This window comes from Dinoroseobacter sp. PD6, from assembly GCF_028807315.1.
Taxonomy (GTDB): Bacteria; Pseudomonadota; Alphaproteobacteria; order Rhodobacterales; family Rhodobacteraceae; genus Dinoroseobacter; species Dinoroseobacter shibae.
Genome location: NZ_JARAMN010000001.1, coordinates 1 through 230,686, shown reverse-complemented (window position 1 = coordinate 230,686; position 230,686 = coordinate 1). Strand labels below are relative to the sequence as shown.

Genomic DNA, 230,686 nt, shown 5'->3' with positions numbered 1-230,686 from the left:
CCGGGCCGCGGGCCGCAACGGGCCAAAAGCCGCGGAGCCTAGCGCAGGTTGATACGGATTGCCGCAGCCGCCGCGAAAGGCAGCAGCGCGATGGCGCCCATGGTGATCCCCGACAGCATCAAGAGCGGCGTGACGATATCGAACCCGTCCACCGCCCGCCGCACGGTTTCGGCCCCGAAGATCAGCGTCGGCACGTAAAGCGGCAGCACCAGCAGCGACAGCAGCAGCCCGCCGCGCTTCAGCCCCACGGTCAGGGCCGCGCCGAAGGTGCCGATCATGCTCAGCGCCGGGGTGCCGAGCGCGAGCGAGACCACCAGCCACGGAAACCCCGCCGGGTCGAGGTTCAGCAGCACCGCCAGCACCGGCGCCAGCAGCGTCAGCGGCAGCCCCGTGGTCAGCCAATGGGCAAACGCCTTGACCGCCACCAACCCCTCCAGCGGCAGGGGCGCCGTGACCAGCAGGTCCATCGACCCGTCCTCGTAATCCAGCTGGAAAATCCGGTCGAGCGACAACAGGCACGCCAGCAGCGCCCCCACCCAAAGCACCCCGCTCGCCACCTCCCGCAGGATGCCGGTATCCGGCCCCACGCCGAACGGGATCAGCACCGTCACGATCAGGAAAAACGCCAGGCTCAGCCCGAAGCCCCCCCCCGCCTTGACCGCCAGGGCCAGGTCCCGCAGCAACAGCGCCTTCACAGGAACGCCTCGTCGGTGGCCATGTCCTCGGCGGGCGTCACCGCCTTGTAGGGCCCCAGATCCAGCGTGGTGGCGGTCACGCCCAGCTCGATATGGGTCGCCATCAGCGCCATGCCCCCGCCCGCCAGATGGGCCGCGATCATCTCGCCGAAAAGCGCCACATTGGCCACATCCAGAGAAACGGTCGGCTCGTCCAGGATCCAGATCGGCCGCCCGGTCACCATCATCCGCGCCAGCCCCAGCCGCCGCTTCTGCCCGGCCGACAGGTCCTGCGCCTGCCGGTCCGCGAGCGGCCCCAGCGCATAAAGCTCCAGCGCCGGGGTGATGTCGCGCTGCCCGTATACTTCGGCCCAGAATTCCAGGTTCTGCCGCACGCTCAGCGGCCCCTTCAGCCCATCGGCATGCCCGGCATAGGCCATCGCGTCCTCGGGCGCCGACACAGTGCCGGTCACCGGCGGCTGCAACCCGGCGATGGTGCGCAAAAGCGTGGTCTTGCCGATGCCGTTCGGGCCGCGCAGCACCACCGCCTCCCCCGGTGTCACCACGAAGTTCACCCCTTCGAGCACGACGAGCCCGCCGCGCTGGCAGCTCACGGTATCCACGCGCAATTCCATGGGGTTGGCTTATCCGATGGAACCGGGCGGGGAAAGCGGCGAAATCACGCGGTGGGCACCACCGGCAACAGGGCCAGGCCCACGCGCCGCCCCTCCGAAAGCAGCACGTTGTAGGTCCGGCAGGCCGCGGGCGAGGACATCACCTCAAGCCCGATGCCGCGCGCCTCAATCTCGGCGCGGAAGGCCGCGGGGGCATGGGCGATCTCCGCCCCCATGCCGAGAAACAGCACATCGATGGTATCGTGGCGGAACGGCGCGGTATCCTCCAGCCCGCCCCAGCGCTGCACCCCGTCGGGCGACAGGTACAGCGCCCCCTCGTGGACCTGCCCGCCGACGCGAAAGAAGCCGGGGCCGTACCCCTCGACCGGCATGGCATCCGTATAGACGACTTCGTTCAGACGCATGGCTCTCTCCTCAGAACGAGATCGGCAGACCGAGAAGGCCCGCCGCCCCGATGATCACATAAGCTACGGTCCGGTATAACCGACCGCGCGCCGGGGTGAACAGGGCCCGGCCGATCAGCGTGCCCACCGCATAGGCCGGCACCAGCCAGAGCCCGAGGCTTACCGCACCCGCGGGCATCGCGCCCTGCAACGCCATGACCGGCAGCATGGCAAGCGAACTGAAGGTCAGCACGATCACCGTGTTGGCCCGGCTGCGCACCGCGCTGTCCTGGCCACCCAGCTGGAACAGCACCACCACCGGCCCGTTCAGCCCGGTCGCCCCGCCGATGACCCCGACCCCGGCCCCCACGCCGATCCAGGCCGGCACACCGGGCGGACGCGTATACCGCCAGCCCGCGATCAGTGCGACGAGCGTGCCCAGCACCGTCAGCGACACCGCCCATTCCAGCCACATGACCGGCAAGCTCGTCAGCAGCCAGACCCCGGGAAAAAGCGCCAGCAGCGCCGTGGCCAGCATCACGCCCGTGGCGCGCAGATCCGCCACCCGCAGGGCATCGGGCACCAGGGTGACGAGCGAGGCCAGCGAGGACAGCGAGAACGCCCCAACCGCCAGCGGCGGCGCCAGAAACAGCGTGGCCAGCGGCATGAAGATCAGCGCCGAGCCGAACCCCGCGAAACCGTAGACCAGCCCCGCCAGAACCGAGATTGCCATGATCCAGCCGAGGCCGGGGATCTCCCACCCGGCCAGCAGCAGGTCAGGCATCGATACCCGCGAACTGGTTCCCCTTCTCGGGATCCTTCGGCTCGCGGTTCACCCCGAGAAGCAGCACGATGTTCTTGGCCACGAAGACCGAGGAATAGGTCCCGACGATGATCCCCCAGAAGATCGCGAAGACAAAGCCCCGGATCACGTCCCCCCCGAGCGCCAGCAGCGCCAGAAGTGCCAGAAGCGTGGTGCCCGAGGTCATCACCGTTCGGCTCAGGGTCTCGTTGACCGACAGGTTCATCACGTCCCGCAGGGGCATCTTCTTGTACTTGATGAGGTTCTCCCGCAGCCGGTCGAAGATCACCACCGTGTCGTTGATCGAGTAACCGATGATCGTCAGCAGCGCCGCGATGGTCGCCAGATCGAACCGGATCTGCAGCAGCGAGAAGATCCCGATGGTCAGCACCACGTCATGGACCAGCGCGGCGATGGCGCCGATCGAGAACTGCCACTCGAACCGCAGCCAGATGTAGAACAGGATCGCAACCATCGAGGCCCCGACCGCGAGCATGGCGGTCAGGATCAGCTCCCCCGACACCTTGGGCCCGACGCTCTCGACGCTGGGAAAGGTCATCTCGGGGTCGACGGTGCGCAGGGCTTCCTCGATGGCGAGGATGGTCTCGGGCGGCACGCTCTCCTGGCCCTCCTGGGCCTGGATGCGCAGCATGGCGACATTGCGCTCCGGGCCGAAGGTGGGGTCGAACACCTCGGTGATCGAGATATCGCCCAGCCCCAGCGGCTCCACCGCCGCGCGGTAGGCGGCGACATCCACGACCTGCGCGCTCTCGGTGCGGATCGTGGTCCCGCCGAGGAAGTCGATCCCGAAATTGAGCCCGACCGACAGCCACAGCACCAGCGACGCGACCATGGCCACCGCCGAGGCGCCCAGGGTCAGCCGGACATACTTGAAGAAATCCCAGTTGGTCTCGGAGGGGACGAGTTTCAGGCGCATGTCAGACCTCGATCTGCTTGGGACGGCGGCGCTCGAACCAGAGCACGATCAGCAGTCGCGTGACGAAGATGGCCGTGAAGACCGATGTGACGATCCCGATCCCCAGGGTCACCGCGAAGCCGCGGACCGGCCCCGCGCCCAGGGTGAACAGGATCGCGGCGACGATGAAGGTGGTGGTGTTGGCATCGACGATGGCGCTCAGCGCCTTCTCGTAGCCCAGCTCGATCGCGCGGGCCGGGCCGCGGGCGGTCTTCAATTCCTCCCGGATCCGCTCGAAGACCAGCACATTGGCGTCCACCGCCATCCCGATGGTCAGCACGATGCCCGCGATCCCCGGCAGGGTCAGGGTCGCCCCGATCAGCGACAGCACCCCGAAGATCAGCGCGATGTTGAGCAGCAGGGCGATATTGGCGAACACACCGAAAAGCCCGTAGCTGAGCATCATGAACACCAGCACGGCGCCGAGCGCCACCAGGCAGGCCAGCGCGCCGGCCTCGATGCTGTCCTGGCCCAACTCCGGGCCGATGGTGCGTTCTTCGAGAAAGATCATCTCCGCCGGCAAGGCGCCCGCGCGCAACAGGACGGCGAGCTGGGTCGACTCGTCCACCGAGAAATTCCCGGTGATGATGCCCGACCCGCCGGGGATATGGGACTGGATCACCGGGGCGGAGATCACCTCGTTGTCGAGCACGATGGCGAAGGGCGAACCGATGTTTTCGGCCGTATACTCGCCGAAGAGCCGTGCGCCCGTGGGATTGAACCGGAAGTTCACCGCCGGGCGCCCGTTCTGATCGAAGGAGGGCTGCGCGTCGGTCAATTGGTCGCCGGAGACAACCGGGGTCTGTTCCAGCACGTAATAGGTGTTGGGCTCGTCGATCGAGGGCAGCACGATGTTGCGCGGTCCCGGCGGGGCGTCCGGGTCGCTGGTGCGGCTGACCACCGGGTTGAAGGTGAGCCGCGCGGTCTGGCCGATCAACTCCTTGAGCTCCGAGGCCGACGCGATGCCCGGCACCTGGATCAGCACCCGGTCCTCGCCCTGGCGCTGGATGGTCGGCTCCCGCGTGCCAGCCTCGTCCACCCGGCGGCGGATGATCTCGAGGCTCTGCTGCAAGGTGCGGTCGTCGGTGGCCTGTTTCTCGGCCTCCGACAGCTCGATGATCAGGTCGGCCCCCTCGAAGGAAACCTCGATATCGTCCTGCCCCACCCCGGTGAAGGACACGATGGGTTGCGCCAGCCCGCGCACGATGGCGACGGCGCGGGTGATCTCTTCGGGGTTGGAGATCCGCACGCGGAGCTGGTCGGGCGGGCTGTCCTGGCGCCGGATGGTGCCGACGGTGTCGCGGGCGTCGCGCAACGCGTCGCGCACCTCGGGCCAGAAGGCGTCCATGCGGTCGGCATAGACATCGGCCACCTGGACCTCGGCCAGCAGATGCGCGCCGCCCCGCAGGTCCAGCCCGAGGTTCACCAGGCTGGACGGCAGGAAGGCGGGCCACTGGCCCAGATCGGCTGCAATCTCCCCGGTTTCGGCCGCCCCCGCCTCCACCAGAGCGGCGGCGTCGTTATGGGTCTCGACGCGGGAGTAGAAGGCGTTGGGCAGGGCATAGGACAGGCCGATCAGGACCACGCCCCAGATAAGCACCCGTTTCCAAAGGGGAATTTGCAGCATTCGAGGTCAGCTCGCCGGTTCGGTCTTGGTCAGGACCTGCTGGATCGTGTGGCGCACCACGCGCACCTCGGTGCCGGTCGCGATCTCGACCTTGACCTCGTTGTCATCAACGACCTTGGTGACCTTGCCGATCAGGCCGCCCTGGGTGACGATCTGGTCTCCGCGCCGCAACGCCTCGACCATCTTCTTGTGTTCCTTCACTTTTTTCTGCTGCGGACGGATCAGCAGGAAATACATGATGGCGAAGATCAGGATCAGCGGGATGAAGGAGGTAAAGGCCCCTCCGGCCCCGGCGGCCTGGGCGTAGGCAGGTGTTGCGAACATGGAATCCCCTCGGTCTCTGGGCGGCTCTGCACCCGGTCAATCGGCGCGCACCGTATCGCCGAGGTGCCGCCGCTTCAAGGCAGATAAGCGGTGGATGCGGCGGCGGCAACCACCGAAAAACCCGGTCGGAACTCCGTCGGCTTTGCGTCGGACATCTGTCGGCTCTTGGTATGGCAATTTGTCGGGCACCAAGATGTTGTGTTTTAGACGGGGTTGGGGGAGGCTGAGGGCGTTGGTGAGGCGGTTTGGGCGATGGCGGAAGGTCAAAAAAACAAACTGGACGCGCTTGCCGAATGGTTGGGCCTTCCTACCGATCCGGACCTGACCAAGGCGCGGTGGTTGGGTCATGTCGTCGGCTGGGTTTCGGTGGCGCTATATGGGGCGATCGTGCTGACGCTCGCGGTCGGGCTCATCGCGGTTCTGTTCGCGACCATCGGTAGGTTTCTCGATCCGGGGACCGCGAGCACATGGGAGGGCTACCGCTGGGGACTCCTGACCATCGCGACGCTGACAGCATCATTGGGCGCAGCAATCGCCCTGCCGCTGACCATGTTGAAAACTCGCTACACCCAACGCCAGACCATCGCAGCCGAGCAGAACCTGATTACGACGCGGATCAACGAGGCGGTCGAAGGGCTCGGAGCGGAGAAGGTGGTCAAGGTGCTGGAGCGCGGGCCGGACGGCACGTCGCGGGTGGTGGAGCGCACCGAGCCGAATATCGAGGTGCGGGTGGGCGCGATCCTGTCGCTGGAGCGGATTTCCCAGAACAGCCCTGAGGACCATGTCCGGATCATGGAAATCCTCTGCGCCTATGTGCGGGAGAATGCTTGTATCGTTCCGGTGAAAGATAAGCCGCGTGAACCCGAGGATTGGAAGCAGCGAACAGATACTCAAATGGCGGTCACAGTAATCGGACGGCGAGCAGAGGACAGAGTCAAAAGGGAGATTGCGGCTGGTTATCAGCTGGATCTGCAGGGCGCAAACCTACAGCTGTCGGATCTTTCGTCGAGTTCGTGGAAAGCAGCGACCTTTGCCAAGGCAAACCTAACGCACGCAGTTCTGTTCGGGGCGAATTTCGAGGAAACAGACTTTGGGTACGCCGTACTACATCATGCGCTCTTGGACGAAGCAGTATTTCGCGGTGCCTTCATGGGAGCAGTCAGGCTCACTATGGTGAAGGCTTACTACTCAGACTTCACTGGCGCGATGCTTGGCGGCGCTCAGCTAGCTCACGGGCAGTTCGGGGAAGCGTGCTTCGATAGAGCGATTCTAAGAGCTGCAGACTTTTCGGATGCTTTCCTTGGGCAAGCCAGTTTGAAGGGCGCACAATGCGAACGAGCGAAGTTTTTAGAGGCTTGCGTCTCTCGTGCAGACCTTTCCAAAGCTAATCTAGAGAAAGCAAGCTTCAGCGGCGCGGACCTTCGTTTGGCGAACCTTGCAATGGCTGATCTAACTAGAGCAAAGCTACAAGATGCAGACCTGCAAGACTGTACTCTTAATGATAGCCTTCTTGTCGGCGCAGACATGTCCGAGAGCGTTAACCTTGCTCAAGAAGCGGTGGAGACCGCATTCGGTTGCAAGGATGGACCAATGGCAACAAAACTCCCACCAGACCTGAACGCTCCAATTCACTGGTTTCGAGAAGCAGACAAGCCGCAACAGACGATACTTTCCTCCTATCATCACTGGGTCCTCAACCGATCAGCCGAAAAGTAGCAGGGCCAGCGGCGGCCCGTGGGATGTCGCTTCCTAGATTTGGGCGGCGCGATTTATGTTGACTTCTTTGGGACGACGGTCGAGCGGTTCGCTGGCTTTGACGAAGCGACAGCCCGCCGGGACGGGCCGTCGCTGGCCCTGGCACCTTCGGTGCTGCTCCGGGCCGGGGCCATTGCGGTGGGGTTTGAGTCGGGGCAGCGGCGGGCCGTGAGGTGTTGCTGCGACAAGGGTGCGGGGCGGTTTATGGCGAGTGCCTTGGGACGAGGGTGATGCGCTGGCTTTGACGAAGCGACAGCCCCCCAAACCATCGAGCAAAATGGCGGGCCGTCGCTGGCCCTGGCACCTTCGGTGCCGCGCCGGGCCGGGGGCCATTGCGGTAGGTTTGAGCCGGGGCAGCGGCGGGCCGTGGGGTTTTGCTGCGACAAGGGTGTGGGGCGGTTCATGGCGGGTGTCTTGGGGCGAGGGTGATGCGGCGCGCTGGCTTTGACGCAGCGACAGCCCCCACTCTACAAATCTGAACGACGGGCCGTCGCTGGCCCTGGCACCTGCGGTGCCGCACCGGGCCGGGGCCATTGCGGTGGGGTTTGAGCCGGGGCAGCGGCGGCCCTTGGGGTGTCGCTCCCGACGGGTATGCGGGGCGGTTCATGGCGGGTGTCTTGGGACGAGGGTGATGCGGCGCGCTGGCTTTGACGCAGCGACAGCCCCCACCCCATAAAACGAAACGACGGGCCGCCACTGGCCCTGGCACCTGCGGGGCCGCACCGGGCCGGGGCGCGGATCAGGGGGTCCGAGGTGTCGGTGGTGACACGGACGCGACCTCCCCCTAGCCTCCCCGCGCAAACTCGGCCATATACCCCGCGACGATGATCCTGACGGAGCGACCCCATGCATGACATTCGCCTGATCCGCGAGACGCCGGAGGCGTTCGACGCCGCGCTGACCCGCCGCCCCGGGGTGGCGCCGGTCTCGGGCGAGATCCTCGCGCTGGATGCCGCCCGGCGAGAGAAGATCCTGGCCGCGGAGACAGCACAGGCGGAGCAGAACGCGGCCTCCAGGCAGGTGGGTGCCGCCAAGGCCGCGGGCGATGAGGCGGAGTTCGAGCGGCTGCGCGCGCTGGTGGGCGCGAAGAAGGCGGAGGTGGCCGCGCTCAAGGCCGCGGCGGCGGAGGATGATGCGGCGCTGAGCGCGCGGCTGATGGAGATCCCCAACCTGCCCTTCGACGACACGCCCGAGGGCGCGGACGAGGCCGACAATGTGGAGATCAAGCGTTGGGGGGCGCCGCGTGCCTTCGATTTCGCGCCGGTGGAGCATTATGCCCTGCCCAGCGTCGTGCCGGGCATGGATTTCGAGGCGGCGGCGAAGCTGTCGGGGTCGCGGTTCGTCGTGCTGTCGGGAGCGATTGCGCGGGTCCACAGGGCCTTGGCGCAGTTCATGGTCGACACCCATGTGGAGCAGAACGGTCTGACCGAGACCTGGACGCCAGTGCTGGTGCGCGAGGAGATGATGCTCGGGACCGGGCAGTTGCCGAAGTTCGGGGAGGACAGCTACCAGACGCGAGAGGGCTGGTGGCTGGTGCCGACGGCGGAGGTGAGCCTGACCAACCTGGTGGCGGGCGAGATCGTCGAGGCGGCCTCGCTGCCCCGGCGCTATGTGGCCCATACCCAGTGCTTCCGGTCCGAGGCGGGCTCGGCGGGGCGGGACACGGCCGGCATGCTGCGCCAGCACCAGTTCGAGAAGGTGGAGATGGTGTCGGTGACGCGGCCCGAGGACAGCCGGGCGGAGCTGGACCGGATGACGGGGTGTGCGGAGGGGATCCTGGAGGCGCTCGGCCTGCCTTACCGCACCATCGTGCTGTGCACCGGGGACATGGGCTTCGGGGCGCGGCGGACCCATGATATCGAGGTCTGGCTGCCCGGGCAGGACGCCTATCGCGAGATCAGCTCGGTCTCGGTCTGCGGCGATTTCCAGGCGCGGCGGATGAATGCGCGGTTCCGGCCGGAGGGCGGGGGCAAGCCGGAGTTCGTGCATACGCTGAACGGGTCGGGGCTGGCCGTGGGGCGGTGCCTGATCGCGGTGCTGGAGAACGGGCAGCAGGCGGACGGGTCGGTGGTGCTGCCGGAGGTGCTGCATGGGTATCTGCGGGGGCGGACGCGGATCGACGCCACCGGCACGCTCGTCTGAGATTGCATCCGCCGCCCGCCCCGCTAGGCTCGGGTCAAAACCGGCAGGCGGAGCATCGGGCATGACACGGATCACCAGACGAACCTTCGGCGCCGGGGCAACGGCCCTGGCTCTAGCGGGCTGCGGCGGGGCACGGGTGCCCGCGGCGGGGCCGGCGGACGATCTGCGGCCCGTGCCGAATGCGGGCTATGCGGACTGGGTGGCGCGGTACCGGGCGCGGGCGGCGGCGGATTTCTCGGACGACTTGCTGCGGCGGGCTTTTGCGGGGACGGGCTACCTGCCCGGCGTGGTGGCGCGGGACCGCAACCAGGTGGAGTTTCGCCGGACCCTGGAGGATTACCTGGCCATCGCCGTGTCGGACGAGCGGGTGGCGCGGGGGCGCGCGGCGGTTGCGCAATACCGCCCCACTTTGGCTGCGATCGAGGACCGCTACGGCGTGCCGCCGGAGGTGGTCACGGCGATCTGGGGGCTGGAGAGCTTCTATGGCGACCGCAAGGGGGATATCCCCGTGGTTTCGGCGACCTCGACGCTGGCCTATGACGGGCGGCGGGGGGCGTTCTTCGAGGGGCAGCTGACCGCGGCGCTGCGGATCCTTCGGGCTGGCGATATCGCACCGGAGCGGATGCTGGGCAGCTGGGCGGGCGCGATGGGACATACGCAGTTCATCCCCACATCGTTCGAGGCCTTCGCGGTGGATTTCACCGGCGACGGGCGGCGGGACATCTGGTCCGACGATCCCACGGACGCGCTGGCCTCGGCGGCGGCGTATCTGGACCGCAACGGCTGGACCAGGGGGCTGCGCTGGGGCGCGGAAGATCCGGAGGGCAGCCTCCAGCCGCAACCGGGGGGGCCGCGTTTCGCCACCACGTCGAATTTCAACGTGATCAAGCGCTACAACAACTCGGACGCCTACGCGATCGGGGTCGGACACCTGTCGGACCGGATCGCAGGCGGCGGCCCCCTGCGCACGCCGTTTCCGCCCGACGCCAACGGGCTGACCAAGGCGGACCGGGTGGCCCTGCAAGAGGGGCTGACACGCGCCGGGTTCGATACGGGTGGTGCGGACGGCGTTGTGGGGCCGAACACCGAGGCGGCGATCCGGGACTACCAGCGCAGCCGGGGCCTGCCGGTCACGGGAGTGCCGTCGCTGGAGTTTTTGAGGGGGTTGGAGTGAGCGTCTGCTAGCAGTTTCTTCAGGCAGCGCGGCGCCGGGAACGCTCGGCGCGCTCAGCAGAGTTGACTGTGTTGTGCTGCGCACGGCTGGACCGGGCCCAGAGTGATGGATGCTGCAGGATATACCAATCGCCGCTCCTTTGGCTGCGATCCAGAACGAGACAAAATCAAACCGAGTTTACCCAAAAGTTCGTGGCGCAAGATTTTTCCACGCTTTCAGGCGCATCGCCCCCGATGCCGAAGACGACTGTTCTAGACAAGACAAGGCCTTGGCAAAGGCGGTTGTGAACTGCCCGCGCCAAGGCAGTTTCTCACTAACGATATCTTGTCATGTTTCCATCAAGGACGCATTTGGCCCACCCACGAACACCAGCACGATCCATCCCGCTACCGGATTGCGCTGTGGCTCGCATACAGACTTTCTTTGGTTGAAAAATTTTTGTGAGGGGGATTACCTCCGTCTCTCCTGAAAACCGAAGGTCACACCTGGCTCCAGGACCGTTGACACTCGTAAAGCGCGTCGAAACGCTTTCCTTAGCAATTACATACTTTTCCGGGGCGGTTTGGCACGTCCAATTATCTGCGTAGCACGTATGCCCCTTCCCACTGGATGTAACAGGGTTCGTAGTGCACTCAGAAGCCAAATTTAGAGCTATGATGTCAGGTTGGACGCTATCGGCCATTGCTTGTGAAGAAGCGATGAACACCATGCACACGGCAACTTTTGAATTGATGGAAAGAAATGCTCTCATACTTACCTCCATGCGATTGACCCATCATAGGGCTATCAAAACAGTTGGAGCGTGGTGCACTTCAAGCGGTCTTGTCATGAGCCGGATGGACCATGACAAACCGATTTCCAGTTAAAAGCTCAGTTCTGTGTTAAGCAACCGGTGGCAGAACACGGAGAATAAGCCTTATCAGCTCAACACGGCTGCTCACCCCAGCTTTCGCGAGCACCGCCGAGACTTGGTTCTTCGCGGTTATTGGAGTGGTGCCTCGGCGTTCTGCAATTTCTGCAATAGTGGCACCGTCGGCAATCCACCGGCAGACGTCGGCTTCTGCACCTGTCAGTCCGTAGAGCTTGATGAACCGATCCATCCGGAGATAGGGAATACGCTCTGGGTCAATGAGGGTGACGAGCGCTCCATCCAGTCCTTTTTCCAGTTCTGCCTTACTGTCGCTGATCGGTCCTATGTCCAGCAGGAATGGCGTCAAGCCAGATGGCCGTTTGATCGAAACCAGGGACTCGTGCCGGTTAGCCTGTCCTTGCGCCGTGGAGCTTACGTCGAGGACATGTGCGCGAATTTTGGACGTTAGATCGGGATCGGAGGTTAGAATTCTTCCGTCGCCAGACAGCAAGATACCATCTTTCAGGCCAAATATTCTTTCCGCTTCGGCGTTCTTGACGACGATCTGCCCGTCCGGAAGTGCAAGTGCTATTCCGGCTTGCACCCGCTCCAAGGCCGCAAGCGCCGCCTTATACCGGGCTCTCAGAAGCGCGAACACGCGACCAATTTCAAGTGCCTTAGTCAAATGGGGAAGTAGGGCCCGCGATCGTTCGCCCGCGGACAACGGAATTTCAAGCCTCTGTCGATCAAACCCGATGCTCATGGCATCAAACCACACAGGGTCGTCATTCAAACGGACCCCGAGCCGCCGGGAGACACCGGTTCGTTCTCTGAGGAATGCATAGTCCTTGCGCGCATCCAGGGCTTCAGCCGAAAGCCCTGTCGCAAGGTCAGGCACAGGTTTATGCGGGGGTTGGGCTTGAAGAAAATCCCAGTCTTGGTTCTGCATCCATGAGAGCCTTGCGCCGTAGTACCAACCCGCAGGAGTGCGAGAAAAATCCAAGTAGATGCTGGACATCATCGTCAGATCTTTTCCGCCTGCTTTTTTTCCACGGATCACCAATGCAACAGCCTTCGCATCAACAGCCGACGCTGTAGCATCCAATGCACGACGCCAACTTGCCGGGTTAACGGCTGTGTCGTATATCAGCTCAAGCGCCTGATACCCTCGCGCGTCCATGTCGCTTGCATCCTTCGACCGAAGACGGGGATTCTGGCGATCTTATCAGAATTGAACAAGCTGATCAGCCATTGTGCAGAAGAGCTCGGCCTTTAGTTTCTGTTAAAGGCAAAAAGACCAACTTTGACGCATGGCTACTTCCAGCTGTTCCTATCTGACATGATGAGAGCGGTCATTCGTGCAACCGCAGCGAAGGTAAGCTTTGTCCGCTCAGCGGACCCTGGCGAAGTTCGCGGCGCAGGTTCGCTGTGTGCTCAGGCTCTGTGGTTCGAGCCGCGCGCACCGTCGGTGTCTGCACTTTACCCAAGGCCCTTGGAGCGCGGATTTGCTGTTCGGCGCGGCGGTTGTGGGGCACTCGTTGGGGGCTTCGTTGCGGTGGCGCGTCAGGGGGTTGTGGCGGGGGCCTCGGGCGGGCGGACGGCGCGTTGGTAGAGGTGCCAGGTGGTGTGTCCCAGGATCGGCAGGGTGACGATCAGGCCCAGAAAGGCCGGGATCAGCGACAGCACCATGGTCACGGTGATAATCGCGGCCCAGCCGAGCATGACCACCGGGTTTTCGCGCACCACCTGGATCGAGGTGAGCATGGCGGAGATGAAGTCGATCTCGCGGTCGAGCAGCATCGGCATGGCGATCACCGTTACCGTGAAGAGCGCCGCCGACAGCAGCGCGCCGACGCAGGTGCCGATGGCCAGGAAGAGCCAGCCCTCGGGGGTGAAGAACACGGTGGCCAGGAACCCGTCGAGGTCGGAAAACGACGCGTCCTGCAGCACGATCACCAGCACGGTGCGGAACTGGTAGAACCAGACCCAGAAGATGAAGAGTGTGACGAAGGCCATCCAGCCCATCTCGCGCTGGCGTTGGCGGGCCATGACGGTGAGGATGTCGGACCAGCCGAAGCTCTCGTGTGCCTTCAGGCGGCGCGACATCTCGTAGAGACCGGCGGCGGCGAAGGGGGCCACGAGCGGGAAGCCGATGATGGCGGGGATGACCATCCAGACCTTGCCGAGCGACAGCAGGACCCAGACCAGCGCGATGCCGAAGACCGCGTAGAACGCGCCGAAAAAGGCGCTCATCACCGGGCGGGCGCGGAAGTCGGCGACCCCGTCCCGGAGGGCTGCGCGGATATCGTCGGCGGTGAGCGGGACGGTTTCGGGCAGGGCCTTGCGCGGTGGCGTGGGGGTGGCGGTTTCGGCTGTCATGGACACTCCTCCCAAAGCGTGGGCCCGGGGGGTCCGTGTTTCGGCGGTGGGTCGGACCTCCGCATGGCTGGGGCGAGTGTGCCTCAGCTGCGCCAACAGGGCAAGGACGGAGCGGGCCGGGCGGCCGGGCCGCGTCAGACGTCCAGGGTGTGCTCTTTTTCCCAGCGGCTGAAATGGGAGACGTAGGCGTCCCATTCGGCGCGTTTGAGCTTGAGGAAGGCGGAGGCGAAGTCCGGGCCGAGGGCGGTTTTCAGCGTGGTGTCGGCGTCGAAGGCGCGCAGGGCGTCGAGCAGGTTGAGGGGGAGTTTGGGAGTGTCGGTGAGGGTGTGTCCTTCGGCGTACATGTCGATGTCGTGGCGCGGGCCGGGGTCGGCCCTGGTCGCCAGGCCTGAGAGGCCCGCGGCGATGATCGCGGCTTGCAGCAGGTAGGGATTGGCCGCGCCATCGGGCAGGCGCAGCTCGAACCGGCCGGGTCCGGGCACGCGGACCATGTGAGTGCGGTTGTTGCCGGTCCAGGTGACGGCGTTGGGTGCCCAGGTGGCCCCCGAGGTCGTGGTCGGCGCATTGAGCCGTTTGTAGCTGTTCACGGTGGGGTTGGTGAGCGCGGTCAGGGCGCGGGCGTGGTGCATCAGCCCGCCGAGGAAGTGTCTGCCCGCCTCGGACAGGCCGACCTCGCCGGTGGGGCCGTCCCCCTGCCCCGCGAAGACATTGGTGCCCTCGGCATCCCAGACCGAGATGTGGGTGTGGCAGCCATTGCCGGTCAGCTCGGGCATGGGTTTGGGCATGAAGGTGGCGCGCAGCCCGTGTTTCTCGGCCACGGATTTGACCATGAACTTGAAGAAGCTGTGCTTGTCGGCGGTGGCGAGCGCGTTGTCGAAATCCCAGTTCATCTCGAACTGGCCATTGGCGTCTTCGTGGTCGGCCTGGTAAGGGCCCCAGCCCAGGGCCAGCATGTAGTCGCCGATCTCGGCGATCACGTCGTAGCGGCGCATGATCGCGCCCTGATCGTAGCACGGCTTCTCGGCGGTGTCGGCGGGATCGCTGATCCTGCTGCCGTCGGCGGTGAGCAGGAAGAACTCCGCCTCGACCCCGGTCTTGACATGCAGGCCCTGGGCGGCGGCGGCCTCGACCTGGCGAATCAGGGTGTTGCGGGGGGCCTGGGCGACGCTCTCGCCTTCCATCACGCAATTGGCCGCGACCCAGGCGACCTCGGGCTTCCAGGGCAGCTGGATCACCGAGGCCGGGTCGGGCACGGCGAGCATGTCCGGGTGCGCGGGCGTCATGTCGAGCCAGGTGGCAAAGCCCGCGAATCCCGCGCCCTCGGCCTGCATTCCGGCGATGGCCGGGGCGGGCACGAGCTTGGCCCGTTGGCCCCCGAAAAGGTCGGTAAAGGAGATCATGAAATACTTGACGCCGGTGTCCTTGGCGAATTGAGCGAGGTCCGTGGTCATTGGGTCTCCTGTCGATGATGGGAAAAAAAGGCGCGCCGGTCGGGGCGCGCCTAGGATCGGTCAGTAGGTGGTTCCGGGCTTGCCGGGGTACCAGTCGGTGCCCGCGAGCGGGATCTTGGCCATGGCGGCGGCCTCCAGCGTCAGGGCACACAGGTCCTCGGGTTCGAGATTGAGCACGTGGTTCTTGCCGCAGGCGCGCGCGATGGTCTGCGCCTCCAGCGTGAGCACCTTGAGGTAGTTGCGCAGGCGTCGGCCGCCCTCGACCGGGTCGAGCCGGGCGGCGAGCCCGGGGTCCTGGGTGGTGATGCCGGCCGGGTCGCGCCCCTCGTGCCAGTCGTCATAGGCCCCGGCGGTGGTGCCAAGGGCGGCATACTCGGCCTCGTATTTCGGGTCATTGTCGCCGAGCGCGATCAGGGCGGCGGTGCCGATGGCGGTGGCGTCGGCCCCGAGCGCCAGCGCCTTGGCCACGTCCGCACCGGTGCGGATGCCCCCGGAGACGACAAGCTGCACCTCGCGGTGCACGCCCAGATCCTGCAACGCGCGGACCGCCTCGGGGATGCAGGCAAGCAGCGGCTGGCCGACATGTTCGATGAACACGTCCTGGGTCGCGGCGGTCCCGCCCTGCATCCCGTCGAGCACGACCACATCCGCCCCGGCCTTCACCGCCAGCGTGGTGTCGAAATAGGGGCGCGCGCCACCGACCTTGATGTAGATCGGCACGCGCCAGCCGGTGATTTCGCGCAGCTCGAGGATCTTGATTTCCAGGTCGTCCGGCCCGGTCCAGTCCGGATGACGGCAGGACGAGCGTTGGTCGATGCCGGCCGGCAGATTGCGCATCCCGGCGACGCGCTCGGTGATCTTCTGGCCCAGCAGCATCCCGCCCCCGCCGGGCTTGGCCCCCTGCCCCACGACGATCTCGATCGCGTCGGCCCGGCGCAGGTCGTCGGGGTTCATGCCGTAGCGGGATGGCAGGTATTGATAGACCAGCTTATCGGAATGGCCGCGTTCCTCTTCGGTCATCCCGCCATCGCCGGTGGTGGTGGAGGTGCCCGCGAGGGTCGCGCCCCGGCCCAAAGCCTCTTTCGCGGGGCCCGAGAGCGCGCCGAAGGACATGCCAGCGATGGTGATGGGGATGTCCAGCTGGATCGGGTTTTGCGCAAACCGGGTGCCCAGCGTGACGGAGGTGTCGCAGCGTTCGCGGTAGCCTTCGAGCGGGTAGCGCGACATGGAGGCCCCGAGCACCAGCAGGTCGTCGAAATTCGGCACGCGCCGTTTCGCCCCACCGCCGCGAATGTCGTAGATGCCCGTGGCGGCGGCGCGGCGGATCTCGGCATTCACCGGGTCGGTGAAGGTGGCCGATTTGATCGGCGCCGTGCGGGGGATGTCATCTTTCATGGCCCGGGTCCTCGTTCGCCTCAATAGGCATTGTCGATGTCGAAATGGTAGAGTTTGCGCGCAGAGCCGTAGCGCGTGAACTCTTCGGGGCGGGCATCGGCGCCTGCGCGGGCGAGCAGGTTCGCAAGCAGGGTCAGGTGTTCGGGCCGCATCTCTTTCGCGACGCAATCGGCGCCGAGGGATTTGACAGCGCCGCGCACGAAGAGCCGCGCCTCATAGAGGCTGTCGCCCAGGGCCTCGCCCGCGTCGCCGCAGACCACGAGGGTGCCGGACTGGGCCATGAAGGCGCTCATGTGGCCCACATTGCCGTGGACCACGATGTCGACCCCCTTCATCGAGATGCCGCAGCGGGACGACGCGTTGCCCTTGATCACCAGCAGCCCGCCATGGCCCGTGGCCCCGGCATACTGGCTGGCGTCGCCCTCGATCACCACGGTGCCGCTCATCATGTTCTCGGCCACGCCGGGGCCTGCGGAGCCTTCGATATGGACGGTGGCGTGCTTGTTCATGCCCGCGCAGTAGTAGCCGGTGGAGCCTTTCACGGTCACCTCGATCGGCGCGTCGAGGCCGCAGGCGATGGCATGGGCGCCCTGGGGGTTCAGCACCTGCCACGCGGTCTGGTTGGTCTGGCTGGCCTGGGCATGCAGCGCCGCGTTCAGCTCCCGCAGGGGGGTTTGGGCAAGGTCGATGGTCTGCATCAGGCGGCCTTTTGCGCGGGGCTGGGGGTGTCGCGGGTCCAGAAGTAGACGGTGGCGGGCTCGGGCTCCCACACGCGGGCGGTTTGGATGCCGGGCAGGTCCACCAGCGCGCGGTATTCCGAGCCGAAGGCCACGTATTGGTCGGTCTCCGCCATCACCGCGGGCTTGCAGGCGATGGGGTCGCGGACCACGCCGAACCCGTCGCGGGTGCCGACGACGAAGGTGAAGAACCCGTCGAGATCGCGCAGGGCGCTGGTCAGCGCCGCGCCCAGGGTGGCGCCGGTCTGCATCCGCCAGGTGAGATAGGCCGCGCCCACCTCGGTGTCGTTCTCGGTCTCGGTGAGGATGCCGTGGTGGCGCAGCTTGCGCCGCAGGGAGTTGTGGTTGGACAGCGACCCGTTATGGACGAGGCACTGGTCCGGGCCGGTGTTGAAGGGATGCGCGCCCAGGGTGGTAACGGCGGATTCCGTGGCCATGCGGGTGTGGCCGATCCCGTGGGTGCCGGACATGGACGCGATGTCGAACCGGGCGGCGACGTCGCGCGGCAGGCCCACCTCCTTGTAGATCTCGATGGTGCGGCCCCGGCCCATGACGCGGGCCGCGGGGCGCAGCGTGGCGAGGGCGGCGCGCGCGGTGTCGAGCTGACCCTCGGGCAGGGTCAGGACCGCGTGGGTGCTGCGGGCGCGCAGGGTGACGGGCGCGCCGAGGGCCGCGCCGAGATCGGTGTCGAGCCCTGCAAAGGTCGCCTCGGGGGTGTCGGACTGCACGGTGAGCTTCGCCAGGCCCGGAGCTTCGGCGCCGTAGATCGCGAGGCCCGCGCTGTCGGGGCCACGGTCGGACATGGTGACAAGCATCCGGGTCAGCAGCGCGCCCAGCTCCGGCTCCAGCGCCGGGTCCTTGAGAAACAGTCCCACGATTCCGCACATGACGGGTCCCTCTCGCATGATGTTGGCCGGAGCCTAGCGGATCGGGGCAGATATTCAACCAGGAGGAAACTTATTTCACCTTGAGGGGGATCCGCGCTCCTGCGGGTAGCTGATGATCGACAGGAAGCGCGCGGGCAGCTCCACCAGGGTTTCCGGCCCGTGGGGCGCGTCGGCGTCGAAGAACAGGGTGTCTCCCGGGCGCAGGGGGTAGATGCGGTCGCCATGGCGGTAGTCGACCGCACCTTCGAGCATGTAGATCGTCTCGATCCCGCCATGCTGGAAGGTGCGGAAGGTGTCGGAGGCTTCGGTCAGGGTAATGAGGTAGGGCTCGACGATCACGCCGGAGGTGTTGGCGCCGATATGGCCGAGCAGGGTGTAGTGGTGGTTGGCGCGGGTGCCTTCGCGCTCGGCCTCTGCCCCCTCGCCGGCGCGGGTGTGGACGGCGGCGCGGGACTGCTCGAACCCGCGGAAGAAGGCCGTCAGCGGGACCGAGAGCGCGTTCGCAAGGGCCTGCAGGGTGGTCAGCGACGGCGAGGTCTGGCCGTTCTCGATCTTGGACAGCATGCCGGTGCTGAGGCCCGTGGCGGCGGACAGTTCGGCCACGGTTGTGCCCTGCTCGCGCCGGAAGGCCCGCAGGGCGCGGCCGATGGCGGCCTCCAGCGTCTTGTCGGGCGCGTCGCGCAGGCGGTGGGGGTCCTGGTGGGGCAGTCTGGCGGTGCTCATGGGGCCCTCTCGGTGGCGGGCGGTCGCGGTGCCCTGCCCCATGACCTAGCGCAGCGGGCGGCGGAGGGGGAAGCCCCCGGGCGGGCGGTTCCCATGAAAAACGCGCGCGGGTGGGACCCGCGCGCGCCGATTGTCTTGGGGGTTCCGCGCCTTACGGCATCATCTTGTGGATCATGCCCTGATCCACCACCGCGTAGAGCGCGCCATCGGGGCCCTGAACGAGGGAGCGGAAGCGACCGGGCTCCATCGGCAGGGTCATCTCGGTGACGTCGACCACCTCGGTGCCCGCCTCGTTGAGCTCGATCACGTCGATGCGCTGGCCGATGGGCGTGCCGCCGAAGCCGATGCCCATGATGCCGACGACCAGGTGGTTTTCCCAGTCGCCCCACTGGTCCCCGGTCAGGAACTCGGCAGAGGACGTGCCCTGGGACCAGCCGTTATTGTCCCAGATCGGCTGCATCGCGTCCGGATAGGTCGCGAGATCGGTCATCGGCATGAAGGCCGCGCGCTCGTAGCGGTCCATGCCCTCCATCTGGTTCGGGGAGTAGCCGCAGTAGCCATCCGGGCATTCGCCCCGACCGCCCACGTTCGGGCGCGGATCCCAGCCGGCATTGCCGCCGTTTTGCAGAACGGTGATCTCGTCGGAGTGCCAGGGGCCGTGCTCCGCGGTGATGGCCGCGCCGGTTTCCGGGTGGAAGGTGATGCCCTGGGTGTTGCGGTGCCCGTAGGTGAAGATCCGCGGATCGAAGCCTTCGGGGGGCGCGTTGCCCTCGGCGGCATTGCCGTCGCGGTCGATGCGCAACACCTTGCCCGCCAGCAGAGTCGGGCTTTGCGGGCCTTCGCCGTTATGGGTGTCGCCGGTGGTCAGGTAGATGAACCCGTCCGGACCGAAGCGCACGCGGCCGCCGTTATGGGCGCCGGGGCCGCCGAAGGGGTGGTCGGTCGCGGCGGGCTTGTAGGGCACGTCCTCGACGATGTCGGTGCGGTCGGACACGCTGGCGAGATCCTCGCCCACGGTCATCCGCAGCAGGCGGTTGGAGCCGGGCGCGGTCAGGTCGGAGGTCGAATAGACATAGATCTGCCGGTTTTCGGCGAAGTTCGGATCGACCGCGACACCCTGCATCCCGGCCTGACCTTCGCAGAACAGGTCCTCGGCGGTGGAGGCATAGTCGTCGTCGGTGCCCTTCATGCCCAAGAGCTTGTTGACCGAGCCATCGGGCAGGCGCACGGACAGGCCGAGGCATTTCTCGGTGAAGAACATCGTGCCGTCGTCGAGAAAGGCGACGTCCCACGGATTCTCGAGCCCTTCGAGCACGATCTCGTGGCTCAGGGACGTGGTATTGGCCGCGAAGGCCGGTGCTGCAAGCGCGGTTGCAGAGGCCAGTGCCGCGCCGAGCGACAGGGCAGACAGTCGTGTCATGTTGGAAACTCCTCCCAGAGTTCTTTGGTCTCAAGCCTCGGGCGTGACACTGAAATTTCTGGTACTGGTACGCTCAGGCCCCGCCCCGAGTTGTCGTAAGGTAAGCCAGAATGTCCGCAGCTTCAAGGCGGAAAATCGCCGAAGCGCATCGCGCTCATCCGCCCGACAGATAGGCCGCGAGATTGGCGATATCCGTGTCGCTGAGATCGGCTGCCATGGGGATCATGAGCATGGAATTGGGCCCCACCCGCTCGCCCGCCCGGTAGGTGATCAGCCGATCGGTGAGATAGTCGGCCTCCTTGCCCGCGATGCGCGGATAGCTGGCCATGCCCTTGCCGGTCGGGCCGTGGCAGGCCGCGCAGACATCCCCGTAGAGCGCCTCGCCCGAGGCGGGGTCGCCCGCCTGGGCCTGGGTTGTGCCGAGGGCGAGCAGGGCAAGGGTGAGCAAGGTCTTTGATTTCATGTCGGTTCCTCCCGGTCGAGACATAGACCGGGGCAAGGCCCGCGCCAAGTCCGAACCCGCGCCCGGATCACGGACACAGGAGGGCCAGTGCCGCGTCGCGGCTGGCGGCGAGAACCGCCGCCCCGTCCCCGGCCCGCGCCCGCACGCGCAGCCCGGCATAGAGCGACAGCAGCATCTCGGCGCGGGCGGCGAGCGCCGGGTCCGGCGTGTCCGGGTCGGCCTCGCGCAGGGTCGCGGCCAGCGCGCGCCGCAGGATGCCGTAGCCGCGCTGCACCATCCGGTCGGTTTCGGGATCGAGCGCCGCCCGGTCGGAGACCGCGTTGCACAAAAAACAGCCTCGGTGATCGCCCGCCTGCACGACCGCCTCCACCGGAGCGGACAGGAACCTCGCGATCCGATCCCGGGGCGGGGTGTCGGGGGCGCGCAGGGCGGCGGCGCCCGGAGACACCACCGTCTGCTCGTAGCGGGCGAGCGCCCTGAGATAGATCTGGTGCTTGTTGCCGAAGGCGGCATAGAGGCTCGCCTTGCCCAGCCCGGTGGCGCGGGTGATGTCGCTCAGCCCGGTGCCCTCGTAGCCGTTTTCCCAGAACAGGCCCAGGATCCGGTCGAGCATCTCGTCGGGGTCGAATTCCCGGGGGCGGCCCGGCGGATGTGGGGAGGGCATGGTGTAACAAATCCTCGCGCAGCTGTGTTTGCATGATTGTTGACCAATCGGTCTTTAATGTACATGTTCCCCTCACCGGCCGCAACGGTCGCTTTCATATCACCAAATACGGACCGTTCGGTCCACAAAGGAGCCCCCCCATGTCCGACGCAACCTTCACCTCCACCGCCCCCACCCTCACCGCCAGCCGCCTGGACCGTCTCGGCGACCGGGTCTCGCGGATCAGCCTGAGCGCCGTGCGCCTGACCAGCGCCACGGTTCTGGGCTGGATCGGCGCGATGAAATTTACCGCCTACGAGGCCGTGGCGATCCAGGGCCTCGTGCAGTCGAGCCCGCTGACGGCCTGGCTTTACGATGTCCTGAGCGTGCAGGGCGCGTCGAACCTGATCGGGGCGGTCGAGATCGCGACCGCGCTGCTGCTGTTGCTGGGCGCGAAGTTTCCCAAGGCCGCCCTTTTGGGCGCGCTCGGGGCGCTGGCGACCTTCGCGGTGACGGTGAGCTTCCTGTTCACGGCGCCGGTCACGGAGCCAAGCCTGGGCGGGTTCCCGGCCCTGTCGGTGGTGCCGGGTCAGTTCCTGCTCAAGGACATCGTGCTGCTGGCGGCAGCGGGTCTTCTGGCCGGCGATGCCTTGCGCCGTCTGGCGCGCACGCTCTGAGCCCACCCTTCCCTGCCCCGGCCTGGCTGGCCGGGGCGCTTGCCACGAAAGGCACTGCCATGACCCGGACCATCACACTTTATACCAAGGACTATTGCCCCTATTGCAAGGCCGCCAAGGCGTTGTTGCACAGCAAGGGGGTGCGTTTCACCAACCATGAGATCACCGACAAACCGGCCCTGCGCGCCGAGATGATCCAGCGGGCGGGCGGGCTGCGCACGGTTCCGCAGATCTTCATCGGCGGGGTTCATGTGGGCGGTTACGACGCGCTGGCGCGGCTGGACGCCCGGGGCGAGCTCGACGGGCTTTTGGGCCTGGTCCGCACCGCCTGAGTGCGGTGGGCGCACCTCAGACCGCGGCGGCCTGCGCGGAGGGCGCGCCGACCGCAATGGCGCGGAGCCGGTCGAGGTCGCGCGGCGGCATGCCCGCCTCTTCGGCATAGCACAGCGCATTGGCGGCGAGCGCCTGGGCCGCCGCCGACATCTCGGTGTCGTGCGACCGCGACAGGGACGCGAGGCATTGGCGCAGGGTCAGCGCCGTCTCGATCGACCCGGCCCCGTCGCGCGCGGTGGGCGCGAAGGCGGCCTCGATGAAGCGGGCGGGTCCGGGGAAGGCGGCGAACACCCGAGGTGCCTTTGGCGCGTCGGGGTTCGGGTCGGTGCGCCCGAACTCCCACAGGAGCGCCTTGAGGATCAGCAGCGCCTCGATCGCGGTGCCGCCGTCATTTATGCCGGGCGACAGGGCTTTCTCGGCGATCTCGGACAGGACGGTCAGCCCGAAGGCCGCGTCCTGTTCATGGGTGCGGCAGTCGCCAAAGGTCAAGGCGCGCCCGAGCCCCGAGAGGGTGTCATCGTCGACCTGGCCGGAGACCTGGCCGATCACCTCGCCCTCCAGGAGATGCGCGCCCGGCGCCACATCGAGGTAGAGCACCGCGTGATCGGGCAGGCAGTCCTCGATGGCGGCCATGTCGATCAGTTGCAGATAGCCCGAGACCGGCGCGCGCAGCGGCGTGGTGGAGAGCGGCAGGACCGTGTCCGGCGACAGGGGCGAGGCACCGAAGCGCGGGTTTTCGGCCTGGGCTTTCAGGGCCTCGCGGGCGCGGGTCTCGGCGGAGGCGAGGCTGTCGCGCAGGCTGCCCATGGTGGTCAGATGCTCGATCCAGCGCAGCAGCGAGATCACGACGAGGATCACCACGACCGTCGTGATCGCCATGACCACCAGGGCGGCATCCTCGGGGTAGAAGCCCAGGCGATAGAGCACGATCGACCCGAGGGAATAGACGAAGGCCCCGATGAAGGCCGCAAGCACCGATTGGGTGGTCGTGTCCTCCAGCAGGATCCGGTGCATCCGGGGTGTCGCCACATCGGCGGCCCCGCGATGGGCGGAGACCATGATGTTGAGCGAAAAGGTCGACACGGCCAGCATCGACGAGGCGAGGATCGTCAGGACCGGGGTGACCGACGCGAAGTCGATCTGCATCGCCACCCGGCCCTGGAGGAGCGGGCTGACCAGGGGGCTGATCAGGGTGGCGACCAGCGACAGCAAGGCATAGAGCAGCACGCGCAGGCCCATGTCGCGGTAGTAGCGCAGAAGAACGAGTTTGAGCCAGGTCAGGCGGGTCATGGGGGCATCCGATCACTTTGCGAAACCGCTGCTGCGCAGCTTCGCCCGGAACGCGCCCGGAAGGGAAGCGGCCATTCGCCAAGGGCGCGCGGCTCAGGGGGTGGCGGACCAGATCCGCGACCAGTCCTTGGCCATGTCCACAAGCACCCAGCCCCGGCCCTCGGCCTCGTCCAGAACCACGTCGAGCGCGCCGATGGGGCTGCCGCGGTCATAGGCGGTCTCGCGCTCTGCGTCGGTGTGGTGGATGAACATGCCGAACCGCGCCCCCTCCCCCGCGGTGACCCAGTCGACCATCTCGAAATCGGCGTCCGAATTTCCGGCGGCGAAGATCGGGCGCTGGCCGATATGGTTCATGATGCCCACGGGCTTGTCGCCGGTGCGGTCGACGAAGAAGAGGCCCGGCTGCTTGGTCAGGGTGGGCACGCCGTCCTCGACGGAATAGCTCAGGTTCACGATGCTGCCGATCACCTGGGCGGGCGGGATGCCGTAGGCTTCCTCCGCGATGGCGCGCATGAAATCGAGGGTGCCGCCGGAGACGATATAGGTGCTGAAATCCTCGTCCCGCAGGTAGCGCAGCAACTCGACCATGGGCTGGTAGGTCATCTCGGCATAGGTCAGCCCGGTCGTGGGATGCTCGGTCGTGGTCAGCCAGCCATGGACGGAGGCGCGAAAGGCCTCGGGCGTGATGTTGGCGTGGGAGAGGCTGACCACCTCCAGCATGCCCTCGCGCCCGGTTTCGCGCAGCGCGGCGATGTCGCCCGCCGCCGCCGCCCGGAGCGCGTCGGAGGTCAGGATCGCGGGGTCGGCCTCGGCCTTTTGCCGGACCATGTCGAGGGCATAGGCGAGCTGGAAATAGAGCGGCTGCTCGCTCCACAAGGTGCCGTCATTGTCGAAGACGGCGATCCGGTCGGGTTGGGGGACGTAGCTGTCCGAGGTGGGATCGGTGACCGCGGCGACGAAGTCGAGGATGGCGGTCTTGGACGCGCTGTCGTTCCAGGAAGGCAGCGGATCGGCCAGGGACGTGAGGGGCAGGACAAGGAAGGGCAGAGACCAGAGGGCGCAGCGGTGCATGGCGGGGTTCCTGTTGATGGAGCCGGTGGGGATGTGGGTACAGGGGTAGCGAGGTCTGGTTGACGAAGTCAACGCTTTGGTGCGCATGTCCCGACCGGCGCCGGGCGGCGCGGCTGTTACCGCCCCAGCACCCGCATGCCGCGGTCGATGCCTTCGAGGGTCATGGGCACCATGCGCTCGGCGCCGAAGACCTGCTGGATCATCTCGATGGAATGGGTGTAGCGCCAGTGACGTTCCGGCACCGGGTTGAGCCACAGGTGGTTGGGCCACTGGTCGCGCACCCGGGCGAGCCAGACATGGCCCGCCTCGGGGTTCCAATGCTCGTTGGCGCCGCCGGGATGGGCGATCTCGTAGGGCGACATGGAGGCGTCACCGACGATGATGCACTTGTAATCCGACCCGTAGGTATGGAGCACGTCCCAGGTCGGGGTCTGTTCGGACCAGCGGCGGCGGTTGTCGCGCCAGAGCCCCTCGTAGATGCAGTTGTGGAAGTAGAAATATTCCAGGTGCTTGAACTCGGCGCGCGCGGCCGAGAACAGCTCTTCGACCAGCCGGATATAGGGGTCCATGGACCCGCCCACATCGAGAAACAGCAGCACCTTGACCGCATTGCGCCGCTCGGGCCGGGTTTTCACGTCGAGATAGCCGTGCTCGGCGGTGGCGCGGATCGTGCCGTCGAGGTCGAGCTCTTCGGCGGCCCCGTCGCGGGCCCATTGGCGCAGGCGTTTGAGCGCCACCTTGATGTTGCGGGTGCCCAGCTCGACACTGTCGTCGAGGTTGCGAAATTCGCGCTTGTCCCAGACCTTGACCGCGCGTTTATGGCGGGACTCATTCTGCCCGATGCGCACGCCTTCGGGGTTGTAGCCGTAGGCGCCGAAGGGGGAGGTTCCGGCGGTGCCGATCCACTTCGAGCCGCCCTGGTGGCGGCCCTGCTGGTCCTTGAGCCGCTCTTTCAGGGTCTCCATCAGCTTGTCAAACCCGCCCAGGGCTTCGATCTCGGCGCGTTCTTCTGGGCTCAGATGCTTCTCGGCCAGCTTTTCGAGCCATTCGCGGGGCAGGTCCACGGCGTCGAGCACCTGCTCGGGCGTGATCGCTTCGAGCCCGTTGAAGGCGGTGGCGAAGGCGCGGTCGAACCGGTCCAGATGGCGCTCGTCCTTGACCATCGCGCAGCGGGCGAGGAAGTAGAACTGTTCCGGGTCATAGGTGGCCATGCCGCGCCCCAACCCTTCGAGGAAGGTCAGGTATTCGCGCACCGACACCGGGACGCCGCCCTTCCGAAGCTCGGCGAAGAACGGCAGGAACATCGCTCAGGCCGCCATGCGTTCGATCACGATGGTGGCGATCAGCCCGATGATCCCCCACAGGATGGCGAACCCGGCGGCGTATTGCGCCATGTCCTTCTTCAGCCCGCCGCGGGATTTGGCGAGCCAGCCCCCCCAGGCAGCCCCGCCCAACACTCCAGCCACCACCAGCATCAGCTTCCCCTTTCAGCGTCCCACAGGGGCGGCGGGAGCGACGAGATTTCCGCCAGCCGCGCGCGCACCTGATCATCAGAGCCGATGCCATAACGCGCCCAGCCGAGACTGTCGAGCCGCACGGTGCGGGCCTCGTTGGGGCGACCGAGCATGTCGAGGGCTTCGGCCTTCATCATCATCAGCGTGGCCAGAAGGGCCGCGTTTTCAGAGCGCTGGACCGCAGGCAGGGCCTCGTTCACCAGCCGCAGGGCGGTGTCGGGCTGGCCGTTGGTCAGCGCGAAGGCGACGATCTGCATGGTGACATGGGCCTGCTGGACCTCGGTGCCCGGAGCCTCGGAATAAAGCCCGCCGGCCTGCAGGAACGAGGCCAGCGACAGCTCGGGATCCGAGCCGAGCGCCAACCGGCCCAGCACATAGTAGCTGAAGGCGTGGCGGACATCGGTGAACTGGGCGTCGCGGGCGATGCGCACGGCCTCCACCGCGGTTTCCTCGCGGCGGCGGGGCGAGGTGCCGGGGCCGAGGGCGGATTCCACCGCCGAGATCCAGTCGCGGCGGGAGATGATAGGCGCGGCGCTGCCCGCGCCGCGTCCGGCCGGGTTGACCCGGTCGAGAATGCCCGGCAGCGCCTGCTGGACCTGGGCGGGGCTCATGCCCGAGCGCAGTTGGGGCGCATAGGTCACGCGCAGCATAAGCATGTCGAAGCTGGTCAGCACCGGGTGGAAATTGTCATCGTTGAAGACCGAGTTTTCCAGCCGGTAAAGGTCGTTGAGGGGCCCGAGCGCCTGGGCGATTTCCTCGTGCAGGCAGTCGCGGATTTCCTGGGGGCTGACATCGCTGGGCACGAAGACCGAGGCCTTGGTGCGGGTCTCCAGCCGGGTCCAGTCGACGCGGGTGGAACGGCGGTTGCGGACGAATTCGTCGAACCCGTCCACGTTGGGGACCACGAAACAGGCGGCTTGCGGGACGTAGCGCTGGATCTGCTTGCGAGTCAGCGCCTCGACCACGATCTGCGCCTCGGCGCCCTGCCCGGCGCGGGCAATGTCGATCCCGGCCTCGCGGCGCAGACGCTCCAGCAGCCGCGCGAGGTCAGGCCCAAGGGTGCTGGGGGCCGCGCCACGCACGGCGACGCGCACCGGGCCCTCGAACCGGGTGAACCGGGTCAGTTGCCGGCCGCTTTCCATCTGGAAGCTGAGTTCCATGAAATCCGCCGCAAGCTGGCGGTTGGTGGCGCGGATCGGCGCGGGCTGGTAGCTGCCGAAGGTCTTCATCGGGGGCAGCTCGCTGGTCGCCGGAGCGCGCGTGGGCTGTTCGGAGACCGGGGCCGCGGCGCAACCGGCCAGCAGGGCAAGGGCGCAGACAGACAGGACACGGATCATGACGCCGCCCTCACATACTTGATGAACGGGGTTTCCCGGGCGACCTGGTCATAGAGCCGCCGGGCCTGGGTGTTGTGCGTTTGGGTCAACCAATAGACCCCCGCGGCACCGTCGGCATCGGCGGCGGCGTAGACATGGGCGATCAGTGCCCGCCCCACCCCCAACCCGCGTGCGGCGGGGGCAGTGAACAGATCCTGAAGGTAGCAGACCGGGGCCACCTGCCAGCCATGGCGGTGGTAGATGTAATGAACGATCCCTACGGGCGTGTCGCCCTGCACCGCCAACGCACCCTGGTAGTCCGTCACGTCCGGGTCGCAGAGGCGATCGAAGCTGGTGGCGTAGACCTCCGGGGGCAGTTCGGTTTCGTAGAACGCGAGATAGGCGCGCCAAAGTGCCCGCCACGCGGGGGCGTCGTCGGGCGTGATCACCCGGATGGAGAGGTCAGGACCGGTCATGGGCCAAGGATGCGGAGGTTAACGCCCGCGCGCAAGCCCGCGGGCGCGGTGTGCCTGCATCCGGCGCAAACTAGGCAAAAGTGATGTGTGTTTGCGATACACTCCGGTCCGTGGCGCAGAGTCGTTGCGCATCTCGCGCCAAAGCCTTGGGATCCCGGCTGCATGCACGGGTTGAGGGTCAGCCTGCAACCGCCTGCCAATACGGTGAATTCGGATCCCTCAGCGGCGCCCGGAGCGCGCCATGAAGGCCAGCCGTTCGAAAAGGGCCACGTCCTGCTCGTTCTTCAGGAGCGCGCCGTGGAGCTTGGGCAGCGCATTGGCCCCGTCGCGCTTGAGATCCTCGGGCGACAGGTCCTCGGCCAGCAGCAGCTTGAGCCAGTCCAGCACCTCGGAGGTCGAGGGCTTCTTCTTCAGCCCCGGGGTCTCGCGGATCTCGTAGAACTGGGTCAGAGCCGTGGACAGCAGCGCGCCCTTGATGCCCGGATGATGGACCTCGACGATCTTGCGCAGGGTCTCTTCGCCCGGAAAGGCGATATAGTGGAAAAAGCAGCGCCGCAGGAAGGCGTCGGGCAGCTCCTTTTCGTTGTTCGAGGTGATAATGACGATGGGCCGGACCTTCGCGCGGATGGTCTGACCGGTCTCGTAGACGAAGAATTCCATCCGGTCGAGTTCCTGCAGCAGGTCGTTGGGAAACTCGATATCGGCCTTGTCGATCTCGTCGATCAGCAGAACGACCTTGCCGTCGGCCTCGAACGCCTGCCAGAGCTTGCCCTTCTTGATGTAGTTGGACACGTCATGGACCCGGTCCTCGCCCAGTTGGCTGTCGCGCAACCGGCTGACCGCGTCGTATTCATAGAGCCCCTGCTGGGCCCGGGTGGTGGATTTGATCGACCATTCGATCATCGGCAGATCGAGCGCGGCGGCGACCTGGCGGGCCAGTTCGGTCTTGCCGGTGCCCGGCTCGCCCTTGACCAGCAGCGGACGTTCCAGGGTCACGGCCGCGTTGACCGCCACCTTGAGATCGTCGGTGGCGACATATGCCTGTGTACCTTCGAACCGCATCCGCGCCCCTCGCTGCTTCGTGATCTTGCGACGTTACACCAGCTTCGATTTCGGCGGGCAACCCCCTATATTTACGTGACATCCCTTGGGAATCTCAGTATGACGCAGCCAATATGGGGGGGGCGCTGAATGGCAGCAGACACCAATACTGATCATTCGGCCCTGCATGAGGGAGCAGACATGCGTGTAGAGACGTTCTTGCCTGATGATTACCGTCCCGCAGAGGACGAACCGTTCATGAACGAGCGCCAGACGGAGTATTTCCGTCGCAAGCTGCTGGCCTGGAAGGCCGAGTTGCTGGAAGAGAGCCAGAACACCATTTCGGAGCTTCAGGGTGCGGCGCGCAACATTCCCGACGTGGCCGATCGCGCCAGCGAGGAAACCGACCGGGCGCTGGAGCTGCGCACCCGGGACCGGCAGCGCAAGCTGATCTCGAAGATCGACGCGGCCCTGCGCCGGATCGAAGAGGGCGAGTACGGATATTGCGAAGCCACGGGCGAGCCGATCTCGCTGAAGCGGCTGGATGCGCGCCCGATCGCGACCCTGAGCCTGGAGGCGCAGGAGCGGCACGAGCGCCGCGAGAAGGTGCATCGCGACGACTGAGCCCGCCGCCCCCCTGCCGCGACGCGCCATAAAGATGCAGGGAAGTCACAGTTTCACAGACACCGGAGCCCTGCCTCCGGTGTTTTTGTTTTCGGGCTTTGAGCCTCCATATTTTGCCGGTACTCCCAACATATGGTGTTACTGGGGCGTGAAATCACTGTTCTTGGAGCCGGGATTGGCGGGCTGACGGCGGCGCTGTGCCTGGCCGCGCGCGGCGCGCGGGTCACCGTGCTGGAACAGGCGCCCGAAATCCGCGAGATGGGGGCCGGCCTGCAGATCAGCCCGAACGGGCGCTGCGTTTTGCAGGCGCTGGGTCTTGGCGAGACCCTGGATGCCGCGACGATCCGCGCCCGGGCCGTGGTGCTGCGCGACTTCGCCGATGGGCGCGAGGTGCTGCGGATGCCGCTGGAGGCCAATGACGGGTTCCGCCTGACCCATCGCGCGGACCTGATCGACCTTCTGGCCGACGCCGCGCGCGCCGCCGGCATCACCCTGCGGCTGGGCTGCAAGGTGGACGCGGTGGAGTTGGAGGACGGCGCGCATCCGGTCCTGCGGCTGGCCGATGGCACGTCCGAGACGGCGGAGATCCTGGTCGGTGCGGACGGGCTGCACAGCCAGGTGCGCAAGGTGGTGGAGCGGCCTGTGGCGCCCTTTTTCACCGGGCAGGTCGCCTGGCGCATGGTGCTGCCGCAATCGGTGCCGCCGGAGCCGGAGGCGAGCGTGTTCATGGGCCCCGGCCGCCACGTGGTGAGTTACCCGCTGCGCGAGGGGCGCGAACGCAACGTCGTGGCCGTGGAGGAACGCGACCGCTGGACCACCGAGGGCTGGACCCACAAGGATGATCCCATGCGCGTGGCGCGGGCCTTCGCGAGCTTCGCGCCGCAGGTGCGCAACTGGCTGAAGGCGGCGCAGACGGTTCATGTCTGGGGCCTGTTCCGGCACGAAGTGGCCGCGCGCTGGCACAAGGATGGGGCGGTGCTGGTGGGGGATGCGGCGCATCCCACCCTGCCCTTCCTGGCCCAGGGCGCGAACATGGCGCTGGAGGATGCCTGGGTGCTGGCCGACAGCCTGGCGCAGGCCGACAGTCGCGAGGCGGGCTTCGCGCTCTATCAGTCGCGGCGAGAGGCGCGGGTGCGCCGGACCGTGCAGGCAGCCAATGGCAATGCGCGGAATTATCACCTGCAACTCGGGCCGGTGCGCAGCATGGCCCATACGGGCCTGTCGCTGTTCAACCGGTTCGCGCCGACCGTGCCCCTGCGCAAGTTCGACTGGCTCTACGGCAAGGACGTGACCAGGGGCTGAGCGCCCGTCAGGCCGCCAGGTCCACCACCACGGGCACGTGATCGGACGGCTTTTCGCCGCCGCGCACGGCCGCGTCGATCCGGCAGTCCCGCATCAGGTCCGCGCAGTCCGGCGTCATCAAGATATGGTCGATCCGGATGCCGTCATTGCGCTGCCAGGCGCCGGCCTGGTAATCCCAGAACGAGTAATGCCCCGGCCCGGGCACGCGGGTGCGGAACGCGTCGGTGAAGCCGAGATTCAGGATCTCGCGGAAGGCCGCGCGCGAGGCGGGCAGCGCCAGCGCATCCTTGCGCCAGGCTTCGGGGCGGGCGGCGTCCTCGTCCAGGGGAATGATGTTGTAGTCGCCCGCCATGAGGGCCGGTTCCTCGGCCGCCAGAAGTTCCGCCGCGCGGGTCTTCAGCCGGGCCATCCAGGCCAGTTTGTAGTCGTATTTCGGCCCCGGCGCGGGGTTGCCATTGGGCAGGTAGAGCCCGCAGACGCGCACGGGCACGTCGCCCATCACGGTCGCCTCGATCCAGCGGGCCTGTTCGTCGCCGTCATCGCCGGGCAGGCCGCGGGTGACATCCTCCAGCGGGAGTTTCGACAGGATGGCGACGCCGTTGAAGCTCTTCTGGCCGTGGGTTTCGACGGTGTAGCCCATGTCCTCGAACAGCTCCCGAGGGAAGGCCGCGTCGACGGATTTGATCTCTTGCAGGACGACGACGTCGGGGCTGGCCTCACGCAGCCAGTCCGGCAGGGCGTTGATCCGGGCCTTGATCCCGTTGATGTTGAATGTCGCGATCTGCATGGAGCCCCCCCGGTTTTGGCCGCATAGAGCAACAGGCGGCGGGCGGTGTCCAGACCCTTCGGGCGGTGATCCGGCGGCGCGCGCTATGCGCGCAGGCCTGCGGCCCGTGCCGGGCCGATGCTGCAGGGGGGCGCTGCCCCCGGCGCTGCGCGCCTCCCCCGGAGTATTTTCACACAGATGAAGGAGGGGCCGCCCGGTCGGCGCGCGTCAGAGTTCGACGATGCGGACCTTGCTGCCCTGGGTGGTCAGCGCGATCTTGCCGTCGCAGAGCCGCAGGGCATCCTGGCCGAAGACCTGGGCGCGCCAGCCCTTCAGCGCCTGGACGGTCATTTCCCCTGCCGCCATGGCGTCGAGATCGGCGGCAGAGGCGATCATCCGCGAGGCGACGCCGGCGTCTTCGGACTTGGCCTTGAGCAGCACCCGGAGCAGGTCCGCAAGCGCGGTGTTGACCTGCAGTTTTTCGCGGCTGCGGTCGATCTCCGGGTAGTCCTCGGGCTCGGTCGCCTGGCCCTCGGCCACGGCGGCGAGGATGCCCTCGGCGATCTCGCCGCGCCGGGCCTCGCGCAGCAGCAGGCGCGAGCGGCCCAGATCCTGCACCGATTGCGGCTTGGTGGAGGCCAGCTCCAGCAGCGCGTCGTCCTTGAACACCCGGCTGCGGGGGATGTTGCGCCCCTGGGCGAAGGTTTCGCGGAACCGCGCGAGCGCCCGGACGGTCGACAGGAACTTGCCCGAATTGGTGCGGGTTTTCACCCGGCGCCAGGCCTCGTCCGGGTCGACCACGTAGATCTCGGGATCGAGCAGGCCCTGTAGCTCCTCCTCGACCCAGGCGCGGCGGCCGGTCTTGTCGATCGCGGCGGCGAGGTATTCGTAGATCACGCGCAGATGGGTGACATCGGCCAGGGCGTATTTCTTCTGCGCCTTGGAGAGGGGCCGGTGGGACCAGTCGGTGAAGCGCGAGGTCTTGTCGAGGCTCTCGCGGGCGATCTTGCGCACCAGCGTCTCGTAGCCGACCTGCTCGCCGAAGCCGCAGACCATGGCCGCGACCTGGGTGTCGAAAAGCGGCTCGGGAAAGACCCCGTGCTCGACGAAGAAGATCTCGAGATCCTGCCGCGCTGCATGGAACACCTTGACCACGTCGGGGTTGCGGAAGAGATCCAGCATCGGCGCGAGGGACATGCCCTCGGCCAGCGGGTCGACCAGCACGGCGGTCTCTTCCCCCTCGCCCGGATAGGCAAGCTGCACGAGGCAGAGCTTGGCGTAATAGGTGCGCTCGCGCAGGAACTCGGTATCGACTGTGACGTAGTCATGCTCGGCCGCACGGGCGCAGAAGTCGGCCAGTGCGGCGGTATCGGTCAGTGTGTCCATCAGGCCCTTGTCTGTTGGCGTGTTTTCTTGTGTCGGCCTCGCTGGGTCCGGTTCTACGCGGTTTGACCCCGGCGCGAAAGGGGGGCGATTGGCGCAGTCAGTCGAGGTCGATCCGGCTGCGGTCGCCGGCAGCGAAGCGGCGCAGGACCGCCGGGTAGAGGCGGTGTTCGAGGGTCAGGACCCGGGCGGCGAGGGTTTCGGAGGTATCGCCGGGAGCGATGGCCAGCCGGGCCTGTCCGAGGATCGGGCCGTCGTCGAGGGCGGGCGTGACCTCGTGCACGGTGCAGCCGTGGTGGGTATCGCCCGCCTCCAGAGCCCGGGCATGGGTGTGCAGGCCCTTGTATTTCGGCAGGAGCGACGGGTGAATATTGAGCATCCGGCCCGACCAGCGGGCGACGAATTCCGGGGTCAGAACCCGCATGAAGCCCGCCAGGCACAGGATGTCCGGGGCCGCGGCGTCGAGATGTTCGGACAGGGCTGCCTCGAACCCCGCGCGGTCGCCCTTGAAGGGGCGGTGATCCACGGCGGCGGTGGGAATGCCGCGATGGGCGGCCTTGGTCAGCCCCCCTGCCCGCGGATCGTTGGCGGCCACGAGTACCGGGCGCGCGGGGTGGTCGCCGGTCATGCTGTCCACCAGAGCCAGCATGTTCGACCCGCCCCCGGAGATCAGGATCGCGACGCGTCCGGTCAAAGAAGCGTCCCGCGATAGTGCACGGCGCCCGCGCCTTCGGTGACATGGCCGATCACCGCCACACGCTCGCCCGCCCCGGCCAGCAGGTCCGCGAGCGCCTCGGCCCGGTCGGGCGCCACGATCAGGGCCATGCCGATCCCGGCGTTGAAGGTCTTGAGCAGTTCGGCCTCGTCGAGCCCGCCCTCGGCGGCGAGCCAGCGGAACACCGGCGGCAATTCCCACGCGCCGAGGTTGATCTCGATCCCCAGCCCCTCGGGCAGCACCCGGGGCAGGTTCTCGGTCAGCCCGCCGCCGGTGACATGGGCCAGCCCGTGCACCCCGCCCGCGCGGATCGCCGCCAGCGCCGGTTGCACGTAGAGCCGCGTGGGCGTCAGCAGGGCCGCGCCGAGGGTTCGGCCCTCGAACGGTGCGGGATCGCCCCAGGCCAGACCGGAGCGCTCGACGATCCGGCGCACCAGCGAGTAGCCGTTGGAATGGACCCCGTCCGAGGCCAGCCCGAGGATCATGTCCCCCGCCGCCACATTCGCGGGCAACGCGCCGCCCCGCTCCATCGCGCCGACGGCAAAGCCCGCGAGGTCGAAATCGCCCCTGGCATACATGCCCGGCATCTCGGCGGTCTCGCCGCCGATCAGCGCGCAGCCGGAAGTGGCGCAGCCCCGGGCGATGCCCTCGACGATCGTCGCGGCCTCGGCCACGTCGAGCTTTCCGGTGGCGAAATAGTCCAGGAAAAACAGCGGTTCCGCCCCCTGGCACACGAGGTCGTTGACGCACATCGCCACCAGGTCGATCCCGATCGTGTCGACATGGCCGGTGTCGATGGCGATCCGCAGCTTGGTGCCGACCCCGTCCGTGGCGGCCACCAGCACCGGGTCGGCGTAGCCCGCGGCCCTAAGGTCGAACAGTGCGCCGAAACCGCCCAGACCGCTCATCACGCCCGGGCGGGCCGTGGCCTTGGCGGCGGGCTTGATCCGGTCCACCAGAGTGTTGCCCGCATCGATGTCGACGCCGGCCTCGGCATAGGTCAGACCGGGTTTCGGCGGCGGTGTGTCGGTGGTCATCTGGGCCTCGTGTCTGGTTTGCGCGCCTGCTAGCAGGTCGCGGGGCGACTGTCCACGCGCGCAAGGCCCGGATCGCTTGACCGGATCGCAGGGTTTGATACTCAGACGCCGGGGGCCTGTAGCTCAATTGGTTAGAGCAGAGCGCTCATAACGCTTTGGTTGCGGGTTCAAGTCCTGCCGGGCCTACCATCCCCCCTCTCCTGGTGATCTTGCGGTCGGACCGCTGGCGTCGTCTCGGCGCGCGCTGTACCCAACTCGGCGGCCAGCGCCTTGATCGTGGTGGATTTCAGCGGGCCGGGTTTGCAGGCCAGGGCAATGTCCCGGTCCCGGCAGAAGCGGTTGATCGCACGGATCAGCGGCGCGCGCAGATAGGGGCTCGGTGCGCCGGTGTCGTAGCCCAGCGCGTCGAGTTCCTTTTGCAGCAGGCGCAGATAGGCGTTGCGGTTGAGCCGGGCCGTGACCACCAGCGCGCGGGGCAGCACCGCGGGGGGCGCTGTCGCGACGATCTCTTCGGCGGCGCGCCAGAAGCGGCGGGCCTGTTGCACGGCCGCCAGATGCAGGGCTTCTTCGATTCGGATCTTCGGGCGCAGGCCCGGGGTTTCCAGCAAGGCGACACGCGCCTCGGGCGTTCCGGTCGGATCGGCCCGGAGCCGCAGGTAGCGCAACAGCGCCTCCGCCGCGCGGGCATCGCCTTGCGCCGCGCGGTCCTCAAGCCGGTCGCGGAGGGGGGCGGACAGGCCGGGTGCGGCCGGGTTGGAGATCAGCGCCGCGGGCACCAGCAGTTGCGCTTCCCGGTTGTTCTCGGCCGCGAGGCTGCGCAGCCGCGCCAGCCCCGCCGCCGGGTCGGAGCGCGGGCCAAGCCGGCCCGTCGCATGCGCCCAGGCCAGGGTCGGCTCTGCGCGCGCGTCCCGAGCGGCGCGGGCCAGGTCGAGCGTGGTCTGGGCCTCGGCAAAGGCGCCGAGGGTCATCTCCACCTTCGCGAGCGACACGAGCGACCGGCTGTGCCCCGCGGCGACCGCCTCGGCATAGAGTGCGCGGGCGGCGTGCGGATCCCGGGGCACGGACTGCCCGGTGAGGTGAAAGTACGCCAGGCGGTCCAAGGCCCGACCGTAACCCGCCTGTGCCAGCGCAAGAAGGGCGGCGATCCCGTCCTGCGGCGCGCTGGCGTGCAAGGCCATGGCCTCGGCGAACTGTGCCCGGACATCCCGCGGCGGGTCGGCTTGACCGCTCTGGGTGCCGAGAAAGAGCCCCGCCAGGCAGGCGAGGGCTGCGGTCCGCATACGGGTCATGGCAGGCTCCTGTTGTGCTTCGGCGTCCTCGGTACCGGGACGCCGCGAGGCCTGCAGCGCAGCATCGGTATAGCCAGCGCTACGGGCGGATAGCGCGCCGGACTGAGCCTTGAGGCCCGGCGGCAGATTGTCATGGTGCAGGCGCCGTCACTTGGTGTAGAGCGGTTCAGGACGGATACAGATCCCGGAGCCCGCGCGACCGTGCCGACCGATGCTTCTCTTCGCGTACAAAACACCTGGGCCCTCGTGGCGCCGATCTCGGACCAGGTGGGCGATCTGTTCTATGCCAACCTGTTCCGGATGGACCCGACGACCAAGCCGCTCTTTGCAGGCAACATCGACCTGCAGGGGCGCAAGCTTGTGCAAACGCTGGGCTTTATCGTCGATCACCTCGAAGACCCGGACCGGCTGTTGCCCGCTGCGCAGGAGTTGGCCGTTCGGCATGTGAGCTACGGGGTGACGCGCACGCAATACGCCTCTGTCGGGGCCGCGTTGGTGAAGTCGCTTCGGCAACTGCTCGGAACGGCGTTCTCGCCGGAAGATGAAGCAGCCTGGGCAGAGGTCTATGGCGGGCTGTCGGCGGCGATGATCGCGGCGGCCTATCCCGATACCTCCTATACGAAGGTATAGCGGCCTAGCCTGCAGGATACACGCAACCGCATCGGCGACTTCCTATGTCTGTCCGAACGCATGTTTGGAGGCGCAGATGAAGATCAAGGTTCTGGCGATCTCGGAGGGGGACGACCCCGCGGGGGTAGCCCGCGCGCTGCAAGCGGCGAGCTTCGTATCGGTCCATGGCGCCTGCACCACGGACCTCGGCAGGCTTGGCCTCGACGCCGTGCCGGGCCATGTGCATGGGGCGACCTCCTGCCTCGGGGCGATGAGCGATGTCGGCGTGACCGATGGTGTGGCCATTTTCGCCATAGAGGATCCCGACGGCGCCTATGGCACGGCACTGGCCCCCTTCGACACCGACCCTGCCGCGGCGGCCCGGACGGCCACCGTGAATGCGCTGGCTGCCGCGGACCGGCTGGGCGAGAAGCCGGAACTGGTCTGGCTGTCGAGCACGCCGGGTGCCGAGGAAGAGGTGCTGGCAGGGATCGAGGCGGTTCTGGGTGGGGACGTGCCCATCATCGGCGGCAGTGCCGCGGATGATGACGTCTCGGGCGCATGGTTCGTGTTCGACAAGGTGCAGCGCCAGAGCGCCGGGGTGGTGGTGACCGTCATGTTCCCCTCGCGTCCGGTCTCTTTCGCCTATCACAACGGCTACGCGCCCACGGCACAGTCCGGCACGGTGACCCGCACCGAGGGCCGCCGTGTCTTCGAGATCGACCACCGCCCGGCCCTGGAAGTCTACCAGGGCTGGTCCGGTGGGCGCGTCGCGGTCGACCCCACCGCGCAGGGGACGCAATCGATCCTTTCGCAAAGCACGCTCGCCCCGTTGGGGCGCAAGGTCACCGAGATGGACGGGGTACCCGCATACCTGCTGGCCCACCCGGCCGCAGCGGTGCCCGGCGGGGCGATCGACCTGTTCGCCACCGTGGCCGAGGGCGAGGTGCTGACGGCGATGACAGGCACCGAGGCAGGACTGATCGAACGCGCCGGCCGGGTCGCGAGCCTCGCGCGTGCCACGGGCGATAGGGAAACCTCCCCCATCGCCGGAGCTCTGATGATCTATTGCGGCGGGTGCATGTTGTCGGTGCGGGACCGGCTCGACGCGGTGGTCGACAGCGTGACGGCCTCCCTCGACGGGGCGCCGTTTCTCGGGGCCTTCACCTTCGGGGAACAGGGCGCGATCCTCGGGGCGGGAAACCGCCATGGAAATTTAATGATTTCCTGCATAGTGTTCGGGTAACGAAACTCGGGGCAGAAAATCATGGCCGAAGATGAGCGGCTGCGCGAGGCACTGCTCGAATTGCAGCTTCTGCGCGCGCGGGAGGCCAAATCGCTCAGCGCGACGCGGATGCTGCTGGAATGCCTGGAGGCCTATTCCAGCGCGCGCACCCCGGCTGACGCCCTCAACAGCATTTTCGTCTCCCTGCGCGACAGGATCGGCGCGGAATTCACCGTCCTGGGCGAGATCGCGCAGGACGGCGCACTGGTGATCGCGGCCAGCGACGATCCCGCCTGCCTCGGCCTGCGTCTCGCGCCACCCTTCGATCTCGCCGCGCGGCCCCGGGACATCATGGATCTGGCGCTGCTGGGGGCGTGGCACGGCCCCTGGGATATCGCCCGTTACAGCGCCCTGCAATGCGCGCCCCTGCAGACCGATGGCCGCCGCCATGCCCTGTTGGCCTTCCGCAGCGGCCCGCAGCCCTTCCCCAAGGGTAGCCTGCAGCTGGTCGAACGGCTGGCCGGGCTGGCCCTGCGCGCGCTGCAGGGCAGCGAGATCGCCACGGAAAACAAGCTTCTGGCGGCGGCGATCCAGGGCTCCTCCTCGGGCTTCGCGATTGCGGACGCCACCGACACCGCGCGCCCGTTGATCTACGTCAACAGCGCCTTCGAGCGCTTGTCGGGCTATGGCGCCGAAGAGGTGCTCGGCCAGAACTGCCGGTTCCTGTCGGCCGAACCGCCGGACAGCGCCGAGCGCGAGCGGCTGCGTGCAGCGGTGCAGGCGAACGGGTCGGGTCAGTTCCTGCTCCGCAACCGGCGCAAGTCCGGGGATCTGTTCTGGAACGAGCTGACCCTGTTTCCGGTGGAAAACGAGGCCGGGGAGGTCGTCAATCTCGTGGCCACCCAGACCGACGTGAGCGCGCGGGTCGAGGCCGCCGCCGAACGGGACCGCACACGGGCGCAGATGGCCCGGGCCCTGACGGCGACGGAGGATGCATTCCTCGTGCTGGAGCCCGGGAATGTCGTGGTCTTCGCCAACAAGGCCACGCGGGAGATCTTCTGCGCCCCGGACGTGGACTGGGCGGTCGGCTCCACCTTCGATGCGAACTGGGCGGCGTATCTCGCGGCGTGCGAAGACCTGCCCGGGCGCGTCACGAGCCTGCTCGAAACGCCGGACCTCGCCGCGCTGGCGCAATTGCCCAAGGGACGGGAGATCGACCTGCCTGACGGGCACACGATCCCGATCCGGGCCTCGGCCTTCGCCGATGGTGGGCTGGTCCTGTCGGCGACCGATGTCACACCGATGAAGATGGCTCAGCGGCTGTTGTCCCAACGCCTTGCAGCGATCGAGGCGGCGCGGGACGGAATAGCGGTCACCGATGGCGACGGTCGGCTGACCTTCCTGAACCGTGCGGCCTCGCAGCTGCTGGGGTTCCCATCGCCCGCACGAGCCCTTGGGCGCCCGTGGCACGATCGCTATGACGGACCTTCGCGATCTGCCAACCAGGAGCCGTTCGACATGACCCTGGAGCGGACCGAGGACGGTGTCACCCGGACGCACGAAGTGACCGGCACCGTGCTGGACAGCGGCGGAACGGTGATCGTGTTCCGCGACATCACCGACCGGCTGGAGTATGAGACCCGCGAGGCGGAGCTCAAACAGGGGCTGCGCCAGTTGCAGCGGCAGGACGCGACCGCGCAGTTGACCGCGGGGATTGCCCATGATTTCAACAACCTGTTGTCGGCGATCAACGGCTCGGCCACCCTGATCGGCCTCGAAGAGCATCTGACGGACACGCTCAAGGCCCATGTCAACCGGATCTCGACCGCCGGGACACAGGCGGCACGGCTGGTCAACCGGCTGCTGGACATCGGCGCGCGTCACGAGGCGGTCGGGAGCTTCAACCTGCGTGCTGCGATCGCGGACATCCCGGCGCTGGTGGAACCCAGCCTCCCCGACAGCATCGCGCTGCGCATGGATGCGTCCGAGGGTGGGCTGACCCTGTCGGGTGATCCGGGCTCGTTGTCCCAGGCCATCGTTAACCTGGTGCTCAATGCCCGCGATGCCATCGGGAACCGGGCGGGCCGAATCGACCTGCGGATTTCGGCGGTGACCGGTCAGTGCGGTGCAGAGATCCAGGTGGGCGAGCTGCGCCCCCAGGCCCGGTACGCGCGCATCGACGTGTCCGACACCGGCGCGGGGATCGCGGCGGATCAGCTGGTCGCGGTGTTCGAGCCCTATTTTTCGACCAAGGGGCGGCACGGCACCGGGCTGGGCCTGGCGATGGTGTCCCTGCAGGCCCAGGCGGTCGGCGGGGCGGTGGGCATCGCGTCTGCCCCCGGGTCGGGCACGACCGTCTCGGTATTCTGGCCCGTCACCTCGCCTGAGGATATCGCCGGATCAGGCCCCACCGGGGCGGGTCATGACCTGACCGGACAGACGATCATCCTGCTCGATGACGATCCGGAGGTCGCGGCCGTCGCCGCCGCGTTCCTGGAGGCGCGGGGCGCGGAGGTCGCCGTCTGCATCGATCCGCGCGACGCGGTGGAGGCGGTGGAGGACGCCCCCGAGGCCTGGTCCGCGGTGGTCACCGATTACGACATGCCGCATCTGACCGGCGGCGATGTGGCCGAGCGGATCAAGCGCCTGAACCCGGCCCTGCCGGTGGTTCTGGTGACCGCGCTGGCCCGTCGCCTGTCGGACCCGCGCATCGCCGATGGCACGATCGATGCGGTCTTGCCGAAACCGGCGGACCTTGACCATTTGTCCTCAATTCTGTCCCAGTATCATCACCGCTCCAACTGAGGTGCCCTGCGATGCGTGTCCTGCTTGCCGACGATCACGACCTGGTTCTCGAAACCCTGGCCTCCTTCCTGAAGGCCGAGGGCGGTTTCGAGGTGGAGACCTGCGGATCGCTCGAAGCGGCCTGCGAGAAGATCGGCAATGACATCGCCTACGACCTGGTGCTGCTGGACTACACAATGCCAGGGATGAACGGGCTGGAGGGGTTGAAGAAGGCCATCGCGGCCTCCTTCGGGCGCCCGGTCGCGATGATGTCCGGCACCGCCTCCAAGGCCATCGCGCAGGAGGCGATCGACGCGGGCGCCATCGGGTTTCTGCCCAAGACCATGGCGGCGAAATCCATGGTCAACGCGGTGCGGTTCATGGCGATGGGGGAGACCTACATCCCGCTCGATTTCCTCAATGCGGTGGAAGAAACCCCGGACATCCCGCTGGCCAGGCAGCTCTCGGAACGGGAGCACCAGGTGCTGGGCGGGCTGTGCCGGGGGTTGTCGAACAAGGAAATCGCGCGGGAGCTGGATTTGCAGGAGGTGACGATCAAGCTGCACGTCAAGACGCTGTGCCGCAAGATCGACGCCAAGAACCGCACCCATGCGGCCATGATCGGGAAGGAGGCGGGCCTCTTCTGACGCCCGCCCCGGTGGCGATCAGAACAGGATGCCGTCGCAAAGCTCCAGGTAGAGCGCCTGCGCCGGGCCGTCCGACCGGGCCTCGAAACTGATCGTGCAGGCGCCGAGGTCGACCGTCACGCTCCGGTCCGCGCCCTGCGTCACGTAGGTGGCGATCCACAGATCCGCGGTCATGTCATCCGAGAGCAAATCCAGTCCGCGCAGGTCCAGCCGGTCCTTCTCACCTCCCGCATTGCGGAAATCCGTGATCCGGTCCGTGCTGCCGTCGAGATCGTCGGCGCGGAAGATGAACCGGTCGCTGCCTGTGCCACCCGTGGCGATATCCGCCCCGGCGCCGAGATAGAGCCGGTCGGCCCCTGCCCCGCCATCGAGCACATCCGCGCCGGAATAGCCCATCAGCTTGTCCTTGCCGTCGCCGCCCGAGAGCAGGTCGTTGCCCGCGGCGCCCTTGACATAATCATCCCCCGCCCCGCCGTAGAGGCGGTCGTCCTCGGTGCCGCCATCGAGACGGTCGTCGCCGCCATCACCGTGCAGGATATCGGCGCCAGGCCCGCCGCGCAGGTCGTCCGCACCGGCCCCGCCATGGAGCGTGTCATCGCCACTGCCGCCGATCAGGTTGTCGGCGCCGTCATCGCCATGCAGCACGTCATGCCCGGAACCGCCATTGAGCGCGTCGGCACCCGCGCCCCCGTGCAGGGTGTCCTGGTCGCTGCCACCGGACAGGATGTCATCCCCTGAATCGCCGAACAGCGTGTCGAACCCGGTGCCACCGTCGAGCGTGTCATTGCCGACCCCACCGTGAAGGCTGTCATGTCCGGCGGAGCCGCTGAGATAGTCGTCGCCCTCGCCGCCAAAAAGCCGATCGTCATCTTCGGGCAGGACATTGCCGAACGGGTCATAGCGCGTGCCATCCGCGTCATAACGCGACACCATGGTGGCGGTGCTGTTCGGCCCTGCGCCGCCATAGATCGCGTCGTTATCGGCCCCACCGCTCAGGGTGTCGCCACGTCCGGCACCGATGATCAGGTCTTCGCCAAGCCCGCCGTGAACGGTATCGGCATCCGCGCCGGAATGGATCTTATCGTCGTAGCTGGTGCTGTCATCGGGGGCCGCGACCACCTCGGGAGAGCGGATCAGCACGGTGGCCGACCTGTCCTTGGCGGTAAACGGGTCCATGGTGCGCGGGTCCACCGCGCCGTCATTGGAGTTGGCCTTGGGCGCGTCGGAGACCAGTTCCAGCGTGATCTCGCCGGTCTCGGTATCGGTGCGCACCTTGTAGATGCCGCCCGACGACTTGGTGGCGCTGTTCATGTCGTGATCGCCGCCATTTCCCCCCGCATAGAGATTTCCGTCACCATCGACCACGAACGCCCCGAAGGTGATCGCGGGCACGCCCTCCAGCATCTGGCCCGCCACTTCGGTCCCGACGATCGGGGTCGTGGAGAAGATCGGCGCGCCGCCGCTCGCGACCTCGGAGATATCGATCTCGAAGAGCTTGGCGGGCTGGCCCGCCGCGCTTGGCTTGACGATGCCGTAGAACGTGTTGCTGGCCGCGTCGAAGCCCACATCCCAGACCTGATCGGTGATCATCTCCTTGGGGAATTTGAAGGTTTCGGTGACCGGGTTGCCGTCGGCATCGACCTGATCGAGGTCGATCCGGGTGACCCGGTCCATGCTGGAATGAAACGCCCAAAGGTTGCCGTCGGCGTCGATATCGGCGGTCCAGCTGCGATAGGGGGTCGCGCCGATCCGGTAGGCATCGCCACCGGCGTCATACATCACGAGATCCGCTTCGGCGACCGCGTTGCCCAAGGCATCCTCGCCCGGCTTCACCGCGATGCCGTAGATCAGGTTGTCCTGCTGGTTGAAACCGATGGCATTGACGACGACCGTCGCCTCGGCGCCCGCGGGCGTGTAGGTTTCCGAAACCGGGTCGAAAAGGTGCAGTTTGCCGTTCAGCACCTGGTAGATATGCGACTGGCCCTCGGCGATGGATTTGACCGTGACCAGCGTTTCGCCGATCTGTTTCTCGGTTTTCCTGTAGAACACCGGCAGGTCGGTGAAGATCTCGGGGCCCTCGCTGCTTTGGGGCGCAACCGAGCGGAAGGTCAGCTCTCCGGGCGCGCCATTGCCCTGGAACGCCACCACGTGGTCGGCGAAGACCGCGCTGTTGGTATCGAAGGCCGAGATGACCTCGCCGTTCCAGAGCACCTCCACCGCGCCGCTCAGGACATTGGCGTCATAATTCGTGGCCAGCTCGAAGCTGATCTCGTAGGTGGCCCCGGCGCGTGTGTCGATGGACTGGGACATGCTGGTATGCCCCGCCCCCTCGTCGCGCACGGTCCAGGCGCCGGTCTCGCCATACTGGGCGAAGCTGGTGGCGGTGTCGGTGCCGTCGAGCAGGTTCTCACCGACGAAATCGCCATAGATCAGGTCCCGCCCTCCCCCGGTCTCGATCACGTCGTCGCCGGCAAGCCCGAGCACCAGGTCGGCTCCGGAAGTTGCGACGATCTTGTCCGCCTGGCCGCTGCCGAGGATCTGGGTGCGGTCGGTGACTGTTTGTTCAGGCATGTCTTTTCTTTCTCGTTGAAATCGTCACTCACCAGCCGATGCCGCGATAGGTCGCGGTTTTCGGGCACTCGTCATAGAGACGCACCACGTCGATGATGGGGGTCTGGAGGTCTTCGGAGGCCATCTGGACAATCTCCGAGTAGACCAGGTTGCGCTGGGTCACGATGATGGCGTCGGACCGCCGGGCGACCTCGCGCGGGTCATCCACCAGCAAACCGCGCAACTCGCCCGCAAGTGCGGCAAGGCCGGGGCTGCCGTGGCGGACATAGCCCAGCTGGCTTTCGATGGCGGTGTCGCGGGTGATGGCGGGGTCGTGGATCAGGATCTCGATGCCCTCGGCACGCAAGGCGGCGATCACTTCGAGGATCGGGCTTTCGCGGAGATCATCTGTGCCGGGCTTGAAGGCGAGGCCGAGGATTCCGATCCGCCTCGCGCCGGTGTCACGCGCGAGGCGGATGGCGCTGTCGATCTGGGCACGGTTGGAGGCGCCGAGGTTCTCGATCATCGGCAGGCAGACGCCCTGGGCCTTGGCGATATGGGCGACCGCGCGGACCTCCTTGGGCAGGCAAGAGCCGCCATAGGCGAAACCGGGCTTGAGGTAATAGGGTGAAAGATTGAGCTTGGTATCGCGGCAGAAGACATCCATCACCGCGTGGCTGTCCACCTCAAGAGACTTCGCCAAGCGCCCGACTTCGTTGGCAAAACATACCTTGGTTGCATGCCATACATTGTCGACGTATTTCACCATCTCGGCGGTCTCGATCGAGGTCAGGATCGGCGCCTCGTCTACCGGCGCGTAGATCCGGCGCAGCACATCCGCCGTCTGGTCGCAGGTCGCGCCGATGACCGTCTTGGGCGGCGCGTAGAAATCCGCCACCGCCACGCCTTCGCGCAGGAACTCGGGGTTGAAGGCAACCCCGAAATCCATGCCCAGTTTCTTGCCGGAGAGCTCTTCCAGGATCGGTGTCATCACCTTCATCGTGGTCCCCGGCGGGATCGAGCAGCGCATCACGAAGACGTGGAACCCCGGTTTTACCTTCAAGCCTTCGGCCATGGAGCGCGCCGCGGCCTCTATGAACCGGTAGTCGCAGCCGCCGTCCGGCGCGGTCGGTGTGCCCACGGATACGAAGGTCACATCGGTGTCCCGTACCGCCCCGGCAAGGTCGTCCGTAGCCGTGATCAACCCCTTGCAAACCCCCTGCTGCAGAAGGCTGCCAAGATCCCTTTCGTGGATCGGGGCACGGCCTGCGGCGATGTCGGCCACCTTGGCCAGGTCGATATCCACGCCCACGACCTCGTGCCCGAGGCTGGACAGGCAGGCGGTCGATACCGCCCCTACATAGCCCAGGCCAACCACGGAAATGGCCGCTTTCGGCGGGACGGGTTGCGCAGCGACAAGGCCTGCACGGGCGCGATCGAACGCGGCGATATCCAACATGTGGGGACCCTTTTCTCAAGAACTCTGAAATGTCGTTGAGATGGTTCTAATCTTCTGAAAATGATAAGTATTTCGACTGAATGGCTAGAAGCGGCGGCAAAAGGCGCCCCGCGATGTGCTTTCGGATAGGCCCGTATCGCCCATCGCGCGCAGACACGAAAAAAGCCCGCAGTGCCGGTGGGGCACCGCGGGCTGGGCCTGCATCCGTGAGTGGGGTCAGGCGACGTTTTGCTTGGGGGCGCGGGCGTAAACATCCTCGTAGCGGACGATGTCGTCCTCGCCGAGATACGCCCCCGACTGCACCTCGATCAGGTTCAGCGGCATCTTTCCGCGATTCTCCAGCCGGTGGACCGCGCCGAGCGGGATGTAGACCGACTGGTTCTCGCTGATCAGCGAGACATCGCGGTCCACGGTCACATGGGCGCTGCCTTCGACAACGACCCAATGCTCCGCCCGGTGAAAATGGCTTTGCAGACTGAGCGCGCCCCCCGGCTTGACCATGATGCGCTTGACCTGGAACCGCTCGCCCAGGGACAGCGTCTCGTAATAGCCCCAGGGCCGGTGACAGCGGCGGAAGCTCTCGGCCTGGGAGGCGCCCTGCACCTTGAGGGCGGCGACCACCTCTTTCACCCGCTCGGAGTCGTCGAGATTGGCCACGAGGATCGCGTCATCGGTGGCGATGGCGGCGATGTTCTGCAGCCCGAGCCCGACCAGTCTGGTGCCGGATGCGGTCGATTTGAGCAGACTGTTGCGGCAGTCGATCTGCAAGGCGCTGCCCTGCACCGTGTTACCCTCTGTGTCCTGGTCCGACGCGCCGTGCACCGACCGCCAGGAGCCCAGGTCGGTCCAGCCGCAGGAAACCGGGATCACCCGCAGGGCCTCGGCCGCCTCCATGATCGCGTAGTCGATGGAAATGTCCTCGCAGCGCGCGTAGGCCTGCGCACCGAGGCGATAGAAGCACAAGTCATCCTCGCCCGCGGCCATCGCCGCGCGCACAGGCATCACCAACCGCGGGGCCAGGCGTTCGAACGCATCGATTATGGTCCCCACCTTGAACATGAAGATGCCCGCGTTCCACAGGTGCCGCCCCGCCGCCAGGAGCTGCGCCGCCTGCGCCGCGTCGGGCTTTTCCACAAAGGACTTGAGAACTTGCGGCTTCCCGGGCACTGGCGTGCCGGACAACTCGAGATACCCGTAACCGGTCTCGGCCGCGATGGGCGTGACGCCGAAAGTCACCAGATGCCCCTCCTCTGCCGCCGCTTTCCCTGCGGCGACCGCATCGAGAAACGCGGCGCCGTCAGCGATCCGGTGATCCGAGGGGGAGACCAGCAGGACCGCGTCCGGCGTTGCCTCGTGGCGCAGGGCAGCCGCGAGGATCGCCGGCGCGGTGTTGCGGCCCGCAGGCTCCAGCAGGATGTCGGCCCCGGTAACCCCGGCATCGTCCAACTGCTCGGCGGTGATGAAGCGGAAATCGTCACCGGTAATGATGGTTGGCGCGGCGAAGTGCGGGCCCTGCAGCCGGGCAAGCGTATCCTGGAACAGGCTGCGGGCACCGACCAGCTCGGTGAATTGCTTGGGGTAGCTCTTGCGCGAGGCAGGCCACAGGCGGCTGCCGGAGCCTCCGGCGAGGATAACGGGGATAATCATGACGCAACTCCAATCTTTAACATTGCCCGGAGCTTAGGGGCTGCGCGCGCACGACGCGTCTGTGCGCAAGGATCGGGACCGCGCGCTTCCGAGAGGCGCGCTATCCCAACGGATAGGCTCACAACCAGACAGGGGTCGGCAGCAGACCGATATAGATCGCCAGCCCCGTCACGAAACTCGCCACGGCAATGATCAGCTGCGCCTTGGCGGTCCAGTTCTGCGCCCGCGCCATTAGCCCCCCGCCCCCACCGGCGGATTGGTTGCCTCGGTTCGACCATTTCTGCTTGGACAGATGGAAGATCATGAAGATCTTCACCGATGCGTTGATGACCTGGTTGAAATACAGGATGAAGGGCCAGGACAAATCGACCGTGCGGCTGTAGCGGAACAGGAACAGGCACAGCACGATCCGGCTGAAAACCACCCAGATCAGCGCGCTCCAGAGATAGAGCGGATCGACGAACGCCGCGAGGATGGCCAGCGTCGGGCTGACCATCATGGTCCACATGGCGATGCGTTGATCGACGATGCACCACCAAATGAACGGTTTGACCCGCCGCGGGCCCAGCGCGATGGCCCGACTGCCGTTGCGGAGCATGTTGCCCGACCAGCGGCGGAAATTCTGGATCATCCGCTCCAGCCCGTTTTCCTTGATGACCTCGATGGTGAAGACCGTGGCGTCGGGGACATAGGTCATTTTCGATCCGCGGGTCAGCATATGGTACCAGGTCGACTTGTCATCGCCCGACAGAAACCGGAACCGCCCCCAGAGCCAGTGGTCGAGATGATCCGCCTCGATCGTGCGAATGAACCGCTCGCTGAGCATGTGCTGGGCCCGGAACACGCTCATCCGCCCGGTCAGGGTGAGCACCTTGTCGGACATCGCGTGGCTCTGCATGGCCAGACGCCGCTGCGCGAATCGCATATCGAGCCAGTTGGCGATCCATTTCGGGCCGTAACAGATCACTTCTTCATCGGTAGTCAGCGCCTGCAACTCGGGGTCGGCGCCGAACATCGACAGGGTCTTTTCCAGAACGTCCTGCCCATAGAGCGCATCCCCGTCCATGAAGATCACCAGATCGTCCGGGTGGACCCCGTTACGGTTGATCGCCCGCAGGATCAGCCCGATCGCCATGCGCTTGCCCGGCTGGTTCTGGCGGATGAAGACCAGTTCAGCCAGATCATCAGAGATGTCCTGGGCATGGGTTTCCACGAACGACCGGATGATGAGCTCGTCATAGGCCGAGCCGGTCCCGATATAGAGGGTCGTGGGAATGCGCTCGCGCCGGATCTGGCCCAGGATCGAGCCGATCACGCGTTTGGTGATCGCAGGTTCCTCGAAATAGGTCGTCATCTGAATGTGCAGCCGCCGGGGCCGCCAGCCCGCCTGCCACACGCGATTGGCCCGGGCGCGCATGCCGGGCCATTTGACGCGGCGATAGATCTCGGCCCGTACCGCATGGGTGAACCACCATCCGAAGCGCCAGGTCCCGAGGGCTCCGATCACCAGCGTGATTTGCAGAACATCGGGCTGGAAGAACCTGTTCTGGGTACTGACCAGAAGATAGAAGAGCCCCGTCAGCGCCACCGCCAGCAAGAAGATCTGCCTTGCCTGCCACTTGGCAAGGCCGCGCCGGGGTGGGCCCTGGAAGCCGCGCAAACGGCGGGTCAGGTCCTTGCCGAAGGCGTAGTCATTTTCAGGCGCGGACATCGAACAGGTCTTGCAGGGCAGTGACCCAGGGCAGGTTGCGGTCCAGCGACAGGTCCATGGGCGCGCCCGGGCGCAACAGCTCCGGCGCCTCGCTCGCGACCCAATCCGCCGGCAGCACCAGGACGCGCAGCCCGAACGCGCCGCCCCGGTCCGGGTGCGCCATGGCGACCACCTCCTGCACGGTGCCGCGGATCTGGCGCGTTTGGCCGCCCGAGATCGCCACCATGCGCGCGCCCATGCCGGGATAGACCGCCGCCGCCATCGCCTCGTCGAGCCACCCGACCACATGGCGCGGCCCTTCGGCCTCGACGGTCACGGCGACATCGCCGCGGGACAGGAACTGATCCTCGAAAATCGCCATCTCAGTGACCACACCATCGGCCATGGCCACGATATCGGCCGCGCCCGCGATGCTCTTCTCGGCGCTGAGTGCGCGCTTCAGGGCGGCGATTTCGCTCTTCTGGTCGCGCAGGGTTTCCATCAGATAGGCGTGCTGGCCATGAAAATCGTCCGGCGCCTGGGACACCCCCGCGTCGAACATCTGCAGACCGTGTAGCGCCTGCCGTACCGCGCGCAGGTCGTAACCGCCGAGGAAATCCGCAGGTCTGCGCGCCGCGATGGCCCGGGCCAGTGCCTCCTCCAGGGGGCGGCGGGCATCGGCCTTCCCTTCGGCATGGAGCGCGAGCGCCGCGCGGGTGCGGCTGGCCCGTGCCTCGGCCAGCCGCAGATCGGCGCGAATATCGGTCAGGACGGCCTTGTGCCCGGGGCTCGACAGCACCACCAGGGTCTGGCCTTGCCGGACGCGGTCGCCGGGCTTGACCCGGATCTCGTCCACATACGCCCCCGTGGGTGCGGGATGGACCACAAGCTCGGCCTCCACGCGGGCCTGCCCCACATCGATGCTGCTGAGCCGCGCCCAGATCTGTTGGCCAAGTACCCCGAAGACAAGAAGCCCGATAACCCCATAGAACAGGACGTTCCAAACCGCCCGCAAGGCGCGCGGGGTCATTCCGCGGACTGCCTCTGTCTGCTCTTCCTCGGTCTCTCCCATCGGGACGAGATCAACGGGCGTGTCGAGACTGGTGATCACCTCGTCGGTGCTGGCCATGCGACCCGACAGGATCGAGCGGTAGAAGACCGCCAATGTTTCGCGCTGCCGCCCGGTCAAGCCGTCGAACAGGAGCGCGCGGGGCCCGTCGCCGCGCCGGAACTTCACCGGGAACCGGATATCGACACCCTGGAACGGAATGGACAACTGGCCCTGGCTCGGCAACACGTCGCTGTCTCCGGGAAATTCCAGCCCGCTCAACGACCAGGCGTCCACGGTCACCACGTCCCCGGTCACCAGCTCCAGGCCCAGCGGGGCGCGGACCTGGAAGGACAGGTCTGACATGGGTCTTTCGTGACGAATTTTCACCGAACAAGGCCTTGCAAACTGGAACTGATCGCGTCCTATCATCTGAACTTGCCGCAGGCTGCGCCGCCGCCGTATATCCGCCGTCTCGAAAGTATAGGCGCCCGGCATCGGCATAGAGCGGGTCGAAGGGGGTTCCCCAGGGGGCCTCCCGGGCCCTATGACCGGCGACAGTTCGAGAGGAGTACGAGCCGATGAGCAAACTGGAGTGTTTCAAGGCCTATGACGTGCGTGGCCGGATCGGCGACACCCTCGATACCGAGATCGCCCAAGATGTCGGGCGCGCGGTGGCCGAGGTGCTGGGTGCGCGGTGCGTCGTGGTGGGCCGGGATATCCGCGACAGCTCACCCGCCCTGTGCGAGGCACTCGGCGCGGGCCTCCGCGCGGCGGGCGCGGATGTGCGCGACATCGGGCTCTGCGGCACCGAAGAGGTGTATTTCGCCACCGACCACCTGGACGCCTGCGCCGGTGTGATGGTCACCGCCTCGCACAACCCCATCGACTATAACGGGTTCAAGATCGTCGGTCGCGGGGCACGTCCCCTGCCCGACGCGCAATTCCGCGCGATCGAACGGCTCGCGGCAACGCGCGCCTTCGCGGCCCCGGCCGCGCAATCCGGCACGCACCTGGAGGCGGACACGCGCGCCGCCTATGTCGCGCGGGTCTGCAGTTTCGTCGATCCCGCCGCGCTGGGGCCGGTCCACGTGGTCGCGAATGCGGGCAATGGCTGTGCCGGGCCGACCTTCGACGCGGTGATCGCCGCTCTCGAAGCCGGGGGCGCGAAAATTGAGGTCACACGGCTGCACCACGCACCGGACGCGCGGTTTCCCAACGGCATCCCCAACCCGCTCTTGCCCGAGAACCAGCCCGCGACCTCCACGGCGATCACACGGGCCGGGGCCGATCTGGGCATCGCCTGGGACGGAGATTTCGACCGCTGCTTCTTTTTCGACGAGACCGGTGCCTTCATCCCGGGCGAGTTCGTGGTCGGCCTGCTGGCCGAGGCGATCCTGGAGCAGACCCCGGGCGCAAGTATCGTCTACGACCCCCGGGTGGTGTGGAACACACGCCGGATCGTCGAGGCCGCTGGCGGCGCCGCGGTGCTGTCGAAGACCGGTCATGTGCTCGTGAAGGACACGATGCGCCGCAACGACGCGGTCTATGGCGGCGAGATGTCCGCGCATCACTATTTCCGGGATTTCATGTTCTGCGACAGCGGCATGATCCCCTGGCTGCTGATGCTGGAGCGGCTGTCAAAGAGCGGTCGTCCGCTTTCTGCGGCCGTGGCGGAGATGCGGCGGCGCCACCCCTCCTCGGGGGAGATCAACTTCCGGGTCTCGGACGCGGCCCGAGTGATGGCCACCCTCCGGCAGCATTACGCGGACAGCGCCGAACACGTCGATACCCTCGACGGTGTGAGCATGGAGTTTGCCGATTGGCGTTTCAACCTGCGCGCCTCGAACACCGAGCCGCTGCTGCGCCTGAATGTCGAGACGCTGGAAAGTGCGGCGCTGCTCGACCGGCGCGTCGGTGAGATCAGATCCATGATCGAAGCCACCGCCTGACACAGCCGCCCCACGCACAGACCTGAACGCCCGGCGCATCCCGCCGGGCGCTTTGCGTTCCGTCGTCCGTCCTGACCGAACGCGGCGCGGCTTAGCCTTCGGAGCGCCGGGCATATACCTTTGCGCCCCCGCAGGGCGCGCGGGCTCCGATATCCGGAACGCAAAGGAGCCCATCATGCCAGTTCGCACATTTCCCAGTTTCACCGCGCTCACAGTCTTGCTCGCAGCCGCCGGGTCCGTATGGGCCGGGGACAACACGCTTTACGACGCCCCGCCACCCGATGACGCGGCCTTCCTGCGCTGGATCGAGCCTGCCGCGGCGCCCGTGGTGCTTGGCGTGCCCGACCTCGGGCAGGAGGGCGATGCCTTCCACCCGGTGTCCGCGGCCCGCACCGACGGGGCCCGCGCGGGCGTGTTCTACACCGCCGCCATGGGCGCCAACGGCGAGGTTGTCCTCATCGAGGAACCTGCGCGCGCGGACAGAACCAAGGTCCTGCTGACGCTGGTAAACCTGTCGGAAGACACCGTGCGCCTCGTGCTGCCGGACCAAGAAGTCGCGGTGGTCGGTGACACAAGCATCAACAGTGCAGCGGCCCGGGCGGTCAACCCGGTGGCCGTCACGCTCGAAGTGGAGACCGCCGACGGCCGCAGCCTTGGTGCCTTCGAGGTGTCCTTGCGCCGCGGACAGAACCTGACCTTCGTGGCCCGCCCGGACGGGGCCGACCTGATCGAGAACCGGTTCGGCGCGACGCTCGGCGGGTCCTGAGATGGTCTTCTCGACCCCCATTTTCCTTTTCGGGTTTCTGCCCGTGTTTCTCGCCGCCTATTACCTGGTGCCGCGCGCGGGGCGAAACTGGCTGATCCTGCTGGCCTCGACGCTGTTCTATGCGTGGTGGCGGACAGACGCGCTCATCGTGCTCTACGTCGTCGCGGGCAGCAGCTATGCTGCCGGAAAGCTCGCCACGCAGACGCGCGATGCAACGGTCAAGACATGGGCCGTGCGCGCCGGTGTGGCGGTGAACCTCGCGATCCTGGGGTGGTTCAAATACACCACCTTTATCCTGGGGAACCTGAACACCGCCCTTGGCGGGGACGCCCTGACGGTGCCCGAGATCATCCTGCCCATCGGGCTGTCCTTCCTGACCTTCCAATCCATCAGCTACATCCTCGATGTTGCGCGCGGTGACGCGCCGCCTGCGCGAAAGCTGTCGGATTTCCTGGCCTTTTCATCGTTGTTTCCGCAACTGATCGCGGGGCCGGTGCTGCGCTACAAGGACCTTGCGCACCAGTTCGAAACGCGGGGGCACTCGGTCGCCCTGTTTTGCCGAGGCGCGCGCCGGTTCATCGAGGGCCTGGCGATGAAGCTGCTGATCGCGGACAGCGTGGCGCCCCTTGCCGATCGCATCTTCACCCTGCCTGATCCCACCGTCGCCGAGGCGTGGCTCGGCGCGCTTGCCTACAGCATTCAGCTGCTGTTCGATTTCGCAGGCTACTCGGCCATGGCCATCGGGCTGGGTCTGATGATCGGGTTCCATTTCCCCGAGAACTTCGATGCGCCGTACACCGCGCGCTCGATCACCGAGTTCTGGCGCCGCTGGCATATCAGCCTGTCGCGCTGGCTGCGCGATTACCTCTATGTGCCGCTCGGCGGAAACCGGGGCGGACGGCTCAGGACCTACCGCAACCTGGTGCTGACCATGGTGCTGGGCGGGATCTGGCATGGCGCCAACTGGACCTTCGTGGTCTGGGGGCTCTGGCATGGCGGGCTGATGGCGCTGGAGCGCGCGCTCGGCGCGAAGTACCGCGACACCGTCTGGCCCCGGTTGCTCGCCTGGCCGGTGACGATGATCTGCGTGGTCCTCGGCTGGGTCGTGTTCCGAGCTGCGAGCCTCGGCGAGGCAATGACCATGTATGCGGGCATGTTCGGCGCCCACGGATTGCCCCTTCGGGCGGAAACTGTCCTGCTGACGGCGCCGACCGAGGTGATCTGCCTCGCCCTTGGAATGGTCTTGTCCATGGCCCCGCGCCCGGCCCTGCACCCCGTGGCCTGGGCTGCGCGCCTGCAACCAGCCACACTTTCCATGCTCTGCCTTATCGCGGTGCAGGCTCGTACGGTCAGCCCTTTCCTGTATTTCCAGTTCTGAGGACCACCGACATGGAGTCCATCACCGACAAGATCAGTACCCTGGCCCTTGCCACCGCCGTGGCGGGCGTGTCCCTGACCTCCTTCGCCCAGGTCGATCTCGGCAACTGGCAAACCGGGTGGCGCACGGGTCTCTACCAGCGCGGCTTCGAGGATCGCTTCACCGACGGGATCGCCACACGGGACCACGCGGCCGCGCTTTGGGCCGCCCTGCGCTGGGAGGTGTTCGACGAGACCGCCGAGGGCGCGATCAAGGGGCGGGACGGATGGCTCTTCACCCGCGAAGAGTTCATCGAACCCGCACCGTCGCGCGACCTCGACGCCGAACTGCGCCGCGTGGCCCAAACCCTGCGCGGGCACGGCATCGACCTGATCCCGGTGATCGTACCCGACAAGGCCCGGATGCAGGCCGACCGCCTGCCACGCAGCCGGTCCGAGGGGTTTGCCCTGCGCCTCGATCGCGCCCTCGGCAGCGTCGCGGCAGCCGGGTTGCCGGTTATCGACCTGCGCCCGGCGCTGTCGATCCGCGACGGATACATGCGCACAGACACCCATTGGAGCCCCCGGGGCGCGCGGGCCAGTGCCTTGGCAATTGCCGCCGCTTTGCAGGACCGCGCACTCCCACGGGCCGCCGTCACCACGACCGTGACCGGCGTGGTGCCCTTCGAAGGCGATCTCACGGTTTTTGCCGACACGGGCCCCTGGCGGCCCTGGATCGGCCCCGCGCCGGAGGTCATCGAAACCTTCGAAACCCGGGTGGACGCCGCCGAGGACCTCTTTGGCGAAGCGGTCCTTCCTGTCGCCCTGGTCGGGACGAGCTTCTCCGCCAAGCCCGCGTTCCATTTCGAGGGGTTCCTGAAGGACGCCCTGCAAGCGGATGTCCTGAACGCCAGCCGCATTGGACTAGGGCCCTTCGTGCCCATGGACGATTTTCTGGCCGAGATCGGCGATCTCGCCTCTCTGCCAACCCTCGTGATCTGGGAAATCCCGGAACGGTACCTGACAAGTCGGAGCCTTACACAATGAAACCCCTTCCCTTCCTGAGCATCGCCCTGTTGCTCGCAACCGGCGCGCAGGCCGAGCCATATTGCGCCGATCTGCTGGAGGCAGAGCGCCTGCCTGCCAAATACGCCCGTAACGCCCCGATCTACAGCGATGCGGCAAGCGGCTGGGTCTTCACCCAGGACCAGCTGAAGGAGCGCTACGCGATGAAACCCGCCGCCCAGGCGCTGGTCGCCGAGATCGTGCGGGAGTTCGACAAGCGCGACGTCGCACTTGCCATCGTGGTCCCGCCCCCTCGCCCGATCATCGCAGGCCAGGCGCACCTTGACGCGGCGATGGGCGAGGCGCACCATGACCTCGACGCGGCACAAGCCTCCTTCGGCGACCTCATCACGGGGCTCGCCGCGACCGGGGCCATCGTGCCCAATCTGCAAGAGCTTGCCCTCAGCGATGCGGACCTGCGCGCCGCGTTCTACTTCAAACGTGACACCCATTGGACGACCACGGGCGCCCTGGCCAGCGCCCGCGCCGTGGCACAAGCCACCGCGACCGCAAGATCGGATCTTTTCCCGGACATGCCGGCCGATGCGCCCGCGATGGCACCGCTCGAAACCACGATCGAGGAAAAAGGCTCCCTCGCCCGGATCCTGCGCGACGTGTGCGACATCGAGCCGGGGCGCGAAACCGCCCCGCTTTACAACTACGCCCGCGCCTCAGCGGCAGGGCTGCTGGCCGATGTCACTGATGCGCCCCGGGTGGCCCTTCTCGGCAGCAGCTTTTCCGACCGCTATCAGACCGACCACTACCGCTTCGCAGATGCGCTGTCCCAAGCCTTCGATCTGGACGTTGAGAACTTCTCCGTTTCCGGTGGCGGGCCCATTGGCGCGCTGGAAGGCTACATTCTGTCCGGTGCCCTCGACCGGCGCGACCATCCCATGGTGATCTGGGAATTGCCCTATACCGAGAATTTCAACTCGGTCTCCTTCCTGCGGCAACTTCTTGGCGCTTTGAAATATCGATCCAGCGGGACCGGCGACACCCATGCGGTGCGCGATGCGGGCGCGCCACTCGAGATCGAGGTCGCACAGTCGGGCCTGTCCGGGATCGGGATCGAAACCGGAAGCCTGGAGCACCAGAATATCCGGGTCGATGTGGAGTTTGTCGATGGCTCCGCCCAGCGTGTCACCCTGCGCCGCCGCCCCGCGGTGCCGGTTGACCTGCGTGGCACACACCTGTTCGGCGTCTTGGGCCCCTTCGGCGATCGAACCCCCAAGACCGTCACAGCAACGCCCCTCAAGGGCACCGAAATGATCACCATCCAACTGTTCTGATCCCGAAACGGCCCCCGGGCGCACTTGCACACGGCCGGGGGTCATCACGCCACAGCTTGCGCGGCCCCCTCGGCCAAATCCGAAACCGGCCTCCCCCGGACCGAACAGCCGGACACGCCACATCATCCCGGACGCACGGACACCCCTGCCCAAGCCCCCTCTTCTGAGGCGTACCATCATGTCCGAAAGCATGGTCGCAGCCGCGCACGGCTCTTTCCGTGCAAGGCGCGGCCTTTTTCGTTGTAGAGGCGCCAATGTTGTAGAGTTGTTGTAGAGGGTGCCGAAAACGACAAAAACCGCCCTATCGGACGACCTTTATCGTTTTGTAATCTCAAGGAGATTTGGCTCCGGCGGTAGGGATCGAACCTACGACCAATTGATTAACAGTCAAGCGACGATATTTATTCGGTTGGTGCATGGTGATTATGGTTGTCATAAAAAACAATTGTTTACACCTAATTTGCAACGATAATCAATCGGTTTACAGTGCATGGTAGCGCATGATAGTGACGTGATGCGTTGCAAAACGTTGCAAAAATGGAGCCCGCCACATGACCGCCGCCATCGACTTCACGAAACCCGCTCGCTTGCTGAAAACGCCGCCGGGTATGTACCGCCATGACGGCGACCGCTTTCCCGGCCTCTACCTGAACGTCGGCAAGACCAAGAGCACATGGTACATCAAACGAAAGGTCGATGGGAAAACGAAGTCGATCAAGGTCGGCGGATTCCCTGCGCTCGATGCTGTTGCTGCGTTCAAGCAAGGCGACACCAAGACGGGGGTTGCCAAGAGCGACATCCAGACCGTTCGGGATGGTTGGATATTCTGGTGCGATACATCGCAGGCGCAGGGCGGTATGTCTGACGACCATCGCCAGCGCATGACCCGCCAGCTTGAAATGCACGCGAAGGAGATCATGGACAGTAACGTGGCCGATGTGACCTCGGCCAATGTTCAGGCCGTCCTCAACCGCCTCATGGCCGAAGGCAAGAAGGCGACCGCACGGGCGGTGCGGATCGGGATCGGCAATGCGTTCAACTTCGCGCCTGTCGTGAACCCGGTTAACCAGAAACGGACGCGGGTTGCCAAGAGCGACGAGACCGAGGCGCAGTGGACGGCAGTAGCGCGGCAGCACGACCTCGACGCGGACGATTGGTCAACGATCTGGTCCGCCATCATGGCACGGCGCGAGAAGAACGTGATTGTCGGCACAGCGGTCGCCGTCATGTTCCTGACCGGCATCCGCTCCGAAAACGTCTGCTCTCTGTCATGGGATCAGGTCGATTTGCAGAACAAGACGATCCACCTGACGAAAATGAAGAACAAGCTGGCGCGCACGCTGCCGGTGATGGACACGGTGGTTGATCTGCTAAAAGCGATCCGCAATTCGGGCAGCGAATGGGTGTTCCCGGCGTCGTCCGCGACGGGATACATCACCGACCCCAAGGGCACGTTCGCAGAGATCGACGGAAATCGGGTTCGCGTGTTTTTGCCCCATGACGGTAGGCGACACTTCATGCAGGCCGCAGCCGAGGCATTCTTGCCCGACTACGTCGCCCATTTTCTCCGCGGCGATAAAAAGGCGGGCGAGGGTAGCGACATGCTGATGAAATACCTCAAGCGGATGGGCAACCGCCGCGCTGTTGACGAAATAGAAAAGGTCTATTTCGAGCGGATTAAGGTAAGACCTGCTTTCGATCTTGATTGAAGCAAGGAGCACAACTAACTGTACTCGTGCATCAACGCCCGTCGTGAGACGCGCGCGCCGTTCAGGCGGATGCCAGATAGCCTCGGCAGCGCCGCGTTGGGAAGCGGGCCAAGGTGACGACCCGAACCCAGCGAGTATCAACGGATGGGTCCTGCTGTCTCGATAGGGACAAGACAGGAGTGAACCGTTGATGGAGTCCCCAGACAATCTCCGCGCGCTGGAACAGCGCATCGAACAGCTTGAGTTCGAAATCACCAACCCCAAAATCATGACGCCGCGTGAAGTGTGCGACTTGCTCCGTATCTCGGAGGCGCAACTGTATGCGTGGAAGCGTGAAGGCAACGCACCGCCGGCCATCTACTTCAGCCAGCGCACCGTTCGGTATGACCGCGACGCCGTGCTGACATGGGCGAAGCAAATGGAAGTCGGTGCGGCTGCGCTGAACGAACAAAAGGGGGCAGGTGCGTGACCTGCCCCCTGGCTCAGCGCGCGAAAGGACGAGCGCGACTTATCGGGTCATAAGTCGCTTATACATGGTCGTCCGCGCGCTCTGAACCGGGAAAGCAGGTCCAACCTGAAATGGTATGGACGAACTCAAATCGAAAACCGCCCGTGCATTCCTCAATCTGTGGAACGGGTATGAAAACCGCCATCTCGAACTCCGCTCTCGTGGTGTCAAAAATGAGAACGGTAAAGTCGAGGCCAAGGTCACGACCGAAGATGGTCCGCTAACCGAAGCGCTTGCGTGGAAGCACATTAGTGGCGAGACGTCTATCGGTGTCGCACCCGTTCGCGCGGACAGCACATGCCGCTTCGGCGTGCTCGATGTCGACTGGTATGACATGCCGGAGGATGAAGTGCTCGAGCTGGTCAAGCGGATGCGCACGCGCTGCGCCGCCTTCCGCTCGAAGTCGCGTGGGCTGCACATCTACGTTTTCACGGATCAACCCGTGCGGGCGAAACTTATGCACGACTACCTTGCTTCGTTGCGTCGTCGCCTGCCCAAAAAGGTCCAGCAAAAGACGGAAATCTTCCCCAAGTCGACACAGACGGTCGTAACGCCCGACAACGAGCCGACCTCCATCAATCTTCCGCTCTACGGTTCCCAGCGTGAACTCGCTTGGGTTCTGACTGACCAGCACATGGGCGTGATCGACGAAGCGGACAAGTCGGTTATCCTCGACATGATCGAGAACGGGTGCCGTGTGTCGGCGTCCACGGTCGAGGAAATCGCCCGTGAACAGCCGACGCTCGATCATTCGGATATGGGATACAAGGTGCCTGACAACCCGGCTGGGCGTAACGACCTGCTGATGCGGATCGCAATGTCCATGCAATCGCGCGGCTGGCCGGACACGGAAATGGATGCCGAGATTCGCCGCCTGAATGGCGATACGAATTTCCATCATCTATTCGGAGATGGTCCGCTGCCCGAAGCCGAGATCGCAAACCTGCTCAAGTCGGCCAAGAAGCGCGAAAAAGGCACGCCTACGCCGCTGCACTACCGCATGGTCGAAAAGTTCAACCGCGAGTGGGCTGTGATCGACCTTAATGGGAAGATCGAATACCTGCGCAAATCCGCGCCGGAATTCACCACCTATTCCCGCGATGATCTGATGGCAAAAACGGCGACGCAGCGCGTTCTGTATGGCAAAGGTCAGGTGCCTATTGCCAAACTCTGGATCGAGGATCCCGACCGCGCGGAATATGAAGGCGTTGTGTGCGAACCCGAAGGATATGACGGCCCGGGATACAATGTGTTCCGTGGGTTCAAGTGCGCACCACGCGACGGCGACGCCACGGTGTTCAAGGAGTACGTTCTGAACGTGCTCTGCGGCGGTGACGCCGATCTTGCGCACTGGGTGACGATGTGGTTGGCTGATACCGTTCAACGCCCCACTGAGCCGTCTGTGTCGACCGCTATCGCACTGCGCGGGCCACAAGGCGCAGGCAAATCATTCCTTCAAGAAAAGGTGCTTGGGTCGATTTTTCACGACCGCCAAATCACGGTGGTTCATGAAAGCAGCCGATTGTTCTCCCAGTTCAACCGTTCACTGTTCGGGTGCACCATCGTTGCCTGTGAAGAGTCGATCTTCCACGGCAGCAAGAAGGACGCGGATACGCTGAAATCGTTCATTTCGTCGCCGGGCTGGTCGTATGAGGAAAAGTTCAAAGCGACGTTTCGCGCCAAAAATGTCCACCGCCTGATCGCCACGACCAACAACGAACATGCCGTCCACGTTGAGCGCGATGACCGCCGCTGGACCGTGATCGAGGTTGCCCAGCCGTTCGACATGACGACCAAGCAAGGGCAGGATGCGGCCTATGCCTTCTGGGAGCCTTATCATGCCTTTATGCGGTCGGACGACGGCCCAGGCATCGTACTGCGCTATCTGCTCGACTACCCGGTCGATAGGAAGGCGCTGACGTTCGCCTATGGGACGGCGGCGAAGGCGCGGGACAAGGTGATGTCCGATCCGGTCATTGCCGTGCTGCATGAAATCGCGGAGGACGGATATTGCCCGGACGACGTGAAGGCGGCGGGCGTCGTGTCTGTCAAAACGCTCATGCGGGAGGTTCACAAAAAACCCGGTGGGCGGCGGATGGGCGCGGAGGAAATCGCGGCGCGTGTCGACCGCCTGATCCCGTTCGCAACAAACGTCCGCAACGCGCAGCATGTGACCGGATATGCCCAGCGGGTCGATGATGGCATGGTGACAGTCAAGGCGGTGGCAGAGTCGCGGCAGCGCGGTCGTCAGCTCGGCGCGCTGGCCGAATTCCGCGAGGCGGTCGCGCACGTCACCCAAGCCGACTATGCCGATGGGAAGGAAGAGTGGCACGCATGGTGTCCGCCCGATGATGTCCATGACGCTGAGAGCGTGGGCACAGACAAAGAAGATATTCCGTTCTGACAGGCGGGCGTGTCACGGTCGAGAAAGGCGTGTCAGGGGGTGACGGGCCTTTTTTGCTTTCGGGCGAAGCGGTTAGGGGCAAACGTGTCGGTTGCGTCGGTTGTGACGCGGTGCAGTTTTGTCTCTGCTTAATTGTTGCCCGAGGGCGGATGCGACGCTGATGCGCGGCTTTGCCGCTTTTCAGAATATACTGACACACCTGACACAACTGACAAAAATGCAATTTCTGCAATGGTTTGCTGGTGTGTCGGTTCGATCCGCTGGTGACACAGGGCGACACATCATCGTGGGACGCGCGCTCCCGAGGTGATCCGTTCCCGCTTTCTCCGCCGATTTGTTGCGACGCGGTCGCAACTGGGTCGATCTGCGAAGGCCGATTGATCGTTAATGAAGCGATCGGCCCGAAAAAACTATAATATAACAATCGGTTGTGGGATCGATAGCCCGGTTTTGCAACGTGCTATGCAACGCCGCCTTCCTGCATGGGCATATCCGCGCGCAGATGGTTGGCAAATCCTACATGACTGCGCACATCTGCACACCGCCTATTCGTGGCGCGGCGTGCCACAAACCAAGCGCACCGACACTGCCAAGCAGCAGTGCGCCTCTACGCGAGCGTGAAGCGGTATGACCGGCATATCCGCGCATCCGCACCACCATCGCAATGATGCCTGTCAGCCGCCCGCTCTGCGTGCCTGACGGCGGGCAGCGACTTCAGCAATCGCTGCTTCCCAACTCGGGCGCGCTGGTCTGTGGTTCGCGCCGGGAGGGGCGAGGGCATATGCGCTGACATAGTCGATGCCGATGCCGATGCCGGTCAGGTAGTGCTTCGCCTTTCCGCCAAAGGCGACAACGGTTGCATTTGGCAGCAACGCAACTTGCCGCACCAAGAAGTTCGATGCGCAGCTGCGATCCGTGGTGCGCCCGATCTCGTTGTCTATGGAACACAACCGCCCCTCGGTCAGCCAGACGCGCCGCAACTGTTCGTCAAAGGTCAGGTCGGGATAGAGTTGGTCGATGAACCAGCGCGTGTTGCGGTGGAACAAATCTGTGCCGTTTTTGAAGCTGTAATAGGCGTGCGAAACACATGCCTGCATTAGCCCGTCTGCACTAATTTCGGGGTCATACCGCTCGCCATCATGCGGGTGGCCGGGTTCGGAAAACACCATCACCAATTCCACATCTTCCGGCTTGCCAGTCGCTCCAACAAACCCCCTCGGAATATGGCCGCTAGCAGGATTCCATTGCGCCTCTCTGCACTGTCCGAAGAAGCGGCAGGGTGAATACGCCTCGGCAAGAAGCGACCTCAAGGGCGAGTTGGGCAAGGGAGGCAACGCAATCTCCTTCAATCAATCGGGCAGTAAACCAACACCTCATTTTCCCACCATTCCACCTAAAGTAAATGCCAACGCTCCCAAGCCAGGTGATACGAAAAATCGAGCCTGACCATACACCTGCGCGCGCCCTGATCAGGCTCACTGGATGGCCGGGGCGCGCGCACTCAAAACGCGGAGCAGAACATGCGGATAGAAGCCGAATTTGCGGACGGACGGGCAATCTTGACCGTCACCACCCTCAGCAGCTCATCCGAGTTGTCCATTGACGACGCCCACGATCTGGCGGACGACTTGGACGCGTTTCTGTCTGATCCCGAGGCGGATGACCATTTTGGTTCATCCTACGCCATCACGGCGGCGGGCAGCGGCCTCAAGGTGTCGACCAAAACGGGATCGTTCGATCTGCAGTGGCGCTGGATCATCCCCGTCATCAACGACCTTCGAGCCTGACAAAACACCAGACGGGTGGGACGCCAACTCCACCTAAAAAACTCCTTAGATCAATGTGTTCCACCTTATTCTCCGGTCGGAGCAGCAATAAGCGGTTGATACATTGTGCATGACGGATCGGCGATCTTGTCATGTCCCAATCAAGAAGCGGGCGTGGCATCCAGCCGCGCCCGCTTCGATTGAGACATGAAAGGAACAGCCAATGGCAGACGACACCAACGCCGCTCTCCAAGCCCTTATCAAGCAGGTGATAACGCTTACCGAGACAGTCGAGGCGCAGTCAAAACGTCTCGACGGCTTGCACGACTTTAACACCCGCATCTTGGACGAGAAGAAAGACCTCCAACGCAAACTCGCATCTCCACCCGCCGACGACGAAGTGACAGAAACGCGCCGCCTGCTCGACGCCATCAACAACCCAAAGCGCGCTGAACCCGACAACCTGACGCCCAAACAGGCAGCGGAGAAGGCGGCGAAGGATCAGGCGGAACGCCAGCGGCTTGCGCGCCTTCGCGCCGCTGGGATCGACCCGAACAATCCGGTCGTCGAACTGACGCGGGCGGAGGCGCGCGATACGCACCGCTACCGCGAAATGCGCGAACTTGCTGCTCTGGCCGGCACGACGTTGCGGGTCGTGGACAATCCCAACCACTTCGACCCGGCCCAGCAAGGACGGCCCGAGATCGCGCAGACGCGTTCCGCTGTGATCAAGGATGCGGACAACAAGCGCGTCTATGTCCGGCGCGATGTAATGGGATCGTCCAACTTCCGGCAGCAGTATAGCAACCTGCGCGCCGCCGGTTTCGTGCCCGTGACGTGGAGCGATCCGTCGGATCTTCCCGACCACATCCGCGAGCAAGTGGAGGCGAATGATGGCAACGCCTGAGGATAGAGCCTGCCTGCAATTCGCGCTGAATGTCGTGTTCGGATTTGGCCCGGAAGACGATCTTTATGTTCTGCGCGACGGCCAGAGATACGCCACCGGCCATGATGTAATCACCGTCGATCCGTCAGGCGACCCGACCGATGCCGTAATAGCCACGCTCACGGCGATGATGAAACTCCACCTCGGCGGCGTCCCGTTTGGACAGTTGCGCGACGACCTCCTGCGGTCGGGCGTTGGGGAACAATTCGCAAATCGCGTGCATGATCATCTGGTCGATGTCTCCGTTGAGGAATGGAAACGCCTGCGCGAGCGCGCGGCATGGTATCGCAACGATAACGCCCAGCCCATCGCCGCCCCAACCGACAAGTCAGGAGACACCTGAAAATGGCGGGCAACAAGGCGTCCGGGCGGCATGGCGTGATCGACAACCACCCGGAGAAAACTTCGATCATCAAGGATATCGTGCTTGGGCGGCGGTCATTGACAGACATCGCCCGCCGGATTGGCACCCACCCGGACACTGTGCGCCGATATCGGGACACAAAGATCACGGAAGAAACGCGCCGCCGCATCATTGCTGAAAATCGCATCGAAGGGATCGAGGCGGACACCGCCATCGTGAACGAGGAACGGATGGACGTTGCCCGGACCTATGAAAAGTTGGCGCGGCGGGTCGAAACGCTGATCACAAAAGCGGAGGAAATCGAGGATGACGTTTTCGCGCTCGCGGCTATGGAAGGTCTGCGCAAGGTGTTGCGGGACATCGCCACCATGCACGGCAAGATGGCAACCAGCTTGTCCGTCGAAGTCACGCTGTCGGAATCGCCGGAATGGGTCACGTTGAAACGGATCATCTCCGAGGTGTGTGAAGAGGTGCCCGCTGCCCGTGAACCGTTCCTTCGCCGAATGCGTCATGAAGTGTTGTCGGTAGCAAAAGAGGAAGGTGGCCCGCTATGACCTGTCGCGAGTTCGAGGGATGGGAGGAATATGGACGCCGCCTTGCTGCGGCCACAGCCGCCGGATCGCCTGAATGGGTGTGCCTCCCTCAAACCGAGGCGGTCATGCTGGCAGAGGGCGGTAGACTCTACTTCACAGGACGCCCGTGCAAACGCGGCCACGTATCGCCGCGCGACGCAAACCGCTGCTGCACTCAGTGCAATGTCGTCAACATGCGCGCCTTCTATGATCGGAAGAAGAATGCCTTTTGACGCTCTCATCCCTTGGGCGGAAGACCTTGAGCGCCGGCTCGATCCCGTCTCGCGCCTCACGCACTGGATGGGGCACGCGCCCGATCCCTGGCAGGTCGAGGCGTTCACCACCCGGGCGACTGAGGTTGCGCTGCGGGTTGGGCGTCAGTCGGGTAAGACATCGGTTCTCGCCGCGCGAGCGGTCGAGGAATTGCATGTGCCGGAATCGCTGACCTTGTGTGTCGCACCTGCCGAGCGGCAGGCGAAAATCATCGCCCGCGAGATTGGGCGGCAGTTGCAGCGGACATCGCTTGTGATCACCCGCCCAACTCAAACCGAACTGGAGATCGCAAACGGCGCGCGGGTCATTGCGCTGCCATCGACCTCGGACACGATCCGGGGCTTTCCTGCGGTGTCCTGCCTGATCATCGACGAATGTGCCTTCCTGCAAGGCGACGGAGGCGGCGAAGACCTGATTTCATCCGTGCTGCCAATGCTTACCGAAGACGGGCAGGTGTTCTTCAGCAGCACACCCGCAGGCAAGAACAACTATTTCGCCCGGCTGTTCCTTGATGCGAAGCCGGGTGACGGTATCCACCGCATCGTTGTGCGCGGGACGGACATTCCGAGGCTGGCGGACAAGGTGGAGCGGATGCGCCGCACGCTCTCCGCGACGAAGTTTCGGCAGGAAATTTTGGTCGAAATGCTGGCCGACGGTCAGGCGTATTTTGACCTCTCTATCATCGAACAGGCCACCAGCAAGACGGAGAAGGCAATATGTCCGAGGCTGTAACCAAACCCGAATTGAACCTCGTCTATCACCCGGATGGACGCGTAGTGAACGAGACCAACAACGATCCTGCCGTGCCGCGCGTCACTGGCTTTTCGCGATACTGGCTGGCCGCAGACCTCGGGCAGGCAAACGATTACTCGGCGGTCGTGGTACTCAAGGACGAGGCTCTGCCGATCATCGACAACGGCAAGTGCATCGTAGGCCCGCGCGAACGGACGGTCGTCTACGCCGACCGCTTCCGTGGCGTGTCCTACGTCGATGTGGTCGATCATCTGATCCGCCTCAAGAACGCTCCGCCGTTCGCCGGTAAGACGGCCCTGTGTATCGACGGTACGTCCATTGGGCGCGTCGTCTCGGACATGCTCTGGGAGCAGAATGTGAACCACCATGCGATCCAGATGACGGGCGGGCAGGATTGGTCGCGGAAAGGCCGCTATGTCAACGCGGGCAAGACGCTCATGATCGAGACCACCGCCGTGCTGTTCGCCTCCGGCGACATTAAGTTTGCCCAAGACCTGCCGTTACGGCAGGAGATCGAAGATGACCTTGGATCGTTCACGACAGCGACGACGGCTGCGGGCAATCAGGTCATCACGCAGTCGCGATCATCGGCTGGGCACGGCGACCTCGGCATTGCCCTGATCGTCGGGGCCTTCGCATCCCACTACCTGCACAGGCAGCACATCGTTGTCTCGAGTCTGAAGGGTTGGCATTGACACTCAAGAAGAGCTCTGCGTCGGCATCGGGGAAGAATCGAGGCAGCAAGGGTTCATATCGTCATACGACATGTTGTGCACGCTTCATGGATGCGTCATATTGGTAGTGCTACGGGTGACACGTCGTGCGAAGCGCTTTCGTTACGCGTCAGAGAAATAACTAAAAACGAGGATAGAATGACGCTGTCTAGCATCGACCCACAATCGGATGCTGCCCCTCTGGCAGAGGACCTATATCGTCATTACCGTGAGCTTGAGCGGACTATCCGGGTAAACGAGCAGTCAACGCGAACGACCTACCGGTCACCAGTAAATTTTATTGAGTCGATGCAAATGCCTAGACATCGATGGTTCCCCTATAAAGAAGGGTTTTCCCCTTCTTTCGTAAAAGAATTCCTCTCAGCAAGTGTCAAAATCGAAGATGGTTTGATTTTGGACCCGTTTTCGGGTTCTGGCACTACTCCTCTGGTGGCGGGAGAACTCAGACTGCGTGGGCTCGGGTTCGATGTCAGTCCATTGACTAGCTTCGTTGCGAAAACAAAAGCTGTGGTCATGAGTGCTGCTGAGCTGCGCTCTTTGAGAGACGCTATCTTCGATTTTGACAAATCTCCGCTTAGGAGCCGCGCGCCGGAACCAAACAATGCCACTGTGCAACGCTACTTCGAGACTGAGGTTTTGGAGGCACTTCTGAGGAGCAAAGCATTCTTTCAAGAAATAGACTGCCCAAAGATCAACGCACTTTTTAAGTTGGCGTTCCTTTCTGCCATTGAGCCGTTTTCAACCCATCGTAAGGCAGGGAATGGTGTAAAGAAGAAAACTAGGTATTCTTGGCCCGTGTCGGATGCGGACTGCATGTCTGCTGTGAAGCGTTTCATGATTCAGAAATTGGAAATGTTCGCAGCGGATATTGAGCATACGCCCGAATTTATCCCCCCAGAATTTCGCCAAGAATCTTGCTTAGGCGATGCTCTATCTGCCGAAGTTGAAGACGTAAGCGCTGTTTTAACGTCACCGCCGTATGCTAATTGCTTTGATTACAGCAAGATTTACATGTCGGAGCTTTGGCTGGGTGATTTCTTCAAGTCCAAGACGGACCAACAGGCGTTTAGACAAGCCTCCGTTCGGTCTCACGTGCATGCTACGTGGGCTGATAGGTACAATGAGTTTGGAATTCCTATCGTCGATGATGTTATTCGACCACACATCGAACAGCAAGACCTCTGGTCGCCAAGAATTGGGAGCATGCTGTCGGGTTATTTTGCTGATCTAGGAAATCTTCTGGATAACCTGAGAGGCAGAGTAAGAAGTGGTGGTCGACTTGGATTTGTTGTTGGGAATTCTTTCTACGGAGGTGTTGCGGTCGCTACGGACCTTCTGCTAGCCGACCTAGGCAGGCAGAGCGGCTATGAAGTGGATGAAGTTCGAGTTTATCGGGGGGTAATTCCTTCCTCGCAGCAGTACCGGAAACTAGGAAACAACAGGAAGTACATGCGGGAAAGCATGGTTGTTCTTCGGAGGCCATAGATGGAGACTGCATCAACCTTGACAGAATTGCAGTGGGGCGCGGAGATCCAGTTCCCGAACAGTCGAGCTCTGATAAGGACGCCTCACTTCGTGGGAGGGCGATACCCTTGCAGGAGTGTCGCTTATGTCCCGCGGATGATCCTCGAAGATCATTCGTTAACTTCAAACAGTTTAAGTGTGTTGGATCCATTCATGGGATCGGGCACGACTGCAATTGAAGCTGTCCGCTATGCGAATTCTGTGCACGGTGTGGAAGTGGACCCGTACGCCAGATTAATTGCTTCAGTCGCAACGCAGAAGTATTCTGAAGATGAGATTGGAAAAATTTCATTCCTGGTTGCCGAGATCGGGAGAGCGTTTGAACATCAATCCCTGTATGACGATTTGAAGCCTAGACTTGCAAACATCGAATACTGGTTTGGAGATGAAAACTTTTCCGATCTGTTGAAGTTGAAGTCTGCCATTTTTGAGCTTACGGATGAGGGGAAAGTACGCGAATTCCTTCTGGCTGCCTTTGGCGATATCATCAGAGCCTGTTCAAAAGCTGAAAGGCAGTCTTTAAAGCCATATATTTCGAAAAAGTATGAAAAGAAGCCTAAACGGGTTTTGGATGAGTTCCTCAGAATAGCTTCTAAGTATATTGATGCTGTATCGGAAAGCCAAAAGCATAAATCTGATGGAATCGTTTGGGAGGGTTTTGATGCAACTAATTTTGACGTTTCAACGTCGGTCGATCTAGCTATAACCTCACCTCCCTACATCAATGCCATGGATTATACGCGATGTATCAAACTCGAGAGCGCATGGATCGGAACCGCGGATGACGATGCGATAAAGACAGTTCGCAATGCCCAGCTAGGTGAAAGCGTGCGCCGCAATCGAGAGGTACGGGAAGATTTCGTTTATTCGATCTCGCGGCAACACCTTGGAGAACTTGAAACGATTGATGAAGCTAGGTTCAAGACTGCGGTAGTTTTCTTCGATGATATGAGGAGAAATATGGAATCCGTTTTCCGCGCGCTTAGGCCCGGAGGTTTCTACTATATCATCATCGGAAACAGTAGGATTCGAGGTGTAGACGTTCCAACTCATCAAGTAATCGCAGAGATTGCCGGTCAACTTGGTTACAAGTGGGACAAGTATTTCCTCTATCGCATCAGAGACCACCGCACTTCGATCCCCAGAGGGGATCGAGGGGGGAAAATCGAGTTTGAACATGTGCTTGGACTCATGAAGCCTTAACCGGTCGTTCCCTTGTCGACCATAGCGTGGCATCGTCTCTTGTAGCTGATTCCACGCTGGCAAGGATACGATGGCAGTTAACTCGCAGTTCCTGTTTTTCTATATCGATGAACTTGTTAAACACCACTGGGTAGACTGGTTGGAAGGCCCGTTGGCCAAAGTGCCATCCGAAGAGCACAGAGGCGAGAGAGGATTCCAGCTGGCGGTCGGGGACACTGGAGCAGGTCCTCGAACTCGTGCTGGAGAAGCTTATCAACTCGGTATTCTCTCCGGTCGCATTGTTCGTCCTCGTATTGCGGGGGCGTCTTTCCCATCTGGTTGGCAGGCGGTGATTGAGGGTCGCGTTCCCTCCACTAAGCTTGGCTACTATTCCTATGTCATCGGAAGGGCGCTTCGCGAGAATCCTTCTGATCCGAATCTTGATCGAGCACTAGACTGCCTCGCAAGTATTCTTATCCTACACATAGGCTTTCAATCTGATGGTCGCTGGTTCAATACAGTACTGCTTTTCCAGTATGCCAATAATCAACTCTCAAGCTACTTGGGACGACAGCTGAACGATGAGGAGGTCAGATATCTAGCTCCTGCGGTAATCAATACACTCGACAGTGAGGAGAATGATCTACTTTTGGATCGCTATGTTGCTGACCTACCAATAGAGAGCCTCCGCTTCGATTTGAACGATGGAAAGTCTTTGCATTTTGACCTAAACGGACTTCCCGATATTGTTTCAGACAAGAAAGTAGGGATAAACGATTTTCAGAAAACTAAAGCAGCTCTCTTCTGGGCGAATCCTTCTCGCGGAATCTATATGCGTGCGGCGAGATCGCGAGGAATTCGCCTAATTCAAGAATTGATCAAAGTAGATCAGAGGCTTGCTCAATCAGGCGAGAGCAATTTACTCAACGAAGTTTTGGATTCCATTCAAAACAACGAAAATAATCCGGGCATTTTTTCGGTTGCAGAAGACGCATTTACAGATTTTCCGGGTCTGCTGCGCGAATGGCAAGATCTTGAGGCCGAGCTTTTTGACGCAACCAACAAAGCCGTTGAAGCGGTCGACTTGGACACAGCGCCCCCGATCTGGCTAGCTTCGCAGCATGAGATACGTGGGTCGGTGCCAGCTGGGTCCGACGACGAAAGCGGAAGCGATGAAGTAGATGAGGTTGAGGCAGAAACTGCCGCAATTGAAGGCTCAACTACTGCTACTGACGAAGTTTCCATAGCTAGCGGTACTCAAGAAAAGAAACCAAGCAAGAAAATTGAATTGCCGACGAAAGAAGCTCTTCGAGAATTTATCGAGAGCGAGCTGGACGAAATTTCGGAAGCTCCCCCAGTGACTGCTGCACCTACAGAAGTCTCAGGAAAAAAAGGAAAGCCTCGAGCGACACAAACAGACTTTGCTGCGAAAGAAGCGCGAAACCGCAAGCTCGGTGAAGCAGGCGAGTACTTTGTATTCCAATATGAAGTTATGAAACTCACCGCCGCGGGCAGAGTGGATCTGGCCAAGCGCGTCAAGTGGGTGTCAAAGGATATAGGCGATGGCCTTGGCTATGATATTCGATCTTTCGATCAAGATGGCAATGAGGTTTTTCTTGAGGTGAAGACAACGAATAGCGGAAGAGCAACACCATTTTTTGTATCTAACAACGAAGTTGCTGTTTCGGAAGAAAAAGGAGACTCCTACCGTCTAGTAAGAGTGTTTAATCTTTCGAAGAAACCGAGGTTCTTTTCGTTAACAGGAAGCTTGTCCGAAGTGCTTCAGCTCGAAGCAACGTCATATCGAGCTCGAGTGCTATAGGCAATGCACTGGGCGAAGTTAAAAAACCAAGGTTTGACTGAATTTGAGAGCTAATGTGATGACCCGACGAAAAACCCTTGTTGATCTAAAAGAGTATCCTACCGCGTTACAAATGGCTCGGGCGTTTTACCGAGAGAAGGGCCACCTTCGACAAAGCAAGGAGTGCCGCGAGATTGCCGATTTCTTGGGTATGTCGAATATTGCGGTATGGCACGCGTACTTGAGAGGGGACCTTGGTGTCCCGTCACCAAATCCCCAACGAGCTAAAGCTTGGGCGACTGGCAATGTGTTCTATGAAACACCCGACCACCCTTGCAGGCGATGTGGGTCGATTCGTAGAAAGCCCGGAGACGACATCTGCTACGACTGCGAAGAGCGGTATAGGGCCGACCAGCGAAGAAAATGATAAATGAAGTCGTCCAAGGGCGCGATGTCGTTGCAAAATCGTTGCAAAAGCAAAAACCGCCCCGGAGGGCGGTCTTGATACTCTCTTGTTGTAAAAGAGAGATTTTGGCTCCGGCGGTAGGGATCGAACCTACGACCAATTGATTAACAGTCAACTGCTCTACCGCTGAGCTACGCCGGAACTGGCGTGCGATGTAGCAACTCGCTGCGAGGCTGTCCAGAGGGTGCAGGGAAAAACTGGCAACTATTTCTATACTGCACGGAACACGGTCTGTGACGTCAACGGGCCTTCGTGATCGGCCTCATTTCTTGATGCCATATCAATGAGATGCGCAAGGACGTTGCGCGCGGCAGCGGGCAGGAGGGGACGCGGGATCTCGGTGTAGATCCGCGCCGCCAGCGCCGCGGCGGTGCCCGGCGCCTCGCCCAGGGCGGCACGGATCTGGGTGCTGCGCATCTGCCTGTGGGCGACCAGTTCGGCGATGCGAGCCCGCGGATCGACAATCGGCGCACCGTGCCCGGCGTGGAAGGTCGCCTCCCTCCGCCGCGCAAGCAAGTCCAGCGACGCCATGAAGGCCGACAGATCGCCATCGGGCGGCGAGACCAGGGATGTCGACCAGCCCATCACGAGATCGCCGCAGAACAGCGCGTCCTGTTCGGGACAGGCGAAACTCAGGTGGTTGCCGAAATGTCCCGGCGTCCAAAGCGCCTCCAGCGTCCAGTCGCCGCCGTCCACCCGGTCGCCATGGGCCAGGCGGATGTCGGGCTCGAAGGCGCGATCCACCCCTTCGCCGCCCTCCAAGGCGCCGCCTTCTGCCAGCGCCGCCATGACCGGGCTGCGCCCCGCCGACGCATCGCCAAAGGCCAGCACCGGGGCACCGCTGCGCGCGGCGAGTTCCCGGGCGCCGGGGCTGTGATCGAGATGGGCATGGGTGACAAACACATGGCTGACGACCTCTCCGGGATCGAGCAGCCCGAGGATCGTGTCGACCTGGTCGCCCCCGGCAGGCCCCGGGTCGATCACGGCCACGCGCCCGGTGCCCAGCACGAAGCTGTTCGTGCCCCAGTAGGTCATGGGCGACGGGTTCTCGGCGATCACCCGCCGCAGGCCGGGCGCCAGCGTGGCGATGCGCGGCGGACGTGGCGGCAGGTTCATCGCGTCCCCTTTCGCCCGGAGACGGCGCGGTCTAGGCTCTCGTCCATGTTCCGTTGGCTCAAGAATTCTCTTCCCCGGCGTCTCTACGCGCGCGCCGCCCTGATCCTCATCCTGCCGATTGTGACGATTCAATTGGTGGTGTCGATCACCTTTTTGCAGCGCCATTTCGAGGACGTGACCCGGCAGATGACGCGCTCGGTGGTGATCGAGGCGCGCCTGCTGCGCGAGACGATCGAAACCGAGGGCCTGCTGCGGGCGCAGCAGCTGGCACGGGCGCTGCGGATTTCCCTGGCCCCGCTCGATGCGGCCCCGCCGGTGGAAAACCGGCGCCTGTTCTATGACGTCTCGGGCCGCACGGTGATCGAGGTTCTGCGCGGGGAGCTGGACGGGGTCGGTCTGCTGGATCTCGAGGACAACGACCGGGCGCTGCGGTTCAGCCTGGACACCGAGGTCCTGCCCGTGATGATCGAGCTGGACCGGCGTCGCGTGTCGGCCTCCAACCCGCATCAGCTGCTGGTGCTGATGATCCTTGTCGGGGTGCTGATGACGGTGGTGGCTTATATCTTCCTGCGCAACCAGTTGCGACCGATCGCCAGGCTTTCCAAGGCTGCGGAGGCCTTCGGCAAGGGGCGCGTGGTGCCTTACAAGCCCTCGGGGGCACTGGAGGTCCGCGCCGCGGGCCATGCCTTTCTCGAAATGCGCGCCCGGATCGAGCGTCAGATCGAACAGCGCACCATGATGCTGTCGGGGGTGAGCCACGATCTGCGCACGCCGCTGACCCGGATGCAGCTGGAACTGTCGATGCTGCCCCCCTCGCCCGAGGTCGCCGCGCTGGAACAGGACGTGCAGGACATGTCGCGGCTGCTGACCACGTTTCTGGATTTCGCCCGGGCCGATGCGCTGGAGGATGCGAGGCTGGTCAACCCGCTCGACCTGGTCGAGGGGATCGTGGATCAGTACAAACGCACGGGCGGCAAGGTCAGCTTCACGCGCCCGGCCCTGCCCGAAGGCGCGCCCGAGCCGCAGGTATCCCTGCGCCCCATGGCGCTGGAGCGCGCGCTCGACAACCTGGTCGGCAATGCCCTGCGCTACGGCACCCATGCGCAGGTCTCGGTGGATCTCTTCCAGGCTGCTGTGCGGTTCTCGGTCGAGGATGACGGCCCGGGCATCCCGCCCGATCAGCGCGGCCAGGCGCTCAAACCCTTCGCGCGGCTCGATGCCGCCCGCAATCAGAACGCCGGGACCGGCGTCGGGCTCGGGCTGGCCATTGCCGCGGATGTCGCGCGCAGCCACGGGGGCGCGCTGCGGCTGGGTGTTTCGGACAAGCTCGGCGGTCTCAAGGCCGATCTTTTGATTGCACGGTAAAGCGCGCGTTGCGCGCGAAAACCTCTGCGATCTGCGCCCGCACCGCGCCGCCGGTCATGGTCCTGAGGTGGCGATAGGCGTCCGCCTTGGCGCGCCGTTCTGTGCCGCCGCATAACTCCGCACCCGCGTGGTAGTAGCCCAGGCGCGACAGGTTCCGCAGCGCGAATGCGAGTGTTCTGAGAAACCTCATTTCCCCCTCCATCTCGTCCACCTGAAGAATGGTAGGGCAGATTGTCGCAGATTCCATCCGAATTGCGCCGAACATCCGGCGTGCGCGCAGCCGGTGTCGCGCATTCTGGCGATCCGGCTGACGGTGGCGCGTGGGGACGCGTGCGACAGCTTCGGTAAAGATCTGGCCCGTTTCACAAGGCGTTATGCGGCAACCCCCCGGGACGGGCTGCCGCCCGAAGACCGAAATCCTTGCGTCGGGCGCGTAGCTGCGCCTAATCTGGTCTTGGTTAACAAACTGTTTACAAGTTGAGGAGTTACGCCCTGCTACGCCACGCGATTTTCGGAGCCGTGACCCTCGCCGCCATGACCACCATGGGTCCGGCACAAACACAGACGGGACCAACAGAGGCCGCGTCGGAGGTGCAAGGCTTGTCGGAGCAAGCCGCGTCCTTTCGCCGGGTGATTGCGGGTCTGGAAGGCGAAATCGCCGATCTCGAAGCCGCGCGCAGCCTGGCGCAGCAGGATCTGTCCGCGCTGCAAGGCAATGCAGACGGCCTGCGAACCACTCTGGCCGAGATGCAGGCGCAAGCGGCGGACGCCCGACAACAGCTCGCGGACCTGGACGCGCAGGCAGCTGTCGCAAAGGCCGCGCTGTCCGATTTGCGCGCGCAGACGGACGCAGACCGCGCCACCCATGAAGGCGTGCTGTCGGACCTGGCGACCACGGAAGCCGCGCAGGCCCAACTGGCTCGCGAACTGGCCGATCTGCGGGCGACCCGCGCCGAAATGGAAAGCGCAATCGCCGACGCCAACACCGAGCTCGACGCGATAAAGGCCGAGTATCTGGCCACGGCAAATCTCGTCATTGCGGCGCAGGCCCAGCTCGACACGCTCACGGCACAGGCCGATGCACAACAAGCCGCCGCGCGAACAGCTTCACAGGACTTGCAAAGCGCACAGGCGCGCGCGGCAGAGGTCAAGGAGGCGCTCGCTCAGGCCGCGGCGCGGGAACAAGCCGCTCTCGCCGCGGCGCAGGCGGCCGAAGCCACGGCGCAGGACGCAGAGGCCCGTGCTGCAGAAGCGGTGCGCGCGCACGACGCCGCGCAAGCCCGGCTCGCGACCCTGCAGGCCACGCTTGACCAGACCGAGGACCGCCCTGGCACGACGACCGCCGCCCTTGCAGAGCGCGAAGCCGAGGAAACCGCCGCCCGCGCCACCCTCCGACAACTGACCACGGAGACATCCGAAGCAGAACAAGCCTTGGCCACCCTGACCGCGGACATCGCCGAATTGCGCGCGGCACGTGCCGCCCTCGCGGCTGCGCCCGCGCCGGAGCCGGTCGCCCCGGCCCGGACAGAACCGCCGACCACGGGTTCGCCGAACGCGGTTCTCGCGCGCGGTACTCCGAAACCGGTACAACGGGTCAACCTGGCGGTGGCCCAGGCCCCCGGCCTGGAGGCCGCGAGCCCCCAGGATTTGCAACGCCTGCGGACCCTTCTGACGGACGGGGTCTGCACCCATGACGCGCTGATTAGCGTGTTCACCACCGTGAACCGGCAGACCCTGGTCTCGCTGGTGCGGGATCTCGGTCGCTGCTGAGGCGCCATCGCCCCGGGCTATAAAAGGACACATCATGAGTATTTTGAAACGTCGCCTCTTCCAGATCGTCCGCGCCGGTCTCGCCCTGCTGCTCGGCTCCGGCGCGGTCGCCGCCCAGGAGTTCGAAAAGAACATCCTCACGGGCGGCCCCACCGGCACCTATATCCAGATCGGCCGCGACATCTCCAACCTGGTGGACCAATGCGGACAGACCCTCAACGTGGTTGAAAGCGCGGGCTCGCTGGAAAATTTCCTCGGCGTGCGGCAGCGGCGCGCCACCCAGTTCGGCATCGTGCAGAGCGACGTGCTGGAATACCTCAAGACCTATTCCGCCAGCGACCAGAACATCGCGCGCGCCATCGCCGGGGTACGCATCGCCTTCCCGCTCTACAACGAGGAGGTCCACCTGCTGGCCACGCGGGACATCGCGACGCCTGCGGACCTCGCAGGCAAGCGCGTGGCCATCGGCGTTCAGGACAGCGGCACCTTCCTGACCGCGTCGCTCTTTCTCGACCTTCTCGAAGTGGACGCCGGAGAACTGCTGACCATCGGGCCGGACGCGGCCATGGCGCAACTCCTCGCGGGCGAGATCGACGCGTTCTTCTACGTCGCGGGGGCCCCAACGCGGCTGTTCTCGGAAACCGAGATCGATGCCAACCGGTTCCACCTCGTGCCGGTCGATGACCCCTTGCTGGAGGCGGTCTACCTGCCTTCCGAAATCCCCGCCGGAACCTATGCCTTCCAGGCCGAGCCGGTGCCCGTGGTCGCGGTCAAGGCGGTGCTGATGACTTACGAATACATCCCGCAGCGCAACGCCTATCACCGGGCGAGTTGCACCGCGGTGTCGGATGTCTCCAACCTCATCCTGAACGGGTTCGCCGAGTTGCAGGCCAGCGGCCATCCGAAATGGCAGCAGGTGGATCTCAACGACATCCCCCCCGGATGGGATGTCTCCTCCTGCGTCAATGACGGTCTGGTGGCGACATACCAGCCCAACTGCACCCGGGCGCGCCCCGCCATGACCTCACCCGAAAGCGCGGCGAACGAAGCTTACCGGAACCGGATCTGCGCGGTCATCGGCTGCTGAGCGAGACCGGGCCGCGCGCCGGGACCGGTCTAATCCCCTGCCCCGGCGATGGGCTGCCACGCGGTCTCGGCCCCCCCGTCGGTCCGCACCCGCCATTGCGCCGTACCCTCCGGGACAGAAACGGCAACCGCGCTCAGGCGGGTCTCGGCAAAGGCGATGGCCGTGCCGTCGGTATCGGCGAGCTCCAGAATGAATTGCGCGCCCACGCCCTGCCAGACAAACTCGCCCGGCGTACCAGCCACCACCGCGGCCCCCAGTGGCACCACGCTTTGCACGGCGGGCACCACATCGGCAGCGCGGCTGTCCTCGGCCAGAATGCGCGCGGGCTCCTCGGCAACCGCGTACCAGCGCGCCGCCATATCCGGTGCGAACGGCACCCCGTCCCCGGTCTCGTAAAGCTGCGCCAGAAAGGATGCCGCGCGGGTGTGCCCCCGCAGGGCCGCGCGCGAGTAGTTCACGGCAACCTCGGCAGGGTCGTCGCTCTCCAGCGCGGCGAGAAAGAAGGTCGTTGCCTCCGCCGCATCCAGCCTTTGCGGCTGCAGGCGCACCGGATCGGGCGCCTTCGGGTCCGGCATCGTGTTCGACACGGTCTGCGCCGCCGCGAAGGCATCGTCGGCGATCTTCTCGCTGACCGCCAGGGCCGCCAGCGCCGCCTCCGCGGCCTCAGCCTCGGATTGTAACCGGGCGAGCCGGGCCTGCTCTGCGTCGATCTGCGTGCGCATGACGTCAAGCTCCGCGTCGGTCTCCACCCGAACGGACTGCGCCTCGGACACCGCATCCTCCACGGTTGCAAGCTCGCGTGTCCGCGCATCCAGCCGCGCGGCGATCTCGGCCAGTTCCGCCTCCGCGGAGGCCGCGGCGTCCTGCAAGGCCTGCAGCCTCTGTTCCGCCTCCGCGACGGCGGCCTGCGCCTCCGTGGCTTCGGCACTTGTCCCCGCATCCTGCGCCAGATCCTGCGCGATCCCGGTCGCGTCAGGGGCCGGCAACACCTCGCCACTGCGCGGGTCCTCACCCGTGACGGCGCCGTCTCGCAAGACCGGGAACACATCCAGACTGTAGAGGATAGCCGCGCCGCCCACCAAGGCCGCCGCGACCAGCGCCCCCGTGACCACGCGCCGGGAACTGACCGGCCGCACCTCCGCTCCGGCCGTGGACGGCAGCGCTCCGGCCCCGGGCGCTTCCGGCATCGATGGCTCGGGCAACGCCGCCGCCTGGTCCGGGCGCGCGGCCGCGGGCTTGCGCGGCGCGGCCGGCCTCTGGGTGCTGGTCTTCAGGGTCTCGATCAGCGCGCGTTCCAGCCGCATGCCTTGCGAGGCACTGACCTCGATTTCCGGCCCGCCCCGGCCCTTGGGCGCTTGCGCTGGACGCGCGGACGACGGTCCACCGGCACGGCCCGTCGCAGCCTGCGCCTCGGGCGCGCGCGGCGGTTTCGCCGCTGCCCCTGCTGCCCCGGGAAAGCTCATCGCACCGCTCGCCAGCGAGACATCGCGCAGAATCTCGCGCACGAGATCCGCCTCGATGACGCGTTTGTCTTCCTGCGCCGCCGTGAGCAGGACCAGATCACACGCCTTGTTGATAAGCCGCGGAACACCCTCGGCGTGGCGGTGGATCACCGCGACAGCCTCCGGGGTGAACAGATCAGGCCCCACATGACCCGCCCGCGCCAGCCTACCGGAGACATAGGCAGCGGCCTCGTCCTTGGACACCGGCCGCAGCCTGAGCGGCGGGCGCAGCTCCGCCTCGAACGGCTCCAGCGCCGGGGACGCCAGGCGCGCCTCCAGCGCCCCCAGCCCCACCAGCAGCAGCCGACAGCGCACGGCGCCCTCCGTATCCCGCACCAATGACAGCAGCGCGCTCGCCGCCGCGTCCGACAGGGATTGCGCCTCGTCCACGATCAGCACGGTGGCGCAGCCCCCATCCGTCCCATCGGCCAGAAGCGCCTCGAGACGGGCGCGCGCCGCTTCCGCCGGGCCGTCGAAGGCCTGCCCCTCGAGGCTGCGCAGGGCATGCGCGATCGCCTCCTCCGCCGTGTTCAGCTGGACGGAGATCAACCCGACACGCCCCCCCTGCTCGGCGATCAGGCGCTCCTGCAGGGCATGGGCCAGCGTGCTCTTGCCCAGACCGATATCGCCCAGCAGGATCGAAACCGGCGGCGCTTGCGGGCGCGTGTCCAGAACCGCATCGAGAACCGACTGGTGCTGTGCGGACCAGATCAGGAACGCCGGGTCCGGCGAGGTCGCAAACGGGCGCTTGCGCAGGTTGAAATGCTCCAGATACATGACCGATTGTCGCCAATTCCCACCAGCTCTTTAACATCATTCGCTTTTTTTCGGGCTGTGTAAACAACCGCCCCCGGCGCGACCGGCTCAGAAGAAGCTCTGCGGGTCGATGTCCACCGCCAGGCGCAGGTTCGGCCCGGTCTTGACCTGTCCCACCCAGCGCGCCAGCGCATCCTGCAACGCCACCCCTTTTGGGGCCGTCACCAGCAGCCGCACCCGGTGCCGGCCGCGAATGCGCGCGATGGGCGCCGGTGCGGGGCCGTAGACCATCGCCCCCACCTCCGAGAGCGGCGCGTGATTGCGCGCCAGCGCATTGCCCAGGTCGAACACCTCCTGCAAGTCAGGGGAGCTCAGGATGATCCCCGCCATCCGGCCATAGGGCGGCATTCCAGCCGCGTGCCGCTCCCCCGCCTCGGCGCGCCAGAACGCCTCTTCGTCGCCGGTCAGGATCGCGCGGATCACCGGGTGGTCCGGCTGGTAGGTCTGCAACAGCGCCTCGCCCCGCTTTTCCGCCCGCCCGGCGCGCCCCGCCACCTGCCGCATCAGCTGGAATGTCCGCTCCGCCGCGCGCAGGTCCGAGCCTTGCAGCCCGAGATCGGCGTCGATCACCCCGACCAGCGTCAGCAGCGGGAAATTGTGCCCCTTGGCCACCAGCTGCGTGCCGATGATGATGTCCGCCGCCCCCTCGGCGATCTCGACGATCTGGGCCTTGAGCGCGCGCGCCGAGCCGAACAGGTCCGACGACAGCACCGCGATCCGGGCGTCGGGAAACGCCTCCGCCGCTTCCTCGGCGAGCCGCTCCACCCCCGGGCCGACCGCCGCCAGCTTGCCCTCTGCCTCGCAGGACGGGCAGGCTTCGGGGATCGCGCGCGTGGCGCCGCACTGGTGGCACATCAGCCGCTTCTGGAACCGGTGCTCCACCATGCGCGCATCGCAGGTCTCGCAGCCGATCTGGTGCCCGCAGGCCCGGCACAAGGTGACAGGCGCATAGCCGCGCCGGTTCAGGAACAACAGCGATTGCTCCCCCGCCTCCAGCCGTGCAGTGACCGCACGTTTCAGGCTGGGCGACAGCCACCGCCCGAAGGGCACCTCTTCGGCGCGCATGTCGATCGCGGCCATCTCGGGCAGCTCCGCCGCCCCGAAACGCGCCCCGAGATCGACGCGCAGGTACTTGCCCGCCTCCGCATTGGCCCAGGATTCCAGGCTCGGCGTGGCCGAGGCCAGCACCACCTGAGCCGAGGCCAGCGAGGCGCGCAACACTGCCATGTCGCGGGCGTTGTAAAGCACGCCCTCCTCCTGCTTGTAGGAGGTGTCGTGTTCCTCATCGACCACGATCAGGCCGAGATCCTGAAACGGCAGGAACAGGGCCGAACGCGCGCCCACAACGAACCGCGCGCCGCCCTCGGCCACCATCCGCCAGCAGCGCCGCCGCTCGGTCATGGTCACGCCCGAATGCCACTCGGCGGGCCGCGCGCCGAACCGCCCCTCCACCCGCGTCAGGAACTCCGCGCTCAGCGCGATCTCCGGCAGCAGCACCAACGCCTGCCGCCCCTTGGCCAGACAGGCCGCGACCGCCTCCAGGTAGACCTCGGTCTTGCCCGACCCGGTCACCCCCTTCAGGAGCGTGGTGCCGTAAGCCTCCGCCTCGATCCCGTGGAGAAGATGCCCCGCCGCGGCCTCCTGCTCGGGGGTCAGCGGCTTGCCGGGCCGCGCGGGGTCCAGCGGCGGATAGGGCAGGTCGCGGGGTGTGTCCTGCTCGTGGATCGCACCGGCGGCCACCAGCCCCTTGATCACCGAGGCACTGACGCCCGCGGCCTCGACCAGCTCGGCTTGCGTGACCGGCGCCCCGCCATAGGCGGCCAGCGCGTCCATCACCCGCATCCGCGCCTCGGTCATGCGCGCAGGCTCCCCCTCGCCCGCCACCAGAACCTTGCGCATCGACGGTGCGTCGCCCAGCCCCGGCGCGCGGGTCGCCAGTCGCAGCATCGCAGGCATGGGCGTCAGGGTGTAGCGCGCCGCCCGGGTCAGGAACGCGCGCATCTCGTCGCGCATGGGCGGGGTGTCCAGCACCCGCAGCACGCGGCGCAGCTTGGCCGGGTCCCAGTCGCCCTGCCCCGGCCCCCAGACCACGCCGATGACCTTGCGCGGGCCCAGCGGCACCTCGACGAAATCGCCCTGCACGCAGCCCCCCTCCGGCGCCCTGTAGTCCAGCGTCCGGTCCAGCGGCTGCGTGGTCAGAACCGCCACAAGATCGCCCGCCTCAAACCGCACGCCGTCCCCCTTTCGCGCATCCCGCACCTGCGTTATGAGAGCGGTAACACAACCGCAAGCCCGAGGGACCCGAGCACATGAAGTTTTTCGTCGATACCGCAGATGTGGCCGCCATTGCCGAACTCAACGACCTCGGGATGGTCGACGGGGTGACCACGAACCCGTCGCTGATCCTGAAATCCGGCCGCGACATCACCGAAGTCACCAAGGAGATCTGCGACCTGGTGGACGGTCCCGTCAGCGCCGAAGTGGTCGCCACCCAGGCCGACGCCATGATCGCCGAGGGCCGCAAGCTGGCCGAGATCGCCGAGAACATCACCGTCAAGCTGCCGCTGACCTGGGACGGGCTGAAGGCCTGCAAGACGCTCACGGACGAGGGCAAGATGGTCAACGTCACCCTTTGCTTCTCGGCCAACCAGGCGCTGCTGGCGGCCAAGGCGGGTGCGAGCTTCATCTCGCCCTTCATCGGGCGGCTCGACGATCTGAACGTCGACGGGATGGAACTGATCGAGGACATCCGCACGATCTACGACAATTACGGCTACGAGACCGAGATCCTCGCCGCCTCGATCCGCACGGTCAACCACATGAAGGAGGCCGCCCTCATTGGCGCCGACGTCGCCACAGCCCCGCCGGGCGTGATCAAGCAGATGGCGAACCACGTGCTGACCGACAAGGGACTGGCCGCATTCCTGTCCGATTGGGAAAAGACTGGTCAGAAGATTCTCTAATCGTGTAACCTGCGGTCCATAACAGCCAGAGCAGGCTATAAAGAGGATCGCAGGCCCATGACAGACCCCGCGCTGAAGCGCCATGATCTCAAGGAACGGATCATGGCCGAACCGGACGTGATCCTGGAGGATCCCGACCTGATGCGGGCGCTTCTGTCGGCGGACGCGCAGCGGATGGGCGACAATATCGTCGATCTGCGCGGGCTCGCCATGGACCGGCTGCAAGCCCGGCTGGGCCGGCTCGAGGACACCCATCGCAGCGTGATCGCGGCGGCCTACGAGAACCTCGCGGGCACCAACCAGGTCCACCGCGCGGTGCTCAGCCTGCTGGAGCCCCATGATTTCGCGGCCTTCATGCATAATCTCGGGGGCGAGGTCGCGTCGCTGTTGCAGGTGGACGCAATCCGGCTGGTGCTGGAGACCGACGAGGCCACGCCCGACCCCGCGCTCGCCGCCCTCGACGAGGTGCTGAGCATCGTGCCCCGGGGCCGGATCGACACGCTGATCGGCACCCCCAACGGCCTGCCCGCGCGCAAGGTGACGCTGCAGGCGGTGCAGAACCACACCGCGCCGATCTATGGCGAAGCCGCGCCCTATATCGCGTCCGAGGCGCTTCTGCGGCTGGAGTTCGGCGAGGCCCGCCTGCCCGGCCTGATGGCGCTGGGGGCCGAGGATGCCAGCCAGTTCACCCCGAACCAGGGCACCGACCTTCTGTCCTTCTTCGCCAAGGTCGTCGAACGCGCCATCCTGCGCTGGATCGTCTGAGCCGTGGCGCACGCAGCCCTCAGCCCGGCCTGCGCGGACCAGCTGGAGACCTGGCTGACCCGTCTGCGCGCGCTGGACGACGCACCGGCCAGCACGCTCAGCGCCTATCAACGCGACGTGGCCGGGTTCCTGGGGTTTCTCGCGCGCCATGACGGCGGGCTGGCCAGCCCCGCGCGGCTGCGCAGGATCACCCAGTCCGACATGCGCGCCTGGATGGCGGCGGAGCGGCGGCGCGGGCTCGGCGCGCGCTCGCTGGCCCGCGCGCTCTCGGCGGTGAAATCCTTCTTTCGGTGGCTGGGCGAACGCGACGGGTTCGAACCCACCGCGGTGCTGGCCGCGCGCAGCCCGAAATACCAGCGCAAGCTGCCCCGCCCCCTGGCCGAGGATGCGGCCCTCGAGATGATCGCCCAGGTGGAGCTGCAAGCCGCCGACAGCTGGATCGCCGCCCGCGACGTGGCGGTGGTCACCCTGCTCTATGGCTGCGGGCTGCGAATCTCCGAGGCGCTGGGGCTCACCGGGGCCGCCGCGCCGCTGCCCGAGGTGCTGACCATCCGCGGCAAGGGCGACAAGGAACGGATCGTGCCGGTCTTGCCCGCCGCCCGCACCGCTGTCGACACCTATCTGCGCCTCTCCCCCCATCCGCTGGAAAAGGACGGGCCGCTCTTTCGCGGAAAACGTGGCGGGCAGCTGAACCCGCGTGTGATCGCCAAGGTGATGGAACAGGCCCGGATGCAGCTCGGCCTGCCCTCGAGTGCCACGCCCCATGCCATGCGCCATTCCTTCGCCACGCACCTTCTGGCCGCGGGCGGCGATCTGCGCGCGATCCAGGAATTGCTGGGCCATGCCTCGCTCTCGACCACCCAGGCCTATACGGCGGTGGACGCCACCCGGCTGCTGGAGGTCTACAACGCCGCCCATCCCAAGGCCTGAGTCCCGCTCGCCCGGTGTTTCAGACCCGCATCAGCACCACGCCGGTCACGATCAGCCCGGCCGCCAGCAGCTTCATCCGGTCCATCCGCTCGCCGAAGACCAGCCAGCCGATCAGCACAGCGAACAGGATCGAGGTCTCGCGCAGCGCCGCGACCAGCGCGATGGGCGCCCGGGTCATCCCCCAGACCACGATCGCATAGGCCCCGTAGGAGGCCAGCGCCGCCACCCCGCCCTTCAGCCAGTCCTGCCGTCCCTGCGCCGCCAACAGCGACCGGCCCCGCAACGCCAGGACCACCGGAGCGAAAAACACCGCGTCCAGCACGAAGAGCCACGCGACATACCCAACCGCATCCCCGGAGACCCGCGCGCCCATCCCGTCCACAATGGAATACCCCGCCGTGGCCAAGGCCGATCCGAGCGCGAAGGGCAAGAGTGCGCGGTTCTCGCCGAGGCTGAAGATGCCCCGCGCCATCAGCAGGATTCCGCATCCCAGCACCACGACCGCCGCCGCCTCGATGCCGGTGATCACATCGCTCAGGGCGACCGCCCCGATCCCCAGCACCAGTACCGGCGCCGCGCCCCGCGCGATCGGATAAACCCGGCTCAGATCCCCCCGCTCATAGGCAGAGGCCAGCGCCAGCTTGTAGAGGCTGTGAAACACCCCCGAGGCCAGCAGCCAGCCCCAGACCTCCGGGCCTGGCAGGGGACGCGTCAGGGCAATCGCCAGCCCCAAGCCGCCTTGCACCAGCGTCATGATCAGCATCACGGCGATCTTGTCGCCGCCGGTCTTGATCACCGCATTCCACGCCGCGTGCAGGAAGGCGGCGACCAGAACGGCAAGAAAGACATCGAGGGGCATGGGGGATCCGGGCCGGGTGACGGACCCTGCTAGCACGCGGGCCCGCGCCCGCAAAGCGGTCTCAGCCGCGCGGCAGGCCCAGCCGGATCGGTCCCCGGACGGTTGCCGGATCGACCGGGTGCCCGCGCTGGAAGCCCTGCACATGCCCCTCGGCCTGCAGCCGCGCGGCCTCTTCCCGAATCTCGGGCATCAAAGGGCGCCAGTCAGCGGCAAGACCGCGCGCCACCTCCGACGGGCAGAAGGTCTTGCCCGGCCCGCGCCGCGCCGCCAGCGCCAGCAGGGCCGCCCGGATATCGGCGCGGCCCGGGCTCACCCGGCGGCGGCGCGCTTGTCCTCGGTCATGGTATCGAAATCCGCCGCCGAATGTCGCTCATGCAGCTGCATCGCCGGGTCCCCGAAGGTCCGGTTGACCATCCGCCCGCGCTGCACCGCCGGGCGCGCATCGATCCGCTCCGCCCAGTCCAGCACATGGGTATAGCTGGTCACATCCAGGAACTCCGCCGCCTCGTAAAGCCGCCCCAGCACCAGCTGCCCGTACCAGGCCCAGATCGCCATGTCCGCGATGGTATAGACCCCGCCAGCCATCCAGTCGCGCTCCGCCAGATGCCGGTCCAGCACGTCGAGCTGGCGCTTGGTCTCCATGGCGAAGCGGTTGATCGGATACTCCATCTTCTCCGGCGCATAGGCATAGAAATGCCCGAACCCGCCGCCTAGGTAAGGCGCGCTGCCCATCTGCCAGAACAGCCATGAGAGCATCTCCGCCCGCGCCTCGGGCCCGGTCAGAAACGCGCCGAACTTCTCCGCCAAATGCAGCAGGATCGCACCGGATTCGAACACCCGCACGGGTGTCTCCCCGGTCCGGTCCATCAACGCCGGGATCTTGGAATTCGGATTGACCTCGACAAAGCCCGACCCGAACTGGTCGCCATCGTTGATCCGGATGAGCCAGGCGTCATATTCCGCCCCCGTGTGCCCCTCGGCGAGCAATTCCTCCAGCAGCACGGTCACCTTCACCCCGTTCGGCGTCGCCAGGGAATAAAGCTGCAAGCCATGCTCCCCCACGGGCAACGCCTTGTCATTGGTCGGCCCCGCGACCGGACGGTTGATACTGGCGAACTTGCCACCGGACTCGGTCTCCCAGGTCCAGACGGCGGGCGGGGTATAGGTGGGTTCAGTCATGTTCAGGGCCTTCTCTCTCTGCGGGCGAATGTAGTGCCCAAACAGCTTCGGCCCACTCCCCTGCAGGAGCGGGCCATCGGGTGTGGCAGTTCCTCGCGCCTAGGCGTCCAACGCGTCGTTGCAACGCGCGCAGGTGCCCGGATGGGCATGGGTGCCCACATCGGGCAGGATCTTCCAGCAGCGCTGGCATTTCTCCCCCTCGGCGCGGGCAAAGACCATGCCGACCCCGGGCACATCGGGCAGGGTGAAGGCCCCCTCGGGCACCGGATCGGTGGACACCGTCAGCTGCGAAACGATGCAGGTATCGGCAAAAAGCTCCGGATCGATCATCCCTGCCACATGGGCCGGCACATGGACGGTCGGCGCCGCCTCCAGCGAGGCGCCAATGGTCTTGGCCTGCCGTTCCAGCTCCAGCCCGCCGGTCACCACCCGGCGCACGCCCCGGATCACCTCCCAGCGGCCCACGGCCTCCGGGTGGCGCCAGTCCGGGCGCGGCGCGGGGAAGTCCTGCAGGTGGATCGAGCTGTCGGGCCCGGGGAACCGCTCCAGCCAGACCTCCTCACAGGTGAACACCAGGATCGGCGCGAGCCAGGCGGTGAGCCGGTGGAAGATCGCATCCATCACCGTCAGCGCCGCGCGCCGCCGCAGGCTGTCGGGCCGGTCGCAGTAGAGCGCATCCTTGCGAATGTCGAAATACTGCGCCGAGAGGGTCACCGTCGCGAAGTGGAAGACCGACTGGAACACCCCCTGGAAATCGTAGGCCGCGTAGCCCGCGCGCACCCGCTCGTCGAGGTCGGCCATCATGTGCAGGATCACCCGCTCCATCTCCGGCATCTGCTCGGGCGCCACCCGGTCGGCCTCGTCGAACGCGCTCAGCGCCCCCAGAAGGTAGCGCATGGTGTTGCGCAGCCGCCGGTAGCTGTCGGCGACGTTCTTGAGGATCTCGTCCCCGATCCGCAGGTCGACCGTGTAATCCGACTGCGCCACCCAGAGCCGCAGGATGTCCGCCCCGTATTGTTGCACGACCTTCTCGGGCGCGACGGTGTTGCCGACGGATTTGGACATCTTGTTGCCCTTGGCATCCAGGGTGAAGCCGTGGGTCAGCACCCCGCGATAGGGCGCGCGCCCCATGGTCCCGCAGGCCTGCAGCATCGAGGAATGGAACCAGCCGCGATGCTGGTCCGTCCCTTCGAGGTAGAGATCGGCCAGACCGTCCTCGGACCCGTCTTCGCGGTCGCGCAGCACGAAGGCATGGGTGGATCCTGAATCGAACCACACATCCAGGATGTCGAAGACCTGCTCATAGGCCTCCGGGTCATGCTCGTTGCCCAGGAACCGCGCCTTGGCGCCCTCGGCATACCAGGCATCCGCGCCTTCGTTTTCGAACGCCTCGACGATCCGCGCATTCACTGCCGGATCGCGAAGAAGGTAATCAGGATCAGCCGGTTGCGCGCCCTTCTTCACAAAGCAGGTGAGCGGCACACCCCAGGCCCGCTGACGGCTGAGCACCCAGTCGGGCCGTGCCTCGATCATCGAATAGAGCCGGTTGCGCCCGGTCTGCGGCGTCCAGGTCACCAGCTGGTCAATCGAGGTCAGCGCGCGCTGGCGGATCGTCTCGCCATAGGTGTCGTTGCCGTCGCCCACGGGCTTGTCGATGGCAGCGAACCATTGCGGGCGGTTGAGCCGGATCACCGGCGCCTTGGAGCGCCAGGAATGCGCGTCCGAGATCGTGATCCGCTGGCGCGCCAGCAACCGGTCCAGCTCCACCAACTTGGCGATCACCGCCTTGTTGGCCCCGCCGGGCTTGCCGTTGGGCTTGAGGATGCATTCGCCGCCGAAGAACGGCAGATCCGCGCGATAGCTGCTGTCATCCAGCACGTTATAGGTCATCGGCAACCCATGCTTGACCCCGATGGCGTAGTCGTCATCGCCGTGGCTGGGCGCGGTATGCACGAAGCCGGTCCCGGCATCGTCGGTCACATGGTCCCCGGCCAGAAGCGGCACATCGAAATCCCACTCGCCCCCGGCCCCCTCGGCACCGGCGAAGGGGTGGGCACAGGTCACGCGGCTCAACTCCCCGGCAGTGACATCGCGCCGCCGGGTGAACCCTTCGACCCGCGCCTGGGTCAGCGCGGCCTCGGCCAGCGCGTCGGCCATGATGTAGGTATCGCCCACCGCGGCCCAGCATTCCTCCGGCGTCGCGGTGATCTCGTACAGACCATAGGAAATCCCCTCCCCGAAGCAGATCGCGCGGTTCTGCGGGATGGTCCAGGGGGTGGTGGTCCAGATGATGACCGCCGACTCCTCCAACTGCTCGGTCAGCAATTGCGCGCCCGCCCCCATATGGTCGTCCGGCTCGTCCACCGGGCTCTCGCCCACGCGCGCCTTGGTGATCGGGAACTTCACCCAGATCGCGTCGGTCTGCCGGTCGTGGTATTCGACCTCCGCCTCGGCCAGCGCGGTCTTCTCCACCGGCGACCACATCACCGGCTTGGAGCCCTGGTAGAGCGTGCCGGTCATCAGGAATTTCATGAACTCCTCGGCGATCACCCGCTCGGCGTGGAAATCCATGGTCAGGTAGGGCTTTTCCCAGTTGCCGGTCACACCGAGGCGCTTGAACTCCTCGCGCTGCACATCGACCCAGCCCTCGGCGAAGGTCCGGCATTCCTGGCGGAAGTCGATCACGGGGATCTCGTCCTTGTCGCGGCCCTTGGCGCGGTATTTCTCCTCGATCTTCCACTCGATCGGCAGGCCGTGGCAGTCCCAGCCAGGGATATAGCGCGCGTCGCGGCCCATCATCTGCTGGGACCGAACCACCATGTCCTTGAGGATCTTGTTCAGCGCGTGGCCGATATGCAGGTTCCCGTTGGCATAGGGAGGCCCGTCATGGAGCGTGAAGGCAGGCCGCGTCTCGGCCTTCGCCTTCTCGCGCAAGCGGTCGTAGATCCCCATCTCCTCCCACCGGGCGAGCCATTCGGGCTCCCGCTTGGGCAGGCCCGCGCGCATCGGGAAATCGGTCTTCGGCAGGTTCAGCGTGTCTTTGTACTGGTTCGCAGTCGGCGTGTCGGCGCACATGTCCGGGCATCCTGTATGGTCATGTCGGTCAAAAAAGGAGGGCGGCGCGGGTTTCCAGACGCCTTGTCCCGGCAGCTCGGATCAGGCGAGCGCCGGGCGGCTAATTCGGGGAATGGGTGCCAAAAGCCATGTCATGCGGGCGTTATAGGCCCCTTGCCCAAGGGCCACAATCGCAACCTGTCTTCGGGAAACAATCGAGCGCCCGGATCCAATTCATTCACACATTAAATCAATCCAAGAAAAATTTATGAAAAATTACGATAAATTTGTGCTGTCGGGCGGCCCGGCCCATTGCCACCGCTCATCGCTCCGTTACGTTCGCGAGCATGTAACGAATTCGGGAGGACGTACATGCGTATCACATCCATTCTGCTCGGCACTGCCACAGCACTTGCCCTGGGCAGCGCTGCGCACGCCAGCACGCTGGACATTCCGTTCAGCATCGGGTCGGGGAACTCGAACGAGAAGTTCACCATCGACCGCAACAACGACGCAGGCAACGATATCGAGATCGGCATCAAGGCCAAGAAACGCTTTGTCGGAGACATCACGCCCGTGGGCAATGTCTACAACGCCCAAGCCGGCGACAGCGATCCGGGCCTCGCGATCTGGAACATCGACTGGTCGGTGGATCTGGGCGCGGGCAAGACGATCGACGACTATGACGTCTACCTCACCGTGGATTTCAACACCGCGGCCGGCAACAGCGATGTGAGCACCTTCCTGCTCGACGGCACACCCTTCCTCGAAGCGGGCCAGCAGATCAACCAGCAGTCGCAGAACCTCGGCTTCGGGTTCTGGGCCGTCTTGCCGAACTACCAGCCCTTCGACCCCTTCGCGCCGGGCGAGTACGAGATCGGGCTGACGGTGTTCGACCAGGGGGCCACCACAGGGGCTTTGGCCAGAGCACAGGCCTTTGTCAACGTCGCGCCGATCCCGCTGCCGCCGTCGCTGGCCCTTGGGGCGCTTGGCCTCGGCGCCTTGGCCTTCGCTGGCCGCCGCGCCCGCCGCAAGCCCGCCTGACCGATCCCAAACGCGCCCCGGGCCTCGCTCAGGGCGCGTTCACATGCTCCCACACCTTCGAGATCACGACCGAGCCTTCGCCGACCCCGGAGGCCACGCGCTTGACCGACCCCGCGCGCACATCGCCCACGGCGAAGATCCCCGGGCAGGAGGTCTCGTAGGTCGACCGCCCCCCGACCTCGGGCCCTGTATGCACGAACCCCTTGTCGTCTAGCGTCACCAACCCGTCGAGCCAGCCCGTGTTCGGCGCGGCCCCCACCATGACGAACACCGCCCCGGTGCGCAGGGTCCAGTCCTGTCCCATCACGCCGTCGCGGATCGTCACCTCCTCCAGCCGGTCGGTGCCGTGCAGGCCGGTGACCTGGGTGCGCCGGTGCAGGGTGATCGCCGGGTCCCGGTCGAGCCGCTCCGACAGGTAGGAGGACATGGACGCCGCCAGACCGTCGCCCCGGATCAGCACATGCACATGGCGCGCGCTGCGCGACAGGAACATCGCCGCCTGCCCCGCCGAGTTGCCCCCGCCGATCACCACCACATCCGTGTTGCGGCAATAGCGCGCCTCCACATCCGTGGCGGCGTAGTACACGCCCGCCCCCTCGAACTCCTCCAGCCGGGGGATGGGCAGCTTGCGGTACTGCACGCCCGTGGCAATCACGATCGCCCTGGTGCGGACCTCCTCGCCGTCATCCAGCGTCACGCAAAACCCGCCCGCGTCCAGCGGCGCCACATGGACCGCCCGGCGCGGCACGGCAAAGCGCGTGCCGAATTTCATCGCCTGCACCTCGCCGCGCCAGCACAGGTCCGCGCCCGAGATGCCCGTGGGGAACCCCATGTAGTTCTCGATCCGGCTGGAGGTGCCCGCCTGCCCGCCGATGGTCAGATCCTCCACCACCAGCGCGCTCAGCCCCTCGGCCCCGGCATAGACCGCCGCCGCGATCCCCGCCGGGCCGCCGCCGACGATCAGCACGTCGAACACATGATCGGCCCCGAGGGCCATGTCGATGCCCAGCAACCGCGCGATCTTGCGCGGGCTGGGGTCCTCCACCACCGTGTCCGTGCCGAAGATCACCGCCGGATGCCGCGGAAGCAGCGCGCAGGCCTGGGCGATATCCTCGGCCTCGTGATCGTCCAGATCGAGACTGCGATAGGGGATGCGGTTGCGGCTGGCAAAGGCCGCGATCTGCCGGATCTGCCGGTCCCTGTCCGCCCCCAGCAGGGTCAGCGCCGCCTGCTGGCTCTCCAGCAGCCGCCTGCGCCGCGCGGCGAAAACGGTCACGATGATGTCGCTCATCTCCGGCACGTCCGCCATCAGCCGCAGCATCGCGTCCCGCGGCACCTCCAGCAGAACGCTGTCGGTGCAGGCCCGGCTGGCCAGCATCACCTTGCCATCGTTGAGAAAACTGATCTCGCCCACGAACTGCCCGGGGCCCAGGCTCGCCCCGCCATAGCGCCCGCCCGTGACCGGATCGACCGCCTCCAGCTCCCCTTCCAGCACGTATTGGAACCGGTCCTGGGCCGCACCCAGGGCGGTCACCGCAGCCCCCGCGGCATAGGCGCGCTCGGTCCCGATCCGGCGCATCGCCGCCACATGGGCCTCGGTCAGGGGGGTGCGCACCATGGTCCGCAGGTCGGGGGCAAGGGTATCCATGGGGTCTCCGCCGTTATGTGTCTTTCGAGGAAAATAGACCGCCCAACGCCTGTTTCACCAGCCGCGTGACCGACGGTTTGCGTTTGGGCCCGAAGGGCAGCGGGCGGCACACTTCCAGCGCCGCGACCCCGACCCGGGCGGTCAGCGCGCCATTGACCACGCCCTCGCCGAACCGGCGGGACACTTTCGACAGAACGCTGCCCCCCGCGACGGACCCGATCAGGTCGTCGCCCACCGCCACCGCCCCCGTGGCCACCAGATGGGTCAGCACCGAGCGCGTCAGCCGCCAGCTGCCCAGCGTGCCCGCGCGCCCGCCATAGATCTCGGCGATCCGCCGGATCATCCGCAGGTTCGAGGTCAGCGCCGCCACCACATCGGCCAGCGCCAGCGGAACCAGCGCCGTGACCGTGGCGACCTGGCGGGTGGCGGCGGCGATCTCGGCCTCCGCGCGCAGGTCCAGCGGGGCCAGCAATTCGCGCTCCAGCAGGGCAAAGACCGCGTCCGGCTCGAACTGGTCCTTGACCGCCCGGTCCAGCGTGGCGCGCGGCACCTGCAATTCCGGCCGGTCCGCGTAAAGCGCGGCGATGCGCCCCGCCACCGCCCTGGCCTCGGGCAGGCTGCCGCCCGACAGGGCCGCATCGGCCTGCAACCGGATCGCGTCGAGCTTACCCAGGCGCCTGTAGGCCAGCCATTCCCGCAGAGCGATGAGCAGCGCGCTGAGCAGCACGAGCGCCAGCAAGCCCCCCGCCACCGCCCCCAGAACGGGGGTCGCGCTCAGCAGGCCGGTGACGAAATCGGTCGCCGCCACCCCGGCCATGAACAGCAACAGCGCCAAGGCCGAGGACAGGAACAGTTGCACCAGTCGCGAGGGCCGCCGCGCCGCCAGCCGGGCGGCGGTCTGCATCGCCTGGCCCTGGGGCAGCACACCGGGCAGGTCGGGCACCGGCGGGGCGGTCGCCGGGCTCTCCTCCGCCCCTTGCGGGGCGTCTTCGAGGTCGATCACCACCGACGATTTACGTGTCTCGGTCATCTCAAACGGTCCCCCAACAGAAACTCCGCCGCCCGGTCGAGCCGGATATGGGGCGGCCCCTCCCCCGGCGCGAGGCTGATCCCGGCGGGCGCGAACCGCATGGCCCCGTAGTCCCCGTCGAGCCAGCTGGCCTCTCCGTCCCGCGCGGGCCCCAGCACCTGGTTGGGGTCCTTGGGCAACTCGCCGGCGAAGAACGCCGCCTGCTTGCCCGTATCCAGCAGCGTGCCCCGCACCAGGTCGAGGCTCCGGCCCTCATGGACGCGGGTCTCCTCCACCGTGGTGCGCAGGGCGGCGATGGACATGGCCCCGGTCTCGGCCCCGGCGAAATCCGCCCGGCGGCGCGCATCGCGCACCAGCGCCTCCATGATCGCGGTCAGTTGCGGGTGCTGGCTGTGATGCAGGTGGTCGGCCTTGGTGGCGGCAAACAGGATGCGCTCCACCCGCCGGCCCAGAATGGCACTCAGCCAGCTGTTCGCGCCGGGACGGAACGCGCTCAGGATGTCCTGCATCGTGGCGCGCAGGTCTTCCACCGCGCCGGGCCCGGCATGGAGCGCGCCAAGCGCGTCGATCAACACGATCTGCCGGTCGATCCGGGAAAAATGGTCGCGAAAGAAGGGCTTGGCCACCTCGCGCTTGTAGGCCTCGAACCGCCGCTCGAACTCCCGCCCGAGCGCGCCGCGCGGGTATGGCCCCGGCGGCAAGGGCGCGAAGGTCAGCACCGGCGATCCCTCCAGCTCCCCGGGCAGGATGAAGCGCCCCGGGGTGCAGTCCGAATACCCCGCCGCCCGCGCGGCGTGGAGCGCTTGGGTGTAGGCCCGCGCCAGCGCCTGCGCGTCCGGCTCGGCCAGTTTGGCGGCGGGATCGGCGGCCTCAAGCGCGGCCAGAAACGCCTCCGCCCCGGGCCGGGTCCGTAGCCGCACAAGCATGTCCGCCGACCATTCGGCATAGCTTTTTTCCAACAGGGCAAGGTCGAGAAGCCATTCGCCGGGGTAGTCCACGATGTCGAGATGCACCGTCCGGGGCCGCGACAGCGCGCCCAGAAACCCCTGAGGCTGCACCCGCAGGGAGACTCGCAACTCCGAGATCGCGCGGGTGCTTTCGGGCCAGGTGGGGTTGCGCCCGGTCATCTGCGCCAGCGAGGTCTCGAAATCGAACCGCGGCACCGTGTCGTCGGGCTGGGGCTGCAGATAGGCGGATTGCAGCGCGCCGGTGGCGGCCGCCTGGAATTGCGGCATCCGGCCCCGGTCCAGCAAATTGGCCACCAGCGAGGTGATGAACACGGTCTTGCCCGACCGGCTCAGGCCCGTCACGCCGAGCCGGATCACCGGCTCGAAAAACGTCTCGGAGACCGCGCTGCCCAGGCCTGTGACCCCGCGCTCGATCGTGTCGGTCAGTGTGGAGAAAACCAAATCCGTGTCCTTCGTGCTCGGCCTCTACATAGAGGCTGTCCCCCAGAAAGTTAAAGAGGCCGCGGGTGGCGCCAAGCCGATTGTCTTGCCGCGCGCGGCGCGCTAGGACAGGCCCCATGCCGAGATTTGCCCTGAAAATAGAGTATGATGGCGCCCCTTTCGCGGGCTGGCAGCGCCAGCGCGAACAGCCCTCCGTGCAAGGCGCGGTGGAGGCGGCGTTAAGGGTTCTGCAGCCCGACCATGCCGGGATCGCGGCGGCGGGGCGGACGGATGCGGGGGTGCATGCGCTGGGTCAGGTGGCCCATGTGGATCTGGCGCGCGACTGGGATCCGTTCCGGCTGTCCGAGGCGCTGAACGCCCATCTGCGACCGGCGCCGGTGGCGGTGCTGGCGGCGGCGCGGGTCGGGGAGGATTTTCATGCGCGATTCTCGGCACTTGAGCGGTCGTACCTTTTCCGTCTCCTGGTGCGGCGCGCGCCGGCGACTCATGACGCGGGGCTGGTGTGGCGGGTGATGAATCCGCTGGATGTCGAGGCCATGCGCGAAGGGGCCAAGTACCTGATCGGAAAGCATGATTTCACGACTTTCCGGTCGACCATGTGCCAGGCGGCCTCGCCGGTCAAGACGCTCGACGAGATCACGATCGAGGAGAGCCCCCGGGACGCGGGCACGGAGTTCCGGTTCCACCTTCGGGCGCGAAGTTTCCTGCATAATCAAGTCCGTAGCATCGTCGGCACCCTGGAGCGCGTCGGCGCCGGGGCGTGGGATCCGGCCGATGTGAAGACCGCGCTCGAGGCCAGGGACAGGGCGGCTTGCGGGCCGGTCTGCGCGCCCCAGGGGCTCTATTTGCGGGCCGTGCGCTACCCCGAAGACCCGTTCAAACCGGCGTAAACCCCGCGTCGGATCGGCGTCGGACCCCTGTCGGCAAGGTGTCGGGCAAGTGTATGGCACCTATCAGGAACAATCGGGCCAAAATTGTATACAACCCGTCGCACCCCTGCCCCCGCTCAGCTTTCCGCGCGTTCGGCCCAGCCTGCGAAGATCCGCTCCAGCGCCACCACGATGTAGTAGAGCACGATGCCGAGGAAGGCCAAGGCGATCAGCACGGCGAACATCAGCGGGTAGTCGGAGTTCGTCTTGCCACTGTCGAACAGCGCGCCGAGGCCGCGGCCATGGGGCGATACGATCTCCATCAGGTTGGTGCCGATGAAGGCGAGCGTGACCGACACCTTCAGCGCGCCGAAGAACTCCGGCAGGGTTTTCGGCAGGGCGATCTTCCAGAAAATCGTGGTCTTGGAGGCGCCAAGTGACCGGAGGATGTCGCGGTATTCCGGCTCCAGCGTCGAGAGGCCGATGGAGATCGAGACCGCGATGGGGAAGAACGAGATCATGAAGGCGATCAGGATCGTGTTGAAATCGTGCTGGCCCACGAACAGCAGCGCCACGATGGGCACCACGGTCGCCTTGGGGATCGCGTTGAACCCCACGAGCAGCGGATAGAGTGCGTCGCGCATCACCCGGGAAAAGCCCATGAGCATCCCGATGCCGACGCCCACCACCACGGCGAGCAACAGGCCCACCACCGTGCGCCAGAGCGTCTGCCAGCCCATGATGAGGAACAGCTCCCAGTAGCGGGCATAGGCGGGCGGCAGGTCCGAGGGGGAGGCCATGACGAAATTCGGCCAGTCGTTGATCCAGACCAGCCCTTCCCAGAACAGCAGGAACACGATGACCGCCCCCAGGGGGGCCAGCACCGCGCGGGAGGTCAGGGTTTTCACAAGGCTCTGGCCACGGCTGTCGCGGGGCAAGGGATCGGGGACATAGGCCATGGCGGAGAGGTCTTTCTGTGCAGCGGGCTGTTCGGGGCGCTATTCGGCGGCCTGGACGGGCGCGTCTTGGCGGCCCTGGGCGACCTTGATCTGGTTGCGCAGGTCATGGAGCATTTCGACCGCCTCGGGCTCGAACAGCATGTCGAGATCGGTGCGCCCGCCGAAGGAGGTATCGAGCGTGTATTGCACCCGCGCGGGGCGGTCCGAGAGCACGATGGTCTGATCCGCGAGGTAGATCGATTCGCGCAGGTCGTGGGTGATGAGCATGCAGGTGAACGGCTCTTCGGCGCGGAGCCGGTGCATGGTCTGCCACAGATCCTCGCGGGTGAAGGCGTCGAGCGCGCCGAAGGGTTCGTCCATGATCAGGATGTCGGGCTTGTGCGCGATGGCGCGGCAGAGCGAGGCGCGCTGGCGCATGCCGCCCGACAGCTCGGACGGGCGCTTGGCCTCGAAGCCTTCGAGGCCGACCAGCGCCAGCAGTTCGCGGGCGCGGTCTTCTTTCTGGGCGCGAGAGAGGGAATTGGGCACGATCTCCAGCGGCAGGATCACGTTGTCGAGAATGGTGCGCCATTCCAGCAGGACCGGGTTCTGGAAGGCCATGCCGACCGAGGCGCGCGGGCCCTTCACGGGCTGGCCGTCGAGCCGCACCTCGCCTTCGTCGGGGATCAGCAGGCCCGCGACGAGGCGCGTGAGCGTGGACTTGCCGCAGCCCGAGGGGCCGACCACGGCGCAGAAGGCCGCCGAGGGCACGGTGAAGTCGAGATTGTCGAGCACCGGCAGCTTGCCCGACGCGGTGTCATAGGCATGGGTGATGCCGGCGATCTCGATGCTGGTGGTCATGGCGCGTCCTTCCGGCTGGTCGCCCGGGGGGGTGCCCCCCGGGCAGAGGGGTCACTTGAGCATCCGCATCTCGGCGCCGGGCAGGTAGGCGTCGGTGAAATAGAGGCTCATGTCGGGCGCGTTCTGGAACTCGTAGGTCAGCTTGATCTGCTCGATCGCGTTGGCCATACGGTCCACGTCGATCCCGCCCATGCCGTTGGCCAGCGCGTAGTCGGTCGCCACGTTGGCTTCGATCGCCAGTTGCAGCCGCCGGGTTTCGAGATCCGCATCGGCGGCGGGGTTGCGTTCGATCAGGGACGGGATCGCGGCGGCCGGGTCGGCGATGGCATCGGCCCAGCCCTTGGCCACGGCGCTGAGGAAGCCGGTCAGCAGCTCGGCATTTTCCGCCGCCCATTCGGTGTTGGCGATGATCGCGTTGCCGTAGAGGTCCACGCCGTGATCGGCCATCAGGATGGTGGAGATGTCGTCCTCCGGCACGCCGAGGCGCACGAGGTTGAGGTAGGACGAGAAGGAGAAGCCCGTGACCGCGGCCACCTCGCCCTGGGCCAGCATCGGCTCCCGGGTCGGGAAGCCCACGGGTTCGACCGTGATGGCGTCGGTGTCGAGGTCGTTTTCCGCGGCGAAGATCGGGAATTGCGCCCAGGCCCCGTCGGGGGGCGGCGCGCCGAGCACGCGGCCTTCGAGGTCGGCGGGGGCTTCGACGCCGAGCGACTTGCGCCCGACGATGGCGAAGGGCGGCTTGTCATAGACCATCATCACCGCGATCACGGGCGCGCCCGGGTTCTGGTCGAGGAACTTGATGAGCGAGTTGATGTCGGCAAAGCCCACGGGGAAGGCGCCGGTGGCGACCTTGGGGATCGCGTCGAGGGAGCCTTGGCCGGCGGCGATTTCCACCGACAGGCCCGCATCGGTGAAATAGCCCTTGTCGACGGCGACGAAATAGGGGGCGGCGGGGCCTTCGAATTTCCAGTCGAGGGCAAAGGGCACCTCGGTTTCGGCCCCGGCGGCGGTGGCGGCGGCCAGCACGGCCCCGGCCGCGCAGATCTGTGTGAAGCGTTGGAACACGCGGGAACTCCCTCTTGGTTATGCCCGAGGCGGCACTGGCGCCGGGCGGTATCTGGGCGAAGGGTCCGAGAGACGCCCGGCAAGGTCAAGGTCTGGTCCGGGGTTTTTTGCCGGTCCGGGTGGCAGATGCCCGAAAAACAGGCGGTGCCCTTGGGTCAGCCGCGGCCCCGGTTGGCGGCCTTGCGGCACTTGCGGCCCCGGCGGAACTTGCGGCGCTTGGGGAAGCGTTGGGCGTGCAGGTCGAGGTAATCGCGGGCCACGGCCATGCGGTCGAGTTGCTCGCACCAGCGGATCACCCGTTCCAGGGGCTGGGGGTCGTCGGGGGTGCGTTCCACCACCTCGGACATGAGGGCCACGGCTTGCGCGGTGCGGTCGGTGCGGCGCAGGGCGAGGGCGTGGGCGGCGGTCAGCTCGGCATCGTCCGTGGGGCCGTGGGCGTCGAGCAGCGCCAGAAGCTCGTCATGGCGCCCGGCGCCGAGCAGAAGCCGCGTGGTGGCGCGGGTCGCCGCGCGGGTGAGCGCGCCCTTGTCGCCCCAGCCGGGGACATAGGCGGTCAGGACGCTGGACATGATGCGGGTGACGAGATCGGGGGCGACGTGGCGGTAGTCGCCTTCGGTCCAGATCGCGGCCGGGTCGCTCAGGGTGACGCATTCGTAGGACGGGAAGTAGTCGACGCCGGGGGTTTCGGCGACGAAGGTTTCGACCGCGGCGCGTTGCACGGCCTTGGAGTAGGAGTTGGCGACCAGCACGTCCATGTCGCGGAAAGTGCTCAGGAGCGGGACGGGCGAGACCGTCAGCAGCATCTTGAGCGGTTTGGTGCGGTGGGCGGTCAGGAGCGCGTGGAAGGCGCGCAGGCCGCCCAGCACATCCGCGTAGCTCAGCACCTCGAAGGCGAAGCGGTCGGGCTCGCGGGCGCAGAGTGCCGGAGGGGGCGCGGTGTTGAGCGCCAGGTCGAGCCGGGTGTCGCGCCAGCCTTCGACATAGCCCAGGGTCATCACCACCACGTCGGCCTCCGCGATCTGGGCCACGGCATCCAGAAACCGGTGGCGGAAGGCGAGGATGCGGTCGCGCGGGAAGGCGAGCTTGGCCGAGCCCAGTTGCAGGTCGCGGTAGGCGGTGTCGTCGTCGCGCAGGGGGTAGAGCATGTCCGCGCCGGGGAAGCTGTCGCGGTCGAAGGCCCAGCGCAGCTCGTTCAGCATGGAGTGGATGGTATACTTGTTGAAGAAATTGGCGGCATCATCGAGGCTCGCGCCGATCTCGCCCAGGTCGAACTCGCGGCTGAGCACGCGGAAGCCTTCGGCGGCCAGCGCGTCCTCGATGTTGCGGGCAAAGCAGGAGCCGAGGGCGAAGACGGTCTCTTCTGAACTGAATTCAAAGGAAGGGGTCGGCGCGGGCATGGCCAGCGGGTAGAGCCGGTCCCCCCCGGCGTCGGGCGTGGGGTAGCGGCGCAGCGGGTTGCGGGACGCCCGGCGCAGCACCTCTGGCGCGGGGCCGGTCTCGATCGGGTTGGATGTCATGGCGGCAGTGTGACGTGCTGGAGCCGGAGCGCAAGGGCCGCGCCGCCTCAATGCCTTCGGTGGACCGTGGCGGGGCGGCCGGGCAGCGTCAGGGCCGCATCGTTGCGCGCCTTGCGCGAGACCACCCTGCCCTTGGAGATCACGCACAAACGGTCCGGGCGCAGACGCACCGCCTCGATCGGGTCGGCGGCATCGAGCACCACGAGCGAGGCCAGCGCCCCCTTGCGCAGCCCGTAATCCGGCAGCCCGATGATCGCGGCGTTGGTTTCTGTCACCATCGTGAAGCAGCGCGCCATCTCTTCCGGCGCGGACATCTGCGCCACATGCAGCCCCATGAAGGCCACGTCGAGCATGTCGGCGGTGCCCAGCGAATACCACGGGTCGCGCACGCAGTCCTGGCCCCAGCCCACGGGGATGCCGAGCGCCTGCATCTCGCGCACGCGGGTCAGGCCCCGGCGCTTGGGATAGGTATCGTGGCGGCCCTGCAGCATGATGTTGATCAGCGGGTTGGGGATCGCCGAAATCCCGGCCTCGGCCACGAGGGCCAGCAGTTTCGAGACGTAGTAATTGTCCATCGAATGCATGGAGGTGAGGTGCGATCCGGCCACCCTGCCCTGCAGCCCGCAGCGGACGGTTTCCGCCGCCAGGGTTTCGATATGGCGCGACATCGGATCGTCACTCTCGTCGCAGTGCATATCGACGGGCAGGCCGCGGTCGGCGGCGATTTCGCACAGATCGCGCACGGAGGCGGCCCCATCGGCCATGGTGCGTTCGAAATGGGGGATGCCGCCCACCACGTCCAGCCCCATATCCAGCGCGCGCAGGGTGTTTTCCCGCGCGGTCGGATCGCGGTAGAGCCCGTCCTGGGGGAAGGCCACCAGTTGCAGGTCGAGATAGGGTTTGACCGTCTCGCGCAGCTGCAACATCGCCTGCACGCCCTTGAGGCTGTCGTCGCAGGTATCGACATGGGAGCGGATCGCCAGCAGCCCCATGGAGACCGCCCAGTCGCAATAGCGCAGGGCGCGGTCGATCATCGCGTCGATGGTCGTCTCGTCCTTCAACTCTCCCCAGAGCGCGATCCCTTCGAGCAGCGTGCCCGAGGCGTTGATCCGCGGTATGCCGTAGCTGAGCGTGGCGTCCATGTGGAAATGGGGGTCCACGAAGGGCGGGCTGACCAGATCGCCGGTGGCGTCGATCACCTCGCCCGCCTCGGCGGCGATCCCGGGCGCGACGTCGACGATGCGGTCGCCGGTGATGGCGATATCGGCCTGGGTGCCGTCGGGCAGCGTGCCGCCCTTGACCAGAATGTCGACCATGGGCGGCTCAGTCCTTGGCGGCGGCGGCGGCCTTGCGCGCCTCCATCGCGGCGCGTTTCTCGGCCATCTCGGCCTGCCAGTCGCGCAGGCCGGTGATGTCGCGGCCGAAGCTCAGGACCACCTTGTTGCCGGTATCGAGCATCTCGCAGCCGATCTCGTCCACGAACTCGGTGATCGCGCGCTTGACCCCGTCGAAGGTGTAGTCGTCCGCCAGCATCAGCCCCTCGGGGGCCAGGGCCGGGCGGTAGTTGCGCAGGTCCTCAAGACAGCCCTCGTAGGAATGGTCGCCGTCGATATAGATCAGGTCGGCGCGGATGCGACGCTTGACCAGCACGGTCGCCGCCTCCCGCGAGGGCAGTGGCAGGGGCGTGATCACGTCCGTGAGGCCCGCGTCGATCACGTTGCGCAGGAAGGTGGGAAAGATCGTCGGCATGCCGTTCTTCGTCTTGAGCATTTCCTCGGCATAGCCGGGGCGCAGCCAGAGGCCGCTCGCCCCGAGGAAGGTGTCGATGCAGAGAATATCGGTCTCGATCCCGGCCTCGGCGCAGAGCTTGGCCATATGGATGGCCGACGCGCCCTTCCAGGTGCCGACCTCGACGATCTTGGCCGGTTTCAGCTCGTCCAGCAGCTTGGCGAAGATGCCCGCGGTGCTGCCCCAGCCCTGGGTGTCGGGCACAACCTGATCCATGTCGAACCCGGCGTAGATGTCTTGGGTGTAGAAATAGTCTCTGAATTTCATCGGCTTGCCTATCTGGTGGGCGCGCACCGCCTCAACGGGTGCCCTTGTTATAGGGCACCATCAGGGCGGCGGGAACCTCTGCGCGGCGCGACATGACGATCAGGGCGAGGATCGACAGGATATAGGGCAGCATCAGGAACACCTGGTAGGGGATGTCCGCGCCGAGGCCGGTCTGTTGCAGCCGCACTTGCAGGGCATCGAAGGCGGCGAAGAGAAGCGCGCCGAGCAGCGCCTTGCCCGGCCGCCAGGCGCCGAAGACCACGAGCGCGATGCAGATCCAGCCGCGGCCATTGACCATTTCGAAGAAGAACGAGTTGAAGGCCGACATGGTCAGGAACGCGCCGCCCACCGCCATCAGGCCCGAGCCGACGATGACCGCGCCCATGCGCAGGCCGGTGACGCTCAGGCCCTGGGCCTCGACGGCGGAGGGGTTCTCGCCCGCGGCGCGCAGGGCCAGGCCGAGCGGCGTGCGGTAAAGGGTGAAAGCGGTCAGGCCCGCGACGGCGAAGGCGAGATAGGTGAGCGGGGTTTGCGAAAAGAGGGCCGGGCCGAGCAGCGGCAGGTCCGACAGAAGCGGGATCTCGTAGGGTTGGAACGCCTCGATCCGCGGGGGGGAGGAGACCTCGGGCAGCGCCACGCGGTAGGCGAAATAGGTGGCGGAGGTCGCCAGCAGCGTGATGCCGAGGCCGACCACGTGTTGGCTGAGGCCGAAGGGCACGGTGAGCGTGGCGTGCAGCAGGCCGAAGAGTGCTCCGGCGCCGAAGGCCACGGCGACGCCGGTCCACAGGTCCGTGCCGGTATAGACCGCCATCCAGCCCGCGAAGGCGCCCGCGACCATGATCCCTTCGATACCGAGGTTGAGCACCCCGGCGCGTTCGCAGATCAGCTCGCCCATGGTGGCGAAGATCAGCGGGCTGGCGATGCGGATGGCGGCGGCCCAGAAGCTGGCCGACAGGAGGATGTCGAGGATTTCCATGTCAGTCGCGCACCACCCGGAAGCGCGTCAGCAGGATGGCGAGGACCATGGACAGAAGTGCGAGTGCGAGCAGGATGTCGGCGATATAGGTGGGCACGTCGGCCGCCCGGCTCATGCTGTCGGCGCCGACGAAGACGCCCGCCACGAAGAGCGCCGAGACCACCACGCCGAGCGGGTTCAGGAGGGCGAGCATCGCCACGATGATGCCGGTGTAGCCGAAGCCCGGGCTGAGATCGAGGGTGAGCGAGCCCTTGAGCCCCGCCACCTCGGAGAAGCCCGCGAGTGCTGCGAGGCCGCCCGACAGGAAGGCGGTTTTCAGGATCACCGCGCCCACCGGGATGCCCGCGAAGCGCGCGGCGTCCGGGTTCTGACCCACGGCGCGCATCTCGTAGCCCAGCGTGGTGCGGGTCTGGATCACCCAGACGGCGGCGGCGGCGATCAGGGCCAGCGCAAAGCCCCAGTGCAGGCGCAGCCCGTCCACGAGGCGCGGCAGGCGGGCCTCGGGGATCAGGCGCTCGGACTTGGGCCAGCCCATGCCCATGGGGTCCTTGAGCGGGCCTTCGAGCAGCATGGAGACGAAGAGAAGCGCGATGAAGTTCAGCAGGAGCGTGGTGACCACCTCGTCCACCCCGAGCCGGGTTTTGAGATACGCGGGGCCGAGCAGCAGCAGCGCGCCGGTCAGCATCGACGCGATCACCAGCACCGGCAGCAGGACGCCCGCGGGCCAGGGCAGAAAGCCCGTGCCCAGGACCACGGTGATGACCGCGCCGCCGTAAAGCTGCGCCTCCGCGCCGATGTTCCACAGCTTGGCGCGGAAGGCGACGGCGACCGCGAGGCCGGTGAAGATCAGCGGCGTGGCGCGGTTGAGGGTCTCCAGCAGGGCGAATTTGGAGCCGACGGCGCCCTGCACGATCAGCCCCAGCACCGCGAAGGGATCGCCGCCTGCCACCAGCGCCAGGCCCGAGGCCGCGATCACGGTCAGGGTGAGCGCGACGGCGGGCAGGCCGAGGGTGCGGGTCAGGGTCGGGGCCGGGATGGCTTCAAGCCGCATGGGGATCCTCCGCGAAGCCGTCGCCCGCCATCCAGACGCCCAGCTGCGCCGGGGTCATGGAGCCGCGCGCAAACTCCGGCGAGAGCCGGCCCTCGGACATCACGTGGATGACATCCGACAGCGCCAGCACCTCGTCGAGGTCTTCGGAGATCAGCAGGACCGCCGCGCCGCCGTCCCGGGCGGCGATCAACTGCTCCTGCACATAGGTCACCGCACCGATATCGAGCCCGCGCACCGGCTGGTTGGCGAGCACGATGCGCGGCGCGTCTTCGAGCACGCGGCCGAGGATCAGCTTCTGCATGTTGCCGCCGGAAAGCAGCCGGATGGGCGTCTCCGGCCCCGGGCAGCGCACATCGTAGCTGGCGATGACGTCGCGCGCGAAGCTATCGGCGGCGCCCCAGCGCATCCAGCCCGAGCGGGAGAATCGCGCCTTGGGGTAAGCCTCCAGGATGGCGTTCTCGGTCAGGGTGAAATCGGCGATGGTGCCGGTCTTGTGGCGGTCCTCGGGGATGCGGCCGATGCCCTGGGCCAGGGCCGCGCGGGGCGACCAGTCGGCGACCTCCGCATTGCCGAGGCGCAGAGCGCCCGCGACGGGCGCGATAAGCCCGCCGATCAGGTCCGCCAGCGCCGCCTGCCCGTTGCCCGAGACCCCGGCGAGCCCGGTGATCTGGCCCGCGCGCAGGGTCAACGACACGTCGCGCAGCCCGGTGGCGGTGCCCCGGGGAGCGGTGCGCACCCGGTCGAGCGTCATCAGGGCCGCGCCGGGGGTCGCCGGGCGGGGCGCGGGGGCGGTGATCTCGGCCCCCACCATCATCTCGGCCAGCGCGTGGCGGTCGGTATTGGCGGTCTCGACCCGGCCCACGACGCGGCCGTGGCGCAGCACCACGACCCTCTGCGCGATGGCCATGACCTCGTGCAGCTTGTGGGAGATGAAGATCACCGACATGCCGCGCGCCACCGCCCGGCGCAGGGTCGCAAAGAGCGCCTCGGCCTCTTGCGGGGTCAGAACGGCGGTGGGTTCGTCGAGGATCAGGATCCGCGCGTCGCGGTAGAGCGCCTTGAGGATTTCGACCCTTTGGCGTTCGCCCACCGAGAGCGTGCCGACGCGCGCGTCCGGGTCCACCTGGAGCCCGAAATCTTCGGCCAGGGCGCGCAGCTTGCGCCGGGCCGCCCCGGTGCCCAGGGCCGCGCGCCACAGCGGCACGGTCCCGAGGATGACGTTGTCGAGCACGGTGAGGTTGTCGGCCAGGGTAAAATGCTGGTGCACCATGCCCACCCCCGCGGCCAGCGCGGCGCGGGGCACGCCGGGGGGCAGCGCCTGTCCGAAGACCTCGACGGCGCCTTCATCGGCGGTGTAATGGCCGAAGAGGATGTTCATCAGCGTGGTCTTGCCTGCGCCGTTCTCGCCCAGAAGGGCCACGACCTCGCCTGCGTGCAGATCGAAGCTGATCGCATCGTTGGCGGTCAGCGCGCCGAATCGCTTGGTGATCTGATCGAGGCGCAGCACCGGCTGCGCCCCGTTGGTCGCTGTCATCAGGAGGAAGTCGGCTCTTCGTCGTTGATCTCGACGGTGAAGGTGCCGGCCTTGATGGCCTCCTGGCGTTCCTGCACAAGGGTCTTGATCTCGGCCGGGACCTTGTCCTCGAAGGTGCCCAACGGCGCGAGGCTGCTGCCGCCTTCGCGCATGTAGGAAAAGACCCCGTAATTGGCGGCCTCGAACTCGCCCGCGTTCACCGCCGCGATGGCGGCCTGCAGGGTCGGCTCGAAATGCCACAGGGCCGAGGCGACCACGGTGTCGGGATAGTCGGCCTGGGTGTCGATCACGTTGCCGATGGCCAGAAGCCCCCGTTCCTGCGCCGCGTCCGACACGCCGAAGCGTTCTGCATAAAGCAGGTCGGCCCCGTTCTCGATCATGGCGAAGGCGGTTTCCTTGGCCTTGGGCGGGTCGAACCAGGACCCGATGAAGCTGACCTGGAAGGTGACATCCGGGTTGATCTCGCGCGCGCCGGCCATGAAGGCGTGCATCAGGCGGTTGACCTCGGGGATCGGGAAGCCCCCGACCATGCCGATATTGCCCGCCTCGGACATCGCGCCCGCGATCAGGCCGGTCAGGTAGGCCGCGTCCTGGATATAGTTGTCGAACACCGCGAAGTTCGGCAGGCCCGGGTCCTCAAGGAAGGACGAGCCCATCAGGAAGGCCACCTCGGGGTAGTCGGCGGCGACCTCGCGGGCCTCGGCCTCGACCGCGAAGACCTCGCCGATCATCAGCTCGATCCCGCTCTCGGCGTATTCGCGCATGACACGCGGGTAGTCGGTATTGGCGACGTTTTCGGAGAAGGTGTAGGTGATCTGGCCCGCGGCGGCGGCGGCTTCGGCGGCGATATGGATGCGGCTGACCCATTGCTGCTCCACCGGGACGGTGTAGACGCCCGCGACCTTGATCGGGTCGGCGGCGGCGGCCGGGCGGACGAGGACGCCCGCAGCGCCCAGCGCAAGGGCGGAGGAGACGAAGGCGCGGCGGCTGAGGCCGGTCCTGGCTGGTGGCTGTGACATGGTGGCTCCCTGAAGCTCGGTTTTTTTCTCTGTCCTTGACCAAACGGTCCAGACGCGGCCCGTTCAAGATCTATTTCATGCGGATCGGACGGCGGGGCGCGGGCTCGGCCCTTGGCCGCTGAAACAATAGGCACGGATTGCCGGAGCGCTCAAGAGTGCGGCATCCGTCTGCGGGCGGGCCCGGGCCGGGGTCGGTCGCGCCGCGGCCTGGGTCCGGTGGCCGGTTCAGTCCTTCTTGGCGTCCGCCTTCCAGTTGCTCCAGCCGCCTTCCGGGGCCTTGGATTCCGCGGGGGGAAGCACCTCGGCATCGGGCACGGGCGGCTGAGCGGTGTCCCGGCTGGGCACCGGAGCGGCATGGCGCGATGCCAGCGCCCCGCGGCGCAACAGGCCGCCGCCCCCGGGGGCCGGGGTGTCCTCGGTCGGGGCGCCAGCGCCGAACCGCCCGGCAAAGCGGCCCCCTGCGCCGGGCTGGCCCTGGGCCGCCCCTGCCCCGAAGCGGCCTGCGAAGCGGCCACCGCCGAAGCCCGCGCCCGGTTGGGGCGCGCCCTCGGCAGGCTGGGCCCCGGCACCGGCGAAACGGGTGCCGAAGCGCGCGCCGAACCGCCCGCCGAATTGCCCGCCGAATTGCCCGCCGCCCTGGGGTGCGTCCCCGGCGGCCGGGGCTCCTGCCCCTGCAAAGCGCCTGCCGAAGCCCTGGCCTGCCGGGGCCTCGCCGCCCTGGCCGCCGCCGAAGCGACCCGCGAACCGTCCGCCCGGCCCGCCCGCGCCTGCCGTGGCATCACCGCCCTGACCACCGCCGAAGCGACCGGCGAACCGTCCGCCTTGGCCCGCCGGGGCGTTGTCTCCCTGCCCGCCGCCGAAGCGACCGGCGAAACGGCCTGCGCCCGGGCCTTGTTGACCAGCGCCTTGGCCGCCGCCGAAACGACCTGCGAACCGACCGCCCGCGCCGCCCTGGCCTGCCGGAGCGTCACCGCCCTGGCCGCCGCCGCAGCGACCGGCGAAACGGCCTGCGCCCGGGCCTTGTTGGCCAGCGCCCTGGGCCGCGCCGCCCTGGCCTGCCCCGGCAAAGCGGCCCCCGAAGCCACCTTGACCGCCGCCGCCTTGCGCGCCCGCGAAGCGCCCGCCGAAGCCCGCGCCCTGCCCGGCTTGACCGGCGCGCTGCGAACCGCCGAAGCCGCCGCCCTGGCCGAACCGGCCGGCGAAGCCACCGCCCTGACCGAACCGGCCACCGCCGGGGGCGGCACCGGCGCCCTGGCCGAACCGGCCCTGTCCTGCGCCCGCTCCGGCCGCCGCACCGCCGCGGGCCCCTGCGAAGCGGCCGCCGAAGCCGCCTTGACCGGCGCCGGGTGCCGCGGCCCCCGGCGCGCCGCGCGGACCGGCGAAGCGTCCGCCGAACCCGCCGCCCTGGCCCCCGGCGGCCTGTCCGGCCGGCCCCGGCTGTCCGGGCTGTCCGGCCTGACCCATGCCGGCGAAGCGCCCGCGCAAGCCGCCCTGACCCGCCTGCCCGCCGCCGAAGCGACCGGCGAACCCGCCCTGCGGGGCGGCAGGCGCCTCGGCGCCTTCGTCGGGTGGCGGGGCGGCGAACCGGCCGCGCCCGAATCGTCCCGGGCGGGCCTGGGCGCGGCCCCCGAAGCCGGTCGCGGGGGCGGCCGTCTCGGGCGCGGTCTCGGTTTTGGCCGCTTCGGTTTCGGGTGTCGCCGTATCGGGTGTCGCGGTGTCGGGTGCAGAACCGGCCGCACCTTTGGTGGATTTGCGGGTCGGGCGTTTTGTCATGCGGAATGCTCCCTGGGAATGCGTTTTTATAATCCAAAGCTGGTTTGATGTGACACGAGCGCGCAGAAACGCACGGTCCCTGCCGAAGGGTATGCCGCGTGCGGGCTTTGCGTGTAAACAGAAATTGAGCGTTTCCGCCCCCTGACGGGCCCCTGGGGCCCGGGATGCCTCCTGAAGGACGACAGATGATTGAACAAAGAGATTTCGTTGCCGTGGTGTCGGGCCTGCCCCGATCGGGCACATCGATGATGATGCGCATGCTGGTGGCCGGTGGGCTGCCCCCGGTGGTGGACCACGAACGCACCGCCAATGACGACAACCCCCACGGGTATTTCGAGTTCGAGCCGGTCAAGGCGCTCAAGGAGGACGACAGCTGGGTCGCGAAATCGAAGGGCCAGGTGGTCAAGGTGATCTACAAGCTGGTCTATGACCTGCCCATCGACGTGCCCTACCGGATCGTGTTCTTGCAGCGCGACCTGGGCGAGGTGGTGGCCAGCCAGGAAAAGATGCTGGAGCGCGAGGGGCGCGACCCCCATGCGGTGGACCGCGACTTGATGATCAAGCTGTTCCAGGGCGAGGTGCTGGATTTCCAGACCTGGGCCAGGGCGCAGCGCAACATCGAGATCCTGTTCGTGGATTACAGCGCCATCGTCACCGAGCCCGAGGCGGCGGCGCAGAAGATCGCGGAGTTCTTCGATTGCGGTCTCGATGTGCGCGCCATGGCCGAGGCCGTGGACCCGACGCTCTACCGCAACCGCGCCTGAGCGCGCTCTGCCGCGGGGTCCGGCCAGGCGGCCTGGCCTGGGCCCGGCCCGCTCAGGGGATCCAGCCCCAGACCTCGATCTGGAAGAACCGCACGATCAGGCGGGAGAACGCCTCCCAGGTCTTCATCTCGGCCCCTTCGATCTTGGCGAACCCGGTCATCTCGGGACGGAAGAAGCCCTCTTCGTTGGGAAACTGGGTCTTGACGCGGACCACGCGGCCGAACTCCTCGGCCTCCGCCGAGGGCGCGATGGAGACCACGGTGCCGATCCGTTCCTCGTCGGGGATGGCCCAGGCCTTGAGCCGGACGCGGTCGTTGACCTCGACCAGCCCGATATCGGTTTCCGACACCAGCACCTCCGCCCGGGCGATCTCGTGGTCCTCGATCTCGACGAACAGCTCGCCCACCTGGAGGTATTTCCCGCGCAGAAGCTGCACGTTCTCGGTCACGATCCGGCCGTCGGCGGTGGCGCGCAGCTCGACCTTGTCGAGCTGGTCGCGGTAGAAAGCCAGCTCGGCATTGAGCCGCTCGATCTCCGCCTCGGCCACGGCCACGTCCGGCGCCGAGGGCGGCGCGGTCACATCCGCCAGCACCGCCTGGGCCGAGCGCAGGTCGATCTGGCCGGTCTGGTATTCCAGCCGCAGGCGTTCGTATTCCACCTGGGAGATCGCGTTGCGGGCAAAAAGCTCATCCGCGCGCTCCGCCTGGGAGCGCAGGAAGGGCAGCTCCGCCTCGGCCCGGGCGACGTTTTCCTCGGCGATGGCGATCTCTTCGGCGGTGGCGCCGTCGAGCAGGTCCTGCAGCCGGGCCTCTGCCTGGGCGAGCTTGGCCACGCGCACATCCACCTCGAGCCGCGGTTCCCAGTCGGACATGCGCGCCAGCAGGTCGCCCTCGCTGACCACGTCGCCCTCGTCGATATGGATCTCGACCAGTTCGCCCGCCACGCGCGCGCCCACCTCGATCCGGGTGTCCGGCAGGATGGTGAAATCGCCGCCCACCTCGAACGCATAGGGCTGGAAGGCCGCGTAGATCAGCGCGCCCGCCGCGGCCAACAGCGTGAGCCGCCGGATCCAGGCCCAGCGGCGCGATTTCGGCGCAGGCTCGGCAAGGACGCCCGGCAGGGGCCGGGAGCCGAGCTTGGTCAGGTCGCGCGACTGGCCGAGCGCCAGGGCCCGGCCGGTTTGCGGCACCGGCACCATGGCCCGGCTTTGACCGGGCGCGGCCGCGACGCCCCCCCCGGCCCTGCCCCCGGCCGGCGCGGCAAAGCCGCCTGCGCCGCCCGCAGCGAACCCGCCCGGCCCGCCGCCGAAGCCGCCGCCGGCGCCGGGGCCGCGTGTGAAACCGCCGCCCGCGCCCCGCGCGGCAAAGCCCTCGGCCCCGCCGAAGCCGCCCGCGCCGCCCTGGGCTGCGCGCGCGGCCTGTTTCTCGGCCATCATGGTCTTGACCCCATGCTCCATCGCTTTGTGCTGCTTCGATTTCATCGACATCACCCAGAAGCCGATCGCCACGAGCAGGAAGAAGAAGAGCGCCGCGCCCGAGCCGCCATAGCGGCCCACCAGCGCGCCCGACACCCACACGAAGAGGAACGACAGCACCAGTCCCATGAACAGAAGCGAGCCGACCGTGTAGAAGATGAAGGCGCGTTTCTCGCCCGCGCTCGGCTCGGGATAGGTGAAGCCCATCTTGCTCTGGTTGTTCCTGAACAGCCAGGCATGGGCGCGCTGCTTCAGCATCTCCTGGCCGAAGAAGGTCGTGAGCCACTTGTACCCGTCTCCGGACATCAGCGGGAAGGCCGTGAACACCAGGGTCAGGAGCGCGATCTGCGACACCAGCAGGGTCATGTCGGGGATCACGGTCTGGGAGTGGCGCGTGAAGGCCCACAGGGTGGTGCCTGCCGCGAACAGGAAGAGCCGCGCGCGCATGGTGGTGGAATAGACCGCCAGCTTGGCTTCGCGCGGCAGCTTGTAGACCGCCTGCTCGTCCACGGCGAAGCGCGGGATGACATAGAGGATCATGCGGATGCCGAAGGCGGGCACCTTGGCCCCCTGGCGGTGGATCGCCCAGCCGGTGAAGAAGGCCGCGCAGAAATTGACCGTCAGGGTCGAGATCACCAGCCGCCAGACCAGGTCGATCGCCCCGCGGGCGTTGGAGATGCTGGTGCCGTATTCCGACAGCCGGGTGAAGACGGCCATGAACGCAAAGAGCGTCAGCGGCCAGAGCAGCCATTTGAACCAGGCCATCCAGCCGAAGAGCGCGTTGAGCACCGCGAAAAGCCCGTTGGGCGCGAAGAGCTTGATGATGCCGGTGCCGGGGGCCTTGTCCTTCGGGTCGGGCCCGGTGCCGAAGGCCGCCCGGGGTGCCGTCGCCTCGGCGCGGGCCCTGGCGGGCTCCGGGCCGGGTGCGGTCGGGGCGGCGCGATCGGCGGGTGCGTCGGGCGGGTCTTGCGGGGCGGTGTCGGCGGCGTCCCGGGTGTCGTCTTTCTTGGCGGGTTTGCGGGCCACCCCGTCATGCAGGCCGGTCTTGCGAAAGAAGGTCTGCTTTCGGCGCGGTTGCGGACCGGGGCCCGGGGCGGGGGTCGCGGATGTGTCGGCCTTGCCGTCGGGCGCGGGGGTGTCGGCGGGGGACGCGGCCTTGTCCGTCGAAGGCGCCTGCGGGTCTTTGGGGGGGCTTTCGGCCGGTTGGTCCGGGTCGGGCCGCGCGGTGCCTGCGGCCCCCTTGGCGACGCGCGCGGCGGCGGCGGCCGCCCGGAAACTGGGCGCGGCGGGCGTCTCCCCGGAGGCGGGCTCCGGCGCGGGCTTGGGAGGATCGGCGCGGTCCGACGCATCGGAGAAGATCAGGTCTTCGAGCCCGTCGATATCGTCCTCGGGAGAGCCATCGAAGGCAGAGCCCGCCTCCGGCAGCAGGTCCTCGAACGCGTCGAACTCGTCCCGGTCGGCGTTATGCGCCCGGCTTTGGTCGATGGGAGGACGCAGCGGCGCGGCCCGGTCGGGCCTAGGGGACGGGGCCTCGGCGCGGGGGTCGGTGCCGGTTGCCTCCACCAGCACGCCGGCGGCGACCATCTGTGCCGCAAACCCCGCGATCGTGGCTTCGCGCACGCCGGTGCCGAACCGGGCGCGGAACGCCTTGCCGGCGGCGGTGAAATCCTCGCCCCGCTCCAGCTGGGTCAGCAGGAAGAACTCCTCCGCCCCGAGACGAAACAGCCGCCCGGATTTTGCGTCCTTGTAAAACCCGTGGCGCGGCTTGCCCTCCTCGACAGGCGCGCGGGTGAGCTTTGCATCTGGGCTTAGTCTGTAACGCTTGCGCGGCGTGCCATCGGGCACCAACGCTGCATGGCTTGGGGGCATTTGGTCCCGCCTGAAAAATTACTCGATATCGATCCTCCATATCTCCCATAATGCTAAGAAATTTTCAACTCACGGACAGTTTGCAGTTGCGCCGTGTTGCGCGGCTCCCCCTGGGGTTATGCCGCGACCGGCGCCGGCCGTGCGCATCGGTCACAGCCCTCGGGCCCGGCCCCCGGGACACTGCCCCGCACGCCGCCCCGCGCCGCCACGAAACCGCCCGCGAGCTTCGTGACATGGTCAAATCCGCGCCACACTCCGGCGCGCGCTGCCTGCGAGAGGACCAAATGCGCCGGGTGTTCGCGAAACCTTAACGAAATCACCTGCAACTTGCAGCCGCAGCGAATACTGGGTTTACTACCTACGCGTATTTCAAGAACAAAACACAGGTCCCCCCATGAGTTTGGAAGTCATCTCCGATTGCGCCGCTGTCTCCTATGGAGATCCAGATCACCTGATCATCATGTTCAGCTCGACGACCGCGGTTCGGCGCGGCGATTTCGATTTCAAGGATTTCTCGAAGGATCTGCCACAGACGATCCTGTTCTTGCGTGACGACGATGTCCGGACCGGATATCACAACGGAATCAATGGCCTGACAAGCAATCCTGATGAAACAGTTGAATTCCTGCGCTATTTCATCGACAAGATCGGGCCGAAGCGGGTGACCATGTTCGGCACGTCGATCGGCGGGTATGGCGCGCTCATGCACGGCTTCCTTCTGGGTGTGGACGATATAATCACCGCCGGGACGGTGAGCTATGTGGATCCGGCGACCCGGGATGCCAAGGGCGGCGCGGGCGAGCGGGTGCCGATGTCGATGCAATGGGGGGTCGACTGGTTCGCCAGCCGCGGGGTGGAGCCCAAATACCTCGATACCTGGCCGCTGATCGAGAAGAACGCCGACAAGGTCACGGCGGTGAAGATGTACTACTCGCCCGATGACGAGGTGGATTCGACGCAAACCCTGCACGTCGCCCGCCTGCCCCATGTCCGGGCCATCGCCCGGCCGGGAACTTCGCACCGCTACATCGCGTTGCAGCTGGTGAGGGACGGCACGCTTGCGCGGGATTTCGCGACGCCCACGGATCAGCTGCTGTCGCTCGACCCGGAGGCTGCTATCGTCTAGCAGTCGACCCGCCCCTATCTGTCGGGCATCACATAAAAGAGCAGGATTCTGTAATGGTGATCGTTTCTACCCCCCTGTCCCGCTGGCTGACCCGGTGCGGCGGCCTTTTGCTGGCGGGTCTGGTCCTCATGCTCGGCGCGGCGGGCGCGGAGGCCGCCACCCAGAAGGTCGAGCGCAAGATCTCCGTCGGCGGGATGGAGCGGTCCTATATCGCCTATGTGCCCGACAGCGCGCGCTCGGCCGCGGAGGTTCCGGTGCTGTTCGCCTTCCATCCGGGCTTCGGCAGTGCCGACGCCTTCAGCGGCCAGATCAACATCCACCGCGCCCCCGGGGCCGACAGTTTCATCGTGGTCTATCCGGAGGGGTTTCGGCGGTCGTGGAACAGCGGCGATTGCTGCGGTCCGGCCATGCGGCGTGGCATTGACGACATCAGTTTCGTCAAGGCGATGCTCGAAGATCTCAGGAGGTTCGGCAATATCAGCCCCAACCGCAATTTCGCCACCGGGTTCTCCAACGGTTTTGCTTTCAGCCAGCACCTGGCCTGCAACCTGCCCGACAGTTTCGCCGCCATTGCAGGCGGCGGCGGGGTCAAGGACACCAGCAAGCAATGCGCCAACCCCAAACCGATCTCGGTCATGGTGATGCACGGGCTGATCGACGAGCATTCGCCCTTTGACGGCGGCCAGAGCAAGATCGAGCGGGCGGGTTTTCGCGTCTCGGTCCAGACGGTGGAGACCTTCTGGCAGCGGCAGAACCGCTGTTCGGGGACGCGCACGACCTCCAACCTGGACGGTGTCAGCTGCACGACCCATACCGGCTGCACCGGCGGCACCGAGGTGGTGATCTGCCCTGTCCCCGAGATGGGCCATTGGTGGCCGGGCCATGAAGGATCGCGCGCGGGCGAACGCGCCCTCGGACCGTCGCGGGGCGATCTGAACGGGTCGGCGGCGGTGGTCCGGTTCTTCCGCTCTCATTTCTGAGGCGGCCACGCGACAACAAGCAGGATTTCAGATGACGCCATTTCTTGACGGGACCGTCGCGATCGTGACCGGCGCGAGCAGCGGCCTTGGCCGGTCGACCGCCCTTCTTCTGGCCCGTGCGGGGGCGTCGGTCGTGCTGGTTGCGCGCAGCCAGGCCGGGCTCGACGCGGTCGCGGGGGACATTGCGGAGGATGGCGGCGCCTGCCTTGCGGTGGCGGCCGATCTCGGCACGGACGCCGATGTGGCCCGGGCGGTGGCCGCGGCGGTGGAGCGGTTCGGGCGCATCGACTTCCTGCTCAATTGCGGCGGCAACATCGCCGGGCTGGGCAAGCTGCTGTGGGAGATCACGCCCGAGGAGTGGGAGACCAGCTTCCACGCAAATGCGACCGGGGTTCTGAACCTGATCCGCCACGTGGCGCCGGTGATGATCGACCAGGGTCACGGGCGGATGCAGTTCCTGACAACCTCGGCCACGCTGGTGCCGAAGGAGAAGACCGCCTGCTACGCCTCGGCCAAATCCGTGGCCAACCACATGGTGCAGACCCTCGTCGAGGAGGTCGGCGCACGCGGGGTGACGGCCAATGTCTTCAACCCCGGCCCGATCGACACGGAAAGCTATCGCGAGATGACAAGTTCGATCGAGTTGACCGCGCAGAACCAGCAGACCGCGCCGCAGAGCCCGGATGTGGCGGCGCGGCTGCTGCTGTGGCTCTGCGCGCCGGAGACGGCGGAGGTGACCGGCGAATTCATTTATTGGAACCACCCCAATACCCGCGCGGCGTTCCAGGACTTCCTCGGGCGCTACCAGATCGGCACGCCGGTCCTGACCGCCTGAGCGGTCAGGCGGGGGCCGGGGTCAGCCCGGTGATCTGCGCGCTCCATTCCCAGATCTGCCAGGCCCAATCCTCGTCATAGGTGGCCTCGTGGGACTGCTTGATCTCGTCGGTATCGAGGTAGAGCCCGCTCTGGCCTTCGTAGTCCGGTGCGGTGGCGAGGCTGGCGAGGTAGACGGCGGAAAACTCCGGCGAGATCATCCGCTGTTGCGCGCGTTCGCGGGCCTGGGCGGGGACCTGGGGCGCGCCGTCGGTGTTGCGGGTCGAGATGCCCGTGCGGACCACCCCGGGATGGATCGCGTTCACGGTCACGTTGGTGCCGTCCAGCAGGGCGGCCATGGCGTAGGTGATCTGCAAATTCATGAACTTGGCACGGCAATAGGCCTCGCCCGTGCGATAGCCGCTCTCCATCTGCAGGTCGTGCATGTCCGGCAGGGAGCGGCGGTGCCAGTCGGAATTCACCATGATGATCCGCGCCGCCGGGGCCGCCTTCAGCGGGCCCGCCAGCAGGTTGGTCAGCAAGAAGGGCGCGAAATGGTTGATCGCCAGGGTGGCCTCGACCCCGTCCTCGGTCAGGCGCCGGGCGGGGAAGTTCGCGCCCGCATTGTTGATCAGGATGTCGATCCGCGGAAAGCGCGTGGCAAGGTCGGCGGCGAGGGTGCGGATCCGGGCAAAGGACATCAGGTCGGCCTGAATGAATTGGCCGGGCACGGTGTGGCGGCCTTCGGCCAGGGCCGCTTCCCAGGCCGCCCCGGCCTCGGCATTGCGGGCGATGCCCACCACCGTGGCCCCGAGTCGCGACAGCAGCAGGCTGGTCGCGCGGCCGATGCCGGAGGTCACGCCGGTGATCACCGCGGTCTTGCCGGCGAGCGGTTTTTGCCCCAACTCCACTGCCTTGACGACCGGGTTGATCTTCTCGGGCAGCGGCGGGAGAGTGCCGTCGGCGCGCAGGTCCTTCATCACCTGCTGCATCGTCTCGGCGAGGCTGACCCAGATCGGCCGCGTCGGGGTGACGCCGGTCAGGCGCGCGAGCTTGTCCGTGGCCAGCACCGGGTCCGCGACCTGATGGGGCGGGCGGAGCTTGTCCTGCGGCGTGGCCTCGTCGTTCAGCAGCCGCGCGAGCCGGCCCAGCTCCTGGTCCAGGGTCCGGGCGGCGAGGGCCGCGGGGGCGGCGATGTTGAACACCTGCCCCCCTGCGCGGTCGTGCGTGCCGAGGGTGGCCAGGGCCGTGGCCACGTCCCGGGCATCGACCGGGTGGAACCGGGCGGGCGACGGGGCGTCGTCGATCAGGATGCGGCGGAAGAGGGCCTTGGCCTCGGCGCTGTCGGGGGCGAGGATCATCGGCGCGCGCAGGATCGTCCAGTCGAGCCCCGCGCCGGCGCGCAGGCTCTCCTCCAGCGCGAGGGCCGCCGCCGCAGGTGGGGCGAGGTCGGCGGGCGCGGCGGTGGCCGAGCGTTCCAGCAGCGTCTTGTCGGCCAGAAGCGCGGGGTCGTAGATATCGGCGCGCCCCAGCAGGACGAACCGGCCGCACCCGGCCTTGCCCGCCGCAACCCGCAGCTTGTCCAGACGTTTGAGCAGCGCCGGGGCCGCGTCCGGCGCGACCGTCGCCAGGTCCACCGCGCAGATCACGTCCACCCCCGCCAGCGCCCTGGCCAGCACGTCCGCACGGGTGGGCCAGGCCCGGCTGGCCACCCCATTGACGGGGCTGTCCGAGAAGGCCAGCACCTCGTGCCCCGCGGCCACAAGGGTCGCGGCGAGGCGATGCCCGACCGCGCCCGCCGCATCCGTCACAAGGTATTTCATCGCCTGTCTTCCCCGTTCATCTCGATCAGTCGCCGACCATGTGCGCCGGCAGCTTGATGCTGGCCGAGGAGTAGAACTCCAACCGGCCGAGCACCTCGGTAATGCAGGATTTCACGTCCACCCGGGGCGCCCAGCCAAGCGCGCGCAGCTTGCGCGGCTCGAACTTGCACAGGCCGAGATTGTTGCGCTCGGCGATGTCCCGGTGGGGATTGTCGCTCTTGCCGACATTCATGATGTCCCAGATATAGGCCTGCACGTCGTAGATCGTGATCGGCTCGCTGCCGGCCACGAGGAAGCACTGGTTCGCGGCCTCGGGATGCTCGCCGACCAGCAACGCCGCCGCCGCGATGTCGGAGCCATGGGCCCATTGCATCGTATCCCACATCCGGCGCTGGACCTCGATGGTCTCGGGTTGCTGCAGGATCGAGATGATCATCTGCTCCACGAAGGGGCATTTGCGGCCCGCCACCACCGTCGGGCGCAGGATGGCATAGTCCTGGCCGTCGCGGGCCTGGGCCTCGAACACCGCGTCCTCGGCGGCGATCAGCGACTCGCCCAGCGCCACCTGTTGCGGGTTGCCATGGGCCTCGCGCAGGGCGTCATCCAGCAGGGGCCACATGGCGGGCGCGCGGTGGGGGGTGTAGACGTTGTTCGAGCTGCACAGCACGACACGCTGCACCCGGCCCGCCGCATGGCGCAGCAGGTTGCGGGTGCCCTCGGCGTTCACATGCATCATGTGATCGGCGGACATCGCCGGGGGCGGGCCCACCAGGGCGCAGTGGTAGATGATATCGATCCCCTCCACCGCCTCGGCGAGGGAGATGTCGTCAGACAGCTCCCCCATCACGATCTCGATCCGGTCGCGGAAATTGATGCGGTGCAGGCTGTCCGGCAGGGACAGCACGCGCACGTCATGGTCGGTCTGCATCAGCCCTTCGAGGACATATTGCCCGATGGCGCCGGTCGGTCCGGTCACGAGAATGCGCACTTGGATCTCTCCGCAAAAGTCTGCCCCGGGCGCGGCTGCGCCCGGGTTCGAGGCTCAGGTGGTTCCGGTCAGGACTGGGCGCCCGGGGGGGTGCCCCGGCGCCGGGCGATCAGGTTGCGCAACCGGCCGCCCCCGCCACCGCGCGGCGGGATCACCTCCCCAGTCACGCCGCCGGCGGCCGCCGGGGCGGTCCCGGCCGCTTGCTGGGCGCGCCGCTCCTGGATGCGGGCGCGCAATCCGCCGCCGGCCTGGGGCCCCGCCGCGGTGCCGGCCGCATTGTTGGCGCGCCGCTGCTGGGCAAGCCGCTGCAGCACCTGGCGACGCCGCTCCGCATTGGGACCGTCGCGCCGCTCCGCCCGGGCGGCCCGGCGCCGTTCGCGCGCCTCGGCCGGATCCTGGGCCTGGCGCTGCGCGACCTGCTCGGCCCGGCGCGCCTCGAACGCGTCGGTGTAGATCTTCATCAGGTCCGCGCCCGTCGCCTTTGGGTTGGCGGCCTTCTGGGCGTCGATCCTGGCCAGCATCTCGTCGCCGCCTTCGCGCAGGGCCGAGACCGCCGCGCGATAGGATTTCTCCGCCGCGCTCCACTTCTCTTCGGCCACGAACGCGTCGCCATAGAGACGATGCACCAGCGAGGGCGTCCGCGCCCCGCGCGAGGAGCTTGCCAGCAGCGTTCGCGCCTCGGTCAGCTTGCCCTGCGGGATCAGCGCCTGGACCAGCGCGATCCGCGCCATGCCGCCGCGCTGCCCGGTGGTCAGGGGCCGCAAGGTCGCCTCGGCCCCGGCGTAATCCTCGGCCCGCAGGCGCATCCGGCCCAGCGACATGGTCAGGCGACGATTGTCGGGCTGGGCTTCGAGCGCGGTCTCGAGCACCTGGATCGCCTCGGCGGTATCCCCGGCGCGCATGCAGATATTGGCCAGTTGCACCGACGCGCCCTGGTCGTTCGGGTTCGCGGTGAGCGCCGCGCGCAGCTGCGCCTTGGCCTCTTCGGTCTTCTCGGTCCGCTGCAGCAGCGTGGCCAACTGGCGCCGGACACGGGCGGATTGCGGATCCACCTCCAGCGCGGTCTGAAGCACCTCGATCGCCGCCTCGGGCTTCTGGTTCTGGCCGTGCAGCCGCGCCAGCCCCATCAGCGCGCGCATGTTGCGCGGATCGGCCTGCAGCGCCTTGTGGTAATGCGCCTCGGCATATTCTGCATTGCCGCCGCGCACGCCGATCTGGGCGCCCATCAGGGCGGCGATGGTATTGCCCGGCTCTACCTCGAGCGCGCGCTCGACATAGGGCGCGGCCTCTTCGAGCCGCTGTTCGCGCACCAGCGACATCGCGAAGGCCATCATCGCCCGGGTGTCCTGGGGGTCGGCCTCGATCATCATCTGCAACTCGGCCCGCGCCTCGTCCGTGCGGCCCTCGCGCAGCAGACTGCGGACGTAGTTCATGGCTTCGTTCTGATTGCCACCAACTTGCTGAACGTTCGGTGTCCATTCCTGAGTATCGGACATAGACGTTGCTCCTCTGTTGTTGTCGGACTGCATTCTGCACCCCGCTTCTTTCAATGTGTTACTCGGCGCTGATCGCAGCGCCCCTTGTCTCTTGTGGCAGGTCAGCCGCATCCGCGCCCTGCCCCTCGGTCAGGACGCGCTGGGGACGGTCGATACCCGGTCTTGCCAGGCGCGGCGCCTGGCCGGGGCGCGGAAGCTCCCCCTTGGCCTGGGCCGCCTCGACAATCTCCCGCAAGCCCTCCGCAAACGGGACCGAGGGATAAAATTTGAGTTTATTCTTCCCTTTCGAAATATCGTATTGCTGCACGTAACGGCGCCAGACGCGGGTGCGGTCCGGGTCCAGGTCATCCTTGCTGGCCTTGCCGATCGCGATGCGGGTCATCCGCCCCATGTCACGATAGGTGATCACGTCCGGCCCCGCCACGGTGAAGGTCTCGTTCCGGGCGCCGGGCTCGAAACAGGCGCGCAGGATCGCCTCCACCGCGTCGGTGACATGGACGAACTGGCGCGGCTGCTCGCCCTGCTGGCCCTTGCCGAACTCGGGCTTGGGCGCTTCGGTCTTGACCATGGGATCGACCAGCGGATCGCCCACGCCGTAGACCAGCGCAAAGCGCAGGATGGCGTGCTCGTAGCCGAACTTGCGGCCATAGAAGCGCGCGAGGTTCTCGCCGGCGATCTTGGTCATGCCGTAATCGGACAGGTCGTGCCCGCCATCCACGCGCAGGGCGGAGCTTTCGTGGATCGGCCATTCCGCCTCGGCGAACTGGTTCTGGTAGGCCGCGACCGAGGAGCAGAACACAAAGCGCGCGCAGGCGCCCGCGGCGTTGACCGCCCGGATCAGGTTGTGGGTGCCTTCCACGTTGGTCTCGCGCAGCTCGACCAGGGTGCAGGACCCCGCCAGCCGCGCGGCCATGTGCAGGACAACCCGCGCGCCCTCCACCAGCCGGGCCAGCGCGTCGGTATCCCCCAGCCCGCCCTCGATCAGCTCGATCTGCGGGCTGTCGGGCAGCACGTCGCCCGTGCCCGGCAGCACCAGCGCGCGGATGGTGTAGCCCTTCGCCAGCAGCTTGGGGATCAGGTTGGTGCCGATGAACCCGGTGCAGCCGGTGATCGCGATGTCGCAGCGGCGGGTGCGTTTGGGGGCGGCGATATCGGCCACCTCGGCGCTGCGCACGGGTGCGGGGGTCTCGTAGGGCTTGATGTTGTGATCGCCCAGCAGGATCTCGGTGCCGCCATCGGGGTTCTCGACATATTGCCAGCCCGAGGCGAAGCGCGCCGGGCTCTTGCCGCCGAACACGTTGGCGGTGCCCACCGCCAGGCCGTGCGGGGTGGAGACCATGGTGCGGCCGCCGTAATTGTAGGGGTTGTTGAGCCCGTTGATCGTCACCGGCTGCCAGTTCACCCCGTCCTTGGTGCGCCAGAGCTCAAAGCCGCCGCCGACCTCCGCCAGCTGCTCGAAGCTGACCGCGTCGACCAGTCGTTTGGCCGTGGGCGACGGGCGGTGGGCGTATTGCAGGAAGACCGACCAGTCGAAGGTGGTGACATAAAGCCAGCCGTCATGGACGCACATCCGCCAGGTGTAGCCCGAGAAGATGTTGTCGAAGCCCGGTGCGATCCCCGAGAGCGGGTATTTGAACCCCTGCGGCGTGTCCCGCGGCATCCCGATCAGCAGATCCCAGCTGTCATCGGGCCAGATGCGGATGATTTCCCCCGCGCCGGGACCCACCAGGTTGGTGCGGTCATAGCCGCCGTTCTGGATCGAGGAGCCGACATAGAGTGCGCCGTTGAATTCCACCATGCCCATGGCGATCTCCGACAGCGGGCCGCGATAGGCGCCCTTCTCGATCACCCGGCGCCATTGCAGGGGCCCGTCGCCGCACCGCGGCGTGGTCCAGACCTGGTAGCCTTCGTAATTGTTGAACGTCCCGGCATAGAGCTGGTCGTTGGCCTTGGCCATCATGAAGATGCCGTTGTTGGTCTTGTCGCCGAAGCCCAGGTCGCAGGCGGTCTCCCAGTTGCCGGGGCGCGGGTCGTTGGAGCGTTTCAGCACGCCGGTGCGGTTGGAGTTGAACTGGATCCCCTCGCCCGCGGGGGGCGCGTAGAGGTAGCCGTCGAAATCCACCAGCTCCCGGAAGGTCGAGATGTTGTCGTTGCCGATGCCCGGCTCGCAGGCAGGCTCGAAATTCAGCCCGTCCTCGGAGCGCAGGACATGGGCCGCACAGCCGCGCAGCACCGTGGACATGGTCGAGACATAAAGGTTCGGCTTGCGGTCGGACTTGCCCTGGAACACCCGCATGCCGCGGTAGCCGAGGTCGCGCGGCGCCTCCTCTCCGGTCTTGCCCTCGATCAGCGGCGAGCGATAGGCCATTTCCCAACTGTCGTCTTCGGGGGTCCAGCGCCAGATCTGGCCCTGCATGTCGAGATCGCGCACATTGGGGGGCACGTCCACCGGCCAGGGGTCCAGCGCAGGCGGGTCAATCGGCGGGAAAAGGTTGAGCAGTTTGAATGAGTTGCGGGTCATGCCACAATAAAGACGGCCCTCGAAATACTCCATGCCGTGGACATAGGCATTGGCCGGATCGCCGATGCCGTTCTTGGCCAGACGCCGGAAATTGCCCGCGGTCAGGGCCGGGCCCGCCTCCGGGTGCGGCCGCACACCCCGCAGCGGATCGACCCCGTCTGAGCCGCCTTCTTTACGCAAATCGGTCACAAACTCGCTCGCTCATTCCTTGCCCAGCGCCGCCCGGGCGCCGGAGGGTCCGGTGTCTCCAGCGCACTCAGGAGCGCGTCCGGGTTCAGCAACGGGAAGAAGTGCCCCGCATTGGGCACCGTGATGCTGCGCGCCTCGGGCATCAACCGCGCCAGCCCGTCGCGCGTATCGAGATACCGCGAGCGCGCGCCGTAAACCAGGTCGACCCGGCGCGTGAAGCTGCGGATGCGGTCCTCTTCGAGCCCGGTGGGATCGTGCAGCTCCTCATGGGCGTTGGTGCGCGCCATCAACTCGCGCCAGCGGCGCATGGCGCGGGACGGGCGCCGGTCCCGACCCGCGCTCACGGGCATGGCCGCCAGCACCGCCGCATCGCCGAAGCCGCGGGCCTGCCCACGCGAGGGGCCGCGATCGGTCTCCAGCAGTTCCTCGAAAAACCCGTGGGCGACGCGGGGCAGCTCCCCCTCGATGACGATGCCCCGCTCCCGCAGGCGTTTTTGCAGGGCGGGCCAGGAGCTGGTATCCGACAAAGGCGGCATCTTCTGCAGCGAGGGCACCCAGGCATCCACGAGGCTCAGGCGCCGGACCTTGTCGGAGCCGATCGTGGCCACGGCGAGCGCCACGGCCCCGCCGAAGCTGTGCCCGATCACATGGGCCTTCTCGATCCCGAGATGGTCCATCAGTGCGACCACGTCGCCCGCCAGGTCCACCGTGCGGTAGCCTTCGTCGGACATCGCCGAGAACCCGTGCCCGCGCAAATCGAGCGCGGTCACGCGGAACCGCTCGGCCAGTTGGGGCGCCACGCGGAACCACCAGAAGGCGATGTTGCAGAACAACCCATGGATCAGCACCACATCGGGACCGTCCCCGATCTGCTGGTAATGGATCGTATGCCCGCGCAGGGAAGCTCTCGGCATGGCTCAGAGATACCCGAGGGATTTCAGGCGTTCGCGGATCTGCTCTTCGGCGTCGCCGGTCAGGGCCGCGTCGTCGGTATCGCCCGCCGCCGCCCCCTCGCCCGCGGTATAACGGATCGGGTTGTCAGCCTTGTAGGCCTCGGCGAAGGCCTGCTCGGCCACCTTGCCCTCCATCTCCGAGGGCACCTCGACCCCGCAGGAATAGAGCGCCGTGGGCGCCACATCGGCGATCTGCAGCCGGTCGAGCGCCGTGCCCGCCGCGATCCCCGGCCCGGTGGCCACGAAGATGCCGTCGGGGTGGTGGGTGGCATAGGGCACGCGCCGGTCCTTGATCGGCTGGTCCGCGCGCAGCACCGACAGGAAGCTGTAATCATGGAGCTGCAGGGTCAGGTCCGGGGCGCGCTCGGTCTGGGTGCCGGGGAAGGCATCTTCGCGCTTGAACACCGACTTGATCACCGGCTTGCCGGTCTCGGGATCGGTGAAGGCCAGAAGCTGCGCGATCAGGTCGTCGCGGAACGCCTCGTACTCCGCATCGGTGACGCCGGGATCGCCCGGCTTGGCCGCGCGGCGGATGAAGATCGCGTTGGAGGACGAGCTGAGCGAATAGGCCTTGGTCTCGGCCCAGTCGATCAGGGTGCTGGCCTCGGTATTCTCGTCGAGCGCCACGCGGCCCTGGTCGTCCATTGCCACGCCCGCGTTCCAGGTCAGGAGCCCCGCATGTTCGAGGAAGGTGTTGGCATAGAAGATCCGCGTGCCCGAGCGGGTAAAGCCGTGATCGGACACGATGAAGACCTGCGCCTGCGGCCCGGCCTTGTCGATGATCTGCACCAGGTAGTCGTCCACGTTGCGGAAATATTGCAGCACCAGCTCCCGAGCCGCCACCGAGTCCGGCGTGGTGTAGTCGTCCCGGCTGACCGGGTCGATCAGGTGCCAGCAGAGGTGCTGGATCCGGTCGACGCCGTCGAACAGAACGGCTGTCAGCTCTGACGGCTCTTCCTCCATCAGCGTCAGCAGGATGTCCTGCCAGCGCTGCTCCCGCGTGATGTGGAACTGCACCCAATCGGTCAGCTGGTTCTCCGACAGGCCCTGCACGGCCTTGCGCTCATGCTGCCAGTCGGTGGACATCTCGGAGGCCTTGAACACACCCTTGGCCTTGAGCATCTTGAAGGTCTCGCGCGGGTGGATGGCGCGGCCGAGATAGGACCAGGGCACATAGCCCGGGATCACCACCCCGTCGATCGGCTTGGCCGGGAACATCACCGGGTAGTTCAGGGTCGTCGCCCGCTTGCCGGCGGCGCTCGCGATCTGCCAGATGGTCGGCACCTTCACATCCGCCGAGGTCGCCAGCGTGTAGCTGGGCTTGGACCCTTCGCGGTCGACCCGGATGAAGTCGAACACACCGTGATTGCCGGGGCTGCGCCCGGTCATCAGCGTGGCCCAGGCCGGCGGGGTCAGCGGGTGGATCGTCGAGGCCAGGATCCCGCGCGCGCCTTCGGCCATGATACGCCCCAAATTGGGCATGACCCCCTCCGCGACCAGGTGGTCGAGCATGTCGTAGGTCGCCCCATCAAGGCCAATGATAACCGTCTGAATTTTCGTCTGTGACATCTCCGGGTCCTTCCTCAGGCGTTCTGCCGGGCGCTGAGCGCGACCACCGCTTTGAGGATATCGTCTACGGTCATATCCTTAAGAAGTTGATCCTCCTCGCGCATTTTACGGAACAGCTGGTCGCCCAGGCCGTAATTCTGCTGCAACTCGGAAATAAGGTAGACGAGGCTGATGGATTCCACCCCGAGGTCGAGCACCTTGCTCTCGGGTTTCAGGTCGATCTCGTCCTCGCCCAGGTCGTCGGCAAGATCCTCGAAAATCTCCTGCATCACCTTGTAGGCGTCATCATAGCTCACGGGGGTCATGGTTTTATCCTCTGGCCTTTCAATTTCCTGCGTCCTGCGGTCTGAGCACGACGGCGGCGATCAGGCCCGGCGCAAGCTCGGCCGTCGCGGTCACCGCAATATCGGTGTGTGTTGACAGATCCCGAACAATCACGGGCGGGGCGTCCATTCCATCACCCTGAACCTCGAAACGATCAAGGGCCTGGGCGAGGCCGAGCCCGAAGCTTTTGCCGACTGCTTCCTTTGCGCACCAATAGCGGGTCGCTGCCGTATCGCGCGGCTGTCCTTCGGGCAGGGCCATGATCGAGGCGCGCTCGGCGGGGGTGAAGGCGGTCTCCAGGAACGCAGGCGTGCGCGGCGCGATCTCTTCGAGATCCACGCCCACCCCGGCATAGCGGCGCGGATCGGCCGCCAGGCCCAGCGCGCGCGCGCCCTTGTGGGCGATCGAGATCAGCGGCGCAGGCCCCCAGGCGGGCGGCAGGGTCGGGTCGATCACCGGGCCTGCATCCTCCCCCGGCACGACCAGGGGAATGTCAGCGGGCGCGAGCGCGCGGCCCAGCACCGCGCGGGCCGCATCCTTGGCCGCCGCGCGCCCGCGCAGCCATTCCCAGCGCCGCTTGTCCGTGGCCCCGTCCATGGCGGCGAATTCCGCCCGCTCGGCCCGGGACAGGACAAGCCCCGCCAGCACCTTGGCCCAGATCCCGCCGGAGCCGTCCAGCAGATCGTCACCGATCTCGTCGCAAAGATGCAGCGCGCAGCCCTCGGGCAACGGCGCGCCCCCCGGCAGCGCGATGGGCGCCGAGAGCGGATTGCGCGGCGGGTCGAGCCGGGCCCGGAAGAACCGCTCGGGCAGGTTGAACCGCTTGTCCCACCAGCCCGCGATCCGGCATTGCAGCCGCCCGTCGGCCGAGACCACGTCGATATCGGCGCGCATCTCGTCCGCACCCACCAGATCGATGGTCGCGCGGCAGCGCGCGCGCTCGCCACGGGCGAGGCGGTCGCGGAAGATCTCCAGCGCCTCGACCCGGAAGGGGAAGATGTGGAACGCCTCGGGCAGCATTTCCGCCGACCAGACGCCGACCAGCTGGCCCACCGCGTCAAGGGTAATGGCGTCGGTCTCGAAGCCCGGGTCGGCGACCCCGGCATAGAGCGCGTCATGGGGCAGCCCGATCAGGGTGCCTTCCACCCCGCCCGTGCCGACCACATCCATGGCCTCCACCGCCTGCAGCTTGGGACCGTGGAACATGATCTTGCCGTAGACATCCGCAAGCGACCAGGGCGCGTCGCGCAGGGCGCCATAGCTTTGCGGCTGGGCCGGGGGCGCCTCCGGGCGCGCGGGGGCCAGCGTCACATCCGCCTCGATCAGGATCGGGCGCAGCGCCGGGCCGTCGGCGGCGCGGATCCGCACGCGCACCACGGTCACGGGCCCCTCTTCGCGCAGTTCTGCCGCAGCCTCCACCACCAGGGGCGGGCGATCCAGGGCGAACCAGCGCGAGGCGCGCACCTCCCGCATCCCTGTCACCACGAGGTCTGGGCGCAGGGCCGCGGCGGCCTCGGCCAGTGCTTCCATCGAGAAGGTCAGCGGCACCACCGGCAGGCCGGTCAGCTCCGGGTCGCGCTGGGAAATGCCGTGGCCGAAGCTGTGATCGCGCAGGTAGGGCGCGCGGGCCGGATCGATCTCGATCCGGGCGGTCAGGCTGCGACCGTCGGGGGCCGGGGTCACCGCGCCGAGCATCGGGAACCGCCGGGGCGCCTGGGTCTCGGGGGTGGGCATGGGCGTGGGGGCCGCGTCCGCCTGTCCCGGCACCGTGCCGAGATAGGCGGCCATGATCTCGGTCTCGGAGGCGAGGAAGCCCTCCAGCGTGTCGAAATAGGCGTCGACCACCGCTTCGGCCTCTGCCGGAGGCGCGGTGGGAGCGGGCTGCGGCCGGGGTGCGGCGGCGACCGTCACCGGCATCTTCGGCGGTGTCGGGGCGGCGGGCGAGTTGGCGGTGGGACGGGTTTGCGACGCGGCGGGGGGCGGTGCCGCGGGGGCGGGTTTCGGCGCGGGCGGTGCCTTGGGCGGCGCGCTCTGCGCCCGCTCGGGCACCGACGCGATATCCATGGGCTGCACCCCCATCTTGAGCACCTGCGGACGGCTCGGACCGGCCCGCTTCGCCACCGCCCGCACCGGGGCCGCCAGCGCGCCAAGGTCGAGCGTCACCCCCTCCACCACCAGTTGGGCGGCCATGTGGTGCAGCTGGTCGAGCCCCTGGGAGGACGGCGTGTCGACCGCCACGGCCACATGATCGCGCCCGCGCAGGATGTCGTTCACGAAGGCAGACAGGTTGTTGCGCGGCCCGCATTCGACGAAGATCCGCGCCCCGTCCGCATACATCCGCTCCACCGTTTCGACGAAACGCACCCGCCCGGACCATTGGTCGGCGGTCAGCTTGCGGATCGCGTCGGGCGTGTCTGGAAAGGGCGCGGTGCTTAGGCAGGAATAGACCGGGCGTTCGGGGGCCGCGACCTGCATCCCCGCGAGGAAGCCTTCGAGCCGCGCGCTGAACGGTGCGAAGGCCGAGCTGTGATAGGCGCGCGAGAACGGCAAGAGCTCGTCAAACCCGCCCAGCGCGGGCGCGAGGCTCAGGGCATAGTCGCGGCCCGCGTCGGAAAACGCCGCCACGACCTTCTGGTTGGGGCAGTTGTCCATGGCCAGATAAACATCGTCGCGCCCCGCGAGCTTGTCCTCCAGCGCCGCGCCATCCACCGCGCCGAGCGCCACCAGCGCGCCCTCGGCGATCAGCCCCTCGGCCGCCATCGCCTCGTATTCCGCGTTCAGCGCGCGCATCTCCGCCTGCAGAACGGCCGGATCTTCGCGCCGCGTCACCCCGGCGGCAAAGAGCGCCGAGTATTCCCCCGTGGAATGGCCGACCAGCATGTCCGGGCGCAAGCCGATGCTTTCATACAGCGCTGCAACCGCCTGGTTTGCCGCGAAAATCGCCTCCGGCCCGATATCCATCCGCCACAGCGCGCCGCCCTCTTCGGCGGTGCCGGGGGGCGGGAAGATCACCTGGCTCGGCAGCAGGTTGCGGCCATGGCCCGCGAAGGCCCCGTCCACCAGGTCGAACCACTGCCGCATCCGGGGGTAATGCAGCATGATCTCGCGCAGCATGCCCAGATGCTGGCTCCCCTCCCCGGGGAACATGAAGGCGACCTTGCCCGTGGCGGCCAGCGGTGCCGCGTTCAGATACGCCCCCTTGCGATCCCTGAGCCGGTCCTTGCCGCTGGCGATCCGGCCGAGGATCTTGTCGATCTTGGCCATGGCATCGCCCGCGTCCCGGGCCACGATGGCCGCGCGCCAGGGGCCGGGGCACGGGGCGGCATTCTCGACCCGCGCGACCTCTGCCGGGGGCATGTCGCCCGATAGCGCGGTTTTCAGCGCCTCCAGCCGTGCGCTCAGTCCCGACGCATCCGGCGCGCCCGCCACCAGAAGCTCGCTCGACCGGGTGAGGTTCGGTGCAGGCTCCGCCCCGCCGCGATATTCTTCCAGCACCGTATGGGCATTGATCCCGCCGAAGCCGAAGGCGTTCACCCCCGCCCGCCGGGGCGTGTCCAGCCCGTGGATCCAGGGCCTGGTTTCGGTGTTCAGATAGAGCGGCGAGCCTTCGATCCCCAACTCAGGGTTCGCCTCGTCCAGCAAGGTGGGCGGCAGGGTCTTGTGATAGAGCGCCAGCGCGGTCTTGATGATCCCGGCCGAGCCCGAGGCGGGCAGGCAATGCCCGATCATCGACTTCACCGAGCCCAGCGCGCAGGACGGCGCGTCGCTGTCGCGCGTCCCCATCAGGCCCACCAGCGCCTCGACCTCCGTCGCGTCGCCCAGGGCGGTCGCCGTGCCATGGGCCTCGATCAGCCCCACGGTGGCCGGATCGACCCCGGCATCCTCATAGGCGCGCTGGAGCGCGAGTGTCTCCCCCTCGATCCGGGGGGCGAGAATACCCAGCCCCTTGCCATCGCTGGCCACGCCGACCCCGCGCACCAGCGCGTAGATCCGGTCGCCCGCGGCCTCCGCATCGGAAAGCCGCTTGATGCACATCAGCCCGACGCCCTCGCCCAGAAGCGTGCCATCGGCATTGGCCGAGAACGGCTTGATCGACCCCTTCCGCGACAGCGCCTCGAGCTGGCAGAAGATCTGGTAGATCGGCGCGGGGGTGGAGGCATGCACACCGCCCACCACCGCCATGTCGCACCGCCCCGCCCGCAGGTCCGCAACCCCGCGATCCATGGCGATGAGCGACGAGGCGCAGGCCGCGTCCACGATGTAATTGGCGCCCTTGAAGTCCAGCCGGTTGGAGATCCGCCCCGTCACCAGGTTCGGCACCAGGGCCGGGGCCATTTCCGCATTAAAGGGCGGCAGGGAGGCCTTGAGCTGCGCCTTGACCTCGGCCAGCTCTTCCGCGTCGGTCTCGGGATGGAGCTTTTTCAGGATCGACAGGAAGCGATCCACCATGATCCCGTGCTGCACCACGCTGGTGAAGCCGCGATTGATATAGGTGCCGCGGCCCAGGATCACCGCCACCCGGTCGCCGGGGACGGGGCGCGCGGCGAAACCGGCATCCTCCACCGCGTCGGCGGCCACCTGCAATGCGAGGAACTGGTCCGGCTCCCCCCCGTCGATGGAGGTCGGCATGACCCCGTGGCGCAGCGGGTCGAACACCGCGAGATCGCGCAGGAACCCACCGCGCTTGGTGTAGATCCGGTCGTTATCCGCGCTCTCGGGGTCAAAGAACAGATCCGCGCACCAATCGGCCGGGGCATCGGCCACCGCATCCACCTTGTCGGTGATGTTGCGCCAATAGGTGGCCGTGTCCGGTGCCTCGGGATAGATCGAGGCAATGCCTACGATTGCAATCGGTTCGTTGTCAGCGTGGCGCGTGGGGGCACCGTCTGCTGTCATTCCGCCGCCTCTCTGGTGCCGCCTGCGCCGTAGGTGCGGGCGTAGGTCTCCGCATCCGTCTCCCACGGGCCGCGTCCCCAAACCACCTCCGGGGCGCTCGCCCTGCCGCGGGTGATCTCGAACTCCAGCGCCCGCACCCCGAGGCGGGGATCGATGGGCTCGATATTCATGGCGTCGAACTGGGCCTTGATCTCGGCCGAGACCATGCCGCCGCTGTCCCAAGGACCCCAGCTGACCGCGGTCACCCGGCCCGGCCAGCGCGCGTCGAGCACGCGGGCGAGCTTGGAGACGGTCTCGTTCGCCGCACCGTAATCCCCCTGCCCGCGATTGCCGAACCGGCCCGCGACAGAGGTGAAGAACACCAGGAATTTCAGCCCCTCGGGCCGCAGCGCCCGGCTCAGGGCAAAGGCGCTCTCGGTCTTGGTGCGGGTGACGTTGTCGAAGCTCTCGACGGTCTTGTCGAGCACCAGCTTGTCCTCGATCACCCCGGCGCCGTGCAGCACCCCGTCGATCCGACCGTGCCGCGCGTAGATGTCGGCCACCATCGCCTCCAGCGCATCCTGGTCGCGCACATCACAGGCGACATATTCCGCCGTCGCGCCCGCCGCCGCGATGGCCGCCATGGCGCTGCGGATGTCACGCGCCTTGAGGGTCGCGCGATAGTCCGCCTCGATAGCCGCGGGCGTGATGGGCCGTCCCGCCGCCTTGGCCGCCGCGATCAGCGCGGCCTTCAGCGCCCGATCCTCGACGATCCCGGCGGTCTCCGGCGCCTCGGGCCCCTCGGGCGGCGGCGTCGATCCGGCCAGCACGAAATGAGGTTTGTGCAGCTCGGCCAGATGCCGGGCGATCTTGGCGGTGATGCCGCGCGCGCCCCCGGTCACGAGGACCACCGCCCCCGGTGGCAGATCCAGCGTCACGGGATCCTCGGCCCCGAGCGGCGCAGGCTCGGCAAAGAGACCATGTCGCGCCTCGTCGAGATAGCCGATCTCCACCGGCGCGTCCCGGAACCCCGCCTCGGCCAGCACCAGCTCGGCCTTGCGCACGGCCTCCAGCGCCGGGGCGAAATCCACCGCGCGGCACTGCACGTCCAGCCATTCCTTCGCCACGGTCTTCAGCAGCCCGGGCGCCCCGCCCGCCGCCGGCGCCGAGGGCACGGTGCCATCGAAGCCGAACGCGCCCCCCATGGCCGAGGCGCAGACCACGACCGCGTCCGTCCGCGCGCTCAGCCCCTCGCCGAGCTCGTTCAGCAAGCTGTAGAAGGCCCGCGTGCAGCGATCGACCGAGGCCCGCCAGGCGTCCCGGTCCATCTCTTCGAACAGCGGCTCTGGGCGCAGGGGGGCCAGATGGAAGACCCCGGCCACCGCCCCGTCCATCTCCCGCACCGCCGCACGCAGGGCCGCGTCGTCGGAAAAGTCGAGGGTCGCGGGCGACAGGAGCCGCACACCGGCCCCCTGGGATTGCAGATGGGCCGCGACCGCCTCGGCCACGCCAGCCTCATCATCGGTCAGGATATAGGTGGCCCCGGGCACGATCCAGTTTTCCGCCGCGGGCGCAGGCACCGGTCGCGCGGACATGATGAAGCGCGGACGCCAGCTGTCGGGATCGACCGCGAGGGGGGCTTCGGCCTGCGCAGCCACCGGGGTCGCCGCCGCTGCGGGCGCGGGGGCCATAGCCGGGGCCGCGAACTCCGCAACCACTTCCATGAACTTCGCGACGATCCCGCGCACGGTGCGTTCCCGCGACACCGGGCCCATCTTCTCCCGCGCGGCCTCGCCCGCATCGGGCAGAAGGTCGCCGCGCAGGGCGCCGAGGATCTCCACCCGCTTAATCGAGTCGACCCCGAGATCGGCCTCGAGGTTGAGGTCCGGATCGAGCATGTCCGTCGGATACCCCGTCCGGTCCGAGATCAGCGCCAGAAGGGCGTCGGTCACTGCCGTATCGGACAGGGCCGGCGCGGCGGGCGCAGACGCGGCTACCTCGGGCGCGGGGGCCGTAGCCGGGGTCGCGAACTCCGCCACAACTTCCATGAACTTCGCAACGATCCCGCGCACGGTGCGTTCCCGCGAGACCGGGCCCATCTTCTCCCGCGCGGCCTCGCCCGCATCGGGCAGAAGGTCGCCGCGCAGGGCGCCGAGGATTTCCACCCGCTTGATCGAGTCGACCCCGAGATCGGCCTCGAGGTTGAGGTCCGGGTCGAGCATGTCCGTGGGATACCCCGTGCGGTCCGAGATCAGCGCCAGAAGGGCGTCGGTCACCGCCGTCTCGGAGAGCGCAGGTTCCGGCACCGGGACGGGTGCGGGCGTCGCCACGGGCTGGGGCTGCGCCGCCGCCGGGGCAGCTTGCGGTGCTGGCGCGGGGGACGGCGCGGGGGCTGGGGCCACCGCAGGCGGGGTCGGCACAGGTGCGACCGGCGCGGCGGCATGCGGCACGGGCATCGGCGCAGCAACACCCGGCGCGGCCTGACCGGCGGCCAGCCACTGCATCATCACCGCGCGATTGTTGTCGAGGAACTTCGCCATCAGCTCCTGGTGACGCTTCATCACGCTGTCGGCCAAGGCCGCGGAGACCGGCTGCGACGCCGCCCCAGGGGCCGTCGCGGGCCCCGCCGGGGCCACCACGGGCGCGGTCTGAGGGGCCGCGAGTTGCGCAGGAGCCACGCTCGCCGCAGGGGCGGCGGCCGGGGGCGGCGTCGGGACGGGGGCAGTCTGGGGCATGGGGTCCTCTTCAAGTCGCGCCGCAAAACCCTTGCGCGGCGGCACACCATCGATGGGGCGGGCATTGGCGGCATCGAGCTTCCAAAGCATCGCGCGCTGCGGATCTTCGGGCAGGCTCAGGTCCCAGCCGGTCACGTCCAGATCGCGCGTCTCCCGCCCGTCCCAGAGCCGCGCGAGGTCGATCTCCAGCCCCGCGGCGGCAGAGCCACCCAACAGGCACAGGAACTGCTGGATACCGGAGCGTCCCTTCATGTCTGCGGTCAGGGCGAGATGGGGCTTGTCCTCCAGGATCCGGTTGGTCAGGCGCGACAGGACGGCCCCCGGCCCGATCTCAAGGAAAAGCCGCGCGCCCGCGTCGTGCATCGCGCGGACGCTGCCGAGGAAATCCACCGGATCGACCAGGTGCCGGGCCAGCTGCGCGCGCACGTCCTCCGGCACCTCGGGATACACCTGTGCGGTGGCATTGGCATAGACCACGCGCCCGGGTGCGGCGATCTCGGCGGTCTCCAGCGCGGCGGCCAGCCGGTCGCGGGCCGGGGCCACACAATCCGAATGGAACCCGCAGGCCACGGGCAAAAGCCTGGCACTCAGCCCCGCGGCACTCAGCCGCTGCTCGGCGGCCAGAACCGCCTGGGTCGGCCCGGCGATCACCGTCTGATCCGGCGCGTTCATGTTGGCCAGCGTCACCTCGGGCGCATCGCCCAGGGCCGCGCGCACCGCCTCCGGCCCCGCATTGACCGCCGCCATGGTGCCCAGGTCGTCGCCGCCCGCCTGCACGATGGCATCGCCGCGCGCATGGGCCAGCCCCAGCAGGGTCGCCGCATCGAAACTGCCCGCCGCGTGGAGCGCGGTGTATTCCCCGAAACTGTGCCCGGCCATCCGGTGGGCCTCCAGACCGAAGCTCCGCACCAGGTTCAGCAGCGCGAGCGACACGGCCCCGATCGCGGGCTGGGCCACGTCCGTGCGCTTCAATGCCTCGATCTGCGCGTCACGCTCCTCGGGATCGAGGGTGGGCCGCGGGAAGATCCGCTCCGACAGGGGCGTGTCCAGCCGCGCCGACAGGGTCCGTGTCGCCGCCTCCAGGTCCTCGCGCACCTGCGGGAAGGTCATGGTCAGGTCCGCCGCCATGCCGGGATACTGCGACCCCTGCCCCGGGAAGAGGAACGCCACCTGCTCGGGCGTCACCGGCGCCTCGGCAGAGAAAAACGCACCCATGGGATCGACCGAGCGCAGATCGCCCGCGTCCGAGCGCAGCCCCTCGGCCGCCCGGGCAATGCGCGCGCTGGCATCCTCGAGCGAGCCCGCCACGATCGCGAACCGCGCCTTGGCGCTCGGGTCAAACCGCTTGGCCAGGCTCGCCGCTACATCCGCCGCGCGCACACCGCTGGGGGCTTGCGCCATGGCCCCGGAGGCCCGTTTCAGCGCGTCGGCAAGATCCGTCTGCGAGGCGGCCGAGAACACGAACAGCTCATGGGTCCAGTCGCGCCGGAACGGGGCCTGGTGCCGGGGCAGGTAGCCGCCGGTATATTCCTCCAGCACCACGTGGAAATTCGTGCCGCCAAAGCCGAAGGCACTCACCCCCGCCCGGCGCGGCGTGTCGGTCGGGTTGAGCCAGGGCCGCGTCTCGGTCAGCACGTAGAAAGGGCTGTTGGGAAAATCCGCCGACGGGTTCGGCTCGGTGACATTGAGGGTCGCGGGCAGCACCCGGTGATGCAGCGCCATGGCCATCTTGATCATGCCTGCGCAACCCGCCGCCGCTTTGGTATGGCCGATCATCGACTTGACCGACCCCACGCCGCAGAACTGCCGGTCGTCGCGGGCCTCGGCAAAGACCTTAGACAGGCTCTGGATCTCGGTGCGGTCGCCGACCACGGTGCCGGTGCCATGCGCCTCCACCGCGCCCACGGTGCCCGGCGAGATCCCCGCATGGGCATAGGCCCGGCGCAGCGCTTCCTGCTGGCCCTCGGCCCGCGGCGCCGTCAGGGACAAATCCTTGCCGTCCGACGACCCCGCAACCCCGCGCAGCACCGCGTAGATCCGGTCGCCCGCCGCCTCGGCCGCATCAAGACGCCGCAGCACCATCATCGCCAGGCCCTCGGAGATCGCGATCCCGTCCGCGCTGGCATCGAAAGTCCGGCAGCGGCCCCGGGGGGACAGCGCCCGCGTCTTGGAAAACGCCACAAAATCAAAGGGATTCTGGAAGCTGTCGGCGCCGCCGACGATCACCATGTCCGAGGTATGGTTCTCCAACTCCCGCGAGGCCATCATCACGGCGGCGAGCGACGAGCCACAGGCCGCGTCCACGGTGAAGTTCACACCGCCCAGATCGAACCGGTTCGCCACGCGCCCGGCAATGACGTTCAGCAGGATCCCGGGGAAGCTGTCCTCGGTCCAGGTCGGCAGCCGGGCATCGGCCACCTCGGTCATGGCGCCATTGATCGCGGGCATGGACGAGCGCACCGCGTAACGCTGGCCCAAGGGCCCCGCGCCGCCGCCCACACCGATGATGACGGAGGTCTTGCGCCGCAGCTCCGCATCCTCGATCACGCCGTCCTTGAAGCCCGCATTCTCCAACGCCTGGCGCACCGTCTCCAGCGCCAGAAGCTGCAGCGGCTCGATACTCGGCATGGTCTTGGGCGGGATGCCGTATTTGACCGGGTTGAAATCGATCTCGTCGAGAAACCCGCCCCATTTGGAATAGATCTTGTCCGGCGCATCGCGGTTCTCGTCAAAATACCGCCGCCAGTCCCAGCGTCGCTCCGGCACCTCCTCGATCGCGTCCACCGCGTCGAGGATGTTCTCCCAATAGGCCGCGAAATCCCGCGCCTTGGGCAGGATCGTGCCCACCCCGGTGATCGCGATCCGCGCGCCGGGGCCTTCCTCGGGTGGGGCCATGGGCCGGGCCGCGGGCGCGGGTGCGGCCGCCTGCAACAGCGCCGCGGAGTCGGTGCAGATCGCGCCGTGCAACGCGGCAATCGTCGTGGGCTCGGAATGCAGGCTCGCCGCCTGCCCGATCATGTAGACGCCGAGCTTTTCCTGCGCCTCCGGCGTCATGGCGACGAACTTCTCCGCCCCCGCGACCTTGCCGTAATCCGGGTTGCGGTCGATCCCCTTGGAGGCGATCCGCGACCGGCCGACATTCAGCCGCTCCAACCGGTCCTTGATCTCGTCCGGATCGACCTTTTCCGAGCGCAGCCGCGCCTTTTCGGCGAAGAACTCGTCCACGATCGGGCTCTCGACCACGCGGGTCGCATGCCCCGGCGCGGATTCCCGCAGCATCGTCTTGGCCGAGGTCAGCGCCAGCTCCTGGTACTTCTGCAACACCGCGCCGCTGGCGACCGCCTCGCGCGTCAGGATATAGCCCGTGCCGACCACGACACCGATCTTCGCCCCCCGCGCCGCCAGCCCCGCCGAGAGCGCCGAGACCATCGCGCCGGAGGTGGCGTCATGCACCCCGCCCGCGAACAGAAGCTCGCAATCGATCGGCGCGTCCGGGCCGTAGTAAGCCTCCAGCGCGTCGATGGCCTGCTGCCACAGGACGGCGCTGGACCGCGGGCCCACATGGCCGCCGCATTCGCGCCCCTCGAAGATGAACCGCCGCGCGCCGCTTTCGAGAAACAGCGCCAGCAGCCCCGGTGAGGGCACGTGCAGCCACGTGGGGATGCCTTCGGCTTCCAGCGCCAGCGCCTGGTCGGGCCGTCCGCCCGCAATCAGGGCGAAATCGGGTTTATGGGCGGCAATCACAGCTGTCTGTTCGGCCCGCAAGGCGTCGTCCACGAACCCCAGGATCCCCAAGCCCAGCGGCCTGTCCCCGATCCGCGCCTTGGTCTCTTCGAGCAGCGCGGCGCACTCCGCCTCGCGCATCAGCGCAAACGCCAAAAACGGCAGCGCCCCGCCCTCGGCCACCGACACGGCGAACTCCGCCACATCGCTGACCCGGGTCATCGGACCCTGGATGATGGGATAACGCGTGCCCGTCACCTCCGTCAGGGGGCTGCCCTCGGCGAGCGGCGTGGTCGCGCGCGCCTCGGCCACCAGCGCCTCGGCCCCCGCCGCAAGCCCGTCGAGCAGCGCGGGCAAGGTGCCGAACCGCGCCTTGAGCCCGGCGGCAAAAGCCGCGTCCTGCCCCACGAGCCAGACCGGATCGTCGGCATTCACCGCCGCCTTCACCGCGGCGCGAAACGCCACCGAATCGCTGCCGGGAATGTCGAGCATGTCCAGCGCCCGCGCAGGCTTGTGGTCGGCCCGCCAGAACACCCGATGCCCGGCGCCGAAATCCTGGCCTAGACAGTTGGTCTCGCTGCCATCCATCCGCGTGATCGCGCGCAGCATCGGCGCGGGCAACTCCGCCTCCTCGAAGGCGCAAAGTGGCCAGTCCAGCAGAATGCCCCGCGCCCCGGCCACCTTCAGCGCGGCCGCCGTGTTGACCGACACGCCGCCGGCCGCGATCACCGGCAAATCGGTTGCTTTCGTCAAGCGCTGGAGCAGCAGGAACGTGGTCTCGTCCCCGACCCGTCCGCCCGCCTCGTGCCCCTTGGCCACGACCCCGTCGACCCCGGCAGCCTCCGCCGCGGCGAGGAAGGTGGTATCGATGAGCTCCACCAGAACACTTGCGTCCGGAACCGCGGCGCGCACAGCGTCGACGGCGCAGGCGAGCGAGGCCGCGTCCTCGGGCACCAGAATGACACAAGCGGGCTCCGACACGGACTGTGCTGCACCTGCAACAAACTCCGCCGCGGATCCGCTGGACAGCTTCAGCCCCCAGCGTCCGCGGGCCTTGGCCGCGACGTCCGTCAGTGCCCGGCGCACCGCTGGCGCAGCCGCATCCGCAAACTCGAGGTCGAGGATCCCCCAATGGCCCGCACGGCTGGCGGAAATCGCAATCCCCGGAGTGATCTTGTTGGGAACCGAACTGGCGAAGATCATAAAATCACTCTTCGTCAATGGCATACAGGTCACTCCTACAATGAAATTCACAAATACTCGGCCTTCTGCCCCGCTCGCCGGGCGCAACCACCGTTCTCTGTCTACACCCTTGGACGGGTCAGAAGACCCCCCATCTCACACTTGCGCGCTTTCAGCACCATGACTGTCTATCCACCGGCGCGTTACCGCAACGTTAGCGGCCCACCGCCCGCGAAGATCAAATTCCATCAGGGCCCGAAGGCCCCGCGTATATTGCAATGCAGCATATCTTGGCAAAACCAATCCTGACAGCCTATCGCTTCGGCGCAATTCTATCAAGTTTCGCACCTGCACAGGGGCTGCAACTTGGCCAAAACGCGCCCATGTCCCGATCACGTGCGGCCCCTTTCCTTCCGCAGATCTGCCTGACGGTAAAAGGTTACGCATTCGTAAACTCGATCCCACACATGCCCCCCTTTGATGGATAGCCTTGACCCTTGTCAAGAAATCTCCCCCCGAGGGCGCACAGGAAGCGAGCAAATTGCGCGAGGCGCCCAGGAATTAATCACATCATGGGAGCCACTTTCCCGGCACCGGACCGCACAGGCGTGTTACTCCGCCGCGACATCCGCGGCGGCCCCCGACTGGTCGGCCATGTAGTCGTTCACGCATTTCGCGATCTTGAAATAGCCCGCGCGCGTGTAGTGGTCGCTGTCCTGGAAATCCTCTTCCAGCAGGACCTCGTCCAGATCGACCAGATGGGCCTGGGCATGGCCCGCGCAGAACGCCTTGCACATCGCGTTATAGGCCGCGCGCATCTCGCCCGTCCGCTCCGCCTGCATCCCGGTCTTGGTCGCCGCCGTCAGCACAAAGACCTGTGCGTCCGGCTTCACGAGACTCATCGCCCGCTCCATGCTCCGGCGCGTCAGCTCAAGGCTCTCCTCCAGCGTGTAGCGCCGGTGATAGAAGGACTTGGCAAACCACAACGCCTGGTCGGACTTGATGAACTTCTTCAGCGTGCGCGGCGGCACCTTGACCAGGTATTCCCCGCCCCACTCCTTGCCGCCGAAGGTAAAGAACGTGTCGCCCGGCACCGCGTAATAGAGCGACAGCAGCACGACATCGGAGTCCGCCAAGGCAACATCCAGGTCCTCCATGTCCTGCCAGGACCAGGTGGGAAACTTCTTCAACGTCTGATCATGTTTCAAAGGCTTGCGCGGGTTCAGGAAAAACCCCGGATCGTCATAGCGCACGAGGTATCCGCGATCTTCCTTGTTGACGAATTCATGCCGGTTGGTGCCGCAGTAAAACGACACCTGCAGCAGGTCGCACCCGCCGACAAGGCACAGGGTCCGATCGTCCTGCTCGGAAAACACCTGATCCGACGACGACGCCTCCGCGACCCAGTCCACCTCCGCGCCTGCGTCCAGCTGGCTTGCCACCGGGCCTTTGACGTCGAATTCCGGCGCACCGATCCGCTGCCAGACGAACTGCTCCACCCCCATGTTGAGCGTCCGGCATGAAAAGCAGAAATGATGCACGGTTGTGCCACTGTATTTCACCCGCGCGGCAAAGAAGCCCACGATCCCGTAATCGCCGTAACGGTCCGTCACCCGCACCAGCCCCGCATGCACCCCCGAGGTTGCCAGGAGCGCGTCCAACTCCGCCCGCGCCTCCGGCGTCTCCACCCGATTCTTGGTGAAGTTCAGCTGGTTCGTGCGATTGATCAGCTCCAGAACCCGGTCCATATGCGGCTCCAGATCGGTTATAATCTCGACCCGGATCTGCGACTGGCGCAGGAACGCCATGTTGTCGAGCGCACCCTCGGCTTGCGCGGCCTGCTTGGTCTCCAGCATCTTGTATTGGGCCAGCCGGGAATGGGCGCGGTCGTCCTTGCCCTTCATCTGCGGCAGATCCAGCAGCCCGGCGAGCGGCTGGGTCGCATCCACGCACATCAGCCCCTCGTTGAAGAACGCGGCCTCTTCGAGGTTCATGTGATTGTCGTCGAGAAACACCACGTTCGGCGCCCGCAACCCCATGGCCGACAGCATGGTCTTGATCGCCTGGCCTTTCGGGGTCCAATCGATATGGGGAAACACGATGTAGTCCCAGACGCCGAGCCTCTCCAACTCCGCCTTGGCGGTGTCGAAATCGTTCTTGGAACAGATCGACGACATGATCCCGCGATCCGCGAGCGTCTTGATCATCTCTGCATGGGCCGGGATCGGCGTAATGCCCCCTTCGGACAAGGTGCCCTGCCAGAAGGTCTCGTCCAGGTCCCAGATCACCAGCTTGACCTGCGCCGTTATCGCCTCGAATCCCGTGCTCACCGATCCGTTCCTCTCATGCGTGCGTGGTCAGGTCCCGACCGGGCCTGCCAAACTCAACCACGGTTTGACACGAATTTGCAAACCAATGGTTTCCCGACGCGGGTTTCAGCCCCCCTGCGCCGGCCCGCCATCCTCATAGCCGAAAAATTGCGCCATTTCGATCACGTGATCGGCGAACCCGACCCCATCCTCGCGCCAGGGCAAAGGCCCGCTCAGCCGCTCGGGCTTGATGGTGTAGGGCCGCAGGGCCGGGTTGTCCTGGTAGCTCGGGTCGCCCCCCCATTGGGCATTCTGTGGCCCGGGCCGGGCGAAGGGCGAGGTTTCGGGGTGCTTCATCGCCTCGATCGCCGCAGGGCCCGTATCCACCCCGAGCCAGCCGCAGATCCGCGCCAGCCAGGTGTCGGGATCGGCCAGCAGGTCCTCGCCGCGCAGCCGCATCTGCCGATCCGCCGGGATGGTGTCGAGGAAGTTCAGCAGCCGCTCATGGGCCTCGAACCAATGCACCTGCGGATCCAGAACCGGCGGGTCCGTGCGCCGGTCCCAGGAGTCGCCCACGGGCGAGCGCAGGATCATCGTGTACCACTTCGCGTCGATCATCGACCGGCCGGCGGACATCGGGTGGCGGGTGATGTGGATGTATTTCGCCCCGGGCAGGATCTGCTCCTGCCGGAACGGAAAATGCGCATCCGCCGCGATTGCCGGGCTTTTCTCGACGATCGCTTTCGGCGCCACCATGTCCTGGAGCGCCGCCATCAACTCCCGCGTGGTCATGTCCCGGTTTGCGTGCAGAAAGGCGCGCATCTCCTCCACGCCCCTTGCGGTGACTTCGCCAAACTCCAGTTGCGCCATCGCCCGCACGATCCCGTGGGCCAGCCCGTTGCGCCCGCCCATGGTCATGGCCAGGAACTCCCCCACCGTGTCGCCCAAGGCCAGGTTCAGCTCCGGCATCCCGTAATGTTGTGGATGCTGGCCGAGCATCCCCGCGGCAATGGTCGTGAAAGAGCGTCCGGGGCCAAGCAGAACGACGGGATCGGGCATGAAATCAACCTCTGAAATGGGGCGCACCGGGGCCGGGCGCCGAAAATCCTGGATGACGCACAGAACCACAGCCCCCGTGCTGCGCAAAGCGCCGGGACCGGAATTCGCGGCAAACGGGACAGACTGTGGCAGCCCCGCGCGCCCGGACCGCGCCGCACTGCCGGTTCTGGCACGCCCCGGTTAACAAATCCCCGCACCCCCAACGCAAGACGCCGCGCCCCGGGGGGCACGGCGTCCGGGTCTTGACCCTAAGAGAGCCTAGTGGGCCTTTTTCTTCTTCGGCGGCATCAGGTCGGTGATCGTGCCCTCGAACATCTCGGCGGCGAAATTCACCGTCTCCGACAGGGTCGGGTGCGGGTGGATCGTATGGCCCAGATCGACCGCATCCGCGCCCATCTCGATGGCGAGCGCCACCTCCGAGATCAGGTCGCCCGCATTGGTGCCCACGATGCAGGCCCCGATCACCCGGTCGTCCTCGGGATCGAACAGCAGCTTCGTAATCCCCTCGGACCGGCCATTGGAAAGGGACCGCCCAGACGCCGCCCAGGGAAAGACCCCCTTCTCGTAGGCGATGCCCTTGGCCTTGGCGTCGGTCTCCGTCACGCCGCACCAGGCGACCTCAGGGTCGGTATAGGCCACGGAGGGGATCAGCCGCGCATCGAAATGGCGGTTGTGACCCGCGCAGACCTCTGCCGCGACCTTGCCCTCGTGCACCGCCTTGTGCGCCAGCATCGGCTGGCCCACCAGGTCACCGATGGCGAAGATATGCGCAACACCCGTGCGCTGCTGGCTGTCCACGGCGATGAAGCCGCGCTCGTCCACGGCGACCCCGGCCTTCTCTGCATCGATCAGCGCGCCGTTCGGCTTGCGCCCCACGGCCACGAGCACCTTGTCGAACGTGTCCGTGGTGAGCTCACCCTTGGCATCCTCGAAGGTGACCTTCAGCCCCTTCTTGAGCGCCTCGACCCCGGTCACCTTGGTCTTGAGCAGGATGTTCTCGTACCGGCCCTCGATCCGCTTGTGCAGCGGCTTGACGATGTCCTTGTCGGCCCCCGGCATCAGCTGATCCATGAACTCGACCACAGTGATGTCCGAGCCCAGCGCGTCATAGACACAGGCCATTTCCAGCCCGATGATACCGCCGCCCAGGATCAGCATCCGATTGGGGATGTCCTTGAGCTCCAGCGCGCCGGTGCTGTCGATGATCCGGTCATCCTCGGGCAGAAACGGCAGGTTCACCGGCTCGGAGCCTGCCGCGATGATGCACTGGTCGAAGCTGACCGTCGTGACGCCATCCTCGCCTTCCACCGCGATCATGTTCGGCCCGGTGAACTTGCCATAGCCGGTGACGACCTCGACCTTGCGGCCCTTGGCCAGACCGCCCAGGCCGCCGGTCAACTGACCGATCACGCTGTCCTTGAAGGCGCGCAATTCATCCAGATCCACCTTCGGCTTGCCGAAACTGACGCCGTGCGCGCCCATCTCTTCAGCCTCGGTGATAACCTTGGCGACATGCAGAAGCGCCTTGGACGGAATACAGCCGACGTTGAGGCAGACCCCGCCCAGAGACGGATAGCGCTCGATCAGAACGACCTTCTTGCCCAGATCCGCCGCCCGGAACGCCGCGGTGTAACCGCCGGGGCCGGAGCCCAGCACCACCACCTCGCCATGCACATCCCCCGGGCCGGTCGCGGTGCCGGTCGCGGCCACTGCCTGGGGGGCAGCGGCGGCTGCGGGGGCCTCATCAGCCCCTTTCGGGGCTTCTTCGGCGCCTGCACTCTCGAACACCATGATCACGGTGCCTTCCGAGACGTTGTCGCCCTCGGCCACCTTGATCTCCTTGACGACACCGGCGGCCGGTGACGGCACCTCCATGGTCGCCTTGTCACTCTCCAGCTCGATCAGCGGGTCTTCCTCGGCCACCGTGTCGCCCACGGCCACAAGGATCGAGACGACCGGCACATCGGTGAAATCCCCGATATCGGGTACTTTAATCTCCATCGGTCCGTCTCCTTACCACATCAACTTGCGCATATCGCCGAGCAGGGTCTTGAGCGTCACGCAGAACCGCGCCGCCAGGGCCCCGTCCACCGCCCGGTGGTCATAGCTCAGCGAGAGCGGCTGCATCAGGCGCGGCACGAACTCCTCGCCATTCCAGACCGGCGCCATCTTCGAGCGTGTCAGGCCCAGGATCGCCACCTCGGGTGCGTTGACGATGGGCGTGAAGGACGTCCCGCCAATCCCGCCGAGCGACGAGATGGTGAAGGTCGCGCCCTGCATGTCAGGGCCTTTCAACTCACCCGCACGGGCCTTGGCCGACAGCTCCATCAGCTCCTTGGAAATCTCCACCAGCCCCTTGCGGTCGGCATCCTTGATCACCGGCACCATCAGCCCGTTGGGCGTGTCCGCCGCAAAGCCGATATTGTAGAACGCCTTCTTGATCAGCTTGTCGCCGTCGGGATGGATCGAGCTGTTGAATTCCCAATGGGTCTTCAATGCCGAGACGCTCGCCTTGATCACGAAAGACAGAAGCGTCACCCGGTAGCCGTCTTCCTTGGCCTGGGTGTCCATCTCCTTGCGGTACTTGTCGAGCTCGGTGATGTCCGCCTCGTCGTTATGGGTGACGTGCGGGATGTTCAGCCAGGACCGGTGCAACGCTGGGCCGGAGATCTTCTTGATCCGCGGCATCTCCACGTCCTCGACCGGGCCGAATTTCGAGAAATCCACCACCGGGATCGGCGGAATGCCCATGCCCCCGGACGCAGCACCCCCCTTGGCGGGTGCAGGCGCCGTGCTGGATTTCAGATAGGCGGTCACATCCTCGCGCAGGATGCGCCCCTTGCGGCCGGTGCCGTTCACCTTGCTCAGATCGATCTCCAGGGATCGCGCGAAGGCCCGCACCGAGGGGCTCGCATGGGCCTTGCCGAAGCCCGCATCGGTCACCGGCGCAGGCTTGGGGTCGGTGGGGGCCGCGGGCGCGGCAGCGGACGGGGCCGCGGGCGCCGAGGCGGCTGGTGCCGAAGGCGCCGGCTCCGAGGCGCCCGCCGCGCCATCTTCGGCCTCCATCATCATGATCAGCGTACCTTCGGAAACGGTATCGCCCTCGGCCACCTTGATCTCGACCACCTTGCCCGCAACGGGGCTGGGCACTTCCATGGTCGCCTTGTCGCTCTCCAGTTCCAGCAAGGGGTCTTCTTCGGCGACCACATCGCCGACCGAAACCAGGATGCTGACCACCGGAACATCGGTGAAATCGCCGATATCGGGCACGTTTACTTCGATTGCCATTGTCTTGTCCTTCTCATTCCCTGGCATCCGCCGGCCCTGTCCCGCGCCGCGCGCAGGCCGGGCCGGACGGACGCGTCCCGATCACACCAGACGGGGGTTCGGCTTGTTGCTGTCGATCTCGTACCGGGCGAGCGCCTTTTTCAGCACCGCATCGGTGACGGTCCCCTGCCTGTGCAGCGCGACCATGGCCGCGGCGGCGATGTGGTTGGAATCCACCTCGAAGAACCGGCGCAGGTTGACCCGGCTGTCGGACCGCCCGAACCCGTCGGTGCCCAGGACCGTGAAGTCCTGCGGCACGAACGCGCGGATCTGTTCGGCATAGTTCTTCATGTAATCGGTGGCCGCGATGACCGGTCCGGTCACCCCTTCAAGCTGTTGCGTGACAAACGGCACCTTCTGATCTCCAAGGGGGTCCAGCCGGTTGGCCCGCGCGCAGTCCTGACCGTCGCGGGCCAGCTCGTTCATCGAGGTCGCCGACCAGATGTCCGAGGTCACGCCGAAGTCTTCCTTCAGCATCTCGGCCGCCTTGATCGCCTGCACCAGGATCGTGCCCGACCCCATCAGGTTGACATGCTTCTTGTTCGGCTTGGCGGTTTTCGAGAACCGGTAAAGCCCCTTGATGATGTCCTCTTCTACACCCATCGGCATGTCCGGATGGGTGTAGTTCTCGTTCATCAGCGTCAGGTAGAAATACACGTCGTCCTGCTCGACATACATCCGCTTGAGCCCGTGATGGACGATCACCGCCACCTCGTAGCTGAAGGTCGGATCGTAGCTGATGCAGTTCGGGATGGTGCCCGCCAGGATGTGGGAATGCCCGTCCTCGTGCTGCAGCCCCTCGCCGTTCAGCGTCGTGCGCCCGGCGGTCCCGCCCAGCATGAAGCCCCGCGCGCGGCTGTCGCCCGCCGCCCAGGCCAGGTCGCCGATCCGCTGGAACCCGAACATCGAGTAGTAGATGAAGAACGGGATCATCGGCACGCCGTGGTTGGAGTACGACGTGGCCGCCGCAATCCAGTCGGCCATGGCCCCGGCCTCGTTGATGCCCTCCTGCAGGACCTGTCCGGTCTCGCTCTCCTTGTAATAGGACATCTGGTCCCGGTCTTCGGGGATGTAGGTCTGCCCCATCGGGTTGTAGATCCCCACGGACCGGAACAAGCCTTCCATCCCGAAGGTGCGGCTCTCGTCCGGCACGATCGGCACGACCTGCTTGCCGATGTTCTTGTCGCGCAAGAGCGTCGTCAGGATCCGCACGAAGGCCATGGTGGTCGAAATCTCACGCGTGCCGGTGGATTTCAGCTCCTTGCCGAAGGCCTCCAGCGCGGGGATCTCCAGCTTGGGCGTATCGCGCCATTCGCGCTTTGGGAACTCGCCGCCCAGCTCCTTGCGCCGCTCCAGGATATAGGCCTTCTGAGCGTTGTTCAGCGCCACGAACGGGGCCTTGCCCACATCCTCGTCGCTGACAGGGATCTTGAAGCGGTCGCGGAAGGCGCGCAACTGCTCCTCGTTCATCTTCTTTTGCTGGTGGGTGGTGTTCTGGCCCTCGCCGGCCGTGCCCATCCCGTGACCCTTCACGGTCTTGACCAGCAGACAGCTCGGCTGCCCCTTGGTCTCGGTCGCCTTCTTGAACGCGGTATAGACCTTCTGCGGGTCGTGCCCGCCCCGGCGCAGCGCCCAGATCTGCTCATCGGTCCAGTCCTCGACCAGCGCCGCGGTCTCGGGATACTTGCCAAAGAAATGCTTGCGGATATAGGCGCCGTCCTTGGATTTGAACGTCTGGTAGTCGCCGTCCACGGTCTCGTCCATCAGCTGGCGCAACCGGCCCGAGACGTCTTTCTCCAGCAATTCGTCCCAGCCCTTGCCCCAGAGCAGCTTGATGACGTTCCAGCCCGCGCCGCGGAAGTCGCCTTCCAGCTCCTGCACGATCTTGCCATTGCCGCGCACCGGCCCGTCGAGCCGTTGCAAGTTGCAGTTGATCACGAAGATCAGGTTATCGAGCCCCTCGCGCACCGCGAGGTCAATGGCGCCCCGGCTTTCCGGCTCGTCCATCTCGCCATCGCCCAGGAAACACCACACCTTGCGGTCGGCCATGTCGATGAGGCCCCGGCTGTGCATGTATTTCATGAACCGCGCCTGGTAGATCGCCATGAGCGGGCCGAGCCCCATCGACACGGTCGGGAACTGCCAGTAGTCCGGCATCAGCCACGGGTGCGGATAGGATGACAGGCCAGACCCGTCGACCTCGGAGCGGAAATTTTCCAGCTGCTCCTCGCTGATCCGGCCTTCCATGAAGGACCGCGCATAGATCCCCGGGATCACATGGCCCTGGAAGAACACGAGGTCCCCACCGTGGATCGCCGATTTCGAGCGCCAGAAGTGGTTCAGACCCACATCATACATCACCGCCGAGGACGCAAAGGACGCGATATGCCCGCCATATTCCGAGCTGACCTTGTTGCGGCGCACGACCGTGGCCATGGCGTTCCAGCGGTTGATGGTGCGGATCCGCCATTCCATCTCCAGGTCGCCGGGGAAGTCGTACTGGTCATCGGCGGGAATGGTGTTCTGGTAGGGCGTGGTGGCCGAGAACGGCAGGGTCGCGCCCGCCGCGCGGGCCTGCTGCACCGCCTTGTCCAGAAGGTAATGGGCGCGATCCGCGCCGTCCCGGGCGATCACATCCTCGATGGCTTCCTGCCATTCCTGGGATTCCACCGGGTCGATATCGTGCTTGGTGTCCGTCATGATCCTCTGTCCCTTGGTCCGGACTCTGCGGCCCAGCCATTTCGTTCAGCATTAAATCAATCGCTGTAACCGGATGGGAAATTCCTCCTCCCTCCCGCTCGACCCCCACCGGGGCCGTGCGATCAACGCATGCCGCGTGATGATGTGTGGGTAACACGGGGGCCGTTAGGTCAGAACCCCTGCCAGATGCATAGCGCTACGCAGCTGATGCATACCAATGGTTCAACATTAAACTTCCTCCCGTTTTGCGCCGTAATGCTTGCACTTCGACATCTTCCCGATCCCGGGATTCATGGAATTCGTCGGATCCACGCTCTTGTAGAACGCAGCAAGGTCCGGTTTGGCTCCATAAAGATGTCCGACATTGTGCTCGGCGGGGTATTCCGCACCCCGTTTGTCAAGCAATTCAAGCATTTCCGCCTTCAGCGCCTTCACGTCGACGCCCTTCTTGACGATGTAATCCTGGTGCAGAACGTGGCACATGAAGTGCCCGTAATAGAGCTTGTGCACAAGCTTGTCCGCGATATGCGGCGGCAGTTCTTCGAGCCAGGCACGCTCGTTCCGCTTCAAGGCAATATCCAGCGCAAGGATATCCTCCACCTGGTCCGCATGGATGTTTTGGTACCGGATCGCCGCACCGGCGGCGGCAAACCGGTGCAGCCCGGCGATCTTGCCCTCCTTGGGCGTACACTCGAAATAATCGCCACCCCGCCCCGCGAAGAACGCACCCAGGAAATCGCGCGCCTCGTCGATCCCCTCATCGCGCATCTTCAGGATCAGGTGATGCTCGAACCGGTCGCGATACGCCATCATCCGCTTGGGGATCAGCCGCGGCACCAATGCGCTGGCGGCTTGCATGAACTTGTCGGTGAACCCGCGCGTCAACGCGAGCTTGTTCAACCGCGCATCCACCGCCCCTTTCATGGCAAAGAACATCGGCAGCTTGTCGGTGCCGAGCCAGTTGATCATCATCACCGTGTCCTTGCCGTATTTCTCGGCGATGTCGAAGATCTCTCTGGCCATGTATTCGGCCGACACCGGCAGGGACTTGAACTCCGCCAGCATGTGGCGGCGCAACTCGGTCAGCTCGTCGGGGTCGTTCGTGCCGATATAGAACACCTGCTCGGCGTCATTCTTGGGGTAGGTGTCGAGCCGCACGGCGAACACCGCCAGCTTGCCCGCGCATCCCGCCGCCTCGTACAGCCGCCGTTTGTCGGCGTTGAACCGGGCGGGCGTGTCGGCCTCCACATCGCGCACGCGGGTGGCGTATTCGGTATCCGAGGCCTGTTTGTTGGAATACTCCACATCCGCGTCGGCGAACCTGCCCTCCTGCAACCGCGTCAGGATCTCTTCGGGCGTCTCGCCGAGGTTGATGCCCAGATGATTGACCAGCTCCAGCTGCCCGTCCGCCGTGATCTGCGCAAAAAGAGACAGCTCGGTATAGGACGGCCCCCGCTCGATCAGCGCGCCGCCCGAATTGTTGCACACCCCGCCGACGATCGACGCCCCGATGCAGGACGACCCGATCACCGAATGGGGCTGCCGGCCCAAGGGGGCCAGCAGTTTCTCCAACGCGAACAGGGTCGCACCCGGCAGGCTCACCACCTGCCGCCCACCGTCCAGCACCGTCAGCTGGTCCATCCGCCGGGTGTTGATCAGCACCACGTCCCGGTCATACCCGCCATTGGGGGTGGAGCCTTCGGTCAGCCCGGTATTGGCCGCCTGCATGATGACGATCTTGTCCGCCTTCACGCAGGCCTGCAGGACGCGCCACTGCTCCAGGATGGTGCCGGGCTGGACCACGGCCAACGCCTCGCCCTCGCCCGATCGAAACCCCTTGCGGAACCGCTCGGTCTTGCGCGGGTCGGTCATCAGGTGCCGGGCCCCGACGATCCCGCGCAGGGTTTCGATCAGCTCCGGGTCCGTCATGCGTCCAGCCTCCATCAGTAGGCCACCGACGGCAGCCAGGTTGCGAGCGCAGGCAGCAGGAACACCAACGCCAACCCCGTCAGCTGCAGCAGGACAAACGGGATGATCCCCTTGTAGATGTCCAGCAGCTTGATCTCCGGCGGGCAAACTCCCTTGAGATAGAACAGGGCAAACCCGACCGGCGGAGTCAAGAATGATGTCTGCAAGGTGACTGCGACAAGAATGACGAACCACACCAGAGTCGGCTCATCCAGCACCCCGAAACCGGGGATATCCATGCCCAGCGCGTTCACGATGGGCCGCATCAGCGGCAGCACGATCAGCGTGATCTCGATCCAGTCCAGAACGAAGCCCAACAGGAACACGATGAACAGGATGAACAGGATCGTGCCGTTGGGGCCCAGCCCCGTGGCCGCGATCATGTGCTCGATCAACGCGTCCCCGCCCAGCTCGCGCAGGACGTAAGAGAACACCGTCGCCCCGAGGAAGATCGCGAAGATATAGGCGGTGGTGTTGAAGGTCGACACCAGCACATTGACCAGCTTGTGCAGGGTCAGCTTGCGATAGCCGAGCGCCAGCAGGGTCGCGCCCAGCGCGCCGATGCCCGAGGCTTCGGTCGGCGTGCAGATACCTGCGAAAATCGACCCCAACACCGCCAGGATCAGGCCCAGCGTCGGCAGCACCGCGACCATCACATCCTTGACCGCCTGCCAATCGGGCGATTGCGCACCCTCCGGCACCGGGGCCACGTCGGGCTTCAGGTACGAGATCACGAAGATATAGACCAGGTAGAGCCCCCCGATGATCACCCCCGGGAACACCGCGGCCATGAACAGATCGCCCACCGACAGCGCCATCTGGTCCGCCATGATGACCAGCATGATCGACGGCGGAATGAGGATGCCCAGGGTGCCCGAGGCCGACACGACCCCCGCGGCCAGGCGCGGCGAGTATTTCTGCTGCATCATCGCCGGCAGGGACAGAACCCCCAGCAGCACAACGGATGCGCCGATGATCCCCGTGGAGGCCGCCAGGATGATCCCGATCATCGTCACCGTGATCGCCAGCCCGCCGCGCGTCTTGCCGAAAAGCCGCTGCATCGAGGTCATCAGCCGCTCCGCGACCCCGCTCTCGTCCAGCATCAGCCCCATGAAGATGAACATCGGCAGGGCCACCAGAACCGCGTTCGACATGGTCGCATAGACCCGGTTCACCGTGGCGCCCAGGGTCAGGTAATCCAGCCCCGTGAGCGTGCCTTCCAGCCCGGTCCACAGCATCAGGTCGTTGTCGAACAGGAACGCGAGCCCGCAATAGGCCACACCCACCCCCGACAGCACCCAGGCCACCGGGTACCCGGTGAACAAGAGCGCGATGAAGGTGATGAACATCGCCACCACCAGCTTCTCTTCCGTCGTCTCCACCAGGAAACTCAGACCGAAGCCCACGACCGCGAAGGCCAGCAGCGCCATCAGCACCACACCCAGCCCACGGCCCGGACGTTCATCCTCGTACCCGACCCAGAGCGCATGGGCATCATGGATCAACCGCGCCACTGCCGCGATGCCCAGCAAAACGAAACTGATGGGAATGATAGCCTTGAACGCCCAGCGCAGGGGCAGACCCGTGGGGCTGTCGGAGCGCTCGTTCACCCGGTAGCTCTCGTAAAAATAATCCCAGCCCTGGTCCACCATCAGGTAGATCAGCGGCACCAGCAGGAACAGGATGCCCAGCACCTCGATGATCCGCTGGGACCGGCGGCTGAGTTGCATGTGCAAGAGATCGACCCGCACATGGCTGTCCGTGACCAGCGCGTAGGAGATGCCGATCATCGTCACCGCGCCGTAGAAATGCCACTGGATCTCGTCCAGCTTGGGGAAGTTCTGGTTCAGCAGGTAGCGGAACAGCACCTGCGCCACGATGGCGGAAATGAGCGCGATATTGGCCCACATCACCACATGGCCCACGCCCTTTACCGCATTGTCCAGCGCCACCGCCACCGGCTGCCTGTCGCGCTCCTCGTGTTCGAGAATATGCTCGTAGGTTTCGAGCGGGTCCTCGATCTGGGGGATGTCCACCGCCATCGTTCCTCTCCTCTGGTCCTTGAATGGCGGACGCATCTGTCCAGCCGGATTTGTGCAACGGTCTGAAAAATCAGGAAATCAGGAGGGGCGACGCCACATGGGCGCCGCCCCGGGCCACGGTCAGTCCCGCGGCAGGAAGGCGTTGCGCTTCCACAGAGCGTAGCCGTCGCGGAACGTGGTCATGTCCGCCAGTACCTTGGCGAAGAATTCATCGTTCGCGGCTTCTTCTGCGGCCACCTCGTCCCAGGTCGCCCGGAACAGCTCCAGCATCTCCGGCGACCACTGCTTCATCTCGACACCGTTCTTTTCCACGTTGTCGATCAGCGCCGCGTGCTGGATCGCCTCACCCTCGGCGAAGCTGTCGGCCATGGACGCCTTGCAGGCGCTCTCGATGATCGCCTTGTGCTGCTCGCTGGCGTCGTTCCAGACGTCCTTGTTGATCATCAACTCGAACACGGTCGCCTGCTGGTGCCAGCCGGGGAAGTAGTTGAACTTCACCAGCTTGTGGAAACCGAGCCGTGCATCGATGGCGGGCATCGAGAACTCGGTCGCGTCGATGGCGCCCTTCTCCAGCGCCGGGAAGATCTCGCCGCCGGGCAGCAGCGATGTGGCCACGCCCAGCTTCTGCATCACCTTGCCGCCCAGCCCGAAGAACCGCATCTTCAGCCCGTTCAGATCTTCGGCCGACGTGATCTCCTTGGCGAACCAGCCCGAGGTTTCGGGCGCCAGGATCGCGCAGGGCAGCACATGCACGTTGTAGCCGGCCTGGTCATACATCTCCTGATAGAGATCCATGCCGTTGCCGTAATAGAGCCACGCCATGTACTCGCCCGCCTCGGGGCCGAACGGCACGGCCGAGAACAGGGGGGCCGCCGGGATCTTGCCCGCCCAATACCCGGCGGTGGTGTAGCCGGAGTTGATCTTGCCCGAGGACACCGCATCCAGGATCTCGAAGGCCGGGACCAGTTTGCCGGGCTCGTACACCTTCATCTTCAGCGTTCCGCCGGACATGGTCGCCAGTGCATCGGCCACCCGCGGGATCGGCGTGCCCAGCCCCGGCAGGGCCGTCGAGAACGCGATCGGGGTCTTGAGCAGCATCTTGTCGGCGGCATGGGCCATGGGCGCGGTCAGCATCGTCGCCGCGGCCAGCAGGCAGGTCAGGGTCTTTTTCATGTTTCCTCCACGAGTTTTTTCGGCCCTCCTGGGTCTTGCATCGGGGCCAGTGTCAGGGCCGGTGCCGGGATCGTTTTCCGCCACCTTGCCGTGGTTCATAAACTTGACCACCCCCTTGCGGCAAACTTTATTTACCGGCCGCGACAATTCGTGCGCATGGCCCCTCTGCACCGGGTGCATGGCTCTGAGCCCGAAAAATAAGGTATATTTTTTGCCCTCATTTCCCTAACCCCCTTGGTATGCAACGGTATTCCCCAGCTGACCCAGGCAAGCAACCCTTGAAGTCACGCCCAAAAGGACAATATTATTTACCGGACCCCCGCGCCGCCAAACGCCACCGGAGACCGCCCATGCCCACCGATCCGCACATCTTCCAGCCCATCGACCACGATTCGGTCGCCGACGCCGTGGTCACGCAGATCGAGGATCTGATCGTCTCCCGCGTGCTGCGCCAGGGCGCGCGCCTGCCCGCCGAACGGGACCTGGCCGAGGCCCTCGGCGTCTCCCGCCCCAAGCTGCGCGAGGCGCTCAAACGGCTGGAGGACGAGGGCCTGCTGGAGACCCGCAAGGGCGAAGGCTCCTTTGTCGCGCAACTGACCAATACCGCCATGTCCCCGGCGCTGTTGGACCTGTTCTCCCGCCATGGCGAGGCGTTCTTCGAGTACCTCGAATACCGCAAGGAACAGGAGGCCTTCGCCGCCCGTCTCGCCGCGGAACGCCACACCGATTTCGACGCCCAGGCGATCTCGCAACACCTAGCGAACATGCGCATAGCCCAGGACCGCGACGACGCCCGCGCCTCCATGGAAAGCGACATCGCCTTTCACTCGGCCATCGTCGACGCATCGCACAACACCATGCTCAGTCACATGATGTCCTCGATCTACGAGCTGACCCGCCGCGGCGTGTTCTACAACCGCGACTACCTGCGCGCCATCGACGGCACGGGCGAGATGCTGCTGGCCCAGCACGAGGCGATCGGCGCCGCCATCCTCGCCCGCGACCCCGACGCCGCCGAGGCCGCCGCCCGCGCCCATATCGACTTTGTCGGCGCCTCGTTCCGCAAGGGCGAGGAACAGCAACGCCGCGAAGCGCTCGCCGAGAAACGCTACGCCCTGACCCGGCCCGCCTGACGTCCGCTCGACGCGCCCCGCCCCCGCCCTAGCTCTGGTCCAGACCGGAAAGGACAGGCATGGCCCTCAACGCGATGACAGTTTCCGCGGGCACCGCCCTCGACGTGCTCCGCACCGCCTGGGCGGCGCAGCGCGCCGGGCGCCTGACGGCGGCCTACATGCTCCACGGCGCGCCCGGGGTCGGCAAATCCCAGATCGTGGCGCAGCTGGCCGAGGAGATCGGCGCGCGCCTCTTCGATCTGCGCCTCACCACCATCGAGCCGCAGGATCTGCGCGGCCTGCCCTATTACGACCACGACGCCCGCAAGACCGTCTGGTACCGCCCCGAGGACCTGCCGGACGACCCCGACGCGCCCTCGGTGCTGTTTCTCGACGAACTCACCGCCGCGGCGCCCAGCCTGCAACCCACGGTCTATGGCCTGCTGCAGGAACGCCGCGTGGGCCAGCACCGCTTGCCCGACAGCGTGTTCCTCGTCGCTGCCGGAAACACGGTCGAGGACGGCGCCATCGCCTACGAGATGGGCAGCGCGCTGTCGGACCGGCTGGTGCATCTGCACGTCACCGCCTCGGCCACCGACTGGCTGGAAAACTTCGCCGTCCCCCACGGCCTGCACCCGGCGGTCATCGCCTTCCTGCGCAGCCGTGGCGATCTTCTGTCCACCGGGGCCGCGGCCCAGGAACGCGACGAGATCATCGCCGCCACCCCCCGCGCCTGGGAACGGGTCAGCGACATCCTCCGCGCCGTGCCCGACCGCCGCCAACGCAACATCCTCGTGGCCGGTACCGTGGGCGAGGCGATCGGCGCCGAATTCGCCCTCGTGGCCGACGAGGTCGCGGCCTCGGTCAAGATCGAGGAGTTGCTCGCCACCGACCGGGGCCGCCGCGCGCCGCTCTATCCCGAAACGATGCACGGGCTGCACGCGCTGGTCTACGGGCTGATCGGCGCGCTGACGGCCCAGACCGCGCCGCGCATCATCGAATGCATGGCCGACCTCGCCACCCTGCCCGATGCGCGCCCCGAGCCGGTCTTCCGCACCCTGCCGCTGGAAGAATTGCGCACCCACGGGTTCGAGTTGCTGATCCAGCAGGCGCTCGCCCGCGACCTCGCCGACGCCTTCCTCGACAGCCCGGTCTATGCCGACTACGCCCGCGCGCGGGAGGATGCAGGCCTCGCATGAGCCGCGCGCAAACCCACAGCCGCCGCGCCACCCATGCGCTGCAAAAGCTGTCGGAGGCCGATCCGGCGCTCGCCGCTCTCGCGCTCTGGTGCGCCCACCGCGACGCCGATCTTCCGGGCGACCTGCCCGCCGACAGCGACGGGCACACCATCCGCTACGCGCCCGGCTTCGCGGCGCTGTCACTGCCGGAGCAGATGGGCCTCTGCGCCCACCACATCCTGCACATCGCCCTGCGCCATTCCGCCCGCAGCGAAACGCTCCGCCTGCGGCTCGGACCCGCCTTCGATCCGGACCTCTTCGGCATCGCCGCCGACATCCTGATCAACGAAACCCTGCTGCAGGCGGGCTATATCCAGCCCCGCCCCCATGTCAGCCACGCCACCGTGAAACGCGAGCTTGGCGTCGATAGCCCCGCCGACCTGCTCCGGAGCTTCGACGCCGAACGCCTCTTCATGGAGATGCGCCGCGACGCCGCCGCGAAGCCCGAGGGCCAGGGCAAGACCGACAAGATCAAGGCCATGGCGGGCACGGACGGCTTCCGCCCCGACATCGCCCCAAGCCCCACGGGCGAGGACGGCGACGAGGACACGCCCGAGGCCCGCGATTTCGAGTGGCGCCAGCACCTCGCCCGGGCGCTGGAGGCCGGGAAACTGGCTGGCCGGGGAATCGGCGCGCTCGGCTTCCGGCTCGCCGACATCCCCGAGACCACCACCCCGTGGGAGGTGATCCTGCGCGGCCTGCTGGACCGCGCGACACGGGCCGACCCGCGCCGCAGCTTCCGCCGCCCCGCGGGCCGCTGGGTCGCGGGCGAGGCCGAGGCGCGCGCACGCAGCCGCCCCGTCCCGGTCTTCGAGCCCGCCCTGCAGCGCGAGACGACCCAGCCCCGGATCGTGCTCGCCATCGACAGCTCCGGCTCGGTCACCGGCGATCAGCTGGCCCATTTCGCCGCGCAAATCGCCCGGATCGGGCGCCGGGTGCTGGCCGAGATCCACGTGCTGATCTTCGACGAGACCGTGCAATCGGCGCACAAGATGCGCGGCACCCACTGGGCCGCGACCCTGGCGGGCTGGGATTTCGCCCGCGACGGCGGGACGAGCTTCGTCGATGTGCTGGAACGCGCCGCCGCGCTGACCCCCTCGGCGGTCGTGGTGCTCACCGATCTCGACGGCCCCATGGGCGCCGCACCCGGCCGCGCCCCGGTAATCTGGGCCTGCCCCAAACCACCCGAGAGCCCCCCACCCTTCGGTCGCGTGCTGGTGCTGGACCGCTGACAGGGCGCGCACGCCTCTCCTTCTTTTGTGCAAAAATACTCACGACACGCCGCCCGCCGGCCCAAAGCGACACAAGCGTATCGCCGGGCCGCGGTGCGGCGCTTCACCATCCCATAGGATACGCCAGCGCAGGACAAGGCGCAGCCGCCGCGCACCGCCGGGCCGCCCACCGGCACGGCGATCCGGATGGGCCTGTGCTGCCGCAGGCTCGTCGTCCCATGGTGGCCCCATATACCGCGCCGCACGGCCCGAGGATCGCCGTACCGCGCCCCGCCGCCGCGCTCTGTCGTATCAAGGGGCAAACGTCGCGCCGCGAAACCGTCCTTACCCCCGCGCCCGGGCCATGGCCGCCAGCCGCTCATGGGCGGAGACCGCCGCGGGGTCGAAGGACACGCTCCATTCCAGCTTGTTCTGGGCAAGGCTCGCCAGTTGCAGCTGCTGCTCGGTCAACTCGGCGTCGAACAGGGTCTCGGCCAGCATCGCCCGCTCGGCGGCGTCGAGTTCGAGGAACCGCGGGCTCTCCCCGCCCATTTGCACCGACACGAAGGTCAGCTTCGGCACCCGCACCAGACCCGACTGCTCGATCACGAGGTGCAGCTCCCCCCGGGTCATCCCGCGCGCCGCCGCCACCCGCGCCAGCACCATGCGCGCCCGGCTGCGGAACAGGTCCATGGCCCGGGCGATCTCGGTCTCGCTGGCCAGCGCCCGGCGCTTCTCGCGGTCCGACACGGTCAGCACATAGGTCTCGATGATCAGCACGAAGCCGAACATCGCCAGCGGCGCCTGGCTGAGCGCCAGCGCCCAGTCGGGCCGCGCCAGCATCATCAGCGGAAAGGGGATCAGCGCGATCACGTAGCGCGTCAGGGATTTCTCGAACACGATCCGCCAGAACAGTTTCGAAAACCAGCGCCCGCGCGGATAGACCATCGCGCCCAGCGACAAGAGCTTGCGCGGCACATAGGTGGTGTCGAGCGTGCGGCGGCCGACGACGGTCTCCGGGGTGACGACGAAGATCATGGGCGCGCCCTCCCTGGCGCCAAGGGGCCATGTACGCCGCGAAACGGCTCTGTCGAGGGCTCAGGCCAGCAGGGCGTCGATCTCGGCGCGGCTCGGCATGGACGGCCCCGCGCCGGGACGGGTGACCGAGATCGACGCGGTCGCGCAGCCGAAGCGCAGGGCCGAGGCGGTGTCCTGTCCCTCGGCCAGGGCCGTCGCCAGCGCCCCGTTGAACGCATCGCCCGCGCCCGTGGTCTCGACCACCGGCCCAGGGGTGAAGGCGGGCTGGTGGATGGTCTGCGTGGCGCTACGATAGAGAACGCCCTGCGCGCCGAGGGTGACGATCACAGCCCCCGGGCCCCGCGCCAGCAGGGCATCGGCGGCCCGCACCGCGTCGTCGGGGCCGGTGACGGGGTGGCCGGTGAGCGCCTCCGCCTCGGTCTCGTTCGGCGTGACAATATCGCAAAGCGCCAGCAGCGCGTCGTCGAGGGGGGCTGCGGGGGCGGGGTTGAGGATCGTGGTGACACCGGCAGCGCGGGCGATCTCGAGCCCGCGGCGGGCGGCGGGCATGGGCTGTTCGAGCTGCGTCAGAAACACGCCCGCCCCGCCGATCATCTCCGCCTGCGCGTCGAGGTCCGCAGGGCCGAGCAGCGCCGCCGCCCCCGGAGCCACGATGATCGCGTTGTCGCCGGTCGCCGGGTCGACATAGATATAGGCCGCCCCGGTATAGCTGGCCGGATCGCGCGGCGCGGTGGCCCGCACCCCCGCCTCGGCCCAGATCGCCGCGGCCATGTCGGCAAAGGCATCCTCCCCGAGGCGTGTCAGAAACCGTGCGTCGCCGCCGGATTTCGCCGCGGCGATGGCCTGGTTGGAGCCCTTGCCGCCGGGGTTCAGCGCGAAGCTGTCGCCCAGAACGGTCTCGCCCATGCGCGGCGGGCGCGCGGCACGAAAGGCGCAATCGGCCACGAAGATACCCAGAATGACGATCGGTTTGCCCATGATGCTCTCCCCTTGCCGCGCCAGTCTAGCGCGCGGGCGGCGGGGCGCAATCGCATGGGAGGTTAACAGGTGGCATGGATCGGGATCGGAATTTGCCGACAAGTTTTTCCGGGAAATCCGGGGGGATCAAGGGGATACAGAGATTTGTTTCGCGCGCGAAACATTACGAGTCTTGAATAGGTTAACGGCCCAGGGAACAAGGATTTTCGAAAATCCTTGGCCGCCCGGCAGGCCTTGGCCCGCCGGGCGCGGGTCGGTCCGTCAGGACCGACACCGACTTGCGATCACTTCAACGACGCCATGAAGGCGTTCACCTCGTCGAGGGAGATGTATTCCTGCTCCGTGATGCCCTCTTCGGTAAAGCTCCAGATCACCGCAGGGGCCGACACGTCGCCGTTCTCGTCGAACTGCACGTTCCCGGTCGCGCCCTGGTAGAACACGTCGCCGCCACTGCTGAGCACCTCGACAGCCGCGGCGAAACCGGCGCCATCGGCGCTGATCGGTGTGCCTTCGGGGTTGGTCACACGGCCCACTTGCGCGGCGATCTCGGCGCCCGAGGCCCCCTCGCCCGCCGCCTGCATTGCCAGAAGCGCGATCATTGTCGCGTCATAGCTGTTGGCGAGGCCCGGGCCGGTCGGCGCGCTCTCGAACCGTTCGGTATAGCGGGTCACGAAGGCATCCGCGGACTCTGCGCGCGGCGAGGCGGTGTCGGTGCCCAGGGTGTTGCCCAGGAATTGCAGCCCGACATTCTCGGCAAACTCGTCGGACTTCAGGGAATTCGCCACGATCATGTTCTGCGTCCCGCCGAGCGACAGCCATTCGCGCACCGCCGCGATCCCCTCCTTGGGATAAAGCGCAAGATAGATCGCCTCCGGCTGGCCCTGCAGCGCCTCGGTCACCTCGGCGCGGTAGGAAGGTTGGCCGTCATTCAGCGCGACCGACCCCGTGACCTCGATCCCCAGCGCTTCGAGATCCGCGGCCACCAGCTTGCCGATGTCCTGGCCCCAGTCGTCGTTCTTGTAGAAGATCGCCACGGATTTGTAGCCCTGGTCCGCGGCCACCTTGGCGCCCATGGCCGCCTGCACGCCCGACGTGGCAAAGGTGCGGAACCACAGCCCCTCGGTCTTGCCCTCGGCGGCGAGTTGGGTGAAGGCGGTGGAGGACGAACAGCACGACATCTGCATCACGCCCGCAGGCAAGGTCACCGAAGTCAGGATCGGCATCGACACACCCGACGACACCGCGCCCAGCAGTACCCGCACCCCGTCGAGATCCACCAGCGCCTTGGCCGCGTCGACGCCGACCTTGGGGTCGACTTGGGTGTCGCGCAGCACCATCTCGATCTGGCAGCCGTTCACACCGCCCGCCTCGTTTACCTGATCGACAGCAAATTGTGCTGTCGCCGCGATGGGCTTGCCCCAGTCGACGGAGGTCGGCAGCACCGCGCCGATCTTGGTGGTGCAGGCACTGGCGGCTCCGGCGGCAACCAGCGCGCCGAGGGCAGCCCCGAGCATGAGCCCCGTCCGGGCGAGAGTGGTCGTTTTCATGGAAGTCTCCCTATTTTTATCTGTCGGTTTGGCCGGATTGTGACACAACCAGCCGCTCTGGGAAGAGGCCTTGGGGCCGCCAGAGCAACATGCCCACGATGACGCATCCGATCAGCACGAACTGGATCGATCCAGTGTAAAGCTGGACCTCGATCGGTGCGAAGCGCGACAGCGCCCAGCCGCTGGCGGTCCAGGCGCCCCAGATCAGGAACGCCCCCGCGATGGCGCCGCGATTGTTGCCGGCACCGCCGACGATCAGCATCGCCCAGATCTGGAAGGTCAGGATCGGCAGGACATCCTGCGGACTGATGAAGGCGTAGAAGGTGGCATAGAGCGCGCCCGCCAGCCCCAGGATCACCGAGCCGATCACGAAGGCGGTCAGCCGGATCCGGTCGGGGGATTTGCCAAGGGCCCGAGCGGCTGTTTCATCCTCGCGGATCGCGCGCAGCAGCCGTCCGAACGGGCCGCGGATCAGGCGCTCGAGCCCGAGATAGGTGGCGATCAGAGCGGCGAGCACGAAGGCGAGGAAGGCCGCGTTATAGGCCAGCCCCGGCGGGATCGTGTCGGCGAGCGGACGCTCGAACCCCCGCAGGCCCGAGGCGCCGCCGGCCAATCTTTGCGCGTTGCGCACCAGGTTCTCGAAGGCGACCGCGACCCCGAAGGTGGCGATGGCGAGGTAGTCATGCCTGAGCCGGATGGTCAGCAACCCGACGAGCCAGGCGAGGAGGCCCGCGATCACGAGCCCGCCGAGCAGCGCCAGCCCGTAGGGCAGCCCGAAGCCGCCGAGATGCGCCGCCTGGGGCGTGCCGCCGAGGATCAGCGTGGCGTAGCCGCCCGCCCCGAAGAAGGCCACGACGCCCCCGTTGAAAAGCCCCGTATTGCCCCAGTGCAGGTTCAGCCCCAGCACCGCGATCGCCAGGATGCTGGCGATGGTCGCGAAGAACACCAGGTAGGACACCAGCCCGATCATGTGGCGCGCGCCTCGCCGAAAAGCCCATGGGGGCGCAGGACCAGCACCGCGACAAGGATCAGGAAGGGCACCGAGGGGCTGTAGCCCGAGGGCAGCACCACAAGTGCGAGGTTCGCGGCGATCCCCACCAGGAACCCGCCCAGGACCGCGCCATAAATGCTGCCGATGCCGCCGACGATGGTGGCCGCGAAGATCGGCAGCACGAGGTCGCGCCCGATCACCGGCGTGATCTGGTTGGTCAGCCCGTAGAACACGCCCGCCGCCGCGGCGAGCGTGCCGCCGAGGATCCAGATCAGCGCCACCATGCGTTGCAGGTTTATGCCCGACACCTGCGCCAGCACCGGGTTCTCGGCCACCGCGCGCAGGGAGTAGCCGAAGGTCGTGCGTGACAGCACGAGGTGCAACACGACCATGATCGCCAGCGCGGCGACAAGGGTGAAGACCTGGTCGGGTTTCACCAGGATCAGCGGATCGCGACTGAGCACGGTGGCGAAAACGATGTCGTCGGAATAGAGTTGCGTGTTCAGCCCGAAGCCCAGCCCGATCAGGTTGCGGATCACCATGGCCACCCCGAAGGACGCAAAGACCATGGACAGCTCGCCCCCCTTCTCGCGCACGCGTTTGAAGATCAGCCGGTCGATGGCGATGGCCGACAGGCCCGTCAGGGCCATGGACGCAACCGTGGCAAGGCTGAGCGTCCAGGTCAGGCTGAGGGGCGGGATCGCGGTTTGCAGAGCGGGCAGCAGGGCCGAGAACAGCGCGTCGAACACAAGTGCTGCATAGGCGCCGATGCTGAGGAGTTCCGCGTGGGAGAAGTTGGCAAAGCGCAGCATGTGCATGGTGAGCGTCAGCCCGATCGCGCCCAGGGACAGGATCGCGCCCACGAGGATGCCGTCGAGCAGGTGCTGGATCATGAAGCCACCCGTTTGCCGCCGAGATAGATCTGGCCCACCACCGGATCGTCCAGCAGGTCGGCCGCCGGGCCGTCGATCTGGTTGCGGCCATCGGCGAGGATGTAGCAGTGATCCGACAGGCGCAGGGCCTGTTTGACGTTCTGTTCCACCAGCAGGATCGTCACCCCGGTCTCGGTCAGCGCACGGGCGTGTTCCAGCACCTCCTGGGCCGCCTTGGGCGCGAGGCCCGCAGACGGCTCGTCCATCAGGATCACGCGCGGGGCGGTGGCCAGCGCCATGGCCACGGCGAGGAATTGCCGCTGCCCGCCCGAGAGCGCCCCGGCCTTGTCGCCGAGCTTGTCGGCCAGCACCGGGAACTGATCGAGCAGCCCCGCGCGGCGGGCGGGGGCGTCGGCGCGCACGTGGCGCAGCACCAGGTCGAGGTTCTCGCGCACCGTGAGCGAGCGGAAGATGTTGTCGGACTGGGGGACATAGGCGATGCCGTGGCGCGCCAGAAGGTCCGGGCGCAGGCCGGTGATCTCGGTCTCGGCGGCGATGGTGCCGGAGGTGACCGGCACGAGGCCCGCGATGGCCTTGATCAGGGTGGATTTGCCCGCCCCGTTCGGGCCGATGATCACCGTGACCCTGGCGGCGCGGGCGCGCAGGGAGACGCCGTGCAGGATCGGCAGGCCGGGGCGATAGCCCGCGACCAGGTCGGTGATGGTGAGCGCGTCAGCCATGGGCCTGGGCCCCGAGATAGGCGTCGAGCAGCACGGGATCGGCCAGGGCCTGTTCCGGCGTGCCCTCGAAGATCACGCGGCCCTGCCCGAGGGCGATCACCGGGGTGCAGTGGCGCATAACGAAGTCCATGTCATGCTCGATGATCACGAAGGTCGTGCCCGCGCGGTTCAGGGTTTCGATCTTGTCGATCAGCACCTCGGTCAGCGCCGGGTTCACGCCCGCGGCGGGCTCATCGAGCAGGATCAGCGTCGGATCGCCCATGAGCACCCGCGCGAGTTCCAGCAGTTTCATCTGGCCGCCCGAGATCTCTCCGGCGGCCTGGTCGGCGAGCTTGGCGAGGGTGACGAATTCCAGCACGTCCATCGCCTTTTGCCGGATCGCGTCCTCTTGCGCGGCCATGGCGCGGGGGCTGAGGAAGGCCCCCCAGACCCGCTCGCCGATCTGGGCCTTGGGCGCGAGCATGACGTTTTCGAGCACGCTCATGCGGGCAAAAGGGCGCGGGATCTGGAAACTGCGTGCGAGCCCCGCGCGAAAGAGCGCGTCGGGCGGCTGGCCGGTGATGTCGCAGCCTTGCAGCGTGACCGTGCCGGAGGTGGGGCGCAGCGCGCCGGTGAGCACGTTGAAGAGCGTGGACTTGCCCGCCCCGTTGGGGCCGATCAGCCCGGTCATGGTGCCGGGCCCGACCTCAAGCGACACGTCATGAAGTGCCCGGAATGGCCCGAAATCATGGGTCAATCCGTGGGTAGCGAGGATCGGCTCAGCCATCGGCCGCGCCCAGCACCGCGTCGTCGGGTTTGGTGTTGAGGTTGTATTTCATGATCCGGCCATGGCGGCTGGTGCGGTCCCGCTCCAACCCGTAGACCGGGCCGGTCGGGCCGTCGGCTTGCGCCAGGATTGCCGCCAGTGCCGCGCGGTCCTCGGCATCGAGGACCAGGTCGAACACCTCCAGCGTGCGCGGCAAATGCCGGGCATAGCGCGCCCCGACGATGGCCGCGGCGACCCCCGGCTGGTCGAGCACATGGCGCGTGGCGACGGCGCTGAGGCCCACGCCGTGCTTGTCGCCGATCGCCTTGAGAGTGCGCAGCAGGCTCTGGAAGCGGTCCCATGGGCCGAATTCATCGATGATCAGGCGATACTTGACGAGCGAGCGGTTCGCGAAGGCGAAGCCGGGGTCCGGGGCGCCGAGCCAGTGCTCGGTCAGGAACCCGCCCGCCAGGGTGCCGTAGCACAGAAGCTGCATGTCTTGGCCCGTGGCCCAGTCCGCCAGCCCGTTCGCGGGGCGCGCATCGAGCACGGAGTATTGCACCTGGGTCGAAACCAGATCGAAGCCCGCCTCGGTGAAGCGCGCGGTCTCGGCGATGTCCCAATTGGTCACCCCGAGATTGCCGATCTTGCCCTTGGCCTGCTCGTCCTTGAGCACCGAGAGAGCGGCGACCGCGTCGCCCTGCCCCAGGTCCCACCAGAAGAACTGCACCAGGTCGAGCCGGTCGACTTGAAGGCGCATCAGCGAGCGGTCGATGATCGCCACCACCTCCTCGGGGCGCAGGTCCGCAAGCCGCCCGAGGTCCGGGACCAGCTTGGTATGCACGCAGACGCGGTCCGCCACCGAGGCCCCGCGGCGGCGGCGCAGATCGGCGATGAAGGCCCCGATCATCTCTTCGACGCCCACATAGATGTCGGCGCAGTCGAAGGTGGTGATCCCGGCGTCGAGAAACGCCTCCATGTCGCGGATGGCGGCGTCGCGGTCCACGGATCCGTGATCTCCGGCCAGCTGCCAGCCGCCCTTGATCACGCGGCTGATCTCGTGATCGTGGCGCAGTTGCGCGGTCTCGGGGTTCATGGTTCGCCCTCCCAGTACGGGGTGCCGCGGGCGTCGGGGAGCCCGGTGGTGGCGGCATGGGCGAACCAGCGGCGGGCTTCGCGGATGATGCGAAAACGGCCGCCGCAATGGGGGTCCGGGCAGGCGACCTCGGCATCGGTGGACATCCAGTCGCCCGGTGCGGTCTCGCGCTGTTTCGCGGGCAGGAGCGGCAGGAGCGCGGCGAGCGCGTACATCGACACCCGGGTTCCGGGGTCGAAGACCAGCGTCTCGCCCTCCACCCGGAAGCTTTCGCCCGCCACGTGGCGGCAGACCGGCGCGCGCTCGGGGTCGAGCACGGTTTCCACCCGCAGGTCATAGAGCCAGACGCCCGCCTCGTCGCTGTTGTCCTGCATGTCCTCGCCTGCGTGATCTGTGATATCTTATCGTAGATAGGATATTCTTGACCTGTCAATCGGCCTGTGGTCCCCATAGGACACCCAATCGCCGGAGGCCCCCCATGTGTGCGCTCAACATTGCCCGGATCGACCCGGTTTCCCTGCGTGACACGGTGTATGCCGAGCTGCGCGGGGCGTTCACGCGCGGCGAGTTCGGCCCCGGCGACGCGGTCTCCCTGCGCGGGCTGGCCGAGATGCTGGGCACCTCGATGACCCCTGTGCGCGAGGCCGTGCGGCGACTGGTGGCCGAGGGCGCGCTGGAGGATATGCCAAACCGCAGTCTGCGCGTGCCCGACCTGCCAGAGGCGCGCATCCGGGAGCTGTGGCGCGCGCGGCTGTCGCTGGAAGGCCTGGCGCTGGATCTCGCCATGGACCGGATGACCGATGCGGCCCGGGCCGAGCTGTCGGCGATCCTGACGCGCGAGGGGCCGCAGCCGGACTTGCAGCAGAATTACGACTTCCACCTGACGCTTTACCGGCAGAGCGAGAGCACGGTGATCCTGCCCCTGATCGAGGCGCTCTGGCTGCAATACGGCGCCTGTTTGCATCTGGTGATGCAGCACCCGGACGCCCGCGAGATCGCGCAGCACACGCACCACCTGGAATTGCTGGCGGCATTGAAGCGTGGCGACCGGGTGGCGGCGCAGGCGGCGCTTGCCCGCGATATCGGCCGCAGTTTCGGGGTCTTGCTGCCGGAGGGCGGGGCATGAGCGCGCCGGACCGCGCGCGCCTGGGATCGCTGGAGATTTCCCGCGCCCTGACCGGTCTGTGGCAGGTGGCGGATATGGAAAAGGACGGTGCGGTTTTGGACCCTGAGCGGGCGGCGGACGCGCTTGGGGCCTATGCGGCGGCGGGCTTCGACAGTTTCGACATGGCCGATCATTACGGCAGCGCTGAGATCATCGCCGGGCGGCTGCTTGCGCGGGGCACGCAGGCGACGGTGGCGACCAAGTGGTGCCCGCCCCCGGGGCCGATGACCGCGGAGGTCGTGCGCGCGGGCGTAACCGAGCGGCTGGACCGGCTCGGCGTGGACCGGGTCGATCTGCTGCAGTTCCATTGGTGGAGCTTTGCCCATCCCGCCTGGCTCGACGCGCTGCACGAGATGGCGCGGCTGCGCGACGAGGGGTTGATCGGCGAGATCGGCGTGACGAATTTCGACGCGGCCCATCTGCGGCTGGCGGTGGCGGACGGGGTACCGCTGGTGTCGAACCAAGTGTCGTTCTCCCTGCTCGACCGGCGGGCGGCGGGGCCGCTGGCCGAGGTCTGCGCGGCGACCGGCGTGCGCCTGCTGGCTTACGGCACGCTCTGCGGTGGGTTCCTGTCGGAGCGTTGGCTGGGTGCGCCGGACCCGGCCGGGATCGGCGACTGGTCAAAGATGAAGTACCGCCGGTTCATCGCGGCGGCGGGCGGTTGGGACGGGTTCCAGCGCCTGATGGCAGCGGCGGCGGAGGTCGCGGCGCGGCACGGGGTGTCGGTGGCCAACGTGGCGACCCGCTGGGTGCTGGCGCAGCCCCATGTGGCGGGCGTGATCATCGGCGCACGGCTCGGCGAGCGGGCCCATATCGCCGACAACGCCCGGCTCTTCGGCTTTGCGCTGGATGCGGCGGACCGCGCCACGCTGGCGGCCGGGTTCGCCGCCACCAGCCCGGTGCCGGGAGATTGCGGCGACGAGTACCGCAAGCCCCCCTTCCTGACCGCCTCGGGAGATCTCAGCCACCACCTGTCGGAGATGCCAAGCGCCGTGCGCGCCCGCCCGGGCCCGCGCGGGCCGCTGGTCACCACGGGCACGGAGTGGGAGGAGATCGCGGGTTACGCAAGGGCGCGGGCCGATGACGGCACGATCCGGGTTTCGGGCACCACGGCGACGGCCGGTGCAGACCGGGTCGTGGCCCCGGACGACGCGGGCGCGCAGACGACCTTCATCCTCGACCGGATCGGGGCGAGCCTCGACGCCCTCGGCGCCAGTCTCGAAGACGTGGTGCGCACCCGGATCTACATCACCGATGCGCGGGACGTCGAGGCGGTCTCCCGCGCCCATGGCCGGGTCTTCGGCGCGATCAAGCCCGCCAACACGCTGGTGGTCGTGGCCGGCCTCATCGGCGGCTACCGGGTGGAGATCGAGGCCGAGGCCCATCGCCCTGCCTCCTGAACCTCCGTCAACGGACCCCGGCCCGCGCGGCCCCCTTCATCTGTGTCAAAATACTCCGGGGGCGCGCGGCCCCGCCGCGCGGGGGCAGCGCCCGCCCCCGGCGACGTGCGCAGCACGGCGCAAAATCCAATCACGCGACGTGCGCAGCACGGCGCAAGGCCTTCTTGGCATGACAATGGCAGCGTGGCACACCCTCGGTCGCGACCGGGGCGAGGCCCAGTCCGGGGCGTACCAACTCGGCTCGCGCGCAAAACCCGCCCCCGCGCCCGTTTGTCCCGTTGATCTCCCGCATGGGCTGATTTACCCGGGGCGCAGATGTTGGTATACCGTCGTGTACGGAACACCGACACCCCGAACTGAACCGCCCCTGCGCGCGCCCCGCGCATCTCCAGGGCACCGACCCGATCCAGAATCGCCCAAAGGTAGTTGAACATGGCTGATCAAACGAACCCGGATATCGTCTATACCACCGTGGACGAAGCGCCCGAACTGGCGAGCGCGTCGCTCTTGCCGATCATCCAGGCCTTCGCCGCCCCTGCGGGCGTGTCGGTGGGCAAGAAGGATATCAGCCTGGCCGCCCGCATCCTGGCCGCGGTGGCGGGCGCGCCGGATCACCTGGCCGAGCTGGGCGGGCTGGTCAAGACGCCCACCGCCAACGTGATCAAGCTGCCCAACATCTCCGCCTCCCAGCCGCAGCTGGATGCCGCCATCGCCGAGTTGCAATCCCAGGGCCACGACATCCCCGCCTATCCGGCCAACCCGACCACCCCGGAAGAGGAAAGGATCAAGGCCGCCTATGATGCGGTCAAGGGCTCGGCGGTGAACCCGGTGCTGCGCGAGGGCAATTCCGATCGCCGCGCAGCCCAGGCGGTGAAGAACTATGCCCGGGCCAATCCGCACCGGATGGGCGAATGGACCGCCGACAGCAAGACCACCGTGATGACCATGGGCACGCGGGATTTCTGCTCCAACGAGACCTCGACCACCATCACCGCGGCCCAGGCCGGGCCCGCGCGGATCGAATTCGTGGGCGCGGACGGCACCACGGTGCTGAAGGAGGGCGTGCCGCTCGACGCGGGCACGGTGTGCGATGCGACCTTCATGTCCGTCGCCGCCCTGCGCGACTTCCTGGCCGAGACGATCTCGGCCACGAAAGAGGCGGGCATTCTTTGGTCGATCCACCTGAAAGCCACGATGATGAAGGTCTCCGACCCGATCATCTTCGGCCACGCGGTGGAGGTGTTCTTTGCCGAGCTGTTCGAGAAACACCCGGAGCTGACCGGCGCGCGCGGCGGGCTGGGCACGGTGCTGAACGGCGCCTCGGACGCGGTGCTGGCCGATTACCAGGCGGTGCTGGACAAGCAGCCGCCGATGTACATGGTCAATTCCGACACCGGCCTGACCAACCTGCACGTGCCCTCGGACGTGATCATCGACGCCTCCCTGCCCGCGATCATCCGTGCGGGCGGCAAGGGCTGGGGCCCGGACGGCAACGAGGCCGACACCGTCTGCGTCATCCCCGACAGCAGCTATGCGCCCGTCTATGCCGAGACGATCGAGTTCTTCAAGAAGCACGGCAAGCTCGATGTCACCACCGCCGGGACGGTGCAGAATCTCGGGCTGATGGCGCAGAAGGCCGAGGAATACGGCTCCCACCCGACCACGTTCGAGGCCCCTGCCGACGGCACCATCCGCATGATCGCGGCCAATGGCGATGTGCTGCATTCCCACGAGGTTGAGAAGGGCGACATCTGGCGCTCCTGCACCGCCAAGAAGGCGCCGATCGAGGACTGGGTCAAGCTGGCGATCGAGCGGCAGAAGCTCACGGGCTATCGCGCGATCTTCTGGCTGAACGCCGACCGCGCCCATGATGCCGAGCTGATCAAGCATGTCACCCCGATCCTGGAGGCCGCGGGCGTGGCCGACAAGTTCGAGATCATGTCGCCCGCCGAGGCCACGGTCGCGAGCCTGGAGACGATCACCAAGGGCGAGAACACCATTGCCATCACCGGCAACGTGCTGCGCGACTACCTGACCGACCTCTTCCCGATCCTGGAGCTGGGCACCTCGGCCAAGATGCTGTCGATCGTCAAACTGATGCAGGGCGGCGGTCTGTTCGAGACCGGCGCGGGCGGCTCGGCGCCCAAGCATGTGCAGCAGTTGCAGGCCGAAAACCACCTGCGCTGGGACAGTCTGGGCGAGTTCTGCGCCCTGGGCGAGAGCTTCAAGTTCCTGGCCCAGAGCCGGGACAACGCCAAGGCGGGCGTGCTCGGCGACGCGGTGGAGGCGGCGACCCAGAAGGTGCTGGAATTCGACCGCTCCCCGGGTCGCAAGGTGGGCCAGCCCGACAACCGGGCGAGCCATTACTGGTTCGCGCGCTATTGGGCCGAGGCCCTGGCGGCCCAAGACAAGGACGCCGAGATCGCGGCGCATTTCGCGCCCATCGCGGCAAAGCTGGCCGAGAACGAGGAGACCATCCTGGCCGAGTTGGCCGCGGGCGCGGGCACACCGGCGGATACGGGCGGCTACTACCATAACGATCCCGCCAAGGTCGCGGCGGTCATGCGGCCCAGCCCGACCCTGAACGCGATCATCGGCTGAGCCGGGCGAAACACGGATGAAAGGCCGTCCTTCGGGGCGGCCTTTTGCGTGCCGCGACCCGAAGGGGCCAAGCGGTTTCGAAACCGCTTGATCCGCGCGGATGGCCGGGGGCACGCCCCGCAAGGCGCCGCGGCCCTGCCGGGTGTGCCGGCAACGACCCTGCATTCCCGGATCGCGACGCGGGAAATCCGCCCGGGGGCTGGGACCAACGCGCTTCGAAGCGCATTGTCCGGCGCGGCCGCGACCGGGTGCGCCCCGCACACGGTCCCGTTTGTAATCCGGCCGCAACTGGCGCTATATCGAGGCGACGACCCGCAATCCCGGCCGAACCGCCGACCCGATCGAGGACCCCCGACATGAAGATCGCCTGCACCATGTCCAATGCGCGCGGCGGCACCGACCTGCTGCTCTGGAGCCTCGCGGCCCGGATGCAGGCAGCCGGCGTCACCCTGTGCGGCACAGTCCAGACCAACACCGATTGCGGCGACGACAAGCCCTGCGACATGGATGTCAAGATCCTGCCCGACGGGCCGGTGGTCCGCATCTCCCAAAGCCTCGGCGCGGGGTCCCGGGGGTGTCGGCTCGACCCGCAGGCCCTGGAAAGCGCGATCGGGCTGTCGGAGGCGTTCCTGCCCCAGGCAGACCTGCTCTTTGTCAACAAGTTCGGCAAGCAGGAGGCCAGCGGCCGCGGCTTCCGGCCCCTGATCGCCGAGGCGCTGGCCCGCGACATCCCCGTGCTCGTGGGGCTCAACAGCCTCAATGCCGAGGCCTTCGAGACCTTCACCGGCGGGATGGCCGAACGGCTGGAGCCGACCGAGGCCGCGGTGGAGGCATGGCTCTGGGCCGCGCTCGGCAGTGACCCGGACCGCTGGGCCGCCACCCGCGGCGCGCGCCAGAGCGCCTGAGCCCCGCCCCACACCGCCCCGCGCAGAAGACGCTGGAAAACCGCCGGTCCCGCCACTAGCCTGCGGCCGCAGCACCCCCGACCGGAAAGCCCGAGCCCATGAGCACCGCCGCCGATCTCCACCCGATGGCCCCCGCGCATTTGCCGCCCTATGTGGCGGGCGCCGATGGCAGCGACTTTCTGATGAGCTTCATGGTGGTGTTCCTGATCACGGTGATCCTGGGGCTGGGCGTGGCCTATTTCACCCTGCATGCCCTGCCCGAGAAGATGGCGCACCGCTCCAACGCGGTGCAGCTGCAACTGATCAGCGTGCTGGCGATGCTGGCGCTTTTTACCCATAACAACCTCTTCTGGGTCGCGGCCCTGGTGCTGGCGGCCTTCCGTCCGCCGGATTTCATCACGCCGCTGAACTCAATCGCGCAATCGCTGCGTAACCTTGCCGGAGGGCCGCGACGCGACGAGGCCCCTGCCCCCACAGCCGAGAAAGAGAGCTGAGCCATGCTGGAATTGATGCTGTGCTCGATGCTCACGGTGCTGCCCGATTACCTCTACCGCAGCCGGGTGCAGGGCAAGACCTGGGGGCAAGAGATCACCTTCTTCACCATGTGGTACGAGCTGCGCTGGGGCATAACCCTGTGCGCGATGCTGACCATCAGCCTGATCACCGTGGTGTTCTATTTCCACCCCAGCACGTCCAACGTCACCTCCTTCTTCCGCACGGTGACGATCCTGTCCGAAAGCGCGGGGCGCGTGGACGAGGTTTATGTGGATATCAACCAGGAGGTCGCCGCGGGCGATCCGATCTTCCGGCTCGACAGCTCCCGGCAGGAGGCCGCGGCCGAAACCGCCCGCCGCCAGATTGAGGAGGTCGATGCCGCACTCCTGGTCGCGCAATCCGATCTGGGCGGGGCCACCGGCGCGCTGGAACAGGCGCAAGCCGCCTACCGGCAGATAGAGCAGGATCTGAAGCGGCGCGAGACGCTGCTGGCCGAAGGCTCCTCCGCCGTCACTCAGCGGGAGGTCGACACCCTGCGCAACCAGCTCGACGAGGCGCAAGGCGCGCTCGATGCCGCCGAGGCGAACCTGCGCTCGCTCCAGACCCGGATCGAGGTCGCCCTGCCCGCCCAACGCGCCACGGCCCAGGCCGCGCTGGCCCAGGCCGAAACCGAGATCGGGAAGATGACCGTCTATGCCGGGATCGACGCCCGGATCGAGCAGTTCGATTTGCGCGTGGGCGATATCGTCAACCCGATCCTGCGCCCCGCCGGTGTGCTCGTGCCGCTGGATTCCGGGCGCAACCGGTTCCAGGCAGGTTTCCCCCAGGTCGCGGCCCAGGTGATCCGCCCCGGCAGCGTCGCCGAGATCGCCTGCGTCTCGCAGCCCTTCTCGATCGTGCCCATGGTGGTGGTGCAGGTGCAGGACGTGATCGCAGCAGGCCAGATCCGGCCGTCGGACCAGCTTCTGGATATCGGTGCCCAGGGCGCGCCCGGCACGGTCACGGTGTTCATGGAGCCGCTCTATCCCGGCACCACCGACCTGATCCCGCCGGGCAGCCGCTGCCTTGCCAATGCCTACACCAACAACCATGAACGGCTGGAGACCGAGGACCTGGGCTTTTTCCACCGGATCGGCCTGCACGTGGTCGACACGGTGGGCGTGGTCCATGCGGCGGGGCTGCGCCTGCGCGCGCTGCTGATGCCCTTCCAACTGCTGGTCTTCACCGGCCACTGAGCCCTGCACCCGCCGGGACAATGGGTGGAGCATATGCGGCAAGGCATTGACCTGAAACGGTTTTGTTACGCCGCGGCGGAAACGGCCTTTACAAGCCCGCGCCATATGCCCTACCAAATCCGGGCGCGGTCCCTTAGCTCAGCTGGATAGAGCAATCGCCTTCTAAGCGATCGGTCGAGGGTTCGAATCCTTCAGGGACCGCCAATCCGGCGCCTTTACCATCTTCGCCTGTTGGAATCTGATGCACCGGGCTGGCCCGCCTGCCACTGGTCTGCGGATGTCGCGCCGGATGCGCCATTCTATCCTGCGGGGGTCCGCGCGGCGGCCTCCGGTTGGGGCACCGACGTCGCGCAGGCAGGGTGCGGCGCGCGGCCCATGGCATCGCTGGGATCGAACCGGCGGGACAATTCGACGAGCAGCTTGGGATAGCAGGGTTTGCGGATGGCGATCCGGTCGCAGATGTGAAGATGGCGCGCCAGGGACACGTCCCGCAAAACGCGGACCGAGGCCATATCGAGCGTGCCCGCCTCCTGGTACCCTGCGAGGAATGCGCGGGCATGGTCGTCGAAGACCTGCACCGCGCCGTGATCGCGCAGCCCCTGCTCATCGAGATGGGCAAGGAAATTGCCCACATCCACGTGCCGGTCCCCCATGGCCAGAAGGTCGAGGTCGATCATCCAAAGGCGGCTTTCCTCCACGAGCAGCTGGTCGGGATAAAAGTCGCGGTGCAGCAGGACATCCGGGCGCTTCGGCACCCGGTCGAGGGCAATCCGCGCCGCCCGGCGCAGGCCCGCCAGCGCCTCGGCATCGCCGGGATGCGCTTCGGCCGCATGGTCCAGCGCCCGCGCGAGCACGTCCCATTCGGCCTCCGGCGTCCAGCGCGGCACGCCCTCGACATGGCAGGCATGCAGCGCGGCCAGCGCCCGCCCGGCTTGCCGGAACGGCGCCACCGGAGCCTTGGGATGCAGGCAGGCGGTGAGGGTCCGGCCAGGCACCTTCCGCATGCTCCACGCGCGCAGACGCGGCGGGCCGGGCCATGCCTCGGGCACGGCAAAGGCCCCTGCCCCGGTTTCGGTGAACCCGGCCGCGCGCAACGCGGCATGATATGCCGGGGTGGCATGATCGGCCCGTTTGGCGCGCGTCTTGATCAGATAGTCGGTCGCATCTCCTGCCGCGTCCCGGGCGGTCACGTCGATCAGTGCACGGCGTCCGGGTTTGTGCCGCCGGAGTTTGGGCGGCGCGACCACGGTGAGGCTTTGATGCGCCGCAAGGGCCTGCGCTGCCCCTTGCGGATCGAGCAATGTTGCGAGTTGGGGCAGTTCCGGATCGACCTGTGGCGCCGGAGCGGTGCGGAGGCCCGCTTCGACCCGGTCCAGCAGTGCGCAAGTCCGCGCGGGCCAATCGGGCAGCTGATGACGAAACGCTTCTCCCAACAGCAGGAAGAGATGGGCGGTTTCCTGCACCGACCAGGACGCCGGCAGAGGCCGCACATCCCCGTAACCGGCAAGCAGGGCCTCGGTCGCGGTCTTCGCCGCCGCCTCGGGCAGGTCGTGCCACAGGCGCTGCACCTCCAGCCGGGCCAGCGCGCTGCCGAGATCGGACCCCTGATCGCCCATCGCGGCGCGATCCCAGTCGATGATGGTGATCGTGTCCTCTGTGCCCACCAGGATCTGGTCGGCAGAAAAATCCCCATGGATCAGGCCGTGCTGCTCCGGCACCGACGCGAGGGCCGCGACGAGCCGTTCGGCAAGGTCGCTGGCGCGGGCGCGCTGCTCCGGCAGCAGGCGGCCGATGTCCTTGGCAAGGGCGCGCAGGCGGCGAACCGCATCGAACCGGGTGGCCTGGAATGGCGTCCGAAGGCGGGCGCCATGGGCGGTGGCAAGGGCCGCTCCGGCCTGGCGGAAGGCCCGCGGGTCGAGCGCCGCATCGTCGGCCGGGCACAGGCTGCGCCCGTCGATCCAGTCGGACACGATCAGCCCGCGCTCGGCGCAGGCCGCGAGAACGCGCCCATGCCCGAGCGTGGCGGCCAGCAGGATCCCCGACAAGGCCTGCGCATGGGCCTTGCGCGTGTAAGCCTTCAGGAACGCCCGTGTGCCGCCCGCGTCGAGGCGCGCGACCAGACGGCGGGTCGGACGGTGGCTCAGGGGGTGCAGCACGCCCCGGGACAGGGGATGATCGCCCAGCAGGCGCGCCAGCTCCGCCGGCCTGCTTTGTTCGGGCCAAAGCCGTTTCAGACCGGGAATGTCCCGGTCCGCGGCGGGGGATTGCGCCACCACGTGCCGGTCGCGCAACGCTTGGGGCGCAAGGTCCTGGCCGCGCGCAAGCACCTGGCCATGCCTGTCGCGGGTCAGCGCCTTGAGCCACAGATGGCGACCATCCGCCAGGCGCACGGCGCGGGTGCAGCTGGTGCCGGGCTTGTAGCGCAGCGACCCCAGCGCCGCGATGGGCGCGCCGAGACCGGCCTCCAGCGCCGAGCGATCCAGCAGCAGCGCAAGCCCCGGCAAGCCCGGATCCCGCGCGATCAGCGCATCATTCTGCGGCATGGGCGACCCCCGTCTGCATCTGCTCGGCCCAGAGCTTGGCATAGAGCCCGCCTTGCGCCAGCACGTCCTCGTGGCGACCGTTCGCGACGATCCGCCCGCCCTCCAGGCAGATCACCCGATCCGCCCGGGCCGCGAGATGGAGATCATGGGTCACCATCAAAAGCGTGCGGTTCTCGGTCAGCTGCCAGATCGCGTCTGCCAGGTTCGCCTGCGTGGTCGCATCCAGACCGGTGGTCGGCTCGTCCAGCAGGAAGATCGGCGCGTTCCTGAGAGCCGCGCGCGTGAAGGACAGGCGCTGGCGCTGGCCGCCCGACAGGGTGCTGCCGCGTTCCGCCAGCACCGTGTCATAGCCCTGGGGTTGCGACAGGATGAAGTCATGGGCCCCCGCAAGCTGCGCGGCCGCGATGATCTCGTCAGGGGTCGGTTCGTGACGCGCGGCAATGCCCAGATTGCGCGCGATGCTGGCATGAAACAGCACCGGATCCTGCGGCACGAAGGCAAAGCTGTCGCGGACATCCTCCACCGCCAGGGCCCGCAGGTCCCGCCCGTCGAGGCGCACGGCCCCCGCATCGGGATCCTGCAAGCGCATCGCCAGGGACAGGAGCGTCGATTTGCCTGACCCAGACGGGCCGGTGATGGCAACCCGCTCGCCTGCGCGGATCGAGATCGAGATATCCTTCAGGATCTCGGAGCCGCCCAGGTTCAGAGACACGTTTTCGAACGCAATCCCCCCCTGGATTTCGGGCAGTTTGACGGGCGTCGCGAGGCTGGTCAGCTTCGTGTCCTCGTCGAGCAACGCAATGACCCGCTCCCCGGCCGCGGTCGCCTTGGCCAGGCGGGCGGCATATTTGGCGTAGTCGCGCACGGGTTTGAACGTGTTCTTGAGGTAGGTCAGAAAGACGATCAGATCCCCGGGCGTGGTGCGCCCGTCGAGGATGGACAGCCCCCCGAACAACAGCACCAGGCCGATGCCGACACCCACCAGGATATCGACCCGGCGTTCCAGCCCCGCGGTCAGCCGCTTGGACTGCACGCCCTGTTTCAACTCAGCGGCATTGTCACCGAGAAAATCCTTGCTCATCGCTTTCTCGAGGCCGAGCGCCTGGACGATGGCCACGTTCGACATCGCCTCGGATGCGGAGGCCGCCATGGCCCCTTCGGTTTTCCGGGTCTTGCGGCTGACCGACTGGATACGCCGCCCGATCCGCATCGTCATCAGCCACAGCACGGGCAAGGGTGACAGCGCGATCAGGGCAAGCTGCCAATCGATCCAGAGCATCACGGCGATCATGCCGACCAGCACCAGCGCATTCACGGCCAGCGGCAAGGCGGCGGTGACGGTGGTCTCCTTGAGCATGCCCACATCGGAAATCAGCCGCAGGGTCAGGTCACCGGGGCGGGATTTCTGGTGAAACGCCACGGACAACCGTTGCAGATGCTCGAACAGCGTCGCGCGGACCTTCGCCAGAACCCGCGCCCCGGCGAGCGCGAAGGTCACCCGTGCGGTGAACTCGAACGTGGCGCGCAAGCCCATCACCAGGACTATGGACAGCGCACACAGCACCAGGAGCATGATCGGATCGGTCAGCCCGAAGGGCATCCCTGGCTCCGTTCCGCCCCGCCCGGGCACGAACATGTCGATCACGAACTTCAGCGGCCAGGGCTCGGCCAGCTTGGCGAAGACGGCCGCGAGCATGGCCAGCGCCCCGCCCGCGATCAGGGGACGCTCGTCGCGCATGAACGGGGCCAGTCGCCGCAACACCCGGCGCAAGCCGGGGGCGGTCTCCGCCAACGAGGACGGGCGGCTGCCGGACCGGGCCATCAGGCGGCCAGGACCGAAGGGAGCGGCAGGCCGTCCAGGCTCGCCCGCAGGACGTGATCCCAACTGGCGGTACGGATCACATGGGCGCGCCCGCGCTGGCCCCGCGCGCGCCCGACCGACGGGTTCTGCGCCAGGTGGACGATCGCCTCGGCCAGCGCAGCGGGGTCATCGGGCGGCACCACCGCGCCCGCCCGGGGCGGCAGGACCACATCGCGCATGTTGCCCCGGTCACTGACGAGAACGGGCAGGCCCGCCGCCATGTATTCGTAGATCTTGAGCGGCGAGAAATAGAACGGATCCCCCCCGCGATAGGGGGCGAGCCCCACATGCATCCGCGCCAGCAGCGCCGGGATGTCCTGCGACGGCGCCGCGCCATGGAAGTCGACCGCGTCGACAAGACCGCCCTCGCGCGCCTGCGCCTCGAGGGCCGGGCGCTCCGGACCGTCGCCGACCACCAGCAGCCGCGCATCGCGCACCGAGCGCCGGACCAGCGCCAGCGCATCGATCAGGCAGGCCACATCGTGCCAGGGCTTGAGCGTGCCGACAAACCCGAGGGTGAAAGGCGGCCGGAACCCGGGTGGCACCGCAAAGCGGTCCGCATCGACGCCATTCGGCACGACCTTGACCGACCGGGCGCCGAAGCCTTCGGCATAGGCGCCGACCGCATCGGAGACGGCGATGATCCGATCCGCCGCCGAGATCGAGGACCGGGCACGAGCCGCCGCCTCGTCCGAATTCTGCAGAACCCGGTGGCGGCGCTGTTCTTCCAGAAGCGGCGCGTTGACTTCCAGCACGCTGGGGATCCGGCGCGCCGCACCGAATTGCATGGCCGCGTCCGAAAACAGGGCGTGCCGCTCATAGATCAGATCGAAAGGTCCGTGGTCCTCCATCGCCTGAGCCAGGCACGCATTGGCCGCGATCAGCGCGCGTTCGCGGACCTCGGGCGCGCCCTTGGCCGGTTTCGGCAGCGGCACCCAGGTCACCGCGGCCAAATCCTCCGGCAACGGCGCGCGGGACGGCGGCGCAAACAATGTCACCTCTGCGCCCATGCGCAGCAACGCACCGAGGATCGCGCGCATATGGATCGACGCCCCCTTGGTGCCGGTGGGCGATATGCCGGGATCGGTCGAGACATAAGCCACGCGCATCAGGCTGCTCCCTTCAGGCCGGCGGGCACAGGGCCCGCGCAGGACGCAAAGAGCTCGCGCAACCGGGCCGCGTTGCGGTCGATGTCGAACTCTTCCTCGATCAACCGGCGCGCATTGCGCGACACGCGCCGGCGCAGGTCGATGTCGCCAAGCATCTGCGAAATCGCGGCGGACAAGGTGTCGGGGTCGCCCTCGCTGGCCAGCAGCCCGGTGTCCCCCGGGCGCAGGATTTCCGGCAGGCCGACCACATCCGTCCCGATGCAGGGCGTTCCAAGCGCCATCGCCTCCAGCAACACGGTGGGCAACCCGTCGCGGTTGCCATCGCGGGCCACGATACAGGGGCAGACCAGAACGGCGGCGTCGCGCATGGCGGCGATGACCTCGGATTGCGGGCGCGGTCCTTCGATGGTCACCTGACCCTCCAGGCCCGCCGCCGCGATCTGGCTGCGCAGGTTGTCCTCGTCCTCCCCCATGCCGATGATGCGGCAGCGCGGGGTCTGCCCCTTGCGCGCCAGCTGCCACAGGGCCTCCACAAGGATATGGAACCCCTTCTTCTCGATCAGGCGGCCCACGGCGAGGATATCCGTCTGCCGCGCCGTCGGCTCGGACCACGCAAAGCCCGACAGATCGAGTCCGTTGTAAAGCCGCACGAGCCCGCCCGCGTCCTTGCCGAATGTCTCGGTCATGTAGGCCAGGTTGAAATCCGAAACCGTCACCGCCGCCGCCGCATCGCGCAGCTTCACGTCCAGCTCGATCGGCGGGTCGTAGCGGTAATAGATATCCTTGGCATGGGCCGTGAAAGTATACGGAATGCCGGAAACCTGCGAGGCCACGCGCGCGACCGTCGTGGCGACCGTGCCGAAATGGGCGTGGAAATGCGTCACGCCAAGGCGTTTGGCATCGATGGCCAGCGCAAGCCCCTGCGCAATGGCATCGGTTGCAGCGCCCGTGGCCAGCGCCCGTTGGGGCGCACCGGGATAAAGCGCCTCGGCCTTCTCCAGAAGGTCCCGGAACACGCTGACAGAGCGGGTCTTCTCGGGGATCCGGTGCACGGGCGCGCGCACTTTCGACAAGATGTCCTGGAAATGCGTGTCCATGACCGGGCGCAGCGCGAATATCTCCACCTGCTGGCCCGCGCGCTCATGGGCGAGGATCTCGTGGACGATGAAGGTCTCGGAAAAGCGCGGGTAGCGCTTGCAGATATATCCGATCTTTCCCTGTTTCGGTGGACGGATATGGATCATGGCGATCTCCTTTTCTGATCGGATCACTCTGCGGCGATCTGTTGGTAATCGGGGTAAAGCGCGGCCTGGGCGAGGGCGGCAACAGAGGCCAGCCCATCGGTCCTGATCCCATGAGGGGCCGCGCGCGGGATCGGGCGCGCCATCCACTCCGACAAGGCCGTCGGGGACAGCCCCCTGGGGTGGCAGATATCGACAAGCCCGCGGTCGCTCAGGGCGCGCGCGCGGATCAGCTGCTCCGTGCGCGGCGCGACCCTTGGCACGATCAGCGCCGGTTTCTTCAGGGCCAGGATCTCGCAGGTCGTGTTGTAGCCCCCCATCGCCACGATCCGGCGCGCCGCGGCCATCAGCGGCAAGAGGTCCGGCACGAAGGGCACCACCTGCATGCCGCGATTGCCCGCCGCGATCTGTCGGATACGGGCCAGGGCGTCCGCATCCATTTGCGTGCCCGGCACGATGATGCCGCGGTGACCCTCCGGAAGCTCCGCCGCCGCGAACGCCTTGCACAGGTCGAGACCGTCGCGCCCACCGCCCACGGTGCACAGAACCAGCGGCGCCTCTCCACCACTCGGCGCGACCTGGGCGGGCCAGTCCTTCAGCAAGTAGCCGGTATGCACGATCTCGACGGTGATGCCGGTCAGATCGCAGTCCTTGAACACGTCATAGACGGCCGGGTCCCCATAGACCCACACCGCATCGAAATAGGTGTTGATGGTCTCGACATGGCGCTGGCGCAGCCATTGCCGCCGCACGGTCGCCGGATCATCGAGGATATCGCGACACCCCAGCACAAGCCGCGTCTTGCCCCGTTTGCGAAGCTTGCGCAGCGGCCCCTCCAGTTCCCCCTGGGCGCCAAGCGGGACATTGTCCACGATCAGCAGGTCGGGCGCGAACCGCTTCAGGGTGGCCGCCAGGATCGCCTCGCGCAGGGCGCGCAGCTCGCACAGCTCCATGTTCAGGCGCCGGGCGGTGTATTGGCCATCCGCGTGCTTGGCATAGGCCGGCAGCGTCAGAACCTCGATGCCGTCGGGAATGTCGAAGGCCCCGACTTCGTAGGTCCCGGCCACCAGCATCACATCCGGCTTCGACGGCAACGCACGCAGCTTCTTGGCCAGCATCAGGTTGCGCCGAAAGTGGCCAAAACCGAGCGTGTCATGGGAATAAAGGGCGATACGGTTGGCCTGCATCCTGAAACCTTTTGCTGTGGGCTGAACTTCGTGAAGCAGTTGGCGCAACCGGCCGATTGGTCCATTAAACTGGGGTTTATGGGCACCTCTCTGCCATAAACCATCGGTCTAGATCGCCGCTTTCAGCGCGGAATACCCCTGCGACTCGTGCCCTTTGCGATTTTGACGGAGCTGTCGCGGCGGTGTCTGACGACACTCTGACAAGGACAAAAGCCCTCGGGTCGACGGCGGCAGGAGGCGGACTTGCGCGCCCCCGGTCCCACGACCGGCCTTCCCCGAAGCGCGGGGGGGGGGGCCACCGCACCGACCGACAGCCCCTGCGCGGCACTGTCGCGCGGTGCAGGCGTCGGGTATCGGATCGATGGCACGCGGTTCCCACGAGCGCGCCCCCGCCTGCCGGGCGCGGCGAGCGACCCGTGGATCGGCCAGGCCTTCGGGCCCGAAGGCTGGCAGATCAATGTCGGATCGAACGGCAGGATCGTTTCTTGAACGCCATCAATCGAAAAATTTAATACTACCCATTTCGAATAAGGATTGAATGAACCTGGAATTCCGAAAAGCGTCTACCCCTGAAATACCCCGGGCTGGATTCAGATTTAGAACCACTCGTCAGGCAATCCGTTGATGTACCTGCGATTTTTCGAAACGCACCCCCGAACGCGTGAGCTTCCGTGTCTCGACCCCGGGCAACTGAAAACACAACATCACTGTATTGAAGTCTTCATTCAAAACGCTTTCAATTGACGCACGTAACCCAATGCGCATTCACCCGAAATCTTTTGACAAATCAACACGTTCCAACAGAACGACTCCCCGAGCCCGACTGCTGCAGTCCCGCGCCATGCCCTGCACCACCCCTGTGGCGGCATCAGGACGGAACACAAACCACTTTCGCTGCACCATGAAAACAAGGCGAATCATCCAAAAAAAGAGCGTTGGAAAGGGGCCATAGCACGCTTCGAGCAAAGCGCTGGCGCAGGCATCCGACGCTTCCCTGGCACGCCGCACCGCAGAATATACTGCAGTCAAGATCACAGCGCGGACGGCAGTGAGATCAACGTTCTTTCAAAAAAACATGATGAGGAAACACCTTAGCCTGACAACCCGCCCGTGCGCACCGCCCGGTACACCTGCACTTTGCCACGAAATAAAAAGAAAGATTTCTGCGGAATTAGGTTAACAAAAGATTAACACCGGCCTAGGACGTTAACTAATATTGAGTTACGGTAAACTGGCGGTTTTAGCCGCAGTTAACGTGAAAGGTAAAACGACATGAGACTTGGTAAATTTCTCGCGACAACCGCTGTCGCGGTGATCGTCGCAGGTGGCGCCTCCGCGTCGACCATCAGCGACATCGTGATCACCAGCGTGACAGGTGCATGGACCAGCGTCACCGGCGGCACGAACGTGAGCGGGCTCACCACAAACGCCATTTCCTGGGGCACGACCACGCCCTCCGGTGGACCGCAGAGCGGCTACACTTTTGTTGGCGTCGCCCCGCCTGCAACAGCCCCTTTTTCATCTGACACGGTGTTCACCCTGGGCGATTTCACCCACGACAACTTCCCAATCAACTCGGGGACATCCATCACCGGAGCCACGCTCGACGTGACCACGGAATTCACGATCGGTGGTGTCGCAGGATCGCTGACGTCGCAGTTCATTTTCGATCATTTTGAAACGCCGAACGATCCCGGTGGCGCCCCCTGCGCAGCTGGCGGTCCCGAGCCATGTGGCGACTTGGTGACCCCCACCCTGAATGTCGGCGCGTCCGACTCCCTCACAATCGATGGGGTAGACTACTTCGTGTCCGTGACGGGGTTCAACATGGGCGCCAGCTTCCTGACTGCAGAGAATGCGTCGAACACGGCGACCCTCCTGGGCACATTCACCGCTGACGTGGCTGCCATCCCGCTGCCCGCCGCGGGCTGGATGCTGCTGGCCGGTGTCGGTGGGCTGGCCGCCCTGCGCCGCCGCAAGAAAGCCGCCTGACCGAGGCCGAACCTGCGCACCCCCGACGCGGCATCGGTCGCGTCGGGACATGAACCCTCGACCGGGACCGGCCTTGCAAGGGCATGGGGCGTCCAATACCAGTACGCTCCCTGCATGTGTCGGTCCCGACTTACAGGTAGCGCGCGACCAGCGCCTCCAGCCGTTCCTGCCCGCCCGAGACCGGCTGCGGATCAAGCCCGGTCTCCATCACATGGGCGAAGCAGTCCTCCAGCTTGCCACCGTTCAGCATCGCTTCCGCCGAGGGCGCGCGCCAGCCCGCATAGCGGTCCTCGCGCCGCCGCTCCAACTCGCCATCCTCCAGCATCCGTGCCGCCGCCTTCAGCCCCGCGGCACAGACATCCATCGCCGCCACATGGGCCGCGATCAGGTCCTCCGGATCCAGCGATTCCCGCCGCAGCTTGGCGTCGAAATTGGTGCCCCCGGTATCGAAGCCGCCCGCGCGCAGGATCTCGTAATAGGCCAGCGCCACCTCGGGGATGTTGTTCGGGAACTGGTCGGTGTCCCAGCCCGACTGGTAATCGTTGCGGTTCATGTCGATCGAGCCGAGGATGCCAAACTCCCGCGCGAGCGCCAGCTCGTGCTCGAAGGAATGCCCGGCCAGGATCGCATGGCCCTGCTCGATATTCATCTTCACTTCGTCCTGCAGGCCGAACTCCGACAGGAAGCTGAACACCGTGGCCACGTCGTAATCATATTGGTGCTTCGTGGGCTCCTGCGGTTTCGGCTCCAGCAGGATCGTGCCCTCGAACCCGATCTTGTGCTTGTAATCCACAACCATCTGCAGCATCCGGCCCGCCTGCTCCCGCTCGCGCCCCAGATCGGTGTTGAGCAGGGTCTCGTACCCCTCGCGCCCGCCCCACAGGACATAGTTCGCGCCGCCCAGTTTGTGGGTCGCGTCCATGCAGGTCTTGATGGTGGCGGCGGCATAGGCGAACACATCCGGGTCCGGGTTGGTCGCCGCCCCGGCCATGTAGCGCCGGTGCGAGAACAGGTTCGCGGTGCCCCAGAGCAGCCGCTTGCCGCTCGACTCCTGCTTCTGGCCCAGGTAGTCCACCATCGCTTCAAGGTTCGCGGTGGTCTCGGCGAAACTCCCGCCCTCGGGGCGGATATCGGCGTCGTGGAAGCAATAGAACGGCACGTTCAGGATGCGGAACATCTCGAACGCCGCATCAGCCTTGGCGCGGGCATGATCCAGGGTGTCGCCGAACCACGGGCGCTGGAAGGTCGGGCCGCCGAACGGGTCGCCCCCTTCCCAAGCAAAGGAATGCCACCAGGCCACGGCGAAGCGCAGCTGATCCTCCATCCGCTTGCCCATGACCATCTCGTCGGGGTTGTAGTGCCGGAAGGCGAAGTCGCTGCGGGCCTCGGGGCCTTCATAGGTGACGGCGGGGATCCCCGCGAAAAAATCGCTCATCGGTCCAGTCCTTTCAGGGCGGTGTATGTGGCGCGGTAGGTGGCATGGGCCTCGCCGAAGGCGTCGGCAAGGGCCGGCACCGGATCGAGGCTCCGCGCGATGGGGGGCCGGGTGGCCAGCGCCGCCCCCTGCCCCGTCGCCGCCATCATGCCGAGCCGTGCCGCGCCGAACGCGCCGCCGTAATCGCCCGCTTGCGGCAGGTCGATGGGCAGGCCGATCAGCGTCGCGATCATCCGCACCCAGGTGTCAGACTTGGCCCCACCGCCCACGGCCACCAGCCGCTCCAGCCGCGTGCCCGTGGCCGCCAGCGCGTCGAAGCTGTCGCGGAAGGCAAAGGCCACGCCTTCGAGCACCGCGCGCGCCAGCGCATCACGGTCCGCGGCATGGTCGATGCGGGCAAACGCGCCGCGAATGGCCGCATCGTTATGGGGCGTCCGCTCGCCGCCCAGATAGGGCAGAAAGACCGTGCGCCCGGGCGCCTGCAGGGGGCCGAGCCCGCCCGTCAGCGTCGCTGCATCGGTCCCACAGGTCCGCGCGAACCAATTGAGCGCGTCCGTGGCCGCCAGGATCACCCCCATCTGATGCCAGGTCTCCGGCAGGGCATGGCAGAACGTGTGCACCGCCGTGGCCGGGTCCGGCGCATAGGCGTCGCAGGCCGCGAACAGCACACCCGAGGTGCCCAGCGAGACGAACCCGTCGCCCGCCCGCACCACGCCCATCCCGATGCCCGAGGCGGCGTTGTCGCCGCCCCCGCCTGCCACCGGCACGCCGCGCGGCAGACCCCAGGCATCGGCGAGACTGTCGCGCAGGGTGCCCGAGACCTCGGATCCCTCTACCAGCCGGGGCATGTGATCCCGGCTCAGCCCCGTGGCCGCCAGCAGCGGCGCGGACCAGTCCCGCGCGCCGGTGTCGAGCCAGGAGGTGCCGGCGGCATCGGACATCTCCGCCACCGCCTCCCCGGTCAGCCAGAGCCGCAGGTAATCCTTGGGCAGCAGCACCAGCGCCGTGCGATCGAACACGTCCGGCTCATGGGCGCGCACCCAGGCGAGCTTCGGCGCGGTGAAGCCGGGAAAGACGATATTCCCCGTCACAGAGCGAAATGCCGGGTCGGCATCCAGTGCGGCCGCCTCCGCCGCCGCGCGCGTATCGTTCCATAGGATGCAGGGCCGCAGCACCTCGTGGGACGCATCGAGCAGCGTGGCCCCGTGCATCTGCCCCGAAAGGCCAATCGCCCGCACCCCCGACAGGTCCGCGCGGGCACCCAGCGCGGCCATCGCCGCCTCGGTCGCCGCCAGCCAGTCGCACGGCATCTGCTCCGACCAGCCGGGATGGGGGCGCGCGACCTCCAGCGGAGCGGTCGCCTCGGCCACCAGCGCCTGGTTTTCGTCGATCAGGACCGCCTTGAGCCCCGATGTCCCCAGATCCAGTCCCAGATACATCAGGCCACCGCCTTGGGGTTCTTGCCCAAAATGATCATCGACAGGATGTCGTCCTCGGTCACGTCCTCCACCCGTTCGGTCCCCACCAGCTTGCCGTTCTTCATCACCGACACCCGGTCGCACAGCTCCAGCATCTCGCGCGTGTCGTGGGAGATCAGGAAAATCCCCAGCCCCTGCGCCTTGAGCTCCTTGATCAGGTCCGCGACCATCTGCGTCTCGTGCACGCCCAGCGCCGCCGTCGGCTCGTCCATGATCAGGATCTGCGCGTTGAAATAGACCGCCCGCGCAATGGCAACGGATTGCCGCTGCCCGCCCGACAGGGCACTCACCGGCTCGCTCAGTTTCTGGAAGTTCGGGTTCAGCCGCGCCATGATCCTGCGCGTCTCCGCCTCCATCCGCGTGTCGTCCACAAAGCCGAGGCGCGTGGTCAACTCCCTCCCGAGAAACAGGTTCGAGGACGCATCGAGGTTATCTGCCAGCGCCAGCGTCTGGTAGATCGTCTCGATATTGTAGCGCCGCGCATCCCTCGGGCTGTTGATCTCGGCCTTCTTGCCGTTGATCCGGATCTCGCCGCTATCCTTGCGGTACGCCCCCGCCAGGATCTTGATCAGCGTCGATTTTCCGGCCCCGTTATGGCCCAAAAGCCCCACGACCTCGCCCGCGTAAAGGTCCAGCGACACGCCGTCCACCGCGCGAATCCCCCCGAAGGAGATCGAGATATTGTCCAACTCCACCAAAGGCGTGGTCATGATTTCGCTCCCATCCGCTTGCGATAGAGGATGTCGATCAGAACCGCGGCCACCAGAACCGTGCCCACGACGATGTTCTGCAGCGGCGCATCGACGCCGACCATGGCCATGCCCGATTGCAGCGACTGCATGATCAGCGCACCGAGGATCGCGCCATAGATCGTGCCGATCCCGCCCGCCAGCGCCGTGCCCCCGATCACCGCCGCGGCGATCACGCGCAACTCGTCCAGCGTGCCGATGTCATTGGAATGGTTGGTCAGCCGCGCCGAGGCCACGATGGCCGAAATCGCACAGAGCGCCCCCATCAACGCGAATACCTTCACCGTCAGCATCCGCGTGTTGACCCCCGACAACTCGGCCGCGTCCGGGTTGCCGCCCGTGGCGAAGATGTAGCGCCCGAACCGGGTCTTCTTGGCGATCACCGTCATCGCCACCGCCACCGCGATCAGCAGCAGCACGGAATAGGGGATCCCGTAAACCTCGGTATAGCCCTCGGGCATCACCTCGCCGCGCGCCTCGAAAAGCCGCCGCAGCCGCGCCGTGGGCACCTCGTAGCTGTTCAGGATCGCCACGAAGCCGAGGATCGCGACCGACACCACCCCCATCACCGTCAGTTCCGCCCAGACGGGCTTGACCGGCGCGTCATGGGCGATCTTGTTCTTGCGCCCCGACCACAGCGCCCAGCAGGCCGCGACCACCGCGACGAGACCCACGATCCAGCTCAGGGTCGCGCCCAGCGTCCCGTTGATGCCGCCAAGGGTCATGAAGGTCGGATCGAGCGGCCCGATGGTCTGCCCGTTTGTCATGTACCAGGCCACGTTGCGCCACACGAGCAGACCGCCCAGGGTCACGATGAAGGCCGGGATCATCAGATACCCCACCAGGTAGCCCTGGAACGCCCCGATCACCGTGCCCGTGACCACGCCCACCAGCATCGCGATCCACGGGATCGCCGGATGGCCCAGCTCCAGCCCGAAGACCTGCGGCAGGATCGCGGTCTGCGTCATCGCCATGGCCGCCGAACAGGTGGCCAGCAACGCCCCCACCGCCAGGTCGATATGGCGCGTGACGATGATGAACACCATGCCCGTGGCCATGATCGCCACGCTCACGGTCTGGATCGACAGGTTGAAGATGTTCCGCGCCGTGAGGAACCGCCCGTCCGTCAGCAGGTTGAAGACCAGGCACACCAGAACGAAGGCCCCGATCATGCCCAGAAGGCGGGTATCGACCTCCAGGGTCTGCAGGAAACTGCGCTTGGCCCGGCTGGGCAGGCGGCTCTCGGTCGGGGATGCATCGGACATGGGTCAAGTCCCTCCTGATCCCGCGCGCACTGGCGCAGGCGCAAATCTGGCGCGGATCGTCGGTGAACGGCAATGGGCCCCGGCACGCCGCGCGCGCCGGGACCGGATCTTCAGGCGATCAGTTGCAGGGTGCCGGACCGTCGGTCACGCCTTGGCACAGGGTCTCCTGGGTGATCCACTGGGCATCGACCACGGTGCTCAGGTTGTCGGCCGTGATCGGCACGGGCTCCAGGAACCGCGCGGTCATCTCGGTCCCGCCCGGCGACGTCCAGGAGGTCGCCCCCTCGATATCCGCCATCGCGGTACCGCCCGCCATGGCCACGGCGATCTCGCCAGCCGCCCGGCCAAGATCGCGCGCGTCCTTCCAGACCGACACGGTCTGGGTGCCCAGCGCGATCCGGTTCAGCGCCGCGTAATCGCCGTCCTGGCCCGAGACCGGGATCCCTTCCATGCCTTGGGCGGTCAGGGCCGCGACCACGCCACCCGCGGTCCCGTCGTTGGAGGCCACGACCGCGTCCACCTGGTTGTCCTGGGCGGTCAGGATCTGCTCCATGTTCCGCTGGGCGTTCGCCGGCAGCCAGCCATCGGTATAGGCCTCGCCCACGATGGTGATCTTGCCTGCGTCAATGGCATCCTGCAGGATCTCCTGCTGCCCGCCGCGCAGGAAGTCCGCGTTCGGGTCCGTGGGCGAGCCCTTGATCATCACGTAATTGCCCTCGGGGGCCTGCTCCAGCACGGCGCGGGCCTGCATCCGGCCCACTTCCACGTTGTCGAAGGTCAGGTAGAAGGCCCGCGGATCCTCGATCAGGCGGTCATAGCCAACCACCGGGATCCCCTCGTCGGCCGCGGCCTGCACGGCTGGGCCGATGGCCTGGCTGTCTTGGGCCAGAATAATCAGGGCATCGACACCCTGCGCAATCAGGCTCTCCACATCCGACAGCTGCTTGGCCGAGGACGACTGCGCGTCCGCCGAAACATAAGTGGCGCCGGCGGCATCGAGCGCGGCCTTGATGGCGGCCTCGTCGGTCTTCCAACGCTCTTCCTGAAAATTCGACCAGCTGACACCGACCGTGACATCGGCATAGGCCGATGTGGTGACACCGGCCGCGACGATGGCGGCCGCGAGAATTGCTTTACGCATGTAGTCCTCCCAAATGTAGGCGCCTGAACCCAGGCTCCGGGGTCATTCGACCCTCACCCCCTCAGTGATGCAAAGTTTAATTCGGTTGTCAAAATAAATTTGACAGGTGGTGAAATTATATGCGTCATATTCCGGGAAAACCTGCCTTACGCCGCCGCTTGAGGGAAAGATGCGCGGGTTTCTATGGGCTATAAAGTTCAGGGGATGAATTAATGCCAGAGGATGCCGCGACGCGCGACACTCCCGGATGCGGGCCCATGCTGCCCGATTCGGGCCGCAATGCAAAACCCCTGCGTCAGGCGGTATTCGAGCATGTGCGCGCCGCCGGGCACGCGCCGCGAATGGACATCGCCCGCGCCCTCGGCATCTCGCCCGGTTCGGTCACCGCGCTGACCTCGGACCTGATCGAGGCGGGGTTTCTCACCGAAATCGCCGCCCCCGCCCGCGAGACCGGGCGCGGTCGCCCGCCCGTGGCGCTCGCCGTGGTGCCCGAGGCCCGCTACGTGCTCGGCCTGCGCCTGTCGGACGAGATGCACACGGTCAGCCTGTCGGATTTTTCCGGCACCGAACTGGCCACCGCCCACCGCGCGAGCCAGCCGGGGCGCTATGCGCTCGAGGCGCTGCTGACCGAGATGGCCACCCTGATCGACGAGGTGTTGGCGGCCGCCGCCCTGCCCCGCGACCGGGTGGCGGCGCTCGGCGTCGGTCTGCCGGGGGCCGTCCATCACGAAACCGGCCGCGTCGCCTGGTCGCCGATCCTCGCCGGGCAGGATCATGCCCTCCAGGCGATCATCGAAGACCGCTTCGGCCTGCCCGCGCATCTGGAGAATGACGCCAATGTCCTGACGCTGGCCGAGCTGTGGTTCGGCGCGGGCCGCGCGATGCAGGACTTCGCCGTGGTCACGATCGAACAAGGGGTCGGCATGGGGCTGGTGCTGAACAACCGGTTGTTTCGCGGCGCACAGGGGCTCGGGCTGGAGCTGGGGCACACCAAGGTGCAGCTCGACGGGGCGCTCTGCCGCTGTGGGCAGCGCGGCTGCCTGGAGGCGTATCTGGCCGACTACGCGCTGGTCCGCGAGGCCTCCACCGCGCTCGACCGCGACCCCCGCTCGGCCCAGACCGCCGCCGCCATGCTGGAGAGCCTGTTCGATCAGGCCAAGGCCGGCAACGGCGCGGCCAAGGCGATCTTCCAGCGCGCCGGGCGCTTCCTGTCGCTGGGACTGGCCAATGTGGTGCAGCTTTTCGATCCGGAACTCATCATTCTGAGCGGCGCGCGGATGCGCTACGACTACCTTTATGCCGAAGAGGTGCTCGCCGAGATGCAGCGCATGACCCTGCACCCCGCCACCCCGCGCACCCGGGTCGAGATCCACGCCTGGGGCGACCAGGTCTGGGCGCGCGGGGCGACGGCGCTGGCGCTGTCGGCGGTCACGGACGCGCTCTTGGGGGAGAGATGAGAGCCCTTGCGCTGCTGGCCTGCCTTGCGGGCCCGGTCCAGTCCGAAATCCGGTTCGAGGATCTGTCGGGCACCCTGCCGCCCCATGTCTATTCCGGCGGGTGGGAGCATTTCGTCGGCGGCGGTCTTGCCGTGCTGGATTGCGACGGCGACGGGTTGCCGGAGTTGTTCGCCGCGGGCGGCGAGGCCCCGGCGATCCTGCTGCGCAACCGCGGCGGCATGCGGTTCGCGCCCGGTCTGTTGCCGAAGATCACCGGCGTGACCGGGGCCTATCCGCTCGACATCGACGGGGACGGATGGCGCGATCTCTTCGTGCTGCGGGTGGGGCCGAACCTGGTGCTGCGCGGCGGGCCGGACTGCGCCTTCACCGAGGCCACCGCGGAGTTGGGGATCGACCCCGGCGACGCCTGGTCCACCGCATTCACCGCCTGGGTCGCGCCAGGCGACGAGCGCCCGACACTTTTCGTGGGCAACTATGTCGACCGCGACGACCCCGACGGGCCGTTCGAGGCCTGTGACGACCATCAAGTTCTGCGCCCCGGCCAGGCGGGCGGGTTTCGCAGCGACAGTTTCGGGCCGGGCTTCTGCACCCTCTCGGCCCTGGCGGCGCGGGATGCGCGCGGGCGGATGACCCTGCGGCTGTCCAATGACCGGCATTACTACGTGCGCGGCGGGTACGAGCAGATGTTCGACCTGGCCGAGCGGCGGTTTCTGGGCCCGGAGGATGGCTGGCCGCAGGTGGCGCTCTGGGGCATGGGGATCGCCAGCCGGGATCTGACCGGCGACGGGCGCGACGAGGTGATGCTGACCTCCATGGGCGACCAGCTGATGCAGATCGCACAGGCCGACGGGACCTATGCCGCCGCCCCTTTCGCCATCGGCACCTATGCCCAGCGGCCCCACACGGGCGAGGATGGACGCCCATCCACCGGCTGGCATGCGGAGTTCGGGGATGTGGACAATGACGGACGCGCGGATTTGTTTCTGGCCAAGGGCAACGTGGACCAGATGCCTGGGCTGGCGATGCAGGACCCCAACAACCTTCTGCACCAGCGCGCGGACGGGCGGTTCGAGGAGGTCTCGGTCGCCGCGGGGGTGGCCACCACGGCGCGGTCGCGGGGCGCGGCCCTGGCGGATCTGGACGGCGACGGGCGGCTCGACCTCGTGGTGGTGAACCGGCGCGCGCCGCTGGAGCTCTATCGCAATGTTTCGCTGCAAACGGGCCGCTGGCTGGCGGTGGACCTGTCAGCGCTCGGGCTGGCGGAGATCGGCGCGCGGGTGACGGTGACCACGGACGCGGGCGCGCAGGTGCAGCAGCGCCTGGTCGGGGGCGGTCATGCGGGCGGCAGTGCCGCGCCGCTGCATTTCGGGCTGGGCGACGCGGTGCGGGCGCAGGTCGAGTTGCGCGACGCCGCCGACCGGGTGATCTGGCAGGGCGAGAGCGCTGCGGACCGGGTGCTGCGCGTGGAGCCCTGAGCGCGCGGCGGACGGGGCCGAGCGGCTTCGAAGCCGCTTGGGGCGCGGGTGGCCCAGGTGTCGCCCCGCCCGGAGCGGTGGGACGGCGGCACGGAGCGTGGCGGGGGTGCAGGGGCTCGGGGCGCCGCGGGGAGCCCAAGCGGCTTCGAAGCCGCTTGCCCGGGGTCGGGCGTTGCGCGGGCGGCCCGGATTACCGGACTGGGGCCGGAGATGCCCTCCGCCGCCGACAAATTTTTTCGCGAAATTGTGGCGGATCAAGGGCTTCCAGAGATTTGTTTCGCGCGCGAAACATTACGGTTTTTGAATAGGTTACCGCGCGGTGCTGACACGAAATCTCAAGAAATTCGTGGCCGGACGCTCACACAACCGTGTCTCGCGCGCAGACGCCTCGCGGTCGCCAGACCCTGTCGGTGTGTTAGGTTCGGCAGAAGATACAATTGGCCGTTCAGAGACAGGAGAGACTTGGATGACTGGGAGTTTTCTTACGCGCCGCACCCTTCTGAGCACGGGTCTGGCCACCGGGACCGCCGCGGCCCTCGGCGGGCTGAGCGTGCCCGCCCGGGCGGCGGGACTTGCGCCGACGCCGACCATGCGCGGCGGAGCCAACAATTACCGCCCCGGCGCGCCGATCGTGGAGCGCATTGGGGGCGGCGGGTTCTGGATGACCGGGACCGTGCGGCGGGCGGGCGATGGCGCGCCCCTGCCCGGCCGGCGCATCCAGATGTGGGCCCATACCACCGAAGGCCATGAGCGCGATCCCGAGAGCCATGGCGCGACCCTGACCGATGCCAACGGAATGTTCCGGCTGGAGATGCCGCAGATCGTGCCCGCCTTCGGCCAGCCGCACGGGCATCTCGCCTATGACGCGGACCATGACACGGGCCATGGCGGGGGCGGGTTCAAGACCGTGTTCCTGCGCCCGATCATGGGCAGCGCCGAGGACACGACGCTGGATGTGGCCTTCGTGCTGGAGCCGGTCTGAGCCGATGCGCGGGCTTGCGGCCTGGGCGGCCGTGGGGCTGGGGATCGCGGTGCCGGTTGTTTTGGCCGCGGGCAGTCCCCTTCTGGCCTGGCGGGAGCCGGTCTATATCGCGGCGGGGTTCGCGGGGATTTTCGCGCTTGGCCTGATGTTGCTGCAGCCGCTGCTGGCGGCGGGGCTGCTGCCTTTGGTGCCGAGGGCGCTGGGGCGGCGGGTGCATGTCTGGACCGGCAGCGCGCTGGTGGCGCTGGTGCTTGTGCATGTGGGCGGCCTTTGGATCACCAGCCCGCCCGACGTTGTGGATGCGCTGCTTCTGGTGTCGCCCACGCCGTTCTCCGCTTGGGGTGTCGTGGCGATGTGGGCGGTATTCGGGGCGGCAGGGCTGGCGGTGCTGCGGCGTCGGATGGGGCCGCGGGTCTGGCGCAGGGCCCATACGGCGGCGGTGGTGCTGGCCGTGATTGGCACGGCGGTGCATGCGGTGCAGATCGAGGGCGTGATGGAGCCGGTGACACGTGCGCTGCTCTGCGCGGGGGTGCTGGGGGCGACCGGCTGGGCGGTCTGGACACTGCGGGCCTGGGCGCCGCGACGACGGGCGTGAGGGCGCCGGGACAAGCGGCTTCGAAGCCGCTTGGGGCGCGGGTGGCCGTGGGTGCGCGCAGGTCCGGGGCGACGAGACGGTGGCGCGCGGCGGGACGGGGCAGGATGCCGCGCCGGGGCCGCGGGAACAAGCGGCTTCGAAGCCGCTTGGGCGCCGGTGGCAAGTGGTGCGCTCAGGGCCGGGCGACGGGAAGGCCGCTGGGCACGGCGGCGGGGATGCCGAGGCGGCCCTTGAGCGCGCCCGGGTCTTCGAGAGCGCCGAGAAAGGCGATGAGGTCGGTGATCTCCGCCTCTGACAAGACCGGGCCTTCGATCGTCCGCGCGGCGGTAATCTTGGCCTGCTGCGCCGGGTCCGTCATGACGCGGAAATCGGAAACGGCCAGGTCGGGCAGCACTGTTCCTGTCGGATCGAACCGCCCTGCCCCGCCATCGGCCCGGATATGGTCGCGCAGGAACGCCCCGAGATCCCGGTGCGCGCCCGCATGGCCGTAGGGCGCGGTACGGGTGACGTTGCGCAGGGAGGGGGTGCGGAAGGCATAGGCATCCGCCGCTCGCCCGGTCACGCGCATCCGGCCCTCGTCGCGGGCGTGGGTTTCGAACCGTGCGGCCTTGCCCGGCCCGATCTGCGGCGCCGCCATGGCATGAAACCCGTGGTCGGTCTGGAATTTTCCCGCGTGGCAGGCCGCACAGCCAGCGGTCCCGTAAAACAGCGCCATGCCGCGCCCCTGGGCCGCGTCCAGCCCCTGGCCCGTGCGCAGGTAGGCGTCGAACGGGCTGGTATCGGAGCGGAACTCGAAGGCCATGAAGGCGGCGATGGCGTTGGAGATGTCGGTGAAGGCGATCTGGTCGGGCGCGGATATCTGCGGGTAGACCCGCGCGAATGCCTCCCCATAGGCGGGGATCGCCGCCACCCGGCGGGAGATCAGGTCCCAGGCGCCGCCCGGCCCGGTGAGGCGGCCCTGGCGCACGGCGGTGGAGATCTCGTTCTCGCCATAGTGGCCGGCCATCTCGTCGGCGCTGAGCACCGGGAACATGGTTTGCGCCGACAGGAGCGATGCGAAGCCCGCGACCATGTCGGCGTCGAGCGGGGTGCGCAACCCACCGGGGCGATCCGGGTCGGTCTCGATCCGGCCGTCGTGGAAGAGCACCGTGAACTCGTGGGCGCCGAGGTTGAAGAGTGCGGGCGCGTTGCGTGGGATGCGTTGTTCGGGCGGGTTGTCGGGATCGGCGCGGCGGGCGGGGCCAAGGCCGGTGCCGCCATCGCCGATGCCCAGCGACAGCCCGTCGGAGGTCCCGAAGGCCGGGTGGTGGCAGGTGGCGCAGGAGACCTCGCGGTTGCCCGACAGGATCGGGTCGTAGAAGAGCAGCTGACCGAGGCGCGCCTCGGCGCCGTCCACCGGGGCGTAGTCGGCATCGGTGACCGGGTCGGGCAGCGGCAGCGCCTCGGCGCGCGCGAGCGGGGCCAGCAGCACGAGCACCAAGGCCGCGATGCACGCGGTGCGAACCGGTCTGCGATGGGTTAGCTGCATGCTGCCTCCTCTCCTCTCGGGCGAACCGTGCCGCACGGGCGGGGCGGAGGCAAGAGCGGCGGTCAGACCGGGTTCTGGGCGCCTGCGAAGAACATCAGGTTGCCCTCGGGGTCATAGATCGGACGGATGCGCAAGCGGTTGACAAAGGCCGAGCCGTCCTTGCGGTAATTCAGGATGTCGATGGTGAAGCGGGTTTCGGCCTTCAGGCCCTGGCGGATCGCCTCGACCGCATGGGGGTTGGTGTCGGGCCCCTGCAGGAAACGGCAGTTGCGGCCCAGCACCTCTTCGAGGGTGTAGCCGGTCTGGATCAGGAAGGCGTCGCTGACATAGATCATCGGGTTGTCGGGCTGCGACGGGTCGGAGAAGACGACGCTCATCTCGGCCTCGTCCTCGTCCAGAAGGGCGCGGAGGTCTGCGATGTCTTGCGGGGTGTCGGGCATGGGCGTGTTCCGTATCAGGTCGCGATAATGTCTGCGCATCAGACATATAGCGTGCATGCGATGGGTCCAAGCGGTGCGGTCGATGGGTCGCGGGGGCGGACTGCGCCGGGCCAGGCCGCTGGGGCGCATTGCACCGCGCTTAGCCCTGCGCATGCCGCGGCAGATCCGCCCGGGGCACGCGCTTGTCCGCCGATCCTGCGGGATCCGCCCGGGCCAAGCCGCTTGCAAGCGGCTTAAGCGCGTTGCAACGCGCTTGGTCCCGGCGCGACCGGCGGCCCTGTCAGTCAGGAGGGGGCGCCGAGTGCCTCCAGATCGGCGCGGGAGCGGCACTGTTTGCCCAGGGCACGCAGGATCGCGGCCAGCTCGGGTTCTTGCACATGCGCGACTGCCTCCTTGGCGGAGACCCACCTGCGGGTGCGCTCGTCCTGTTCCTTCCAGCACTCTTCCAGCCGGTCGACGATCAGCGGATAGACCGTCACCTTGCACAGGCAGGACTCGGTCTCCGACAGGACCTTGCGGTAATGGTAATGCCCAAGCGGCGTGGTGAGCACCTGGCCCACGACCCCTGCCTCCTCCTGCGCCTCGATCGCAGCAGCCTCGGGGAAGGACAGGTCGGTCATCGGCCACCCCTTGGGGATGATCCAGCGCCGGGTCGTGCGCGAGGTGATCAGCAGCACCCGCAGCTTGCCGTCCTTCCAGCGTATCGGCAGGGCGGCGACCTGCGGCCGGGCCTCCTGGGGCGTCTTGGCCATGGAATCCATGTTCCTCAAATCGCGATGAAAAAAACATTTTCATGGGGTGGGTACAACAAAATTCGTTGCATATCGTGGCGATTGCCAACAATGCTAGGGCCAGATTTGGGGGGAGGCAGGAATCGTGGCACACGCGGTCTCTGGCACTGGGTGCGAAAATGGGCGCAGCGTGCCGCGACGACTGAAGAAGTCGGAACGGCAACGCCGCATCCTGCTGGAGCTGAAGTTGCATCCGCATGTGCGGGTCAGCGACCTCGCCCGGCGGTTCGATGTCTCTACTGAAACCCTGCGCCGCGATCTCGACAGCCTGAGCCGCGAGGGGCTGATCAGCCGCGCCTATGGCGGGGCCTCGGTGCCCACGCGGGGTACCTATCCGGACCTGACCGAGCGCTCCGGCGCCCGCGCGGCCGAGCGGGCCCGCATCGCGCAGGCCGCGGCGGCCCTGGTCCATCCCGGCGAGACCCTGATGATCGACAGCGGCGCGACCATGATCGAGGTGGCGCGCGCGCTGGCATGGCGTGGCACGCCCTGCACGGTGATCACCAACAGCCTGCCGGTGGCGATGACCCTCGGCGAGGGCGCGGCGGAGGTGATCCTCGCGCCCGGCGCCTACCAGGCCGCGGAATCGGCGGTCACCGGCACGGACACGGTCGCCTTTCTTAATGGCTTCCGCGTGGATCGCTGCATGATCGGCGCGGCCGGGCTGACCGGCGAGGGGCCGTTCGAGACCGTGCGCGGGTTCACGGCAGTGAAACGGGCGATGCTGTCACGGAGCTGTCACACACATCTGGTGTTGGATAGCGGCAAGTTCGGGCGGACCGGACTGAACCATGTGGGGGCACTGGATATGCTGTCCTCGGTGGTCGTGGAGACGCGACCCCCGGCGGACCTGGCCAGTGCGCTGCACCGGGCCGGGGTCGATGTGCTGATCGCGGACTGAACCACAAGATACTGATACTTCGGGGAGGAACCAAATGAACATCACAACCAAACTGCTGACCGGCGTTTCGATGGCGGCGATGCTGACACTGGGCGGGGCCGCATCGGCCCAGGATTGCCCACGCGGCGATCTGGACGAGCGTTTCTGCGACGTGGATGGCGACTTGGTCGCCGATATCCCGACCGATCCGTCGGAACTGGTCGATCCCGACACGCTGATCTTCGCCTACACGCCGGTGGAGGACCCGGCGGTCTATGCCGAAGCCTGGTCGGACTTCATCGACCATCTGTCGGAGGTCACGGGCAAGGACGTGGTGTTCTTCCCCGTCCAGAGCAACGCCGCCCAGATCGAGGCGATGCGCTCGGGCCGACTGCACGTGGCGGGGTTCAACACCGGGTCGAACCCGTTGGCGGTCAACTGCGCGGGCTTCCGGCCCTTCGCGCTGATGGCGGCGACAGATGGCAGCTTCGGCTACGAGATGGAGATCATCACCTATCCCGGCTCCGGCATCGAGACGATCGAGGACATCAAGGGCGGGCAGCTGGCCTTCACCTCGCCCACGTCGAATTCCGGCTTCAAGGCGCCCTCGGCGATCCTGAAGGCGGAGTATGGCATGGAAGCCGAAAAGGATTTCGAGCCCGTGTTCTCGGGCAAACACGACAATTCGATCCTCGGGGTGGCCAACAAGGACTATCCGGCGGCGGCCATCGCAAACTCGGTGCTGCACCGGATGACCGAGCGCGAGGTCGTGAGCGAGGACCAGATCGTGTCGATCTACACCTCGCAGACCTTCCCGACCACGGGCTATGGCACCGCCCATAACCTGACGCCGGAGTTACAGGACCAGATCCGCGATGCCTTCATCAACTTCGAGTGGGAAGGCACGTCGCTGGAAGAGGAATTCTCGAAATCCAACGAGGGCCAGTTCCTGCCGATGAACTACAAGGAGTTCTGGGCGGTGATCCGGCAGATCGACGAGGCCAACGGCGTTTCCTACGCGTGCGAATGATCTGAAACCATGGCGCGTGGCGGGCCGGTCGGTCCGCCACGCCCTTTTTTGCGGGGTGGGACATGCTGCGTCTCGAGAAGCTGACCAAGACCTACAAGACCGGGGACAAGGCCCTGACGGAGATCGACCTGGAGGTGCCATCGGGGCAGGTCCTGGCGCTGATCGGGCCGTCGGGGGCGGGCAAGTCCACCATGATCCGCTGCATCAACCGTCTGGTGCCGCCCACGAGCGGGGCGGTGTGGCTGGACGATGTGAATATCACCGCGCTGGGGTCGGGCGGCTTGCGCCGGGCGCGGCGCGAGATGGGCATGATTTTCCAGGAATACGCGCTGGTCGAACGGCTGACGGTGATGGAGAACGTGTTGTCGGGGCGGTTGGGGTTTGTCGGGTTCTGGCGGTCCTTCCTGCGGCGCTATCCCCAGTCGGATGTGGACGAGGCGTTTCGCCTTCTGGACCGGGTTGGGCTGTTGCACATGGCCGACAAGCGGGCGGACGAGTTGTCCGGCGGCCAACGGCAGCGCGTGGGCATTTGCCGGGCGCTGATCCAGAACCCCAAGCTGCTGTTGGTGGATGAGCCGACCGCATCGCTGGACCCCAAGACCTCCCGCCAGATCATGCGGCTGATCACCGAGCTGTGCGCCGAGCGCGGGCTTGCGGCGATCATCAACATCCACGACGTGGCACTGGCGCAGATGTTCGTACCGCGCGTGGTGGGCTTGCGGTTCGGGGAGATCGTCTATGACGGGGGGCCCACGGGGCTGACGCCAGACAAGCTGACCGAGATTTACGGCGAGGAGGATTGGGAGGCCACAATCGAGAAGGTGGAGGACGAGGACGCGCCCGTGGAGGCCGCCGAATGACAGCCCGGCTGGAGGATATGGTCGGCACGCCCTGGCGCAAGCCGCCTTTCGTGCGCAGCGCGGCACTGCGCTGGACCCTGATCGTGGGCACCATCGCCTATCTGATTGCCGCCTTCGCCACCATCGAGGTCGATTGGGGCCGGGTCTATATCGGGCTGGAGCGGGGCTGGCAGTTCATCCTGGGCTTTGCCAATCCGGATTTCACCTCGCGTGGCAAGGATATCTGGGAGGGGCTGCTGGAGAGCATCGTGATGACGGTGGCGGCCTCGGTGGTGGGGATTGCGATCTCGATCCCCATCGCGCTGGGGGCGGCGCGCAACATAGCGCCCCTGCCGGTCTACCTGGTGTGTCGGGCGATCATCGCCGTGAGCCGGGCGTTGCAGGAAATCATCGTCGCGATCCTGCTGGTCGCGATCTTCGGCTTCGGGCCGCTGGCGGGGTTCCTGACCCTGTCCTTCGCGACCATCGGGTTCTTGTCGAAGCTTCTGGCCGAAGACATCGAATCCATGGACCGGGTGCAGGCCGAGGCGATCAAGGCCTCGGGCGCGAGCTGGATGCAGTGGATCAACTACGGCGTGCAACCCCAAGTGATGCCACGCCTCATCGGTCTGAGCATGTACCGGATCGACATCAATTTCCGCGAGAGCGCGATCCTTGGGCTCGTGGGTGCGGGCGGGATCGGGGCGACTTTGAACACCGCCTTCGACCGCTATGAATACAACACGGCGGCGGCGATATTGCTGCTGATCATCGGGATCGTGATGGCGCTGGAATACCTCTCCGGCATCATCCGGGCGCGGGTGCAATAATGCCGGTTCTGGACAAGGCAGGGACGCAGGTCTGGCATCGCCGGACCCGCAACGAGAGCCTGGTACGCTGGTTCGGCTGGCTGCTGGGGGTGGCGGTGTTCGTGGTCTGCTGGCATCGGATCTCGGACGCGACCACGTGGTTCTTCGTGTGGGACGCGCCACGGATCGCCGACGATATCTGGACCCGGGCCACCCCGCCGCGGTGGGAATACATCACCCAGCTGGGCCGGCCGATCTGGGACACGATCAACATCGCCACGCTGGGCACGATCATCGCACTCTTTCTCGCGGTGCCGGTGGCGTTCCTGGCGGCGCGCAACACGACGCCCTCGGCGCTGATCATCCGGCCCATCGCGCTTTTGATCATCGTGTCGACCCGGTCGATCAACTCGCTGATCTGGGCGCTTCTGCTGATCGCGATCATCGGGCCGGGGGTGCTGGCCGGTGTGGTCGCCATCGCGATCCGGTCCATCGGGTTCTGCGCCAAGCTGCTTTACGAGGCGATCGAGGAGATCGACATCAAGCAGGTCGAGGCGATCACCGCCACGGGCGCCTCGCGCTGGCAGGTCATGGCCTACGGGATCGTGCCGCAGATCATGCCCGCCTTCGCCGGGATCGCGGTGTTCCGCTGGGACATCAACATCCGCGAATCCACGGTGCTGGGGCTTGTGGGCGCGGGGGGCATCGGGCTGCAGCTGTCATCCTCGCTCAACGTGCTGGCTTGGCCGCAGGTGAGCTTGATCCTGCTGGTGATCCTGGCGGCTGTCGTGATCAGCGAATGGGTCTCGGCCAAGGTGCGGGGCGCAATCATTTGACCCTGATGACGCTGGACCATGCGTTCGACGCCTACGAGGCGGCGCGCCCCCGCCTGCCCCGGGCCATCGCACCGCGCGGGACACCGGAGGCGCTGGAGAGCCTCGCGCCGTTGGCGGAGCGGTTCGACGCCTTCCTTCTGGATGCGTTCGGGGTGCTGAATATCGGCGAGACGGCGATCCCCGGCGCGGTGGGGCGGGTCGCGGACCTGCAGGCGGCGGGCAAGCGGGTGCTGATCGTGTCCAATGCCGCCAGCGTGCCCCACGCCGCCCTGATGGAGAAATACGCCAAGCTGGGTTTTCGGTTCGCGCCCGAGGACGTGATCACCAGCCGCCGGACGCTGGCCCATCACATGGCGGGCGGGGCGGCGGCGTGCTGGGGCGTGATGACGCCCGAGGGCATCGCGCTGGACGATCTCGGCCCCGGGGAGGTCACGGTGCTGGGCGACGACCCCGCGCCCTATGCGGCGGTGGACGGGTTCCTCCTGGTGGGCAGCGCGGGCTGGAGTGCGGCGCGGCAGGCGTTGCTGGAGGGTGCCCTGCGTGCCCGGCCGCGGCCCGTTCTGGTGGCCAATCCGGACATCGTGGCCCCGCGGGAGACGGGGCTGACCGCGGAGCCGGGGCATTTCGCCCATCAACTCGCCGACCGGACGGGTGTCAGCCCGCAGTTTTTCGGCAAGCCCTTCGCCAACATTTATGACCTGGCCTTCGCGCGGCTGGGGGATGTGGACCGGAACCGGGTGGTGATGGTGGGCGACAGCCTGCACACCGACATCCTGGGGGCACAGACCGCACGGGTGCGCTCGGCCCTGATCACGGGCTACGGGTTCCTGGCGGGGCGGGACGCGGGGGCCATGATCGCGCGGTCCGGCATCATACCTGATTTTGTTGTGGCAAGCCCCTGAAAAAGCGCACATAACCACGGAAACCGCCCGCAGATGGCGGAGAGACGGACACCAACTGCAAAACGGGAGAAGACCCATGAAATATACCATTTCCACCATCGCAACGCTGGCGGTGCTCGGCTCGGCCCAGAGCGCGTTGGCACAGACCGAGATCGAGTTCTGGCATGCCTTCACCGGGCGTCTGGGCGAGCTTGTGGCCGAGCAGGTCGACACGTTCAACGCCAGCCAGGACGAGTTCGTGGTCGTCCAGAGCCACAAGGGCAACTATTCCGAGACCCTGAATGCCGGGATCGCGGCCTTCCGCGCGGGTGAGCAGCCCCATATCCTGATGGTGTTCGAAGTGGGCACCGCCACCATGATGGCTGCACAGGGGGCGATCCGGCCGGTGTTCGAGGTGATGGGCGACGGGTTCGACCAGTCGAAATACATCGGCTCGGTGAAGGGCTACTATACCTCGACCGACGGCAACATGCTGTCACTGCCCTATAACTCGTCCACGCCGGTTCTGTGGGTGAACCGTGACATGCTGTCGGAGGCCGGGATCGACCCGGACACGGATCTGTCCACCTGGGAGCAGGTCGGCGAGGTTCTGGACCAGCTGGCCGCGGCGGGCGTCGAGTGCCCGATGACCACCGCCTGGCAGAGTTGGATCCACCTGGAAAACTTCTCGGCCTATCATGACGTGCCGTTTGCGACCCAGGAGAACGGGTTTGCCGGGGCCGACACGGAGCTGGCCTTCAACAGCCCCGCACAGGTCGCGCATATCTCGGCCATGGGCAAATGGGCCGAAGAGGGCAAGTTCATCTATGCCGGCCGGCGCAACGAGGGCGGGGCCAATTTCCGCGCGGGCGAATGCGCGCTCTTCACCGAATCCTCCGCCGGGTATGCCGGGATCAATGCGGAGGCCGAGTTCGAATTCGAAGTGCGGCCCCTGCCCTATTGGACGGCGGTGGCGGACGAGCCGCAGAACACCATCATCGGGGGCGCGTCGCTCTGGGTGATGGAGGGGCACGAGGCCGAGGAGTATGCGGGCGTCGCCGCCTTCATGGATTTCCTGTCCAGCCCCGAGATCCAGGCCAAGTGGCACCAGGATACCGGGTACCTGCCGATCACGTCCGAGGCAGGGGAACTGACCCGTGAGCAGGGCTTCTACGAGGCGAACCCGGGCACGGACATCGCGGTGATCCAGATGACCGCCAAGGAGCCGACCGCCAATTCCAAGGGCCTGCGCCTGGGGTCGTTCGACCAGATCCGCGGGATCATCGACGAAGAGCTTGAAGCCGTGTGGTCCGGTGACAAGGACGCGCAGGCCGCGCTGGATTCCGCCGTGGAGCGGGGCAATGCCCTGCTGCGCCGGTTCGAGCAGGCGAGCCGCTAACGACACCGCGCGCACTCGGATCAGGGCGTGCGAGAAGGTGACATGGGGGCGGGCATGGCGGTGCCCGTCCCTTTCGACGCCGAGGGGGGCACATGGAAAAGCGCGTGACGTTCAAGGGCTTGTGGCTGCCACTGTTACTGGTGGCACCGCAGATCGTGATCACGGCCCTGTTCTTCTTCTATCCAGCCGGACAGGCGATCTGGCAGTCGCTGTTCATCCCGGACCCTTTCGGGCTGTCGATGCAATGGGTGGGGTTGGGGAATTTCGAGTTCCTGTTCGGAGACCCCTTTTACCGCGCGTCCTTCGTGACCACGGCGGTCTTTTCGATCCTGGTGACAGTGGTATCGATGGGCGTCGCACTCTATCTCGCGCTGCTGGCGGACCGGCTGATCAAGGGGTCGGGGACGTACCGGACGCTGCTGATCTGGCCCTATGCGGTGGCCCCGGCGGTGGCCGGGGTGCTGTGGCTGTTCATGTTCAACACGCGGGTGGGCGTGGTGACCTGGTACCTTGGCCAGCTGGGCTATGACTGGAACCATGTTCTCAACGAGGAAGAGGCCATGGGGCTGGTGGTCGTGGCCAGCGCTTGGGGGCGGATCAGCTACAACTTCCTGTTTTTCCTCGCCGGGCTGCAAGCGATCCCGAAATCGGTGATCGAGGCGGCGGCGATCGACGGGGCGCGGTTCTGGACCCGGTTCCGGACGATCGTCTTCCCGCTCCTGTCGCCGGTGACGTTTTTCCTGCTGGTGGTGAACATCATCTACGCCTTCTTCGAGACCTTCGGGGTGATCCACACGATCACCAGCGGCGGGCCGCAGCAGGCGACGACAATCCTGGTCTACAAGGTCTATTCCGACGGGTTCGTGGGGCAGGATCTGGGCTCCTCGGCGGCGCAGTCGGTGGTGTTGCTGGTGCTGGTTTCGATCCTGACGGTGATCCAGTTCAAGTATGTTGAGCGGAAGGTGCATTACTGATGGCGGAGCGGTCTGGCATGGTCGAGAAGCGCGGGCTGGGCCTGTGGCTGACCCATCTGGGTCTGATCATCGGGGTGGCGTTCATCTTCTTTCCGATCTGGCTGGCCTTCGTGGCCTCGACGGTCAGCCAGCCCGAGATCGTGCGCCCGCCCATGCCCCTGCTGCCCGGGGACCAGTTGGTGGAGAACTACACCCGCGCCCTGACCGCGGGGATCAATGCGCCGGTCGCACTGATGCTGGGCAATTCACTGATCATGGCGTTGGGGATCGCGCTGGGAAAGATCGCGATCTCGCTGCTGTCCGCCTTTGCCATCGTTTATTTCCGGTTTCCGGGGCGGATGCTGTTTTTCTGGCTGATCTTCCTGACGCTGATGCTGCCGGTGGAGGTGCGGATCGTGCCGACCTATGAGGTGATCGCGAATTTCGGGATGCTGAACAGCTACCAAGGGTTGATCCTGCCGCTGGTGGCCTCGGCCACGGCGACGTTCCTGTTTCGGCAATTCTTCATGACGGTGCCGGATGAGCTGGCCGAGGCCGCGCGGGTCGACGGGGCGCGGCCCATGCGGTTTTTCTTCGACATCCTGCTGCCGATGAGCCGGACGAACATCGCGGCGCTGTTCGTGATCCTGTTCATCTATGGCTGGAACCAGTATCTCTGGCCGCTGCTGATCACGACCGACCCGGAGATGAACACCATCGTCATGGGCATCAAGCAGATGTTCCCATCAGGTGACGACACCGCCGACTGGCCGGTGATCATGGCGACCTCGATCCTGGCGATGGTGCCGCCGGTGATCGTGGTGATCACCATGCAGCGGCTGTTCGTGCGTGGACTTGTGGAAAGTGAGAAGTAGATGGCGACGCTGACGCTGGACAATGTCAAGAAATCCTTCGGCAAGACCGAGGTGATCCACGGGGTGAGCATCGATGTGACCGAAGGCGAGTTCATCGTGATCGTGGGGCCGTCGGGCTGCGGCAAGTCCACCTTGTTGCGCATGGTCGCGGGGCTGGAAACCGTGAGTTCGGGGGAGGTGCGGATCGACGGGCGGGTGGTCAACACGCTGGAGCCGATGGACCGCGACATCGCCATGGTGTTCCAGAACTACGCGCTGTACCCACATATGTCGGTCTTCGACAACATGGCCTATGGGCTGAAGATCGCGAAAGTGCCCAAGGCGGAGATCGCCGACCGGGTGGCGGTGGCCGCTAAGCTCTTGCAGTTGGAGCCGTACCTGGGTCGCAAGCCCAAGGAGTTGTCGGGCGGGCAGCGGCAGCGGGTCGCCATGGGGCGCGCGATCGTGCGCAAGCCCGCGGTGTTTCTGTTCGACGAGCCCTTGTCCAACCTGGATGCGAAGCTCCGGGTGCAGATGCGGCTGGAGATCAAGGCGCTGCAGCGGGAGCTGGGGGTCACGTCGCTCTATGTCACCCACGACCAGGTGGAGGCGATGACGCTGGCCGACCGGATGATCGTGATGAACGGCGGCGTGGCCGATCAGATCGGTGCGCCGCTGGAAGTTTACGCCAACCCCCAGACGGCCTTCGTGGCGGGGTTCATCGGCTCGCCGCCGACGAATTTCCTGCCTGCCGACATGGTCCGCGCAGGGCCGGCAGGTCAACAGGTCGGCATCCGGCCAGAGCATCTGCGCGTGGCCCCCCAGGGGCGGCTGGAAGCGCATGTCGCCTATGCCGAGGCCTTGGGGGCGGAGACGCTGCTGCATCTGCGCGCGTCCCAAGGCACGACCCTGACCGTGCGCCAGGACGCCGCGGCGCCCATGCCGGCGGAGGGCTCGACCGTGCAACTGGACTGGGACGACAGCGACACGATGCTCTTTGGCGATACCGGCAAGCGGGTCTGAGAGCCGGCCCTTCCCCTTTGCAAAGAAGGCGGTGCATGCCAGCGACCGCCCCGGCCGTTGCGGCGCGGGGGGATCGGCGTTCGGTGAGATTGCGAAATCTTCAGCTCTTTGAGGTCCTTATGGACGCTGGTTTCTCATGGAGACAATGCAATGATTGACGTTTACAAGAACCGGCAACCCGGCATGACCAGCCCTGCCGTTGCAGCCGAAATTATCATTCCCGCGAATGGGCGGGAACTGAACTACGCGACGCGCGCGGTCTATGTCGGCAGCGGCGGAGATCTGTCCATGGAGCTGCTGAACGGCGACGTGGTCACGTTCAAGAACCTGGCATCCGGAACGCTTCTTCCGGTGCGGGCACGGCGGGTGCGCAACAGCGATACGACCGCAAGTGATCTGATCGGGCTGCGGTGAGCCCTGCGGCACCGCAGACCACACCGGGCTGCGGTGCCACCGCCATGGGACGCGCAAGCGGGCCCGTGGCGGGCGATCGGGCTCAGGTGCCCTTGACCATGTCGGCGGGTGAGAAGTCATTTGCATCGGCGCGGCGCCAACGGCGCAGGTAGCCGAAGGCGTCTTCCTCCCCGCGCAGCAGGAAGCCTTCGGGCAGGTAGGGGTACACCTCGTCCCCGGTGACCATGCCACGGTCGGTCTCGCGCACCATCAGGTGATAGGGCAGGAAGTCGCCGGGGCTTTCCAGCCCGGCCGCACCGGTCATCTCGCCCAGTGCCTTGAGCGTGTTGCGATGGAATCGCGCTACCCGCACGGATTTGTCTGCGACATCCAGCGCCCGCTGGCGCAGCGGGTCCTGGGTCGCGACGCCCACCGGGCAGGCATTGGTGTGGCAGGCCTGGGCCTGGATGCAGCCGATGGAAAACATGAAGCCGCGGGCGGAATTGGCCCAGTCCGCGCCCAGTGCCAGCACCTTGGCCATGTCGAAGGCCGTGACGATCTTGCCCGAGGCGCCGATCTTGATCCGATCACGGACCCCAGCACCGCGCAGGGTGTTGTGGGCGAAAGTCAGCCCCTCGACCAGCGGCATGCCCATGCGGTTGGCGAATTCCAGCGGCGCGGCACCGGTGCCGCCCTCTTTCCCGTCGATGACGATGAAGTCGGGGGTGATGTCAGTCTCCAGCATCGCCTTGACCATGCACATGAATTCGCGCCGGTGGCCGATGCACATCTTGAAACCCACGGGTTTGCCATCCGACAATTCGCGCAGTTTGCCAATGAATTCCATCATCTCGATCGGGGTGGAAAACGCGCTGTGGGAGGCGGGCGAGACGCAGTCCTCGCCCATGGGCACGCCGCGCGCCTCGGCGATCTCGGGCGTGATCTTCGAGGCCGGCAGCACCCCGCCATGACCGGGCTTGGCGCCCTGGGACAGCTTCAGCTCGATCAGCTTGATCTGCGGGTTGGCGGCGGTTTCGCGGAATTTCTCGGGGTCGAACACGCCCTCCGGGGTGCGGCAGCCGAAATAGCCCGAGCCCACCTGGTAGATCAGGTCACCGCCGCCTTCGCGGTGGTGGATGCTGACCCCGCCCTCGCCGGTGTCATGGGCAAAGCCGCCTGCCTTCGCGCCCTTGTTGAGCGCCCGGATCGCATTACCCGAGAGCGCCCCGAAGCTCATCGCCGAGATGTTGTAGATCGAGGCGTCATAGGGTTGGGTGCAGTCCGGCCCGCCGATGCGGACGCGGAAATCGGTGTCCGCGATATGCACCGGGCGGACCGAGTGGGTCAGCCACTGGTAGCCCGAATCGTAGACCCGCATCCGGGTGCCGAAGGGGCGCTTGTCCTCGACGCCCTTGGCGCGCTGGTAGATGATCGAGCGCATGTCGCGGGAGAACGGCTCCTCGTCCTGGTCGCTTTCGATCAGGTATTGCCGGATCTCGGGGCGGATGCCTTCGAACAGGAAGCGCATATGCCCGATCACCGGGTAATTGCGCAGGATCGAGTGCCGCGACTGGATCACGTCATAGAGGCCCAGAAGGGACAGCCCCCCGAAGAAGGCCACCGGGATCCAGAACCAGACGCTCCATGCAACAGCGACCAGCGACGCGAGGGTCAGCACGGTGACAGCGAGGAAAATCGAATAACGCGACATGGGCGGGCTCCAAACCTCCGTCAGCATGGGCTGACGGTCCTTGAGAAACCCTAAACACCGATGCTCGGCTCTGTGAACCGGCTAAATCGACGGGGGCGGGCTCAGGTGATCACATCCGGGGCAGTGCGGCCGGTGCGGGTTGCGATTTCGGCCAGCGCCTCGGCCGCGGCGATCATGGGCGCGAGCGCCTCTTGCGGGTCGCGGTCGAGCCCCTCGGGGCCGGGCACGAAGGCTTCGAGATAGACGCGCAGGGTCGCGCCCACGGTGCCGGTGCCCGAAAGGCGGATGACCAGCCGCGCGCCGTCTGTGAAGCCCACGCGCAGCCCCTGCCCCGCGCTGTGGGAGCCATCGACCGGGTCGTCATAGGAAAACTCGTCGGCAAAGGCGATCTGTCGGCCCGCCGCGGTGGTACCGGGCAGGTCCGCAAGGCGCGCGCGCAGGGCGTCCATAACGCCCTTGGCCGCGGCGGTATCCACCGCCTCGTAGTCGTGGCGGGAGTAGTAATGGCGCCCGAACCGCGCCCAGTGATCCGCCATCAGGTCGGCGACGGAGGCCCGGCTGTCGGCGAGAATATTGAGCCAGAAGAGCACCGCCCAGAGCCCGTCTTTCTCGCGCACATGGTCCGAGCCGGTCCCGGCGCTTTCCTCGCCGCACAAGGTCGCCCGGCCCGCATCCAGCAGGTTGCCGAAGAACTTCCAGCCCGTGGGGGTCTCGTAACAGTCGATGCTCAGCGCCTCGGCCACCCGGTCGAGCGCGCGGGAGGTGGGCATGGAGCGTGCCACCCCCGCCAGCCCGTCGGCATAGGCCGGCACGCGTGTGGCGTTGGCCGCCAGCACCGCGAGGCTGTCGGAGGGCGTGACATAGATGCCGCGACCCATGATCATGTTGCGATCCCCGTCCCCGTCCGAGGCCGCGCCGAAATCGGGCGCATCGGGGCCCATCATCCGGTCGACCAGCTCTTTGGCCCAGATCGGGTTGGGGTCGGGGTGGCCGCCGCCGAAATCCGGGCTGGGGGTGCCGTTGACCACGCTGCCCGGCGCAGCACCGAGCGTCTCTTCGAGGATCGCCTTGGCATAGGGGCCGGTGATCGCGTGCATGGCGTCGAAATGCAGCCGAAAACCACCTGCCAGAAGCGCCCGGATCGCGTCGAAATCGAAGATCTCGGCCATCAGGGCGGCGTAGTCGGCGACCGGGTCGACCACTTCGACCACCATCTGACCAAGCCGGGTCTCGCCCAGGGTCGACAGATCCACGTCCTGCGCGTCGAGCATGGCGTAGTCGGTGATCGCCTGCGTGGCCGCGAAGATGCGATCTGTGACCTCCTCGGTCGCGGGGCCGCCATTGGGGCCGTTATACTTGACGCCAAAATCGCCCTCCGGCCCGCCGGGATTGTGGCTGGCCGACAGGATGATACCGCCATCGGTACCACGCTTGCGGATCAGGTGAGAGGCGGCGGGCGTGGACAGAAGCGCGCCCTGCCCCACGATGACCCGGGCCGCCCCGCTTGCCGCGGCCATGCGCAGGACGACCTGAGCCGCCTCGGCGTTGAAATAGCGCCCGTCCCCGCCCAGAACGAGGGTCTTGCCCGCGACACCGCCGATCCCGTTCCAGATGGCCTGGACGTAGTTCTCCAGGAAATGCGGGGCCTGGAATTCGCCGGTGGTCTTGCGCAGCCCGGAGGTACCGGGTTTCTGACCGGGGATCGGAGCGGTCTGAACGATGTGGCCTGGCATGGTCGATCTCCTGCGTATGGGCGGGGGTGTGCCCCTGTAGTGCCCCGGGGTTGGCGGCGGCTGCAAGGGGGCTGGCTCATCGCCCGGGAGCTGCCGCACGGTGTGACCACTGCGCGACGGCGCGTCGTGCAGAAACCCGACTAAAACAGTCGAATACCCCTTGATCTCGGCGCGCACTCGTATACTGATCAAAACAGTCAGGATTAACAAACCTTGGGGAGTAACCATGCCTGTACGACTTTCTCTGCCGCTTGCCGGTCTGACCGCCGCGGCCACGCTGCTCGGTTCCGTGGCCTATGCTGCGGGTGAGCTGAACCTCTATTCGTCGCGTCACTACGACACGGACGAGCGGCTCTACTCGGATTTCGAAGAGGCCACGGGCATCACCGTAAACCGGATCGAGGGTAACGCCGACGAACTGATCGCGCGGATGGAGGCCGAGGGCGCCAACAGCCCGGCGGACGTATTCCTGACCGTGGACACGGTGCGTCTGGCACGGGCCAAGGATCTCGGCCTGCTGCAATCGGTGGACAGCCCGATCCTCGAGGGGCGCATCCCCGCCTACCTGCAGGATGACGACAACCAGTGGTTCGGCTTCTCGCAGCGCGCGCGCATCCTGTTCTACGACAAGACCGACGTGGAAAACCCGCCGGCCACCTATCAGGACCTGGCGAAGCCGGAATATGAGGGCATGGTCTGCATCCGGTCCTCCACCAACGTCTATACCCAGAACATCGTCGCGGCCCTGATCGAGCATCTGGGCGAAGAAGCGGTGACCGACTGGGCCAAGGCCGTGGTCGGCAACTTCGCCCGCGCGCCTCAGGGCGGCGATACCGATCAGCTGCGCGGCATCGCCTCGGGCGAGTGCGACATCGCGATGTCGAACACCTATTACTACGCCCGCGCGACCCGGAAGGGCGACAGCACCATGTCCGAGGAAGACCTCGCGAATATCGGCTGGGTGTTCCCGAACCAGAACTCGATCGGGGCGCATATGAACATCTCCGGCGGCGGGGTGGCCGCGAACGCGCCGAACCGCGACAACGCGGTGAAGTTCCTCGAGTACCTGTCGTCCGTGCAGGCGCAGGAGTACTTCTCGGCCGGCAATGACGAATATCCCGCGGTGCCCGGTGTGGGCCTTTCGCCGTCGGTTGCGGCCCTCGGCATCTTCCGTCCGGACGTGATCGACCTGTCGGCCATCGGCGACAATGTCGACGCAGCCCAGCGCGTGCTGACCGCGGCCGGCTGGGAGTAAGCCTCGTTCCTTCGGGACCTTCGGTCGGGCGCGGTTTTCGGACCGCGCCCGTTTTCGTGACACGGACGCAAGAACGGGAGAGAGACATGAAAAGACGGCATATCCTGGCCACGGCGGCTTATCTCTGCGCCGCGTCGGCCGCCCATGGCGCCGAGTTCGAGCTGTCACTGGGCGAGATCGGCTTGCGGGAGTATTACTGCACGGCACAGATGACCCTGGCCAATCGTGGCGAGCGTCCGGCCCTGGAGGTCAGCGGGCATTTCCTGCTCTATGTCGGGGACGCGCAGGTCGGGCGCAGCAAAGGCACGTGGTTCATGAACCTCGGCCCGGGCGAGAGCGTCACGGCGGTGTTCGAGACCCCGAACGCCCCCTGCACGGAAGTCGAACGCTACGCCTTCGTGGTCGGGGCCTGTCGGCTCGACGGCCCCGGTTTCGCCCCGGTTGCGGATTGCGCGGCGCGGATCACCGGGGTCGGCCCGGTCGAGGTGGTGCCGGACCCCTGAGGGCTCAGCGCGATTGGCGGCGGACCTGGCGGCAGAGCAGGATAACCGGCAAGAGCCCCACGGCCACGATCAGCAGGCTGGGCACGGCCGCCCCTTCGAGCCGTTCGTCTGAGGCCAGCCGGTAGGCCTGCACCGCCAGCGTGTCGTAGTTGAAGGGCCGCATGATGAGCGTCGCGGGCAATTCCTTCATAACGTCGACGAACACGATCAGCAGCGCCGTCAGCAGGCTTGGCGTCAGGATCGGCAGGTGCACCCGACGCAGGGTGCCGTAGGCGGTCTGGCCCAGCACCCGCGCGGCATAGTCGAGATTGAGGTTGATCGTCGCCTGTCCGCCCTCGTAGGCGCCCAGCGCCGCGGCGAGAAACCGGATCATGTAGGCCCCCACCAGAAGCCAGATCGATCCGGTCAGCAGCAGCCCCGTGGAGAGGTCGAAATTGGCGCGCATCCAGGCATCGAGCGTGTTGTCGAAGAGCGCGAAGGGCACCAGAAGCCCTACCGCGATCACCCCGCCCGGGATCGCGTAGCCGAGCCGCGCGATATAGAGAGCCGCGTCCGAGCGCGGGCCGGGGCGGACGCGTTGGTAGTACCCCAGGATCACCGCCGCGCAGACCGTCAGAACCGCCGCCGCCGAGGCCAGGGTCAGGGAATTCGTGATGAAACGGATGTAGCGGCGGCTGAGCAGGTTCTGCTCGGACCCGATGCCCATGACCAGCAGGGTGACGATCGGGATGACCACGCCGAGAAGCACCGGCGCGCCGCACAGGATCGTCGCGCTCCAGCGGTGCCAGCCGGTCAGGGTGGTGCGGGGCATGGCCTCCTGCCGCTTGCCGCCGTGGTACTTGGCAGAACCGCGGCTTTGACGCTCCAGCACCGCGAGCAGGAGCGCGAAGCCCAGAAGCCCGAGGGCAAGCTGGGACGCGGCCACCCGGTCCCCCATGTTGAACCAGCTGGTATAGATGCCCGTGGCGAAAGTATGGACGCCGAAATAGGACACGGTGCCGAAATCGGCGATGGTCTCCATGGTGGCCAGCAGGACGCCCGCGGCGATGGCAGGGCGCGCCATGGGCATGGAGACCTCCAGAAAGGCGCGGAAAGGCGTGCGGCCCAGGGCGCGGGCGGCAAAGAAAGTGGTGGCGCTCTGCTGCACGAAAGCCGCGCGGGCGAGCAGATAGACATACGGGTAGAGCACGAGGATCAGCATCGCCGCAGCCCCGCCCAGCGAGCGGATCTCGGGAAACCAGTAGTCGCGCGGTCCCCAGCCCATCACCGATCGCAGCGTCGCCTGCACGATGCCGGGATGGTCGAGCACATGGGTATAGGCATAGGCCAGCACATAGGCCGGAAAGGCCAGCGGCAGGACCAGCAGCACCTCCAGCCAGCGGCGACCAGGGAACTCGTACATCGATATGAGCCAGGCTGTGGAGGTCCCGATCATGAAGGTGCCGGTGCCGACGAGCACCACCAGCGCCAGGGTTGCGCCGGTATAGCCGGGCAGCACGGTGTCGGCGAGTTGGGCCAGGGTATCGGTCCCCCCCGACAGCGCCGTGATCAGGACCGCGAGCATGGGCAGCAGGCAGAGCGCCGCGAGCACGAGCGCGCCCGTGCCCAGCAGCCGGGCCTCGCGGCGCTTGCGGGCACGGCTTTTCACGGGACGCTCGCCAGAGGGATCGGACAGGGTTGCCATGGGCGCGATCTAGCCTCGCCCACGGGCGGGACGCAACCCGCCTTGCGTCCCCCGCGCCGTTGCGCCGCTGAGCGCGCAATCGCATGCCGCGCGCCCGACCCGGAACCGGGGCCAAGCGGTTTCGAAACCGCTTGGGGCGCGCATGGCCGGCAATGGGAGCACCTTGGAAGAGCGGTCGGCTGCGGCCCGCCCCGCGGATCCAGCGCGCCGGGCCCGGCGGGGGATCAAGCGGTTTCGAAACCGCTTGGACCGCGCACCGCTCAGCCGCCGGTGAGGGCCACGTAGAAGAGCCGCGCCGCCAGCGCACTCAGCAACCCCAGAACCAGCTTGTCAAACCCCTCGGCGGACATCTTGCGCGCCAGCCACGCCCCCAGCGGCATGAACAACAGGATCGGCGCCAGCGCGGCAACGCTCAGGCCGAAGACCGGCAGGGTCAGAAGCCCGGTGGCAAAGAGCGCGGGCACCTGCACCACCGCCATGCCGATGAAACAGGTCGAGACGGTCGCGATGAAAACCGGCCGCGCCAGGCGCATCGCGTTGAGATAGCTCAGGGTGATCGGGGCAGAGATCCCCGCCGCCCCCTGCAACAGCCCCGCCCCCAGGGATACCGGCCAGACGATGCGCCGTGCGGTGTCCAGCGCCAACCGGAACTCCGGGCGTGCAAGGCGCAGGCCGATATAGACCGCCACTCCGAACGCCACCGCCAGCAGCAGCACCCGGTCCGGCAGCACCGCGAGCAGGAAGGTACCGGCCAGGCAGCCCGCCGCCGCCCCGCCCGCCAGCATCCAGGTGAACCCGCCGGGGATCAGATGCGCGCGGTAGCGCCACAGCTGCCAGCTGTTCGACAGGAGATTCGGCATCGCCATGATCATCACGCCGAGCCGCACGTCGTAGAACGCCGCGATCACCGGCACCGCGATCACCGGCGCGCCCGCGCCGGTCGCCCCCTTGACGGTGCCGCCCAGGGCGAGGGCCGCGAAGATGGCCAGAAGCGCGACGGGATCCAAGGCGGGCAAGCGCGGTCAGCTCCGCGGCAGGTGTGTGGCGTAATCGCTGACCAGCAGGTGCGTGGGCGCGACGTCCTCCTCGATCTCGGCGAACCGCCCGATGGGATCGCGGAAGATATTGTCGGTCTCGTCGTCGTTGACGGTGGAGACCTCGCCGATCAACACGTCGCCCCCCTCCCCCCAGAAGGCGTGCCAGTCCCCGGGCATCAGCGTCACGCTCTCGCCCGGGGCCAGGCGCAGCTTGTCGCCGGGGGCGTAGGGGCGCGCGATGCCATCGCAGGCCACGGTGCCGCCGCGATCCTCGGCGAAGTTGCCCGCGTCGTCGGAGCCGTAGAGCTCGACCACCAGCGTGGCCCCGCCGCGATTGATGATATCCTCGGCCTTGATCACATGGGTGTGCATCGGGCTGATCTGGTCGCGGCGCGAGATCAGCAGCTTCTCGGCGTAGCACATGCCACCACCGCGCTGCAGGTCCGCAAGCCGCCCGTTGCGCAGGGTGAACAGGAACAGCCCCATCTCGTCGAACCGCCCCGCGCCGTAATCGGTGATGTCCCAGCCGCAGCGGGCGTCGATGACATGGCGGGCCTCGGGCGCGCGGGCGGCGAACTCCGCGGGGCTCCAGCGCGCGAAGGGCGGCAGAACGAACCCGTGGCGGCGGATCAGGGCATCCGCCTCGGCCATGATGGCGTTGATTTCGGATCGTTTCATGCGCGTCCCCTCCCCGGTATCGCCCGGGACCATGGGCCGGAGCGGCGGGGGTGTAAAGGGCTCAGCGGCGGCCCGGGAACTGCGCCAGCGTGATGCCCGCATCCTCCAGTGCCGCGCGGGTGGCGCGGGCAATGCCCACGGCCTCGGCCGTGTCGCCATGCAGGCAAATGGTGTCAATGGGCGTGGAGATATGGGCACCGCTTTCAGTGATGATCGCCCCGGCCTTGACCATCTCGACCATGCGCGCGCCGGCCCGGTCGGGGTCGTGGATCACGGCCCCGGGCAGGCGGCGGTCCACCAGGGTCGCGTCGTCGTTATAGGCGCGGTCGGCAAAGATCTCGGCGGCCCAGCGGCAGCCCAGCGCCTCGACCGCCGTCTGCTGCGCCGTGGCGGCCAGCACCATGACGATCACGTCCGGGTCGGCAGCCAGCGCACCCTCGTAGCAGGCGCGCGCCATCTCGGCATCCTCCGAGCACATGTTGGCCAACGCCCCGTGCAACTTGACGTGCCGCACAGCCCCGCCCGCCTGCCGTGCCATGGCCTGGGCCGCGCCTACCTGCCAGGCCACGAGGTTGCGCAGGCTGTCATGGGGCATCTGCATCCGGCGCCGCCCGAAGCCCTGCAGGTCCGGCAGGCCGGGATGGGCGCCGATGCCCACGCCGTTCTCGACCGCCAGCGCCATGGTCCGTGCCATCACGTCCCAGTCGCCCGCATGGGCGCCGCAGGCGATATTGGCCGAGGTGATGGTGCGCAGCAGGGCCGCGTCGTCGCCCATGGGCCAGGGACCGAAGCTTTCGCCCATATCGGCGTTCAAATCGACTGTGATGGTCATGGCGAGGGCTCCTCCCCGGCGGTGACGCCGCTGATCAGTTGGTAGGACAGAAGGTCCGACATCTCGCGCGGGTCGCGCAAGAGGGGGCGGACCTGTTTCGGCAAGGCCTGCAGCAGCTTGGCCTCGGCGCGCTCGGCCGCAAGGGCGGTGGCGCGATCCACGAGGGCGAGGCGGATCGGCGCGCCCGGCCCGGCCTGCATCGCGCGCGGCAGATCGCAGGGGATGACGGTGGCGATGCGGGGATAGCCGCCGGTGGTCTGGCTTTCGGCCCCGAGGATATAAGGCGCGCCCTCGCCGGTGACCTGGATGTCGCCGGGCACGACGATCTCGGACAGCACCGTGAGCCCGCCCCGGGCAAAGAACCCGTCGCCCGCGTGGGCGAGACGCACACCCATCCGGTTGCCGCGCGGGTCGCGGGTGAAGGGCGTCTCGGAGAGGCGGGTGACATCCTCGGGCGCGAAGCTGTCGCTCTGGAAGCTGCGGATGATCCGGATCTCGCCGCCACAGAAGCGATCCTCGACCTGCAGCCCCTGCCCCACCGGGCCACCGGGATCGCGGCCCAGGGGCAGGCTGTCGCCCGCCGCCAGCGCCCGGCCCAGCCCGGCGGTGAGGTGGGTGGAGCGTGAGCCGAGCTCCACAGGCGTGTCGATCCCGCCGCCCACATGCAGGTAGCCATAGCTGCCCCCCTGCACGGCGCCGATGCGCAGTTCGGCCCCGGCGGGCCACGCGTGACAGGCGTGCCAGGCGAGCGGCGCGCCATCGAGCGTCGCCTGCATCGGCGCACCGGTCAGCGCGAGCCGGGCGTCTCGGGTGACCCGGAAGGTGCCACCACTGCCGGCCATCTCGATCGCGGCGAGGTCGGGGGACTGGCGCAGCAATGCGGCGCCTTCGGCCAGGGCCCGGGTGTCCGCCGCCCCGCCCCGGGACAGACCCTGCCCGATATAGCCCAGGAACCCGGCATCCTGCACGGTCAGGCCGGGACCGGCGGCGCAAATCTCGAGGCGCGCGGTCATTCCAGCACCTCCCATGTCGCGCCGCCGAGACCGCTGGGATCGGCTTCGCAGGCGGCATAGTCCTCCGCCGGGATCGCGGGGAACATCACCTCGTCACCCGCGCGCAGGGCGAAGGGCCGGTCGGTGCCGGGGCGGTAGCCGGTGAAGGCGGTCTGGCCCACATGGCGCCAACCCGTGGGCGCCGTGGTGGCGAAGAGCACGAATTGCCGGATCGCCAGCACCAGCGCGCCAACAGGCACGCGGGGCGTCAGCTCGGTCTGGCGCGGCAGGTCCCAGGCGGGTGGCAGCGTGCCGAGATAGGGCATGCCCGGCGCGAAGCCGAGGGTCAGGACCCGGGTGCGCGCGGTGCTCAAGCTCTCGATCGCCTGGGCGGGGGACATGCCCGCCGCCTCCGCCGCGTCCCCGAGCTGCGGGGCGAGATCGCCGCCGAACACGCACGGGATACGCCAAAGCCGCCGCCCGGCGGGGAACGGGGCCGCGTACCAGTCGCGAGCCGCGAGCAGATCTGCCAGCCGCGCTTCCAGCGGCTCGGGGTCGGTCTCCACCGGGTCGAAGCGGATGAAACAGGAGGCCAGGGTGCAGGAGCTTTCCAAAACGTCTGGCCAGGCTTCCGCCTCCACCGCGGCGCGAAAGGCGAGGGCTGCGCGGTTGGCCGGCTCCGACAGGGTGTCGGCGAAGCTGACCAGCAGGCCGGTCAGGCCCACGGGGCGGATTTTCGGCCAAGCGCCCGTCATGGCGCACCCCGGCAGGCGGCGGATGTGTCCGGCGCAAGTTGCGCTGTGTACCTGTCTGACATGCCCGCTCGATCTTCCCTCACGCTGGCACCTTGCCTGCTTCGCGGCAGGAGCGCAACGCGGGAGCGACGCACCGCGTCGACTAGGGCATCGTGAAGGTCGGAGGGCAGTTTTTCGTCGGGGGCGAAGCGGACCGGACCTGTGTCGGCGCGCCCCGATGCAATCACACGCGCCAAGGACGGATCACGCGGCGCCCGGAGGGTCACGTTGTGAACAGCGGCCCCCCCTTGTCCCTTGCGCCCCTTTCCGCGTCACGCTTGCGTGGCGCTCTGCGTTCTGCGTTACGCCTGCGCGTCCGATGATAGGGGCGGTCAAGTCCCGGACACGGGTCCGAGAGAAGCCCGCGAGATGATCTGCGTCTCCAGAAGCAGCGGCACCGGAGGGGCACCGCCGGAGAGCAATGCGGCAAGGACGCGGGCCGCCTCGATCCCCATCTGGCGGTGCGGAACATGGACCGTGGTCAGGCCCGGGGTGACGATGCCGGCGATCTCGATATCGTCGAACCCGGTGATCGACAGGTCCCCGGGCACGGACAGCCCGGCGGCGCGGGCCGCCCCCATGGCGCCCACGGCCAGAACGTCATTACCGCACATCACCGCCGTGGGCCGACGCGGCCCTGCGAGGATCTCTGCCATGACCCGCGCGCCATTCTCGATCGAGTAGGGTGTCTGGACCAGGGTGAGGGCGTCCCGATTCAGCCCGACCTCGGCAGCCGCGTCCCAGATGCCCAGCACCCGCTCCCGCGCCCGGTCGTTGCTGTCCATCGGGGCCGCGATGATCGCCACATCCCGGTGACCCAGACCGAAGACCTGCCGCGCCAGCGCCCGCATCGCCGCGCGGTTGTCGAAGCCGATGGCATGGTGGTCGCTGCCCGCGCAATAGGCCCAGGCGATGACGTAAGGTACGCCGCGCTGCTGCAACAGCTCGTAAGCCCGCGCCGAACGCTCGAACCCGATCAGCAGCAGCGCATCCGCCCCGCGCGCCAGCAACGTGCGGATCTGTTCCTCCTCCAGCTTGGGACTGTAGGAGGACGACGCCACGAGAAGGGTCAGCCCGTGGCGGGCCAATTCTTCCTGAAAGGCCTGCAGGCCCCGGGCGAAGATCGCGTTTTCCATGGTGGGAATGATCGCGCCGATGGTATTGGTGCGTTTCGCCGCCAGCGCCCGCGCCCCGAAATTGGGCGCATAGCCAAGCTCCTGCACCACGGCCAGCACGCGCTCCCGGGTCTGCTCGACCACCAGTTCCGGCGAGTTCAAGCAGCGCGACACGGTCGCCGTGGACACGCCCGCCGCCTGCGCCACGTCCTGGAGGGTCGGCGAGGGGGTGGCGGGTTTGCGTGCCACGCGCCTGTTTGTCGTCCTGTCGACCATGCTTCTCCTACAACCGCAGCGTCGCCAGCTGTCCAACCCCAACAGGCTAGCCTGTCCGGGTCCGCGACGAAAGGCGACCTTGGGCCAATGTAATCGCTTGCATGAATTTATGTAAGCGCTTACATTGAGCGCGACTCGGGGCGTTTGGGAGGACAAAGCGGTGTTTCTAGCATTATCCGCAGCAGTATTCACCATCTACGTGGCCAATGTGGTCATGGGGGCGGTGACCAATGCACCGATGTTCAGCGATGTCACGGAGATGGTCATTCTCTTCATCGCCGCAATTCTCTTCACGGTCGCGATCCTGAAGGCGGAAGCCGCCGACCCTGACAGAAAAGACAGAAATCCATAAGGGAGGAAAACATGGATCGTGATACCAAGGAAATCGCGTCGGTCGAGCGCAGGAATTTCCTGAAACTCGCAGGCTCGGGCAGCTTCACGGCCGCCCTGGTCGTCGGGGCCGGCGGGCTGTTGTGGTCCGATGCGGCCGTGGCGCAATCCGCCCGCGAAGAGCGTGAGCGCGAGGCCGCCGCCGATCACACGATGACGCTGGCCACTGCCTATGTGCTGGGCGCATCGCGCAGCTATCCGATCATGCAACTCGACCTGAAGGAAAACATCCAGAACGCCACCAACGGCAAGGTCTATGTCAAGCTCGCCCCGGGCGGGCAGCTCGGCGCGGGCGCGGCCCTGGTGCAGGCGGTTCAGGGTGCCACGATCCAGTGCGCACAGCATTCTCTGGCCAATTTCGCACCGTTTGCGAGTGCCACCGACCTGATCAACCTGCCGTATTTCTGCGGCTCGAACCAGCGCTTCACCAACCTCGTCAGCTCCGATCCCTGGAAGGCCGAGGTGCATCCCAAAATCGAGGCCGCGGGCTTCAAGGCGTTGATGTATGTGGTGATCGACCCGCGGGTCGTCGCGGTGCGCGCCGGGGGCGCGGGGCCGGTGCTGTCGCCGGGCGATCTCGATGGCATCAAGTTCCGCGTGCCGGGCTCCGCGATGCTGCAGCAGTATTACCGCATGGTCGGCGCCAACCCGACCCCGGTCGCCTGGGGCGAGACGCCTTCGGCGATCAAGCAGGGCGTGGCTGATGCGCTCGATCCGTCCGTGGGCGCGCTTTATGTCTTCGGCTTCGGCGACATCCTGAGCCATGTGACCTTCACCCAAGCGGTGCCGGACAGCCAGGTGTTCTCGATGAACCTCGAATGGTTCAACTCCCTGCCATCGGACGTGCAGGAAGGGATCGAGTTCGCGGGCGAGATGACCACGCACCAGAACCTCGCCAAGGTGCCATCCGCGCGCGCCTATGCGATGTCAGAGCTCACCAAATCCGGTGTCCAGTTCCACTCCCTGAACGACGACCAACTCGCGGAGTGGCAGGCCGCCGGGGGTTACCAGCGCACCGAATGGGACGAGTTCAAGGTGGAGCTGGCCGGGTCCATGGAGGCCTTCTCCAAACTGGAAGAAGCCGCGGGCACACGTGGAAAATTCTACGTCCACGACGCGTAAAGACGCCACTCACGACACCGGGTCCGGCGCTGCGGCGCCGGGCCCCTCACGACCGCATCGTTCAACGCGGAGGCGCCCGAGATCGGGCTGGGCCCTTTCGGGGTCGAGGAGGGACTCATGCGAAATTTCCTGCGAATACTCGACAAGAACGGGGAGCGATGGGCGCTCTTGCTGTTCTACGTTATGCTCGTCGCGACGATGTTCATCGAGGTTCTGCGGCGTGAGATCATGTCCTACTCCTCGATCTGGGGCGAGGAGATCGTCCGCTATTCCTTCATATACCTAGCCTGGATCGGCTGCGCCGCCGCGGTCAAGGAACGCGGACATATCCGCATCGACGTGCTGATGCAGTATGTCGGCCGCCGCGCCAAGGCCCTGCTCTACATCTTCGGGGATCTGGTGATGTTCGTGGTGGCGATCATCGCGCTCTACTGGTCGTTCGAGACGGTGCTGGTCTCGGCCAAGTTCGGCTCGGTCACGCCGGGCCTGCGGATCAGCCAGGTCTGGTTCCTGATGGCGGTGCCCACCGGGTTCGCCCTTGTCATTCTTCGCCTCGTGCAATCCTTCCTGCGCGATCTGGCCGACCTTCGTGCGGGACGACCCGTTTACGAAGGCGACAAGCTGTTCGACTGAGGGGGCGGAGACATGCTTTGGCAGCAAATGGACCAAACCGTGATCTTGGGCTGGGATTTCTATGGCCCGGTGATCATGTTCGTCGCCCTCGTGGCCCTTGCCGTGCCGGTCTGGGCCGCCATCGGCGCCTCGGCGATCCTGATGCTTGTGTGGTCGGGCGCCCTGCCCCTGAGCCTCGTGGGCGAACGGCTGTTCTCGGGGATCGACGCGTTTGCCCTGACGGCGGTGCCGCTCTTTATCCTGACCGGCGACGCGCTTGTCCGCACGGGGTTGTCGCGCAAGTTTCTCGATGTGGCCGAGGCGCTCACGCAATTCGCTAAGGGCGGGTTCGGATCGGCGACGGTGCTGGTCTGCGGGATGTTCGCGGCGATCTCGGGCTCTGACGCGGCGGGCGCCGCTGCCGTGGGGCGGATGACCATCGCGCGGCTGGTCGAGTCGGGCTATCCGCGGCCCTATGCCTGCGCGCTGGTCGCGGCCGGGGCCTGTACCGGCATCCTGATCCCGCCCTCGATCGCCTATATCATCATCGGCCTCGTATTGGGTATTTCGGCCTCGACCCTGTTCCTGGCGGCCGTCATCCCAGGCCTCGCGATCCTGGTGTCGATCCTGGTGACGAACATCATCATGAACCGGCTCAACGGCTGGGAGGGCGGCGGCAATGTCTCGATGCCGGAGTACTTCTCCCGGCTCTGGGCGGCGCTGAAGTCCGGCTGGTACGCCTTCATCGTGCCCGGCATCATCTTCTACGGCATCTTCTCGGGGCGGATGACGCCGACAGAGGCCGGCGCGACGGCGGTCGTGGTCACCATCGTGATGGGTTTCGTGCTGGGCACGCTGAAGCTGAGCGATTTTCCCGCGATGCTGGTGAGTTCGGCCAAGGTCAACGGGGTGATCCTGCCGATCATCGCCTTCTCTGTGCCGCTGGCCGAAGCGCTGGCCATTATCGGCGTGCCGCAGGGCTTCGTCGCGGTGGCGACCGGTGTCAGCGAAGAGCCCTGGGTGCTCATCCTGATGATGCTGGCCATTCTGGTCGCCGCGGGCTGCGTCATGGAAACCACGCCGAACATCGTGATCCTGGCGCCGATCCTGCTGCCCTTGGCCGAAGAGATCGGCATGAACGAGATCCAGTTCTGCATCATGATGATCACCGCCCTGGGCGTGGGCTTCATCACGCCACCGCTGGGGCTCAACCTGTTCGTGGTGTCGGGCATCACAGGGGAATCCATCCTGAAAATCGCCTATCGGGCAGTCCCCTTCGTGTTTTTCATGCTGCTCGTCACCCTTATGATTGCCTATATTCCGGCAATCTCCACCGCCCTTCTTCCAGACATCTTCAAGTAGGATCGAAACATGTCGCGAGAGTATCTCAAGAAAGCCACCCTGACCCCCAAGAGCGACGCGGGCGAGACCAAGAAGATCGTGCGCGCCATCCTCGACGAGATCGAGGCCGGCGGGGACGACGCCGCACTGGCCTATGCCCGGAAGTTCGACAATTACGAAAGCGAGATCCTGCTGAGCCAGGACGCCATCGACGCGGCCATCGCGCAGGTGCCCGAGAAGCTCAAGCGGGACATCGATTTCGCCCATGCCAACGTGAAGCGTTTCGCCGAGGCCCAGCGTGACACGGTCGCCAATTTCGAGATCGAGGTGGTGCCGGGCCTGATCGCGGGACAGAAGGCGATCCCGGTTCATGCGGCGGGCTGCTACGTGCCTGGCGGACGCTACAGCCATATCGCCAGCGCAATCATGACCGTGACCACCGCCAAGGTGGCGGGCTGCAAGCATATCGTGGCCTGCTCGCCACCGCGACCGGATGTGGGCATCGCGCCCGCCATCGTCTACGCCGCCCATGTCTGCGGTGCCGACAAGATCATGGCGATGGGCGGGGTGCAGGGCGTGGCGGCGATGACCTTTGGCCTCTTCGGTCTGCCCAAGGCGAACATCCTCGTGGGCCCCGGCAACCAGTTCGTGGCCGAAGCCAAGCGGATGCTCTTCGGGCGCGTGGGCATCGACATGATCGCGGGCCCAACCGACAGCCTGATCCTGGCGGATGCGTCCGCCGACCCGATGGTGGTGGCGGTCGACCTGGTCGGTCAGGCAGAGCATGGCTACAACTCGCCCGTCTGGCTGGTGACCGATGACCGCGCGCTGGCCGAGAAGGTGATGGAGCTGGTCCCCGGCCTGATCGACGACCTGCCGGACGTGAACCGCGAGAACGCGACCGCCGCCTGGCGCGATTATGCCGAGGTGATCGTCTGTGCCGACCGTGAGGAAATGGCCGCGACCTCTGACGAGTACGCGCCTGAACACCTGACCGTGCAGGCCGAGGATCTGGATTGGTGGCTGGAGCGGCTGAGCTGCTACGGCTCGCTGTTTCTGGGCGAAGAGACCACCGTGGCCTTCGGTGACAAGGCCTCGGGGACGAACCACGTGCTGCCGACATCGGGGGCCGCGAATTACACCGGGGGGCTATCGGTGCACAAATACATGAAGATCGTGACCTGGCAGCGCTCCACCCGCGAAGGGTCCAAGCCCGTCGCGCTCGCCACGGCGCGCATTTCCCGACTGGAAGGGATGGAAGGCCACGCTCGCACCGCCGATATTCGTCTCAGGAAGTATTTCCCCGACCAGGAATTCGATCTGACCGGCAATGACTGACGCGCCCGCCTCCCTCTTCGATCTCACGGGTCGGGTCGCCTGCGTCACGGGGGCAAGCTCCGGGCTCGGGCGGCGCGCGGCCACGGTGCTGGCCCGCGCCGGAGCCTCGGTCGTCGGCGTCGCGCGGCGTGCCGACGCGCTCGCAGCCTGGGAGGCCGAAACACCGGGCCGCACCGCCAGCGTCGCCTGGGACGTGGCCGACCGCGACAGCCTGCCGGACATGGTGGAGGCAATCTCCGCACCCTTCGGTGCGCCGGATATCCTGGTGCTGGCCGCGGGGATCAACAATCGCGAGCGGGCCGATGCGGTCACGGCCGCCGGCTGGGATGCCACGCTGGCGCTGAACCTCACCGCGCCCTTCTTCCTCGCTCAGGCGCTGGTGCCAGCCATGTCGGAGAAGGGCTGGGGCCGGATCGTCAATTTCGCCTCGCTCCAGACCACGCGTGCCTTTCCGGGCGGTGTCGCCTATGGCGCCACCAAAGGCGGGATCGCACAACTGACCCGCGCCATGGCCGAGGCCTGGTCGGCGCAAGGCATCAATGCCAATGCCGTCGGACCGGGGTTCTTCAAGACCGAACTCACGGCACCCGTGTTCGACAATCCCGCGCTGGCGCAGGAGCTTGCGGACAAGACCTGCATCGGACGCAATGGTGTGCCAGGGGATATCGACGGCCCTCTGTTGTTCCTGTGCTCGGACGCCTCGGCCTATGTCACGGGCCAGATCCTGATGGTCGACGGGGGGTTCACCGCGAAATGAAGGCGCTCGTTTATACCGGAGTGGAGTCGCTGGCGTTCCGCGATGTGCCGGACCCGGCTCCGGCTGCGGGCGATCACCTGATCCGCATCGACAGTGTCGGGATCTGCGGCTCGGACATGCATGCCTATCTCGGACATGACGATCGCCGCCCTGCCCCGCTGATCCTCGGGCACGAGGGCGCGGGCGTGATAATCGGCGGCCCCCGCGACGGGGAGCGTGTGACGATCAATCCGCTCGTGACCTGCGGCACCTGCCCGGCCTGCGTGTCGGGACGCGACAACCTGTGTGCCACAAGGCAGATCATCTCGATGCCCCCGCGCGATGGGGCGTTCGCGCAATACGTCGCCATGCCGGCACGCAACCTGGTGACCGTACCCGACGACGTCCCGCTGGAGAAAGCCGCCCTGGCCGAGCCCGTGGCGGTGAGCTGGCACGCGGTGCGGCTGGGGCTGGCATCCATGGCCGACGCGCGCCGCGACAGCGCCCTGGTGATCGGCGGCGGGGCCATCGGCGTGGCCGCCGCGATCAGCCTGCAAGCGCAGGGTGTGGCGGACGTGACCCTGGTGGAGCCGAATGCCATGCGCCGCGATTACCTCGCCCGCGATGCAAACTACACCATCGCGACGCCCGAGCAGGTCGCAGGCCGGGTCTTCGACATCACCGTGGACGGGGTTGGCTATGATGCCACTCGGGCGGCGGCTTCGGCGGCGACCCGTCCCGGCGGTATGCTCTTGCATATCGGGCTGGGCGGTGGGTCCGCGGGCCTCGACATTCGGCGGATCACCCTGCAGGAGATCACCGTGATCGGCACCTATACGTACACCGCGCAGGATTTTCGTGACACCTGTGCCGCGATGTTTGACGGGCGCCTCGGCGGGCTCGACTGGACCGAAAGCCGTCCCCTTTCCGCGGGGGCAGACGCCTTCGCCGATATCCGCGCGGGCCGCGTGCCCGCACCCAAGATCATACTCAAGCCGTAAAGACAGGAGACCTAAATGTCTGAAATCCCGCATCTTCTGGTCCACGAACATGACGACAATGTCGGTGTGGTCGTGGTCGAGGGGCTGACCGCCGGCACGGACATGCTGTGCTGTGTCACCCACGACAATTCGACCTTCCGGCTGACCGCCAGGCACGATGTGCCGATCGGCCACAAGGTCGCGCTCAAGGACCTCAAGGCTGGCGACACCGCCATGAAATACGGCGAGGATATCGGCAAGATCATCGCCGATGTCGGCCAGGGCGAGCATCTGCACACCCATAACTGCAAAACGAAACGCTGGTAAGGAGCCACTGGAATGGCATCGAAGTATTCAAACCTGACCGTCAAGGGCTACCGGCGTGAAAACGGCCGTGTGGGCGTGCGCAACCATGTGCTCATCCTGCCCGTGGACGACATCTCCAACGCCGCCTGCGAGGCGGTCGCCAACAACGTCAAGGGCACGTTGGCGATCCCGCATGCCTACGGGCGGCTGCAATTCGGCGAGGACCTGGAATTGCATTTCCGCACCATGATCGGCACCGGGTCCAATCCCAACGTGCATTCGGTCGTGGTGATCGGCATCGAGCCAGGCTGGACCAGGCGCATCGCCGACGGCATCCGCGAGACCGGCAAGGAAGTGGCCGAATTCTCGATCGAGCAGAAGGGCGATTTCGAAACGATCCGCGCGGCCTCCTGGGCGGCGAAGGATTTCGTCCACAAGGCGACCGAGATGCAGCGCGAAGAGTGCAGCATCTCCGAGCTGTGGGTGTCCACCAAATGCGGCGAGAGCGATACCACCACGGGCCTCGGATCCTGCCCCACGGTCGGCAACATGTATGACAAGCTCCTGCCCGAAGGGATCACCGGGTTTTTTGGCGAGACCTCCGAGATCACCGGGGCCGAGCATATCTGCCAGAAGCGCGCGATCAACGAAGAGGTCGGGCAGCGCTGGTACAAGATGTGGAAGGCCTATCAGGATGACGTGATCTTCGCGCACCAGACCGATGACCTGAGCGACAGCCAGCCCACCAAGGGCAACATCGAGGGGGGTCTGACCACCATCGAGGAGAAGGCCCTCGGCAACCTGGAAAAGATCGGCCGCACCTCGCAGTTCATCGATATCCTGGAGCCTGCCGAGCAGCCCAAGTCCGGCAACGGGCTCTACTTCATGGACAGCTCTTCGGCGGCCGCCGAATGCGTGACGCTGATGGCAGCGGGCGGCGCGGTGATCCACACCTTCCCCACCGGCCAGGGCAACGTGGTCGGCAACCCGATCGTGCCGGTGATCAAGATCACCGCGAACCCGCGCACCGTGCGCACCATGGCCGAGCATGTGGATGTGGATGTCTCCGGCATCCTGCGCCGGGAGATGACCATCGACGAGGCGGGCGATGCGCTGATCGAGATGATCTGCCGAACCGCCAATGGCCGCAACACCGCCGCCGAGGCGCTGGGGCATCGGGAGTTCTCGATGACCAAGCTCTACCGCTCGGCGTAACGATCTGGGCGCGCGGCGGTGTCCGCGCGCCCGTTTTTCCTTTCGAAGACCAGGTATCCATGTCCGAGACTGAAACGCTTTCCCTGCGCGACGCGCGCGACCTTCTGTTCCGGGCCTTCACGGCCAACGGCGTGCCGGAAGCCGCTGCGCGCAGCACCGCCGACGCCTTGGTCGCGGCCGAGGCCGAGGGCCAGGTGGGCCACGGGTTCTCGCGGCTGGAGGATTACGTGGCCCAGGCCCGCAGCGGCAAGATCGTCGCCGGGGCCGAGGTGACGATCACCCGCCCTGCCCCGACCACGCTGCTGGTGGATGCCGGCCACGGGTTCGCCTATCCGGCGCTGGAGCGTGCCATCGACGAAGGCATCGCCGTCGCGCAGGAACTCGGCACCGCCGCCATCGCCGTGACCCGCTCGCACCATTGCGGCGCGCTGTCGATTCATGTGGAGCGGGCGGCAAAAGCCGGGCTGGTGGCGATGATGGTGGTCAACGCCCCCGCCGCGATTGCCCCCTGGGGTGGCAAGTCCCCGCTTTTCGGCACCAACCCCATTGCCTTCGCCACGCCCAGAGCCGGGACCGCGCCGTTGGTCATCGACCTGTCGCTATCGAAGGTGGCCCGCGGCAAGGTGATGAATGCCAAGAAGGCGGGCAAGCCGATCCCCAAAGGCTGGGCGCTCGATGCCGCGGGCAATCCGACCACGGATGCCGAGGCCGCGCTCGGCGGCACCATGGTGCCCATCGGCGAGGCCAAAGGCACCGCCCTGGCGCTGATGGTCGAGATCCTGTCCGCGGTGATGACCGGTGCCGCGCTGAGCACCGAGGCCGGGTCATTCTTTTCCGCTGACGGCCCGCCCCCGGGGGTCGGCCAGTTCCTGGCGCTCTGGCGTCCGCCCGAGGGGGCGGAGGCGTTCACTGCCCGGCTCGCCCCGCTGCTGGCTCAGATCGAGACGATGGAGGGCGCCCGCCTGCCGGGCACACGCCGTCTGGCCGCCCTGGACGCCGCGCAGGCACACGGCATCGCGGTGCCGCGCGCCTATCTCGACGGCGCCCGCCGTCTTGCCGCCACCCATCCCTGAGCCCCAGTCCCCCGGACCCACCGGGCCGCCCCGAGAAGGAGACCCCATGTCCGCGAAAATTCTGGTACCGGTCGACCTCGACCATGCAGACCTGATCCAACCCAAGCTCGCCCAGGCCCGGGACATGCTCGCCCCGGGTGGAAAAATCCTCGTTGTGACGGTGCTGGAGACTGTGCCCGGCTATGTGTCGGAGTTCGTCACCCACAAGCCCGAGAACAACCTGACCGCGAAAGTGGCCGAGAAGCTTTCGGGACTGGTGGGAGAGGCCGATGATGTCGAAACCCATGTGATCACAGGCAAACCCGGCGTGGAAATCCCGCAATTCGCCGAAGATCACGGCTGTACCTTGATCATCGTGGGCAGCCATCGTCCCGGCATGCGCGACTATTTCCTGGGCTCCACCGCCGCGCGCGTGGTGCGGCGGGCCAGTTGTTCCGTCATGGTGATGCGCTGAGCCCTGGCGCCCTGGATCGGCCCCGGAGGTGCGCGAGAGAGCGCGTGGACCGGTAAGCGGCCATGTCGCAGCCCTTTGGCTCTGCAGGCAACCCGGCGTCTCCCGATCCCGCGTCGGCGTGGCGGGCTGACCCTGCCCCCGCGCCGCCAGCCTCCCATGCCGGGCATGCCGCTTCGCGATCAGCCGCGCATTCTCCGGATCCCGGAAGGGCAGCGCACTGAACGTGGCGGCCTCGGACGTGGCGTCGCCCGGCTCGGCGAACCAGACCGCCCGCTCCCAGCCAATATAGCCGCCGAATTGCGCCCCGCGGGCCACGCGTGATGGGCGAGTGCATGGCGCATTCATAGCCATAGGTCTCTAGCGCCCTGGCGCGACTGTCGTCCTCGTCCGCATAGCCGGTCTTGCGGCGTGGATCGGCCGCCCACATGTGCCACTCGGCCTGACCATCGCGGAGCCACTCAACCAGAACCTTGCCGGTCCCGCCCGCCTGCACGATCCCGAAGGTGCGCGCATGGGCCTCGATCGCATCGGGCACGCCGGGCATCGGCCCCAGCAGGGGCAGACCGTCCGGCGCGTAGGGAATGGGGCCGTTGATCAGCCGCCCCACCCAGGCAGTGCCCAAGGGCGGCACCCGCGCCATGGCATCCTCGATGTACCACGAATAGCGCTGCATGTTCATCACCGCCGAGGCGGCGGAGACGTTCGGCCAACACGCAATCTCTTCAACCCGGCATCGCCAGATGGTAGGGCCGCGACACACCGACCGCCCCGCCCCCGATAATTGCAACGCGGGCGGTGCCCGGCAGATCGCTCATGCGCCGAACACCCGGGTCAGCGCCCCGTCGACGGCGTCGGTGATCTGGTCGATATCGTCCGCGGTGGCGATCAGTGCGGGGCTGAAACACAACGTGTTGTTGTACCCTGGCAGCGAGCGGTTTGTCGCCCCGATGATGACGCCTTGGGCCATGCAATCGGCCACGACCGCCTGCACCAGGGCCTCGGGCGCGGGCTCCTTCGTGGTCCGGTCCGCCACAAGTTCGGCCCCGCAGAACAGGCCCTTACCGCGGATGTCCCCGATCACCCGATGCTTCTCCATCAGCCCGGCGAGGTTGCCCATCAGTTGGTCATGCATCCGGTCGGTGTTGCCCAGCAGATCCTCTTCCTCGATGATCTTCATGTTCTCGATCGCGGCCGCCGGTCCCGCCGTACACCCCCCGAAGGTCGAGATATCGCGGAAATAATCGAGCGGCGCGCCGGGCTCGGATTTGAACATCTCGAACACGCGCTCGGTCGTGACCATGCAGGAGATCGCGGCATAGCCCGAGGCGACGCCCTTGGCCATGGTCACGAAATCCGGCTCGATCCCGTAATGCTGGTAGCCGAACCACTTGCCCGTCCGGCCCAGCCCGCAAACCACCTCGTCGATATGCAGCAGCACGTCGTATTTGCGGCAGATCTCCTGTACGCGCGGCCAGTAGCCCTCGGGCGGGGTGATCACACCGCCCCCGGCCGTAACCGGCTCCAAGCAGAGCGCGCCGACCGTGTCCGGGCCTTCGCGCAGGATCACCTCCTCGATCGCGTCAGCCGCGCGCTCGCCGTAGTTCTCACCCTCCCACTGGGCGCGATATTCCAGGCAATGAGGCACCTCGACGAAGTCGGGCGCGAAGGGGCCGTATTGCGCCTTGCGCTCCCACTGTCCACCCGCCGACATCGTGGCCAGGGTCGAGCCGTGATAGTCCCGCTCGCGATACAGGATCTTGGTCTTGCGCCCGCCATGGACCTTGTGCGCAATCTGGCGCACCATCTTGAACGCCTTTTCGTTCGCCTCCGAGCCGGAGCTGGCATAATAGACCCGGCTCATCCCCGGCATCTTGTCGATCAGCATTTCCGAGAAGATCGCCCCCGGAATCGTGCCAAGCGAATTCGAGAAAAAGCACATCTGCATGAGCTGGTCGCGCACGGCATTCGCGATCCGCTCCCGCCCATAGCCCACGTTGACGGTCCAGAGCCCGCCGGAGACCGCATCCAGATGTTCCTTGCCCAGGGCATCCCAGACGCGCATTCCCTTGCCCTCGACGATGATCCGCGGATCGGTCGTCTCGAAGGGCTTGTGGTTGATCAGATGGTGCCACTGATGGGCACGATCCGCCTCGATCACATGGCTGAGGTCATTGGGAGCAACATGAGTGGTCATCGGCCTGTCCTGTCCTGGCAAGAGGGGCGCCTGCATCCGGTGCGGCACGGAAAGACGTTGCCGGGACTGACGCCGCGCCCATAGGGCCAGCCTGGCCCAGAGCATAAGGCCAGAACCTCCACCTGTCCGGCGCAAGGAGTGTCAGGCTGGACTTAACGACTTCTACCCTACTGGATCCATGCCGCATCCAAAGCGCTCGTCATAGTCGGACCGATCACAGAGACCGAAGCATGACCATACTCCTGATGTATCACGCAATTTTCACAGGTGCGTTCCTCGCGATGCTTGCTGTCACGCGCGACCATGACCCGGGCCGACTTTCGCGCGCTCAAGACCGTGAGCGTCGGCGACGAAAGCGCCGAGCGCCCGAACCGCGCCGCGTCGATCATCCCGGTCATCACGATCTTCTTGTCCTGGGGCTTTCACCGGCTTCAACCTGATGCCGATCCACGCAATCGGCCCTTCATGGGCGAGACACCTACACCGAGACCGACCCACTACCGTGATCACCGGCATCATCGGCCACGGCATCGATATCCTGATGGGCAAGGGCAAGACCTGCCGCGTGCCCTGGAAGGACCGCGCCTGACTGAACGGGCATCTGGACCTAGCGCGGCGGCAAATTCTTCGGCACTCTCGGGCCAGATATGGATATCAGACCCGAGTCCCTCATCTTCGATCAGGACGGCGAAGGCACCCGCCAGCACCGCATCAAGCGGCAGGTGATCGACGGTATCCTCAGCGGCCGGTTCAAGCCGGGCGACAGGATGCCCTCCAGCCGTGGCCTCGCCCGCCAGCTCGGCGTCAGCCGGATCACCGTGACCATCGCCTACACCGACCTCGTGGCCGACGACTACCTCGTGGCGCGCGGGCGGTCCGGGTACTTCGTCTCCGACAGCGCCCCCAGCGCGCCCAGCCTCGTGCAGGCCTGCCAGAACGGCGAGAGCATCGTGGACTGGACGCGCCTGATGTCCCACCGGGAACCGCCGCCCGAGGAGATCGCCCGCCCCTTTGACTGGCACAGCTTCCCCTACCCGTTCATCTACGGACAGACGGATCCCCAGCTTTTCGATCATCGCAATTGGCGGCTCTGCGCGCTCGAGGCGCTCGGCCTGCGGGAATTCGAGAGCCTGACCGCCGACCATTATGAGCGGGACGATCCGAAACTCGTGGAGTATATCCAACGCAACATCCTGCCCCGGCGGGGGATCGCAGCGCGCCCCGACCAGATCCTGATCACCATGGGCGCGCAGAACGCGCTCTGGCTCTGTGCGCAACTTCTGCTCACCCAGCGGCGCAAGGCGGTGCTGGAGAACCCCGGCTACCCCAGCCTGCGCCAGATCCTCGGCGCCACACGCTGCCATACCCAAAGCGTCGATGTGGACGCAGACGGTCTGGCCCCCGAAACGCTGCCCGACGCGCTCGACGTGCTCTTCACCACCGTCAGCCACCAATGCCCCACCAACGCCACCATGCCACTGGCCCGGCGCAAGGCGCTGCTGTCCCTGGCCGCCGAACGCGGCTTCGTGGTGGTGGAGGACGAGTACGAGTTCGAGCTGGCTTTCGGGCGCACTGCAACACCGTCGCTCAAGTCGTTCGACACGCACGGCACGGTGATCTATGTCGGCTCGTTCTCGAAGTCCCTGTTTCCGGGGCTTCGGCTGGGTTTCATGGTCGCCCCGCACCCCTTCATCGCCGAGGCCCGCCGGTTGCGCGGCACCGTGCTCCGCCATCCGCCGGGATTGATTCAGCGGACCACGGCGAACTTCCTGTCCCGCGGGCATTTCGATGCGCAGATCAACCGGATGCGCAAGGCCTACGAGGTGCGCCGCCGCGCCATGGAAACGGCGATCGCCGAGACCGGGCTGCAAGTCGCCTCCCAACCCGCCAATGGCGGATCGAGCCTGTGGATGCGGGCGCCGGACGGCGTGGATACCGACCTGCTGGCCCGGCGGCTCCAGTCCAAGGGGGTGGTGATCGAACCGGGCGCGGCCTTCTTCGACCCCACCCGCCCTCAGCGCAACTTTTACCGGCTCGCCTATTCGTCGATCGAGGTGGCCCGCATTCCCCAGGGCATTCGGCTGATCGCCGCTGCGCTGGCCGATCTGGACTGATCAGGCTCAAAAATCTGGTCCTATGTGTGGCCCGGCTCCCGCTCCTAGATTGCTCCCAACCATACCAAACGAGCGACCGGTACAGAGGAAACCAGACGATGCGGATGACGACGGAAGAGGCGTTTA

The 230,686-nt window shown here is 66.8% G+C and carries 188 protein-coding genes, 3 tRNA genes and 1 pseudogene; 81 read left to right on the top strand and 111 right to left on the bottom strand.

The genetic code is table 11. The annotated features are described in order from the left end of the window. Positions 1-38: 38 nt before the first annotated feature. From ccmB to yajC, 7 genes are read right to left on the bottom strand one after another with little or no spacing between them, the layout of a single operon-like run. Positions 39-695, bottom strand: coding sequence for a heme exporter protein CcmB (gene ccmB / locus PVW48_RS00965; RefSeq protein WP_012178526.1), 657 nt, complete (start codon positions 693-695; stop codon positions 39-41). Then, positions 692-1,309 carry a heme ABC exporter ATP-binding protein CcmA gene (gene ccmA / locus PVW48_RS00960; protein WP_274579883.1) on the bottom strand — a complete coding sequence of 206 codons (618 nt, stop codon included), beginning with the start codon at positions 1,307-1,309 and terminating at the stop codon, positions 692-694. The genes ccmB and ccmA overlap by 4 nt, the downstream gene beginning before the upstream one ends. A gap of 44 nt (positions 1,310-1,353) precedes the next feature. Next, positions 1,354-1,713: an Mth938-like domain-containing protein gene (locus PVW48_RS00955; protein WP_274579882.1), complete on the bottom strand. Its 360-nt coding sequence runs from the start codon at positions 1,711-1,713 to the stop codon at positions 1,354-1,356. 10 nt (positions 1,714-1,723) lie between these two features. After that, entirely contained in the window at positions 1,724-2,476 is a 753-nt protein-coding gene (locus PVW48_RS00950; RefSeq protein ID WP_274579881.1) for a sulfite exporter TauE/SafE family protein, read from the bottom strand. Further along, complete coding sequence (gene secF / locus PVW48_RS00945; protein WP_274579880.1) at positions 2,469-3,431, bottom strand: protein translocase subunit SecF; 963 nt, start codon at positions 3,429-3,431, stop codon at positions 2,469-2,471. The genes PVW48_RS00950 and secF overlap by 8 nt, the downstream gene beginning before the upstream one ends. 1 nt (position 3,432) lies before the next feature. Beyond that, positions 3,433-5,097, bottom strand: a complete 1,665-nt coding sequence (secD, locus tag PVW48_RS00940) for a protein translocase subunit SecD (RefSeq protein ID WP_274579879.1) — start codon at positions 5,095-5,097, stop codon at positions 3,433-3,435. A gap of 6 nt (positions 5,098-5,103) precedes the next feature. Then, complete coding sequence (yajC, locus tag PVW48_RS00935; RefSeq protein ID WP_012178532.1) at positions 5,104-5,421, bottom strand: preprotein translocase subunit YajC; 318 nt, start codon at positions 5,419-5,421, stop codon at positions 5,104-5,106. Positions 5,422-5,634: 213 nt separating this feature from the next. Between yajC and PVW48_RS00930 the strand changes: the two genes are divergently transcribed. From PVW48_RS00930 to PVW48_RS00920, 3 genes are all read left to right on the top strand, one after another. Continuing rightward, positions 5,635-7,137 (top strand): pentapeptide repeat-containing protein, encoded by a 1,503-nt coding sequence (locus PVW48_RS00930; RefSeq protein WP_274579878.1) that lies wholly within the window; start codon positions 5,635-5,637, stop codon positions 7,135-7,137. Between the two features lie 885 nt (positions 7,138-8,022). Continuing rightward, positions 8,023-9,318 carry a serine--tRNA ligase gene (gene serS, locus PVW48_RS00925; RefSeq protein ID WP_274579877.1) on the top strand — a complete coding sequence of 432 codons (1,296 nt, stop codon included), beginning with the start codon at positions 8,023-8,025 and terminating at the stop codon, positions 9,316-9,318. A 61-nt stretch (positions 9,319-9,379) separates the two neighbouring features. Next, positions 9,380-10,492, top strand: a complete 1,113-nt coding sequence (locus PVW48_RS00920; protein WP_274579876.1) for a lytic murein transglycosylase — start codon at positions 9,380-9,382, stop codon at positions 10,490-10,492. A gap of 881 nt (positions 10,493-11,373) precedes the next feature. Here the strand turns inward: PVW48_RS00920 and PVW48_RS00915 are convergent. The 10 genes from PVW48_RS00915 to PVW48_RS00870 all read right to left on the bottom strand — a co-directional run bounded on the left by PVW48_RS00915 (position 11,374) and on the right by PVW48_RS00870 (position 21,461). After that, entirely contained in the window at positions 11,374-12,522 is a 1,149-nt protein-coding gene (locus tag PVW48_RS00915) for a helix-turn-helix transcriptional regulator (protein WP_274579874.1), read from the bottom strand. Between the two features lie 383 nt (positions 12,523-12,905). After that, on the bottom strand, positions 12,906-13,721 hold the full coding sequence (locus tag PVW48_RS00910; protein WP_274579873.1) for a DUF2189 domain-containing protein: 816 nt from the start codon (positions 13,719-13,721) through the stop codon (positions 12,906-12,908). Between the two features lie 134 nt (positions 13,722-13,855). Beyond that, complete coding sequence (gene glnT, locus PVW48_RS00905; RefSeq protein WP_274579872.1) at positions 13,856-15,172, bottom strand: type III glutamate--ammonia ligase; 1,317 nt, start codon at positions 15,170-15,172, stop codon at positions 13,856-13,858. A gap of 60 nt (positions 15,173-15,232) precedes the next feature. Further along, on the bottom strand, positions 15,233-16,567 hold the full coding sequence (locus PVW48_RS00900) for an FMN-binding glutamate synthase family protein (protein ID WP_274579871.1): 1,335 nt from the start codon (positions 16,565-16,567) through the stop codon (positions 15,233-15,235). Positions 16,568-16,587: 20 nt separating this feature from the next. Beyond that, positions 16,588-17,265, bottom strand: a complete 678-nt coding sequence (locus PVW48_RS00895) for a GXGXG domain-containing protein (RefSeq protein ID WP_274579870.1) — start codon at positions 17,263-17,265, stop codon at positions 16,588-16,590. Beyond that, positions 17,265-18,191: a class II glutamine amidotransferase gene (locus tag PVW48_RS00890; protein ID WP_274580266.1), complete on the bottom strand. Its 927-nt coding sequence runs from the start codon at positions 18,189-18,191 to the stop codon at positions 17,265-17,267. The genes PVW48_RS00895 and PVW48_RS00890 overlap by 1 nt, the downstream gene beginning before the upstream one ends. Positions 18,192-18,266: 75 nt before the next feature. Next, positions 18,267-18,914: a helix-turn-helix domain-containing protein gene (locus tag PVW48_RS00885; RefSeq protein ID WP_274579869.1), complete on the bottom strand. Its 648-nt coding sequence runs from the start codon at positions 18,912-18,914 to the stop codon at positions 18,267-18,269. Positions 18,915-19,065: 151 nt separating this feature from the next. After that, positions 19,066-20,334: a PQQ-dependent sugar dehydrogenase gene (locus PVW48_RS00880; protein WP_274579868.1), complete on the bottom strand. Its 1,269-nt coding sequence runs from the start codon at positions 20,332-20,334 to the stop codon at positions 19,066-19,068. Positions 20,335-20,488: 154 nt separating this feature from the next. Beyond that, positions 20,489-20,797: a c-type cytochrome gene (locus tag PVW48_RS00875; protein WP_012178545.1), complete on the bottom strand. Its 309-nt coding sequence runs from the start codon at positions 20,795-20,797 to the stop codon at positions 20,489-20,491. A gap of 67 nt (positions 20,798-20,864) precedes the next feature. Beyond that, complete coding sequence (locus tag PVW48_RS00870) at positions 20,865-21,461, bottom strand: TetR/AcrR family transcriptional regulator (RefSeq protein WP_274579866.1); 597 nt, start codon at positions 21,459-21,461, stop codon at positions 20,865-20,867. A 140-nt stretch (positions 21,462-21,601) separates the two neighbouring features. Between PVW48_RS00870 and PVW48_RS00865 the strand changes: the two genes are divergently transcribed. Continuing rightward, positions 21,602-22,117, top strand: coding sequence for a YkgB family protein (locus PVW48_RS00865; RefSeq protein ID WP_274579865.1), 516 nt, complete (start codon positions 21,602-21,604; stop codon positions 22,115-22,117). Between the two features lie 59 nt (positions 22,118-22,176). Next, positions 22,177-22,449 carry a glutaredoxin 3 gene (gene grxC / locus PVW48_RS00860; RefSeq protein WP_274579864.1) on the top strand — a complete coding sequence of 91 codons (273 nt, stop codon included), beginning with the start codon at positions 22,177-22,179 and terminating at the stop codon, positions 22,447-22,449. A gap of 16 nt (positions 22,450-22,465) precedes the next feature. Here grxC and PVW48_RS00855 read toward each other — a convergent pair whose 3' ends face one another. The 7 genes from PVW48_RS00855 to PVW48_RS00825 form a co-directional block, all read right to left on the bottom strand. Further along, positions 22,466-23,740: a DUF2254 domain-containing protein gene (locus PVW48_RS00855; protein ID WP_274579863.1), complete on the bottom strand. Its 1,275-nt coding sequence runs from the start codon at positions 23,738-23,740 to the stop codon at positions 22,466-22,468. Between the two features lie 93 nt (positions 23,741-23,833). After that, positions 23,834-24,811 carry an HAD family hydrolase gene (locus PVW48_RS00850; RefSeq protein ID WP_274579862.1) on the bottom strand — a complete coding sequence of 326 codons (978 nt, stop codon included), beginning with the start codon at positions 24,809-24,811 and terminating at the stop codon, positions 23,834-23,836. 116 nt (positions 24,812-24,927) lie between these two features. Next, the gene (locus PVW48_RS00845) at positions 24,928-26,115 is read right to left on the bottom strand and encodes a vWA domain-containing protein (protein WP_012178551.1); all 1,188 of its coding nucleotides are present in this window, start codon (positions 26,113-26,115) and stop codon (positions 24,928-24,930) included. A 3-nt stretch (positions 26,116-26,118) separates the two neighbouring features. Next, on the bottom strand, positions 26,119-26,286 hold the full coding sequence (locus PVW48_RS00840) for a hypothetical protein (protein ID WP_012178552.1): 168 nt from the start codon (positions 26,284-26,286) through the stop codon (positions 26,119-26,121). Then, positions 26,286-27,662 (bottom strand): DUF2927 domain-containing protein, encoded by a 1,377-nt coding sequence (locus PVW48_RS00835; RefSeq protein ID WP_274579860.1) that lies wholly within the window; start codon positions 27,660-27,662, stop codon positions 26,286-26,288. Before PVW48_RS00835 ends, PVW48_RS00840 begins: the two co-directional genes overlap by 1 nt. Next, a complete protein-coding gene (locus PVW48_RS00830; RefSeq protein ID WP_274579858.1) occupies positions 27,659-28,117 on the bottom strand; it encodes a GNAT family N-acetyltransferase in 459 nt (152 codons plus the stop codon). Before PVW48_RS00830 ends, PVW48_RS00835 begins: the two co-directional genes overlap by 4 nt. A 219-nt stretch (positions 28,118-28,336) precedes the next feature. Next, the gene (locus tag PVW48_RS00825; protein ID WP_274579857.1) at positions 28,337-29,179 is read right to left on the bottom strand and encodes an AAA family ATPase; all 843 of its coding nucleotides are present in this window, start codon (positions 29,177-29,179) and stop codon (positions 28,337-28,339) included. A 180-nt stretch (positions 29,180-29,359) separates the two neighbouring features. On the opposite strand from PVW48_RS00825, the gene dksA reads away from it, so the two are divergent. After that, entirely contained in the window at positions 29,360-29,782 is a 423-nt protein-coding gene (gene dksA, locus PVW48_RS00820; protein ID WP_044027731.1) for an RNA polymerase-binding protein DksA, read from the top strand. Between the two features lie 132 nt (positions 29,783-29,914). Then, a complete protein-coding gene (locus PVW48_RS00815) occupies positions 29,915-31,084 on the top strand; it encodes an FAD-dependent monooxygenase (protein ID WP_274579855.1) in 1,170 nt (389 codons plus the stop codon). A gap of 7 nt (positions 31,085-31,091) precedes the next feature. On the opposite strand, the gene xth is transcribed toward PVW48_RS00815, so the two are convergent. The 4 genes from xth to purM all read right to left on the bottom strand — a co-directional run bounded on the left by xth (position 31,092) and on the right by purM (position 34,985). Beyond that, the gene (xth, locus tag PVW48_RS00810; RefSeq protein WP_012178558.1) at positions 31,092-31,871 is read right to left on the bottom strand and encodes an exodeoxyribonuclease III; all 780 of its coding nucleotides are present in this window, start codon (positions 31,869-31,871) and stop codon (positions 31,092-31,094) included. Between the two features lie 207 nt (positions 31,872-32,078). Beyond that, complete coding sequence (gene rnd, locus PVW48_RS00805) at positions 32,079-33,236, bottom strand: ribonuclease D (protein ID WP_012178559.1); 1,158 nt, start codon at positions 33,234-33,236, stop codon at positions 32,079-32,081. A 97-nt stretch (positions 33,237-33,333) separates the two neighbouring features. Continuing rightward, positions 33,334-33,927, bottom strand: a complete 594-nt coding sequence (purN, locus tag PVW48_RS00800) for a phosphoribosylglycinamide formyltransferase (RefSeq protein ID WP_274579854.1) — start codon at positions 33,925-33,927, stop codon at positions 33,334-33,336. Beyond that, the gene (gene purM, locus PVW48_RS00795; protein WP_274579853.1) at positions 33,924-34,985 is read right to left on the bottom strand and encodes a phosphoribosylformylglycinamidine cyclo-ligase; all 1,062 of its coding nucleotides are present in this window, start codon (positions 34,983-34,985) and stop codon (positions 33,924-33,926) included. The genes purN and purM overlap by 4 nt, the downstream gene beginning before the upstream one ends. Positions 34,986-35,097: 112 nt before the next feature. Here purM and PVW48_RS00790 point away from each other — a divergent pair. Further along, a tRNA-Ile gene (locus PVW48_RS00790) sits at positions 35,098-35,174 on the top strand. Here the strand turns inward: PVW48_RS00790 and PVW48_RS00785 are convergent. Further along, complete coding sequence (locus PVW48_RS00785) at positions 35,153-36,274, bottom strand: SEL1-like repeat protein (protein ID WP_274579852.1); 1,122 nt, start codon at positions 36,272-36,274, stop codon at positions 35,153-35,155. The two genes, PVW48_RS00790 and PVW48_RS00785, sit on opposite strands and share 22 nt — an antisense overlap. A gap of 132 nt (positions 36,275-36,406) precedes the next feature. On the opposite strand from PVW48_RS00785, the gene PVW48_RS00780 reads away from it, so the two are divergent. From PVW48_RS00780 to PVW48_RS00765, 4 genes are all read left to right on the top strand, one after another. Then, positions 36,407-36,904, top strand: a complete 498-nt coding sequence (locus PVW48_RS00780) for a globin family protein (protein WP_157865302.1) — start codon at positions 36,407-36,409, stop codon at positions 36,902-36,904. Between the two features lie 76 nt (positions 36,905-36,980). Next, entirely contained in the window at positions 36,981-38,129 is a 1,149-nt protein-coding gene (locus PVW48_RS00775) for an FIST signal transduction protein (protein ID WP_274579851.1), read from the top strand. Between the two features lie 21 nt (positions 38,130-38,150). Beyond that, positions 38,151-40,913, top strand: coding sequence for a PAS domain S-box protein (locus PVW48_RS00770; protein ID WP_274579849.1), 2,763 nt, complete (start codon positions 38,151-38,153; stop codon positions 40,911-40,913). A gap of 11 nt (positions 40,914-40,924) precedes the next feature. Beyond that, complete coding sequence (locus tag PVW48_RS00765; RefSeq protein WP_012178566.1) at positions 40,925-41,539, top strand: response regulator; 615 nt, start codon at positions 40,925-40,927, stop codon at positions 41,537-41,539. An 18-nt stretch (positions 41,540-41,557) separates the two neighbouring features. Here PVW48_RS00765 and PVW48_RS00760 read toward each other — a convergent pair whose 3' ends face one another. The 5 genes from PVW48_RS00760 to PVW48_RS00740 all read right to left on the bottom strand — a co-directional run bounded on the left by PVW48_RS00760 (position 41,558) and on the right by PVW48_RS00740 (position 50,299). Next, positions 41,558-44,110, bottom strand: a complete 2,553-nt coding sequence (locus PVW48_RS00760) for a calcium-binding protein (protein WP_274579848.1) — start codon at positions 44,108-44,110, stop codon at positions 41,558-41,560. 28 nt (positions 44,111-44,138) lie between these two features. Beyond that, positions 44,139-45,548, bottom strand: a complete 1,410-nt coding sequence (locus PVW48_RS00755; protein WP_274579847.1) for a nucleotide sugar dehydrogenase — start codon at positions 45,546-45,548, stop codon at positions 44,139-44,141. Positions 45,549-45,764: 216 nt separating this feature from the next. Continuing rightward, entirely contained in the window at positions 45,765-47,195 is a 1,431-nt protein-coding gene (locus PVW48_RS00750; RefSeq protein ID WP_274579846.1) for a mannose-1-phosphate guanylyltransferase/mannose-6-phosphate isomerase, read from the bottom strand. 118 nt (positions 47,196-47,313) lie between these two features. Next, complete coding sequence (locus tag PVW48_RS00745; RefSeq protein ID WP_274579845.1) at positions 47,314-48,906, bottom strand: glycosyltransferase; 1,593 nt, start codon at positions 48,904-48,906, stop codon at positions 47,314-47,316. Continuing rightward, a complete protein-coding gene (locus PVW48_RS00740; protein ID WP_274579844.1) occupies positions 48,893-50,299 on the bottom strand; it encodes an HlyD family secretion protein in 1,407 nt (468 codons plus the stop codon). The genes PVW48_RS00745 and PVW48_RS00740 overlap by 14 nt, the downstream gene beginning before the upstream one ends. Positions 50,300-50,514: 215 nt before the next feature. Here PVW48_RS00740 and PVW48_RS00735 point away from each other — a divergent pair, with 215 nt between their 5' ends. The 8 genes from PVW48_RS00735 to PVW48_RS00700 all read left to right on the top strand — a co-directional run bounded on the left by PVW48_RS00735 (position 50,515) and on the right by PVW48_RS00700 (position 60,982). Continuing rightward, positions 50,515-51,885 (top strand): phosphomannomutase/phosphoglucomutase, encoded by a 1,371-nt coding sequence (locus tag PVW48_RS00735; RefSeq protein WP_274579843.1) that lies wholly within the window; start codon positions 50,515-50,517, stop codon positions 51,883-51,885. Between the two features lie 175 nt (positions 51,886-52,060). After that, the gene (locus PVW48_RS00730; RefSeq protein WP_274579841.1) at positions 52,061-52,651 is read left to right on the top strand and encodes an alginate O-acetyltransferase AlgF; all 591 of its coding nucleotides are present in this window, start codon (positions 52,061-52,063) and stop codon (positions 52,649-52,651) included. A gap of 1 nt (position 52,652) precedes the next feature. Continuing rightward, a complete protein-coding gene (locus PVW48_RS00725; RefSeq protein ID WP_274579840.1) occupies positions 52,653-54,029 on the top strand; it encodes an MBOAT family O-acyltransferase in 1,377 nt (458 codons plus the stop codon). An 11-nt stretch (positions 54,030-54,040) separates the two neighbouring features. After that, positions 54,041-55,054: an alginate O-acetyltransferase AlgX-related protein gene (locus PVW48_RS00720; RefSeq protein ID WP_274579839.1), complete on the top strand. Its 1,014-nt coding sequence runs from the start codon at positions 54,041-54,043 to the stop codon at positions 55,052-55,054. Further along, positions 55,051-56,361 (top strand): alginate O-acetyltransferase AlgX-related protein, encoded by a 1,311-nt coding sequence (locus PVW48_RS00715; protein WP_274579838.1) that lies wholly within the window; start codon positions 55,051-55,053, stop codon positions 56,359-56,361. The genes PVW48_RS00720 and PVW48_RS00715 overlap by 4 nt, the downstream gene beginning before the upstream one ends. Before the next feature lie 551 nt (positions 56,362-56,912). Next, the gene (locus PVW48_RS00710) at positions 56,913-58,070 is read left to right on the top strand and encodes a tyrosine-type recombinase/integrase (RefSeq protein WP_274579837.1); all 1,158 of its coding nucleotides are present in this window, start codon (positions 56,913-56,915) and stop codon (positions 58,068-58,070) included. Between the two features lie 190 nt (positions 58,071-58,260). Further along, a complete protein-coding gene (locus PVW48_RS00705; RefSeq protein ID WP_044027735.1) occupies positions 58,261-58,539 on the top strand; it encodes a helix-turn-helix transcriptional regulator in 279 nt (92 codons plus the stop codon). A 115-nt stretch (positions 58,540-58,654) separates the two neighbouring features. Further along, positions 58,655-60,982, top strand: a complete 2,328-nt coding sequence (locus PVW48_RS00700) for a DUF5906 domain-containing protein (RefSeq protein ID WP_274579836.1) — start codon at positions 58,655-58,657, stop codon at positions 60,980-60,982. 674 nt (positions 60,983-61,656) lie between these two features. Here the strand turns inward: PVW48_RS00700 and PVW48_RS00695 are convergent. Next, positions 61,657-62,292, bottom strand: a complete 636-nt coding sequence (locus tag PVW48_RS00695; RefSeq protein WP_274579835.1) for a hypothetical protein — start codon at positions 62,290-62,292, stop codon at positions 61,657-61,659. Positions 62,293-62,541: 249 nt separating this feature from the next. Between PVW48_RS00695 and PVW48_RS00690 the strand changes: the two genes are divergently transcribed. The 9 genes from PVW48_RS00690 (at position 62,542) to PVW48_RS00650 (ending at position 70,918) form a co-directional block, all read left to right on the top strand. Then, positions 62,542-62,769, top strand: coding sequence for a hypothetical protein (locus tag PVW48_RS00690; protein WP_157865304.1), 228 nt, complete (start codon positions 62,542-62,544; stop codon positions 62,767-62,769). 202 nt (positions 62,770-62,971) lie between these two features. Then, positions 62,972-63,655, top strand: a complete 684-nt coding sequence (locus PVW48_RS00685; protein WP_274579834.1) for a hypothetical protein — start codon at positions 62,972-62,974, stop codon at positions 63,653-63,655. Further along, positions 63,642-64,037 carry a hypothetical protein gene (locus tag PVW48_RS00680; protein WP_012178583.1) on the top strand — a complete coding sequence of 132 codons (396 nt, stop codon included), beginning with the start codon at positions 63,642-63,644 and terminating at the stop codon, positions 64,035-64,037. The genes PVW48_RS00685 and PVW48_RS00680 overlap by 14 nt, the downstream gene beginning before the upstream one ends. A 2-nt stretch (positions 64,038-64,039) precedes the next feature. Continuing rightward, positions 64,040-64,612, top strand: coding sequence for a hypothetical protein (locus PVW48_RS00675; RefSeq protein ID WP_274579832.1), 573 nt, complete (start codon positions 64,040-64,042; stop codon positions 64,610-64,612). A gap of 240 nt (positions 64,613-64,852) precedes the next feature. Further along, a complete protein-coding gene (locus PVW48_RS00670) occupies positions 64,853-65,635 on the top strand; it encodes a terminase large subunit domain-containing protein (protein WP_274579831.1) in 783 nt (260 codons plus the stop codon). Continuing rightward, positions 65,620-66,351: a hypothetical protein gene (locus PVW48_RS00665; RefSeq protein WP_012178586.1), complete on the top strand. Its 732-nt coding sequence runs from the start codon at positions 65,620-65,622 to the stop codon at positions 66,349-66,351. The genes PVW48_RS00670 and PVW48_RS00665 overlap by 16 nt, the downstream gene beginning before the upstream one ends. A gap of 177 nt (positions 66,352-66,528) precedes the next feature. Next, a complete protein-coding gene (locus tag PVW48_RS00660) occupies positions 66,529-67,875 on the top strand; it encodes a hypothetical protein (RefSeq protein WP_274579830.1) in 1,347 nt (448 codons plus the stop codon). A gap of 135 nt (positions 67,876-68,010) precedes the next feature. Beyond that, positions 68,011-69,117, top strand: a complete 1,107-nt coding sequence (locus PVW48_RS00655) for a hypothetical protein (RefSeq protein ID WP_274579829.1) — start codon at positions 68,011-68,013, stop codon at positions 69,115-69,117. 70 nt (positions 69,118-69,187) lie between these two features. Continuing rightward, positions 69,188-70,918: a DUF3883 domain-containing protein gene (locus PVW48_RS00650; RefSeq protein WP_274579828.1), complete on the top strand. Its 1,731-nt coding sequence runs from the start codon at positions 69,188-69,190 to the stop codon at positions 70,916-70,918. A 511-nt stretch (positions 70,919-71,429) separates the two neighbouring features. On the opposite strand, the gene PVW48_RS00645 is transcribed toward PVW48_RS00650, so the two are convergent. After that, positions 71,430-71,504 (bottom strand) — tRNA-Asn (locus PVW48_RS00645). 69 nt (positions 71,505-71,573) lie between these two features. Next, positions 71,574-72,479 (bottom strand): MBL fold metallo-hydrolase, encoded by a 906-nt coding sequence (locus tag PVW48_RS00640; RefSeq protein WP_274579827.1) that lies wholly within the window; start codon positions 72,477-72,479, stop codon positions 71,574-71,576. A gap of 45 nt (positions 72,480-72,524) precedes the next feature. Between PVW48_RS00640 and PVW48_RS00635 the strand changes: the two genes are divergently transcribed. Continuing rightward, on the top strand, positions 72,525-73,844 hold the full coding sequence (locus PVW48_RS00635; RefSeq protein ID WP_274579826.1) for an ATP-binding protein: 1,320 nt from the start codon (positions 72,525-72,527) through the stop codon (positions 73,842-73,844). Here PVW48_RS00635 and PVW48_RS00630 read toward each other — a convergent pair. Then, positions 73,816-74,109 (bottom strand): hypothetical protein, encoded by a 294-nt coding sequence (locus PVW48_RS00630; protein ID WP_012178592.1) that lies wholly within the window; start codon positions 74,107-74,109, stop codon positions 73,816-73,818. The two genes, PVW48_RS00635 and PVW48_RS00630, sit on opposite strands and share 29 nt — an antisense overlap. Before the next feature lie 212 nt (positions 74,110-74,321). On the opposite strand from PVW48_RS00630, the gene PVW48_RS00625 reads away from it, so the two are divergent. Together PVW48_RS00625 and PVW48_RS00620 are read left to right on the top strand one after the other, a co-directional pair. Next, a complete protein-coding gene (locus tag PVW48_RS00625; RefSeq protein ID WP_274579825.1) occupies positions 74,322-75,614 on the top strand; it encodes a hypothetical protein in 1,293 nt (430 codons plus the stop codon). A 34-nt stretch (positions 75,615-75,648) separates the two neighbouring features. Further along, a complete protein-coding gene (locus PVW48_RS00620; protein WP_274579824.1) occupies positions 75,649-76,701 on the top strand; it encodes a TAXI family TRAP transporter solute-binding subunit in 1,053 nt (350 codons plus the stop codon). Between the two features lie 29 nt (positions 76,702-76,730). Here PVW48_RS00620 and PVW48_RS00615 read toward each other — a convergent pair whose 3' ends face one another. Then, the gene (locus PVW48_RS00615; protein ID WP_274579823.1) at positions 76,731-78,980 is read right to left on the bottom strand and encodes an ExeA family protein; all 2,250 of its coding nucleotides are present in this window, start codon (positions 78,978-78,980) and stop codon (positions 76,731-76,733) included. Between the two features lie 87 nt (positions 78,981-79,067). Beyond that, positions 79,068-81,251: a primosomal protein N' gene (locus PVW48_RS00610; protein WP_274579822.1), complete on the bottom strand. Its 2,184-nt coding sequence runs from the start codon at positions 81,249-81,251 to the stop codon at positions 79,068-79,070. Between the two features lie 77 nt (positions 81,252-81,328). Between PVW48_RS00610 and fsa the strand changes: the two genes are divergently transcribed. The 3 genes from fsa to PVW48_RS00595 are packed head-to-tail and all read left to right on the top strand — an operon-like array spanning position 81,329 to position 83,677. Then, on the top strand, positions 81,329-81,982 hold the full coding sequence (gene fsa / locus PVW48_RS00605; protein WP_274579821.1) for a fructose-6-phosphate aldolase: 654 nt from the start codon (positions 81,329-81,331) through the stop codon (positions 81,980-81,982). A 57-nt stretch (positions 81,983-82,039) separates the two neighbouring features. Beyond that, positions 82,040-82,747: a DUF484 family protein gene (locus PVW48_RS00600; protein WP_274579820.1), complete on the top strand. Its 708-nt coding sequence runs from the start codon at positions 82,040-82,042 to the stop codon at positions 82,745-82,747. A gap of 3 nt (positions 82,748-82,750) precedes the next feature. Beyond that, positions 82,751-83,677 carry a tyrosine recombinase XerC gene (locus tag PVW48_RS00595; protein ID WP_274579819.1) on the top strand — a complete coding sequence of 309 codons (927 nt, stop codon included), beginning with the start codon at positions 82,751-82,753 and terminating at the stop codon, positions 83,675-83,677. Between the two features lie 19 nt (positions 83,678-83,696). Here PVW48_RS00595 and PVW48_RS00590 read toward each other — a convergent pair whose 3' ends face one another. From PVW48_RS00590 to ileS, 4 genes are all read right to left on the bottom strand, one after another. Continuing rightward, positions 83,697-84,536: a DMT family transporter gene (locus PVW48_RS00590; protein WP_274579818.1), complete on the bottom strand. Its 840-nt coding sequence runs from the start codon at positions 84,534-84,536 to the stop codon at positions 83,697-83,699. A 61-nt stretch (positions 84,537-84,597) separates the two neighbouring features. Further along, positions 84,598-84,849: a DUF3253 domain-containing protein gene (locus tag PVW48_RS00585; RefSeq protein ID WP_274579817.1), complete on the bottom strand. Its 252-nt coding sequence runs from the start codon at positions 84,847-84,849 to the stop codon at positions 84,598-84,600. Further along, complete coding sequence (gene yghU, locus PVW48_RS00580; RefSeq protein WP_274579816.1) at positions 84,846-85,715, bottom strand: glutathione-dependent disulfide-bond oxidoreductase; 870 nt, start codon at positions 85,713-85,715, stop codon at positions 84,846-84,848. The genes PVW48_RS00585 and yghU overlap by 4 nt, the downstream gene beginning before the upstream one ends. Before the next feature lie 99 nt (positions 85,716-85,814). After that, positions 85,815-88,790, bottom strand: a complete 2,976-nt coding sequence (gene ileS, locus PVW48_RS00575) for an isoleucine--tRNA ligase (RefSeq protein ID WP_274579814.1) — start codon at positions 88,788-88,790, stop codon at positions 85,815-85,817. A 351-nt stretch (positions 88,791-89,141) separates the two neighbouring features. On the opposite strand from ileS, the gene PVW48_RS00570 reads away from it, so the two are divergent. Continuing rightward, a complete protein-coding gene (locus PVW48_RS00570) occupies positions 89,142-89,813 on the top strand; it encodes a hypothetical protein (protein WP_274579813.1) in 672 nt (223 codons plus the stop codon). A 28-nt stretch (positions 89,814-89,841) separates the two neighbouring features. Here the strand turns inward: PVW48_RS00570 and PVW48_RS00565 are convergent, their stop codons facing one another. The 3 genes from PVW48_RS00565 to PVW48_RS00555 are packed head-to-tail and all read right to left on the bottom strand — an operon-like array spanning position 89,842 to position 93,900. After that, complete coding sequence (locus PVW48_RS00565; protein WP_274579812.1) at positions 89,842-91,461, bottom strand: FAD-dependent oxidoreductase; 1,620 nt, start codon at positions 91,459-91,461, stop codon at positions 89,842-89,844. A 13-nt stretch (positions 91,462-91,474) separates the two neighbouring features. Further along, positions 91,475-92,491 carry a YcjF family protein gene (locus tag PVW48_RS00560; protein WP_274579811.1) on the bottom strand — a complete coding sequence of 339 codons (1,017 nt, stop codon included), beginning with the start codon at positions 92,489-92,491 and terminating at the stop codon, positions 91,475-91,477. Continuing rightward, positions 92,488-93,900 carry a YcjX family protein gene (locus PVW48_RS00555; protein ID WP_274579810.1) on the bottom strand — a complete coding sequence of 471 codons (1,413 nt, stop codon included), beginning with the start codon at positions 93,898-93,900 and terminating at the stop codon, positions 92,488-92,490. Before PVW48_RS00555 ends, PVW48_RS00560 begins: the two co-directional genes overlap by 4 nt. Before the next feature lie 116 nt (positions 93,901-94,016). On the opposite strand from PVW48_RS00555, the gene truA reads away from it, so the two are divergent. After that, entirely contained in the window at positions 94,017-94,790 is a 774-nt protein-coding gene (gene truA, locus PVW48_RS00550) for a tRNA pseudouridine(38-40) synthase TruA (RefSeq protein WP_274579809.1), read from the top strand. Between the two features lie 116 nt (positions 94,791-94,906). Here the strand turns inward: truA and PVW48_RS00545 are convergent, their stop codons facing one another. The 11 genes from PVW48_RS00545 to PVW48_RS00495 all read right to left on the bottom strand — a co-directional run bounded on the left by PVW48_RS00545 (position 94,907) and on the right by PVW48_RS00495 (position 107,558). Continuing rightward, the gene (locus PVW48_RS00545) at positions 94,907-95,728 is read right to left on the bottom strand and encodes an ABC transporter permease (RefSeq protein ID WP_012178609.1); all 822 of its coding nucleotides are present in this window, start codon (positions 95,726-95,728) and stop codon (positions 94,907-94,909) included. A gap of 39 nt (positions 95,729-95,767) precedes the next feature. Continuing rightward, positions 95,768-96,568 (bottom strand): ABC transporter ATP-binding protein, encoded by an 801-nt coding sequence (locus PVW48_RS00540; RefSeq protein ID WP_274579808.1) that lies wholly within the window; start codon positions 96,566-96,568, stop codon positions 95,768-95,770. A gap of 51 nt (positions 96,569-96,619) precedes the next feature. Continuing rightward, complete coding sequence (locus PVW48_RS00535; RefSeq protein WP_274579807.1) at positions 96,620-97,633, bottom strand: ABC transporter substrate-binding protein; 1,014 nt, start codon at positions 97,631-97,633, stop codon at positions 96,620-96,622. Positions 97,634-97,788: 155 nt separating this feature from the next. Then, positions 97,789-99,150 carry a GSCFA domain-containing protein gene (locus PVW48_RS00530; RefSeq protein ID WP_274579806.1) on the bottom strand — a complete coding sequence of 454 codons (1,362 nt, stop codon included), beginning with the start codon at positions 99,148-99,150 and terminating at the stop codon, positions 97,789-97,791. A 47-nt stretch (positions 99,151-99,197) separates the two neighbouring features. Then, positions 99,198-100,466 carry an amidohydrolase family protein gene (locus PVW48_RS00525; protein WP_274579805.1) on the bottom strand — a complete coding sequence of 423 codons (1,269 nt, stop codon included), beginning with the start codon at positions 100,464-100,466 and terminating at the stop codon, positions 99,198-99,200. A 7-nt stretch (positions 100,467-100,473) separates the two neighbouring features. Further along, positions 100,474-101,205 (bottom strand): class I SAM-dependent methyltransferase, encoded by a 732-nt coding sequence (locus PVW48_RS00520; RefSeq protein ID WP_274579804.1) that lies wholly within the window; start codon positions 101,203-101,205, stop codon positions 100,474-100,476. 31 nt (positions 101,206-101,236) lie between these two features. Beyond that, a complete protein-coding gene (locus PVW48_RS00515; protein ID WP_274579803.1) occupies positions 101,237-102,181 on the bottom strand; it encodes an ABC transporter permease in 945 nt (314 codons plus the stop codon). Between the two features lies 1 nt (position 102,182). Next, positions 102,183-103,232, bottom strand: coding sequence for an ABC transporter permease (locus PVW48_RS00510; RefSeq protein ID WP_012178616.1), 1,050 nt, complete (start codon positions 103,230-103,232; stop codon positions 102,183-102,185). Beyond that, the gene (locus PVW48_RS00505) at positions 103,222-104,766 is read right to left on the bottom strand and encodes an ABC transporter ATP-binding protein (RefSeq protein WP_274579802.1); all 1,545 of its coding nucleotides are present in this window, start codon (positions 104,764-104,766) and stop codon (positions 103,222-103,224) included. Before PVW48_RS00505 ends, PVW48_RS00510 begins: the two co-directional genes overlap by 11 nt. Further along, a complete protein-coding gene (locus tag PVW48_RS00500) occupies positions 104,766-105,785 on the bottom strand; it encodes a BMP family protein (RefSeq protein ID WP_274579801.1) in 1,020 nt (339 codons plus the stop codon). Before PVW48_RS00500 ends, PVW48_RS00505 begins: the two co-directional genes overlap by 1 nt. Before the next feature lie 225 nt (positions 105,786-106,010). Further along, the gene (locus tag PVW48_RS00495) at positions 106,011-107,558 is read right to left on the bottom strand and encodes a hypothetical protein (protein WP_274579800.1); all 1,548 of its coding nucleotides are present in this window, start codon (positions 107,556-107,558) and stop codon (positions 106,011-106,013) included. 185 nt (positions 107,559-107,743) lie between these two features. On the opposite strand from PVW48_RS00495, the gene PVW48_RS00490 reads away from it, so the two are divergent. Next, positions 107,744-108,322 carry a sulfotransferase domain-containing protein gene (locus PVW48_RS00490; protein WP_044027747.1) on the top strand — a complete coding sequence of 193 codons (579 nt, stop codon included), beginning with the start codon at positions 107,744-107,746 and terminating at the stop codon, positions 108,320-108,322. 52 nt (positions 108,323-108,374) lie between these two features. Here PVW48_RS00490 and PVW48_RS00485 read toward each other — a convergent pair whose 3' ends face one another. Continuing rightward, on the bottom strand, positions 108,375-111,665 hold the full coding sequence (locus PVW48_RS00485) for an efflux RND transporter periplasmic adaptor subunit (RefSeq protein ID WP_274579798.1): 3,291 nt from the start codon (positions 111,663-111,665) through the stop codon (positions 108,375-108,377). A 394-nt stretch (positions 111,666-112,059) separates the two neighbouring features. Here PVW48_RS00485 and PVW48_RS00480 point away from each other — a divergent pair, with 394 nt between their 5' ends. From PVW48_RS00480 to PVW48_RS00470, 3 genes are read left to right on the top strand one after another with little or no spacing between them, the layout of a single operon-like run. Continuing rightward, entirely contained in the window at positions 112,060-112,791 is a 732-nt protein-coding gene (locus PVW48_RS00480) for a hypothetical protein (RefSeq protein WP_012178622.1), read from the top strand. A 53-nt stretch (positions 112,792-112,844) separates the two neighbouring features. Then, a complete protein-coding gene (locus PVW48_RS00475; RefSeq protein WP_274579796.1) occupies positions 112,845-113,771 on the top strand; it encodes an alpha/beta hydrolase family esterase in 927 nt (308 codons plus the stop codon). A gap of 31 nt (positions 113,772-113,802) precedes the next feature. Next, the gene (locus tag PVW48_RS00470; RefSeq protein WP_274579795.1) at positions 113,803-114,606 is read left to right on the top strand and encodes an SDR family NAD(P)-dependent oxidoreductase; all 804 of its coding nucleotides are present in this window, start codon (positions 113,803-113,805) and stop codon (positions 114,604-114,606) included. Positions 114,607-114,610: 4 nt separating this feature from the next. Here PVW48_RS00470 and PVW48_RS00465 read toward each other — a convergent pair whose 3' ends face one another. From PVW48_RS00465 to PVW48_RS00380, 17 genes are all read right to left on the bottom strand, one after another. After that, positions 114,611-116,407, bottom strand: coding sequence for an NAD-dependent epimerase/dehydratase family protein (locus PVW48_RS00465; RefSeq protein WP_274579794.1), 1,797 nt, complete (start codon positions 116,405-116,407; stop codon positions 114,611-114,613). A gap of 25 nt (positions 116,408-116,432) precedes the next feature. Then, a complete protein-coding gene (locus PVW48_RS00460; protein ID WP_274579793.1) occupies positions 116,433-117,395 on the bottom strand; it encodes an NAD-dependent epimerase/dehydratase family protein in 963 nt (320 codons plus the stop codon). A gap of 68 nt (positions 117,396-117,463) precedes the next feature. After that, a complete protein-coding gene (locus PVW48_RS00455; RefSeq protein WP_274579792.1) occupies positions 117,464-118,891 on the bottom strand; it encodes a tetratricopeptide repeat protein in 1,428 nt (475 codons plus the stop codon). A gap of 58 nt (positions 118,892-118,949) precedes the next feature. After that, positions 118,950-121,601 carry an NAD-dependent epimerase/dehydratase family protein gene (locus PVW48_RS00450; protein WP_274579791.1) on the bottom strand — a complete coding sequence of 884 codons (2,652 nt, stop codon included), beginning with the start codon at positions 121,599-121,601 and terminating at the stop codon, positions 118,950-118,952. Further along, positions 121,598-122,515, bottom strand: a complete 918-nt coding sequence (locus tag PVW48_RS00445; protein WP_012178629.1) for an alpha/beta fold hydrolase — start codon at positions 122,513-122,515, stop codon at positions 121,598-121,600. Before PVW48_RS00445 ends, PVW48_RS00450 begins: the two co-directional genes overlap by 4 nt. A gap of 3 nt (positions 122,516-122,518) precedes the next feature. Then, on the bottom strand, positions 122,519-124,123 hold the full coding sequence (locus PVW48_RS00440) for an alkaline phosphatase family protein (protein WP_274579790.1): 1,605 nt from the start codon (positions 124,121-124,123) through the stop codon (positions 122,519-122,521). A gap of 14 nt (positions 124,124-124,137) precedes the next feature. Further along, entirely contained in the window at positions 124,138-124,428 is a 291-nt protein-coding gene (locus tag PVW48_RS00435) for an acyl carrier protein (protein ID WP_012178631.1), read from the bottom strand. A 19-nt stretch (positions 124,429-124,447) separates the two neighbouring features. Further along, positions 124,448-129,343, bottom strand: a complete 4,896-nt coding sequence (locus PVW48_RS00430; protein ID WP_274579789.1) for a type I polyketide synthase — start codon at positions 129,341-129,343, stop codon at positions 124,448-124,450. Further along, positions 129,340-136,983 (bottom strand): type I polyketide synthase, encoded by a 7,644-nt coding sequence (locus tag PVW48_RS00425; protein WP_274579788.1) that lies wholly within the window; start codon positions 136,981-136,983, stop codon positions 129,340-129,342. Before PVW48_RS00425 ends, PVW48_RS00430 begins: the two co-directional genes overlap by 4 nt. A 590-nt stretch (positions 136,984-137,573) precedes the next feature. Further along, positions 137,574-139,292: a hypothetical protein gene (locus tag PVW48_RS00420; protein WP_274579786.1), complete on the bottom strand. Its 1,719-nt coding sequence runs from the start codon at positions 139,290-139,292 to the stop codon at positions 137,574-137,576. A 105-nt stretch (positions 139,293-139,397) separates the two neighbouring features. Next, a complete protein-coding gene (locus PVW48_RS00415) occupies positions 139,398-140,330 on the bottom strand; it encodes a sulfotransferase family protein (protein WP_274579785.1) in 933 nt (310 codons plus the stop codon). A gap of 258 nt (positions 140,331-140,588) precedes the next feature. After that, entirely contained in the window at positions 140,589-142,331 is a 1,743-nt protein-coding gene (gene lpdA / locus PVW48_RS00410) for a dihydrolipoyl dehydrogenase (RefSeq protein ID WP_274579784.1), read from the bottom strand. A 12-nt stretch (positions 142,332-142,343) separates the two neighbouring features. Then, complete coding sequence (gene aceF, locus PVW48_RS00405; RefSeq protein ID WP_274579783.1) at positions 142,344-143,618, bottom strand: dihydrolipoyllysine-residue acetyltransferase; 1,275 nt, start codon at positions 143,616-143,618, stop codon at positions 142,344-142,346. A gap of 81 nt (positions 143,619-143,699) precedes the next feature. Beyond that, positions 143,700-146,357 (bottom strand): pyruvate dehydrogenase (acetyl-transferring), homodimeric type, encoded by a 2,658-nt coding sequence (gene aceE, locus PVW48_RS00400; protein ID WP_012178638.1) that lies wholly within the window; start codon positions 146,355-146,357, stop codon positions 143,700-143,702. A 228-nt stretch (positions 146,358-146,585) separates the two neighbouring features. Further along, on the bottom strand, positions 146,586-148,286 hold the full coding sequence (dld, locus tag PVW48_RS00395) for a D-lactate dehydrogenase (RefSeq protein ID WP_274579781.1): 1,701 nt from the start codon (positions 148,284-148,286) through the stop codon (positions 146,586-146,588). Between the two features lie 14 nt (positions 148,287-148,300). Continuing rightward, complete coding sequence (locus PVW48_RS00390; RefSeq protein ID WP_338020460.1) at positions 148,301-150,367, bottom strand: TRAP transporter large permease subunit; 2,067 nt, start codon at positions 150,365-150,367, stop codon at positions 148,301-148,303. A 120-nt stretch (positions 150,368-150,487) separates the two neighbouring features. Next, the gene (locus PVW48_RS00380; protein WP_044027755.1) at positions 150,488-151,540 is read right to left on the bottom strand and encodes a TRAP transporter substrate-binding protein; all 1,053 of its coding nucleotides are present in this window, start codon (positions 151,538-151,540) and stop codon (positions 150,488-150,490) included. A gap of 350 nt (positions 151,541-151,890) precedes the next feature. On the opposite strand from PVW48_RS00380, the gene PVW48_RS00375 reads away from it, so the two are divergent. From PVW48_RS00375 to PVW48_RS00365, 3 genes are read left to right on the top strand one after another with little or no spacing between them, the layout of a single operon-like run. Next, entirely contained in the window at positions 151,891-152,673 is a 783-nt protein-coding gene (locus tag PVW48_RS00375; protein ID WP_012178642.1) for a FadR/GntR family transcriptional regulator, read from the top strand. 59 nt (positions 152,674-152,732) lie between these two features. Beyond that, complete coding sequence (locus tag PVW48_RS00370; RefSeq protein WP_274579778.1) at positions 152,733-153,851, top strand: AAA family ATPase; 1,119 nt, start codon at positions 152,733-152,735, stop codon at positions 153,849-153,851. Next, the gene (locus tag PVW48_RS00365; protein WP_274579775.1) at positions 153,848-155,122 is read left to right on the top strand and encodes a DUF2201 family putative metallopeptidase; all 1,275 of its coding nucleotides are present in this window, start codon (positions 153,848-153,850) and stop codon (positions 155,120-155,122) included. The genes PVW48_RS00370 and PVW48_RS00365 overlap by 4 nt, the downstream gene beginning before the upstream one ends. A 324-nt stretch (positions 155,123-155,446) precedes the next feature. On the opposite strand, the gene PVW48_RS00360 is transcribed toward PVW48_RS00365, so the two are convergent. The 9 genes from PVW48_RS00360 to PVW48_RS00320 all read right to left on the bottom strand — a co-directional run bounded on the left by PVW48_RS00360 (position 155,447) and on the right by PVW48_RS00320 (position 163,482). Continuing rightward, the gene (locus PVW48_RS00360) at positions 155,447-156,139 is read right to left on the bottom strand and encodes a hypothetical protein (protein WP_274579774.1); all 693 of its coding nucleotides are present in this window, start codon (positions 156,137-156,139) and stop codon (positions 155,447-155,449) included. A 60-nt stretch (positions 156,140-156,199) separates the two neighbouring features. Continuing rightward, positions 156,200-157,117, bottom strand: a complete 918-nt coding sequence (locus PVW48_RS00355) for a ribokinase (protein ID WP_012178646.1) — start codon at positions 157,115-157,117, stop codon at positions 156,200-156,202. 284 nt (positions 157,118-157,401) lie between these two features. Further along, entirely contained in the window at positions 157,402-158,664 is a 1,263-nt protein-coding gene (locus PVW48_RS00350) for an ABC transporter substrate-binding protein (protein WP_274579771.1), read from the bottom strand. 16 nt (positions 158,665-158,680) lie between these two features. Next, a complete protein-coding gene (locus tag PVW48_RS00345) occupies positions 158,681-159,634 on the bottom strand; it encodes a branched-chain amino acid ABC transporter permease (RefSeq protein ID WP_274579770.1) in 954 nt (317 codons plus the stop codon). Beyond that, positions 159,631-160,548: a branched-chain amino acid ABC transporter permease gene (locus PVW48_RS00340; protein WP_012178649.1), complete on the bottom strand. Its 918-nt coding sequence runs from the start codon at positions 160,546-160,548 to the stop codon at positions 159,631-159,633. Before PVW48_RS00340 ends, PVW48_RS00345 begins: the two co-directional genes overlap by 4 nt. Continuing rightward, entirely contained in the window at positions 160,545-161,267 is a 723-nt protein-coding gene (locus tag PVW48_RS00335; protein ID WP_274579769.1) for an ABC transporter ATP-binding protein, read from the bottom strand. Before PVW48_RS00335 ends, PVW48_RS00340 begins: the two co-directional genes overlap by 4 nt. Continuing rightward, complete coding sequence (locus PVW48_RS00330) at positions 161,260-162,033, bottom strand: ABC transporter ATP-binding protein (protein ID WP_274579768.1); 774 nt, start codon at positions 162,031-162,033, stop codon at positions 161,260-161,262. The genes PVW48_RS00335 and PVW48_RS00330 overlap by 8 nt, the downstream gene beginning before the upstream one ends. Beyond that, positions 162,026-163,108, bottom strand: coding sequence for an aldo/keto reductase (locus PVW48_RS00325; RefSeq protein WP_274579766.1), 1,083 nt, complete (start codon positions 163,106-163,108; stop codon positions 162,026-162,028). The genes PVW48_RS00330 and PVW48_RS00325 overlap by 8 nt, the downstream gene beginning before the upstream one ends. Continuing rightward, positions 163,105-163,482, bottom strand: a complete 378-nt coding sequence (locus PVW48_RS00320) for a TIGR04076 family protein (protein WP_274579765.1) — start codon at positions 163,480-163,482, stop codon at positions 163,105-163,107. Before PVW48_RS00320 ends, PVW48_RS00325 begins: the two co-directional genes overlap by 4 nt. Positions 163,483-163,586: 104 nt before the next feature. On the opposite strand from PVW48_RS00320, the gene PVW48_RS00315 reads away from it, so the two are divergent. From PVW48_RS00315 to PVW48_RS00285, 7 genes are all read left to right on the top strand, one after another. Further along, the gene (locus tag PVW48_RS00315; protein ID WP_274579764.1) at positions 163,587-164,234 is read left to right on the top strand and encodes a GntR family transcriptional regulator; all 648 of its coding nucleotides are present in this window, start codon (positions 163,587-163,589) and stop codon (positions 164,232-164,234) included. Continuing rightward, positions 164,231-165,673: an aldo/keto reductase gene (locus PVW48_RS00310; protein ID WP_274579763.1), complete on the top strand. Its 1,443-nt coding sequence runs from the start codon at positions 164,231-164,233 to the stop codon at positions 165,671-165,673. Before PVW48_RS00315 ends, PVW48_RS00310 begins: the two co-directional genes overlap by 4 nt. Before the next feature lie 432 nt (positions 165,674-166,105). Further along, positions 166,106-168,274: an NADP-dependent isocitrate dehydrogenase gene (locus PVW48_RS00305; RefSeq protein ID WP_274579762.1), complete on the top strand. Its 2,169-nt coding sequence runs from the start codon at positions 166,106-166,108 to the stop codon at positions 168,272-168,274. A gap of 356 nt (positions 168,275-168,630) precedes the next feature. Continuing rightward, a complete protein-coding gene (locus tag PVW48_RS00300) occupies positions 168,631-169,179 on the top strand; it encodes a DUF2478 domain-containing protein (RefSeq protein WP_274579760.1) in 549 nt (182 codons plus the stop codon). A 98-nt stretch (positions 169,180-169,277) separates the two neighbouring features. Beyond that, on the top strand, positions 169,278-169,673 hold the full coding sequence (locus PVW48_RS00295; RefSeq protein ID WP_274579758.1) for a hypothetical protein: 396 nt from the start codon (positions 169,278-169,280) through the stop codon (positions 169,671-169,673). Positions 169,674-169,676: 3 nt separating this feature from the next. Beyond that, the gene (locus tag PVW48_RS00290) at positions 169,677-170,909 is read left to right on the top strand and encodes an HlyD family secretion protein (protein WP_274579757.1); all 1,233 of its coding nucleotides are present in this window, start codon (positions 169,677-169,679) and stop codon (positions 170,907-170,909) included. A gap of 127 nt (positions 170,910-171,036) precedes the next feature. Further along, positions 171,037-171,113 (top strand) — tRNA-Arg (locus PVW48_RS00285). A gap of 95 nt (positions 171,114-171,208) precedes the next feature. Here PVW48_RS00285 and PVW48_RS00280 read toward each other — a convergent pair. The 5 genes from PVW48_RS00280 to PVW48_RS00260 are packed head-to-tail and all read right to left on the bottom strand — an operon-like array spanning position 171,209 to position 178,850. Continuing rightward, the gene (locus PVW48_RS00280; protein WP_274579755.1) at positions 171,209-173,452 is read right to left on the bottom strand and encodes an aminoglycoside phosphotransferase family protein; all 2,244 of its coding nucleotides are present in this window, start codon (positions 173,450-173,452) and stop codon (positions 171,209-171,211) included. After that, positions 173,439-175,274, bottom strand: coding sequence for an ABC transporter ATP-binding protein (locus tag PVW48_RS00275; RefSeq protein ID WP_274579754.1), 1,836 nt, complete (start codon positions 175,272-175,274; stop codon positions 173,439-173,441). The genes PVW48_RS00280 and PVW48_RS00275 overlap by 14 nt, the downstream gene beginning before the upstream one ends. Beyond that, positions 175,274-176,422, bottom strand: a complete 1,149-nt coding sequence (locus PVW48_RS00270; RefSeq protein WP_274579753.1) for a glycosyltransferase family 4 protein — start codon at positions 176,420-176,422, stop codon at positions 175,274-175,276. The genes PVW48_RS00275 and PVW48_RS00270 overlap by 1 nt, the downstream gene beginning before the upstream one ends. Next, positions 176,422-177,666 carry a glycosyltransferase family 4 protein gene (locus PVW48_RS00265; protein WP_274579752.1) on the bottom strand — a complete coding sequence of 415 codons (1,245 nt, stop codon included), beginning with the start codon at positions 177,664-177,666 and terminating at the stop codon, positions 176,422-176,424. The genes PVW48_RS00270 and PVW48_RS00265 overlap by 1 nt, the downstream gene beginning before the upstream one ends. 23 nt (positions 177,667-177,689) lie before the next feature. Continuing rightward, a complete protein-coding gene (locus tag PVW48_RS00260) occupies positions 177,690-178,850 on the bottom strand; it encodes a glycosyltransferase family protein (protein ID WP_274579751.1) in 1,161 nt (386 codons plus the stop codon). A gap of 1,272 nt (positions 178,851-180,122) precedes the next feature. On the opposite strand from PVW48_RS00260, the gene PVW48_RS00255 reads away from it, so the two are divergent. Further along, complete coding sequence (locus PVW48_RS00255; protein ID WP_274579750.1) at positions 180,123-180,842, top strand: THxN family PEP-CTERM protein; 720 nt, start codon at positions 180,123-180,125, stop codon at positions 180,840-180,842. 130 nt (positions 180,843-180,972) lie between these two features. Here the strand turns inward: PVW48_RS00255 and xylA are convergent, their stop codons facing one another. From xylA to xylF, 5 genes are all read right to left on the bottom strand, one after another. After that, positions 180,973-182,277 (bottom strand): xylose isomerase, encoded by a 1,305-nt coding sequence (gene xylA, locus PVW48_RS00250; RefSeq protein WP_274579749.1) that lies wholly within the window; start codon positions 182,275-182,277, stop codon positions 180,973-180,975. Next, entirely contained in the window at positions 182,274-183,716 is a 1,443-nt protein-coding gene (gene xylB, locus PVW48_RS00245; RefSeq protein ID WP_274579748.1) for a xylulokinase, read from the bottom strand. The genes xylA and xylB overlap by 4 nt, the downstream gene beginning before the upstream one ends. Continuing rightward, positions 183,716-184,465 carry an ATP-binding cassette domain-containing protein gene (locus PVW48_RS00240; protein ID WP_274579747.1) on the bottom strand — a complete coding sequence of 250 codons (750 nt, stop codon included), beginning with the start codon at positions 184,463-184,465 and terminating at the stop codon, positions 183,716-183,718. Before PVW48_RS00240 ends, xylB begins: the two co-directional genes overlap by 1 nt. Continuing rightward, on the bottom strand, positions 184,462-185,769 hold the full coding sequence (locus PVW48_RS00235) for a sugar ABC transporter permease (protein WP_274579746.1): 1,308 nt from the start codon (positions 185,767-185,769) through the stop codon (positions 184,462-184,464). Before PVW48_RS00235 ends, PVW48_RS00240 begins: the two co-directional genes overlap by 4 nt. A 118-nt stretch (positions 185,770-185,887) precedes the next feature. After that, entirely contained in the window at positions 185,888-186,910 is a 1,023-nt protein-coding gene (gene xylF, locus PVW48_RS00230) for a D-xylose ABC transporter substrate-binding protein (RefSeq protein ID WP_274579745.1), read from the bottom strand. 257 nt (positions 186,911-187,167) lie between these two features. Between xylF and PVW48_RS00225 the strand changes: the two genes are divergently transcribed. The 4 genes from PVW48_RS00225 (at position 187,168) to PVW48_RS00210 (ending at position 191,419) form a co-directional block, all read left to right on the top strand. After that, entirely contained in the window at positions 187,168-188,367 is a 1,200-nt protein-coding gene (locus PVW48_RS00225; protein ID WP_274579744.1) for an ROK family transcriptional regulator, read from the top strand. Further along, a complete protein-coding gene (locus tag PVW48_RS00220; RefSeq protein WP_274579743.1) occupies positions 188,364-189,842 on the top strand; it encodes a CRTAC1 family protein in 1,479 nt (492 codons plus the stop codon). Before PVW48_RS00225 ends, PVW48_RS00220 begins: the two co-directional genes overlap by 4 nt. Positions 189,843-190,308: 466 nt before the next feature. Continuing rightward, positions 190,309-190,824, top strand: a complete 516-nt coding sequence (locus tag PVW48_RS00215; protein ID WP_274579742.1) for a Twin-arginine translocation pathway signal — start codon at positions 190,309-190,311, stop codon at positions 190,822-190,824. Positions 190,825-190,828: 4 nt separating this feature from the next. Then, on the top strand, positions 190,829-191,419 hold the full coding sequence (locus PVW48_RS00210; protein WP_274579741.1) for a ferric reductase-like transmembrane domain-containing protein: 591 nt from the start codon (positions 190,829-190,831) through the stop codon (positions 191,417-191,419). A 172-nt stretch (positions 191,420-191,591) separates the two neighbouring features. On the opposite strand, the gene PVW48_RS00205 is transcribed toward PVW48_RS00210, so the two are convergent. The 3 genes from PVW48_RS00205 to PVW48_RS00195 all read right to left on the bottom strand — a co-directional run bounded on the left by PVW48_RS00205 (position 191,592) and on the right by PVW48_RS00195 (position 194,139). Then, positions 191,592-192,947 (bottom strand): cytochrome-c peroxidase, encoded by a 1,356-nt coding sequence (locus tag PVW48_RS00205; RefSeq protein WP_274579740.1) that lies wholly within the window; start codon positions 192,945-192,947, stop codon positions 191,592-191,594. A 62-nt stretch (positions 192,948-193,009) separates the two neighbouring features. Beyond that, the gene (locus PVW48_RS00200) at positions 193,010-193,387 is read right to left on the bottom strand and encodes a PAS domain-containing protein (RefSeq protein ID WP_274579739.1); all 378 of its coding nucleotides are present in this window, start codon (positions 193,385-193,387) and stop codon (positions 193,010-193,012) included. Between the two features lie 284 nt (positions 193,388-193,671). Beyond that, positions 193,672-194,139: an NUDIX hydrolase gene (locus PVW48_RS00195; protein WP_274579738.1), complete on the bottom strand. Its 468-nt coding sequence runs from the start codon at positions 194,137-194,139 to the stop codon at positions 193,672-193,674. A gap of 169 nt (positions 194,140-194,308) precedes the next feature. Here PVW48_RS00195 and PVW48_RS00190 point away from each other — a divergent pair, with 169 nt between their 5' ends. The 11 genes from PVW48_RS00190 (at position 194,309) to PVW48_RS00140 (ending at position 204,096) form a co-directional block, all read left to right on the top strand. Beyond that, on the top strand, positions 194,309-195,079 hold the full coding sequence (locus PVW48_RS00190) for a DeoR/GlpR family DNA-binding transcription regulator (protein ID WP_274579737.1): 771 nt from the start codon (positions 194,309-194,311) through the stop codon (positions 195,077-195,079). A 34-nt stretch (positions 195,080-195,113) separates the two neighbouring features. Next, positions 195,114-196,088 carry a phosphate/phosphite/phosphonate ABC transporter substrate-binding protein gene (gene phnD, locus PVW48_RS00185; RefSeq protein WP_012178679.1) on the top strand — a complete coding sequence of 325 codons (975 nt, stop codon included), beginning with the start codon at positions 195,114-195,116 and terminating at the stop codon, positions 196,086-196,088. A 62-nt stretch (positions 196,089-196,150) separates the two neighbouring features. After that, positions 196,151-196,948 (top strand): phosphonate ABC transporter ATP-binding protein, encoded by a 798-nt coding sequence (phnC, locus tag PVW48_RS00180; RefSeq protein ID WP_012178680.1) that lies wholly within the window; start codon positions 196,151-196,153, stop codon positions 196,946-196,948. Next, a complete protein-coding gene (gene phnE / locus PVW48_RS00175) occupies positions 196,945-197,757 on the top strand; it encodes a phosphonate ABC transporter, permease protein PhnE (RefSeq protein ID WP_012178681.1) in 813 nt (270 codons plus the stop codon). Before phnC ends, phnE (PVW48_RS00175) begins: the two co-directional genes overlap by 4 nt. Continuing rightward, positions 197,757-198,572: a phosphonate ABC transporter, permease protein PhnE gene (phnE, locus tag PVW48_RS00170; protein WP_274579735.1), complete on the top strand. Its 816-nt coding sequence runs from the start codon at positions 197,757-197,759 to the stop codon at positions 198,570-198,572. The genes phnE (PVW48_RS00175) and phnE (PVW48_RS00170) overlap by 1 nt, the downstream gene beginning before the upstream one ends. After that, positions 198,569-199,474, top strand: coding sequence for an HAD-IIA family hydrolase (locus tag PVW48_RS00165; RefSeq protein WP_274579734.1), 906 nt, complete (start codon positions 198,569-198,571; stop codon positions 199,472-199,474). Before phnE (PVW48_RS00170) ends, PVW48_RS00165 begins: the two co-directional genes overlap by 4 nt. 76 nt (positions 199,475-199,550) lie before the next feature. Further along, complete coding sequence (gene ugpB, locus PVW48_RS00160) at positions 199,551-200,852, top strand: sn-glycerol-3-phosphate ABC transporter substrate-binding protein UgpB (protein WP_274579733.1); 1,302 nt, start codon at positions 199,551-199,553, stop codon at positions 200,850-200,852. 92 nt (positions 200,853-200,944) lie between these two features. Beyond that, positions 200,945-201,826: a sn-glycerol-3-phosphate ABC transporter permease UgpA gene (ugpA, locus tag PVW48_RS00155; protein WP_274579732.1), complete on the top strand. Its 882-nt coding sequence runs from the start codon at positions 200,945-200,947 to the stop codon at positions 201,824-201,826. Positions 201,827-201,843: 17 nt separating this feature from the next. Continuing rightward, on the top strand, positions 201,844-202,680 hold the full coding sequence (ugpE, locus tag PVW48_RS00150; protein WP_044028641.1) for a sn-glycerol-3-phosphate ABC transporter permease UgpE: 837 nt from the start codon (positions 201,844-201,846) through the stop codon (positions 202,678-202,680). After that, positions 202,681-203,682 carry an ABC transporter ATP-binding protein gene (locus tag PVW48_RS00145; RefSeq protein WP_274579730.1) on the top strand — a complete coding sequence of 334 codons (1,002 nt, stop codon included), beginning with the start codon at positions 202,681-202,683 and terminating at the stop codon, positions 203,680-203,682. Between the two features lie 150 nt (positions 203,683-203,832). Further along, positions 203,833-204,096 (top strand): spike base protein, RCAP_Rcc01079 family, encoded by a 264-nt coding sequence (locus tag PVW48_RS00140; protein WP_012178688.1) that lies wholly within the window; start codon positions 203,833-203,835, stop codon positions 204,094-204,096. Between the two features lie 82 nt (positions 204,097-204,178). On the opposite strand, the gene PVW48_RS00135 is transcribed toward PVW48_RS00140, so the two are convergent. Together PVW48_RS00135 and PVW48_RS00130 are read right to left on the bottom strand one after the other, a co-directional pair. Further along, the gene (locus PVW48_RS00135) at positions 204,179-205,786 is read right to left on the bottom strand and encodes an FMN-binding glutamate synthase family protein (protein WP_274580264.1); all 1,608 of its coding nucleotides are present in this window, start codon (positions 205,784-205,786) and stop codon (positions 204,179-204,181) included. Between the two features lie 101 nt (positions 205,787-205,887). Further along, entirely contained in the window at positions 205,888-207,519 is a 1,632-nt protein-coding gene (locus PVW48_RS00130; protein WP_274579729.1) for an alpha-D-glucose phosphate-specific phosphoglucomutase, read from the bottom strand. Between the two features lie 226 nt (positions 207,520-207,745). On the opposite strand from PVW48_RS00130, the gene PVW48_RS00125 reads away from it, so the two are divergent. Both PVW48_RS00125 and PVW48_RS00120 read left to right on the top strand, forming a co-directional pair. Continuing rightward, the gene (locus PVW48_RS00125; protein ID WP_274579728.1) at positions 207,746-208,774 is read left to right on the top strand and encodes an extracellular solute-binding protein; all 1,029 of its coding nucleotides are present in this window, start codon (positions 207,746-207,748) and stop codon (positions 208,772-208,774) included. A gap of 86 nt (positions 208,775-208,860) precedes the next feature. Then, on the top strand, positions 208,861-209,277 hold the full coding sequence (locus PVW48_RS00120) for a hypothetical protein (RefSeq protein WP_274579726.1): 417 nt from the start codon (positions 208,861-208,863) through the stop codon (positions 209,275-209,277). 4 nt (positions 209,278-209,281) lie between these two features. Here PVW48_RS00120 and PVW48_RS00115 read toward each other — a convergent pair whose 3' ends face one another. The 7 genes from PVW48_RS00115 to PVW48_RS00085 form a co-directional block, all read right to left on the bottom strand. Continuing rightward, positions 209,282-210,961 (bottom strand): ABC transporter permease, encoded by a 1,680-nt coding sequence (locus tag PVW48_RS00115; RefSeq protein ID WP_274579725.1) that lies wholly within the window; start codon positions 210,959-210,961, stop codon positions 209,282-209,284. A gap of 260 nt (positions 210,962-211,221) precedes the next feature. Beyond that, positions 211,222-211,977: a sulfite exporter TauE/SafE family protein gene (locus tag PVW48_RS00110; protein ID WP_012178694.1), complete on the bottom strand. Its 756-nt coding sequence runs from the start codon at positions 211,975-211,977 to the stop codon at positions 211,222-211,224. 6 nt (positions 211,978-211,983) lie between these two features. Continuing rightward, positions 211,984-212,676: a D-lyxose/D-mannose family sugar isomerase gene (locus tag PVW48_RS00105; protein ID WP_274579724.1), complete on the bottom strand. Its 693-nt coding sequence runs from the start codon at positions 212,674-212,676 to the stop codon at positions 211,984-211,986. 61 nt (positions 212,677-212,737) lie between these two features. Continuing rightward, entirely contained in the window at positions 212,738-213,508 is a 771-nt protein-coding gene (locus PVW48_RS00100) for a LamB/YcsF family protein (RefSeq protein ID WP_274579723.1), read from the bottom strand. Then, positions 213,505-214,521, bottom strand: coding sequence for a biotin-dependent carboxyltransferase family protein (locus tag PVW48_RS00095; protein ID WP_012178697.1), 1,017 nt, complete (start codon positions 214,519-214,521; stop codon positions 213,505-213,507). The genes PVW48_RS00100 and PVW48_RS00095 overlap by 4 nt, the downstream gene beginning before the upstream one ends. Then, positions 214,518-215,255 carry a 5-oxoprolinase subunit B family protein gene (locus PVW48_RS00090; RefSeq protein ID WP_274579722.1) on the bottom strand — a complete coding sequence of 246 codons (738 nt, stop codon included), beginning with the start codon at positions 215,253-215,255 and terminating at the stop codon, positions 214,518-214,520. The genes PVW48_RS00095 and PVW48_RS00090 overlap by 4 nt, the downstream gene beginning before the upstream one ends. Before the next feature lie 371 nt (positions 215,256-215,626). Then, complete coding sequence (locus PVW48_RS00085; RefSeq protein ID WP_274579721.1) at positions 215,627-216,685, bottom strand: LacI family DNA-binding transcriptional regulator; 1,059 nt, start codon at positions 216,683-216,685, stop codon at positions 215,627-215,629. Positions 216,686-216,884: 199 nt separating this feature from the next. On the opposite strand from PVW48_RS00085, the gene PVW48_RS00080 reads away from it, so the two are divergent. The 11 genes from PVW48_RS00080 (at position 216,885) to PVW48_RS00030 (ending at position 226,252) form a co-directional block, all read left to right on the top strand. Continuing rightward, a complete protein-coding gene (locus tag PVW48_RS00080) occupies positions 216,885-217,037 on the top strand; it encodes a hypothetical protein (RefSeq protein ID WP_274579720.1) in 153 nt (50 codons plus the stop codon). Positions 217,038-217,048: 11 nt separating this feature from the next. Beyond that, the gene (locus PVW48_RS00075; RefSeq protein WP_274579719.1) at positions 217,049-218,197 is read left to right on the top strand and encodes a TRAP transporter substrate-binding protein; all 1,149 of its coding nucleotides are present in this window, start codon (positions 217,049-217,051) and stop codon (positions 218,195-218,197) included. A 117-nt stretch (positions 218,198-218,314) separates the two neighbouring features. Further along, the gene (locus tag PVW48_RS00070) at positions 218,315-218,830 is read left to right on the top strand and encodes a TRAP transporter small permease (protein WP_012178702.1); all 516 of its coding nucleotides are present in this window, start codon (positions 218,315-218,317) and stop codon (positions 218,828-218,830) included. Between the two features lie 12 nt (positions 218,831-218,842). Further along, the gene (locus tag PVW48_RS00065; protein ID WP_274579718.1) at positions 218,843-220,171 is read left to right on the top strand and encodes a TRAP transporter large permease; all 1,329 of its coding nucleotides are present in this window, start codon (positions 218,843-218,845) and stop codon (positions 220,169-220,171) included. Between the two features lie 9 nt (positions 220,172-220,180). Beyond that, positions 220,181-221,488 carry a histidinol dehydrogenase gene (gene hisD / locus PVW48_RS00060; RefSeq protein WP_274579717.1) on the top strand — a complete coding sequence of 436 codons (1,308 nt, stop codon included), beginning with the start codon at positions 220,181-220,183 and terminating at the stop codon, positions 221,486-221,488. Further along, positions 221,481-222,245, top strand: a complete 765-nt coding sequence (locus PVW48_RS00055) for an SDR family NAD(P)-dependent oxidoreductase (RefSeq protein WP_274579716.1) — start codon at positions 221,481-221,483, stop codon at positions 222,243-222,245. The genes hisD and PVW48_RS00055 overlap by 8 nt, the downstream gene beginning before the upstream one ends. After that, positions 222,242-223,225 (top strand): alcohol dehydrogenase catalytic domain-containing protein, encoded by a 984-nt coding sequence (locus tag PVW48_RS00050; protein WP_274579715.1) that lies wholly within the window; start codon positions 222,242-222,244, stop codon positions 223,223-223,225. The genes PVW48_RS00055 and PVW48_RS00050 overlap by 4 nt, the downstream gene beginning before the upstream one ends. A 15-nt stretch (positions 223,226-223,240) precedes the next feature. Next, positions 223,241-223,531 (top strand): UxaA family hydrolase, encoded by a 291-nt coding sequence (locus tag PVW48_RS00045; RefSeq protein ID WP_012178707.1) that lies wholly within the window; start codon positions 223,241-223,243, stop codon positions 223,529-223,531. 12 nt (positions 223,532-223,543) lie between these two features. Continuing rightward, positions 223,544-224,725, top strand: coding sequence for a UxaA family hydrolase (locus PVW48_RS00040; protein ID WP_274579714.1), 1,182 nt, complete (start codon positions 223,544-223,546; stop codon positions 224,723-224,725). 59 nt (positions 224,726-224,784) lie between these two features. Continuing rightward, entirely contained in the window at positions 224,785-225,798 is a 1,014-nt protein-coding gene (locus PVW48_RS00035; protein WP_274579713.1) for an Ldh family oxidoreductase, read from the top strand. 46 nt (positions 225,799-225,844) lie between these two features. After that, on the top strand, positions 225,845-226,252 hold the full coding sequence (locus PVW48_RS00030) for a universal stress protein (RefSeq protein WP_012178710.1): 408 nt from the start codon (positions 225,845-225,847) through the stop codon (positions 226,250-226,252). Positions 226,253-226,474: 222 nt separating this feature from the next. Here the strand turns inward: PVW48_RS00030 and PVW48_RS00025 are convergent. The 4 genes and pseudogenes from PVW48_RS00025 to PVW48_RS00010 all read right to left on the bottom strand — a co-directional run. After that, a pseudogene (locus PVW48_RS00025) lies at positions 226,475-226,928 on the bottom strand (GcvT family protein); the annotation flags it as partial. Between the two features lie 135 nt (positions 226,929-227,063). Then, the gene (locus PVW48_RS00020) at positions 227,064-228,446 is read right to left on the bottom strand and encodes an aminotransferase family protein (RefSeq protein WP_012178712.1); all 1,383 of its coding nucleotides are present in this window, start codon (positions 228,444-228,446) and stop codon (positions 227,064-227,066) included. 167 nt (positions 228,447-228,613) lie between these two features. Next, a complete protein-coding gene (locus PVW48_RS00015) occupies positions 228,614-228,844 on the bottom strand; it encodes a hypothetical protein (RefSeq protein ID WP_274579712.1) in 231 nt (76 codons plus the stop codon). Between the two features lie 80 nt (positions 228,845-228,924). Further along, complete coding sequence (locus PVW48_RS00010; RefSeq protein WP_274579711.1) at positions 228,925-229,047, bottom strand: hypothetical protein; 123 nt, start codon at positions 229,045-229,047, stop codon at positions 228,925-228,927. 46 nt (positions 229,048-229,093) lie between these two features. Between PVW48_RS00010 and pdxR the strand changes: the two genes are divergently transcribed. Further along, on the top strand, positions 229,094-230,560 hold the full coding sequence (gene pdxR, locus PVW48_RS00005; RefSeq protein ID WP_274579710.1) for a MocR-like pyridoxine biosynthesis transcription factor PdxR: 1,467 nt from the start codon (positions 229,094-229,096) through the stop codon (positions 230,558-230,560). The last annotated feature ends 126 nt before the right edge of the window (positions 230,561-230,686 follow it).

Coding starts and splice junctions, on each gene's coding strand:
- ccmA (WP_274579883.1), bottom strand. CDS start 1,309: ATGGAATTGCGCGTGGATACCGTGAGCTGCCAGCGCGGCGGGCTCGTC.
- PVW48_RS00955 (WP_274579882.1), bottom strand. CDS start 1,713: ATGCGTCTGAACGAAGTCGTCTATACGGATGCCATGCCGGTCGAGGGG.
- PVW48_RS00950 (WP_274579881.1), bottom strand. CDS start 2,476: ATGCCTGACCTGCTGCTGGCCGGGTGGGAGATCCCCGGCCTCGGCTGG.
- secF (WP_274579880.1), bottom strand. CDS start 3,431: ATGCGCCTGAAACTCGTCCCCTCCGAGACCAACTGGGATTTCTTCAAG.
- secD (WP_274579879.1), bottom strand. CDS start 5,097: ATGCTGCAAATTCCCCTTTGGAAACGGGTGCTTATCTGGGGCGTGGTC.
- yajC (WP_012178532.1), bottom strand. CDS start 5,421: ATGTTCGCAACACCTGCCTACGCCCAGGCCGCCGGGGCCGGAGGGGCC.
- serS (WP_274579877.1), top strand. CDS start 8,023: ATGCATGACATTCGCCTGATCCGCGAGACGCCGGAGGCGTTCGACGCC.
- PVW48_RS00920 (WP_274579876.1), top strand. CDS start 9,380: ATGACACGGATCACCAGACGAACCTTCGGCGCCGGGGCAACGGCCCTG.
- PVW48_RS00915 (WP_274579874.1), bottom strand. CDS start 12,522: ATGGACGCGCGAGGGTATCAGGCGCTTGAGCTGATATACGACACAGCC.
- PVW48_RS00910 (WP_274579873.1), bottom strand. CDS start 13,721: ATGACAGCCGAAACCGCCACCCCCACGCCACCGCGCAAGGCCCTGCCC.
- glnT (WP_274579872.1), bottom strand. CDS start 15,172: ATGACCACGGACCTCGCTCAATTCGCCAAGGACACCGGCGTCAAGTAT.
- PVW48_RS00900 (WP_274579871.1), bottom strand. CDS start 16,567: ATGAAAGATGACATCCCCCGCACGGCGCCGATCAAATCGGCCACCTTC.
- PVW48_RS00895 (WP_274579870.1), bottom strand. CDS start 17,265: ATGCAGACCATCGACCTTGCCCAAACCCCCCTGCGGGAGCTGAACGCG.
- PVW48_RS00890 (WP_274580266.1), bottom strand. CDS start 18,191: ATGTGCGGAATCGTGGGACTGTTTCTCAAGGACCCGGCGCTGGAGCCG.
- PVW48_RS00885 (WP_274579869.1), bottom strand. CDS start 18,914: ATGAGCACCGCCAGACTGCCCCACCAGGACCCCCACCGCCTGCGCGAC.
- PVW48_RS00880 (WP_274579868.1), bottom strand. CDS start 20,334: ATGACACGACTGTCTGCCCTGTCGCTCGGCGCGGCACTGGCCTCTGCA.
- PVW48_RS00875 (WP_012178545.1), bottom strand. CDS start 20,797: ATGAAATCAAAGACCTTGCTCACCCTTGCCCTGCTCGCCCTCGGCACA.
- PVW48_RS00870 (WP_274579866.1), bottom strand. CDS start 21,461: ATGCCCTCCCCACATCCGCCGGGCCGCCCCCGGGAATTCGACCCCGAC.
- PVW48_RS00865 (WP_274579865.1), top strand. CDS start 21,602: ATGTCCGACGCAACCTTCACCTCCACCGCCCCCACCCTCACCGCCAGC.
- grxC (WP_274579864.1), top strand. CDS start 22,177: ATGACCCGGACCATCACACTTTATACCAAGGACTATTGCCCCTATTGC.
- PVW48_RS00855 (WP_274579863.1), bottom strand. CDS start 23,740: ATGACCCGCCTGACCTGGCTCAAACTCGTTCTTCTGCGCTACTACCGC.
- PVW48_RS00850 (WP_274579862.1), bottom strand. CDS start 24,811: ATGCACCGCTGCGCCCTCTGGTCTCTGCCCTTCCTTGTCCTGCCCCTC.
- PVW48_RS00845 (WP_012178551.1), bottom strand. CDS start 26,115: ATGTTCCTGCCGTTCTTCGCCGAGCTTCGGAAGGGCGGCGTCCCGGTG.
- PVW48_RS00840 (WP_012178552.1), bottom strand. CDS start 26,286: ATGCTGGTGGTGGCTGGAGTGTTGGGCGGGGCTGCCTGGGGGGGCTGG.
- PVW48_RS00835 (WP_274579860.1), bottom strand. CDS start 27,662: ATGATCCGTGTCCTGTCTGTCTGCGCCCTTGCCCTGCTGGCCGGTTGC.
- PVW48_RS00830 (WP_274579858.1), bottom strand. CDS start 28,117: ATGACCGGTCCTGACCTCTCCATCCGGGTGATCACGCCCGACGACGCC.
- PVW48_RS00825 (WP_274579857.1), bottom strand. CDS start 29,179: ATGCGGTTCGAAGGTACACAGGCATATGTCGCCACCGACGATCTCAAG.
- dksA (WP_044027731.1), top strand. CDS start 29,360: ATGCGTGTAGAGACGTTCTTGCCTGATGATTACCGTCCCGCAGAGGAC.
- PVW48_RS00815 (WP_274579855.1), top strand. CDS start 29,915: ATGGTGTTACTGGGGCGTGAAATCACTGTTCTTGGAGCCGGGATTGGC.
- xth (WP_012178558.1), bottom strand. CDS start 31,871: ATGCAGATCGCGACATTCAACATCAACGGGATCAAGGCCCGGATCAAC.
- rnd (WP_012178559.1), bottom strand. CDS start 33,236: ATGGACACACTGACCGATACCGCCGCACTGGCCGACTTCTGCGCCCGT.
- purM (WP_274579853.1), bottom strand. CDS start 34,985: ATGACCACCGACACACCGCCGCCGAAACCCGGTCTGACCTATGCCGAG.
- PVW48_RS00785 (WP_274579852.1), bottom strand. CDS start 36,274: ATGACCCGTATGCGGACCGCAGCCCTCGCCTGCCTGGCGGGGCTCTTT.
- PVW48_RS00780 (WP_157865302.1), top strand. CDS start 36,407: ATGGTGCAGGCGCCGTCACTTGGTGTAGAGCGGTTCAGGACGGATACA.
- PVW48_RS00775 (WP_274579851.1), top strand. CDS start 36,981: ATGAAGATCAAGGTTCTGGCGATCTCGGAGGGGGACGACCCCGCGGGG.
- PVW48_RS00770 (WP_274579849.1), top strand. CDS start 38,151: ATGGCCGAAGATGAGCGGCTGCGCGAGGCACTGCTCGAATTGCAGCTT.
- PVW48_RS00765 (WP_012178566.1), top strand. CDS start 40,925: ATGCGTGTCCTGCTTGCCGACGATCACGACCTGGTTCTCGAAACCCTG.
- PVW48_RS00760 (WP_274579848.1), bottom strand. CDS start 44,110: ATGCCTGAACAAACAGTCACCGACCGCACCCAGATCCTCGGCAGCGGC.
- PVW48_RS00755 (WP_274579847.1), bottom strand. CDS start 45,548: ATGTTGGATATCGCCGCGTTCGATCGCGCCCGTGCAGGCCTTGTCGCT.
- PVW48_RS00750 (WP_274579846.1), bottom strand. CDS start 47,195: ATGATTATCCCCGTTATCCTCGCCGGAGGCTCCGGCAGCCGCCTGTGG.
- PVW48_RS00745 (WP_274579845.1), bottom strand. CDS start 48,906: ATGTCCGCGCCTGAAAATGACTACGCCTTCGGCAAGGACCTGACCCGC.
- PVW48_RS00740 (WP_274579844.1), bottom strand. CDS start 50,299: ATGTCAGACCTGTCCTTCCAGGTCCGCGCCCCGCTGGGCCTGGAGCTG.
- PVW48_RS00735 (WP_274579843.1), top strand. CDS start 50,515: ATGAGCAAACTGGAGTGTTTCAAGGCCTATGACGTGCGTGGCCGGATC.
- PVW48_RS00730 (WP_274579841.1), top strand. CDS start 52,061: ATGCCAGTTCGCACATTTCCCAGTTTCACCGCGCTCACAGTCTTGCTC.
- PVW48_RS00725 (WP_274579840.1), top strand. CDS start 52,653: ATGGTCTTCTCGACCCCCATTTTCCTTTTCGGGTTTCTGCCCGTGTTT.
- PVW48_RS00720 (WP_274579839.1), top strand. CDS start 54,041: ATGGAGTCCATCACCGACAAGATCAGTACCCTGGCCCTTGCCACCGCC.
- PVW48_RS00715 (WP_274579838.1), top strand. CDS start 55,051: ATGAAACCCCTTCCCTTCCTGAGCATCGCCCTGTTGCTCGCAACCGGC.
- PVW48_RS00710 (WP_274579837.1), top strand. CDS start 56,913: ATGACCGCCGCCATCGACTTCACGAAACCCGCTCGCTTGCTGAAAACG.
- PVW48_RS00705 (WP_044027735.1), top strand. CDS start 58,261: ATGGAGTCCCCAGACAATCTCCGCGCGCTGGAACAGCGCATCGAACAG.
- PVW48_RS00700 (WP_274579836.1), top strand. CDS start 58,655: ATGGACGAACTCAAATCGAAAACCGCCCGTGCATTCCTCAATCTGTGG.
- PVW48_RS00685 (WP_274579834.1), top strand. CDS start 62,972: ATGGCAGACGACACCAACGCCGCTCTCCAAGCCCTTATCAAGCAGGTG.
- PVW48_RS00680 (WP_012178583.1), top strand. CDS start 63,642: ATGGCAACGCCTGAGGATAGAGCCTGCCTGCAATTCGCGCTGAATGTC.
- PVW48_RS00675 (WP_274579832.1), top strand. CDS start 64,040: ATGGCGGGCAACAAGGCGTCCGGGCGGCATGGCGTGATCGACAACCAC.
- PVW48_RS00670 (WP_274579831.1), top strand. CDS start 64,853: ATGCCTTTTGACGCTCTCATCCCTTGGGCGGAAGACCTTGAGCGCCGG.
- PVW48_RS00665 (WP_012178586.1), top strand. CDS start 65,620: ATGTCCGAGGCTGTAACCAAACCCGAATTGAACCTCGTCTATCACCCG.
- PVW48_RS00660 (WP_274579830.1), top strand. CDS start 66,529: ATGACGCTGTCTAGCATCGACCCACAATCGGATGCTGCCCCTCTGGCA.
- PVW48_RS00655 (WP_274579829.1), top strand. CDS start 68,011: ATGATCCTCGAAGATCATTCGTTAACTTCAAACAGTTTAAGTGTGTTG.
- PVW48_RS00650 (WP_274579828.1), top strand. CDS start 69,188: ATGGCAGTTAACTCGCAGTTCCTGTTTTTCTATATCGATGAACTTGTT.
- PVW48_RS00640 (WP_274579827.1), bottom strand. CDS start 72,479: ATGAACCTGCCGCCACGTCCGCCGCGCATCGCCACGCTGGCGCCCGGC.
- PVW48_RS00635 (WP_274579826.1), top strand. CDS start 72,525: ATGTTCCGTTGGCTCAAGAATTCTCTTCCCCGGCGTCTCTACGCGCGC.
- PVW48_RS00630 (WP_012178592.1), bottom strand. CDS start 74,109: ATGTTCGGCGCAATTCGGATGGAATCTGCGACAATCTGCCCTACCATT.
- PVW48_RS00620 (WP_274579824.1), top strand. CDS start 75,649: ATGAGTATTTTGAAACGTCGCCTCTTCCAGATCGTCCGCGCCGGTCTC.
- PVW48_RS00615 (WP_274579823.1), bottom strand. CDS start 78,980: ATGTATCTGGAGCATTTCAACCTGCGCAAGCGCCCGTTTGCGACCTCG.
- fsa (WP_274579821.1), top strand. CDS start 81,329: ATGAAGTTTTTCGTCGATACCGCAGATGTGGCCGCCATTGCCGAACTC.
- PVW48_RS00600 (WP_274579820.1), top strand. CDS start 82,040: ATGACAGACCCCGCGCTGAAGCGCCATGATCTCAAGGAACGGATCATG.
- PVW48_RS00590 (WP_274579818.1), bottom strand. CDS start 84,536: ATGCCCCTCGATGTCTTTCTTGCCGTTCTGGTCGCCGCCTTCCTGCAC.
- yghU (WP_274579816.1), bottom strand. CDS start 85,715: ATGACTGAACCCACCTATACCCCGCCCGCCGTCTGGACCTGGGAGACC.
- ileS (WP_274579814.1), bottom strand. CDS start 88,790: ATGTGCGCCGACACGCCGACTGCGAACCAGTACAAAGACACGCTGAAC.
- PVW48_RS00570 (WP_274579813.1), top strand. CDS start 89,142: ATGCGTATCACATCCATTCTGCTCGGCACTGCCACAGCACTTGCCCTG.
- PVW48_RS00565 (WP_274579812.1), bottom strand. CDS start 91,461: ATGGATACCCTTGCCCCCGACCTGCGGACCATGGTGCGCACCCCCCTG.
- PVW48_RS00560 (WP_274579811.1), bottom strand. CDS start 92,491: ATGACCGAGACACGTAAATCGTCGGTGGTGATCGACCTCGAAGACGCC.
- truA (WP_274579809.1), top strand. CDS start 94,017: ATGCCGAGATTTGCCCTGAAAATAGAGTATGATGGCGCCCCTTTCGCG.
- PVW48_RS00545 (WP_012178609.1), bottom strand. CDS start 95,728: ATGGCCTATGTCCCCGATCCCTTGCCCCGCGACAGCCGTGGCCAGAGC.
- PVW48_RS00540 (WP_274579808.1), bottom strand. CDS start 96,568: ATGACCACCAGCATCGAGATCGCCGGCATCACCCATGCCTATGACACC.
- PVW48_RS00530 (WP_274579806.1), bottom strand. CDS start 99,150: ATGACATCCAACCCGATCGAGACCGGCCCCGCGCCAGAGGTGCTGCGC.
- PVW48_RS00525 (WP_274579805.1), bottom strand. CDS start 100,466: ATGGTCGACATTCTGGTCAAGGGCGGCACGCTGCCCGACGGCACCCAG.
- PVW48_RS00520 (WP_274579804.1), bottom strand. CDS start 101,205: ATGAAATTCAGAGACTATTTCTACACCCAAGACATCTACGCCGGGTTC.
- PVW48_RS00515 (WP_274579803.1), bottom strand. CDS start 102,181: ATGGAAATCCTCGACATCCTCCTGTCGGCCAGCTTCTGGGCCGCCGCC.
- PVW48_RS00510 (WP_012178616.1), bottom strand. CDS start 103,232: ATGCGGCTTGAAGCCATCCCGGCCCCGACCCTGACCCGCACCCTCGGC.
- PVW48_RS00505 (WP_274579802.1), bottom strand. CDS start 104,766: ATGACAGCGACCAACGGGGCGCAGCCGGTGCTGCGCCTCGATCAGATC.
- PVW48_RS00500 (WP_274579801.1), bottom strand. CDS start 105,785: ATGTCACAGCCACCAGCCAGGACCGGCCTCAGCCGCCGCGCCTTCGTC.
- PVW48_RS00495 (WP_274579800.1), bottom strand. CDS start 107,558: ATGACAAAACGCCCGACCCGCAAATCCACCAAAGGTGCGGCCGGTTCT.
- PVW48_RS00490 (WP_044027747.1), top strand. CDS start 107,744: ATGATTGAACAAAGAGATTTCGTTGCCGTGGTGTCGGGCCTGCCCCGA.
- PVW48_RS00485 (WP_274579798.1), bottom strand. CDS start 111,665: ATGCCCCCAAGCCATGCAGCGTTGGTGCCCGATGGCACGCCGCGCAAG.
- PVW48_RS00480 (WP_012178622.1), top strand. CDS start 112,060: ATGAGTTTGGAAGTCATCTCCGATTGCGCCGCTGTCTCCTATGGAGAT.
- PVW48_RS00475 (WP_274579796.1), top strand. CDS start 112,845: ATGGTGATCGTTTCTACCCCCCTGTCCCGCTGGCTGACCCGGTGCGGC.
- PVW48_RS00470 (WP_274579795.1), top strand. CDS start 113,803: ATGACGCCATTTCTTGACGGGACCGTCGCGATCGTGACCGGCGCGAGC.
- PVW48_RS00465 (WP_274579794.1), bottom strand. CDS start 116,407: ATGAAATACCTTGTGACGGATGCGGCGGGCGCGGTCGGGCATCGCCTC.
- PVW48_RS00455 (WP_274579792.1), bottom strand. CDS start 118,891: ATGTCCGATACTCAGGAATGGACACCGAACGTTCAGCAAGTTGGTGGC.
- PVW48_RS00445 (WP_012178629.1), bottom strand. CDS start 122,515: ATGCCGAGAGCTTCCCTGCGCGGGCATACGATCCATTACCAGCAGATC.
- PVW48_RS00440 (WP_274579790.1), bottom strand. CDS start 124,123: ATGTCACAGACGAAAATTCAGACGGTTATCATTGGCCTTGATGGGGCG.
- PVW48_RS00435 (WP_012178631.1), bottom strand. CDS start 124,428: ATGACCCCCGTGAGCTATGATGACGCCTACAAGGTGATGCAGGAGATT.
- PVW48_RS00430 (WP_274579789.1), bottom strand. CDS start 129,343: ATGACAGCAGACGGTGCCCCCACGCGCCACGCTGACAACGAACCGATT.
- PVW48_RS00425 (WP_274579788.1), bottom strand. CDS start 136,983: ATGATCTTCGCCAGTTCGGTTCCCAACAAGATCACTCCGGGGATTGCG.
- PVW48_RS00415 (WP_274579785.1), bottom strand. CDS start 140,330: ATGCCCGATCCCGTCGTTCTGCTTGGCCCCGGACGCTCTTTCACGACC.
- lpdA (WP_274579784.1), bottom strand. CDS start 142,331: ATGGAGATTAAAGTACCCGATATCGGGGATTTCACCGATGTGCCGGTC.
- aceF (WP_274579783.1), bottom strand. CDS start 143,618: ATGGCAATCGAAGTAAACGTGCCCGATATCGGCGATTTCACCGATGTT.
- aceE (WP_012178638.1), bottom strand. CDS start 146,357: ATGACGGACACCAAGCACGATATCGACCCGGTGGAATCCCAGGAATGG.
- dld (WP_274579781.1), bottom strand. CDS start 148,286: ATGACGGACCCGGAGCTGATCGAAACCCTGCGCGGGATCGTCGGGGCC.
- PVW48_RS00390 (WP_338020460.1), bottom strand. CDS start 150,367: ATGGCGGTGGACATCCCCCAGATCGAGGACCCGCTCGAAACCTACGAG.
- PVW48_RS00380 (WP_044027755.1), bottom strand. CDS start 151,540: ATGAAAAAGACCCTGACCTGCCTGCTGGCCGCGGCGACGATGCTGACC.
- PVW48_RS00375 (WP_012178642.1), top strand. CDS start 151,891: ATGCCCACCGATCCGCACATCTTCCAGCCCATCGACCACGATTCGGTC.
- PVW48_RS00370 (WP_274579778.1), top strand. CDS start 152,733: ATGGCCCTCAACGCGATGACAGTTTCCGCGGGCACCGCCCTCGACGTG.
- PVW48_RS00365 (WP_274579775.1), top strand. CDS start 153,848: ATGAGCCGCGCGCAAACCCACAGCCGCCGCGCCACCCATGCGCTGCAA.
- PVW48_RS00360 (WP_274579774.1), bottom strand. CDS start 156,139: ATGATCTTCGTCGTCACCCCGGAGACCGTCGTCGGCCGCCGCACGCTC.
- PVW48_RS00355 (WP_012178646.1), bottom strand. CDS start 157,117: ATGGGCAAACCGATCGTCATTCTGGGTATCTTCGTGGCCGATTGCGCC.
- PVW48_RS00350 (WP_274579771.1), bottom strand. CDS start 158,664: ATGAAAACGACCACTCTCGCCCGGACGGGGCTCATGCTCGGGGCTGCC.
- PVW48_RS00345 (WP_274579770.1), bottom strand. CDS start 159,634: ATGATCGGGCTGGTGTCCTACCTGGTGTTCTTCGCGACCATCGCCAGC.
- PVW48_RS00340 (WP_012178649.1), bottom strand. CDS start 160,548: ATGATCCAGCACCTGCTCGACGGCATCCTCGTGGGCGCGATCCTGTCC.
- PVW48_RS00335 (WP_274579769.1), bottom strand. CDS start 161,267: ATGGCTGACGCGCTCACCATCACCGACCTGGTCGCGGGCTATCGCCCC.
- PVW48_RS00330 (WP_274579768.1), bottom strand. CDS start 162,033: ATGGCTGAGCCGATCCTCGCTACCCACGGATTGACCCATGATTTCGGG.
- PVW48_RS00325 (WP_274579766.1), bottom strand. CDS start 163,108: ATGAACCCCGAGACCGCGCAACTGCGCCACGATCACGAGATCAGCCGC.
- PVW48_RS00320 (WP_274579765.1), bottom strand. CDS start 163,482: ATGCAGGACAACAGCGACGAGGCGGGCGTCTGGCTCTATGACCTGCGG.
- PVW48_RS00315 (WP_274579764.1), top strand. CDS start 163,587: ATGTGTGCGCTCAACATTGCCCGGATCGACCCGGTTTCCCTGCGTGAC.
- PVW48_RS00310 (WP_274579763.1), top strand. CDS start 164,231: ATGAGCGCGCCGGACCGCGCGCGCCTGGGATCGCTGGAGATTTCCCGC.
- PVW48_RS00305 (WP_274579762.1), top strand. CDS start 166,106: ATGGCTGATCAAACGAACCCGGATATCGTCTATACCACCGTGGACGAA.
- PVW48_RS00300 (WP_274579760.1), top strand. CDS start 168,631: ATGAAGATCGCCTGCACCATGTCCAATGCGCGCGGCGGCACCGACCTG.
- PVW48_RS00295 (WP_274579758.1), top strand. CDS start 169,278: ATGAGCACCGCCGCCGATCTCCACCCGATGGCCCCCGCGCATTTGCCG.
- PVW48_RS00290 (WP_274579757.1), top strand. CDS start 169,677: ATGCTGGAATTGATGCTGTGCTCGATGCTCACGGTGCTGCCCGATTAC.
- PVW48_RS00280 (WP_274579755.1), bottom strand. CDS start 173,452: ATGCCGCAGAATGATGCGCTGATCGCGCGGGATCCGGGCTTGCCGGGG.
- PVW48_RS00275 (WP_274579754.1), bottom strand. CDS start 175,274: ATGGCCCGGTCCGGCAGCCGCCCGTCCTCGTTGGCGGAGACCGCCCCC.
- PVW48_RS00270 (WP_274579753.1), bottom strand. CDS start 176,422: ATGCGCGTGGCTTATGTCTCGACCGATCCCGGCATATCGCCCACCGGC.
- PVW48_RS00265 (WP_274579752.1), bottom strand. CDS start 177,666: ATGATCCATATCCGTCCACCGAAACAGGGAAAGATCGGATATATCTGC.
- PVW48_RS00260 (WP_274579751.1), bottom strand. CDS start 178,850: ATGCAGGCCAACCGTATCGCCCTTTATTCCCATGACACGCTCGGTTTT.
- PVW48_RS00255 (WP_274579750.1), top strand. CDS start 180,123: ATGAGACTTGGTAAATTTCTCGCGACAACCGCTGTCGCGGTGATCGTC.
- xylA (WP_274579749.1), bottom strand. CDS start 182,277: ATGAGCGATTTTTTCGCGGGGATCCCCGCCGTCACCTATGAAGGCCCC.
- xylB (WP_274579748.1), bottom strand. CDS start 183,716: ATGTATCTGGGACTGGATCTGGGGACATCGGGGCTCAAGGCGGTCCTG.
- PVW48_RS00240 (WP_274579747.1), bottom strand. CDS start 184,465: ATGACCACGCCTTTGGTGGAGTTGGACAATATCTCGATCTCCTTCGGG.
- PVW48_RS00235 (WP_274579746.1), bottom strand. CDS start 185,769: ATGTCCGATGCATCCCCGACCGAGAGCCGCCTGCCCAGCCGGGCCAAG.
- xylF (WP_274579745.1), bottom strand. CDS start 186,910: ATGCGTAAAGCAATTCTCGCGGCCGCCATCGTCGCGGCCGGTGTCACC.
- PVW48_RS00225 (WP_274579744.1), top strand. CDS start 187,168: ATGCTGCCCGATTCGGGCCGCAATGCAAAACCCCTGCGTCAGGCGGTA.
- PVW48_RS00220 (WP_274579743.1), top strand. CDS start 188,364: ATGAGAGCCCTTGCGCTGCTGGCCTGCCTTGCGGGCCCGGTCCAGTCC.
- PVW48_RS00215 (WP_274579742.1), top strand. CDS start 190,309: ATGACTGGGAGTTTTCTTACGCGCCGCACCCTTCTGAGCACGGGTCTG.
- PVW48_RS00210 (WP_274579741.1), top strand. CDS start 190,829: ATGCGCGGGCTTGCGGCCTGGGCGGCCGTGGGGCTGGGGATCGCGGTG.
- PVW48_RS00205 (WP_274579740.1), bottom strand. CDS start 192,947: ATGCAGCTAACCCATCGCAGACCGGTTCGCACCGCGTGCATCGCGGCC.
- PVW48_RS00200 (WP_274579739.1), bottom strand. CDS start 193,387: ATGCCCGACACCCCGCAAGACATCGCAGACCTCCGCGCCCTTCTGGAC.
- PVW48_RS00195 (WP_274579738.1), bottom strand. CDS start 194,139: ATGGCCAAGACGCCCCAGGAGGCCCGGCCGCAGGTCGCCGCCCTGCCG.
- phnD (WP_012178679.1), top strand. CDS start 195,114: ATGAACATCACAACCAAACTGCTGACCGGCGTTTCGATGGCGGCGATG.
- phnC (WP_012178680.1), top strand. CDS start 196,151: ATGCTGCGTCTCGAGAAGCTGACCAAGACCTACAAGACCGGGGACAAG.
- phnE (WP_012178681.1), top strand. CDS start 196,945: ATGACAGCCCGGCTGGAGGATATGGTCGGCACGCCCTGGCGCAAGCCG.
- phnE (WP_274579735.1), top strand. CDS start 197,757: ATGCCGGTTCTGGACAAGGCAGGGACGCAGGTCTGGCATCGCCGGACC.
- ugpB (WP_274579733.1), top strand. CDS start 199,551: ATGAAATATACCATTTCCACCATCGCAACGCTGGCGGTGCTCGGCTCG.
- ugpA (WP_274579732.1), top strand. CDS start 200,945: ATGGAAAAGCGCGTGACGTTCAAGGGCTTGTGGCTGCCACTGTTACTG.
- ugpE (WP_044028641.1), top strand. CDS start 201,844: ATGGTCGAGAAGCGCGGGCTGGGCCTGTGGCTGACCCATCTGGGTCTG.
- PVW48_RS00145 (WP_274579730.1), top strand. CDS start 202,681: ATGGCGACGCTGACGCTGGACAATGTCAAGAAATCCTTCGGCAAGACC.
- PVW48_RS00140 (WP_012178688.1), top strand. CDS start 203,833: ATGATTGACGTTTACAAGAACCGGCAACCCGGCATGACCAGCCCTGCC.
- PVW48_RS00135 (WP_274580264.1), bottom strand. CDS start 205,786: ATGTCGCGTTATTCGATTTTCCTCGCTGTCACCGTGCTGACCCTCGCG.
- PVW48_RS00130 (WP_274579729.1), bottom strand. CDS start 207,519: ATGCCAGGCCACATCGTTCAGACCGCTCCGATCCCCGGTCAGAAACCC.
- PVW48_RS00125 (WP_274579728.1), top strand. CDS start 207,746: ATGCCTGTACGACTTTCTCTGCCGCTTGCCGGTCTGACCGCCGCGGCC.
- PVW48_RS00120 (WP_274579726.1), top strand. CDS start 208,861: ATGAAAAGACGGCATATCCTGGCCACGGCGGCTTATCTCTGCGCCGCG.
- PVW48_RS00115 (WP_274579725.1), bottom strand. CDS start 210,961: ATGGCAACCCTGTCCGATCCCTCTGGCGAGCGTCCCGTGAAAAGCCGT.
- PVW48_RS00105 (WP_274579724.1), bottom strand. CDS start 212,676: ATGAAACGATCCGAAATCAACGCCATCATGGCCGAGGCGGATGCCCTG.
- PVW48_RS00100 (WP_274579723.1), bottom strand. CDS start 213,508: ATGACCATCACAGTCGATTTGAACGCCGATATGGGCGAAAGCTTCGGT.
- PVW48_RS00095 (WP_012178697.1), bottom strand. CDS start 214,521: ATGACCGCGCGCCTCGAGATTTGCGCCGCCGGTCCCGGCCTGACCGTG.
- PVW48_RS00090 (WP_274579722.1), bottom strand. CDS start 215,255: ATGACGGGCGCTTGGCCGAAAATCCGCCCCGTGGGCCTGACCGGCCTG.
- PVW48_RS00085 (WP_274579721.1), bottom strand. CDS start 216,685: ATGGTCGACAGGACGACAAACAGGCGCGTGGCACGCAAACCCGCCACC.
- PVW48_RS00075 (WP_274579719.1), top strand. CDS start 217,049: ATGGATCGTGATACCAAGGAAATCGCGTCGGTCGAGCGCAGGAATTTC.
- PVW48_RS00070 (WP_012178702.1), top strand. CDS start 218,315: ATGCGAAATTTCCTGCGAATACTCGACAAGAACGGGGAGCGATGGGCG.
- PVW48_RS00065 (WP_274579718.1), top strand. CDS start 218,843: ATGCTTTGGCAGCAAATGGACCAAACCGTGATCTTGGGCTGGGATTTC.
- hisD (WP_274579717.1), top strand. CDS start 220,181: ATGTCGCGAGAGTATCTCAAGAAAGCCACCCTGACCCCCAAGAGCGAC.
- PVW48_RS00055 (WP_274579716.1), top strand. CDS start 221,481: ATGACTGACGCGCCCGCCTCCCTCTTCGATCTCACGGGTCGGGTCGCC.
- PVW48_RS00050 (WP_274579715.1), top strand. CDS start 222,242: ATGAAGGCGCTCGTTTATACCGGAGTGGAGTCGCTGGCGTTCCGCGAT.
- PVW48_RS00045 (WP_012178707.1), top strand. CDS start 223,241: ATGTCTGAAATCCCGCATCTTCTGGTCCACGAACATGACGACAATGTC.
- PVW48_RS00040 (WP_274579714.1), top strand. CDS start 223,544: ATGGCATCGAAGTATTCAAACCTGACCGTCAAGGGCTACCGGCGTGAA.
- PVW48_RS00035 (WP_274579713.1), top strand. CDS start 224,785: ATGTCCGAGACTGAAACGCTTTCCCTGCGCGACGCGCGCGACCTTCTG.
- PVW48_RS00030 (WP_012178710.1), top strand. CDS start 225,845: ATGTCCGCGAAAATTCTGGTACCGGTCGACCTCGACCATGCAGACCTG.
- PVW48_RS00020 (WP_012178712.1), bottom strand. CDS start 228,446: ATGACCACTCATGTTGCTCCCAATGACCTCAGCCATGTGATCGAGGCG.
- PVW48_RS00015 (WP_274579712.1), bottom strand. CDS start 228,844: ATGACCGGGATGATCGACGCGGCGCGGTTCGGGCGCTCGGCGCTTTCG.
- PVW48_RS00010 (WP_274579711.1), bottom strand. CDS start 229,047: ATGCCCGTTCAGTCAGGCGCGGTCCTTCCAGGGCACGCGGCAGGTCTT.
- pdxR (WP_274579710.1), top strand. CDS start 229,094: ATGGATATCAGACCCGAGTCCCTCATCTTCGATCAGGACGGCGAAGGC.